This window comes from Streptomyces griseoflavus (assembly GCF_014649995.1).
Classification (GTDB): Bacteria; Actinomycetota; Actinomycetes; order Streptomycetales; family Streptomycetaceae; genus Streptomyces; species Streptomyces griseoflavus.
The window spans coordinates 222,509-444,623 of sequence record NZ_BMUC01000003.1; the positions used below are offsets into that span (position 1 = coordinate 222,509).

Below are 222,115 nucleotides of genomic sequence, written 5' to 3' on the forward strand. Positions count from 1 at the left end.
GGGCCCGTCGGCCCGCGGACCGTGCCCGTCGTGGTCGGCACCGGGCTGCTCGTGGTGGCCGCGCTCCTCGCGGTCGACGTGCTGCGCGGCGGCCGGGGCCGGGCCGAGACCGGCGAGGACGTCGACCTGTCCGAACCCGCCGACTGGCGCACGGTGTCGCTGTTGACCGGGGTCTTCCTCGGCGCCGCCGTCCTCATCGAGCCGCTCGGTTTCCCGATCGCCGGCGCACTGCTCTTCTGGGGTGCGGCCTTCGCACTCGGCAGCCGCAGAGCCGACCGCGACCCGCTGATGGCGGCAGTGGTCTCCTTCCTCACCTACGCCGTGTTCAACAACCTGCTCGGAGTGCCGTTGCCCGGCGGTCCGCTGATGGGAGTGCTGTGACGTGAACGCCCTCAACTCCCTCATGGACGGCTTCGGTACGGCCCTCACCCCGCTCAACCTGCTCTGGGCCGCCCTGGGTGTGCTGCTCGGCACGGCGATCGGCGTGCTGCCCGGCATCGGTCCCGCGATGGCGGTGGCACTGCTGCTGCCGGTGACGTACGGACTCGACCCGACCGGCGCGTTCATCATGTTCGCGGGGATCTACTACGGCGCGATGTTCGGCGGTTCGACGACCTCCATCCTGCTGAACACGCCCGGGGAGAGCGCGGCCGTGGTCGCCGCCATGGAGGGCAACCCCATGGCCAAGTCGGGGCGTGGCGCGCAGGCCCTCGCGGCGGCCGCCATCGGGCACTTCGCGGGCGGCATGATCGGCACGGTCCTGCTGGTCGCGCTGGCCCCGACGATCGCCGACCTGGCGGTGGACATCGGCGCCCCGGACTACTTCGCCATCATGGTGCTGGCGTTCATCGCCGTGACGTCGGTGCTCGGTTCGTCCCGGATCCGGGGCATGGCCTCGCTGCTGATCGGCCTGACCATCGGTCTGGTGGGCCTGGACCAGATGACCGGCCAGCAACGGCTGACGTTCGGTTCGCTGCAACTCGCCGACGGCATCGACGTGGTGATCGTCGCGGTCGGCCTGTTCGCCATCGGCGAGGCCTTGTGGGTGGCCGCGCATCTGCGGCGCCGGCCACCGGACCCCATCCCGGTGGGCCGGCCGTGGCTGGGCCGCGCCGACCTGCGGCGCACCTGGAAGTCCTGGGCGCGCGGCCCGTTCATCGGGTTCCCGTTCGGCGCGATCCCGGCGGGCGGGGCGGAGATCCCGACCTTCCTGTCGTACGTCACGGAGAAACGGCTGTCGAAGCACCGGGACGAGTGGGGCAAGGGAGCCATCGAGGGGGTCGCGGGTCCGGAGTCGGCGGCGTCGGCCTCGGCGGCGGGCACCCTGGTGTCGATGCTGACCCTGGGCCTGCCCACCACCGCGGTCGCCGCGGTGATGCTGGCCGCGTTCCAGCAGTACGGCATCCAGCCGGGGCCGCTGCTCTTCGAACGCGAACCGGACCTGGTGTGGGGCCTGATCGCCTCGCTGTTCGTCGGCATGGTGCTGCTGCTCGCCCTCAACCTGCCGCTGGCACCGGTGTGGGCGAAACTGCTGCGCATCCCGCGGCCCTACCTCTACGCCGGAATCATGTTCTTCGCGGCGGTGGGCGCGTACGCGGTCGGCGGTGAGGCGATCGACCTGGTGCTCCTGCTGATCATCGGCCTGATCGGTTTCGGCATGCGGCGCTACGGGCTGCCGGTGCTGCCCGCCGTCATCGGGGTCATCCTCGGGCCGGCCGCCGAGCAGCAGCTGCGGCGCGCGCTGCAGATCAGCGACGGCAGTGTCACCGGTCTGGTCGACACTCCGTTCTCGGTGACCGTGTACGCGGTCGTGGTGCTGGTGCTGGGCTGGCCGCTGGTGCGCAGGGCGTTGCCCCGCAAGAGCGCCCGGACCTGATCGAACGCCGGGTTCGACTTCCGGGGCGCGGCCCGCACGGGCCGCGCCCCTTCGGCGTGGGGCACCGGAGGACGCGTACCGCAATCCGTCGCCCCCCTTGACGTGTTAGCGACAACAGTGGCTTCATGTGCGACATGGGAGCGCTCCCACCTCTCCAGGGAAGGGAAAACCATGCGCGACACCCGCCTCCTGCGCTCACGCGCCCTGCCACTCCTCGGCCTGCTGGCCGCCCTGCTCCTCCCCCTCGGACTGACCGCGGCTCCCGGCGCGGCGGCCGCCCCGGCCGCGACCCCGGTACGCGTCATGCCGCTCGGCGACTCGATCACCGGCTCCCCCGGTTGCTGGCGGGCGGTGCTGTGGAACCGGCTGCTGGACGCCGGCCACACGGACATCGACTTCGTCGGCACACTGCCCGCCCAGGGCTGCGGCGTGCCGCACGACGGCGACAACGAGGGGCACGGCGGTGAACTGGTCACCAACGTCGCGGCCCAGAGACTCCTCCCCGCCCGCCTCGCCGCGACCCGGCCGGACATCGTTGTCATGCACTTCGGCACCAACGACGTCTGGAGCGACGTCCCGCCCGACCACATCCTCGCCGCGTACACCGAACTGGTCGCACAGATGAGGGCGTCCAACCCGCGGATGCGCGTGCTCGTCGCCCAGATCATCCCGATGAACCCCGCCTCGTGCGCCGCGTGCGCACAGCGCGTCGTCGACTTCAACGCCCGGATCCCCGGATGGGCCGCGGCGACGAGCACCGGTCAGTCCCCGATCACGGTGGTGGACCAGTGGACGGGCTTCGACACGGCCACCGACACCTACGACGGTGTGCACCCCGTCGCCACCGGCGACGAGAAGATCGCCGCCCGCTGGTTCCCGGCCCTTGCCGCGCTCCTGGAGGAGAACGGCGACCCCGGTGGCCCCGGTGACCCGGGCGACCCCGGCACCCCCGCCTGCACCGCCGCCTTCCGCGCCGTCTCCGCCTGGCAGGGCGGCTACCAGGCCGAGGTGACGGTGACCAACACCTCCGCCGCTCCCCTGGCGGGCTGGACGGTGACCGTCGCCCCGGCCGGCGGCGCCCGCGTCACCCAGGTCTGGAACGGCATCCCGCGCACCGCCGCCGACGGCACGGCGACCGTCACCGACGCGGGCTGGAACAGCGGCCTCGCCCCCGGCGCGAGCACGGCCTTCGGCCTCATCGCCACCACCGGGGCAACCTCCTCCCCTCCGGCGGCGACCGTCGAGTGCACGGCCGCCTCCTGACCCACGGCGAGCACACACAGATCCCCACACCCCTCCACCGGAGCCGCCATGAGATCCCTCGAACGCCGCCCCACCGTCCCACGCACCGCCGGCCTCCTCGCCACACTGCTGGGACTCCTCCTCCCGCTCCTCGCCGTCACCACCCCGGCGGCCCACGCGGCGCCCACCGGCTTCCGCGTCGAGAACGGCCGGCTCCTGGAGGCGTCCGGGAACGACTTCGTGATGCGCGGGGTCAACCACGCCCACACCTGGTACGCCGACCGGATCGACGCACTGGCGCACATCAAGGCCAAGGGCGCCAACACCGTGCGGGTCGTCCTCTCCAGCGGCGACCGCTGGACCCGCAACGACGCCTCCGACGTGGCGGATGTCGTCGCGCGGTGCAAGCAGAACCGGCTGATCTGCGTCCTGGAGGTGCACGACACCACCGGCTACGGCGAGCAGAGCGGAGCGGTCACCCTCTCCCGGGCCGCCGACTACTGGATCAGCGTCCGCGGCGCCCTGGCCGGCCAGGAGGACCACGTCATCGTCAACATCGGCAACGAGCCGCACGGCAACACCGGTTACGCGAACTGGACGGCCGACACCAAGGCGGCGATCCAGAAGCTGCGCGACGCCGGGTTCGACCACACGCTCATGGTCGACGCCCCGAACTGGGGCCAGGACTGGGCGTTCACCATGCGCGACAACGCCGCGTCGGTCTTCGCGTCCGACCCGGACGCCAACACGGTCTTCTCCATCCACATGTACGGCGTGTTCGACACCGCCGCCGAGATCAGCGACTACCTGGGCCGCTTCGTCGCCGCGAAGCTGCCGGTCGTGGTGGGCGAGTTCGGCCACGACCACTCCGACGGCAACCCCGACGAGGACACCATCCTGGCCGTCACCCAACGGCTCGGCCTCGGCTACCTGGGCTGGTCCTGGAGCGGCAACGGCGGTGGCGTCGAATACCTCGACATGGTCACGGACTTCGACCCCGCCCGGCTGACCGCGTGGGGCGAGCGTCTCTTCAACGGCCCCGACGGCATCGCCGCCACGTCGAAGGAAGCGGCCGTCTACGGATCCGGCTCCGGCGACGACACCACCGCCCCGACCGCTCCCGGCACCCCGAGCGCCTCAGCGGTGACCGCGTCGTCCGTGACCCTCCGCTGGGGCGCGGCCACCGACGCCGTCGGCGTCACCGGCTACGACGTCGTACGGACCGACGCCGGCGCGGAGACCGCCGTCACCACGACGTCCGGCACCTCCGCCACCGTCACCGGCCTCACCGCGGCCACGTCGTACACCTTCGCCGTCTACGCCCGGGACGCCGCGGGCAACCGCTCGCCGCGCTCGGCCGCGGTGACCGTCACCACGTCCCCGGGCGGCGCGACGGGCGCCTGCGCGGTGGGCTACCGGGTGACGGGCGAGTGGCCCGGCGGCTTCCAGGGCGAGGTGACCGTGCGCAACACCGGTGCCTCGGCGGTCAACGGATGGACGCTGCGGTGGACGTTCCCCGCCGGCCAGCGGATCACCCACCTGTGGGGCGGTACACCGGTGCAGAGCGGTGCCGAGGTCACGGTCACCGCCGCCTCCTACACCGCGTCGATCCCGCCGTCCGGCTCGGTCACCCTCGGCTTCACCGGCTCGCGCTCCGGCACGAACCCGAGTCCCACGGCGTTCACCCTGAACGGCGCGGACTGCTCCGTGGTCTGACGGACGGGCTGCCCGGAAGGATCCTCCCCCTTCCGGGCGGCCGTGGCCGGCTCCGCTCAGACGAGGCGGGCGAAGACGACCAGGTTCTCGGTGTAGTCCTTGGCGGCGCGGTCGTAGTCGCCGGCGCAGGTGATCAGCCGGACCTGGGCGTCGGGCGTGTCGGCGTAGACGCGCTCGTCGGGGAAGTCGTCCTTCTCGAAGGACTCCGTCTCGGCCACCTCGAAGGTGGCCTTGCTGCCGTCGGCGCGCAGCACCCGGAACCGGTCCCCCTTCTCCAGCTCGCTGAGCCGCGCGAACACGGCCGGCGACGTCGCCGTGTCCACGTGGCCGGCGATGATCGCCGTACCGCGCTCTCCCGGGGAGACGCCCTTGGCGTACCAGCCGACGAGGTTGGTGTTGTGGGCCGGGGGCGGTTCGAGCTGTCCCTTGCCGTTGATGGCGAGATCGATGAAGGGGGCGTCGACACCAATGCCGGGAACGACCAGACGGGTCGGCTCGGAACGTGGCAGGGCCTTGCCCGCGGGCTCACCCGCGGCCGGGCCGGTCGAGGCCGGGGCGCTCGAACCCGGGGCGGACGGCGCCGTGGAGACGGCGGGGGCCGCGTGCGGCCCGTGGGCGTCGTCGGGAGGGTCCTCCCCGCCGCCCAGCAGCGTCATGGCCAGCAGCAGGCCGGCCCCGCTCCAGAAGACGGCCGTCATTATGGCGCGCAGTCTGCGCCTCGCCGGTGACGCCGCGTCGGTTTCGGGGGGAGTGGGGGGACTGGCCGGCATCGGGGGGACCACCTCATTCGGGCACGGCAGCGGGTACGACACGTGGGCGAGCGGGCGGGGCCGTCATGACGCGCGTGGCACGCACGACGGCCCCGGCCGCTATGACGCCGGGCACGGCTCAGGCCACGTTGCCGGAGGCCTTCTTGCGGCGCAGCGCGAAGGCGCCGGCGCCGAGGACTCCGAGAGCGGCCAGACCGCCGGCGGTGACACCGGGCTCGGCGAGGCCGCCGCCACCGGTGTGCATGCCGCCGCTCGGCTTGTCGTGGCTCCACTCCTTGTCCTGCTTGTCGCCCCAGGACTCCTCCTTCTGGGAGTCGCCCTTGTCCTTGTAGGTCTCGGGGTCGTACTTCGGGTCCTTGGCGGAGCCCCAGTCCTCCTGGCCCACCGCGGCCAGCGCCCCGCCGCCGGTGTGCATGCCGCCGTACGGCTTCTCGTGCTTGCCGTCCTTCTCGTACTTGCCGTCCTTGCCGTGCTCGCCCTCCTTCTCGTGCTCGGCCTCCTTGCCGTGCTCGCTCTCCTTCTTCGAGTCCTTGGCGGAGCCCCAGTCCTCCTCACCCACCGCGGCCAGCGCCCCGCCGCCGGTGTGCATGCCGCCGTACGGCTTCTCGTGCTTGCCCTCCTCGTCGTGCTTGCTCTCCTTGTCGTGCTTGCCCTCCTTGTCGTACTCCTTGCTGTAGGAAGAGGTGTCGTGGCCTTCGCCGCCGTCCTGGTCGGCGTAGGCCGCCGGCGCGGCGATGGCGAGGGCCGCCGTGGCCGTTGCGGCGGCAAGCACCATGCGGGCAGAGCGCATCTCTCAGTCCTTCCGCGGGAGTCCGGGCAGCTGACTCCTCGTCAGCACGGATGTCCCGTCCTCCGGCATGATCCACGCTCGGCCATGCCGCGCGGTCCCACCATCCGGGACGTTCACACGGGTTAACCCCGCCGCGTCCTTACCGCCTCCCGTGTGATCTCCCGGGCCTCTTGCCCCGGGACGGATCGCCCCCTAGCCTCATTTTGTGCCGCTAATAAACAAAACCCGATCGCACAGTGTGGTGCCGGGTACCGACCTCGCCCGACTCCGTCTCGCCCTGACCGCCTTCTTCGCCCTCGACGGCTTCGTCTTCGCCGGCTGGGTCGTGCGCATCCCCGCCATCAAGGAACAGACCGGTGCCTCCTCGAGCGCGCTGGGCCTCGCCCTGCTGGGTCTGTCCGCGGGGGCCGTCGTCACCATGACGCTCACCGGCCGGCTGTGCCGCCGGTACGGCAGTCACCTCGTCACCGTCGTCTGCGCGGTCCTGCTCTGCCTCAGCGTCGCCCTGCCGCCGCTGACCCATTCCGCCGCCGCGCTCGGCACCGTGCTGCTGCTGTTCGGCGCGGCCTACGGCGGGATCAACGTCGCCTTCAACAGTGCCGCCGTCGATCTGGTGGCCGCGCTGCGGCGCCCCATCATGCCCAGCTTCCACGCCGCGTTCAGTCTGGGCGGCATGATCGGCGCGGGGCTGGGCGCGCTGGTCGCCGGTTCGCTGTCGCCGACCCGGCACCTGTGGGGGCTCGCCGCCGTCGGGCTGGTGGTGACGGCGGTCGCGGGGCGTGCGCTGATGCGGTGCGAGCCGCTCACCCCGGCGGACACCGGGCGGACCGCGCGGCAGGCCCCGCGCCGGCCGGACCGGCGCACCCGGGCGCTGGTGGTCGTCTTCGGCCTCATCGCCCTGTGCACGGCGTACGGGGAGGGGGCGCTGGCCGACTGGGGGGCGCTGCACCTCGAGGAGGACCTGGGCGCCTCGCCGGGTGCGGCGGCCGTCGGGTACACCCTGTTCGCGCTCGCCATGACGATCGGCCGGCTCACCGGTACGACACTGCTGGAACGGCTGGGACGGACCCGTACGATCCTGGCGGGCGGCTCCACCGCGGCGGCCGGCATGCTGCTCGGCGCGCTCGCGCCGTCCCTGCCGGCGGCCCTGGCCGGCTACGCGGTCACCGGTCTGGGGCTCGCCAACCTCTTCCCGGTGGCCATCGAGCGGGCGGGCGCGCTGGCGGGCCCCAGCGGCGTGGCGACCGCCTCCACGCTCGGCTACGGAGGGATGCTGCTCGGTCCGCCCGCGATCGGGTTCATGGCGGACTGGTTCAGCCTCCCGGCGGCGCTGACCAGCGTGGCGGTGCTGGCCGCCGTGGCGACCGTCATCGGTTTCGCGACCCGCCATGTGAAGGCCGCCTGACTCCCCCGGAGGGTTCCCGGCCGTCTCCGGCGGTCGTGCGGCCGGCGTGCCCGGCCGCCTGATCGAACGGCCGGTGCCGGGGTACCCGGGCAGCGGCGTCCGCCGTACTACGAGGGCGGACGCCGGCAACGCGACCGGCCTCGACGTCACCGGGAGAGAACGTGACCGAGCAGCAGAACCCCGTGGAGCAGCATCCGACCCCCGACTTCCCCTCCCAGGACCAGCCGCATCCCGGCTGGACCGGCCCGATGGATCCGCCGCCGGACCACGGTGAGGACACCTACCGCGGCAGCGGCCGGCTCACGGGCCGCAAGGCCCTGATCACCGGCGGGGACTCGGGCATCGGCCGGGCGGTCGCCCTCGCCTTCGCCCGTGAGGGCGCCGACGTGGCCTTCACCCACCTGGACAGCGAGAAGGACGACGCGGCCGAGACCGCGCGCTGGGTCGAGGAGGCCGGCCGGAGCGCCCTGCCCGTCTCCTGCGACGTGCGGGAGGAGGAGAACTGCCGGGCGCTGATCGAGCGCACGGTGTCGGAGTTCGGCCGGATCGACATCCTGGTGAACAACGCTGCGTACCAGATGTCGCAGCCCGACGGCATCGAGGCGATCTCCACCGAGCAGTTCGACCGCGTGCTGCGGACCAATCTGTACGGCATGTTCTGGCTGTGCAAGATGGCCCTGCCGCACATGCGGGAGGGCGGCAGCATCATCAACTCGGCCTCCGTGCAGGCCTACAAGCCGAGCCCGCACCTGCTGGACTACGCGACCACCAAGGGCGCCATCGTCACCTTCACCCAGGGTCTGGCGCAGATGCTGATCGAGCGGGGCATCCGGGTCAACGCCGTGGCGCCGGGCCCGGTGTGGACGCCGCTGATCCCGGCGACGCTGCCGGACACGAAGGAGTTCGGCAAGCAGGCGCCCATCGGCCGGCCGGCCCAGCCGTCGGAGATGGCCCCGGCGTACGTGTTCCTCGCCTCCCAGGAGGCGTCGTACATCACCGCGGAGATCGTCAACGCGACGGGCGGGACTCCGCTGCCGTAGGACCGCGACGGGCGGGGCGTACGGCAGACTCACCCCCATGGACACTGCCTCGTACATCGAAGTCCTGCGGGAAGAGGGCCGGTTGCTGGCCGATGCCGCGGAGGAGGCGGGCCCGGACGCCTCCGTTCCGCCCTGCCCGGGGTGGGAGATACGGGACCTGATCGGACACACCGGCGTGGTGCACCGCTGGGCGGCCGCCTTCGTCGCCGACCGGTGCCCCGATCCGCGCCCGATGGGTGAGCACCCCGGGCTGGACGGGACCGAGCTCGTGGCCTGGTACCGCGACGGGCACCGCCGTCTCGTGGACACCCTGGCCGGCGCCGCGCCCGAGGTGGAGTGCTTCACGTTCCTGCCCGGCTCGCCCTCCGCGCTCGCGTTCTGGGCCCGCCGCCAGGCGCACGAGACGACCGTCCACCGCTTCGACGCGGAATCGGCCCGCGGCGGCGTCCCCTCCCCGGTCGCCGCGGACTTCGCGGTGGACGGCGTCGACGAGTTGCTGCGCGGCTTCCATTCCCGGCGCAGGAGCCGGGTGCGGACCGACGGGCCCCGCGTCCTGCGGGTGCGCGCCACCGACGCGGACGCGGTGTGGACCGTACGCCTCTCCCAGGAGCCGCCCGTGGTCACGCGCGACCCGGAGGGCGAGGCGGAGTGCGAACTGACCGGCCCGGCCGCCGAGTTGTATCTGGCGTTGTGGAACCGGCGGCCGGTGCCCGCGCTGTCGGGCGACGCGGGACTCGCCGCGCTGTGGCGGGAGACCTCGGCCGTGATCTGAGTCCGGCGAGGGGGGCCGGTCAGTCCTCGGGGAGCATCCGGGCCAGCACCGCGCGCTGCACCGGCAGGACTTCGCCGTGCAGCGCCCGTCCCTTCCTCGTGAGCGAGACCCGCACGCCCCGCCGGTCCTCCGCGCACATCCCGCGCTCGAGCAGACCGTCCCTCTCCAGCCGGGCGATCAGCCGGGACAGCGCGCTCTGCGTCAGGTGGACGCGCTCGGAGATCTCCTGGACGCGGTAGGAGCAGCCGTTCCGTCCGCCGCCCTGGGCGAGGATGTCGAGGACCTCGAAGTCGCTGCCGCACAGCCCGTGCCGGTGCAGGGCACGGTCGATCTCGCACTGGGTGCGCGCATGGAGCGCGAGCACGCCCCGCCACCGTTCCACGAGCGCCTGTTCGGCCTGCTTCGCCGCCATGGGCGCACCGTAGCAGGCGAGTTGCTTGTCCGCCCGGTGTACGGCTGGTTGACTCGAGGGCGCGGTCAGGGGGCGAGTGTGACGGGACACGGGGGACGGCGGACGCGAGCCGAGCGGGACGCGATCACCGTCGAGACCGGGTACGCGCTGGTGAGCGCCGCCTTCGCGGCGGCGGTCGTGCTGGGGGCCGTGGCGGGGCCGGCGCTGCTCTTCGAACTGCCGGACGCCGTCGAGACGTCGCTCCTGCGGGGTGGGGTGGTGCTCGCGGCGGTCCTGTTCCCGGTGCGCACGGTCTCCGTACTGGTCGCGTTCCGGCGGCGGACTCGACAGGGGCGTACGCGGCCCGACGCATAGGCCGGGCCGGCCGGTCGGGGCCGTCGCGGGCCCCCGAGGGCCGGGGCCGGCCCGCCCCGGCTGCTCACATCAGCCCCACCGTGTGCGCGAGTTGCCCCACCGCGTGCCGGAAGAAGGTGTCGCGGTCCTCGACGACCCGGTTGAACTGCCCGAACAGCTCGAACCCGATCAGCCCGAACAGCTGGGCCCAGACGGCCACCATCGCCGCCACCACCTCGGGCGGCAGGTCGGGGGCGAGGTCGGCGGCCATGCGCACGGCCTCGGGCTCCAGTTCGGCGGGCAGTGCGGGCCCGGCGAGGCCGGGGCCCCGGTGCGCGTCGCGGAGGATGCCGATGAAGACCATCGCGCCGCGGGCGGCGGGCGGGACGGTGGTGTGCGGTGCGGTGTAGCCGGGCACCGGTGTGCCGTAGATCAGCGCGTACTCGTGCGGATGCCCGAGCGCCCAGCGGCGCACCCCCTCGCACACGGCCGTCCAGCGCGCCACCGGCCCGAGGCCGGCCGCCGCGTCGCGGGCCGCTTCGGCCGCCTCGCCGACGGAGTCGTAGGCGTCGATGATGAGAGCGGTCAGCAGGTCGTCGCGGTTGGGGAAGTAGCGGTAGAGCGCGGAGGAGGCCATGCCGAGCTCACGGGCGACGGCGCGTAGTGAGAGTTTCGCGGCGCCTTCCTCGGCGAGCTGTCTGCGTGCCTCCTCCTTGATGGCCGCGGTGACTTCGATCCTGGCCCGGGCGCGGGCTCCGTGTGCGGTGCTGCTCATGCGGACGAGTGTCCCACGGGAACAGAGCAGTGCACACAAACGAGAGCAGTGCTCTTGCTCTGCCGTGCGGATGTCGTGCAGACTGAAGCACCACACCGAGAGCGGTGCTCACAAAAGAGAGCGGCGTTCTCACTTTCCGGCCTGGAGGTCACCTATGCCGTCATCAGCGCCCTACTACCTCAAGGGCAGCCCCATGGCCATCCGGTTCAACCGCGTCGTCGGGTGGCTGGCCCGCCACGGGGTGAGCCTCGCCGGCAGCGCGGAGATGTCCGTGCGCGGCCGCAAGAGCGGACGGATGCAGCGCGTCCCGGTCAACCCGCACGCCCACGGCGGAAGCCAGTACCTGGTCTCCGCGCGCGGCCACTCGCAGTGGGTGCGCAACATGCGCGTCGCCGGCGGCGGGGAACTGCGAGTGGGCCGCCGGGTCCGCGCCTTCACCGCGGTGGAGCTTCCCGACGAGGAGAAGCTCCCTGTCCTGCGGACCTACCTGGAGAAGTGGGGCTGGGAGGTGAACCAGTACTTCCAGGGCGTCACCGCCCGGTCGTCCGACGAGGAGATCGCCGCGGCCGCGGCCGACCACCCCGTCTTCCGGATCACCGTCAGGAACTGACCTCGTCACCCGCGGGACGCCGGTCCAGCGCCAGCAGGGCGCGGTGGGCCAGCGGGTGGGTACGGACCAGCTCGCCGAGCGTGGTGGAACCCTGCGTGATGTCCTTGAACGCCTTCCAGGCCGGGCGGAAGCCGGTGAGCACCGCGTGGAACACCCCGGGGCGCCGCTCGAACGCCGCCAGCATCCGCTTGCCGACGCTCATCTCCACACCGAGCCCCGCCTTGACGGCGAAGGCGTAGTTCAGCGCCTGGCGGCGCGTGTCCACGGCGTCGTGGGCCTCGGCGATGCGCACCGCCCACTCCCCCGCCAGCCGGCCCGAGCGCAGCGCGAAGGAGATGCCCTCGCGGGTCCAGGGCTCCAGCAGCCCCGCCGCGTCCCCGCACACCAGTACCCGGCCCCGCGAAAGCGGCGAGTCCTCCGTGCGGCAGCGGGTCAAGTGGCCGGAGGAGATGCTGGGTTCGAAGCCGGCGAGACCGAGCCGGCCGATGAAGTCCTCCAAGTACCGCTTGGTGGCGGCGCCTTCACCACGCCGCGAGATCACCCCGACCGTCAGCGTGTCGCCCTTGGGGAACACCCATCCGTAACTGCCGGGCATGGGGCCCCAGTCGATGAGCACCCGCCCCTTCCAGTCCTCGGCGACGGTCTCCGGCACCGGGATCTCCGCCTCCAGGCCCAGGTCGACCTGGTCCAGCTTGACCCCGACGTGCGCTCCTATCCGGCCCGCGCTGCCGTCCGCGCCGACCACGGCCCGCGCCAGCACCGTCTCGCCACCCTGCAGGACGACCGCGACCGTACGCCGGTCCGGCACGGCCGAGCCGTGCTGCTCCACCCGCTGCACGGCGACGCCGGTGCGCAGTTCGGCGCCCGCCTTCTGCGCGTGCTCCACGAGTTGCTGGTCGAACTCGGGCCGGTTGATCAGGCCGAACATCATCCGCCGGGAACGGCGGGTGCGGCTGAAGCGGCCGTTGTGGGAGAACGTCACCGCGTGCACCCGGTCCCTGAACGGAAGCTCGAAGCCGGGGGGCAGCGCGTCGCGCGAGGGGCCGATGATGCCGCCGCCGCACGTTTTGTAGCGCGGCAGCTCCGCCTTCTCCAGCAACAGCACGCGCCGTCCCGCGACCGCCGCCGCGTAGGCGGCCGAGGCCCCCGCGGGTCCCGCGCCCACCACGACGACGTCCCACACCTGCCGCACGTCGTCCGCCGAAGAGTTCTCGCTGCTCACGATGGTCTACTGCTCCCGATCCAGCCGCCTGCCGCTGATGTCCTCCCGCATCCTACGGCGGCGATCGTCCGGGGCCACTGTGGGAGGATCGGCGACGTAAGTGCCCCGTACACGGGAGCTTACGCGCACCACACGATCATCTCGTACGAAGAAGTTCGCACACGTACAACGTCGCACCCACAAGGAGCGTGCCCATGTCGTCGAATCCGGTCGCCGCGACCGTCGCCTCGCTGATGCCCAGGGCGAAGGAGGAGCTCACCGAACTGGTGGCCTTCAAGTCGGTGGCGGACTTCGGCCAGTTCCCGCGCGAGGAGAGCGAGGGCGCCGCCCGCTGGATCGCCGGCGCGCTCACCGCCGAAGGGTTCGAGGACGTCGCCCTGCTGGACACCCCGGACGGCACGCAGTCGGTGTACGGCCGTCTGCCCGGCCCCGAGGGCGCGAAGACAGTACTGCTGTACGCGCACTACGACGTGCAGCCGCCGCTGGACGACTCCGGCTGGACGACCCCGCCCTTCGAACTGACCGAGCGCGACGGCCGCTGGTACGGACGCGGGACCGCCGACTGCAAGGGCGGGTTCATCATGCACCTGCTGGCGCTGCGCGCGCTGAAGGCGAACGGCGGCGTCCCCGTGCACGTCAAGGTGATCGTCGAGGGCTCCGAGGAGCAGGGCACCGGCGGCCTGGAGCGGTACGCCGAGGAGCACCCCGACCTGCTGACGGCCGACACCATCGTGATCGGCGACGCGGGCAACTTCCGTGCCGGTCTGCCGACGGTCACCTCCACGCTGCGCGGCATGACGCTGGTCCGGGTGCGGATCGACACCCTCGAGGGCAATCTGCACTCCGGCCAGTTCGGCGGTGCCGCGCCGGACGCGCTGGCGGCACTCGTGCGCGTACTGGACTCGCTGCGCGCCGAGGACGGCACCACGACCGTGGACGGACTGGCCGGCGACAGCGCGTGGGACGGACTCCAGTACGCCGACGAGCAGTTCCGCGAGGACGCCAAGGTGCTCGACGGTGTGGAGCTCATCGGTTCGGGCACCGTCGCCGACCGCATCTGGGCACGTCCCGCGGTCACCGTGCTCGGCATCGACTGCCCGCCGGTGATCGGCGCCACGCCCTCCGTGCAGGCGAGCGCCCGCGCGCTGGTCAGCCTGCGGGTGCCGCCGGGCGTCGACGCGGCCGAGGCGACCGCGCTGCTCCGGGCGCACCTGGAGTCGCACACGCCGTGGGGCGCGCGGGTGAGCACCGAGCAGATCGGTCAGGGCCAGGCGTTCCGCGCGGACACCACCAGCCCCGCCTACCGGGCGATGGCCGACGCCATGGCGGTGGCGTACCCGGGGCAGGAGATGAGCTACGCCGGCCAGGGCGGTTCGATTCCCCTGTGCAACACCCTGGCCTCGCTCTATCCGAAGGCGGAGATCCTGCTCATCGGCCTGAGCGAGCCGGAGGCGCAGATTCACGCCGTGAACGAGAGCGTGTCCCCCGACGAGTTGGAGCGCCTGTCGGTCGCGGAGGCACTGTTCCTGCGCAACCTCGCGTCCGGCGCGCGCTGACGGCCGCCGCGTCGTGGGGCGGTCTCCCGTAGGCGGACGGGACACCGCCCCACGACGGCCGTCTCCCCGGGCACCGTCGGACTGCGCCGTCCACGCCCCCGGCCTCTCGGGACGGGCCGGCCGCCCCTCCACCCGCGAGCGGCGAACCGCCGTCCCGCCACCGGTGTCCGGGACGCCGGACGCGGCGGGCGCCTCTCGCTCCGATCCCGGCGGCGGGAGGCTTCCGGCCCGGACGACGGCAGCCGCAGCCCGGGGCCGGGGCGACCGGCCCCCGGTGTCAGCCGACCGGCACCCCGGCCTCCAGGTACACCGCCCGGCCGCGCTCCCGTGCCCGCAGCGCCCCGCGCAGCCGTTCGTAGCGGACCGGCGGCAGCAGTTCGGCTGCCTCGGCCTCGGAGGCGAAGCGCCAGCCGCGCAGTTCCGGTCCCGGCAGCAGCATCCGCCCGGCGGCCGCGGAATCGAGGCGTCCGCCGTCGAAGAGCAGCCGCAGACCACCGAACCCGGGCGGCGCCGGCGGCTCCCAGTCCACGACGAGGAGCGCCGGTACGTCGTCCAGGCGTATCCCCGTCTCCTCGGCGACCTCGCGCATGCCGGCACGCGCGGGGGCCTCACCCCGTTCGACGACTCCGCCCGGGAACTCCCAGCCCGCCTTGTAGGTGGGGTCGACGAGCAGCACCCGGTCCTGTTCGTCGAAGAGCAGCACGCCCGCCGCGACCGTCTCGGCGGTGGGCTCGGGCGTCTGCACGATGTCGCAGGCCGGCGCCTTGCCGTTGCCGACCGCCTCGGCGATGCGCAGGGCGGTGTCGTAGGGGCTGAGCGCTCCGCTGTCGACCGGGTAGGCGTCGGCGGTGAGCCAGTCGGCGAGGGCCGCCTTGTACGGCTCGATGTGGTCGTAGGCCCACTGGCGGGCGCGCATCTCACCGTCGGGAAGGTCCGCGGGGCTCTCGCGGGCGGCCATGCGCTCCCGCAGGATCGTTTCGGCCGGAGCGAGCAGGACGTGGCTGACCGGTATCCGGCGGGCGGCGAGGCCGCCGAAGATCTCGTCGCGGTGTTCCTGGCGCAGCAGGGTCATGGGGACCACGAGGGTTCCGCCCAGCTCGGCGAGCATCGCGGCCGCCGTGTCGATCACCAGTCGCCGCCAGACCGGGAGGTCCTGGAAGTCGCCGACCTCGGCGAGGCGTTTGGGCGGAAGCAGCTTCTCCAGCGTTCCGCCGATGACCTCGGGGTCGAAGAGCGTGCTGTTCGGGATCAGCTCGATCAGTTCACGCGCGGTGGTGGTCTTCCCCGCACCGAACGCGCCGTTGATCCAGACGATCACGGTTCCCCCTCTTCTGTTGGCCCCCTGTGGCTTGCCCGCTCCACCCTGCCACGGAAACCAGCTCCGCTTAAGAACGCGCAAGAGCGGCGCCGGTCCCCTCGACGTGAGGGGTACCGGCGCCGCCCGGCTCCGCGGTGGGGTCCGTCAGGCCGCGCCCTCCCGGTCGACGTCCAGCTCCAGCGTGTTGTTCTCGCCGACGGTCCGGTCGAGGGTGCTGAGGGTGTCCTCGACGTCGAGGCCGCCGAGGGCGGTGCCACCGAGGGCGTGGGACGGGGTGACCGCCGCGACGACGAAGCCCGTGGCGAGGGAGGCGATGGCGAGCATGGTGCGCTTCTTCATACCCGGCTCAACTGCGGACACCGCCCGGGGGTCACGCACGGCTTCCGGAACCGGAGCCCCCGGTCGCCCCGCGCCGCCTCACACCCCGGCGACCGCCGCGTCCGGCCGGCCGGCCAGCGCCGCCGCGGCCGCGCCCACCAGGCCCGCGTCGGTGCCCATCCGGGCCGGGGTCACCACGAGGCGCCGGACGAAGGAGAGGGTGGCGTACTCGGTGAGCGCCCTGCGCAGGGGCGCGAAGAGGACCTCGCCCGCCTTGCCCACGCCCCCGCCGATCACGGCGATGTCGATCTCGACGAGCGTCGCGGTGGCCGCTATACCGGCGGCCAGCGCCCGCGCGGCCCGCTCGAAGGACGCCACGGCCACCGGATCGCCGGCCCGGGCCGCGGCGGCCACCGCGGCCGCGGAGGTGTCGCCGTCGGGACCGGGCCGCCAGCCGTTCACCAGCGCCCGGCGGGCGATGTTGGGGCCGCTCGCTATGCGCTCCACGCAGCCGCGCGAGCCGCACGGGCACGCGTCCCCGTCGAGATCCACGCTGATGTGGCCGATGTGGCCGGCGTTGCCGGTGGGTCCGGGATGCAGCCTGCCGCCGAGCACCAGACCGCCGCCGACGCCGGTGGAGACGACCATGCACAGCGCGTTGTCGTGCCCCCGCGCGGCGCCCTGCCAGTGTTCGGCGGCCGTGATGGCCACCCCGTCGCCGATCAGCTCCACGGGCAGGCCCCCGGTCGCCTCCCGGACCCGTGCGACGAGCGGGTAGTCGCGCCAGCCCGGCACGTTCACGGGGCTCACCGTGCCGGCGGAGGCGTCCACGGGTCCGGCGCTGCCGATGCCCACGGCGGCCGCGCGCCCCCACAGCCCGGAGGCGGCGAGGTCACCGAGCACCGCCTCCACCGCCCTCATGACGGTCTCGCCGTTCTCCCCTGCGGGCGTCGGCCGCTGGGCGCGGGCCAGGATCCGGCCCCCGCCGTCCACGAGTGCGCCGGCGATCTTGGTGCCGCCTATGTCGAGCGCGGCCACGAGGTCGGTGTGCATCAGTGTCGGATCTCCCCGTCAAAGCATCAGGAACTCGCCGAGAGCGACCATGCCCGCCCACAAGCCAACACATGGAACACGGCCCTCGGCCTCATCGAGCGCGGCGTGCGGGCCGGAGTGTGCGTCGGACAGTGTCTCCTGTCTCTGACAACGTTGTCCAGGCTCTATGCTCGACGCCACATCCTCATACAACCCCATGGACTCGCGCATCCCCGTGGCCGACAGGACAGGACACCGCACCGTGCCGGAGACGACCCGCCGTACCGAACGCCGCCTCCCGGGCACCCGTTACGGCAACCGTCCGACGATGAAGGACGTGGCCGCCCGCGCCGGGGTGGGCCTCAAGACGGTCTCCCGGGTGGTCAACGGCGAGCCCGGGGTGACACCGGAGACGGAGCGCCGGGTCCAGGAGGCCATCGAGGCGCTCGGCTTCCGCCGCAACGACAGCGCCCGGGTGCTGCGCAAGGGCCGCACCGCCAGCATCGGCCTGGTGCTGGAGGACCTCGCGGACCCGTTCTACGGTCCGTTGAGCCGGGCGGTGGAGGAGGTGGCCCGCGCGCACGGAGCGCTGCTGATCAACGGCTCCAGCGCGGAGGACGCCGACCGTGAGCAGGAGCTGGTGCTGGCGCTGTGCGCCCGGCGGGTGGACGGGCTCGTGGTGATCCCGGCCGGTGACGACCACCGCTATCTGGAGCCCGAGATCAAGGCGGGCGTCGCCACCGTCTTCGTGGACCGTCCGGCCGGGCACATCGACGCGGACGTCGTCGTGTCGGACAACTTCGGGGGCGCCCGCGACGGCGTCGGCCACCTCATCGCGCACGGGCACCGCAGGATCGGTTTCATCGGCGACATGCCCCGTATCCACACGGCGGCCGAGCGGCTGCGCGGCTACCGGACCGCCATGGAGGACGCGGGGATACCGGTGGAGGACGCCTGGATGTCGCTGGGCGTCACCGATCCGGAGCGGGTGGGCCGGGCGGCCCGGGAGATGCTGTCCGGGCCGGAGCCGGTCACCGCGATCTTCACCGGCAACAACCGGGTGACGGTCACCGTCATCCGGGTGCTGGCCGGGCATCCCCGCCCGGTCGCCCTGGTCGGCTTCGACGACATCGAGCTGGCCGACCTGCTCCAGCCGGGTGTCACGGTCGTCGCGCAGGACGCGGCGGCCCTCGGCCGGACCGCCGCCGAGCGGCTGTTCCGCCAGCTGGACGGCACCCTGCTCGGCCCGGAGCGCGTCGAACTGCCCACCCGGCTGATCACCCGCGGTTCCGGCGAGCTGCCGCCGGCGGACTGAGCGGGCGGCACGCGTGGAGGAGGACCGCTCCCTGCGGGCGCTGGGCCTGGACGAGGCCCCGCGCGAGCATCCGCTGCTGTATCCGGGCGCGTGGCCGCGCGAGTCGGGGATGCTCGACGGGGACCGGCTGGTGCCGCTGGAGCGTCTGGTGTTCGAGGACCGGACGCCGGTGCTCGCGGTCGGTTCCAACGCCTGCCCCGGCCAGTTGCGGCACAAGATGGCCGAGTCCGGGCTCGTCACGCCGCTGCCGATGGTGCGGACGAGGGTGACGGGCGTCGGCATCGGTGTCTCGGCTCATGTCAGCCGTATGGGATACGTGTCCCACTCGCCCGTCGCCGCTCCGGGCAGGACACGGGAGCTGTTCGTCCTCTGGCTCGACGCGCGGCAGCTCGCCGTGGTCGACGCGAGCGAGGGCGTGCCGCGTCCGGAGGGCAACTTCCGGCGCGTCTGGCTGCCCGCGCCCGGTGTGCGGATCGAACTGGCCGACGGCTCGGCGCTGCCCGGGGCCTACGCGTACGTGAACCGTCACGGCGTGCTGCACGACGGCACCGGTGTGCCGCGCGCCCATCCCGGCCAGCGGGCGCTGCTCACCGACCTGCTGGACAACGTGCCGGGGCTGCGGGGGCTGTTCGGCGCGTCGCCGGAGGAGTTCTGCGCGCGGGCCCGCGCCGACCGTGAGCTGTGCGCGCGGGCCACCCGGCTGTTCGCGGAGCGGAGGCTGGTGACGGCCTGCGGTCTGGAGCGGTACACGGGCGCTCAGCGGTACGGACGGCCGGGCGCCGGGGCGTGGCCGGCGCCGCCCTGAGGCGGACGTCGTCGCCCCGCACGCCGGCGCCGCTCCTGGTCACCGGACTCCGACGCCGCGCCCGCCGTACGGCACACCTAGGCGGAACGGACGGCGGGAGGGGTCGTCGCCTCCTCGGGCTCCCAGCGCAGCAGGTCCCCGGGCTGGCATTCGAGTACGTCGCAGAGGGCGGCGAGGGTCGTGAAGCGTACGGCCTTGGCGCGGCCGTTCTTGAGCACGGCCAGGTTGGCCGGGGTGATCCCGACCCGTTCGGCGAGTTCGCCCACGGACATCTTCCGTCTGGCCAGCATCACGTCGATGTCGACGGCGATCGGCATCAGATCACCTCGGCCAGCTCGGCCCGCATCCGCGACGCCTCGACGTCGCGGGCGACGGCCTGCGCCAGGAGCATCCGCAGGACCAGGACGATCAGCGCGATCCCCAGGACCGCGAGGCCGGCTCCGCCGAGCAGGAGCACGACCCCCGGTGCCACCGCCTCGCCCGGCGCGAGGAGCGCTCCGAGCGCGAACACCAGCAGGGCCGCGGCGACGAACGCTCCGATGACGACGTGCACGTAGCGGAAGGCGGCGTCGGAGAAGACCGTTCCCCGGCGGGCCATCGTCACCAGCCGCCAGACGCAGACCAGGACGGTCTGCGCCGCCACCACGGTGAGGACCACGACGACGAGGAGCGGGGCGCGCAGGTGGGAGTACTCCGCGTCCAGCCCGTCGAGGTCGCTCGCCAGCAGCGGCACCATCACCGCCTGCACACCCAGTGAACCCGCCAGCAGCGCCGCGATCACGGTGCGCAGCGCGAGCACGGTCAGCCGTCCCATCGCTCCTCCTTCACTCGAATCACGATGGGAATCTATCGAGATTCGATAGGTCGCGCAAGCGGGCGGCTACCGGGGCGAGGCGAAGCGCTCCAGGTCCGCGCGGGTCAGGCCGGCCGCCCGGGCGACCTCGGCGGTGTCCAGGGCGCCGCAGTCGAGGCCCCGCAGCAGGTGTCCGGCGAGGGCCCTGGCGGTCGCGGGCTCGTCCATGACGTCACCGCCGGCCCGGTCGGCGTAGCGGGCCAGACGGGCGGCGGCCCGCTCGAACCCCTCGCGGTAGAAGGCGAAGACGGCCGCGTACCGGGTGGGGAGGTGGCCGGGGTGCATGTCCCAGCCCTGGTAGTAGGCGCGGGCCAGGGCACGGCGGGTGAGGCGGTAGTGCAGGCGCCAGGCGTCGTGGACCTGCTCGGTGGATCCGACCGGGAGCACGTTGGTGGAACCGTCCGAGACGCGCACGCCGGTACCGGCGGCGGCGACCTGCATGACGGCCTTGGCGTGGTCGGCGGCCGGATGGTCGCTCGCCTGGTACGCGGCCAGGACGCCGAGGCAGGCGCTGTAGTCGAAGGTGCCGTAGTGCAGGCCGGTGGCGCGGCCCCCGGCGGCCTGGATCATACGGGCGACGGTCGCGGTGCCGTCGGCGGCGAGGATGGACTGGCTGGTCTCGATCTGGATCTCGAAGCCGATCCGGCCGGGCTCGATGCCGCGCGCCTCCTCGAAGGCGTCGAGCAGCCGGGCCATGGCGGTGACCTGCTCGGCATAGGTGACCTTGGGGAGGGTGAGCACGAGCCCGTCGGGCAGGCCGCCGGCGTCCATCAGGCCGGTGAGGAAGATGTCGAGGGTGCGGATGCCACGGTCGCGCACGGCGGCCTCCATGCACTTCGTGCGGATGCCCGTGTACGGGGCGGCGGTGGCTCCCGCGTACGCCTCGGCGACCAGCCGGGCCGCGCGGGCCGCGGCCTCGTCCTCCTCGGCGCCGGGACGGTGACCGTAGCCGTCCTCGAAGTCGACGCGCAGGTCCTCCACCGGCTCGCGTTCCAGTTTGGCGCGGACGCGGCCGTACACGTCCTCGGCCAGGGCGGGGTCCAGTCCCAGCACCGCGGCGAGGGACACGGCGTCGGAGGCGTGTTCGTCGAGGGCGGCCAGGGCCCGGTCGCCCCAGGCGCGCGGCGTGTCGGCGGCGAAGGCGTCGGCGGGGACGTAGACCGTGTGGACGGGCTGGCGGGTGCCGGGGTCGCCGGGGTAGCGGCGCTCGAGTTCGGCGTCGACCGGCGCGAGGGAGGCGCCGATCTCCTCGGTGACGGCGTCCGCGAGGCTCGTCACCACCCGCTCCCGCTGCGCCTGACCCATCCCACTGCCTCCCGTTTCCGCGATACGGAATCAACAGTTCGTTGAAGAAGTCAATGAAGTTATCGGGCGGCACTCGGGCCGGTCAACACCGCCCCGCGCGCGGGCCCGCCCGCTCCGGACCCGTGCACGGCGCGACGCCGGGAGCCGCAGCCGCACCTCACCGACCTTACGACGCGCCGGGGCCCCCGCGACCGGAGTGGTCGCGGGGGCCCCGGCGTGACTTACGGTGATCAGCCCTTGCGGGTCTTGACCTCTTCGGTCAGCTGCGGGACGACGTCGAACAGGTCGCCGACGACGCCGTAGTCGACCAGGTCGAAGATCGGGGCCTCGGCGTCCTTGTTGACGGCCACGATGGTCTTCGAGGTCTGCATGCCCGCGCGGTGCTGGATCGCGCCGGAGATGCCGGAGGCGATGTAGAGCTGCGGCGAGACCGACTTGCCGGTCTGGCCGACCTGGTTGGTGTGCGGGTACCAGCCGGCGTCGACGGCGGCACGCGAGGCACCGACGGCCGCGCCGAGCGAGTCGGCGAGCGCCTCGATGATCGCGAAGTTCTCCGCGCCGTTGACACCGCGGCCACCGGAGACCACGATCGCGGCCTCGGTCAGCTCCGGACGGCCGGTCGACTCGCGCGGCGTACGGCCGGTGACCTTGGTGCCGGTCGCCTGGGCGGAGAAGGACACGCTCAGCGCCTCGACCGCGCCGGCGGCCGGGGCGGCCTCCACGGCGGCCGAGTTCGGCTTCACCGTGATGACCGGAGTGCCCTTGGAGACACGGGACTTGGTGGTGTACGAGGCGGCGAACACGGACTGCGTGGCCACCGGGCCCTCGTCACCGGCCTCCAGGTCGACGGCGTCGGTGATGATGCCCGATCCGAGGCGCAGCGCCAGACGGGCGGCGATCTCCTTGCCCTCGGTGGAGGAGGACACCAGCACGGCGGCCGGGGAGACGGCCTCGTGGGCGGCCTGGAGGGCGTCCACCTTCGGCACGACCAGGTAGTCGGCGTACTCGGCGGCCTCGTGGGTGAGGACCTTCACCGCGCCGTGCTCGGCGAGGGTGGCGGCGGTGTCCGCTGCGCCGTTGCCCAGCGCGACGGCGACCGGCTCGCCGATGCGGCGGGCCAGGGTCAGCAGCTCCAGGGTGGGCTTGCGGACGGCACCGTCCACGTGGTCGACGTAGACGAGAACTTCAGCCATGGGACTTCTTCTCTCCTGCTTGCGAAGTATGAAGGGCGGGAAGCGAGTTGAGCCTCGTAGCTCAGATGAACTTCTGGCTCGCGAGGAACTCGGCGAGCTGCTTGCCGCCCTCGCCCTCGTCCTTGACGATCGTGCCGGCGGTGCGGGCCGGACGCTCGGCCGCGGAGTCGACCGTGGTGTAGGCGTTCTCCAGGCCGACCTCGTCCTCGTCGATGTCGAGGTCGGACAGGTCCCAGGACTGGACCGGCTTCTTCTTCGCCGCCATGATGCCCTTGAAGGACGGGTAACGCGCCTCGCCCGACTGGTCGGTGACCGACACGACCGCGGGGAGGGAGGCCTCGAGCCGCTCGGAGGCGGCGTCGCCGTCACGGCGGCCCTTGACGGTGCCGTCCTCGACGGACACCTCGGACAGCAGGGTCACCTGCGGCACGCCCAGGCGCTCGGCGAGCAGCGCCGGTACGACGCCCATGGTGCCGTCGGTGGAGGCCATGCCGGAGATGACGAGGTCGTAACCGGCCTTCTCGACCGCCTTCGCCAGGACGAGGGAGGTGCCGATGGCGTCGGTGCCGTGCAGGTCGTCGTCCTCGACGTGGATCGCCTTGTCCGCGCCCATGGACAGCGCCTTGCGCAGTGCGTCCTTGGCGTCCTCCGGGCCCACCGTCAGGACGGTGATCTCCACGTCGTCGTCGGAGTTCTCCGAGATCTGCAGCGCCTGCTCGACCGCGTACTCGTCCAGCTCGGAGAGCAGACCGTCCACATCGTCACGGTCGACGGTCAGGTCATCGGCGAAGTGCCGGTCGCCAGTGGCGTCGGGCACGTACTTCACGGTGACAACGATCCTCAAGCTCACGCCGGCTCTCCTACTGCATCGTCTTTTCTGGCTGCCTGCCTGCAGGCAGCATAGGCGCCTGAAGCGGGCGATCACGGTCGGGGCGACCCACGCTCCGAACCACATATTACTCGTCAGTACACCCAGATCGTTCCCGCTGAGCAAGCGCTTTGAACTGTGACCTTCGCAACGCAGCGTAACCGGAACTCGAACCACCCGCGACCAGAGGAAACCCCGGCTCAGTCCCGCAGGCCGTTGAAACGCCCCTGGTGGTAGAGGAGCGGACGGCCGTGGCCCGTGGGGTCGCCCAGCAGGACCTCGGCGATCACGATCCGGTGGTCACCGGCCGGCACCCGCGCCACCACCTTGCACACCATCCAGGCCGGCACGTCGTCCAGCACGGGGACACCCTCGGGCCCCTCCCGCCACGCGGTGGCCGGGCCGAAGCGGTCGGCGCCGCTGCGCGCGAAGGTCGCCGCCAGTTCCCGCTGGTGCTCCCCGAGGACGTGCACGCCGACGTGGTCGCTCGTCGCGATCACGGACCAGCTGGAGCTTGCGGCGCCGACCCCGAAGGACAGCATCGGAGGCTCGGCCGAGACGGAGGCGAGCGAGGTGGCGGTGAAGCCGACGGGGCCCCGGTGACCGGTCGCCGTGATCACGGCGACGCCGGCGGCGTGCCGGCGGAAGACGGAGCGCAGCAGGTCGGGCGAGGCGGGCCGGGCGGTGCCGAGGCCGGACGTGGCCGTCATGGGACTGTCCTTCTGCGAGAGGTGACGAGCGGGTACGCGGCTGCTCACCGGCCCGGCCGGCGCACACGCGCGGCACGGGCGGCCGCCGGGAGGCCGGGGAGCCGCGGGAGGCGCAGGAGTTCCGAGGACATGGGGTCAGGCTGACTACGCGTGGCATGCACAGTCAAGTCGATCCGGTGATGTGGGAGATGCCTCACCGTGCCCCCGGCGGTCCTCACACCGCCTCCCCCAGCGCCGCGATGACATCCGCCTTGCGGGGCTGGCCGGCCGCGCGCCGGACCTCCCGGCCGGCCGCGTCGAGGACCAGCACCGTGGGCGTCCGCACGATGTCCAGCCGGCGCACCAGGTCCAGACGGGCCTCGGCGTCGATCTCCACATGGGTCACGCCGGGCACCAGGGCGGCCACCTCGCCGAGCACGCGGCGCGTGGCGCGGCAGGGCGCGCAGAAGGCGCTGGAGAACTGCACGAGGGTGGCGCGTTCCCCCAGTTCCGCGCCCAGTCCGGCCACCGCCTCCGCGTGCGCCGACCGCCGTCCGTCGTCGTCCCGCTCTCGCACTCGCCCACTCCCGCCGTGGAATCGCCGTCAGCCCTCTCCAGCGTCCGGGGAACCCCTGGCATTCCCCGCCCGCGCAGGAAAACCGAGGTCGTTCAGGGTGGACGTGACAAGAATCTCGCCGCAGAAGGGCACCAAGACTGGTTCACCGGCCGTTCTTCGGGCACCATCTGCGACAAGCCGTAAACCTACGGCTCCGTAACTTTCGACTGGGAGCTTCCTTCCCAGGCAGAGAAGGAAGGGTTCCGACCCGCCCATGGCAGACCTCGTCTACCGTCCCGTCGTCGGCTTCGCCCGCACCCTGTTCAAGGTGTGGGACCTCAAGATCGACTGCCAGGGGTCGGAGAACATCCCGCGCTCGGGCGGCGCCGTGCTGGTCAGCAACCACATCAGCTACCTGGACTTCGTCTTCAACGGACTGGCGGCGCTCCCCCAGAAGCGGCTCGTGCGCTTCATGGCGAAGGAGTCGGTCTTCCGGCACCGTGTGTCCGGTCCGCTGATGCGCGGCATGAAGCACATCCCGGTGGACCGCAGGCAGGGCGAGGCGGCCTACGAGCACGCGCTGCGGTCGCTGCGGGCGGGTGAGATCGTGGGTGTCTTCCCGGAGGCGACCATCTCGCAGTCGTTCACCCTGAAGAGCTTCAAGTCGGGCGCGGCGCGCATGGCGCAGGAGGCCGGCGTACCGCTGATCCCGATGGCGGTGTGGGGCACGCAGCGGCTGTGGACCAAGGGACACCCGCGCAACTTCAAGCGCAGCCACACGCCCATCACCATCCGGGTGGGCGAGGCGATCGAGGCGTCCAAGGACAAGTACGCGGGCGCGATCACCCGTCAGGTGCGCGAGCGGGTGCAGGAGTTGCTGGAGGCGGCGCAGCGGGCGTACCCCGTGCGGCCGAAGGGGCCGGACGACACCTGGTGGATGCCGGCGCACCTCGGAGGCACGGCCCCCACTCCGGAACAGCTCCGCCAGGCCGAGAGCCACTGACGTCCCACCTGTCGCGCCACCGGCCGGGGCTGCGCCGTCACCCCCGGCCCGGCGCCGTCGCGCTCCCGCGTCAGAGGGTGGTGGGCAGGTTCCGCCAGAGGTGGGGGCGGTCGGGGGCGGAGCGCAGGGCGTTCAGTACGGTCGGATGCGGTACCGCGTACAGGACCGGATGATCCCGCTCCCCCGACGCCGGGTCGGGCGTGAAGGCCAGCCGCTCCCCGTCCAGGGAGAACCGCGCGTCCACGCCCGGCTTGTTGCCCCGCGGGTCCTGCCGGTGCCAGCCGCCGCGGAAGCGCACGGCGACCAGACCGTGGACCACACCGAGGTACTGGTAGCACAGCGCGGTCGGGATGTCCTCGGCGCGCAGCAGCGCGGCCAGCGCGTGCGCCTTGGCGTAGCAGATGCCGGTGCGCCGCTCCAGGACGTCGGAGGCGCGCCAGGTGACCCTCGGGTCGCCGGAGTCCTGCGAGTGCGCAATGGTGTCGCGCACGAACTCGAACGCCACCCGCGCATACTCATACGAGTCCGCCACGCCCCGCGCCAGCCGCGCCGCGGTCTCGCGGACCAGCGGATGATGATGGTCGATCACCTCGTCAGCGGCCACATACGCGGAGAGGTCCGGGTCTTCCTGGATGAGCTGCATGGCGCCAGAGCATAGGTATGCGGTCGACCAGCAATCAATGCATTTCCGGTCGACCGCATATCTATGCGTGTGCTGCTAGCGGGCCATCTCCTCCTTCAGCGCCGCCACGAACGTGTCCACGTCGTCCTCGGTGGTGTCGAACGCGCACATCCACCGCACGTCGCCCGCCGCCTCGTCCCAGAAGTAGAAGCGGAACCGCTTCTGCAGGCGCTCGCTCACCTCGTGCGGCAGCCGCGCGAACACGGCGTTGGCCTGCACCGGGTAGAGGATCTCGACACCGTGGACGGCGCGCACGCCCTCCGCCAGGCGCTGGGCCATCTCATTGGCGTGCCGGGCGTTGCGCAGCCACAGGTCCCGGGCCAGCAGGGCCTCCAACTGCACCGACACGAAGCGCATCTTGGAGGCGAGCTGCATGGACAGCTTGCGCAGGTGCTTCATGTGGCGGACGCCGTCCGGGTCCAGCACCACGACCGCCTCGCCGAACAGGGCACCGTTCTTGGTGCCGCCCAGCGAGAGCAGGTCGACACCGGCCGCGTTGGTGAAGGTGCGCAGCGGCACGTCCAGCGTGGCGGCGGCGTTGGCCAGCCGGGAGCCGTCGACGTGCACCTTCATGCCGTGCGCGTGGGCGTGCTCGCAGATGGCGCGGATCTCGTCGGGCGTGTAGACCGTGCCCAGTTCGGTGGCCTGGGCTATGGACACGACCTGGGGCATGGCGCGGTGCTCGTCGTCCCAGCCGTACGCCTCCCGGTCGATCAGCTCGGGGGTGAGCTTGCCGTCCGGGGTGGGCACGGTGAGCAGCTTGATGCCCCCGACCCGCTCCGGGGCGCCGCCCTCGTCCACGTTGATGTGGGCGCTGTCTGCACAGATGACCGCGCCCCAGCGGTCGGTGACCGCCTGGAGCGCCACCACGTTGGCGCCGGTGCCGTTGAACACCGGGAACGCCTCGGCCGCCGGTCCGAAGTGACTGCGGATCACCTGCTGGAGGTTCTCGGTGTACGCGTCCTCGCCGTAGGCGACCTGGTGCCCGCCGTTGGCCACGGCCAGGGCGGCGAGCACCTCCGGGTGGACCCCGGCGTAGTTGTCGCTGGCGAAACCGCGGACGTCCGGGTCGTGATGACGACGCGCGTCGGTCCTCGGTGGGTTCACGGCTTCTCGGTCAGCCACAGACGGTTTCCGTTCACTTCCGCGGCGGGCTTGTCCCAGACGCCGACGATGGCCTCGGCGAGGTCCTTGACGTCCGTGAAGCCCGCGAACTTCGCGTTGGGGCGGTCGGCGCGCATCGCGTCGTGCACCAACGCCTTCACGACCAGGATCGCAGCCGCCGAGGTCGGCCCCTGCTCACCCCCGGCCTTGCGGAAGTAGTCGGCCATGGCCAGCGTCCACGCCTCGGCGGCGGCCTTGCCGGCCGCGTAGGCGGCGTTGCCCGCGGTGGGCCTGGTGGCGCCGGCGGCGCTGATCAGGACGTAGCGGCCGCGGTCGCTGCGCTGGAGCACCTCGTGGAAGGCGAGGCTGGTGTGCTGCACGGTGCGCACCAGCAGCAGCTCCAGGAAGTCCCAGTCGTCGAGGCTGGTCTTGGTGAAGGTCTCGCTGCCGCGCCAGCCGCCCACGAGGTGGACCAGGCCGTCGACGCGGCCGAACTCCTTCTCGGTGCGGGCGGCCCACTCGCGGGTGGAGTCCAGGTCCAGCAGGTCGACCGTGTCACCGGTGACGGTGGCGCCGCCGTGCGCGTAGCGCGCCGCGTCGACCGCGTCCGCCAGCCGCTCCGGGTCGTTGTCCGAGCCGACGACGGTCGCTCCCGCCTCGGCCAGCCTGAGCAGTGCCGCCCGTCCCGCGGGTCCTCCCGCGCCGGCCACCGCGATCACCGCACCCTCGAGGGCCCCGTTCCCCATGATTCTCGCCTCCTGAGCAGTGTTGTGGACGAGATCGCTCACGCGGCGACCCGCTCGGCGCTGTCCGCGGTGATGCCCTTGGTTGCGGCGATCACGTTCTTCAGCTTCTTGGACAGTGCCTCATAGAACATGCTCAGCGGAAACTCGTCCGGAAGCACGTCATCGACGAGTTTGCGCGGCGGCAGCGTCAGGTCGAGGGCGTCGGGGCCCTTGGCCCACTTGGAGCCCGGGTGCGGGGAGAGGTAGCTGGAGACCAGCTCGTACCCGGCGAACCAGTGGACGAGCTTGGGGCGGTCGATGCCGTCGCGGTACAGCTTCTCGATCTCGGCGCACAGCTGGTTGGTGACCTGCGGGGCGCGCTCCCAGTCGATGCTGAGCCTGTTGTCGGTCCAGCGGACGACATCGTGCTTGTGCAGGTAGGCGAAGAGCAGCTGGCCGCCGAGACCGTCGTAGTTGCGCGTCCGCTCGCCGGTGACGGGGAAGCGGAACATGCGGTCGAAGAGCACCGCCACCTGTACGTCACGGGCCTGCGGGACGCCCTCGCCGGCGAGCTTCACGGCCTCCTTGAAGGCGGTGAGGTCGCAGCGCAGCTCCTCCAGGCCGTACATCCAGAACGGCTGGCGCTGCTTGATCATGAACGGGTCGAACGGCAGGTCGCCGTGGCTGTGGGTGCGGTCGTGGACCATGTCCCAGAGCACGAACGCCTCTTCGCAGCGCTTCTGGTCGTGCACCATGGCGGCGACGTCCTCGGGCAGCTCCAGGCCCAGGATGTCGACGGCGGCCTCGGTGACGCGGCGGAAGCGGGCGGCCTCGCGGTCGCAGAAGATACCGCCCCAGGTGAAGCGCTCGGGGGCCTCGCGCACGGCGATGGTCTCGGGGAAGAGCACCGCCGAGTTGGTGTCGTAGCCCGAGGTGAAGTCCTCGAAGGTGATGCCGCAGAACAGCGGGTTGTCGTAGCGGGTGCGCTCCAGCTCGGCCAGCCAGTCGGGCCAGACCATGCGCAGCACGACCGCTTCGAGATTGCGGTCGGGGTTGCCGTTCTGCGTGTACATCGGGAAGACGACGAGGTGCTGGAGACCGTCCTCACGGCTCGCGGCGGGCTGGAAGGCCAGCAGCGAGTCGAGGAAGTCGGGCACCTCGAAGCCGCCGTCGGCCCACCGGTCCAGGTCCTTGGCCAGCGCCTCGTGGTAGGCACGGTCGTGCGGGAGCAGCGGGGAGAGCTCCTCGACGGCTCCGATCACGGTGCGCACCGCGCGCTCGGCGTCGGCGCGGGCCGGGGCGCCGTCGGCGTCGAAGTCGATCGAACCGTCCTTGGACTGCCAGGGCCGGATCCGCTCCACGGCATCCTTGAGCACGGGCCACGCCGGGTGCTCGACCACCCTGGTCGCCGAAGGAACCTGCCCCTCGGCACCCACCTGCACAAGAATCTCCGTCATGTCCCATCCTCCACAAGAAAACCTCGCGTGAGGAGACCGTATACACAGCGGCTTTCTCCCAGCAAGGGGGACCTCCGGAAATTATCCTGCCGCACCCCGGCCTTCACCGCATTTTTTCCTGCGGAACACCCGGGTGGGTGGCGCTGCGCGCAATCGACGTCCAGCCTCTGGACGCGACGGGCACAGGCGATACGGTCCAGGAGGGCCGTAGGGACGCGGTCCCCCGCCGCCGTCGACGGAAGCGAGTCGAGTCTTGAACTTCCTCACCATCGGTCACCGCGGAGTCATGGGTGTCGAGCCCGAGAACACCCTCCGGTCCTTCGTCGCCGCCCAGGAGGCGGGCCTCGACGTCATCGAGCTCGATCTGCACCTGAGCAAGGACGGCGCGCTCGTCGTCATGCACGACACGGACGTGGACCGCACGACGGACGGCACGGGCGCCGTCGCCGACAAGACACTCGCCGAACTGCGCGCCCTCGACGCCGGGCACGGCGAGCGCGTCCCGCTCTTCGAGGAGGTCCTGGACGCCGTCCGGGCGCCGCTGCAGGCCGAGATCAAGGACGTGCGGGCGGCCAGGGCACTGGCCGGGGTGATGAACGGGCGGGGGCTGGCCGGCCGGGTCGAGGTCTCGTCGTTCCACGACGAGGCGATCGCCGAGATCGCCCGGCTGGTGCCCGGGGTGCGCACGGCGCTCATCGCGAGCCGGTACGACACCGGCGTCGTGGACCGCGCGGTCGCGGTCGGCGCCTCGTCCGTCTGTCTCAACATCCGCCGGCTCACCCTGGAGATCACCGAACGGGCCCGGAAGGCGGACCTCGCCGTGATCGGCTGGGTGGTCAACACCCAGGACCACCTCAGGCTGGTCCGGGCCCTGCAACTCGACGGGGCGACCACCGACTACCCGGAGATCAAACGCACCGGCCGCTTCACCGCGTGAGCGGCCGGGCGCCGTACGGCGGTCAGGCCAGTTCCTTCACCAGCAGCTCGAACTCCAGGTCGTCGCGCTGGGGGATGCCGAAGCGCTCGTCACCGTACGGGAAGGGCGTCATCCGTCCCGTACGGCGGTAGCCGCGCCGCTCGTACCAGGCGATCAGGTCCTCGCGCACGGAGATCACCGTCATGTGCATCTCGTCCACGCCCCAGGTCTCGCGGGCCCGGCGCTCCGCCTCGGCGATGATCGTCCTGCCCAGCCCGGCGCCCTGGAGAGCGGGACTGACCGCGAACATGCCGAAGTAGGCGTACGCGCCGCGGTGTTCGAGCTGGCAGCAGGCGACGACGCGGCCCTCGCGCTCCACCGTCAGCAGCCGGCTGTCGGGCGACCTGACGACCTCCAGCACGCCCTCGGGGTCGGTCCGCTGCCCCTGGAGGATGTCCGCCTCGGTGGTCCACCCGGCCCGGCTGGACTCTCCCCGGTACGCCGACTCGATCAGCGCGACGAGCGCGTCCACATCGGCGTCGGTGGCGTCGCGGAAGGTCAGTACGGAGTCGGTGGCGGATGACATGGCCGTATCCCCTGGTTCGTGTGCGCCGCTTCCGGCGTGGTTCGGACGGGGACGAGACTAACCCGGGCACTACGCTCGGCCGCATGGTGCATGTACTGAGCGGCCGTACCCTGCTCCGCCCCACCGACCCCGAGCGTTCCCGCGCCTTCTACGGCGGACAACTGGGCCTCGCCGTCCACCGTGAGTTCGGCACCGGCCCGCAACGGGGCACCGTCTACTTCCTCGGCGGGGGCTTCCTGGAACTCTCCGGACGCTCCGACGCCTCCGCCCCCGCCTCCCCGGACGTCCGGCTGTGGCTCCAGGTGGAGGACCTCACGGCGGCGCACGGGGAACTGGTGGCCAAGGGCGTCGGGATCGTCCGTCCTCCGGTGCGGGAGCCGTGGGGCCTGGTCGAGATGTGGATCGAGGATCCGGACGGCATCCCGATCGTCCTGGTCGAGATCCCGTCCGACCATCCGCTGCGCTACCGGCCGGGCATCTGAGGACGTCCGTCGCCGCGGACCGGGGGCGGCGGCGGACCGCCGCGGGCCTCGGCGGGCCGCCCGGTCCTCAGGCGCGCAGCGCGCCCAGCCGCCCTTCCAGCTGCCCGAGCAGCGATCCGAGCAGGGCGGCGAGCTCACCGAGTTCCGGACCGTCCAGGCCGGACAGCACGGCCGTCTCGTAGGCGAGCTGCGCGGGCAGGATGCCGTCGACCGTGTCCCGTCCGGCGTCGGTGAGCCGGACGAAGGCGACCCGGCGGTCACGGGTGTCGCCGCGGCGCTCCACCAGCCCGCGTTCGCTGAGCTGCTTGAGGCGCTTGGTGACCGCGGCGCCCGAGGAGAAGGTTTCGCGGGCCAGCTCGCTCGGGGTCAGCTCGTGTCCGGTGCGGCGCAGCGCGCCGAGCAGGTCGAACTCCGCGCGGGACAGCCCGGCCCGGCGCAGCGGGGCGTCCTCCGCCTGCTGGAGCAGGGCGGCGCAGCGGTTGATGCGGCCGATGACCTCCATGGGGCCGGTGTCCAGGCCGGGGTGGACCGCCCGCCACTGCCGGACGACCGCGGCGACGGTGTCGCCCCGCCGGCCCGGCAGGCCGGCGCCGGTGTCCCGGGGTCCCTCGTCGCCGGCCGCCGGTGGTCCTTCGGTCGCCGTCATGGCCGTACGTCCTCCGTGTGCGTGCTGGTGCCGGGGAGCAGCCCCTGGCGTCGTACCGTCGCCGCGAGCGTACGGTGTCCCGACTGCTCGGCGAGCACGACCCGCTCCTGGGGCACCGCGCGCAGCCACCACTCACCGGCCGCCGCGTCGGCGGTGGCCCGCAGACCGACCAGGGCGGCGGCCAGGTGGCGTCGGGCGGCGTCCAGGGCCGCGGGCTCGGCGTGCGGGTCCGCCAGCAGGCGGGCGGCGCCCTCGCGGGCGCGGCCGACGGTGGTGAGTGCCTCCTCGACCCGGTCGCCCGCCCTGCGGTTGGTCACCAGCATGGCCGCGGCGAACCCGGCCAGGGCGCCGACGAGGGTGTCCACGACGCGGTCGGCGACCAGCTCGCCGGTCGGCTGGTAGCCGGGGAACTCGGTGACGAGCAGGGCGAGGGGGGTCACGCAGACGCTGCCGAGCCAGTAATTGCGGCTGATGAACGCCTCCGCGCCGAAGTTGAAGGCGAGGCAGCACAGGACCAGGGCGAGCGGACCGAGGTGGGCCACCGGGGCGACGGCGGCGAAGATCAGCACGCCGACGAGGTTGCCGACGACCCGCTGGACGGTCCGGCTCCAGGTCAGGGTGATGTTGGCCTGGTAGAGCGCGGCCGCGGTGACCAGGGCCCAGTAGGGGCGGCCGACGCCGACGGCGAGGGAGGCGTAGCCGGCGAGCGCGCAGCCGAGCGCGGTGCGGACGGCGATCGGGGTGAGCCCGGTGAGCCTGCTCCACAGGGAGCGCGGCGCGAGAGCACGTTCCGCGGCCACGCCGAGGAGTTCGTCCGCGCCCGCGCGGGGGTCGTCGGGACGCGGAACCGGGCCGGTGCCGCGCAGGTCGCGGGCCCAGGCACGCAGGCGGGCGGGGTCGGCGTCGGCCGGCGCGGCGAGCGCGACCTCGGCACGGATCACGAGTCGTTCGAGCCCCCGGCGGACGGCCGAGGGCCGGTTCCCCGCGGCCAGCAGCGACTGCCACGCGGCCTGGACCGCGGCGTAGGCGTCGGCGCGGGCGCGCGGGTGGCCGTCACCGGCGTCCGGCTTCTCCGCGTACGCCGCGGCGGCCCTCAGCGCCTGGGCGGTGGCCCGGCGCTCCGGGCCGTGCGGCCGGACCAGCACGGGCGCCATGCCGACCAGCCAGGCCCACACGCCCGCCGCGGCGGCGAGCGCCAGGTGACCGGGCACCTGCCCGATGGTCTGGGGCACGAACAGCGCGGCGGAGCTGACGAAGATGAGGATCACATGGCCGGGCGGGCCGATGCGGGTGGCGTCGCACAGCGCCTTCTGCCCGGCGGCCAGGACGGATCCGACGGCGACCAGGACGACGGCGTTCGTGGTGAGCGAGGCGGCGACCAGGGCCACGGCGAGGCCGGCGAGCATGCCGAGGACCACCCACACCAGCGCCTTGGCGCGGGCGGCGTACGGACGGTTGTGGGCGTAGAGGGCACACAGGGACCCCGCCATGGTGTACATCGCGAGGTCGAGCCGGCCGAGGGCCACCAGGAGCAGGTTGGGCGGTGCCACCGCGGCGACCACGCTGAGGGCGGGCTTGAACCAGATGTCGGAGGGCCGCCCGAGGCGCAGTGCGCCGGCGAGCGGGAGACGCCGCGGGGAGGACGGGGGGAGGGCACTGCTCATGACGAACAAGGTTACCGGATAATTTACCAGTAAAAGATATCGTCCGACCTGCAGCGCTCCCCCGAACGCTCCCCGTGTACCCCCGTGCGCCCGCGTGCCCGTCGCCGGGTACGGGCATTCCCTGACCGACCGCCGTACGGGTCGAGGGGGAGGTGCACGTGCACGGACCGGCGTCGTCCGGCTGGCTGCTGGTCGCGCTCTGCGCGGCGACCGGCGCCTACTGTCTGCTGCGGATGCGCAGCCGTGTGGAGGAGCAGCGCCGTGCCGCGGGCGGCGAGGCGCTGATGGGGTTCGGCATGGCCGTCATGGCCGTGCCGGCCACGGTGTTCGCCCCGCCGCCCTGGGCCTGGCCGGCCCTCGCGGTGGTGTTCGGCGCGGCGGGGCTGCACGCGCTGTGGACGGCCCGCGCGGGCGCCCGCCATCTGCACCACCTGGTGGGAGCCGGGGCGATGGTCTACATGGCGGTGGCCATGGCCGCCTCCTCCGGCGGCACGCACGGGCACGGGCACGGCGGCTCGGGTGTCCCCCTGCTGACCGGGGCCCTGCTGCTCTACTTCGTCGCGTACGTGCTGGCGACGGGGATCCGCCTGGTGCCCGCGCCCACCGTGGCCGGGGGTGCGCCGGGCGCCCGCTGGGGCGACCGGCCGGAAGTGGCGCGGGCCTGCCGGCTGTCCATGGCGATCGGGATGGTGGCGATGCTGCTGGCGATGTGAGGCGCTCCCGGGTCCGGGACCGTCGTCTGCGTCACTTCGGGACGTCCGGCCGTATCCCTGGGCGGCCCGACGCTCATAGGCTGCGGTCATGATCCTCCCCGCGGTCCTGCTGGTGCTCGGCGTCCTGACCGCTGTCGCGGGTCCCCGGCTGCTGGCCCGGGCCGACTGGCCGGACCGCGAACCGGTGGTGGCGCTGTGGGCGTGGCAGTGCGTGATCTCGGCCGTCCTGCTGTGCTGCGCCCTGTCGATGACGTTCAGCGCGGCCGCCGCGTGGCACGCGGTGGGCGGCCACGTGTTCGCCACCGCGCCCCGGGCGGTCGCGGAGGCGTACTCCCTCGGCACGGCGGGCATCTGGGCGGCGACCACCGCGGTGGCGTTGGCGTGCGGCGGGCTGTGGAGCGCCGCGATGCTCGTCAGGGAGGTCGCGCGGGCCCGCGCGCGGCGCAGGGCGCGGCGGGCCCGGCTGCGTCTGCGGGCACCGCTGCTGCCCGGCGAGGAGGCGGGCTCCGGGCGTCTGGTCGTCCTCGAGGGCGAGCGGCCCGACGCCTGGTGGCTGCCCGGCAGCCCGCCGCGCCTGGTCGTCACCACGGCCGCGCTGCGCCGTCTGAAGGGCAGGCAGCTGGACGCCGTCCTGGCCCACGAGCGGGGGCACGCCCGGGCCCGGCACGACTGGCTGCTGCACTGCTCGTCGGCGCTGGCGGGCGGGTTCCCCCAGGTTCCGGTGTTCGCGGCGTTCCGCGACGAGATGCACCGGCTGGTCGAACTCGCCGCCGACGACACGGCCTCCCGGCGCGTCGGCCGGCTGACCACGGCCCTCGCCCTGGTCGGCCTCAACGAGCACCGCGGTGTGTTCGGGCCCTGCCCGGACGCGCGGGCCCAGGTGCCGGCCCGGGTGCACCGGCTGCTCACTCCCGCCGACCGGCTGAGCGCGGGGCGACGGCTGCGGCTGACCGCGGTGGCGTCGCTGGTGCCGGTTCTCCCCGTCCTGGTGGCGTTCGTGCCGGGATTGCGGGCACTGGGATAGTCCGCGGACCGAGCAGGGTCCGGCGGCGGTGACAGGACTGGCCCCGGAAGCCGCCGGTCCGCGAGGATCGCTCCATGCACACCCCCCACACCGACTCCCCGCCCGGACCCCTTCGGCACCGCTCCGCGGGCCTGCCCGCGGGAGTGCTGGCGCTGTCGTCGGCGCTGCTCGCGGCGCTGGTCGCCGTCGAGTGGAGACCGCTGCTGGGCCTGGACGGCGACATCTCCCGCGCCACCCACCGCTGGGCGGTGGCGGAACCCGGGCTGACCCGGGCAGCCCGGATCCTGACGGACTGGGTCTGGGACCCGTGGACGATGCGTGTGCTGTGCGCGGTGGCGGCGGGGCTGCTGGTGTGGCGGTACGCGGACCGGTGGACCGCCGGATGGCTGGTGCTGACGGTGGCCGTCGCGACGGCCGTCCAGCAGGGGCTGAAGGCCGCGCTGGACCGCGCCCGCCCGGTCTGGCCCGACCCGGTCGACTCCGCGCACTACGCGGCCTTCCCGTCGGGCCACGCCATGACGGCGACGGTCGTCTGCGGGCTCCTGCTGTGGCTCGTGCACCGTCACGGCCCGGGCCGCGCCTTGCGGCGTGCGGCGCTGGCCGTCGCGGTCGTCTCGGTGACCGGCGTCGGCCTCACCCGTGTCTGGCTCGGTGTCCACTGGCCGACGGACGTCCTGGGCGGCTGGCTGCTGGGCGCCCTGGTGGTGACGGTGGCGGTGGGCGTCCACAGGCAGCGCCACCCGAGGACCGCCGGATGACCGGGGGAAGGCGCCCTCTGCGCTTCTCATGAGCCTGTGCCACTCCGGCCCGGCACACCGGACGTCCGGCAGCGGACCCGGGCCGGCACCGGCCACCTTGGGCGATCCCCCGCGTCGCCCAAGATGACCGGCAGCCCGAAGCGGACCCGAAGGCCCGTCCGACGCGCTGAGTATAGTTGGCTGGCAACCAGTCAACGCAGGAGTCCAGCATGTCCCCGCGCAGCGCCCTGGTCAACGAGGAGTTGCGGAGACGTTCGAAGGAACGGCTCCTGCACGCCGCCGTCGAGCTGGTGGGCGAGCGCGGGTACGAGGCGACGACCCTCGGCGACATCGCCGACCGGGCGGGTTCCGCGCGGGGCCTGGTGTCGTACTACTTCCCGGGAAAACGCCAGCTCGTGCAGTCCGCCGTGCACCGGCTGATGCACCGCACCCTGGAGGAGGCCCTGGAGCGCGAGCCGCGCACCGAGGACGGCCGGGAGCGGATGGCGCGGGCCATCGACGCGATCCTCGGACTGGCGCGGGACCGGCCGGTCCTGATGCGCCAGCACATGGCGGGACTGCTGCAGGCCGAGGGTTTCCTGCCCTGCCCGGAACAGCGGCGCCTGGCCGAACTGCTGAGCGACACCGTCGCGCGCCACGGCTCCGAGGACATCGGAGCCGACTACCCGATGCTGCGCTCCCTGCTGATGGGCGCCGTGTACGCGGCCGTGATGCCGGGCGCGCCGATGCCCGTGCCCGTGCTGCGCGCGGAGCTGTTCGAACGCTACGGGCTCGACTGGGAGTCGGGCGTCCCGCCGGACACCGAGGCGTCCGGCGGGACGTGCGGGAAGGACCGGGCGGACACGGCCCGGTTCTTCGCGACGGAGCCGGGGGCTCAGTCGAAGTAGTCCGGCTGCGTCTGGACGTTGAGCTCACTCATGCGGACCCAGCGGGCCGGGTCGGTACGCCGGTCGTCGATCCTCAGGACGTCGAAGCCCTTGGCGATGTCGTTCGAGTAGATGTAGCCGTTGTAGTAGTACGCCGACCAGGAACCGCCGGTGGCGACGCGGTCGGTGCTCAGCGGACCGCGCTCGAAGTAGGCGATCTCCTTGGGCTTCGAGGAGTTGGTGAAGTCCCAGACGGAGACGCCGCCCTGGTACCAGGCCTGGACCATCAGGTCCCGGCCCCGGACCGGGATCAGCGAGCCGTTGTGGGCCACGCAGTTCTCGGTGTCCGCCTGGTGGCGCGGGATCTTGAAGTAGCTGCGGAAGACGAGCTTGCTCCGGTCCCCCTTGCCGACGATGTCGTAGATGCCGTTGGCGCCGCGGTTCGGGCCGATCTCGGCGTTGCAGGTGGCGCCGCCGCCACCGCCCAGCTCGTCGGTGAAGACGACCTTGTCGGCCCTCTGGTTGAAGGTGGCCGAGTGCCAGAACGCGAAGTTGACGTTGTCCTGCACCCGGTCGATCACCTTGGGCCGCTCGGGGTCCTTGATGGAGAACAGGATGCCGTCGCCCATGCAGGCACCGGCGGCCAGGTCCCTGGACGGCAGGACCGTGATGTCGTGGCAGCCGGTGGTCTTGGAGACACCCGGGTTGGTGGGCGCACCCGGGTTGCCGCCCCCGTCGGGGCCCTCACCCGGGAACAGCACCGGGAAGCCCACGACCGCCGCCTTGTGCGGCGCCTTGCGCGGCACCTTGATCACGGAGATGCCGTCGTGCGGCGGCCGGCAGTCGGGGTACGCCGCGTTCGGCGAGTACGAGGAGACGTAGACGTAGACGTTCTTGCGCTCGGGCACCAGCGTGTGGGTGTGCGAGCCGCAGGCGGTCTCGACGGCGGCGACGTAGCGCGGGTTGCGCTTGTCGCTGATGTCGAAGACCTTCATGCCCTCCCACGAGGACTTCTCCGTCGCCGGCTGCGTGGTGCTGTTGCAACTGCTGTCGCTGCGCGAGGAGTCGGTGGACAGGAAGAGCAGGTCCCCGGAGACGGAGATGTCGTTCTGCGAGCCCGGGCACAGGACCTGGGCCACCGTCCTGGGCGCCTTGGGGTCGCTGATGTCGAAGATGCGGAAGCCGTCGTAGTTGCCGGCGAACGCGTACCGGCCCTGGAAGGCCAGGTCCGAGTTGGTGCCGGACAGCGCGTCCTTGGGGATGTTGGCGACGTGCCGGATGTTGTCGGAGTGGACGATCTCGTCCTGGCCGGGTATCTCGCCGTTCTCGATGGCCTTGCGGGCCTCGGCCTGGTCGCTGCGCGAGACCTCCTTCTGCGCGGCGGGCGAGTCCCCCGGGTCGGGGATCGCGGCGGCCGGCGAGGCGGTGAGCAGGGCGGCCAGCAGACCACCGGCTGCCGTGGCGACTCCCAGCCGTCTGCGCCGGGTTCGGGAACCTCTCAACAGGATCACTGTTTTCCTCCCTGGTTCCGTTCACGTACGAACGGTTTCGCTCCGGCAGTATCGTCTTGGGCATGCTCATACCAACAGGGGGCAGCGACGCCGTCGCGACAAAGTTTTGTGATCAATGGTGTGCGGAAGCGTGCCAGGACGGTCGTCGACGCTCACCAGGCGTCCCGCCCTCGCTCCCCCACAGCGGCACCGCCAGCCACAGGAGGTCCTTGTGCACTACCGCCGCGTGCCACGCCTGTCCGTCCTCGCCGCCGGGCTGACCGCTCTGGCCGTACTCGGGCTCGTGAGCTGCGACTCCGGTGACGGGGAGACCAAGTCGTCCGCGGCGAGCGGGCCTTCGGTCATCGCACCCGGCAAGCCCGGGGAGGACAACCGGACCCTGTCGGCCGAGGAGGCCTCACGGCAGCGCGCGGAGGACGACTCCCCCAACTCCGCCGACGTGTCCTACGCGCGGATGATGATCGAGCACCACGCGCAGGCCCTCGAGATGACCGAACTCGTCCCGGACCGCGCCGAGTCGCCGCAGATCGTCGCGTTGTCCGAGCGCATCTCCGCCGCCCAGGAACCGGAGATCAAGGCGATGAGGGGCTGGCTGAAGGGCCACGACGAGCCCGAGCGGGACGACGGGCACGGGCACGACCACGCGACGATGCCCGGCATGGCCACGCGAGCCCAGCTCGGGCAGCTGCGCGCGGCCGACGGCAAGGCCTTCGACCAGCTCTTCCTCACCCTGATGATCACCCATCACCAGGGGGCGATCACCATGTCCACCGAGGTGAAGGGAGAGGGCAACAACATCTGGATCGAGGAGATGGCGGACGACGTGGTCGCCCAGCAGACGAGTGAGATCAGCCGGATGCGCGGCCTGCTGTGAGGGCCCCCCACGGGTGACCGTCCCGTCCGCCGACGGGCGCCGCCGGGGCGGGCGGCGGCGTTCAGCGGCGGGCGTGCCGCGGGGACAGCAGACCGGCGTCCCGCGTCCTGCCGATGAGCCGGAGCGCACCGCGCCGGCTGCGTCCGGTCTCGTCCATCACGGCGAGGACCGGATCGGCGCCGCGTTCCTGCGCCTCGCGGTACGCCCGGGCCACGAACCGCCACGCCTCCGGTCCGCGCGGCCGCACCGAGCCGTCGTCACGGTGCGCCCCCGTACCGGCTGCGTCGCCGGACCCCGGCCCGGCGCTGGCGCGCGCCAGCGGGCCCTCGATCCAGTCGGCGAACACGGCGAGGTCCTCCAGGGTGAGCGCCGGGCGGGCCTGGACGTCCTCCACGCGCACCCCTCCGTCGCAGACCGTCGCGAGCGCGTCGATCCTGGCCCCGTCTGCGAACTCGAGCCGCACATGGAGCCACCGGGTCGTCCGTTCCCCCTCGCGCACCTCCCACGCGGGCCACACGGACACCGCGCCCTCCGCGGGAGAGCGATCGGAAAGATGAAGAGAAGCTGCCTCGAGCACACACGCAACGTAACGGGGTGATCAGTTCCCTCCGCGGGAACACGCACCCCGGCCGGCGGACGGCACCCTGTCAGCGGAGCCCGACCGGTGCCATGCTGGGAGGCATCAGCGATCTCCTGTCGATCCCGCGGGGTGAGGAGTTCCGCCGTGCTGCGTGTCGCCGTGATCGGTTCGGGGCCGAGCGGGTGCTACACCGCCCAGAGCCTCGTCCAGCAGGACCCCCGGGTGCGCGTCGACGTCCTGGACCGGCTGCCGTGCCCGTACGGCCTGGTCCGCTACGGCGTGGCCCCGGACCACGAGAAGATCAAGTCGCTGCAGGACACCCTCCGCGCGGTGCTGGAGCACGAGCGGGTGCGTTTCCTCGGAGGGGTGCAGGTCGGGCCGGACGGGGTGCCGGCCGGGCGGCTGCGGGAGCTCTACCACGCGGTGGTGTACTGCGTGGGCGCGGCGACGGACCGGCGGCTGGGCATCCCGGGCGAGGACCTGCCGGGCAGCTGGTCGGCGACCGAGTTCGTGTCCTGGTACAGCGCGCACCCGGACGCGGTGGACGGCGGGTTCCTGCGCGGAGTGCGGTCGGCGGTGGTCATCGGCGTGGGGAACGTCGCCGTGGATGTCACCCGCATGCTGGCCCGGGGCGTGGCGGAACTGAACCCGACCGACATGCCCCACGCGGCCCTGACCTCACTCGCGGCGAGCCGGGTGACCCGCGTGCACATGGTGGGCCGGCGCGGACCGTCGCAGGCCCGCTTCACCACCAAGGAGCTGCGCGAACTGGGGACGCTGCCGGACACCGCCGTCGTGGCGGACCCGGCCGAGTGCGCGCTGGACCCGGCGTACACGGACCCGTCGGCGCTGGCCGGTCCGCAGCGCCGCAACGTCGAGGTGCTGCGCGGCTGGGCGGCCGGGGCGGCCCGGGACACCGGCGCGCGGCGGCTGATCCGCCTGCGTTTCTTCCTCCGTCCGGCCGGACTGGTGGCACGGGAGGGCAGGGTGGGCGCGGTGCGCTTCGAGCGGACGGTGCCGGACGGCCACGGGGGCGTCACGGGCACCGGGCGGTTCGAGGAGATCGAGGCGCAGCTGGTGCTGCGGTCGGTGGGGTACCGCGGGGTGCCGCTGGAGGGGCTGCCGTTCGACACGGCCGCGGGCACGGTGCCGCATCTCGCCGGGCGGGTCCTGCGCGGGGGCACCGTCGCTCCGGGCGAGTACGTGGCGGGCTGGATCAAGCGGGGACCGACCGGCGTCATCGGCACCAACCGGTCCTGCGCGAAGGAGACGGTGACGTCCCTGCTGGAGGACGCCCCGCTCCTCATGGACCGTGACCTGCCCGGCGATCCCCTCGCGGCACTGCGGGCCGAGGGCGTCGAACCGGTCGGGTGGCGGGGCTGGCAGGCGATCGAGAGGGCCGAGGCCCGCCTGGGTGCCTCCCTGGGCCGGGGCGTCGTGAAGCTCCCCGACTGGGAGGCCCTGCGGTCGGCCGCCCGAGCGGCAGGCGCCTGACCCCGGCCCCGGACCGCGCACGGGCCGCCACCTGCCGTCCGGGGGACAGCCGGGGTGCGCTCCCCCGCGCTGTCGCCCCCGGGGGGCGGCAGCGCGGGACCTCGCACGAGGAACGGGGCGAGCGCGCCTCACGCCCCGCTGTGGCGGCCGGCCTGGTGGGTGGCCGCGGTGAGCAGGGAGTCGAGCATGCCCGGGAAGAGGTCGTCCAGGTCGTCGCGGCGCAGGCCGTTCATCTTGGCGGTGCCCTCGTAGTTCTGCCTGATGACGCCGCTCTCGCGCAGCACCCGGAAGTGGTGGGTGGTCGTCGACTTGCTGACCGGCAGGTCGAAGTGCGAACACGACAGCGGCACTCCCTCGGCGGCGAGCTCGCGGACGATCCGCAGCCGTACGGGGTCGGAGAGGGCGTGCAGCACGCCCTCCAGCCGGATCTCCCCGGGCGTGGGGTGCGGCAGGTCTCGGCTGCTGGGGGCGGGGACTGCGGTCGTCACGTCGGCTCCACCTTCGTTCCGGAAGGAGACCCCATTGTACGAGAACTCTCGTAGTTTGACATCCGCCGTACTACGATGTCTATCGTACGACTCCTTGCCCCGCCCGCACCGAATGGAGCCCACCGTGAGCACGCTGTTCGAGCCGTACACCCTGCGCGACGTGACGATCCCCAACCGGGTGTGGATGGCCCCGATGTGCCAGTACTCGGCAGCACCGGACGGCCCCGGGGCGGGCGCCCCCGGCGACTGGCACTTCGCGCACTACGCGGCCCGCGCGGCCGGCGGCACGGGCCTGATCGTCGTCGAGGCCACGGCCGTGTCGCCGGAGGGCCGCATCTCGCCGCACGACCTCGGCATCTGGAACGACACGCAGGCCGAGGCCTTCCGCCGGATCACCGGGTTCCTCACCTCCCGGGGCACCGTCCCCGCCGTCCAGCTCGCGCACGCCGGCCGCAAGGCGTCGACCGGCCGGCCCTGGAAGGGCGGCGCGCCCCTCGGGCCGGACGCCCACGGCTGGCAGCCGGTGGCACCGAGCCCGCTCGCCTTCACCGAGAACCATCCGGTGCCCGACGAGCTGACCACCGAGGAGATCCGGCGGATCGTCGGCCGGTTCCGCGACGCCGCCCGCCGGGCGCTCGCCGCGGGTTTCGAGATCGCCGAGATCCACGGCGCTCACGGTTATCTGATCAACGAGTTCCTCTCCCCGCACTCCAACCACCGTACGGACGCCTACGGCGGTTCGTACGAGAACCGGACGCGCTTCGCGTTCGAGGTGGTCGACGCGGTGCGCGAGGTCTGGCCGGACGACAAGCCGCTGTTCTTCCGCGTTTCGGCCACCGACTGGCTGGAGGAGTCCGGCTGGACCGCGGACGACACCGTCCGCCTCGCCGCCGACCTGCACGCCCACGGCGTCGACCTGCTCGACGTCTCCACCGGCGGCAACGCCTCCGGCGTGCGCATCGCGACCGGACCCGGCTACCAGGTCCCCTTCGCCGCGCGGGTGCGGCGCGAGACGCCGATGCCGGTCGCCGCCGTGGGCCTGATCACCGACCCCGTACAGGCGGAGAAGATCCTCGCGGACGGGGAGGCGGACGCGGTGCTCCTCGGCCGGGAGCTGCTCCGCAACCCCTCCTGGGCCCGGTACGCCGCCCGTGAGCTGGGCGGCACGGTCCACGTGCCGGACCAGTACCACCTCTCCGTCTGACCGGCCCGGTCCCGCCGGCCGGTCAAGAGCCGGATGGCCCGGAGCGCCCGCCGCGCTCCGGGCCATCCGCGTGCGCGCACCTGTCCGAATCCGATGCACGCACCCCGTTGACCAGAAAGCGCTTACCCTCTACCTTCCGTTCATCGACGTGACCAGAGTGTTCGAACGGCCCCGTCGACGGCCGCCCATGTGAACGCCATCCTCATGGACGACCCGCACCCCCACACTTCGACAGAAGGTAACGACATGACTTCCGCGACACGACCACGCGCCCGCGGGCGCGCGCTGACGGGCGCACTCGCCACCCTGGGCCTCTCGCTTGGCATGGTCATGACCACCGGAGCGTCCCCGGCGGGCGCCGCCACCTGGCCCACCCCCAACGGCAGCCAGGGCGTCTCCTCCACCATCGCCGTGTCCGGCACCAAGGACTACGCGATGAAGCGCCTCTACGGCACCGGCGACCTGGGCTCGGGCGGCCAGGACGAGGACCAGGGCCCCATCCTCGAACTGGCGGACGGCGCGGTCCTGAAGAACGTCATCCTGGGCGCACCCGCCGCCGACGGCATCCACTGCAAGGGCTCCTGCACGCTGCAGAACGTCTGGTGGGAGGACGTCGGCGAGGACGCGGCCACGTTCAAGGGCAAGTCGTCGGGGTCGGTCTACACCGTCAGCGGCGGCGGCGCCAAGGAGGCCAGTGACAAGGTCTTCCAGTTCAACGGCGCGGGAACGCTGAACGTGTCGAACTTCGCGGTCAAGAACTTCGGCACCTTCGTCCGCTCCTGCGGGAACTGCTCCACGCAGTACAAGCGGACCATCAACCTCAACACGATCGAGGTGAACTGGAAGGGCGGCAGGATCGCCGGCATCAACACCAACTACGGCGACAGCGCGACCCTGCGGAACATCACGATCATCGGGGACAGCAGCAAGAAGATCGTTCCCTGCCAGAAGTACATCGGCAACAACACCGGCAAGGAACCGAGCAGCAACGGCTCGGGGCCCGACGGCACGTACTGCAAGTACGCGTCGTCCGACGTCACCTACCGCTAGTACCTCCCCCCACGGGGCGACGGCCGTACGAGGTGCCCGCACGGCACCTCGTACGGCCGTCCGCTCCCCCGCGCGTTCACTCGCCGTCCACCCGGGAGCGGACCTCCCCCGTCACCTCGCGCCGGTAGCCGGCGTACGCGGCCCGCAGCGCCTCGCCCGGCCAGTCGGCGGGCAGCAGGGCGGGCGGCAGGACGGGGTCGGCGAGCAGATGGCGCACGACGGCGGCGAACGCGGTGAGCCGGTCGGCGGGGCGGGCCGCACGGCCCACGTGCCCGAGGAGCACACGGGCCGTCGCCGACCAGGCCTCCAGTGGCCACAACCGCGCGGCGAGCTCTCCGGGGGGCCGGCCGGGGCGGGCCGTGCAGCGCTCGGCGACCGCGTCCAGAGCGGGAGGCAGAGGGCGTTCGAGGTTGGCGGGGCGCAGCCACACCCCCTCGCGCAGTTCGGCGAGCCGGAGGTCGGCGAGCCGGGCGCGCAGGTCCGCCCGTTCGGCGGGGCCGCGGCCCGTCGCGGTGACCACCACCAGTTCCCAGTCGCCGTCCCAGGCGCGCGTGCGCGGACGGACCGACTCGTCCTGGCGGCGCCGGCGTTCCAGCAGCCGGTCGCTGAGGCGGTAGCCGGCGTCGGTGCGCCGCAGATCACCGGCCGCGACCATCCGGCTGAGCGCCGCGCGGAGCGTGGACCCGCCGACACCGAAGCCGTCGACGAGCCGTCCGATGTCCTTCACCGGGAGCTCCGGCGAGTGGCTGCCGAGCAGCAGGCTCAGGACGACCGACCGCGCGGAGAGGGGACGCAGCAGCAGTTCGTCCGATGCCGGCGCCGGTTCGTTCCTCCGCATGGAGCCGTACTCTACGTCGCCGGCCATGTTGCATGATTGCTGCGGTCGCAGGAATAGTGCAACACTCGACGGCATGGCCACCACACTCGCGGACGAGCGGCAGCAGCACCCGGGCGCCCACGGCGCCACCCGTGACCTGACCCACGAGGTCACCAACCAGCCCCCTCCCCTGACCCCGTACGACGCCTCCGACGACACCGCCCTGCTGGAGGGAGTGCGGCGCGAGGGAGCCGGCTGGGCCGAGGAGGACCTGCGGCGCCTCGGCCTGCTGGCCGGCAGCGCACAGGTGCAGGAGTGGAGCGATCAGGCCAACCGCCACGAGCCCGAACTGCGCACCCACGACCGGTACGGGCACCGCGTCGACGAGGTCGACTTCCACCCGAGCTGGCACCACCTGATGCGCACGGCCGTCGCCGAGGGGCTGGCCGGCGCGCCCTGGGCGGACGGCCGGCCCGGCGCGCACGTGGTGCGCACCGCGGGCGGACTGGTGTGGGGGCACACCGACGCGGGACACGGCTGCCCGACGTCCATGACGTACGCGGCGGTGCCCGCACTGCGCCGGCAGCCCGAGCTGGCGAAGGTGTACGAGCCGCTGCTGACCAGCCGCGTCTACGAGCCCGGCCTGCGCACGCCGGCCGGGAAGGGCGGTCTGCTGGCCGGCATGGGGATGACCGAGAAGCAGGGCGGCTCGGACGTCCGCACCAACACCACCGCGGCGGCCCCGACCGCCGAGCCCGGCGTCTACACCCTGCGCGGGCACAAGTGGTTCACCTCGGCACCGATGTGCGACGTGTTCCTGGTGCTGGCGCAGGCGCCGGAGGGCCTGTCGTGCTTCCTCGTGCCGCGCGTGCTGCCGGACGGCACCCGCAACACCTTCCGCATCCAGCGGCTGAAGGAGAAGCTGGGCAACCGGTCCAACGCCTCCTCCGAGCCCGAGTTCGACGGGACCGTGGCCTGGCTGGTCGGTCCGGAGGGGCAGGGCGTGAAGACCATCATCGAGATGGTCAACTGCACCCGGCTCGACTGCGTGATGATGTCGGCGGCGCTGATGCGCAAGACGCTCGTGGAGGCGGGCCACCACGTGCGCCACCGCAGCGCGTTCGGGGCGCGGCTGGTGGACCAGCCGCTGATGCGCAACGTGCTGGCCGATCTGGCGCTGGAGTCCGAGGCCGCCACGGCCCTCACCCTGCGGCTGGCCGGCGCGGCCGACCGCGCGGTGCGCGGGGACGCCGGGGAGGCCGCGTTCCGCCGCATCGCGACGGCGGTCGGCAAGTACTGGGTGACCAAGCGCGGACCGGCCTTCACCGCCGAGGCCCTGGAGTGCCTGGGCGGGAACGGCTACGTGGAGGACTCGGGCATGCCCCGGCACTACCGGGAGGCCCCGCTGCTGTCGATCTGGGAGGGCTCGGGGAACGTCAACGCCCTCGACGTGCTCCGTGCGCTCGGCCGCGACCCGGCCACCGCGCAGACGCTCTTCGACGAACTCGCCCTCGCGCGCGGTGCGGACGCCCGGCTGGACGCCGCCGTGGCCGGGCTGAGGGAGCAGCTCGCCGCCGGATCGCAGGCCGGTGCCCGGCGGCTGGTGGAGCGGATGGCGCTGACGCTCCAGGGCTCGCTCCTCGTCCGGCACGCCCCGCCCGCGGTCGCCGACGCCTTCTGCGCGACGCGGCTGGGCGGCGACTGGGGGTACTCCTTCGGCACCCTGCCCGCCGGGGCGGGAGTCGACGCGATCCTCGGGCGCGCGCTGCCGGAGCGCGGCTGAGGCCGCCCGTCGGCGACAGCGGCGCCGACGGGCGGACGACCGGGCGGCACACGGTGCGACCTGCGGCGCGGCCCGATCCACAGGTGACTGTCAGTGGTGGGGTGCAGACTGGCCGGTGTCCGTAATCGAGACGTCGAAGGCGACGTCGCGGAGGTGATCGGCATGACCGAGGTACTGCTCGCCGTGGGTACCCGCAAGGGCTTGTTCATCGGGCGCCGACGGGGCGGCGTCTGGGAGTTCGACGAGAGTCCGTATTTCAACGCACAAGCCGTGTACTCGGTCGCGATCGACACCCGCGGGGCGAGCCCCCGCCTGCTGGCGGGCGGGGACAGCGCGCACTGGGGCCCGTCGGTGTTCCACTCCGACGACCTGGGCCGCAGCTGGACCGAGCCCGCACAGCCGGCCGTCAGGTTCCCCAAGGACACGGGGGCTTCGCTGGAGCGGGTCTGGCAGCTGCACCCGGCCGCCGCCGAGCCCGGCGTGGTGTACGCGGGCACGGAACCGGCGGCGCTGTACCGCTCGGAGGACCGCGGGGAGAGCTTCGAGCTGGTCCGGCCCCTGTGGGAGCACCCCACGCGGTCGAAGTGGGTGCCGGGTGGCGGAGGCGAGGGCCTGCACACCGTGCTCACCGACGAGCGTGATCCGCGGACCGTGACGGTGGCCGTCTCCACCGCGGGGGTGTTCCGCACGGTGGACGGCGGCAAGAGCTGGGCCCCGTCCAATTCCGGGGTCTCCGCGGTGTTCCTGCCGGACCCGGACCCGGAGTTCGGCCAGTGCGTGCACAAGGTCGCGCGGGACGCGGCGGACCCGGACCGGCTGTACCTGCAGAACCACTGGGGGGTGTACCGCAGCGACGACGCGGGCGGGCACTGGACGGACATCGGTGAGGGACTGCCGTCGACGTTCGGCTTCACGGTGGTCGCCCACCCCCACCGCGGGGACACGGCGTACGTGTTCCCGATCAACGCCGACTCCGACCGGGTCCCGGCCGGCCGGCGCTGCCGGGTGTACCGGACGTCGGACGCGGGCGCGCACTGGGAGCCGCTCTCGGCGGGGCTGCCCCAGGAGGACCACTACGGCACGGTGCTGCGCGACGCGATGTGCCACGACGGCGCGGACCCGGCCGGCGTCTACTTCGGCAACCGCAACGGCGAGGTGTACGCGTCGGCCGACGACGGCGACAGCTGGCGGCAGCTGGCGTCGCACCTGCCGGACGTGCTGTGCGTGCGGGCGGCGGTCGTGGGCTGACCCGCGCGGCGGGTTCGCGGGAAGCGGGTCCCCGGCTGCCGGCCGGAGGCCCGGTTCCCGCGACGGGCGTCGGTGCGGGGCGAGGACGCTCCTTCGGCGGGTGGCGGGCGGCTGCCACGATCCGCGGGTCGTGGCAGCCGGGATCCGCCCGCGCCGCCGGGTCAGGGCAGGCGCCACTCCACCGGCTGCGCGCCCTGGCGGACCAGCAGGTCGTTGGCCCGGCTGAACGGGCGGGACCCGAAGAAGCCGCGGTCGGCCGACATGGGTGACGGATGAGCCGACTCGATGGCCGGGAGGTCTCCGAGCAGCGGACGGCAGTTGCGGGCGTCCCGCCCCCACAGGATGGAGACCAGGGGCTTGCCGCGCTCCGCCAGCGCCCGGATCGCCTGCTCGGTGACCTCTTCCCAGCCCTTGCCCCGGTGGGCGGCCGGTTTGCGCGGGGCCGTCGTCAGCGCCCTGTTGAGCAGCAGCACGCCCTGCTCGGTCCACGGGGTCAGATCGCCGTTCGACGGCCTGGGCAGGCCCAGGTCGGAATGCATCTCCCGGAAGATGTTCTCCAGGCTGCCCGGCAGGGACCGCACCTCGGGCGCCACCGCGAAGCTCAGCCCGATCGCCATGCCGGGCGTCGGGTAGGGGTCCTGACCGACGATCAGGACCCGTACGTCGTCGAAGGGTTGCTGGAAGGCGCGCAGGACATGGGCGCCCGCGGGCAGATAGGTGCGCCCCGCCGCTATCTCGGCGCGCAGGAAGTCCCCCATCGCCGCGACGCGGTCGGCCACCGGTTCGAGGGCCTTCGCCCAGCCCGCTTCCACCAGTTCATGCAAAGGTCTTGGTGCCACGCACGGACTCTAGCGACAACGGCGCCCCGGCTCACACCCGGCCACTGGACCGCCCCCGCGTTCCGGGCGCTACTCTTCGTCCTCGTCGTGCGGCAGGGAGAAGGTGAGCGCGTTGACCGTGACCGGTTACCTCGCCGTGGACTCCGGCGGTTCCGGACTGCGGGTCGTCGTCGGGGAGACCGGGCGGGGGCCGCTCGCCCGGGCCGCCTCGGACGTACCGGTACGGACCGGGAAGCGCGGCATCGACCCCGGGCACCTCATGGAGCAACTGGTGCCCATGGCGCGGGCGCTGTGCGCCGAAGCCGGGGTCGGACCGCTGCGGACGGCCGTCGTCGGCGCGGCCGGGATGGCCGGCCTGGGGGACGCGCTGCGCGCGGAGCTGCCGGGCGCCTTCGCCCGTGACCTCGGGGTCCACCGGCTGGCCTTGGCGGCCGACGCGGTCACCGCGTACGTCGGCGCCCTGGGAACGCGGCCCGGTGCGGTGATCGCCGCGGGCACGGGCCTCGTCGCGACCGGCACCGACCTGACGGGCTGGCGGCGGGCGGACGGCTGGGGGCACCTGCTCGGCGACTGCGGCGGCGGCGCCTGGATCGGGCGGGCGGGACTGGAGGCGGCACTGCGCGCCCACGACGGCCGGGAGGGCGGCTCGGCGCCGCTGCTGGCGAGCGCCCAGGAAGTGTTCGGACCCGTGACCGGGCTGCCGGGCCGGCTGTATCCGCGCACCGACCGGCCCGCCGTGCTCGCGTCCTTCGCGCCGCGGGTGGGCGAGTGCGCGACCGGCGGTGATCCCGTCGCCGAGGACATCCTGCGGGCGGCGGCCCGGCACATGGCCGACTCCGCGGCGGCGGTGTGCCCGGTGGAGGGCGAGCCGGCGGTCGGCCTCACCGGGGGCCTGTTCCGCATGGGGGCCGCGCTGCTCGTCCCGGTGGAGGAGGAACTGGCGCGGCGCCTGCCGGCCGCACGGCGGGTCGTGGCGGAGGGGGACCCGCTCGCGGGCGCGGTGCGGATCGCGGAGGAGCTGACCACCGGTTCGTCGGCCCTCCCGGGCGACGCGACGATGCTCCGCGTCACGGGCCGGGAGGGTGAGGACGTCACGCACCCGGCCGGCGCCCGTTCGTAACTCATCAGACAAAACCGGACGGATACCGCTCACCTGCCCCCTCCCCGAACAGGGGGACCCGGGAAAGCACTAACATGCCGCAACATGAGCACCCCCACTGGGCCCGCGTCCGGCCTGCCAGTACGAATGCCGCGCCCCCGCCAGCCCGGGCGGCACCGCCGTCCCGAGCCGCTGACGGCTCCCGAGGACGCGCCCGCGCTCGTCCTCGCCGTGCCGGGTGCGCCCAGCAGTGCCACCCGCTCGCTCGCCGAAGAGGTCGTGAGCATCGCCCGTTCCGAGCTGCCCGGTCTGGACGCCCGGATCGGCTACCTCGACGGTGACGGGGAGTCCCCCTCGCTGTCGGCCGTGCTCGCGCACGCGGCCGAGGAGCGCACGGCCCGTTTCGAGCAGGCCCGTGCCGCCGGTATGGACGTCAAGGAGCCCGACGGTCCCGTCGCCGTCGTCGTGCCCCTGCTGGCCGGCCCGGACAGCGCGCTGCTGCGCCAGGTCCGCCAGGCCGTGATGGACAGCAGGGTCGCCGCCGAGCTGACCGACGTGCTGGGTCCGCACCCGCTGCTCGCGGAGGCGCTGCACGTGCGGCTGTCGGAGGCCGGTCTGGCCCGCGCCGACCGTGCCCGGCTGTTCACCGTGGCGACCGCCGCGGACGGCATCATCCTCGCCTCCGTGGGCGGTGACGAGGCCGTGCAGGCGGCCGGGATCACCGGCATGCTGCTCGCCGCGCGCCTCGCCGTGCCGGTGATGGCGGCGGCCCTGGACCAGGAGGGTTCCATCGCCTCCGTGGCCGAGCAGCTGCGCGGCTCCGGTTCGCAGCAGCTGGCGCTCGCGCCGTACCTGATCGGCCCGGAGATCGACGCGAGCCTGCTCGAGGAGGCCGCGAGGGAGGCGGGCTGCTCCGCCGCCGAGGCGCTCGGCCCGTACCCGGCGATCGGCAAGCTGGCCCTGGCCAAGTACACGACCGCCCTGGGCATCGCCCCGCCGCAGGCGCAGAACACCCCGGCCCGCTGACGCGGACCCGGTTCACGCAGGACGCCGAAAGGGCCCGCTCCGGAAGACGGAGCGGGCCCTTCGTCGTGTCCGGCACGGTCAGCGGGTGACCACCACGCAGGACGCGGCCGGCACCGGGAGCGAGCCGCCGCGCCGCGGTACTCCCGTGTCCGGGTCGAGCGCGAACCAGGTCACGTCGCCGGAGCGCTCGTTGGCGACGTACAGGACGCCGTCGGCCACCGTGACGGCACGGGGCCAGTGGCCGCCGCAGGACACGGTGGTGAGCAAGGTGAGTGCCGCGCCCCGCTGCTCCACCGCGAACACGGACAGGACGTCCTCGCCACGGGTCGCGGTCCACAGGAAGCGCCCGTCGTCCGAGACGGCCACGCCGGAGGGGTAGGCGTCGCCCGCCGGGGCGCCGGGCAGCACCGGGACCTCGGCCAGCGGCTTCAGTACGCCGACGGCGGCGTCCCAGCGGCAGACGACGAGGGTCGGGGCGAGTTCGTTGAGGACGTACGCGTGCGAACCGCCGGGGTGGAAGGCGAGGTGCCGCGGTCCCGAGCCCGGGCGCAGGGCGGTCTCCCGGTGCGGCGCGAGGGTGCCGCCGGCCGGCGCGTACACCCGCACCGAGTCCGTGCCGAGGTCGACGCCGACCGCCCAGCGGCCGCTCGGGTCGGGTTGGATCTGGTGGGCGTGGGGTCCCTGCTGACGCTGCGGATGGGGGCCGGAACCGCTGTGCCGGAGGACTCCGGAGACCGACCGGGCGAGGGTGCCGTCCTCGCGGACCGGGACGGCGCTGATACTGCCGGAGCCGTAGTTCGCGGTGAGGAGGTGCCCGGCGAAGAGGCTGAGGTGGGTCGGTCCGCTGCCGTCCACCGGGACCTCGCGCCCGGCCGGCCGCGGTCCGTCACCGGTGACGTGGAACGCTGCCACGGCGCCCTCAGCCGTCTCACTGACCGCGTACAGGGTGCGGCCGTCGGCCGACAGGGTCAGCCAGGACGGGTCGGGTACGGCGTCCAGGACGCCCAGAGGGGTCAGCGCGCCGCTGCCGGGGGCGACGGCTGCGGTGACGATGCCCGGGCCTCCCGCCGCCGTGAACGACCCGATGAACGCCCGCCGTCTGCCGTCCGTCACGGCTGTCCCCTCTCCTGCGATGCCGACCGGGGGTGACGGTAACAGCCGATCACCCACGGTCCGGGGCCGGAGGGGTGTGTCCGCGTCAGGCTCCGAGCAGCGGGGAACGGGACGGCGTGCGCAGGGGTGCGGCGAGTTCGGCGAGGGCGCGCTCCAGGCCGTGGAGGTGGGCGAGGGCGGGTCCGGCCTCCGCCGGGGCGGTCCGTACCTCGATGTCGCGGCCTCCGGTGAGCGCCTCGACGGCGGCCTCCACCCGCCGGCAGGCGGCGGTCAGCCGGGCGTCGTGCGAGGCCTCGGGGTCGGCGGCGACGGCGACGAGGCCGCGGATCTCGCGGGCGCAGTCGTCGAGCAGGCCGAGCACCCGGCGGGCGCGCCGCTTCCGGCCGAGCACCGGGTTCAGCGGGTGCACCAGCGGGGCCACGGACAGGCGCACCCGGGCCAGCAGCTGCTCCAGCTCCGCCACCGCCGGCGCCGGGTCGGCGTCCGCGGCTCCGGCCAGCCGCGCGGCGGCCTGCGCGGTGCACGTGTGGACGCAGCGCAGCGCCCGCTGGATCCAGACGTCCGTGATGCTGTGCGTGGTCACGGGCAGGACGAACGCCACCGCCAGCGCGGCGCCGAGCGCGCCGACGCCGGTCTCCACCAGCCGCAGGGCCAGCAGGCCGGGGGTGAGGACGCCCAGCAGGCCGTAGAGCATGGCGGCGAGCACGGTCACCCAGAGCATCATCCAGGTGTAGGACACGGCGGCCGTGTAGAAGATGCCGAAGACGCAGACGGCGACGACCAGGGCCGTGAGCGGCCCGTCGCCGTGGGCGGGGACGGCGACGAGGAGCGCGAGCCCGATGCCGATGAAGGTGCCCAGCACGCGCCGGAAGCCGCGTACCAGGGTCTCGCCGCGTGAGGTGGTGTTGACGAAGACCCACCAGGCGGCGCCGACCGCCCAGTACCAGCGCTGTCCGGACACCAGCTGGCCGACGACCAGGGCGAAGCCCGCTCCGGCGGTCGCCTGGACGGCCTGGCGGGTGGTGACCCGGGCCAGTCCGGTGCCGGCGGGTGGCGCCGGCACGACGGGCGGGGGCAGCCGGCGCTCGTAGCACCACGCTCCGAACCGCACCGAGGCGGCGGCGAGCACGGACAGCAGGACGGAGGCGTACAGCTCGGGCAGCTGGTCCGGCGTCGTGTGCAGGAACTGCGCGGCGAAATACGTCATGAACGCGAAGACCCCGAGGCTGTGCCCGCGGGGGCCCCAGCGCCGCGCGTACACGCCGAGACCGACCACGGCGAGGAAGGTGAGGTCGCGGGCGACCGGCTGGTCGTGGAGCAGGGCCGCGGCGGCGAGGACGGGCAGGCCGGCGGCGGGCAGCAGCGCGGTGGTGACGGCCTGTCCGCGCACGGTGGCGTCGGTGACGGTGAACAGGGCGAGCAGCGCGGCGAGCCCGCCGGTGACGACACCGGTGAGGGTGTGCCCGGCGAGACCGCAGACGACGACGGCCAGCCCGATGCCGGGCACGGCCCGCGCCGCGAAGCGCAGCCGTACCCGGCCCGGGTCCGGGGCCATGAACACCCTCGTCAGCACTGCTCGCCGCCCCCTGAGATCTCGTGGCATGAGAAAGGCGCCGCGGTGGTCCGCAGCGCCATTGACGTCTCCATATCAGCATCTCCGCCGCCAGTGGCTCAACAGGCTCTCGCCAGGCTGCGCCATTGGTACAGTGCTCGCGGCATTCCTCCGGCCATCGCCGTGCCAATGGCCGACACCGGGACGGGACCCCATGGCCGTCGACGAGCTCGACACCCGCATCCTGCGGCTGCTGCTGGAGCAGCCGCGCACCAGCGTGCGCGAGTACGCGCGGATCCTCGGGGTCGCCCGCGGCACGCTGCAGGCCCGGCTCGACCGGATGGAGCGCGAGGGTGTGATCACCGGCACCGGCCCGGCCCTCTCCCCCGCCGCGCTGGGCCACCCCGTGCTGGCGTTCGTGCACATCGAGGTCACCCAGGGGCATCTGGACGAGGTGGGCGACGCCCTGGCGGCCGTGCCGGAGATCGTGGAGGCCTTCTCCATCACCGGCGGCGGGGACCTGCTGACCCGGGTCGTGGCGCGTGACAACGCCCACCTGGAGGACGTGATCCAGAAGCTGATCAGCTTGCCGGGAGTGGTCCGCACCCGCAGTGAGGTGGCGCTGCGCGAGCGGGTGCCGCACCGGCTGCTGCCGCTGGTGGAGTCGGTCGGCCGGACGGTGCGCAGGTGAACCCTGCGATCATGTCCCCATGAGCACCCTCGATGGCCTCTCGGTCCTCTTCGATCTCGACGGAACGCTGGTGGACAGCGAGCCGAACTACTACGAGGCGAGCCGGCGCACGCTCGCCGAGTACGGGGTCCCGGAGTTCACCTGGGCCGAGCACGAGCGGTACGTCGGCATCAGCACACGCGAGACGGTCGCCGACTGGCGCCGGCGGTACGGGCTGTCCGCCCCGGCGGAGGAACTGGTCGAGGTGAAGAACCGCCACTACCTGAAGCTGGCCGGCGCCTCGACCCGGGTGTTCCCCGAGATGCGCGCGTTCGTCGGACTGCTGGCGGCGGAGGGGGTGCCGATGGCCGTGGCGTCGGGTTCGACGACGGAGGCGATCGGCGCGATCCTGGCCGGCACGGGGCTGGACTCGCACCTGCGGACCGTGGTCTCGGCCGACGAGGTCCCCCACGGCAAACCCGCTCCCGATGTCTTCCTGGAGGCGGCGCGCAGACTCGGCGCGGATCCGGCCCACTGCGTAGTGGTCGAGGACGCGGCCCCCGGCGCCGCCGCCGCGCACGCCGCCGGGATGCGCTGCATCGCGATCCCCTATGTCGCCGCGCAGACCGACGCGCCGGAGTTCGCCGCCGCCGACCTCCTGGTGCGGGGCGGGCAGGCGGCGTTCACGGCGCGGGCGGCGCACGCCTGGCTGGCGGAGTCCGCCCGCCGCCCCTGACCGCCGGCGCCCGTCCAGCGCCTCCCGGCGAACGGCCGGAACCGGTCACCCGGGGGCGCTGACGTCTCCGACGCGCCCCGTCACCCGCTTCGCCGGCCTGACGCCCGGTCATGCGCGGGACGCCCCACCGGAACAGGGCACGATCCGCTGCCCTCCCTCACCCGCGTGCCGGGCGGCCCGCCGCACTTCACCCCGGACGGCATCGAACTGGCCCCCTTCGCCGAAAGGGCCGAGGCCCCCCGCACGTCCACCTCCGGCGCTCCGGACCGCGTGTGATCTTCGGCACGCCGGACTCCGGTGTCGCCCGCCCCGCCCGGGCGGACGGCGTCACCCTGCTGGACGAGATCTGGGCCGGCGCCCCCCTGCCGCGGCAAGGAAGCGCTGGTCAGGCGCGTGCGGACGGTGGTGGACAACGGGGTGCGGGCCGGTCCGCTGCGACCGGCCGACGGCGCCGGGGTGGTGAGCACGGCCCGGCGGGCCGCCCGCGCCCGCTGAACGCGTCCGGAAATTCTTTCCCGAAACGGTGACTGTCTCGCGTCCGGAGTCCGTACTTCCTGCTGTTGGGCCGTTCGATCCCAGGAGGCACGATGCGCATCTCGCGCAGCACGGCAGGAACCGCGTTCGTGGGCGGAGCCATGATCCTCACCCTCACCGCGCTCGCCTATCCCACCATGCTGGGCGTCCAGAACACATCGACCAAGCCGGACCGGGTGGTGGCCAACACCAACTACGGCCCGCTGACCGAGGCGGACCGCGACTTCGTGGTCAAGGTCCGCGCGGCCGGGCTGTGGGAACACCCCCTGGGACTGCTGGCGATGGAGCGGGGCACGACGCCGGAAATGAAGGAGGCGGGCGAGCACCTGGTCGTCGGTCACGGACGGCTCGACGCGTCCTGCCGCAAGATCTCCCTGGAGCTCGGCATCACGCTGCCGAACCAGGCCTCACCGCAGCAGCAGGGTTTCGTGGAGACCATCAGGGCCACCACCGGCAAGGAGTTCGACTCCACGGCGGTGAACATCATGCGCGTGACGCACGGGCAGATCTTCCCCGCCATCGCCAACATCCGGGCCAACACCAGGAACACCCTCGTGCGGCAGCTCGCCGACCAGGCCAACGACACGGTGCTCGACCACATCACGGTGCTGGAGAAGACAGGGCTGGTCAACCACGAGCAGGTCAACTTCCAGCAGACCAGCCCACCCAAGATGCCGGCGGAGCAGGTGACCCCGCCGGCGCCGCAGGCGGGCGCGCCGGTCCTGGTGCTGGAGATCCCCGAGGCGCTGAAGGACCTCAACACGGTCTCCCCGGCCCCCTCACCGTCCTCGACGGTCAAGTAGGGAGTCGAGCCCGACGGTCACGATCCGCGGCGGGGCCTGCCCCGCCGCGGGTTCTTCGTGGTGCCCCCGCCGCCCGGGCCGCGGCCGCCGGACCTGCCGCTCCCCCGGGACGCGCCGGGCTGCTGCCGGCGCCGGCCGGCGGCGTCGGTCCGCTCGCGCTTCTTCTCCGGCGCCTGCTGCTGCGGGCGGCCGCGCGTGCTGTTGACGGTGCGGCCGCGGACGATCCCGATGAAGTCCTCCACCCGGTCCGTCGTCGCCGCCTCCGGCCAGGCCAGCGCCACGGCCGACTCGGGAGCCGCTTCGAGCGGCCGGTGGGTGAGGTCCTTGCGGTGGTGGAGGCGGGCGAGGGACAGCGGTACCACGAGCACACCGATCCCGGCCGCGACCAGTTCGATCGCGTCCGCCGTGGTGGCGGGCCGTTCCAGCGCGGGCCGGCCGGGCAGGCGCTCCCAGTCGAGCACGTCGTCGAGGGGGTGCAGGACGATCTCGTCGGCCAGGTCCTCCGGGGTGACCGCGTCGACGGCCGTGACCAGGTGGTCCTTCGGCACCACGACGACCGTCCGCTCGGTGTAGAGGGGGATCGCGCTCAGCACCGTACGGTCGACGGGCAGCCGGACGAGACCCGCGTCGGCGTCGCCGCCCAGCAGCAGTGCCTGCGCCGTGGCCGCGGGCACCTGGGTGAGGTCCAGCGGAACGTCGGGCAGCCGCTCGTTCCAGACGCGCACCCATTTGCCGGGCATCACGCCGGGTACGTACACGAGCCGGAACGAGGGGGGGACTTCCGAGCCTGTCACCTGGCCAGGTTACCGGCCGTGGTCGGCGGTCGCGCACGCGCTCGATACCCTGGACGCCATGACGCAACACCAGAGCACCCAGACGATGAAGCCCGCGACCGCGGCGAAGAAGCTGGGTGTGTACCTCGAGGCCACCCCCGACGATTTCCGGGAGGGTGTCGTCTCACGCGCCGAGCTGAACGCGCTCCAGGCGGACCCGCCGCAGTGGCTGCGGGACCTGCGCCGCGACGGTCCGCACCCCCGGCCGGTGGTCGCGGCGAAGCTGGGCGTGTCCATCGCCGGTCTCGCGCGCGCGGGAGTCACCGAGGCCCTCACCACCGAGCAGATCGAGACGCTCAAGCAGGAGCGCCCCGAGTGGCTCGAGCGGGAGCGTGCCACCCAGGCCGACGTCCGCAAGGAAGCGGCCCGCATCAAGAAGCGGAACGCCGAGCGCGCCCAACGGGACGGCTGACCCTTCCCGCGCCCCGGACGCCCCCGGCCGGTTCTCCCGGTCCCGGGGGCGTCGGCGTCTCCGGGACCGGGAGAACGCGCCGCCCCGCGGGAAGGGGCCGCAAACGCCAGCCCGCGCCACCCTTCCGGTGGCCGGGAACATCCACGAGCATGGCCCGTACCGCACGCGCCCGCAGCGGCGCGGCCGACCGCGCCCGGGGTGGGGACATGCACAGCGTCATGTGGAAGCAAGCCGTCGAGTGGCTGGCCGCGGCGGCCACGGACCCCCAGGAGTGCAAGCGCGAGTGGGACCACGGCAAGGGGACCGCGCTGCTCGCGGCAGGCCGGTACTGGGACGTGCTCAGCGTGCCCGACCGGCTGGGGCTGCTCGCCCTGGACATCCTCTGGCGCGACCCGCTGAAGGCGCCCGGTCCCACACTGGTGGACGTCACGGCCCGCAGGGTGGGCTTCTTCCTGCCGCCCGATCCGGTCAGCGAGTGGGTGGGGTTCGGCGTGCGGCACGTCGGCAGGGGGTCCTGGGTCGCCGTACCGCCGCCGTACCGGCCCGCGGGACGGCTGGAGTGGCTCGTCCCACCGGACGGCACCGGCGCGCTGCACTCCCCCGGCCCGCTGGAACTGGCTTTGCGCAGGGCGACCGGCACGCTCGCCGTGCTGGCCCCGGTCAACGCGGAGGCGGCGGCTCCGGGCTGGTGAGCGGCTCGTCGCCGGCCGTGGGCCCGAGGAGGGGTGACGGCACGAGGAAGGGGACGGCCAGGACCGTCGCCCTCTCGCTCACGGCCGGGGCGGCGAAGGAGGCCCACAGACCGTCACGGTGTTCCGGGACGCTGTGCCCCCTGGCCCGCCATTCGGCGACCAGCGCCGTGTAGATGGGCGTGTGTCCCGCGTATCCGCTGGTGAGTTCGGCGTACGGCCGGCGCGCGGCGTCGGGCCCGAGAAGGCGCCGTGCCGTCCCAGTGCTGTCCATGCCGGAGCAACGCGCCCTCGTGCGCCGGTGGTACGCCCGATGGCTCCGGGTCCGCCCCGCGGGGTGAAGCCGTCACCCGGACAGCCGTAGGGGCGGCGGGGGTGCGGCGGCCCGGGTGCGGCACCGGTCATGCGGCGGGCCGGGGTTGACCCTCGACCTTGTCGAGGGATCAGGGTTTCGGGTGTGGAGAACGAGATGCGCAGCATTGGCGAGATGGCCCGGGAGAGCGGGCTGGGCGTGAGCGCCCTGCGGTTCTACGACCGGACCGGCGTCCTGGTCCCCGACCGGGTCGATCCGGTGAGCGGCTACCGCTGGTACGGCCCCGGGCAGCTGGACGAGGCCCGGCTGCTGGCCCGGCTGCGCCGGGCCGCCATGCCACTGGCGGACATCCGGCTGGTACTGGCCGGCTGGACGGGCGCCGACACCGATCTCGTACGGCAGCTCCTTCAGGCGCATCTGCGCCGGCTGGAGCAGGGGCTGTCCGGCGCCCGCGAGGAGTTCTCCGCGCTCCGACGCCTACTGGACCAAAGGGAGAACCCCATGACCTCGCTCCGTAGCGACACCGCCACCCGGCTGTCCCTCTCCGGCCCGGACCTGGCCGCCGCGCTGGACGCCGTCCGGTTCGCGGCCGGTACCGACCCGGAGCTGCCGGTGCTCGGCGGGATCCACTTCGACGTCGAGGACGGCACGCTGCACGTCGTGGCCACCGACCGGTACCGGATGGCCGTGGCGCGCGTCCGTGCCGACGGGCACGGCGGGCCCCGCGTGCAGGTGACCGTGCCCCGTCCGCTCGCCGACGCGATGCGGGCGCTGCTGGACGGCGGCCGGGACGTGCGGCTGGCCGTGGACGGTGACCGGGTGACCCTGGAGGCCGGGGACCGGCAGGCGGCCGGCCCGTGCCTCGGCCACGACTTCCCCGACTACCGGCGTCTGGTCCGTCTCCCGGAAGGGCGGCGCACGGTACTGGACGTGCCGGCGTTCCGTGAGGCGGTGCGCACCGGCCCCGTGCGGGAGCAGGACGGGGCCCCGGGCGACCTCACCGTGCTGGCGGTGGCGGACGACGGATCGGTCACCGTCGCCGGGGAAGGGGCGGCCGGGGAGGGCCTCGTCGCCGTCAACCGGGCGTTCCTGCTGGACGCGCTGGCCGCCGGGGCACGCGACCGGCTGGTCCTGGAGTCGGGCGCTCCGACGACGCCCCTCGTCGTCCGCAGGCCGGAGGACGCCGGCACCTTCTCGCTGCTGATGCCGGTACGGCTGGAGAGCTAGGAACGGCCCGGCATTCTCGGGGCCCCGTCCGCACCGGGCGGGCGGGGCCCCGGCGTTCAGCGTTCGATGCCGCTGTCCTCCACGGGCTCCAGGGTCTCCGCGGCCGGCGGCGTCGCGCTCCGCGCGGGCACGCTGTCGGCCTTGGCCGTACGGCGTGCGGTCAGGGCCAGCGCGATGGGCTCGGTGTAGCGGGCGGTGAGCGGTCCGAGGACGACCAGGACCAGGACGTACGCGGTGGCCAGCGGACCGAGGTCCGGCTCGATGCCGGCGGTGACCGCGAGGCCGGCGATGACGATGGAGAACTCGCCGCGGGCGACCAGGGTGCCGCCCGCGCGCCAGCGGCCCTTGGGGGAGATGCCGGCCCGGCGGGCGGCCCAGTACCCGGTCGCGATCTTCGTCAGCGCGGTGACGACGGCCAGCGCGAAGGCGGGCAGGATCACCGGCGGAATGGACTGCGGGTCGGTGTGCAGCCCGAAGAAGACGAAGAAGACGGCGGCGAACAGGTCCCGCAGCGGCGCGAGCAGGTTGTGCGCGCCCTCGGCGACCTCGCCGGACAGGGCGATGCCCACCAGGAACGCGCCCACGGCGGCGGACACCTGGAGCTGCTGGGCCAGGCCCGCGACCAGCAGGGTGAGCCCCAGCACGACCAGCAGCAGCTTCTCCGGGTCGTCGCTGGAGACGAACCGGGAGATGACCCGCCCGTAGCGGACGGCGACGAACAGCACGAGCCCGGCGACGCCCAGCGCGATGGCCAGGGTGACGCTGCCCGCGGCGAGGCTGACGCCGGCCAGCAGGGCGGTGATGATCGGCAGGTAGACGGCCATCGCCAGGTCCTCGAGCACGAGGATGCTGAGGATGACCGGGGTCTCCCGGTTGCCGAGCCGTCCGAGGTCGCCGAGGACCTTCGCGATGACGCCGGAGGAGGAGATCCAGGTGACGCCGGCCAGGACGACGGCGGCGACCGGACCCCAGCCGAGGAGCAGGGCCAGGGCCGCGCCGGGCAGGGCGTTCAGCGCCATGTCCACGAGGCCGGCCGGGTACTGGGTCTTGAGGTTGGAGACCAGGTCGCTGGCCGTGTACTCGAGGCCGAGCATGAGCAGCAGCAGGATCACACCGATCTCGGCGCCGATCGCCACGAACTCCTCACTCGCGCCGAGCGGCAGCAGCCCGCCCTCGCCGAAGGCGAGGCCGGCCAGCAGGTAGAGGGGGATCGGGGAGAACTGGAGGCGTCCGGCGAGGCGGCCCAGCAGGCCGAGCCCGAGGATGATCGCGCCGAACTCGATCAGGAAGATCGCGGAAGAGTGCACTCGCTCACTCCCGCCCGAGAATCGCGGCGGCGGCGTCGATGCCCTCGCGGGTGCCGATCAGGATCAGCGTGTCCCCTCCGGCCAGCCGGAAGTCGGGCGCGGGCGAGGGGATCGCCTCCGCCCGCCGCAGCACGGCCACGATGGACACGCCGGTGTCGGTGCGCATCCGGGTCTCCCCCAGCAGCCGCCCGTTCCAGTGGGAGACGGAGGACAGCTCGATGCGCTCGGCGACCAGTCCGAGGTCGGTGGTGTGCAGCAGGTTGGGGCTGTGGTGGGCCGGCATCAACGCGTCGATGAGCGCGGCCGACTCGGCGACGGTCAGGCGCAGCGACCGGGCGCAGGCGTCCGGGTCGTCGGAACGGTAGACGTTGACCGTACGGGCACCGTCGCGGTGCGCGATCACGGACAGGTGCTCGTGCTCACGCGTGGTGAGGTCGTATTTCACGCCGATGCCCGGCAGCGGCGTCGCGCTCATCCGTGGAGCAGGCACAGCCCGTCCCCTTCCCGATTCTTCTGATGTCGTCCGGCGCGGGGCGCCCGACCGGCCGCGCCGCGGCACTGGTGATCGACCCCCACGGGGGTAATGGTGCCATCCCGCCAAACGGCCGGAACATGGGTGTTGCCACGGATGGACAGGGCGCCGGTGCGCCGGGAAGGATGACGGCGGAGACCGTGTTTCCGCAGCTGGAAGCCCTCTTCCCGGACAGTGCGGCGACGCGTGCGGGGCCCGCGTCGCGGGTACTCGGAGCGCGCCGCGGGGACGGGAGTGTGAAGTGGACGACACGGTGATCGTGGGAGTGGACGGTTCGCCGTCCAGTCTCGTCGCGGTGGATGTCGCGGCACACGAGGCACGGCTGCGCGGGGCGCGGCTGCGGATCGTGCACGCCTTCAGCCACCCGTCCGACCTGGACCCGATGATCCACGGAGTGCTGGCGCAGGCGGAGCAGCGCGCTCATGACCGCACGCCGGGGCTGGAGATCACCCGGACCGTCGCGTCGGGCGAGACGCTGACGGTGCTGCGCAGCGAGTCGCGGCACGCGGTGCTGACCGTGGTCGGTGAACGCGGCCACACCGGGTTCGGGGGTCTGCTGCTGGGGTCGACGGTGGTGCAGCTGGCGGCGCACGGGCACGGCCCGCTGCTGGTGGTCCGCGGCCGGCAGGATCCGCGGGGGCCGGTCCTGCTCGCCGTCGACGGTTCACCGGCCGGTGCGGCCGCCGCGGCCTTCGCCTTCGCCGAGGCCGCGCTGCGCGGGGCGCCGCTGGTCGCGATGCACGTGTGGAACACCTGGAGCGAACAGACGCCGTACGAGAGTCCGGGCGATCCGCCGACCGTGGTGGTGGACCTCGACCGGCTCCGGCAGCGGCACGAGCGGCTGCTCGAGGAGGCGGTGGCGCCCTGGCGTGCCGCGTATCCCGGGGTGACGGTGGAGTCCCGTCCGGAGCGGGCCCGGGTGCGTCACGCCCTGCTCGACGCGTCGCGGGACGCCCAGCTGGTGGTGACCGGGGCCCGCGGACACGGCGGTTTCGCCGGGATGCTGCTCGGTTCGGTCAGCCAGGCGCTGCTGTACCACGCCGACTGTCCGGTCGCCGTGGTCCGTGCCGAGCAGTGAGGCCGTACGCGCAAGGGCGGAGCCGGCCGTCGCGGGGGCGGTGGCGGGAGACGGGTGTGCCGGGCCGGCGCGGCTTCACGGGGCGATGACGGCCCGCACCAGGGTGCCGTGCGCGGACCGCGGCACCGAGGTCTCCACCGCGTAGGCGTCGACCGGGGCGGTGGGCCGCCCCGGTCCGGGGTCCACAGCGGTGCCGTCAGGACCCGGATGCCTGACTCCGTTCCGGGGTCCAGGTCGCGGTGACCGTCAGATGTGCCTGTCCGCTACCGCTGACGATGCCGAGTTTGAGGTCGTGTCCGAGCTGGACGCCGAAGGTGACGGACACCTCGGCGGGCGGGGTCGCCCCGGTGGTGACCGCGTCGTGCACGTCCTGGACCAGTGAGCCGAGGGGTTGCAGCGTCGTGCGCAGCGCGGCGGCGACGGTGGCGTCACCCCGCCGGCGTCTGGCGACAGGAACGAGCGGGCCGATGCCGTCCGGTGTCCGCTCCGCGTCGGAGACGGGACGCCCCGTGGGTTCGACCAGGAAGTGAACCGTGGTTCCGTCCGAGAGCGCGAAGTCCTGTGAATCGTCCATGCGGATCATTGTGCGGGCAAGGTCCCCGCCGGACGGCGGAGTTGCCGGACTCGGGCGTGGGATCCTCCCGAGCCCGGAGGTCAGGCGCAGGGCGGCTGGTCCGGGGTCCCGTCCGGCAGCAGCTTGCGCTCGGCGGGTGTGTAGTCGCGGCCCGCGACCTCGCACAGGGCCCGGAACTGGGCCTCGGGACGCAGGTCGAAGGTCCGGCGGCGCAGGGTGAAGGACTGCTGCACCCCTCCGAGGTACACCGTCAGCCGGTTCCCCCGCACGAAGGCCGCCGCTGTGTCGGGCAGGTGCATCGTGGTGGAGTTGCCGGCGTCGGCCAGGTCGTGGATCGTCACCTGACCGCCGCGGGAGGTGAGCACCCGGTTCCCGTCGGCGACACCGATCAGGTGTCCGTCCGCGGAGCCGGACGCGCTGCCGGGCAGTTCCTCGCCCTCGTCGACATCCCATACGTGCACCTCTCCGCCGTATTTCTGGACGGCGAGACGGGAACCGCGCTCGTCGAAGGCGAGCGGGCCGGCGGACGGGGCGTCGGTCGTGAAGAACGGCGCCCGGATCGCGAGCCCTGACAGGGTTCTGATGTGCCGGGGGGCGCGAAGGTCCCACAGGAGGACGTCGCCGAAGCCGGCACCGGGCCGGGTCACCAGCGCGACCTGACCGGGATGGTGCGGCCGGGCAACGATGCGGCCGCGGGTGAAGATGTCGTCGAGGGTACCGTCGCCGGCTCGTTCCGGATCCGAGTAGGCGGGGACCGGCCGCGTCAGGAGGCTTCCGTCGGCGACGTCCACCCGGGCGAGGTGACCGCCGACCGTCAGCAGGCCCATCTCGCTGCCGCCCAGGGCGGTGAGATCCTCCACCTCGCTGCCTTGGTGGCCTTGTTCCTCGGCCGCTGCCTTCGTTCCGGGCAGCACGCCGTCGAGTGGCACCTCGTCCTTCAGGTTCCGTACCGGATACGCGGCGAGAAGGTTGCCCTGCCTGCTCCACACCACGATCCGCTGTGAATCCGCGGTCCAGGAGGGCACCCAGGACGACGCGTCGGCGAGGAACGGAAGCGACACGGACTGCCGCCGGGCGCCGGACACGTCGACGACCTGCAGTCTGCGCTGGTCCGCGATGGCGATGAACCGTTGGTCCGGGGAGATGCTGGTGACCGGATCGTTCTGCGCGGCGCTGATCCGTCCGCGGCCGTACCGCTCGGCGCGCACGATCAGGAGCGCGGTACCGAGCGGCGCCAGGACGACCGCCTCGCCGTCGGGACGGGGTACCACCGCGAGGCCGGCGCCGGCGAGGTCCTTGTCACGGGCGCTCGGAATGCGGGCGGTATGAGCTCGCCCGGTCCTGAGGTCGGTCAGGATCCTCTCGTCGTAGAGGCCTGCGTCGGTGCCGTTCGAGGAGTCGTCCGACGGCACGTGGAAACGCCGGGTGTGGTCCATGAGCCCGGAGACGTCGGGCAGTTCGGTGCGGGGGCCCGGGGTGGTCCCCAAGGGCTGCGAGTACGAGGTGTCACCGTCCTGGCGGACGAGGAGTTCACCGCCTGCCGCCAGCCTGGCATCCGAGGACAGGTTGTTGTCGATGGTCTCGCTGTACCGCAGCCGGGCCGTGCGGAGGTCCCTGATCTCGATCCGCTTGTCCTCCACGCCGGAGGTGTAGCTGATGGTCGCGATGGTATGACGGTCGGACGTGAACGCCGCCTCCTGCGCTCCCCTCTCGGGGAGGAGCCCGTCCGGCAGGTGGATGCGAGCACCGGATTCGGTCTCCCACGCCTCGGCGAACGCCGGCGGGCACTTCGGGAGCGGGGAGCAGCCGGACGAGGGCTTCACGGTCAGCAGGAGCCGTTCGCTGTCGCTGCTGAAGTCCAGGGTGCCGTTCACTGTCTGCATGCCCGTCGACGCGTGGACGGTGGACAACAGCTCGGGTCGCAGGGAGGAACCGTCCAGTCGCCACAGGTGCACGGTGTCGTGGGAACCCGTGGCGGCGAAGAAGCGGCCGTCAGGGCTCAGAGCCCGCACCTGTACCGGTCCCTCCGGGACTCCGAGCAGCTCACGGGCTCGTGGCGTGCCGCTCAGGGCACCGGTGACCACGGTGTACCTGGGCTGTTCGCTGCGCTGCGTGGACGTGACCACCTGCACACGACCGTCCGGGGTGGACGTCATGTCCACGGCCCGCCCGGTCCAGACCGACGGGTGACTGGCCAGCAGGTGCTGTCCGCGGACGTACTGGCTCAGCAGGGCCTGGCGGGTCGTGGCGGTCGGACGGGCGCCGTAGGCGGCCAGCGCGAGTTGCAGGGCCGTGGCGGGATCGTCCGGCCGGCGCGCCTCGGAGGCCTGGGCGAGGAGCCCCGCGGCCTGCACGCGGAGCTGCTGTTCGGCACGCTGCAGGCCGCGCCAGGTGGAGACCGCCAGGACGACGGAGAGCGCCGTGAGCATGGCGAGCACTCCCACGGCGGCCCTGCGCACGCGCACCTTCCGCCGGGAGTGACGGCGGCTCAGCTGGATGTAGGCGCGTTCCTCGGCGGAGACGTCCTGGCGGTGCCCCTCGAGTCTGAGGTCCGCCTCGGCCAGGTCCGCGCCGCTCAGCAGACGCGCGGGATCGTTCCGCTGCGCCTGCCAGCGGCCCACGTCGGCGCGCAGCTGCTCCTGCCAGGCACGGAAGTCCCGGGACTCCACGAGCCAGGCCCGGAGGAGCGGCCAGAGGTCGGTCAGTGCCTCGTGTGCCAGGTCGACGATCTCCTCCTGCCCGGATTCGCCCGGGGCGTACGAGAGGACGAGGAGTTTCCCCGACCGGGTGAGCTCGCGGACGAGCGCGAGGAGTTCCGGCGCGAGGTCGGTGGTGCGGGCCGGTCTGCGGACGAAGGTGTCGCCGTCACCCGGCCGCGCCAGCTGCGCGAACAACCGGGGAGCCAGTTCCTGCTGTTCCCGTGTCAACCGGGCGTGCACGCCGTCCGCGTGGCCGACCAGGGCCCCCGCCACTCCTCCGAACGCGTCGTAGGCGGCATGGGTGAGCATCGCGTTGCTGCGCTGCTGCCACAACTCGGTCAGGGCGAACTGGACCAGCGGCATCCGTCCGGGCTCATGGCCCGCGTCCGCGACGATCCTCTCGGGCAGCCCCGGCTCGAACCACAGCCCCGGCACCGCGTCGACCGGAGCGGTCACCGCGCGCTTCAGGTCGTCGTCGCTCAGCGGCGCGAGGAACTGCACGGCATCACTGACGACGTCGGACGTGCCGGCCGTCACCAGGACGTCCAGGGAATCGGGACGCGCCGTGGCGACGACCCACAGGGCGGCCTCACCGGGTCGGCCGGCGAGGCCGGACAGTATGCGGAACAGTTCGCGCGCCTCGGCCGGGACGGCGCGTGCGTACTCCTCGAGCTGGTCCACGAAGAGCACGTGCCCGGCGCTCGGGACGCGGGCCGTCAACCTGACGCGCAGCTCCGCGAGGACGTCGTCACCGTCGGCGAGGAGCCGGGCCAGGGCCTCGGCCCTGGTGAGGCGTTCGATCTCGCCGAGTCCCGGTTCCAGGACATCGGTCAGGGCCCGGGCGAGGATCGAGGTCGCCCGGGCGCCCGGGACGGGACGCACCTCGGAGGCACTGACACCTTCGTCCCGTAACCGGGGCAGCACGCCGGCCCGCAGGAGGGAGGACTTCCCGCATCCGGAGGGCCCCACCACCAGCACCACCGACCTCCGGTGAAGGGCCTTCATCACCCGGTCGGTGTCGGCGTCGCGGCCGTGGAAGAACTCCGACCGATCCTCGGTGAAGGACTCCAGTCCCTGGAACGGGCAACGCGCCGGCATGGTGTGCTCGTCGACCAGATCGGCCGACGGCAGCAGATAGGCGGTGCTCTCCCCCCGGTGAGCGGCGACGGTCATGCCGACGACCCCGCCCTGGGCGTCGTCCCACACCGGGGACCCGCTGAACCCCTCGGTGACGCGGGGCCCGGGCAGGTGCGCCTCCATCTGCAGGAGGCCCGTGCCCTGGCCGGCGCGCAGGGTGCCCCGCACCCAGACTCCGTGATCCGCCCCGTCCGGGTGCCCGAACACCCGGAACGGATGCTCCCAGACCGCCGTGCCGTCGACGAGGCCCGCCGGCCGCGCCCCCTCGACGGGCCGGTCGAGCCGCAGCAGGGCGACATCGGCTCCCCCGTGACGCCAGGAGACCACGCTCGCCCGCGCGGAGGGACGGGCCGACAGGAGCGGGAAGTCGAGGCGCACCGACCCGTCCGGCGCCTCGTCCACGGGATCCGGAAGGCCGAAGGCCTCTTCCACGACGTGTGCGCACGTGCACACCAGGTCCGCGGCGACCAGGAAGCCGGCACCGGCCACCTCTCCGTCGACCGCGCGTATCCGCACCTGCGAAGTCGCCAGGACGTCGCTCCGCCACTCCGCGGCCATGGCCCGCACCCCTTCGTCCCTGAACGGAGCACCCACGATCCACCGCCACCCCGGCAAAGACAACTCGCCGCGCCTTTACGGCGGTTGTCACCTGGAGTGGGGGGCGGGAGACGCTCCGGCGACGGATCGGGCCGCGGCCACCGTTCCGCCGCGCGCACGGTGCGGGGGGTCCGGCGGCCGCGCCGAGGCCGGCACCGCTCAGCCCAGGAAGCTGAGCCGCACCCGGCGGTCGGGGTTGTCCTTGTTGGTGTCGACCAGGCACACCGACTGCCAGGTGCCCAGTTCCAGTCGTCCGTCGACCACCGGGAGGGTCGCGTGGGGCGGGACGAGGGCGGGCAGGACGTGGTCGCGGCCGTGGCCGGGGGTGCCGTGGCGGTGCTGCCAGCGGTCGTCGGCGGGCAGCAGCGTGTGCAGGGCGGCCAGCAGGTCGTCGTCGCTGCCGGCGCCGGTCTCGATGACGGCGATCCCGGCCGTGGCGTGCGGCACGAAGATGTTCAGCAGACCGTCGCGGCCGGCCGCCGCCTCCCGCAGGAAGGACTCGCAGTCGCCGGTGAGGTCGACGATCCGCTCGCCGGAACCGGTGGTGACGTTCAGGACTCGGGTGGTGAAGGCATCGGACATGCCCCCATCCTGGCGGACGGGGCGGGCGGCGCGCGGGAGCGACGGGAAGCGACGGGAAGATCCACGTCCCGCGAGGCGTTGGTAGAAGCGTGAACAAGGTGCGCGAGGTCGAGGTGGTCGTCGTCGGGGCGGGGCAGGCCGGGCTGTCGAGCGCCTACCACCTGCGGCGGGCCGGACTGGAGCCGGACCGCGACTTCGTGGTGCTGGACCACTCCCCCGCGCCCGGCGGCGCCTGGCAGTTCCGCTGGCCCTCGCTGACGTACGGCAAGGTGCACGGGATGCACGCGCTGCCCGGCATGGAACTCACCGGCGCCGATCCGGCGCGGGCCTCCTCCGAGGTGATCGGCGAGTACTTCGCCCGCTACGAGCGGACCTTCTCCCTGCGGGTGCGGCGGCCGGTGGACGTGCGGGCGGTGCGGGAGGGGCCCGGGGGCCGGCTGCTGGTGGAGTCCTCGGACGGCACCTGGGCGACGCGGGCGCTGATCAGCGCCACCGGCACCTGGGACCGGCCGTTCTGGCCGCGCTACCGGGGCCAGGAGACGTTCCGGGGACGGCAGTTGCACACCGCGCAGTATCCGGGCCCCGAGGCGTTCGCCGGGCAGCGGGTGGTCGTGGTCGGCGGCGGCGCCTCGGGCACCCAGCACCTGCTGGAGATCGCCCCGTACGCGGCGGCCACGACGTGGGTGACCCGGCGGCCCCCCGTCTTCCGTGAGGGCCCCTTCGACGAGGAGGCCGGGCGTGCGGCCGTGGCGCTCGTGGAGGAGCGGGTGCGGCAGGGACTGCCGCCGCGCAGTGTCGTCTCCGTGACGGGACTTCCGCTCAACGACGCGATCCGGCGGGGTCTCGCGGACGGCGTGCTCGACCGGCAGCCGATGTTCGACCGGATCACACCGGACGGCGTGGAGTGGGAGGACGGGCGGAAGGTGGCGGCCGACGTCATCCTGTGGGCCACCGGCTTCCGGCCCGCCGTCGACCACCTCACCCCGTTGCGGCTGCGGGAGCCCGGCGGCGGCATCCGGGTCGAGGGCACGCGGGCGGTCGCCGACCCCCGCGTCCACCTGGTCGGCTACGGCCCCTCGGCGAGCACCGTCGGCGCCAACCGGGCGGGACGCGCGGCCGTGCGGGACATCGGGCGGCTGCTCGCGCGGGAGGAGCCGGCCGTGGCCTGACGGCGCGGGCGGCTCACTTCTCCGCCGCTTCCTCCGCCTTCTTGCGCTGGGCCTCGGACTCGGCCACGTTGCGCTCGTGTTCCGCGAGATCGGCGGTGAAGCGGGTGTCGCCGGGCTTGACGGTGACGAAGTAGAGCCAGTCGCCCGGGGTGGGGCTGATCGCGGCGCGGACCGCTTCCTCGCCGGGGTTGTCGATCGGGGTCGGCGGCAGGCCCATGCGCCGGTAGGAGTTGTAGGGGCTGTCCACCTCGGTGTCGGCCTTCGTCGCGCGCGGTGCCGTGCGGTTCAGGGCGTAGTTGACGGTCGAGTCCATCTGGAGCGGCATCCCGCGCTCCAGCCGGTTGAAGATCACCCGGGCCACCTTGCCCATGTCGGCCCTGGTGGCGGCTTCGGCCTGGACGATGCTCGCGACGGTGACGGCCTGGTAGACGTTCATCGCGTTGCGCTGTGCGCCGGCCGCGATCGGGGCTCCGTTGAACTTCTTGTCGGCCGCCTCGACCATCCGCGCCAGCAGTTTCTGCGGGGTGGGCTCCTCCCGCAGCGGGTAGGTGGCCGGGAAGAGGTAGCCCTCCGGGTTGCCCTCGGCCTCGTTGGGGAGTTTCAGGTCCGCCTTGGCGAGGGACTTCTTCGTGGTGCCCGCGGGCAGGTCGAGGGTCTTGTCGATGGCGGTGTACACCTGGCTCGCCCGCCAGCCCTCCGGGACGATCAGCGTCGCCGGACGCTTCTCCTCGTCGCCGTCCATGATCAGCAGCGGCACCGCCACGGCGGTGCCGGCCACGACGGCCCCGAGCGTCGCGAGGGCGAACCGGCCCCGGCGCGTCAGTCGGATCGAGTTCCGTGACGGAGTGTTGGTCTGCATGCGGGCACGGTAACCCGCATAGCGCCGCAAACCCGGCATATCTTCATCTTGTCGGCTCCAGTCGGGCGTCCCGGCGGACGAGGGCCGCGTAGCGCCCCTCGCTCTCCAGCAGCTCCCCGTGCGTGCCGCGTTCGGCCACGCGGCCGGAGTCGAGCACCACGATCTGGTCGGCGCCGCGCACGGTGGACAGGCGGTGGGCGATGGTGATCGTGGTCCGGTCGGCCGACAGCGCGTCGACGGCCCGCTGGACGGCGGCCTCGGTCCGGGTGTCCAGGGCGCTGGTGGCCTCGTCGAGGACGAGGACCGGCGGGTCGCGCAGGATGGTGCGGGCGATCGCCAGACGCTGCTTCTCGCCGCCGGAGAACCGGTGTCCCCGCTCGCCGACCACCGTGTCGTACCCGTCCGGCAGGGAGGCGATGTGGTCGTGGATCTGGGCGGCCCGGGCCGCCTCGTGGAGTTCGTCGTCGGTGGCGTCCGGCTTGGCGAAGCGCAGGTTCTCCGCGACCGAGGCGTGGAAGAGGTAGGTCTCCTGGGAGACCACGCCGACCGCGCGGGCCAGCGTGTCGAAGTCGAGGTCGCGGACGTCGACCCCGTCGAGGGTGACCCTGCCTCCCGTGACGTCGTACAGCCGCGGCACCAGGTGGCCGAGCGTGGACTTGCCCGCGCCGGTCGGTCCGACGACGGCGAGGCTGCCGCCCGCGGGGACGGTGATGTCGATGCCGTCGAGGACGGGGCCGCCCTTGCCGTCGTAGCGGAAGGTGACGTCCTCGAAGCGGACCTCGCCCTTGATCCGGTCGAGGTGCACCGGGTCCTCGCGCTCGGTGATGTCGACAGGGAGGTCCAGGTACTCGAAGATCCGCTGGAACAGCGCGAGCGAAGTCTGGATCTGCACACCGGTGGACAGCAGGCTCACGGCCGGCCGGAACAGGCCCTGCTGGAGCGAGACGAAGGCGACGATGGTCCCGATGGAGACCTCCGGGCCGCCCGTCTGCAGGGCGATCCCGGCCGTCCAGTAGATGACCGCCGGCATCGCCGCCATGACGATCGTGATGACGGCCATGCGCCAGCGGCCGGCCATGTTGGACCGCACCTCCAGGTCCACCAGCCGCTCGGACTCCTCCGAGAAGGTGCCGGTCAGGGAGTCGGAGCGGCCCATGGTGCGGCCGAGCAGGATGCCGCTGACGGAGAGGGACTCGGTGACCGTGGCGGCCATCGCGGCCATCTGCTTCTGGCGCTGGGTGGTGATCCTCTTGCGTTCGTTGCCGACGCGGCGGCTGATCCAGACGAAGACCGGCAGCAGCACCAGCGACACGACGGTCAGCCGCCAGTCCAGCACGAGCATCGCGACGACGGTGGCGACCACGCTGGTCAGGTTGGAGACCAGGGAGGTCGCCGTGGACGTCACGGTGGCCTGCATGCCGCCGATGTCGTTGGCGATGCGGGACTGGACCTCACCGGTGCGGGTGCGGGTGAAGAAGGCGAGCGACATCCGCTGGAGCCGCCCGTAGACGGCGGTGCGCAGGTCGTGCATGACGCGCTGTCCGACGGTGGTGGAGATCAGGGTCTGGAGCACGCCGAAGACGCTGGTGAGGACCGCGCCGAGGATCATGCCGAGCGCGAGCAGGCTGAGCAGCCCGGTGCGGCCCTCGGGGAGGGCGACGTCGAGGATCGCCTTCAGCAGGAACGGTGTGGCGACCGAGACCAGCGAGGCGGCGCCGACGAGCAGGCCGACGACCGCGAGGCGGCCCCGGTAGGGACGGAAGAGTCTCAGGACGCGCCGCACCTGCCGGGGCTGCTTCTCGGCGCCGACGGGCGGGGTCCACTCCGGTCGGTGATCGGGGTGCATGGTCTCCTTCGGGACGGACGCCCGGAGGAGGTGCCCCGGGCCGAGCGGAACCTAGCTCATTGTTACCTATATTCACAATGAACGTCATCCTGATAATGTTCCCGACATGACCGCCCCCGACCCCGACGGCCTGCTGGCCGAGCAGCTGCTCCGGCTCACCCGCCGGGTGCACCGCATCCAGAAGCGCCATCTGGAGCGACGCGAACTGGGTGTCACACCGGCGCAGTCCCGGCTGCTGCGCACGCTGGCGCACTACGGATCGCCGCCGCGCATGGCGGATCTCGCCGAGCGGCTGGAGGTGGTTCCGCGGGCCGTCACCACGCTGGTGGACGGCCTCGAGGCGAGCGGCAAGGTCCGGCGGGTGCCGGATCCGGCCAATCGGCGGGTGATCCGGATCGAGCTCACCGACGACGGGCGCGCGACGCTGCGGGAACTGCGCGCGGCGCGCAGGGCGGCGGCGGAGGAGATCCTGGCCCCGCTGGGCGGGGAACAGCGCGAGGCGCTGGGCGAGTTGCTGGACACCCTGGTCGACGGGAGGACCGCCCCGCCGTGCCGTGGGGCGTCCGCGTGATGCCCGTGAGGTGACGCGTGGACCGCCGGAGCTGCCGGTTCTGTGCGGTGGGCGTGGAAAACCGTTTGCCTTGCCGTGCGGGGCGGCGTCAACCTGTCACGGTTTGCTGCTCACCGTCCACGGACGGCGAGCGGACCGGCCCGTGAACCCCTTCACCGGCGCCGTCCTTCCTCCGCTCCCCCCACCCGCCGCCCCCTGATCCGAGCCACTGGGACGTCATGCGCATTCAAGACCTTCCGTTTTCCGACCCGGGGGCGCCCGACGCCCGCTCGGGTCCCCGATTCCTGTGGTGGCTCTTCCGCAACCAGCTGTCCGGACAGCTGAAGTCGCTGGCGTGGGGTCTGCTGCACTTCCTCTCCGTCGCCTCGCTGCCGTTCGCCGTCGGTGTCGCCGTACAGGCCGCGGTCGACCGCTCCGGCGGGCGGCTCGCGCTGGCCGGCGGTCTGATGGCGCTGGCCTGCGTGGGCAACGCGGTCGGTGACACCTTCCTGCACCGCTCCGCCGTCACCAACTGGATCACCGCCGCCGCCCGCGTGCAGCAACTGCTCGGCCGCAAGGCGGCGACACTGGGCTCCGCGCTGACCCGCCGGGTCGCCGCAGGTGAGGTCGTCGCCGTCTCCACGGGCGACGTCGAGAAGATCGGCTGGTTCGTCGAGGCCCTGTCCCGGTTCACCGCGGCGGCGGTCACGATCGTGCTGGTTTGCGCCGGCCTGGTGGTCTACCAGCCGGCGCTCGGTGCCGTCGTCGCCGTCGGGCTGCCCGTGCTGGCGGTCGCGGTGCTGCCGCTGCTCCCCCGCGCCACCCGGCGGGCGGACGTCCAGCGCGAGAAGGCCGGCCGGGCCACCGAGCTCGCGTCCGACACCGTCGCCGGACTGCGCGTGCTGCGCGGCATCGGCGGCGAGGACCTGTTCCTCGACCGCTACCGCAGGGCCTCCCAGGAGGTGCGGCACGCCGCCGTGCGCAGCGCGCGGATGTGGTCGCTGATCGCCGCGATCCAGGTGTTGCTGCCGGGCCTGCTGCTCATCACGGTGGTCTGGTACGGCGTCCATCTGGCCCGCGACGGCCGGATCGGCGTCGGCGAACTGGTCACCGTCTACAGCTCGGTCATGCTGCTCACCTATCCGATCCGGCACTTCGAGGAGATCGCGATGGCGTACTCCTTCTCACGCCCCTCGGCCCGGCGGGCCGCCCGCGTGCTGTCGCTGGAGCGTGCCACCGACACCGCGGGGTCGCGGGCCGGCGGGGCCGCCCCGGCGGGTGACCTGTACGACCCGGCGACCGGGCTGCTCGCCACCGCGGGCCGGCTGACCGCCGTGGTCTGCGGGGATCCCGACGCGGCGGGCCGGCTCGCCGAACGCCTGGGCGGGCACGCCTCCGAGCGCGGCGTCCCCGTGCTGCTCGGCGGGGTCCCCCTCGACGAGCTGCCCCTGGACGCCGCCCGCGGCACCGTCCTGGTGCAGGACAAGGACCCGGTGCTGCTGTCCGGCACCCTGCGCGATCTGCTCGACGTGCCCGCGTCCGGGGCGGTCGGCCCGCGTGCGGCACTGGACGCCGCGCAGTGCGGGGACGTGCTGGCGGCGCTGGCGCAGGGCTCGCTCGGCGCCGACGATCCCATGGACGCCCGGATCACGGAGCGCGGGCGGTCCCTGTCGGGTGGCCAGCGCCAGCGCCTCGCACTGGCCCGGTCGCTGGTCACGGACCCGGAAGTGCTCGTCCTGGACGAACCGACCTCGGCCGTCGACTCGCACACCGAGGCCCGGATCGCCGAGGGCGTGCGCGGGCTGCGGGAGGGCCGCACCACCGTGGTGTTCACCTCCTCCCCGCTGCTGCTGGACCGCGCCGACCGGGTGGTGTTCCTGCACGGCGGCACCGTCGCGGCGGTCGGCGGCCACCGCGAACTGGTGCGGGCCGAGCCCCGGTACCGGGCCGTGGTGACCCGCGAGACCGAGGACGAGGTGTCCCGGAGCGGGACACCGGCACTGAGCGGGCACCGGGTCGCGCACCGGCTGGAAGAGCTCGAAGAGATCGAGGAGACAGCATGATCGGCGTGGCGCCACCGGCCTACGACCCGGCGGCCCCGACCGCGGCCGCCACCCTGCCCGTGGGCGCGCCCGCGACCGTGCGGGCCTACGTCACGGAGCTGCTGCGCCGGCACCGGCGGGCCTTCCTGCTGCTGATCGCCGTGAACACGGCCGCCGTGGTCGCCTCCATGGTGGGCCCGTACCTGCTGGGCGGGCTGGTGGAGCGGGTCTCCGAGCGGGAGCGGGAGCTGCACCTGGGGCTCACGGCCGGGTTCTTCGTGCTCGCGCTGGCCGTGCAGGCGGTGTTCGTCCGGCAGGTCCGGCTGCGCGGGGCGATGCTCGGTGAGCGGATGCTGGCCGATCTGCGCGAGGACTTCCTGGTGCGGTCGGTCGGGCTGCCGCCGGGTGTGCTGGAACGGGCCGGCACGGGTGACCTGCTGTCGCGGATCACGACCGACATCGACCGGCTCGGCAACGCCATGCGGGAAGCCGTGCCGCAGCTGGCCATCGGCGTCGTGTGGGCGGTGCTGCTGCTGGGCGGGCTGGTCGTCACGGCGCCGGAACTGGCACCGGCCGTGCTGGTCGCCGTGCCGCTGCTGGTGGTGGGCTGCCGCTGGTACTTCCGGCGGGCGCCCGCCGCCTACCGTTCGGAGGCGGCCGGGTACGCCGCCGTGGCCGCCGCGCTCGCCGAGACCGTCGACGCGGGGCGGACCGTGGAGGCGCACCGGCTCGGCCCGCGTCGGGTGGCGCTGACCGACCGGCGGGTCGGGGAGTGGACCGCGTGGGAGCGTTACACGCTCTGGCTGCGGTCGGTCCTCATCCCCGTCATCAACATCACCCACGTGACCGTCCTCGGCTCGGTGCTGATGATCGGCGGGGTGTTCGTCCTGCAGGGCTGGATCGGTGTCGGTCAGCTGACCACGGGGGCGCTGATCGCGCAGATGCTCGTGGACCCGGTCGGGCTCATCCTGCGCTGGTACGACGAGCTCCAGGTGGCGCACGTGTCGCTGGCCCGGCTGGTCGGGGTCCGGGACATCGAGCCGGACGCCGGCGACGCCGCCCTGGCTCCCGACGGTCGCCGGGTGCACGCGGACCGGGTGCACTTCGGCTACCGGGAGGGCGTGGACGTCCTGCGGAAGGTGTCCCTGGAGGTCGCCCCCGGGACCAGGCTGGCGCTGGTCGGCCCCTCGGGCGCGGGCAAGTCCACGCTGGGCCGGCTGCTCGCCGGGATCTACGCGCCCCGGGACGGGCGGGTCACCCTGGGCGACGCGGAGCTGTCGCGGATGACCGCGGAGCGGGTGCGGGCGCACGTCGCCCTCGTCAACCAGGAACACCACGTGTTCGTGGGCTCCCTGCGCGACAATCTGCGGCTCGCCCGGACGGGCGCCGAGGACGCGGAACTGTGGGCGGCGCTCGGCGCGGTCGACGCGGACGGCTGGGCGCGCGCACTCGACGACGGCCTGGACACCGAGGTCGGCTCGGGCGGGCTCGCGCTCACGCCGGCCCAGGCGCAGCAGATCGCACTGGCGCGCCTGGTGCTGGCCGACCCGCACACGCTGGTCCTGGACGAGGCGACCTCGCTGCTCGACCCCCGCGCGGCGCGCCACCTGGAGCGTTCCCTGGCCCGGGTCCTGGACGGCCGGACGGTGGTCGCGATCGCCCACCGCCTGCACACGGCCCATGACGCGGACGTCATCGCCGTCGTCGAGAACGGCCGGATCAGCGAGCTGGGCAGCCACGACGAACTCGTCGCGGCCGGTGGCGCGTACGCGGCCCTGTGGCGGTCCTGGCACGGGTGAGGCACCGCTCGCCGCCCGCGCGTGGCGGGCGGCGGGCGTCATCCGTGATGCCGTCGCCCGCCCACGGCATGCCCCTGGGGGCGAGAGTGCCGACGGTGAACCGGGGCGGGCACCCACGTCCGCGCGGGGACCCGCGAGGGGCGGGGCACGGGCCGGGGGCGCTCCGGTATGCCGTCCGGCCCGGACGACCGCGATGCCCGCGCCCGGGGAGCTCCGTCGTACGGAGCCCGCAGTCCTGGGTGTGGCCTCCCGGCCGGTGTGCGGGGCCGGAGCAGGGCGGCGGCCGGGCCGGCCGTGCCGTTGCGCGGTGGGGAGCTGCGGTGGAAGGGTGGAGTCAGGCACCGGCTCGGGGAACGCCCGGTTCCCGGTCGACCGGGAACGGGTGGCGCCAGTGCCCCGAGCACACGGCCCGGCGCGGGCAGCGGCGGGAACGGGCCCGCCCCCACCCCTGGAGGTACCCGTGAACAGCGCCGACGGTTGGGGAGACGATGTCTACCAGCCCGACTCGTCCGACATCCAGGACGACGCCGGACTGCTCGACGCCGAGGACACGCTGGACAACGACGGCGTCGCCGACCCCCTCGACCGGGGCTGGTCCCCTCCCGAGCGGCCGTGGGCCGTCGAGCACCACGGCGTGACGGCGGCCGAGGGCCACGAGGGCGAGACACTCGACCAGCGGCTCGCCGAGGAGGTGCCGGACCCCTCCGCCATGAACGGCGACGGGCTCGGGGATTCGTCGGGCACCGACGGGGAACTCCTGGACAACGAGGTCGGCGCAGCGCGTTCCGGCCGGCTCGTCTCCCCCGACGAAGGGGCGCACGAGGACGAGGAGGAGGCCCTGGTCGCCACGGACGTCGGCATCGACGGTGCCGCCGCCTCCGCGGAGGAGGCCGCCATGCACGTCGTCGACGAGGACACCCTGCCCGGCTGACCCCGCCCCTCCCCCGCCGCAGCGCGGGCCCGAGTCGCCCGAGGAGCATCCATGCAGCAGGACAAGCACCCCGACTACCGGCCGGTCGTCTTCCGTGACCGTGCCGCGGGCTACGCCTTCCTCACCCGGTCCACCGCGACCAGCGACCAGACCATCGAGTGGGACGACGGCGAGACGTATCCGGTGGTGGACGTGGAGATCTCCTCGGAGAGCCACCCGTTCTACACGGGCAAGGCCCGCACCGTGGACACGGAGGGCCGCGTGGCGCGCTTCGAGCGGCGGTACGGCGGTGAGGGCACCGGCTGAGCCCCGGACGGGCCGGGGCGTCAGATCACGTTGAGGGCCGCCGCGCAGCCCACTCCGCCCAGCAGCATGAACGCGGGCATCAGCACCTTCAGCTCGACCCAGCTGCCCGCGCGGAAGCGCAGTGCCTTGGGCGGGCCGATCGGGTACCAGCGCTTGCGGCCCACCGGTATGGGCCACAGGATCGGGCATCCCGAGACGGTCAGCGCGTCCCCGATGTCGTGCACCAGCGCGCCCAGCACGATGGGCAGCCCCAGCCACAGGTACTCCTGGCCGGGCGCGGTGAACATCCAGTCCGAGCCCATGCCCGGCTGGTCCAGGATGTCGGCGATGATCCAGGCGCTGGTCGCCGCCAGCAGCCACACCAGGACGTCGCTGCTGGAGCCGCGGGTCGCCCGCCACAGCAGTCCCTCGATGGCCAGCACCATGTGCACGAAGAGGATGGCCAGCACCGCCCAGCGGCCGCCGGTGATCGCCAGGGCCGAGGTGCCGCCGCCGATGAGAACGGCCCACAGCCAGGTGTGCGTGAGCGTGCGGTGGCCGCCGGAGCGGCGCGGGTCGCCCTGCTTCTTGGTGGCCTTGTAGACGGCGTAGGACAGCTTGTCGACGATCTCGCACAGCCAGCGGGACACGGGTCCGAAGGCCCGCGAGATGGTGGCCGCCTTGTGGTCCAGGTCGGGGGCGAGGGCGGCGCCGGCGCAGATCAGCGCGCCGGCCAGGAGCACCGGCCAGGGCATCGGCTTCCCGGCCGCGGCCGCCGCCGCACCGACCCCGAGCCAGGCCGCGGCGCCCGACAGTGAGTGTGCTGGTCCCATCATCGCCGTTGCCCGCCCCATCCCTCGTTCGCCGCTGTCCAGTTGAGCGGTCGCGTGGAGGCCCCGCCGGCGACACAGCGTAGCGTTCGCGATCTTCGGGCCCGCAGCCGATTCCCCCATCGGGCGGGCGGGCAGGCAAGATGGGGACGTGACCCTCATCGATCAGCTGCCGCCGACCGCCGACCCCGACGCCCTGTACGAAGCCTTCGAGTCGTGGGCCGGGGAACGCGGTCTCACGCTCTACCCCCACCAGGAGGAGGCGCTGATCGAGGTGGTCTCCGGTGCGAACGTGATCGTGTCCACGCCCACCGGTTCGGGCAAGAGCATGATCGCGGCCGGTGCCCACTTCGCCGCCCTGGCGCGCGACGAGGTCACCTTCTACACGGCACCCATCAAGGCGCTGGTGTCGGAGAAGTTCTTCGAACTCTGCAAGATCTTCGGCACGGAGAACGTCGGCATGCTCACCGGTGACGCGTCCGTCAACGCGGACGCCCCGGTCATCTGCTGCACCGCCGAGGTGCTGGCGTCGATCGCGCTGCGCGACGGCAAGGACGCCGACGTGGGCCAGGTCGTGATGGACGAGTTCCACTTCTACGCGGAACCGGACCGCGGCTGGGCCTGGCAGATTCCGATCCTGGAACTGCCGCAGGCGCAGTTCGTGCTGATGTCGGCGACGCTGGGTGACGTCTCCTTCTTCGACAAGGACCTCACCCGCCGCACCGGCCGTCCCACCGCCGTGGTCCGCTCGGCGACCCGGCCCGTTCCGCTGTCCTACGAGTACCGGTACACGCCGCTCACCGAGACCCTCACCGACCTGCTCGCGGCCCGGCAGGCACCGGTCTACATCGTGCACTTCACGCAGGCGCAGGCGGTGGAGCGGGCGCAGGCGCTGATGAGCATCAACATGTGCTCGCGCGAGGAGAAGGAACGGATCGCCGAGCTCATCGGCAACTTCCGCTTCACCACCAAGTTCGGCCGCAATCTGTCGCGTTACGTGCGGCACGGCATCGGCGTGCATCACGCCGGCATGCTGCCCAAGTACCGGCGGCTGGTGGAGAAGCTGGCGCAGGCGGGTCTGCTGAAGGTCATCTGCGGGACGGACACCCTCGGTGTGGGGGTCAACGTCCCCATTCGCACGGTGCTGTTCACGGCGCTGACCAAGTACGACGGCACTCGCGTACGGACCCTGCGGGCCCGTGAGTTCCACCAGATCGCGGGCCGTGCGGGACGCGCGGGTTTCGACACCGAGGGTTTCGTGGTCGCGCAGGCCCCCGAGCACGTCGTCGAGAACGAGAAGGCGCTGGCGAAGGCGGGCGACGATCCGAAGAAGCGCCGCAAGGTCGTGCGCAAGAAGGCCCCCGAGGGCTTCGTCGCCTGGAGCGAGCAGACCTTCGACAAGCTCATCGGATCGGAGCCGGAGCCGCTGACCTCCCGTTTCCGGGTCACGCACACGATGCTGCTGTCGGTGATCGCCCGGCCGGGCAACGCCTTCGAGGCGATGCGCAGGCTGCTGGAGGACAACCACGAGCCGCGCAAGCAGCAGCTGCGGCACATCCGGCGGGCGATCGCCATCTACCGCTCGCTGCTCGACGGCGGCATCGTCGAGAAGCTCGACCGGCCGGACGCCGAGGGCCGCATCGTCCGCCTGACGGTCGACCTCCAGCAGGACTTCGCGCTCAACCAGCCGCTGTCCACGTTCGCGCTGGCCGCGTTCGAACTGCTGGACCCGGAGTCGCCGTCGTACGCGCTGGACATGGTGTCCGTGGTGGAGTCGACGCTGGACGATCCGCGCCAGATCCTCGCCGCCCAGCAGAACAAGGCGCGTGGTGAGGCGGTCGCCGCGATGAAGGCGGACGGGGTGGAGTACGAGGAGCGCATGGAACGCCTCCAGGACGTCACCTACCCGAAGCCGCTGGAGGAACTGCTCTTCCACGCCTACAACACCTACCGCAAGAGCCACCCCTGGGTGGGTGACCATCCGCTGTCGCCGAAGTCCGTGATCCGGGACATGTACGAACGGGCGATGTCCTTCACGGAGTTGGTGTCGCACTACGAGCTGGCGCGCACCGAGGGCATCGTGCTGCGCTACCTGGCGAGCGCCTACAAGGCACTGGATCACACCGTGCCGGACGACCTGAAGTCGGAGGACCTGGAGGATCTGATCGCCTGGCTGGGCGAGATGGTGCGTCAGGTCGACTCCAGTCTGCTGGACGAGTGGGAGCAGCTGGCCAACCCGGAGGAGATGACCGCGGAGGAGGCGCAGGAGAAGGCCGACCAGGTCAAGCCGGTCACCGCCAACGCGCGTGCCTTCCGCGTCCTGGTGCGCAACGCCATGTTCCGCCGGGTCGAGCTCGCCGCCCTCGACCAGGTGGCGGAGCTGGGTGAGCTGGACGCCGACTCGGGCTGGGACGCGGGTGCCTGGGGCGAGGCGATGGACAAGTACTGGGACGAGTACGAGGAGCTGGGCACCGGCCCCGACGCCCGCGGCCCGAAGCTGCTGCTGATCGAGCAGGAGCCGCAGAACGGGCTGTGGCGGGTCCGGCAGATCTTCGACGACCCGAACGGCGACCACGACTGGGGCATCAGCGCCGAGGTCGACCTCACCGCCTCCGACGCGGAGGGCCGCGCGGTCATCCGTGTCACCGATGTCGGCCAGCTGTGAGCACAGGAGAATCACACCGATGACCAATCCGGCCGAGAGCCTCGTCGCCCTGCTCGACCTGGAGCAGATCGAGGTCGACATCTTCCGTGGCCGCAGCCCGCAGGAGTCGCTGCAGCGGGTCTTCGGCGGGCAGGTGGCGGGGCAGGCCCTGGTCGCCGCCGGCCGCACCACGGAGGGCGACCGCCCCGTGCACTCGCTGCACGCGTACTTCCTGCGTCCGGGCCGGCCCGGGGTGCCGATCGTGTACCAGGTCGAACGGGTGCGGGACGGCAGGTCGTTCACCACCCGCCGGGTGACCGCGGTGCAGCAGGGCCGCACGATCTTCAATCTCACCGCCTCCTTCCACAGGCCTGAACAGGGCAGTTTCGAGCACCAGCTGCCGCCGGCCCGCAAGGTTCCGGACCCGGAGTCGCTGCCGACGGTCACCGACGAGATCCGTGAGCACCTCGGCGCGCTGCCGGAGCAGTTGGAGCGGATGGCGCGCCGGCAGCCCTTCGACATCCGCTATGTCGACCGGCTGCGCTGGAATGCCGAGGAGGTGGAGGGCGCGGAACCGCGCAGCGCGGTGTGGATGCGCGCGGTCGGCCCGCTCGGTGACGATCCGCTGGTGCACACCTGTGCCCTGACCTACGCCAGTGACATGACCCTCCTCGACGCCGTACGCATCCCGGTGGAGCCGCTGTGGGGGCCGCGCGGCTTCGACATGGCGTCGCTGGACCACGCCATGTGGTTCCACCGCCCGTTCCGCGCGGACGAGTGGTTCCTGTACGACCAGGAGTCGCCGATCGCCACGGGCGGACGGGGTCTGGCCCGCGGGCGGATCTACGACCGGGAGGGCCGGATGCTGGTGTCCGTCGTGCAGGAGGGGTTGTTCCGGGCGCTGTAGGTCACCGGTCGCCGCGGCGTCGGCGGGCGGCCCAGCCGCCCCGGGGCGCCGCGCGGGCCGTGACCGCGCTGCCGCGTTTCACCCGGTGGTCCGGTCCGGGGCGGCGCGGACGGGGCCGCCGGCCATCGTTCCCGTGCCTCCGGTGCCCTTGCCTCCGGTTCCCGTGCCTCCCGTTCCCGTGCCTCCTGTGTCAGCCGGGCCAGTTCGGACCGCAGCCAGGCGATCTCGTCCGGGTCACGGGCCGTCATGAGGTACTGCGCGACACGCGAGGCCGGTGAGCCGGGCGTGCCGTGGGGCGGCGGCACCAGGTGCTCGGTCAGCCGGCACCGGTCCCGGGGATCCGTCACGGTCTGCGCCCGATGGAGCGGGGCGAGGAGCGACGCCACCGCGCCGGCCAGGGCCCACGGACCGTCGGCCCGGCGGAGCAGGTGCCCCAGGTGCCGGGTCCGCCAGTTGCGTGGGCGCAGGTCGATGCCGGTGTCGAGCTGGCCCCTGAGGCTTTCGGGCATGCGTCCCGTCAGCAGCGGCGCGTGCTCGTCGCCGGACGCGAACAGCGTCAGTTCCGCGGCCGAATAGAGCCAGACCGCGGCGCGGTGGCGGTCGGGACGGAACGCCACGGGCACCAGCAGGCCCAGCCGGGCCAGGCGGGTGAACCGGGCCTTCGAGACCGCCAGGAGGGCCGCACCCTCCGTGGTGCCCAGGGCCCGCACGGTCCGGTGCCGGTCTCCCGCACCGTCACCGTGGGCCGTGCGGGACCTGCCCGCTGCGGCGGCTTCGGACGTGTGGATGTACTGTCCGGGCATGTTCGTCTCCCCCGCGAATATGTGACGGCCGACGCCGGGTGCGCCCGCTCGGGAAAAACCGTAGCCGTTCCGTCACATTCCGTGGCAGGCCTGTGGAAAACTCCGCAGGCTCGGACGAATGCGCAGGTCAGAGCTCTGCGTCGGGTTTCATTCGGCGGGCGTCCACGTCCAGGTGCTCGCCGACCCTGTTGACCATCAGCGTCATCTCGTACCCGATCTGGCCGATGTCGGCCTCGGCGCCGCTGAGCACGCACAGACAGCTGCCGTTGCCGGCGGCGGTCACGAAGAGCACCGCGTCGTCGAACTCCACCATCGTCTGGCGCACCCCGCCCGCGCCGAAGTGACGCCCCGATCCCTTGGCGAGGCTGTGCAGGCCGGACGAGACGGCGGCGAGGTGCTCCGCGTCCTCACGGCGCAGTCCCGTGCTCGCGCCCGTCACCAGCCCGTCGTTGGACAGCACCAGCGCGTGCCGTACGTGTTCGACGCGTTGGGTCAGCTCGTCCAGCAGCCAGTCGAGTCCCTGGTTCTGCGCCATGTCCCGAATCTCCCCCTGCTCTTCCCCGTGGTCTTCCCCGCGTACCGTCCCCTCCGTCAGGAGGGTCCCCGCGCCAGCCTTCCGCACGACCGGGCCCCGGGCAAGGAAGATGGGAGCCATGGCGTACAAGATGACCGAGGAACAGTGGCGGGAGTTCGTCTCCCGCGGAACCCGCACCGCGAAACTGTGCACCGTCCGTGCCGACGGCAGCCCGCACGTCGCGCCGGTCTGGTTCCTGCTCGACGGGGACGACGTGGTGCTCAACACCGGGGAGCGGACGGTGAAGGGACGCAACCTGGCCCGCGACGGGCGGGTCGCCCTCTGTGTGGACGACGACCGGCCGCCGTTCGGCTTCGTGGTGCTGCAGGGCCAGGCACGGCTCTCCCAGGACCCCGAGGAGCTGCGGCACTGGGCCACCCGGATCGGCGCACGGTACATGGGCGAGGAACGGGCCGAGGAGTTCGGGGCGCGCAATGCCGTGCCCGGTGAACTCCTCGTGCGTGTCACCGTCGACAAGGTCGTGGCCGAAGGGGACCTCGCGGACTGACGTCCCGTGGCCGACGGGGACGTCGCGGACCGGCATCCCGTGGCCGAAGGGGACGTCGCGGACCGGCACGCGGGCGCGAGCCGCCCTCCCGCGGCCATCCGTGTCGCTCGTCCCGGTGACCGGTGAGGGATCATGCGGAGCATGAGCGAGGACCACACACACGTCCAGGAGTTCTTCACCGCGCGGGCCGCCGACTGGGACCGCCGCTTCCCCGACGACGGGCCGGCCTACGCGGCCGCGGTGGCCGCGCTCGGGCTGCGGCAGGGCGGCCGGGTGCTCGACGCCGGCTGCGGCACCGGGCGGGCCCTGCCTCCGCTGCGGGCGGCCGTGGGACCGTCGGGCGTGGTCCTCGGCGCCGATCTGACCCCGGCCATGTTGCGCGCGGCGGCACGGGCCGGACGGGACCGGGACGGGGTGCTGCTGCTGGCCGACGTCACCGCCCTGCCGCTGCGTTCCTCCTCGCTCGACGCGGTGTTCGCGGCCGGGCTGATCGCGCACCTGCCCGACCCCGCCGGGAACCTGCGGGAGCTCGCGCGGGTGGTGCGGCCCGGTGGCGTACTGGCGCTGTTCCATCCGGTCGGCCGGGCGGCGCTCGCCGCCCGGCAGGGCCGCACGCTCACAGCCGGCGACCTGCGCGCCGAGCCGAATCTGCGCGGGCTGCTGACGCGTTCGGGCTGGCGCATGACCTCGTACACCGACGAGGACACCCGGTTCCTGGCGCTGGCCGTGCGCGCGGACTGAACACCCGCCGTGCGCCGGCGGTCAGTCCTGGTGCCGTACCGGGCAGCCACGGAGGCCCGGCACGGGAGCGGTGCCCAGGTCCGCCAGCCGGTAGCCGTCCGGATAGCTTCTGATCTCCCGGTTCTGCCGGGCGAAGTGCGGGGTGTCGCGGGGCGGCAGCAGCCGGACGGCGCGGCCCCTCAGCCGGACCGCGCGGCGCACCCACGCCCGCGTGGCCGCACTCGGCGGTGTGTAGCGGAAGGCCCGCAGCAGGGGCTCGTCGAGCAGGGCGAGCGTGGCCGTGCGCAGCGCGGGGGCGAGCGGGCGCGGGTACCAGGAGGCCATGAGGTCGAGGGTGGCGTCCGAGACCCGTCGGGCGCCCTCGTCCCAGCCGAAGTGGGCTTCCTCGTAGGCGTCCAGGCAGCTCTCGAACTCCTCGTAGGAGCCGGGGACGTCCGGGATCCCCATGTGCCGGCCCAGTGTGCGGTAGTGGACGGCACTCGCCACGATCTCGTGACGTGACAGCCTGCGCCAGCCGTAGGCGTCGATCCACCGTCGGGGCATCACCACGAACGTGCTCAGCACGTAGCGCATGTCGTCGTCGGGGATGTCGTAGGCGTGGTGCATCCGGTTGATGCGGCGGATCGCCGTCCGGGCCTCGGTACTCGCGAACCCGTGCTCCACGACGGCGTCCAGGAGGAGCGCGGTGTCGTCGTAGCGTTTCTGGGAGCGGTCGGTGAGCTCGGCCGTCCGGGCGAGCAGCCGGCCGATCCGGGGGACGGCGTAGGTGCGGTAGAGGGCCAGCTCCAGGGCCCGGGTGTGGTCCCAGGGGAACTCGTAGGCCGAGCTGAGCCGGTAGATCTCCGTGGCCTGCCGGTAGGGGTCCATCCGCCGGATCCGTTCCAGCCGTTCGAAGCGCCGCACTGTGCCGCCCCCTTCTGCCGTCGGAGTCGCAACTCTACGCTGAGCAGCGGGAGATGCACGGTCGGTGAGGGAAGGGGAGCACCGGCGAACGGCCACCCGTGCGGTCGTCGCGCTCGCGCGGGGGCGGAACGGGCCCCCGGGGAGCGGTCGCGCGGGCGCCGCTGGGGCTCCCGGCCTCCTGAACCGTCCGCCGGCGCCTGGCCGATTCGCCCCCGTCCGGCCGGAAACCTGCAGCTCCGGGCGCGGCTGAAGGGGTCGTGACAAGGGGCTGGGGGTCGGCATAGGGTGCGCGCCGACGGACGTGACGATGGGGAGGCTGGGATGGCCGGGACGGACGAGGAAGCCGTCGCCGCCGCGGACGACGCGCTCTACGTGCTGACGGCGGCGTTGCTGACGCCGGCGAAGTTCCCGAGCGTGCTGGGCGACGACTATCCGGAGGCGTGCGCCGCGCTCGGCCTTCCGCCGGTCGCGGACGGGTACGGGCTGGTGCTCGGCCAGGACGGCGCGGGCGCCCGGTGGACCGTCGTCGTCGACGACGTCTCGCTGGTCGCCGTCGCGATCGCGTCCTGGGACTGCGGCATGGAGCACGACCTGTCCCCGGACGAGCGCACGGTCGTCACCGCGCTGCCCGGCTGGCCCCTCGCGGTCGCCGTGGCCGCGCCGGACGTGCCGGCGCCGCACGATCCCGGCCCCGACGTCGCGGACGGTCCCGCGCTGACGCCGCCGGACGGCGAGGTGTGGGGTCCGGCGCAGCGCCGGCTGGGAGCCGACGAGATCGCCCTGCAGTGGGCGACCTGGCGGGAGCAGGTCGACGACGCGGCGTTCCCCGCGCCGGGCGGCCCGGCGGACACGGCCGACGGCTCCGGGACAAGTGGTGACTCCGAGGGGGCCGGCGGCGCCGCGGAGCGCGGAGGCGAGGACGGGGAGGGCGCGCGGGGCGCCGGACCGGACGCGCGGGCGCCGGGCGGTCACAGCGGGATCCGGCGGGTACTGGCCGAGGCGCGTGCCTATGTCGACTCGCCGCCCCCGCTGGGCCGGGTCCGGTCCTCGTTCGCTCCGGGTGGTGCCCGCACCCTGCGTGCCGACGGGCCCGGGTGGTCGTTGGTGGCCAGGACGGACGACATCGCGTTCGTGCTGCTGGACGACGAGCCCGGCGAGGTTCTCCCGGTGGGCCGGGGTCCGGAGCTGCCGGGTCTGCTCGAGGCGCTCGACCAGATGGCCGTACGCCCCCTCTGAGCAGGCGCGGCCTTCGGCGAGGGCGCGGGTGCCGGACGTTAGCGTGTGCTGCGGCTCCACGTGCGGGGCGCCGTTTCGTGGGGTGCCGGCCCGTCGACGAGGGCGGGATCGCACCCCCGGCACGGGGCACTTCCGTGATCGGCTGCCGCCCCTGCCCGCTGCCCGTCCCTTCCGGAGGCCGTCGTGCGTCCCTCCTGTCGTGTTCCGCTGCTCGCCACCGCCCTCACGGCGGCCGCCCTCACCGCTCCGTCCGCGGCCGGAGCGGCCCGGGACGCCACCTGCGCGCGCCTGGACGGGGTGCGGGTGCCCGGCGCGGCCCATCAGCGCGGCGCGTGTCTGGCCGATCTGACCACCGCGGGCCTCGCCGGCACGCGGTACACCGACATGGCCGACCAGGCGGGGCTCACCGCGGCGGCCACCCGGTCGCCGTCCGGTGTGCCGGGCGCGCAGATCGACGGCTATTTCCCCGACTCCTCCCGCTTCAACGACACGCACGGCTGGGCGCACGACGCGCAGTTCGTGATCCGGCTGCCCGACCGCTGGAACGGCGGGCTGGTGGTCACCGGCGCACCCGGCAACCGCAGGCAGTACGCGACCGACACCGCCATCTCCGACCAGGTGCTGGCGCGCGGCTACGCCTACGCGGCGACCGACAAGGGCAACAGCGGTGTCGACTTCCACCTCGACGGTGACCGGCCCGGAGACGCGGTCGCCGAGTGGAACGCGCGGACCACGCAGCTCACCCGGGCCGCGCGACGCGTCGTGGCGCAGCGCTACGGGCAGGCCCCGCGCCGCACGTACATGACCGGTGTGTCCAACGGCGGCTACCTGACGCGCTGGCAGCTGGAGAACCACCCGGAGCTGTACGACGGCGGGGTGGACTGGGAGGGCAACCTGTGGACCGGCCGGGGGCGTCAGCCGCTGACCGCCCTGCCGGTGGCGGTGGCCAGGACGCTCGGCAGGGCCACCGACGAGGACATGTACGCGGCGGGCTTCGCGCGGGGGTCCGAGTTCCTGTGGCCGTACCACGAGAAGGCCTACTGGGGCGTGACGCAGAAGATCTACCGTGCCGAGTTCGACCCCGCCTACGATCCGGACTGTCCCGGGCCCACCGCGGGGTCGACGCCGGAGCGGATCCTCGCGCCGTGCCCCTCCGACGCCGCCTACGACTACGCCTCGCGCCCCGCCTCCGTGCACCGTGCCGTGGAGCGGGTGGCGCTCACCGGACGGATCGGCCGCCCCATGATCACGCTGCACGGCGATCTGGACGCGCTGCTGCCCAAGGCCGTGGACTCGGACGTGTACGACGGCATGGTCGAGGCGAACGGGCGGGCGCGACTGCACCGCTATTACACGGTGGCGGGCGGCACCCACGTCGACGGCCTCTACGACAGCCATCCGGACCGGCTGCGGCCGGTCCTGCCCTGCTATCTGTCGGCGTTCGACGCGCTGGTCGCCTGGGTGGAGCGCGGAGTCGCGCCGCCCGGGGACCGGACCGTCGAGCGGCCCGCGGACGGCGATGTGGTCGGCTCCTGCGCGCTGGACACGGGCGGGGCGGCCGCGCGGTAGCGCCTCAGCGGCCCAGCTCCTTGCGCGACACACGGCGCAGCCTGCGCCGCTGCGCGGGGTCGAGGGCGAGATAGGCGGCGGCCGGGAGTCCCAGGACTATCAGGAGCGCGGCCCACCAGGGCAGCCAGATGAGCAGGATGAGCCCGGCCGCCACACCTCCCGCGGCGATCTTGGCGTTGTTCGACATGGTTGTCGCCTCCTTCGCGGCCACTGCCGCTCTCTGTCGTGAAAACGGGCCCGCCCTTCCGGCGGTTCCGGAGCGCGACCCTGAGACGCCCCTGAGGTGCGACCCCTAAGGTGTTCGCGGCGCCCGTCGGAGCCTCCCGGCGGGAGGCCCGCGACGCGCCTCCCATGGTGGCCCGGATCACAGCACACGCCTACCCGGTCCGCGCCGCCCTTGCGGTACCCTCGGCCGCTCCGGCTCCACTAGTCAAGTTTGAGGACTGCTGACATCACTGCGCTGACCACTCCCCCGGCTTCCCTCCCCGTCCCCTCCGGACTCGCCCACTGCCCTGCCGTGTTCCTGCCCGGTGACCCCGCCCGCACGGGCCGGATCGCGTTCTGGCGTCCCGACGGCGCGGTCCCGGTAGCCGCCGGCCCGGTGCCCGCCGAGGACCTGACCGTCGCCGCGCCCGGAGACGACGGCGTCGAGACGGTACGCGTGAGGGCCGTCGTGCTGCCCGTGGAGGCCGCGCTTCCGGTCCTCGCGCGGGCGCGGACCGGCGGCGAGGGCCACCGGGCAGCCCGCTTCTGGGGCGCCGCCGCCCTGCACGCCCTGCGGCTGGTGGCACGCGGTCTGCTGCTGCCCGGACTCTCCCCCGCCGACCACGACGCCTGGCGCGTGGGCCCGCTGGACGCGGCGGACGTCGACGCGGTGCGCCGGCTCGCCGCCGCGATGCCGCCCGAGGCGCACGCCGCCCCGCTGAACGGCAGCGGGACACCGAGACTGCCCGACCCCGAACGGCTGCTGCGCGCCTTCCTCGACGCCGTCGCCGACTCCCTCCCCCGGTCTCCCGCCGCCCGCCTGGTGACCGGCACCGCGGCCTTCGCGGTGCCGGAGCCGCAGCGGCTGCCCGGGCTGCGGGCCTGGGCCGCCGATGTCGCCGCGGGCCACGACGCGGGCGTACGGCTGTCGCTGCGGATCGAGGTGCGCGGGCTGACGGACCCGGCGGACGACGCGCCCGGCGGGGCACCCGACGGCCTGTTCGACGACGCGTCCGGCACGGTGGGCGTGTCCTTCCGCGCCGTCCTGCAGATGCACGGCGTGGGCGATCCCGCCCTCGTCGCGGACGCCGCCGACGTGTGGTCAGGGCGCGCGGACCCGGCCTTCGACGCCGCCGCGCGGATGGACGCCCTGCTCGCGCTGCGCCGCGCCGCTCGCGCGTGGGCCCCGCTGGCCCCGCTGCTGTCGGCGACCGTGCCGGACGCGGTCGACCTCGCGGAGGAGGAGATCGCCGAACTCCTCGGCGGGGCCGGCCGGGCCCTGGCCGGTGCGGGTGTCGACGTGCACTGGCCGAGGGAGCTGGTCCGCGAACTCACCACCCGCGCGGAGGTAGGTCCCCGTGACGACGACCGGGCGGGGCCCGCGGGAGCCGGTTCCGCCGGGGGACCGTCCTTCCTGTCCGCCGGCTCGCTGCTCGCCTTCGACTGGTGGTTCGCCGTCGGCGACCGGCGTCTCACGCGGGAGGAACTGGACCGGCTGGCCGAACAGAACCGCCCCCTCGTCCGGCTGCGCGACCAGTGGGTCCTCATCGATCCCCACGAACTGGCCCGGGCCCGTGCGCGACGGGACTCGGAGATCACCCCGGTCGACGCGCTCGGCGCGGCGCTCACGGGCTCCGTGGAGGTCGACGGCAGCCGGGTCGAGGTACGGCCCACCGGGTGGCTGGCGGCTCTGCGGGACCGGCTCGCGGACCCCGAGGCACAGGAACCGGTCGCCCAGCCCGCCGCCCTGGCCGCCACCCTGCGGGACTACCAGCGGCGCGGGCTGAGCTGGCTGGCCCGGACGACCTCCCTGGGCCTGGGCTGCTGCCTGGCCGACGACATGGGCCTGGGCAAGACCATCACCCTGATCGCGCTGCACCTGCACCGCGCGGCCGACCCCGCGTCCGCGGGCCCCACCCTCGTGGTCTGCCCGGCCTCCCTGATGGGCAACTGGCAGCGGGAGACCGGGCGGTTCGCGCCCGGCACCCCCGTGCGCCGCTTCCACGGCGCCCGGCGGTCGCTGGACGGCCTCGCCGACGACGAGGTCGTCCTCACCACGTACGGCACCATGCGGCTGGACGCCGCCCGGCTGGCCGGGGTCCCGTGGGGCATGGTCGTCGCCGACGAGGCCCAGCACGTGAAGAACCCCTACTCGTCGACGGCCCGGCAGCTGCGGACCATCGGCGCGGGCGCGCGGGTGGCACTCACCGGTACACCGGTGGAGAACAACCTGTCGGAGCTGTGGGCGATCCTCGACTGGACGACACCCGGACTGCTGGGCCGGCTCGGCACGTTCCGCTCACGGTACGCGGACGCGGTCGAGGGCGGGCAGGATCCCGCCGCCGCGGACCGGCTGGCCAGGCTGGTACGGCCGTTCATGCTGCGTCGCCGCAAGTCGGATCCGGGGATCGCGCCCGAACTGCCGCCGAAGACGGAGACCGATCACGCCGTGTCGCTCACACAGGAGCAGACGGCGCTGTACGAGGCCGTGGTGCGGGAGGCGCTGGCCGAGATCTCCGGCGCCGGCAGCATGGCGCGCCGCGGCATGATCGTGAAGTTGCTGACCGGCCTGAAGCAGATCTGCAACCACCCGGCGCAGTACCTCAAGGAGGAACGGCCGGTGGTCGCCGGGCGCTCCGGGAAACTGGAGCTGCTGGACGAACTCCTCGACACGGCGCTCTCCGAGCAGGCGGCCGTCCTGGTGTTCACCCAGTACGTGGGGATGGCACGGCTGCTGGAGCGGCATCTGGCCGCGCGAGGGGTGGCGACGCAGTTCCTGCACGGCGGCACCCCGGTCGCCGCACGCGAGGCCATGGTGCGCCGATTCCAGGACGGCGGGGTCCCGGTGTTCCTGCTGTCGCTGAAGGCGGCCGGCACCGGGCTGAACCTGACCCGTGCGGAGCACGTCGTGCACTACGACCGCTGGTGGAATCCCGCCGTCGAGGCGCAGGCGACGGACCGCGCGTACCGCATCGGCCAGACCCGGCCGGTGCAGGTGCACCGCATCATCGCCGAGGGGACCATCGAGGACCGCATCGCCGAGCTGCTGGCGCGCAAGCGGGAGCTGGCCGACGCGGTGCTCGGCTCCGGCGGGGCGGCGCTCACCGAACTCACGGACGCCGAGCTGGCGGACCTGGTCGAGCTGCGAGGGGATGCCCGATGAACGCGTACGACGACGGGGCCGGCGTGGAGCGCACCTTCGCGGCGCTGCCGCCCGCGCAGGGCCGGGGGTTCGCGCGGACCTGGTGGGGCCGGACCTGGCTGACGGCGCTGGAGGGCACGGCGCTGGACACCCGACAGCTCAAGGCCGGCCGCAGGCTCGCCCGTGCGGGAGCGGTCGGCGCGGTGTCGGTGCGCCCCGGCCGCATCACGGCGGTCGTCCAGGACCGGGACCGCACGCCGCACCGGGCGGACGTCCTGCTGCAGGAGCTGTCCGGGGAGCGGTGGGACCGGTTCCTGGACATGGCGGCGGAGCGAGCCGGTCATGTCGCGGCGCTCCTCGACCGGGAGATGCCCACGCATCTGGTCGAGGACGCGGAGCTGGCCGGCGTCGAACTGCTGCCGGGCCCGGGCGATCTGGAACCGGAGTGCGGCTGCGGCGCCTGGGACCACTGCGCCCACACGGCGGCGCTGTGTTACCAGGTGGCCCGGCTGCTGGACCAGGACCCGTTCGTCCTGCTGCTGATGCGGGGGCGGGGCGAGCAGGCCCTGCTGGACGCGCTCCACGCGCGCGGCGACGCGTCCGCCGGGCGGAGCGGGCCCGCGGAGGGCGTGGACGCCGCCGAGGCGTACGCGGCCGGGGACATCCTGCCGTCGCTTCCGGAGATGCCCGTACTGCCGCCGGAGCCCGGGATTCCCCCGTCGTTCGACACCGAGGCCGGGCCGGCGGCGGGGATCGACGCCTCCGCGCTGGCGTTCCTCGCCGCCCGGACCGCCGTGCGCGCCCACAGCCTGCTCGCACAGGCGCTGCGGGAAGGGTACGAGGAGCGGGCCGCGCAGCCGGAGCCGTCGGTGGCCCTGGACGCGGTGCGGCTGGCCGCCGGTGAGCCCGGCCGGGCCGTGGCGGACCGGCTCGCCGAGGGGTCGGGGCGCGGCCGGGAAGGGCTGGCGGTGGCGGTACGGGCCTGGCGGCACGGCGGCCCGGCGGCGCTGGCCGTGCTGGACGAGGAGTGGACGGTGCGGGGCGACAGCCTGGCACGGGCGCGCGCCGCGCTGGAGTCGGCCTGGGAGGAGGACGAGCGGCCGGTCCTCACCTCGCGGGCCAACCGCTGGACGGTCGTCGGCGCGCCCGTGCAGCTGCGTCTGAGCCGGGACGGCCGCTGGTGGCCGTACCGGAAGGAACGCGGCCGCTGGGTGCCGGCGGCCGGCCCCGCCCAGGATCCGGCGACCGCGCTCGCGTCGGCGCAGGGGGCCCCGGAACAGTGATCGCCCACCGCCGTCAGGCGTCAGGACCCTCGGACGTCCCCCAGGGAGGGCAGCAGCGACTCCAGACCGCTCGGGAGATCGCTGGGCAGACCGCTCGGCAGCTCGGTGGGGAAGCCGGAGGGCAGCTCCGTCGGGAAGCCGGACGGCAGTTCGGTGGGCAACCCGGAGGGCAGCTCCGTCGGGAAGCCGGACGGCAGCTCGCTGGGAAGGCCTGACGGCAGCCCGGTCGGGAAGCCGCCGGTGGCCGTGCCGCTCTCGCCGGGCCGCTTCTCCGGCGAGTCGTCGTCCTCCGAAGCGATGAGCACGACGAGCGAGACGGCCACGGCGGCCGCGATCACGCAGAGCACGATCAGCAGCAGCTTGCGTCCGCCGGGACCCCGTCCGGAGCCGCCCCCTCGGTCTCCGGGCGGCGGGGGCGCGCCCCCGTACGAGGGCGGACCGAAGCCGCCGCCGGGAGGCGGCGTTCCCTCCGGCGGACCGGGCGGCGGGGGCGGTACGGGTGGCGTGGCCATGGCCACCATGGTCGCCGCCGGGACGGTGCGCGCGCGAGGGCGCCGCGCGGAAGTCGACGCGCACGGCCGGGATTCCCGCCCGCCGTGCCCTCCCCCCCGCGGGGATGGCGCGGACCCACCGCTCGTGCGGTGGGTCCGCGCCCACACGGACCGACCCGTGTGGGTCCGCGCCCACACGGTCCGACCGTCCCCTGCGCACCGTGGCCGGTGCGCAGGGGACGGTGCGGGGTTCAGCCGCGCGCGCCGAGGAGGTGGTCCATCGCCAGCTGGTCGAGGCGCTCGAATGCCATGCCCCGTGCGGCGGCCGTGTCCGGGTCGAAGTCCTCGAAGGCGGACCGGTCGCCGAGCAGGGCCTGGAGGCCGTCGGCCGCCGTGGGCTGCGCCAGCTCGTCCAGACGGGCCGCGCGCAGCGCCTCTTGCACCTCCGGGTCCGCGCGGAAGGCCGCCGCGCGCTCCTTGAGGATCAGGTAGTTGCGCATGCAGCCGGCCGCCGAGGCCCACACGCCGTCGAAGTCCTCGGTCCGCGGCGGCTTGAAGTCGAAGTGCCGCGGGCCCTCGTAACCGGCCGTCTCCAGCAGGTCCACCAGCCAGAACGCGGCCCGCAGGTCGCCCGCGCCGAAGCGGAGGTCCTGGTCGTACTTGATGCCGGACTGGCCGTTGAGGTCGATGTGGAAGAGCTTGCCCGCCCACAGGGCCTGGGCGATGCCGTGCGGGAAGTTCAGCCCGGCCATCTGCTCGTGGCCGACCTCCGGGTTGACGCCGTACAGCTCCGGCCGTTCGAGGCGCTCGATGAACGCCAGGGCGTGACCGATGGTGGGCAGCAGGATGTCGCCGCGCGGCTCGTTCGGCTTCGGCTCGATGGCGAAGCGGATGTCGTAGCCCTGGGAGGTGACGTACTCGCCGAGCAGGTCGAAGGCCTCCTTCATCCGGTCGAGGGCGACCCGGACGTCCTTGGCGGCGCCGGACTCGGCGCCCTCCCGGCCGCCCCAGGCGACGTAGGTCTGCGCGCCGAGCTCGACCGCGAGGTCGATGTTGCGGATGGTCTTGCGCAGCGCGTACCGGCGCACGTCGCGGTCGTTGGCGGTGAAGCCGCCGTCCTTGAACACCGGGTGGGTGAACAGGTTGGTGGTGGCCATCGGCACCTTCATGCCGGTGTCGTCCAGCGCCTGCCGGAACCGCTTGACGTGCTCCTCGCGCTCGCTGTCGCTCGAGCCGAAGGGGATGAGGTCGTCGTCGTGGAAGGTCACGCCGTGGGCACCCAGCTCGGCCAGGCGCCGGACCGACTCCGCCGGGTCGAGGGCACCGCGCGTGGCGTCTCCGAAGGGGTCCCGTCCCTGCCAGCCGACGGTCCACAGTCCGAACGTGAACTTGTCCTCGGGGGTGGGCTGGTAGTTCATGCCGCGGCTCCTCGCTCGCTGAGACTATTTCGTCATGGCGGTTTACAAATTAGTATGCAGGAACATTTCTGGGAAGAGACACACCCCGCCGGGTGCGGAAGAGGGAGAGACCGATGTCAGCAGCCGAGGGTCCGCTCGTCGTCGGCGTGGACACATCCACCCAGTCCACCAAGGCGCTGGTCGTCGACGTGGCGACCGGCAGGGTCGTCGCGAGCGGCCAGGCCCCGCACACGGTGACCTCGGGAGCCGGCCGGGAGAGCGATCCGCGCCAGTGGTGGGACGCCCTGTCCGAGGCACTGCGCCAGTGCGGCGAGGCGGCGCACGAGGCCGCGGCGGTGTCGATCGGCGGGCAGCAGCACGGTCTGGTCACCCTGGACGCGCACGGCGAACCGGTCCGTCCGGCGCTGCTGTGGAACGACGTGCGGTCCGCGCCGCAGGCCCGCCGGCTGGTCGAGGAGCTGGGCGGCGCGAAGTTCTGGGCGGAGCGCACCGGCAGCGTGCCCGCCGCCTCCTTCACGGTCACCAAGTGGGCCTGGCTGGCCGAGCACGAGCCGGACGCGGTCCGTGCCGTCAAGGCCGTCCGGCTCCCCCACGACTACCTCACCGAGCGGCTCACCGGCGCCGGCACGACCGACCGCGGGGACGCCTCCGGCACCGGCTGGTGGGCCTCGGCGACGGAGGCGTACGACGAGGAGATCCTCGCCCACGTGGGCCTCGACCCGGCGCTGCTGCCGCGCGTGGTGCGGCCGGGGGAGGTGGCCGGCACCGTGCGTGACGGTCACGGCCTGCCGTTCTCCCGGGGGACCCTGGTGGCGTGCGGGACGGGTGACAACGCCGCGGCCGCGCTGGGCCTCGGGGTGCGCCCCGGCACACCGGTGATGAGCCTGGGCACCTCGGGCACCGTGTACGCCGTGTCCCGGCACCGGCAGGCCGACCCGACGGGCACGGTGGCGGGCTTCGCCGACGCGCGCGGCGACTGGCTGCCGCTGGCCTGCACCCTGAACTGCACGCTCGCCGTCGACCGGGTCGCCGCCCTGCTGGGCCTGGACCGCGAGGCCGTCGAACCCGGCCACGGGGTGACCCTGCTGCCCTTCCTGGACGGCGAGCGCACGCCGAACCTCCCCCGCTCCTCCGGCCTGTTGCACGGTCTGCGTCACGACACCACCGGCGGCCAGCTGCTCCAGGCCGCCTACGACGGCGCCGTGTACTCCCTGCTGGCCGCGCTGGACCTCGTCCTCGACGACGACGCCGACCCGTCGGCGCCCCTGCTGCTGATCGGCGGCGGCGCCCGGGGCGCGGCCTGGCAGCAGACCGTCAGGCGCCTGTCGGGGCGGCCGGTGCAGGTGCCCGAGGCGAGGGAACTGGTCGCGCTCGGTGCGGCCGCGCAGGCGGCCGGGCTGCTCACCGGCGAGGACCCGGCCGCGGTCGCCCGGCGCTGGAACACGGCGGCCGGGCCGGTGCTGGACGCCGTGGAGCGGGACGAGGAGACGCTGGCCAGGCTCGCCGGGGTACTCTCCGACGCGGCCGCGCTGCTGGAGCGCGCCACCGAGACCGGCTGACGGCCCCCGTGCCTCCCGGACCGGCGGTCCGTGCCGCTCCGTCGGCCCGACGGGCGGGCCGCCCCGGGAGGAGCGCGGACCGACCGGGCGGGGCTGCCGAGGGCACACCGACGACCGCAGAGACCGAGGAACGACGGAGGAATGAGCACACCGCCGCACAGGACCCGGCCGGCCGGCCCGGGGCGCGCCCTGCCCGACACCCAGCAGGGCATGCGCCGCCGCAACCTCGCGCGCGTGATGCACGCCGTGAGCGCCGAGGGGCCGCTGTCCCGGGCCGCCGTCGCCTCGCACATCGGCCTGACCCGCGCGGCGGTGTCCACGCTGGTCGACGAACTGATCCGCTCGGGACTGCTGGAGGAGCTGGGGCCCGAGCGGCCCGGCCGCGTGGGCCGGCCCGGTTCCGCGCTCGCCGTCAGCGGGAACGGCCCCGCGGGGATCGGCGCCGAGGTCGGCGTCGACCATCTCGCGGTCTGCGCGGTCGACCTGCGCGGACGGGTGCGGGCCCGGGCGGTGCGGCAGGTGGCGAACCGGGACCGCTCCCCCGAGCCGGTTCTCGCGGAGCTCACCGGACTGGTCCACCGGGTCGTCGCCGACGCGGAGGGTGAGGGGCTGTGGCCCGCGGGCCTGGCCGTCGCCGTGCCCGGCCTGGTGGCCCGGGACGCCCGGACCGTCGTACGCGCCCCGAACCTCGGCTGGCTCGACACCGACCTCGGTGACCTGCTCCCCGCGCGGTTCCCGCTCACCGTGGCCAACGAGGCCAACTTCGGCGCGCTGGCCGAACTGTGGCTCGGCGAGGACACGCCGCGCGACTTCCTCCACGTCTCGGCGGAGATCGGTATCGGTGCGGCGGTCGTGGTGGACGGGCGGCTGCTGCACGGAAACCGGGGCTTCGCGGGCGAGCTGGGGCATGTACCGGTGTGGCCCGACGGACCGGGGTGCGCCTGCGGCGGGCGGGGCTGTCTGGAGCAGTACGCCGGTGAGGAGGCGGTCCTGCGCGCGGCGGGGCTGGAGCCGGGCGAGGACCGCGTCGGTCTGCTCGCCGGCCGCGCCGAGCAGGGCGACGCCGGGGTACGGCGTGCCCTGCACGACGCGGGAACGGCGCTCGGCATCGCCCTCACCGGAGCGGTGAACCTGCTGGACCCGCAGAGCGTGGTGCTGGGCGGTGCCCTGTCCGGGCTCGCCCCCTGGCTGCTGCCCTCCCTGCGGTCGGAACTGGGCTGCCGTACGGCGGGGCCCGCCTGCCCGGTCTCCGTGTCCGCGCTGGGCCCCGAAGGCCCCCTGCTGGGCGCGGCGCACTCGGTGGTCCGCGGGGTGCTGGACGACCCGGCGACCGTGGCCGAGCGCACCTGACCCGGGCCGGGCCCGCACGGCGGCGGTCACGCGGCCGCGGCGGGCCCGGGGGCGAGGTGTGCTGCCGGCTGTCGCGGGCTCCGTGTCAGGCCGGGGTCAGCCGCCGTTCCAGTTCCGTCCGGTCGGTCACGAACCACACCTGGCCGCCCCGGTTCGCCTCGCGGACGAAGTCGCGCAGGGCGTCGCTGCCGGCCACCCGGGCGGTGATGTCGCCGACGATCACCAGACGGATCCGGTAGTTGGCGAACTTCTGCACCACGTCGCCGGCGACCCCCGACCGCAGCGTGAAGAACTCGTCGGCCACCCGGTCCACCGGAACGGCCACCACCTCCGCCTGACAGCCCATGGCATCGCCGATCAGATCGAGGGCGGTCTCCCCGCCGCCCAGCTTCCGGCCGTCCGGGCCGCAGAGGAGGACCGCGACACCGTGCGACGTCATGAGATCGTTGGCTGTCATGGCCCGAGCGTACGTCAAGGTCCGTGCGTTCGTTCGGGGTTGTGGTGGTCCGTCACCTCACCGCTCGATTACGAATCGTCCAACCGCTGGTGGACAGAGGTTGAGCAGGCAACCATGAGGGCATGACACCGGCGCAGCGTGCCATGGAGAGACTGCTCACCTGGCCCGATCTCTCGGCCTCTCCGGCCGCCTGCGGCACGGGGCAGGCGCTCCGCACCGTGCGTGACGAGATCGTCCACTTCCACTCCGCGCGGGACGTGGACCTCCACCTCACCCACCGCGCGATCCAGCGATTCCACTACGACCTGGGCGGATCGAGCGCGATCCAGCTGATCCCGGGGTCGTGCTGGGTGACGGTCCACCTGGACTGCGCCACGGACGTGGACCTCTTGATGAGCCTGGTGAGCGTCGCCCTCAAGGCGCACCAGAACCGGCCCCCCTCCACCCTGCCGACCGCGGCCGGGTGCAACTTCCACCGTGTCACCGTGCTGCCGCGCGACGCGGCGGCCGGCCGCTGAGCCGCGCGGGGCGGACCGGCCTCACGGCCGCAGACTGCCGACGATGTCGGCGGTCGCCGTGAGGCCGCTGTGGATGGTGGGCGCGATGCTGGTGCTGGCCAGGTAGAACCCGAGCAGCAGACAGACCAGGGCGTGGGAGACCTTCAGCCCGCTGTTGCGCAGGAAGATCACCGCCAGGACCGAGAGCAGCAGCACCACAGAGATGGAAACGGCCATCGTCAACCTCCTCCGCCACATCCGTTTCGCGGCGTTCGGCCGCAAGTGTGGCGTAGCGGAGGGTTCGTCCGGGCTGCTGACCTGTCCGCCGAACGTGTGGTGTCACTGCCTCCGGCGGGCGTCGAGGAAGGATTCCAGCCCCGCGAGATCGTCGGTGTTGAGATGGTCGACGTCCGCCGCGAGCAGTTCGCCCCACAGGGCGTCGCGGGCGGGACCCGGCGCGTCCGGGGTGGCCCAGAAGCGCACCCGCTGCCCTCGCGTGTGTGCGGCGCGCACGATGCCGCGCAGCGTGCCGCGCTCGGCGGCGGGGAAGGGCCCGACGCCCCGCCAGGTGAAGTTGAGGGTCCAGTTGTCGCTGATCAGCGGGACGAAGGAGGCCGGTTCGGGGGTGCCGAGGTCGGTGAGCCGCCCGTCGTAGAAGGCACGGCGCACCCGCTGTGCCTCCATGGGCGCGCGAGCGGCGCGGTCGCCGGAGACCACCGCGGTGACCGCGCCGGGCAGCACCCTGCCGTGCGCGCAGGTGGTGAACAGGTGCCGGTGGCGGCGCAGCAGGCGGTCGAGTTCGAGGTAGGTGGACGCTCCCTCGGTCTTGATGTCGATCAGCAGCTGGAACGGCCCGCGGTGGCCTCGGTGCACCGCGCCGCGGTTCGCGCGGACCCGGGCGGCGAGCGGGTCCAGGTACAGGGATTCGAGGGTGCGGGACGGGTCCAGGTCCCCGGGGTCGTGGCCGACCAGGAGGTGGCCGTCGACGAGGTGGATGTCCGCCTCGACGCTGCCGAAGCGGTGGTGGAGGGCGTCGAGGAGCGGGCGCGGGTGCTCGTAGTCGTTGTGGGCGTGGGCGCGCCACAACGGGCGCGGCCGGTGCCCGTGTTGACCGGCCAGAGCCGGGGCCGCGGGGAGGGCGACCGAACCGGCGAGGGCGGCGCCGAGGGTGGTGAGGGCTCTGCGGCGGGTGGTGAGGGCCATGCTCTGCCTCCCTGGAAGTGCCGTACGGGGTCCCCGTGAGTATGGGGGCCCGGCAGGCTCAAGGAGCAGGGTCGTGCTCGGAGTTGGCCGATCCGCCGCCGCCCGTTCACCGCACCGGCGCGGCGGGGCGCGCACGGGCGGAAGCCCGCCCCGGAAAAGGGGCGGGCTTCCGTATGCGGTCCGGCCGGTCAGGGCGCGCGCAGGTCCACCAGCTCCGCGAGTTCCTCGCGGTGGGCGCCGGCCGTGCCGTAGGCGATCGAGTCGGCCTTGGCGCGCTTGAGGTGGAGGTGCACCGGGTGCTCCCAGGTCATGCCGATGCCGCCGTGCAGCTGCAGTGCCTCCTCCGCGGCACGCACCGCGACGGGCGCGGCGTAGGACTGGGCGACGGCGACCGCCACGTCGACGTCCTCGCCGGTGGTCAGCGCGTCCGCGGCGTTCCGCGCGGCCGCGCGGAGGTTGACGGTCTCCAGCCACGACTGGGCGAGCCGGTGCTTGAGCGCCTGGAATCCGCCGACCGGGCGGTTGAACTGCTTGCGGTCCTTCAGGTGGCGGACGGTCTCCGTCAACGACCATTCGGCCACGCCGAGTTGTTCCGAGGCGAGCAGTCCGGCGCCGGCCCGCAGGGCGCGGCGCACGGCGGGTTCCGCGTCGCCGAGCCGACGGCCCCGGGCGCCGTCGAGGACGATCCGGGCGAGCGGCCGGGTGAGGTCCAGGGACGTCTGCGGGGTGACGGTGACCGCGCCGGCCTCCACCGCGTACAGGCCGCCGTCGTCCGCCGGCACCAGCAGCACGTCGGCGACCGCGGCGTCGGCGATGCCGGTCAGCTCGCCGTGCAGGGCGCCGCCCTCCAGCCGTACGGTGGCGAACGCGGCGCGGGGAGCGGTGTGCAGTCCCACCGCGAGGGCGCCGATCCGGCGTCCGGACGCCAGCGAGGCGAGCAGGCCGCCGGGCTCGGGGCAGGCCAGCAGCGCCTCGGTGGCCACCACGGCGCTCGTCAGGTAGGGCACGGGAGCGACCGCGCGTCCCAGCTCCTCCAGGACGACGGCGGTCTCGCGGTGGGTGGCTCCCTGGCCGCCCCTGTCCTCGGGGACCAGCAGCCCGGCGAGGCCCATGCCGTCGGCGAGCGACTTCCACAGGGACAGGTCGTGCGGGGCGTCCGACTCGATGCGGGCGATCACCCCGGCGGCGTCGCAGTGGTCGGTGAGCAGGTCCCGGACGGCGGCGCGCAGCGCCTCTTCCTCCTCCGAGTACAGGAGATCGCTCATCGGGCCAGGTCCTTCCACGGGACGTCCTTGTCGGTGCGCGGCTCGGCCGGCAGGCCCAGGACGCGCTCGGCGACGATGTTCAGCAGGACCTCGCTGGTCCCGCCCTCGATGCTGTTGCCCTTGGCGCGCAGGTACCGGTAGCCGGCGTCGCGCCCGGTGAAGTCGACGAGTTCGGGCCGGCGCATGGTCCAGTCGTCGTACAGCAAACCCTCCTCGCCCCGGAGTTCCACTTCCAGGCCGCTGATCTCCTGGTTGAGGCGGGCGAAGCCCAGCTTCATTCCGGCGCCCTCGGGGCCGGGCTGTCCGGCGACGAGCTGCTGGCGCAGGCGTTCGCCGGTGAGCCGGGCCACCTCGGCCTCGACCCACAGCTTCAGCAGCCGCTGGTGCAGGTCGTGGGTGCGCAGTCCGGGCCGTTCGCGCCAGGTCTTCGCGACGGGGCCGATCATGCCGCCCTCGCGGGGCAGCCGCATGCCGCCGATGGCGACGCGCTCGTTGTTCAGCGTGGTCTGCGCGACCCGCCAGCCGTCACCGGCCTCGCCGAGGCGGTGGGCGTCGGGAATGCGGACGCCGGTGAGGAACACCTCGTTGAACTCGGCCTCTCCGGTGATCTGGCGCAGCGGACGCACCTCGACGCCGGGGTCGGTCATGTCGCAGACGAAGTAGGTGATGCCCCGGTGCTTGGGCACGTCAGGGTCGGTCCGGGCGATGAGGATGGCCCAGCGGGCGAGATGGGCGCTGGACGTCCACACCTTCTGCCCGTCGACCACCCAGTGCCCGCCCTCCCGCACGGCGCGGGTGCCGAGCGCGGCCAGGTCGGAGCCGGCGCCCGGTTCGCTGAAGAGCTGGCACCAGACCTCCTCGCCGGTCCACAGGGGGCGCAGGAAGCGCTCCTTCTGCTCCTGGGTGCCGTACTGGAGGATCGTCGGCGCGGCCATGCCGAGGCCGATGCCGATGCGGCGGGGGTCGTTGTCGGGGGCTCCCGCCGCTTCGAGTTCGGCGTCGACGACGGCCTGGAGGGTGCGCGGGGCGCCGAGGCCGCCGAGGCCTTCGGGGAAGTGCACCCAGGCGAGTCCGGCGTCGAAGCGGGCGCGCAGGAAGTCCTGGCGGGCGGTGCCGGCCGGTGGGTGGGCGGCGAGGAACTCCTGGGTGCGGCGGCGCAGTTCGGCGGCGTCGGTCATGATGCGGCTCCGTTCTCCGGCGCGGGCAGCACGGCGACGCGCCCGGTGGTGACGCCGTCGGCGACCCGCTGCACGGCCTCGGCGGCCCCGGCGAGCGGGACGCGCTCGCTCACCAGCGGCTTGATCGCGCCCCGGGCGGCGAGGCCGGTGAGCTGTTCGTGGCAGTGCTGGACCAGCTTGGGGTTCTTGGTGTTGTACAGGCCCCAGTGCAGGCCGAGGATCGAGTAGTTCTTGACGAGGGCGTGGTTCAGGGCGGGGCTCGGAATGGACCCGCTGGCGAAGCCCACGACGACGATGCGGCCCTCGAAGGCGACGGCCTTGGCGGACTGGGCGTAGGCCTGCCCGCCGACGGGGTCGTAGATCACGTCGGCGCCCCGGCCGCCGGTGGCCTCCTTCACCGCGGCCACGACGTCCTGCTCGCGCCGGTCGATCACCACGTCGCAGCCCAGTTCGCGGGCGACGGCCGCCTTCCCGGCTCCGCCGGCCACACCGATGACGGTGGCGCCGGCCGCCTTGCCGAGCTGCACGGCCGCGCTGCCGACCCCGCCCGCGGCGGCGTGGACGAGGAGGGTCTCGCCCGCCTGCAGAGCGGCCCGGCGGTGCAGACCGAACCAGCCGGTCTGGTAGCCGATGTGCAGCGCGGCGGCCTCCGCGTCGTCCAGCGCCTCCGGGGCGGGCAGCAGCGCGGCGGCGTCCGCGACCGCGTACTCGGCGAAGCCGCCGTACGGCAGCGCGGGGTTGGCGATCACCCGGCGCCCGTCCTCGGTCTCGCCGCAGATCTCCACGCCGGGGGTGAACGGCAGCGGCGGCCTGACCTGGTACTGGCCCCGGCACATCAGCGCGTCCGGGAAGTTGACGGCGGCGGCGCGTACCTTGAGCAGGATCTGCCCCTCGCCGGGCGTCGGCCGTGGCACCTCCGCGAGGCGCATCACCTCGCCCGGCTCGCCGAGCTCGTGCACTTGCCATGCCTGCATGGGGGGCCTCCACGGGACTGTGAACGTCGTGTTCGCCTGACCGGGTCCACCGCATACTAAGCGGTCGCTTGCCCGGAGGGAACACTCGCGTCCCGCGACGACCGCCTCACCCCCGCCTGGGCCGCGCTCTCACGTGCATCCGCTCCCCCTGCGGGCCGAACAGGCTGAGGAACTCCACCGGCCCCTCCCCCGTCGAGCCGAACCAGTGCGGCACCCGGGTGTCGAACTCGGCCGCCTCGCCCGCCGTCAGCACCACGTCGTGCTCGCCAAGCACCAGCCGCAGCCTGCCGGACAGCACGTACAGCCACTCGTAGCCCTCGTGGGTACGCGGATCGGGTTCCTGCTTCCGGCGGGGTTCGAGCACCTTGTACGCCTGGAGGCCACCGGTCTGGCCGGTGAGCGGCCAGTGGGTGCGGCCGTGGCGGACGATCGGCTCGGACGCGCGGACGCGCGGATCGCCGACCGGCGGCGCGCCGACCAGTTCGTCCAGCGCCACCCGATGGGCCTGCGCGATCGGCAGCAGCAGTTCCAGACTCGGTCTGCGCAGCCCGGACTCCAGCCGCGAGAGGGTACTCACGGATATACCGGTCGCCTCCGACAGCGCCGCGAGAGTCACCTCCCGCTCCTTCCTGATCCTGCGCAGCCGGGGGCCCACATCCGCGAGTACGTCGTCCGTCGTCATGACGCCATTGCAGTTTCGGCAAAGTCGTTTGTCAATGCGGCACCGGCTGGGCGACCGTCGTCGTCATGGAGGTGGTCACGATGAACGAGTTCGACGAGCTGGACCAGACGGACCGCGACGGGGTCCACGACGTGGTCGTGGTCGGCGGCGGGCCGGCGGGGCTCTCCGCCGCCCTGGTGCTGGGCCGGGCCCGGCACCGCACGCTGGTCGTCGACGCGGGCGAACCGCGCAACGCGCCCTCGGCGCACATACAGGGCTATCTGACCCGGGACGGGATGTCACCGGCCGAATTCCTGGCGCGGGGACGGGAGGAGATCGCCCGCTACGGCGTCCGGCTCGTCCGCGACCGGGTCACGGACGTCACCCGGGACGGGGACTTCGCCGTCACCCTGCGGACGGGCGGGGCCGTACGGGCCCGGCGGCTGCTCGTGGCGACCGGGCTGAAGGACGAGCTGCCCGACGTCGAGGGGGTCGCCGAGCGGTTCGGGCGGGACGTGCTGCACTGCCCGTTCTGCCACGGCTGGGAGGTGCGCGACGAGTCCTTCGGCGTGCTCGCGTCGAGCGCGATGAGCGTGCACCAGGCGCTGATGGTGTCCCAGTGGTCGAAGGACGTGACGTTCTTCCTGCACCGGGTCTCCGAGGCCGAGCTGTCCGACCAGGACCTGCGCCGGCTGGCCGCCGCCGGAGTCGACGTGGTGCCCGGCGAGGTCGCCGGGCTGGTGGTGGAGGACGACCGGCTCACCGGGGTGCGGCTGGCCGACGGTACCGTGCGCGCCCGCTCCGTCCTCTTCGCCGGACCCCGCCCGGTGCCGGGGACCGGTCTGCTCCAGCGGCTGGGCGCGGAACTGGACGAGACGCCCTTCGGTGCCTACCCGGTGGTCGACCCGACCGGTCTGACGACCGTGCCGGGCGTCTGGGCCGCGGGCAACGCGATCGGCTTCTCCGAGCAGGTGGTGCACGCGGCGAGCGGCGGCTACCGGGCGGCGACCGCGATCGTCGGGGACCTGCTGATGACGCGCCTCGACGCCGCCGTGGACGCATAGACGTCCGGCCGGGGTGTGCGGCGGCCGCCTCCGTAGCACCATGGCGGCATGTTGCTGTCCCGGCTGGCCCGTGTGTCCCAGGAGGTGGCCGCCACCTCGGCGCGGTCGCGCAAGATCGCCCTGCTCGCCGAGTTGTTCCGGGAGGCGGAGGCGGCCGACGTGCCGGTCGTCATCCCGTATCTGGCGGGCCGGCTGCCGCAGGGCCGGATCGGGGTGGGCTGGAAGGTGCTGAGCCGTCCCGTCGCCCCCGCCGCCGAACCGTCCCTGACCGTGCGCGAGGTCGACGCGCGGCTGACCGAACTCGCCGGGGTGTCCGGACCGGGCTCGCAGGCCGGGCGGGCCCGCCTGGTCGGCGAGCTGCTGGGCGCCTGCACGGAGGACGAGCAGCGGTTCCTGTTCGGACTGCTCACCGGCGAGGTCCGGCAGGGCGCCCTGGACGCGGTCGCCGTCGAAGGGCTCGCGCGGGCGACGGGGGCGCCGCCGGACGCCGTGCGGCGGGCGGTGATGCTGGCCGGCTCGCTGCAGTCGGTGGCCGGGGCACTGCTGGCGGACGGCCCCGGGGCGCTGGAACGCTTCCGGCTCACCGTCGGCCGGCCCGTGCTGCCGATGCTGGCGCACAGCGCCTCCTCGGTCGCGGAGGCGGTCGGGAAGCTGGGGGCGTGCGCGGTCGAGGAGAAGCTCGACGGCATCCGCGTCCAGGTCCACCGCGACGGCGACAGCGTGCGCGTGCACACCCGCACCCTCGACGACATCACGGACCGGCTGCCCGAGGTGACGGCGGCGGCCCTGGAGCTGCGGGGCGAGCGGTTCATCCTGGACGGGGAGGTCATCTCCTTCGACGGCGACGGCCGTCCCCGTTCGTTCCAGGAGACGGCCGGCCGGGTCGGCTCCCGGACGGACGTGGCGACGGCCGCGCGGGAGGTCCCCGTCTCCCCCGTCTTCTTCGACGCGCTCTCCGTCGACGGCCGCGACCTGCTGGACCTTCCGTTCTCCGAGCGGCACGCGGAACTGGCCCGGCTCGTCCCGGAGCCGATGCGGGTGCGGCGCACCCTGGTGCCGGGCCCCGGGGAACAGGACGCGGCGGAGGCGTTCCTGGCCGAGACCCTGGAGCGCGGCCACGAGGGCGTGGTGGTCAAGGGTCTGGACGCCCCCTACAGCGCGGGCCGGCGGGGCGCGTCCTGGCTGAAGGTCAAGCCGGTGCACACGCTCGACCTGGTGGTGCTGGCCGCCGAGTGGGGCCACGGCCGCCGGACGGGGAAGCTGTCCAACCTGCACCTGGGCGCGCGCACCGCGGAGGGCGGTTTCGCGATGCTCGGCAAGACCTTCAAGGGCATGACCGACGCGATGCTGGCGTGGCAGACCGAGCGGCTGAAGGAGCTGGCGGTCGACGAGAGCGGCTACGTCGTGACGGTGCGCCCCGAGCTCGTCGTGGAGATCGCCTACGACGGGCTCCAGCGCTCCACCCGCTACCCGGCCGGCGTCACCCTCCGCTTCGCCCGCGTGCTCCGCTACCGCGAGGACAAGCGCCCCGAGGAGGCGGACACCGTGGAGACGCTGCTCGCCGCGCATCCCGGGGTACGGCCGTGACGGGCGCGCGCAGCGCCGGACTGCTGCTGTTCCGCCGCACCGGCCAGGGCGTCGAGGTGCTGCTCGGCCACATGGGAGGCCCCTTCTTCGCCCGCCGGGAGAGCGGGGCCTGGACCGTGCCGAAGGGTGAGTACGACCCCGGCGAGCCGGCCTGGGAGGCGGCCCGCCGTGAGTTCGGGGAGGAGCTGGGGCTGCCGCCGCCGGACGGGGAGGCGCTGCCGCTCGGGGAGGTCCGGCAGTCCGGAGGGAAGACCGTCACGGTGTGGGCGGTCGAGGCGGACCTCGACCCGGCGACGGCCGTGCCCGGCACCTTCGAGATGGAGTGGCCGCCGAGGTCCGGGCGGCTGCGGGAGTTCCCGGAGCTGGACCGGGTCGCGTGGTTCACCCTGGACCGGGCCCGGGAAGTGATCGTCTCCGCGCAGAGCGCGTTTCTCGACCGCCTGGCGGAGCACTCGGACTGAGGAACCTCCCGCGTTGCGCCGCCCGCCGCCGCGCGGGAAGGTCGGAAGGCACAGCCCGTCCCCAGGGAGGTCAGCGATGCACATCGCCACGGTGAATCCGGCGAACGGCGAGACCGTCAAGACGTACCACCCCATGGACGAGGAGGAGCTGGAGCGCCGGCTCCAGCTGGCGGAGGCCACGTTCCGCACGTACCGGACCACCTCGTTCGAGGAGCGTGCGCGGCTGATGCGCCGGGCGGCCGAGATCCTGGAGGAGGACCAGGACACGATCGGCCGGGTGATCACCACGGAGATGGGCAAGCCGGTCAGGCAGGCCCGCGCGGAGGCCGTGAAGTGCGCCAAGGCGATGCGCTGGTACGCCGACCACGCGGCGGAGCTGCTCGCCGACGAGGAACCCGACGCCGCCGACGTGAAGGACTCCGGAGCCTCCCGGGTGCTGGTGCGCTACCGGCCGCTGGGCCCGGTGCTGGCCGTGATGCCGTGGAACTTCCCGCTGTGGCAGGTCGTGCGGTTCGCGGCGCCCGCGCTGATGGCCGGCAACGTCGGCCTGCTCAAGCACGCCTCGAACGTGCCGCAGACCGCCCTGTACCTGGAGGACCTCTTCCACCGCGCGGGCTTCACCGAGGGCTGCTTCCAGACGCTGCTCATCGGCTCCGCAGCGGTTGACGACCTCCTGCGGGACGTACGGGTGAAGGCGGCCACCCTGACCGGCAGCGAGCCCGCGGGGCGCGCGGTCGCCTCCACCGCCGGGGAGATGATCAAGAAGACGGTGCTGGAGCTGGGCGGCAGCGACCCGTACGTCGTCATGCCCTCCGCCGACCTGGACCGGGCCGCCGAGGTGGCGGTCACCGCGCGGACGCAGAACACGGGGCAGTCCTGCATCGCCGCCAAGCGGTTCATCGTCCACACCGACGTCTACGACGCCTTCGCCGAGCGCTTCACCGCGGGCATGAAGGCGCTGACGATCGGCGACCCGATGGAGGAGGACACGGACGTCGGCCCGCTCTCCAGCGAACAGGGCCGCGCCGACGTGGAGGAACTGGTCGAGGACGCCGTACGGGCCGGCGCCACCGTGCTGTGCGGGGGCGAGCGCCCCGAGGGGCCCGGCTGGTTCTACCCGCCGACCGTGCTGGCCGGCATCGGCCGGGAGATGCGCATCCACCGCGAGGAGGCGTTCGGCCCGGTGGCCACGCTGTACCGCGCCGCGGACATCGACGAGGCCGTCCTGATCGCCAACGACACCGACTTCGGGCTCAGTTCCAACGTCTGGACCCGTGACGAGGCCGAGGTCGACCGGTTCGTCCGGGACCTGGAGGCGGGCAGTGTGTACGTGAACGGCATGACGGCATCCCATCCGGCGTTCCCGTTCGGCGGGGTCAAGCGGTCCGGGTTCGGGCGTGAGCTGTCCGGGCACGGAATCCGCGAGTTCTGCAACATCACCACCGTTTGGCAGGGTGCGTGACGGTCGCCCGACTACGATCCCGACTGTGAACCGCGAAGTGACTCTGCCTCTGATCGTCGACGACCGCGGGACCTTGCAGGTGGCCGCCGCCGATGTCAGCAAGCTGCTGCGCACGGTGGGCGGGCGGTGGGTGCGGCTGGTCGAGGCCGGGGAGGACGGTCTCGACGAGGACACGGTCGCCGCGCTGACCATCGAGCTGGCGAAGCTCGCCGACCGGATCGACGTGGCGTGCATCGCCCACAGCAGCGGCGGCACGCCGTAGGAGGGTGACCCGGCGGTGCCGCCCGCACCGCCGGGCCGTTCCGGGGGCCGCCTCAGCGGATGGGCATGCCCGACAGGGTGCGGGCGATCACCAGGCGCTGGATCTCGCTCGTGCCCTCGAAGATGGTGTAGATGGCCGCGTCGCGGTGCATGCGCTCGACCGGGTACTCACGGGTGTAGCCGTTGCCGCCGAGGATCTGGATCGCCTGGGCGGTGACCTTCTTGGCGGTCTCACTGGCGAACAGCTTGGACATCGAGCCCTCGGCGGCCGTGAACGGCTTGCCGTTGATCGCCATCCAGGAGGCGCGCCACACCAGGAGGCGGGCGGCGTCGATCTGGGTGCGCATGTCGGCGAGCTGGAAGGCGACGCCCTGGTTGTCGATGATCGGGCGGCCGAACTGCTCGCGCGTGGTGGCGTACTCCAGGGCGACCTCGTAGGCGGCGCGGGCGGTGCCCACGGCCATGGCGCCGACCGCCGGGCGGGACGCCTCGAAGGTGGCCATGGCGGCGTTCTTGACGCGCTCGCCGCCCTTCCTGGCCCTCTCGCGGGCGCGGGCGAGCCGCTCGTCCAGCTTCTCCTTCCCGCCGAGCAGGCAGGAGCCGGGGACGCGCACGTTGTCCAGGATGACCTCCGCGGTGTGCGAGGCGCGGATGCCGTGCTTCTTGAACTTCTGCCCCTGGGAGCAGCCGGGGGTGCCCGGCGGGACGATGAAGGAGGCGTGGCCCTTGGAGCCGAGGTCCGGGTCGACGACCGCGACCACGACGTGGACGTTGGCGATGCCGCCGTTGGTGGCCCAGGTCTTGGTGCCGTTGAGCACCCACTCGTCCTTGGCCTCGTCGTACACCGCGCGGGTGCGCATCGAGGCGACGTCGGAGCCGGCGTCGGGCTCGGAGGAGCAGAACGCGGCGACCTTGACGTCGTTGGCGTCACCGTACATCTGGGGGATCCAGGTGCCGATCTGCTCCTCGGTGCCGTTGGCGAGGACGCCGACAGCGGCGAGACCGGTGCCGACGATCGACAGGGCGATGCCCGCGTCGCCCCAGAAGAGCTCCTCCATCGCCATGGGAATGCCCAGGCCACTTGCGTCGAAGTACTGCTGGGCGTAGAAGTCGAGGGAGTAGATGCCGACCTTGGCGGCCTCCTGGATCACCGGCCAGGGAGTCTCCTCACGCTCGTCCCATTCGGCGGCCGCGGGGCGGATGACGTCGGCGGCGAAGCCGTGCAGCCAGTCCCGCACCTCCTTCTGCTCGTCGTTGAGCTCCATGGTGAACTCGGCCATGACCCCTCCAGCGGCGCGCACATGCGTGTTACTTCCGGTAACACCGAGTCTGTTACCCGCGGGTAGGAAAAGTCAACTCCTCCGGGCCGGCCGGTATCCCGTTCGATGGCCGCTGCGCCTTCAGTGCTAGTTTGCGCAGGCGTCACCGAACCAGCACGGGTGGGGAGAGCTCATGGACACCACACAGCGCACCGATCAGCAGCGGTCCGCCGACCGACGCCGGCGCGAGCTGCTGGAGGCCGCCGACCGGGTGGTACTGCGCGACGGCCCCGGAGCCTCGATGAACGCGATCGCCGCCGAGGCGGGCATCACCAAGCCGATCCTCTACCGGCACTTCGGTGACAAGGGAGGACTCTACGCCGCTCTGGCCAAGCGGCACACCGACGCGCTGCTGGACTCGCTGCGGGCCGCGCTGGACGCCCCGGCGGACCGGCGCGAGCGGGTCGAGGCCACCCTGGACACGTATCTGTCGGCCATCGAGGCCCGCCCACAGGTGTACCGCTTCCTGATGCATCCCGCGGAGGGGGCGCCGAGCGAGCAGGGCTTCGACGTCGGCAAGCACTCGGCACCGCTGCTGCGGCGGATGGGCGAGGAGCTGGCCCAGGTGATCGAGGAGCGGCTGGACCTCGGGCCCGGCAGCCAGCAGCTCGCCCGGGTGTGGGGGCACGGCATCGTCGGCATGATGCACGCGGCCGGCGACTGGTGGCTCGGCGAACGGCCCTGCTCCCGCGCCGAGTTGGTGCGCAGCCTGGCGGATCTGCTCTGGGGGCGGCTGGCGGCCGCGGGCGACAGGGTCGGCAGCCCGGGCTTCTGAGGGACCGGACGCCGTCCGTCCGGGCCGGCCGCGCCCCGGCTCAGTCCGGACGGTTCCAGGACGCGCGGTTCGCCCGGCGCATGAGCCTGCGGTGCCGCCACCCCGTCAGGCGGTCGGCGTAGATCCGGCCCTCCAGGTGGTCGTACTCGTGCTGCAGACACCGGGCGAAGAAACCGGTGCCGTGGACGGTGACCGGTTCGCCGTCCGCCGTGAGACCCTCGACCACGGCATGGTCGTACCGCTCCGTGCCCGCCTCCAGTCCCGGCAGGGACAGACAGCCCTCCGGGCCGCGCACCACCACCCCGTCCGCCTCGACCAGCCGGGGGTTCACCACATGGCCCCGGTGCCGGACGTCCTCGTCGTCCGGACAGTCGTAGACGAACACCCGCAGCGGCTCGCCGACCTGGTTCGCCGCCAGGCCCACCCCCTGGGCCGCGTACATCGTCGCGAACAAGTCCTCCACCAGGCGGGAGAGTTCCGGGCCGAAGCCGGTGACCTCCCGGCAGGGCGCGTGCAGCACGGGGTCGCCGAGCAGGGTGAGGGGCCGGACGCGTCCGTGGACGCCGGGGATGGAGCCGTGTCGCATGGCGGCAAGAGTACGGTCCTTCCAGCAACGCCCGTCTCACGGTGGTGCCGCGGTTCAGGAGTGCGAATGGATCTCGATAGGCTGAGGTCTCACCACGTGGCCGTCAGGCACAGACGCGGCGCGTACGCAAGGAGGATCGAGAACTGATGGCAGGCAACTCGGACCCGCTCTCGCCGCGGGCCAAGCTGGCCGTGACCGCCGGCAAGGCGGTCGCGGCGGCATCCCGCGCCGCCGGACGCGGCAGTGGTTCGGTGATCGGCGGCCGGGTGGCGCTCAAACTCGACCCCGATCTCCTCGCCCGGCTCGCCCAGAACCTGGACTGCGTCCTGGTCTCGGCGACCAACGGCAAGACGACCACCACCCGGCTCATCGCCGAGGCGCTCAGGGCGGCGGGCCCCGTCGTCTCCAACGCGCTCGGCGCCAACATGCCGGCCGGCATCACCTCGGCGCTCGCGGGCGGCTCGGACTCCAAGTTCGGCGTCATCGAGGTCGACGAGAAGTACCTGGCCGGTGTCGCCCGGGACACCGACCCGAAGTGCATCGCGCTGCTCAACCTCTCCCGTGACCAGCTCGACCGCGCCGCCGAGACCCGGATGCTCGCGGAGAACTGGCGCGAGGGCCTGGCCGGGTCCAAGGCCGTCATCGTCGCCAACGCCGACGACCCGCTGGTGGTGTGGGCCGCCTCCTCCTCGCCCAACGTGATCTGGGTCGCCGCCGGCCAGATGTGGAAGGACGACGCCTGGTCCTGCCCGTCCTGCGGCGGTGTGATGCAGCGCCCCGGCGACGACTGGTTCTGCGGTGAGTGCGGCTTCCGCCGGCCCACCCCGAGCTGGGCGCTCTCCGGCGACCACGTGCTCGACCCGCACGGCTCCGCGTGGCCGATCCACCTCCAGCTCCCGGGCCGCGCCAACAAGGCCAACGCCGCGTCCTCCGCGGCCGTCGCCGCCGTGTTCGGGGTGCCGCCGCAGGTCGCCCTGGAGCGCATGTACCAGGTGCAGGCCGTGGCCGGCCGCTACGACGTGGTCCAGTTCGAGGGCCGTGACCTGCGTCTGCTGCTCGCCAAGAACCCGGCGGGCTGGCTGGAGACGTTCTCGCTGATCGACCCGCCGCCGACCCCCGTGATCCTCTCGGTGAACGCGCGCGGCGCCGACGGCACCGACACCTCCTGGCTGTGGGACGTCGACTACACGCGGCTGACCGGCCACCCGATCTGCGTCGTGGGTGACCGCAAGCTCGACCTCGCGGTGCGTCTGGAGGTCGCGAACCAGCAGTTCCAGGTCTGCGAGAACCTCGACCAGGCGGTGCAGCTGTGCCCGCCCGGCCGGATCGAGGTCATCGCCAACTACACCGCGTTCCAGGACCTGCGCCGCCGCGTCGGCAACTGACCACGACACCTCAGGGGACTTGAAGTGAGCGACAACCAGCTGCGGGTCGTCTGGATCTACCCGGACCTGCTCAGCACGTACGGCGACCAGGGCAACGCCCTCGTCGTGGAGCGCCGGGCACGGCAGCGCGGCCTGGACGTGGCGCGGCTCGACGTGCGCAGCGACCAGCCGATCCCGACCTCCGGCGACATCTACCTGATCGGCGGCGGCGAGGACCGTCCGCAGCGGCTGGCCGCCGAGCGGCTGCGGCGCGACGGCGGTCTGCACCGCGCCGTGGAGAACGGCGCGATCGTCTTCTCGGTGTGCGCCGGCTACCAGATCCTCGGCCACGAGTTCATCAACGACCTCGGCCAGCGCGAGCCCGGCCTCGGCCTGCTCGACGTGGTCTCGGTACGCGGTGAGGGCGCCCGGTGCGTCGGCGACGTGCTCGCGGACATCAACCCGCAGCTGGGTCTGCCCCCGCTGACCGGGTTCGAGAACCACCAGGGCGTCACCCACCTGGGCCCCACCGCCCGCCCGTTCGCCCAGGTGCGCTTCGGCAACGGCAACGGCACCGGGGACGGCACCGAGGGCGCGTTCAACGGCACCGTCTTCGGCACGTACATGCACGGCCCCGTGCTGGCGCGCAACCCGCAGATCGCCGACCTGCTGCTGAAGCTGGCGCTGGACGTCAACGCGCTGCCGCCCACCGACGACCGGTGGTACGAGGCCCTGCGCACCGAGCGGATCGCGGCGGCGCAGCAGCCCGCCTGAGGCGTCCGCGGGCCCCTGGACACCGGGCGTCGGACGGGTCCGGGCGGCCCGTCTGACGCTTGCTCCGCACAGGTGAGCGGGGTCGTCCAGCAGGCGGACGCGGGATGCGGTGCGGCCCCCCACAGCGGCTAGGGTGGCGGGGATCGAGCCGGACAGCGCGGTCCGGTCCGGCCCACATCAAGAAGGTTGTTTCGGGCTATGCGCATTGGTGTCCTCACGTCCGGCGGCGACTGCCCCGGCCTGAACGCCGTCATCCGGTCCGTCGTGCACCGCGCCGTCGTCGACCACGGCGACGAGGTCATCGGATTCCGTGACGGGTGGAAGGGCCTCCTGGAGGGCGACTACCTCAAGCTCGACCTCGACGCGGTGAGCGGCATCCTCGCCCGCGGCGGCACCATCCTCGGCTCCTCCCGGGTCCGTCCCGAGCACCTGCGCGACGGTGTGGAGCGGGCCAAGGGGCACGTCCAGGAGCTCGGCCTCGACGCGATCATCCCGATCGGCGGTGAGGGCACGCTCAAGGCGGCCCGGCTGCTCTCCGACAACGGCCTGCCGATAGTCGGAGTGCCGAAGACCATCGACAACGACATCGCCGTCACCGACGTCACCTTCGGTTTCGACACCGCCGTCGGTGTGGCGACCGAGGCCCTGGACCGGCTGAAGACCACCGCGGAGTCCCACCAGCGCGTGCTGATCGTGGAGGTCATGGGCCGTCACACGGGATGGATCGCGCTCCACTCCGGCATGGCCGCCGGCGCGCACGCCATCGTGGTCCCCGAGCGGCCCTTCGACATCGACGAGCTGACCGCGAAGGTCGGCGAGCGGTTCTCGGCCGGGAAGCGGTTCGCGATCGTGGTCGCCGCGGAGGGTGCCAAGCCGAAGGCCGGGACGATGGACTTCGACGAGGGCGGCAAGGACGTCTACGGCCACGAGCGGTTCGCCGGGATCGCCCGGCAGCTCTCGCTGGAGCTGGAGGCACGGCTCGGCAAGGAGGCCCGGCCGGTGATCCTCGGGCATGTCCAGCGCGGCGGGACGCCCACGGCGTACGACCGGGTGCTGGCGACGCGCTTCGGGTGGCACGCGGTGGAGGCGGTGCACCGGGGCGAGTTCGGGCGGATGACGGCGCTGCGGGGGACGGACATCGTGATGGTGTCCCTCGCGGAGGCGGTGGAGACGCTGAAGACGGTGCCGAAGGCGCGGTACGCCGAGGCGGAGTGCGTGCTGTGAGCCTCCGGGCCCGGCCCGGTCCGTGAGGCGGTCCGCGGGCCGCGGGCCGTCCGTGGTTTCCCCGCGCCCCTGAGGGCTTTACCCCGACCCCGGTCACCGCGGTGGCCGGGGTCGGCCGTAATGTGAGTGCGGACGGATTGGGTACAACCTGCACGAAAATGGAGCCGGCGGATGGATCACAGCGGGCACGGTATGACGATGGATCTGCCGCCGTTCACGCTGGGGCGGGGGCTCGCCTGGTCGGCGGATCCCTTCTTCCTCGTCGCCTGCCTGCTGGGGCTGGCGCTGTACGGCTGGGGCGTCGTCCGGCTGACGCGGCGCGGTGACAAGTGGCCCGTGGGGCGGACCGTCGCCTTCGTCACCGGTGTGCTGAGCATCGGGCTCATGATGTGCACCGCGCTGAACGACTACGGCATGGTCATGTTCAGCGTGCACATGGTGCAGCACATGATGATCAGCATGGTGTCGCCGATCCTGATCCTGCTCGGCGCCCCGATCACCCTGGCCCTGCGCGCGCTGCCGCCGGCCGGACGGGGCCGCAAGGGACCGCGGGAACTGCTGCTGATGCTGCTGCACAGCCATTACATGCGGCTCGTCACGCACCCGGTGTTCACCATTCCGCTGTTCATCGCGAGCCTGTACGGGCTGTACTTCACGCCTCTGTTCGACTTCCTGATGGGTTCCCAGGTGGGGCACATCGCGATGATGGTGCACTTCCTCGCCGTCGGTCTGGTCTTCTTCTGGCCGATCATGGGCGTGGACCCGGGCCCGCACCGGCCGGGTTATCTGATGCGCATGCTGGAGCTTTTCGCCGGCATGCCGTTCCACGCCTTCTTCGGCATCGCGCTGATGATGGCGTCGACGCCGATGGTCTCGACGTTCGAGAACCCTCCCGGCTCGCTCGGCGTCGACGCGCTGTCCGACCAGAACGCGGCCGGCGGTATCGCCTGGGCGTTCAGCGAGGTGCCCTCCGTCCTGGTGCTGATCGCGCTGCTGTTCCAGTGGTACGCCTCGGACCAGCGGCAGGCCAAGCGCACGGACCGGGCCGCCGACCGGGACGGGGACAAGGAGCTCCAGGCGTACAACGCCTATCTGGCCTCTTTGAACTCACCCGGGAACTGAATTCACCGCTTTCCCCGTCCCCTTGAACGGGCAATTTCCTCCAGTAACATGATGCGTCCGGGGGAAACCGCAGGGGGGAGCGGTCCATGGGAATTCGTACGTCTGCGCACGAGGTGAACAAGGCGGCGATTCGGAATGCCGCCCCCTTTCACCCGCACCGCACGAAGGGAATAGCCGCGAGCGCCGAGCGTCCCGGCCGGGCCCGGAGGTGATCCGGATGCCCGCGGGATCGCCGGCACCCGGAGCGGGGCGGGTGGTCGCCGGCCGGTACGTGCTGCTGCGGCGGCTGGGCGGCGGCGGCATGGGGCATGTGTGGCTCGCCCACGACCAGCGGCTGGCGTGCGAGGTCGCCCTCAAGGAGATCGTGTTCGGTGATCCGGCCGACCCCGGCCAGGACCGGGAGGCCCGGGTCGCACGGGCCCGCGCGGAGGCCCGGCACGCGGCCGGTCTGCGCGGTCACCCCCATGTGGTCACCGTGCACGACGTGCTGGAGCACGACGGGCTGCCGTGGATCGTCATGGAGTACGTGGCCGGCGCCGTCGACCTGCGGGAGCTGCTCGCCCGCCGGGGCCGCCTCGCCCCCGCCGAGTGCGCGCGGATCGGACTCGGTGTCCTGGACGCGCTCACCGCCGGGCACGAGCGGGGCGTGATGCACCGGGACGTGAAGCCGGCGAACATCCTGCTCGCGCCGGACCGCGCCGGCGCCCCGTACGGCCGGGTGCTGCTCACCGACTACGGCATCTCCGTCCAGCCGGACACCGGGGAGACGCGCTACACCCTGGCGTCCGCGCTGGTCGGAACCGCCGGGTACCTGGCGCCGGAGCGGGCCACCGGCGGTCCGGCGACCCCCGCGGCCGACCTGTTCTCGCTGGGCTGCACGCTCTACCACGCGGTGGAGGGCCGGGCTCCCTTCGCGCGGGAGTCCCCGCTGGCGTCGGTCACCGCGGTGGTCATGGAGGATCCGCGCCCGCCGGTGCGGGCGGGCGCGCTGGAGCCGGTGCTGCGGGGGCTGCTCGCCAAGGACCCGGGGCGGCGCACGGGCGCGCGGGACGCGGAGGCCGAGCTGGCGCGGATCGTGACGCCGCACTCGGAGACGTATCCGCGTGCGCGGACGGACTTCGGCTCCCGGTCGCCGTGGGAAGCCGCCCCGCACCCGCGGCCCGCGGCGGACCCACCCCTCACCTCCCCCGCGGGAAGCCGCCGGCGCCGCCGCCCGCACGCCCTGCGCGCCGCGCTCGCCGGGGCTCTGGGGCTGGTGCTCGCCCTGGGCGGGACCTGGTACGCGCTGGCCGGCCGGGAGAGCGGCGGTCGCGGGACGGGCCCGCCGTACGGGGACGCCGTCGGCCTGGCGGAACCGCTGGAGGAGGGCGACTGCGTGCGGGCCGACTGGCCCGGCGGCGCCCGGTTCGCCGGCCCGCCCCGGCTGGCCCTCGACCCGACGTGCGCGGACCGGGCGCCCGACGGGCAGGTCATGGCGTTCGTGGCGTCCGCCTCGGCCGGGGAGGCGCGGGAGCGGGGCCCGGCGCTGTGCGAGGAGCGGACACGGGAGCTGCGCGGCCGGCTGGCCGACGTACGGGCGGTGGCCGTCGTACCGGTGCCGGACGGGTTCGAGGCGGCCGGGCGGCGCACCGCGTGTCTGGTGCTGGGGGCGCACGGGCCCCTCTACGGCCCGCTCGGGGACCGCCGCCGGACGGGGACGGCGTTCGCGGACCCGGCGACGATGCAGCGGCGGGACTGCCTGGACGTGCGCTCCCGCGGGGAGGCGCGGCTGGTGTCCTGCGAGGGGGAGTACGACGAGCAGGTCCTGGGGTTCGTCCGGCTCGGCGGGGACGTGACGCTCGCCGAGGCCCGCACCGTGGCGGACGCGGCGTGCGCGCGGGAGGTGGCGCCGCGTGACTACGGCTTCGACCCGTCGCTGCACACGGCCGGGTCGTGGGCGGGCGAGGGGGCCTGGAAATCGGGCACGCATGCGGTCGTGTGCACCGTAAAGAGGCGCAACGGGGGCACCATGGAGGGAGCCGGACCATGAGGAGGGTGTTGCGATGCCCAGTACCACGAACGGTTCAAGCGCGACGAAGACCATGGGGGTGCTCACCCTGGGCGCCCTGGTGGCGGTGACGGCGTACACGGTGGCCCTCGGCAGCAACGGCTGGCTGTGGTTCGGCTGGGTCGTCCTCGGCCTGCTCACCCTCGGGGTGGTGGCCACCCGCGGCACCTGAGAGGCGCGCGGGGCGGCGGGCCTCACCTCGGGGTGAGCCGCCCCGCCAGGTGCACGCCCGGCTGGTACTTCGGCAGCCGGACGGTGATCTTCATGCCCGCGCCCACGGCCGTCTCGATGACCAGGCCGTGGTCGTCGCCGTAGACCTGGCGGAGCCGGTCGTCGACGTTGGACAGTCCGATGCCCCCGGTGGGGCTGACCTCGCGGGCGAGGATGCGGCGCAGCAGGCCGGGATCCATGCCGGCGCCGTCGTCCTCGATGACGACGAGGGCCTCGGCACCGGCGTCCTGTGCGGTGATCTGGATGTGGCACTGGTCGGCCTTGCCCTCCAGGCCGTGCTTGACGGCGTTCTCCACGAGCGGCTGGAGGCACAGGAAGGGCAGCGCGACCGGCAGCACCTCGGGGGCGATCTGCAGGGTGACGGAGAGCCGGTCGCCGAAACGTGCCCTGACCAGTGCCAGGTAGTGGTCGATGGCGTGCAGCTCGTCGGCGAGGGTGGTGAAGTCGCCGTGCCGGCGGAACGAGTACCGGGTGAAGTCGGCGAACTCCAGCAGCAGCTCCCGGGCGCGCTCGGGGTCGGTGCGCACGAACGAGGCGATCACGGCGAGCGAGTTGAAGATGAAGTGCGGGGAGATCTGGGCCCGCAGTGCCCTGATCTCGGCCTCGATGAGGCGGGTGCGGGACTGGTCGAGGTCGGCGAGTTCCAGCTGGACGGAGACCCAGCGGGCGACCTCCCCGGCGGCCCGGACCAGCACCGCGGACTCCCGCGGCGCGCAGGCGACGAGCGCGCCGTGCACCCGGTCGTCGACGGTGAGCGGGGCGACGACCGCCCAGCGCACCGAGCAGTCGGGGGTGTCGCAGGTGAGCGGGAAGGCCTCGCCGCGGCCGGTGTCGAGGGCGCCGGTGAGCCGGTCCATGATCTCCGTGCGGTGGTGGGCGCCGGCGCCGTCCCAGGCCAGAACCTGTTCGCGGTCGGTGAGGCACAGGGCGTCGGTGCCCAGCAGGGAGCGCAGCTTGCGGGCGGACCGGCCGGCGGTCTCCTCGGTCAGGCCGGCGCGCAGCGGGGGTGTGGCCAGGGAGGCGGTGTGCAGGGTCTCGAAGGTGGCGTGCTCGACGGGGGTGCCGAGCCCGGCGAGGCTGGCGGGCCGGGCGGTGCGCCGCCCCAGCCAGAACCCGGTGGCCAGCAGGGGCAGGACGGCGACGAGCAGGCCGGCGAGGAAACCGCTCATGGGGACACCTCCGTGCGCCTCTCCTCGGTGCGGAGTTCCTCCGGCAGGTGGAAGCGGGCCAGCACCGCCGCCGTCCCCGGCGGCACCCGGCCCGGGGTGGCCAGGGACACCAGGATCATGGTGAGGAAGCCTAGCGGCACCGACCACAGCGCGGGCCAGGCCAGCAGCGCGTGCCAGGGGCCGGCGCCCGGGTAGCCGGTCATGGTCGCGGCGACGGCGAGGAACGCGGATCCGCCGCCCACCAGCATCCCGGCCGCCGCGCCCGGCGGGGTCAGCCGCCGCCACCAGATGCCGAGGACCAGCAGCGGGCAGAACGACGAGGCGGACACGGCGAAGGCCAGCCCCACGGCGTCGGCCACCGGCAGTCCGCCGACCAGCACGCTCGCCGCGAGGGGCACGGCCATGGCGAGCACGGTGCCGAGCCGGAAGTGCCGCACCCCGCGCGAGGGCAGCACGTCCTGGGTGAGGACCCCGGCGACGGCCATGGTGAGGCCGGAGGCCGTCGACAGGAACGCGGCGAAGGCACCTCCGGCGACCAGCGCGCCCAGCAGGTCGCCGCCCACTCCCCCGATCATCCGGCCGGGCAGCAGCAGGACGGCGGCGTCCGCGTCCGCGGTGAGGGTGAGTTCGGGGGCGTACAGGCGGCCCAGGGCGCCGTAGACGGGCGGCAGCAGGTAGAAGGCGCCGATCAGGCCGAGGACGGCGACCGTGGTGCGGCGGGCGGCCACGCCGTGCGGGCTGGTGTAGAAGCGGACGACCACGTGGGGCAGGCCCATGGTGCCGAGGAAGGTGGCGAGGATCAGCCCGTACGTGGCGTACAGCGGGCGTTCCTCGCGGGACTCGGCGCGGGAGGGCGACAGGGCGTCGTCCGCGCCGCGTCCGGCGGCGGGGACCTCGGCGCCCTCGGCGAAGGTGAGCCGGGTGCCGCCGTCGATGCGGTGGGTGCCGGCGGGCAGGGCGACTTCGGTGCCGTCGTGGTCACGGCCGTCGACGGTGCCGTCCACGGTCACGGTGAGCGGCTTCGCCAGCCGCAGGTCGAGGGTGTCGTCGATGCGGACCGTCCGCTGCTCGCGGAAGGCGGCGGGTTCGTCGAAGGCGTGGCTGGGCGCGCCGTCGCTCTGCCAGGCGACGACCAGGAAGAGGGCGGGGACGAGCAGCGCGGTGAGTTTCAGCCAGTACTGGAAGGCCTGGACGAAGGTGATGCTGCGCATGCCGCCGGCGGCCACGATGACGGTCACCACGACGGCGACGATGACCCCGCCGAGCCAGTCGGGCGCGCCGGTGAGGACGGTCAGGGTGAGTCCGGCGCCCTGGAGCTGGGGCAGCAGGTACAGCCAGCCGACGCCGACGACGAGGGCTCCGGCGAGCCGCCGCACCGTCTGCGAGGCGAGCCGGGCCTCGGCGAAGTCGGGCAGTGTGTAGGCGCCGGAGCGGCGCAGCGGGGCGGCGACGAACAGCAGCAGGACGAGATATCCGGCCGTGTAGCCGACCGGGTACCAGAGCATGTCGGGCCCTTGGACGAGGACCAGGCCCGCGATGCCGAGGAAGGAGGCGGCGGAGAGGTACTCGCCGCTGATGGCGGCGGCGTTGAGGCGGGGGCCGACGGTGCGGGAGGCGACGTAGAAGTCGGAGGTGGTGCGGGATATGCGCAGGCCGAAGGCGCCGACGAGGACGGTGGCGAGCACGACGAGCGCGACGGCGGTGACGGCGTAGGTGTAGTTCACGGTGCCGGGCGGTCCCCTGGTCTCAGCGGTCCTCGACGAGCCGCACGAAGTCGCGTTCGTTGCGTTCGGCGCGGCGTACGTACCAGCGGGCGAGGAGGACCAGCGGGGGGTAGAGGCCGAAGCCGAGGACCGCCCACTCCAGGCGGCGGGCGTCGGGGGCGGCGGCGAAGACCAGCGGCAGCGGGCCGATGAGCAGGGCGAGGACGGCGCACACGGTGAGGCCGGCGCGCAGCTGGATGCGCATCAGGGAGCGGACGTAGGTGTGGCCGAGGGTGGTCTGCTCGTCGATCTCGGTGCGCGGCCGGTAGTAGCCGGAGGAGTGGGGGTAGCGGCCGCGCGAGCGCAGCCGGGCGTGGCGGGGCGGGCCGGTGACGACCACGCGGCGTTCGGTCGGGTCCTGGGGCATCGGTGCTCCCCCGTCTAGCTCGTGGTCCGGCGCATCAGCAGGTCACGCAGTTCGCGGGCGTGCCGCCGGCTCACCTGGAGTTCCTCGGTGCCGATCAGGACGCTCACCGTGCCCGCGTCGAGCCGGAGTTCGCCGATGTGGCGCAGGGCGACGAGGTGGCGGCGGTGGATGCGCACGAAGCCGCGGGAGCGCCAGCGCTCCTCCAGCGTGGACAGCGGGATCCGTAGGAGGTGGCTGCCGCGGTCGGTGTGGAGCCGGGCGTAGTCGCCCTGGGCCTCGACGTGGGTGATGTCGTCGACGGCGACGAAGCGGGTGACGCCGCCGAGCTCGACGGCTATGTGGTCGGGGTCGGGTTCGTGCACGGGGATGCGCGGGGCGGCCTCGCGCGGGGCGGTGCCGCGCTGTGCGGCGGCTCGCCGGACCGCCTCGGCCAGCCGTTCCTTGCGCACGGGTTTGAGCACGTAGTCGACGGCCTTGAGGTCGAAGGCCCGGACGGCGAAGTCGTCGTGGGCGGTGACGAACACGATGAGCGGCGGCCGGGCGAACCCGCTGAGCAGCCGGGCGAGGTCGAGGCCGTCGAGTCCGGGCATCTGGATGTCGAGGAAGACGACGTCGATGGCGTCGGGCCCGTCGGGGCCCGACTCCAGGGCTCGGTTGATGCGGCGCAGCGCCTCGGTGGCGTCGCCGGCGCCCTCGGCGCTGCCGATGCGCGGGTCCGCGTTCAGCAGGTACAGCAGTTCCTCCAGCGAGGGGCGTTCGTCGTCGACGGCGAGGGCGCGCAGCATGAAGGTGGAGTGTAGGGGTGTTTCCGCCGCGTGGACACGTGCCGTACGTGGACGCCGGCGGCGGGACGCGGCGCGGGAGGCGGCCGGACGCCGCTGGATACAGTGCCCGCATGAGCAGCAGGCCCACGCCGTTCGACGAGCTCGACCGGAAGATCGTCACGGCTTTGATGGCGAACGCCAGGACGTCCTTCGCGGAGATCGGCGGGTCCGTCGGCCTGTCGTCGACGGCGGTCAAGCGCCGGGTGGACCGGCTGCGCGAGACCGGGGTGATCACGGGGTTCACGGCGACGGTGCGGCCCTCGGCGCTGGGCTGGCGCACGGAGGCGTACGTCGAGGTGTACTGCGAGGGGGCGGCGCCGCCCCGGCGGCTGGCGGAGGTGGTGCGCAACCATCCGGAGATCGCCGCGGCGATGACGGTGACCGGGGGCGCGGACGCGCTGCTGCACGTGCGGGCGCGGGACGTGGAGCACTTCGAGGAGGTGCTGGAGCGGATCCGCCAGGAGCCGTTCATCCGCAAGACGATCAGCGTGATGGTGCTCTCCCACCTGCTGCCCGACAGTCCTGAGGCGGGAGTGACCCAGCCCGCCCCCGGCGGCGCACCGGACGTGCGCTGAACGGTCCGCACACGCAGTGATCCTGCGTGGACACGCAGCTCTTGTTCCTTGTCGTCCGTCCCGCGGGCTTCCTACCGTGGAGGCACCCCCAGTCGGCACCGCGTGGAAGCGGAGGAACCCCTCTGTGCCCGGATCACGTGTGGCGCGCCGGCGGCGCTACCTCGTCTGCGAACCCAGACACTTCGCCGTCCGGTACGCGATCAACCCCTGGATGCGTCCCGACCGTCCCGTCGACGTCTCCCTGGCCCTGCGCCAGTGGCGGACGCTGATCGCCACCTACCGCGACCACGGCCATACGGTGGAGACCGTGAAGCCCGAGCCCGGACTGCCCGACATGGTGTTCGCCGCGAACGCGGCGGTCGTCGTGGAGGGCCGTGTCTTCGGCTCCCGCTACCTCGCCCCGGAGCGGCGCCCGGAGTCGGTGCCGTACGAGGCCTGGTTCAAGGCCGCGGGGTACGACGTCCAGCACCCCGCGTCGGTGTGCGAGGGCGAGGGCGACCTGGTGCCCGCCGGGCGCTGGATCCTCGCCGGAACCGGGTTCCGCACCACCCGGGAGGCGCATCGCGAGGTGCAGGAGTTCTTCGGCGTACCGGTGATCGGCCTGACGCTGGTGGATCCGTACTTCTACCACCTGGACACGGCGCTGTTCGCGCTGGACGAGGAGAACGTCGCCTACTACCCGGAGGCGTTCTCGCCGGGCAGCCGCGAGGTGCTCGCCCGGCTGTATCCGGACGCGGTGCTCGCCACGCGTGCCGACGCGACGGCGTTCGGCCTGAACTCCGTCTCCGACGGACGCCACGTGTTCATCGCGCCGGAGGCGACGGGCCTGGCCGGCCGGCTCGCCGAGCGCGGTTATGTCCCCGTCCCCGTCGACCTGTCCGAGTTCCACAAGGCGGGCGGGGGCATCAAGTGCTGCACACAGGAGATCCGCTCATGACCTCTGTCGTCCCCGCGCGTACGTCCGCCGAGCTCATCGGTGCGGAGGAGCCGGTCCTCGCGCACAACTACCATCCGCTGCCCGTGGTCGTCGCCCGTGCGGAGGGCACCTGGGTGGAGGACGTGGAGGGCCGGCGGTACCTCGACATGCTGGCCGGGTACTCGGCGCTCAACTTCGGCCACCGGCACCCGGCGCTGGTCGAGGCGGCGCACCGCCAGCTGGACCGGCTCACCCTGACCTCGCGGGCCTTCCACAACGACCGGCTCGCGGAGTTCGCGGAGCGGCTGGCGGCCCTGACCGGGCTGGACATGGTGCTGCCGATGAACACCGGCGCGGAGGCGGTGGAGAGCGCCGTGAAGGTGGTCCGCAAGTGGGCCTACGACGTGAAGGGCGTGCCGGCCGACCGGGCGACGATCGTGGTGGCGGCGGACAACTTCCACGGCCGCACCACGACGATCGTGAGCTTCTCGACCGACGAGGTGGCCCGCGCCGGGTTCGGTCCCTTCACCCCCGGCTTCCGGGTGGTCCCGTACAACGATCTCGCGGCACTGCGGGACGCGGTCGACGAGACGACGGCGGCGGTGCTGATCGAGCCGGTCCAGGGCGAGGCCGGTGTGGTCGTCCCCGACGACGGCTATCTCGCCGGGGTGCGGGAGCTGACCCGCCGGGCGGGCTGCCTGTTCGTCGCGGACGAGATCCAGTCGGGTCTGGGCCGCACGGGCCGCACGCTCGCCGTGGAACACGAGTCGGTCGTCCCGGACGTGGTGCTGCTCGGCAAGGCGCTGGGCGGCGGCATCGTCCCGGTGTCGGCGGTGGTGGCCCGGCGGGAGGTCCTCCAGGTGCTGCACCCCGGCGAGCACGGGTCGACCTTCGGCGGCAATCCGCTGGCCGCCGCGGTGGGCACGGCCGTGGTGGAGCTGCTGGAGACGGGCGAGTTCCAGCGCCGGGCGGCGGACCTGGGCGGGGTGCTGCGCGAGGGCCTGGAGGCCCTGACCGGCAACGGCGTCGTCGGGTTCCGGACCCGGGGCCTGTGGGCGGGCGTGGACGTCGACCCGGCGATCGGCACCGGCCGCGAGGTGAGCGAGCGCCTCATGCGCGAGGGCATCCTGGTCAAGGACACGCACGGGTCCACCATCCGGCTGGCCCCGCCGCTGACCATCACGGAGGAGGAGCTGCGGGGCGCTCTCCGCATCCTGGAGAAGGTCCTCGGCCGCGTCTGAGCGCCCCCCCGCCGTCCCCCGACGGCGGGGGGGGACGGCAGCCTCCTGGCACCCCCAAAAAGCCTCCGCCCCGGTTCGCGGGTGAAGATATGGGGACAAAAGGTAGTGGGCCTTCTCAGCGACGGAGAGGTCGGCCGTGGACGGAGACAAGGCACAGGACGGGACCCGGCAGGGCTTCGACACTGCCGACGCCGCTCCCCTGTTGCTCGATCCGCAGGGGACGGTGTCCGGCTGGACCGGTCAGGCGGAGCACCTGCTGGGATACCGGGCGTCGGAGGCCGTGGGCAGGGAGTTCGCCGGTCTGCTGGCCGACGAGGACGCCGAGCGGCTGCCCGGGCTGATCCGCAGTCGCGCCGCGGACGGCGGCTGGGCGGGGCTGATGGCGGCCCGGCACAGGGACGGGCGGCTCCTGCGCGTCATGGTCCGTATCACCGCCACCACGGGGCCCCTCGGGCAGAGTTCGCTGCTGGTGCTGCTCTCCGAGATGGGTGGGGCCCCCGGCTGGGACATGAGTCGTGCCGTCCTGGAGCAGCTGGTCGCGGGTACGGCGATCGGGATCGCGATCGTGGACACGGATCTGCGCTTCGTATGGTCCAACGCCGCGCTGGAACAGTTCGGTGGCGGACCGGCCGCGCAGCGCCTGGGACTGCGGTTCTCCGACGTCCAGCCGGGGCTGGACGCCGAGTCCGTCGAGGACCGGATGCGGCACGTGCTGGAGACCGGCGAGCGGGTGGTCGGTTACGAACAGATCGGCAGCCTGCGCTCGACCCCGCTGCGGGAGAGCGCGCAGATGCTGTCCTTCACCCGTCTCGACGACGAGCGCGGCCGCCCCATGGGCGTGTACTACACCGTCGTGGACGTCACCGACCGGCACCGCGCCCGCCAGCGTCTCGCTCTGCTCGACCGGGCCGGAAAGCACATCGGCAGGACCCTGGACATCATGCGCACCGCACAGGAGCTGGCCGACGTGGCCGTGCCGGGCCTCGCGGAGTTCGTCGTCGTCGATCTGCTGGAGACGGTGCTGGGGGGCGCCGAGCTGCCGCCCGGGCCGATCTCCGGGGCCGGCGGGCTGCCGCTGCGCCGCGCGGGTCAGCGGTCGCTGTACGGGGACCTGCCGCGGACGGTCGAGGGGACCGGGGAGTCGGTCGTCTACCTGGCCGGCTCACCACCGGCCCAGTGTCTGGTCTCGGGCCGGTCCTGGCATCAGGAGCAGCTCGATCCGCTCGCCGCGGGGTGGGTCGTGGTACCGCCCGACGGCCGCGAGCCCACCTTCCTGGAACTGGGGCTGCGGAGCGCGATGATCGTGCCGATCCGGGCACGGGGCGTCACCCTGGGCATCACCGGGTTCTTCCGGCGCCGCCCCGACGACCCCTTCGACGCGGAGGACCTCCACCTGGCCGAGGACCTCGTCTCACGTGCCGCCGTCTGTCTGGACAACGCCCGGCGCTACGCCCGCGAGCGGAACGCCGCGCTGGTGCTCCAGCGCAGCCTGCTCCCCCTCCACCTGCCCGAGCAGGGCGCGGTCGAGACGTCCGCCTGCTACCGCCCGGCCGACGAGCTGACCGGTCTCGGCGGCGACTGGTACGACCTGATCCCGCTGTCCGGGGCCCGGGTCGCGCTCGTGGTCGGTGAGGCCCCGGGGCACGGCATCGACGCTGCCGCGGCGATGGGCGGGCTGAGGACCGCCGTACGTACCCTGGCCGCGCTGGAACTGCCTCCCGAGGAGGTGCTGGCGCACCTGGACGACCTGGTGGACCGGTCGGCGGGGGACGAGGGCGCCGGGCCGGAGGGCACCTACGGCAATCCCGTCGGGTCCGGCTGCGTGTACGTCGTCTACGACCCCGTGGACGGTCGGTGCACGATGGCCGCCGCGGGTCATCCCTCACCCGCCGTGGTGTCGCCCGACGGCACGGTCACCTTCGTCGAGCTGCCGGAGGGACCCGCGCTGGGTGTGGGCGGGCCGCCCTTCGAGTCGGTGGAGCTGTCCCTGCCCGAGGGCAGCACGCTCATCCTGCACACCGACGGTCTGCTGCTGCCGCCGGACGAGGACGGGGTCTTCGACACCGACCGGAGCCGGTTGCGGCAGGCGCTGCAGCAGGCCCCGCCCACGCGGGAACTGTGCTGCCGGGCCGTGGTGGACGCGCTGGTGCCGTCGCGTCCGTACGACGACGTCGCCCTGCTGATGGCCCGCACCAAGCGGCTCGACCCCGGCCATGTGGCGGCATGGGACCTGTCCCTCGATCCGGCCGCCGTGGCCGAGGCGCGCAGGACGGCCTCCGGGCAGCTGACCCGCTGGGGGCTGGACGATCTGATCTTCACCACGGAGCTGATCGTCAGCGAGCTGGTCACCAACGCCATTCGTTACGCGGCCGGCCCCGTCCGGCTGCGGCTGATCCACGAGGGCGCACTGGTGTGCGAGGTGTTCGACGGGGCCGCCACCGCGCCCCATCTGCGGCATCCCCGTGCGACGGACGAGGGCGGGCGCGGGCTGCTGCTCGTCTCACAGATGGCCCAGCGGTGGGGGACCCGGTTCGTGCCCGAGGGGAAGATCATCTGGGCGGAGCAGTCGCAGACCGACTCGCCGGTGTGAGGGGCCGGGCCGACACGGCGGCACCACGTACACGTCAGGTGCCGGTGCGCAGGCGGTCCAGCCGTGCCGTGCGCTCCACGTTCCGCCGGTCCTCGGGGTCCTCGCTGGGTGCGGCGGCGAACCAGGCGTCGAGGATCTCCGTCAGCAGCGGCACGGACGTCAGCCGCAGGCTGAGCGCGAGCACGTTGGCGTCGTTCCAGCGGCGCGCCCCGTCCGCCGTGGTCGCGTCCGTGCACAGGGCGGCGCGCACGCCGGGCACCTTGTTCGCGGCGATCGAGGCGCCCGTGCCGGTCCAGCAGCACACCACCGCCTGGTCGGCCCTTCCCTCGGCGACCTCACGGGCCGCCGCCTCGGAGCAGACCGCCCACCGCGGGTCGTCCCCGGGGGTCAACGCGCCGTACGCGCGCACGTCGTGGCCTCGCTCGCGGAGTTCGTCGAGGAGGGTGCGGGCCACGGGTTCGTCCATGTCGGAGGAGACGGAGATGCGCATGCAGACGAGCCTACTCGCCGCGGTGCGGACCCTGACGGGCGTTCAGCGGCCGGTACCCGGCGGTCGCGCCGAACCCGGTGCCGGGCCGCGCCGCCCGGTTCTAGACTGGCACCTCACGACGTGCCGGATGACCTGCTGGAACGCGGCGGCACTGCCCGTTCGTCAGAGTCGAGGAGCGTGCTTTTGTTCTACTACCTGCTCAAATATGTGCTGCTGGGCCCCCTCCTGAGACTGGTCTTCCGGCCGCGAATAGAGGGTCTGGTGCACGTTCCGTCGTCCGGTGCCGCCATCGTCGCGGGCAACCACCTGTCGTTCTCGGACCACTTCCTGATGCCGGCCGTACTCAAACGGCGCATCACCTTCCTCGCCAAGGCCGAGTACTTCACCGGTCCCGGCCTCAAGGGCAGGCTGACGGCGTTCTTCTTCCGCAGCGCGGGCCAGATCCCGGTCGACCGCTCCGGCAAGGACGCCGGGCAGGCCGCCATCCGTGAGGGACTGGGGGTGCTGGGCAGGAAGGAACTGCTCGGCATCTACCCCGAGGGCACGCGCTCGCACGACGGCCGCCTGTACAAGGGCAAGGTCGGTGTCGCGGTGATGGCCCTCAAGGCCGGCGCCCCGGTGATCCCGTGCGCGATGATCGGCACGTTCGAGGCGCAGCCGCCCGGCAGGAAGATCCCCCGGATCCACCCCGTGGTGATCCGCTTCGGCGAACCGCTGGACTTCTCGCGCTACGCCGGGATGGAGAACGAGAAGGCGATCCTCCGCGCCGTCACGGACGAGATCATGTACGCCATCCTCTCCCTCTCCGAGCAGGAGTACGTCGACCGGTACGCGGCCGACGTCAAGGCCGAGGACGCCGCGCGCACGGCGGAGGACAAGCGCCGGTTCCCGCGCAGGCCGCGGAGCTGATCCCGGGCGCGGCGCCCCGGGCGGCCATCCGTCCCCGCCGGCCGGGCAGCCGCGGGCGGGAGGGTGACCTCAGTCGGGCGCCCGGGCGAGGAGGGCTTCCGAAGCGCCGTCGAGGAGACGGCGCAGCCGCAGCGCGTCCGGGGCGACGGCGGTCACCAGTGCGGCGGGGCCCGGGAGCGGCAGGACGGCGACGCCGTCCCCCAGCTCTGCCGAGGTGACCGGTTCGCCCTCGAACCCGGGCCGTACGACGACCAGTTGCCCGACGGCTCGGTGTCCGCCGAGCACGGCGGGACCGTCCCAGCCGCCCGGCGCGCCCGGACCGCAGGTCAGTTGCTGGTCGAGGACGGGCCGCCCCCCGATCCGCACGGTCAGACGGGTGGTGAGCAGGCCGGGTCGTTCCCCAAACCGCCCCAGCACGTGTTCCTCGCGGAGGACGAGCCGGGCCCCGGGGGCGAGGTCGGCGTGCGTGGCGGCGTGCAGCGAGCTGCCCCTGACCGAGATCAACTGCTCCGGAAGCCAGAGCAGTTCGCCTCCGCAAGCGACGGTCAGACGCACGTCGTAACGCGCGTCACCGGGGTGCTGGCCGGGCAGGGCGAGGGTCGCGGCGGCCGATCCGACCCGCAGGCGTGCCCCCGCCCCCACGTCCGCCCGCACCGTGAGGCGATCGCCGCCGAGGGGGCCGCTCATGGCGCCGACCAGCACGACGTGCGCCTCGGTGCCGCTGCCGCGCGTCCGCCGGAGGGCCAGCGGCCCGTCGCCCCGGAGCACCGGCAGACTGGTGCCGCCCCGTCCGTCGGCGCGGGCACGGATCCGGGCGACGGCCCGTACTCCGGCGGTGTTCACGCCGTCCACGCGGCGAGCCGCGCCCGCACCCAGTCGGCCACGGCCCCGACCCCGTCCTCCTCGCGCAGCGACTGGAGGATCACGGGGAGGCGGGGCCGCTGGGCCCGGGCGTCGGCGGCCATGCGGGTGAGGTCGGAGCCGACGTACGGGGCGAGGTCGGTCTTGTTGACGACCAGGAGGTCGGCGGTGGTCACGCCGGGGCCGCCCTTGCGCGGGATGTCGTCCCCGCCGGCCACGTCGATCACGAAGATCTGGGCGTCGACGAGCCCTCGGGAGAAGGTGGCCGTGAGATTGTCCCCGCCGGACTCGACGAGGATCAGGTCCAGCGGACCGACCTGGTCCTCGAGGTCCTCCACCGCTTCGAGGTTGGCGGAGATGTCGTCCCGGATCGCGGTGTGCGGGCAGGCCCCGGTCTCCACGGCGGCGATCCGCTCGGGGGGCAGGACGGCCGCGCGGAGCAGGAACTCGGCGTCCTCCCGGGTGTAGATGTCGTTGGTGACCACGGCCAGGGAGACGTCGTCCCGCAGGACCCGGCAGAGCGCGGCGACCGTGGCGGTCTTGCCGGATCCGACCGGTCCGCCGAGTCCGATCCGCAGGGCCCGCCGGGCACCGTCGGGCCGGTGGGCGTCGGCGCCGACGGCGGCCGGCCCGTCGTGCGACGCGGCGTGATCGAGATGCATGGGTGCCTCCGATTGCCTGGCCGTCCCCACCTCGGAGGACGGGACCGTCCGGGCGGACGGCCGGGAACGGGCCTGACGAACGATCGCGCTGTGAGCGGTACGGCTAGGTCGCGAACAGCCGCACGTCCCATCCCGCGTGCGCTTGCGCGGAGATCTCCAGCAGCGGAGCGGAGGCCGCGGGCAACGCGTCCGTCCCCTCACCGGCCGCCCGCTCCGCCGCGCGCACCGCCGCCTCGGCCACCCGGTCCGTCTCCGGCGCCAGGCGCGCCAGCACCCCGGTCGCCCCGAACGGATCGAGTCCCAGCAGCCGCACCGTCGCCGAGGCCGGCCCGCTCACGCTCTCGTACACCGCGCAGTACGCCGCGTCCACGGGGGCCAGCCCGGCCGCCCGCGCCGTGACTCCCAGGACCACCGGCTGATGGGCGCCCTTGGGGAACCGCTCGGAGAGCGCGTCGAGTTCGCCGGACGGCCAGGCCGCGCGCGCCGCGCGCGTCAGCTGCCGGCCCAGCTTGCGCGAGGCGGTGCGCAGCGCGGGCGAGGGCGTACGCGCGTCGGCTGCCGCGTCCAGCTCCACGGGGTCGGCGCCGAGCGCCGCGGCCGCGGCGAGCGCCGCGGACACCAGCCCCGTCGTGTGCAGCCGCCCCCGGCAGAAGTCCTCCAGGCTCGCGGCGCCCGTGACGCGCCCCGCCCGGACGGCCGCCTCCGCCCCGCCGGAGTGCGCGTGTCCTCCGGCGGGGAACCGGCCGTCGGCGAGGACGAGGAGCGCTCCCCTGGACATCAGAAGAGGAAGTACCGCTGGGCCAGCGGCAGTTCCTTGGCGGGGGTCGCCTCGATCAGCTGCCCGTCGATGTGCACGGCGAAGCTGTCGGGGTCGATCCGCACCTCCGGCATGGCGTCGTTCTCCCGCATGTCCGCCTTGGTCACTCCGCGGGTGGAGTCGATGGTCACGAACCGCTTCCCCAGCGCCAGCCGCGCGGGCAGGCCGGCCTCGGTGGCCGCCTCGGCCACGAAGTTGACCGAGTTGGCGGCGGGCGCCCGTCCGACCGCCCCGTACATGGGGCGCGGCAGGACCGGCTGCGGGGTCGGGATGGAGGCGTTGGCGTCGCCCATCTGCGCGTAGGCGATCTGTCCGCCCTTGAGGACGAGGAGGGGCTTGACTCCGAAGAACGCCGGTTCCCACAGCACGAGGTCCGCCAGCTTGCCGCTCTCCACCGAGCCGATCTCGCGGGCCAGGCCCTGGGCGAGCGCCGGGTTGATCGTGTATTTGGCGACATAGCGACGCACCCGGTGGTTGTCGGCGCGTCCGTCGCCGGGAAGGGCGCCGCGCCGCCGCTTCATCACGTGGGCCGTCTGCCAGGTCCGCATGATCACCTCGCCGATCCGCCCCATGGCCTGCGAGTCGGAGGAGATGATCGAGATGGCCCCCAGGTCGTGCAGCACGTCCTCGGCCCCGATGGTGGACGGCCGGATGCGGGACTCGGCGAAGGCCAGGTCCTCCGGTACCGCCGGGTTCAGGTGGTGGCACACCATCAGCATGTCGAGGTGCTCCTCGACGGTGTTGACGGTGAACGGCCGGGTCGGGTTGGTGGAGCTGGGCAGGACGTGCGGTTCGCCCACCACGGTCATGATGTCCGGGGCGTGCCCGCCGCCGGCGCCCTCGGTGTGGTAGGCGTGGATGCCGCGTCCGGCGATCGCCGCGAGCGTGTCCCCCACGAAACCGGCCTCGTTGAGCGTGTCGGTGTGGAGGGCGACCTGGACGCCGGTCCGCCCGGCGACGGTGAGCGCGGCGTCGATGGCGGCCGGCGTGGCCCCCCAGTCCTCGTGCAGCTTCAGTCCGACCGCGCCGCCCCTGATCTGCGAGAGCAGCGCTTCCCGGGAGACGGTGTTGCCCTTGCCGAGGAGTCCGATGTTGAGCGGGTACGCCTCCATCGCCTCCCACATCCGCGCCAGGTGCCAGGGGCCGGGCGTGACGGTGGTCGCCTTGGAGCCCTCGGCGGGTCCGGTGCCGCCGCCGACCAGAGTGGTGACGCCGGAGGCCAGCGCCTCGTCGGCGATCCGCGGGCAGATGAAGTGCACGTGCGCGTCGACCGCGCCGGCGGTCAGGATCCGCCCGTTGCCGGCGATGATCTCGGTCTCGGGGCCGATGACCAGGTCCGGGTGGACGCCGTCCATGGTGTCGGGATTGCCCGCCTTGCCGATGCCGGTGACGCGGCCGTCACGGATGCCGATGTCCGCCTTGACCACGCCCCAGTGGTCGACGACGACGGCGCCGGTGACGACCGTGTCCGGCGCGCCGGCGGCGCGGGTGGCGGTGGCCTGGCCCATGGACTCACGGATGACCTTGCCACCGCCGAACACGGCCTCGTCGCCCGCGCGTCCGGGGCCGCCGGAGCGGTCCTCCTCGATCTCGATCAGCAGGTCGGTGTCGGCCAGCCGGATGCGGTCACCGGTCGTCGGGCCGTACAGGTCGGCGTAGGCGGCACGGGAGAGCTCAGGCATCGAGCGCACCTCCGACCCGGCCCCGCAGTCCGGGCACGACGCGGTGTCCGGCGAGCGGGACGAGTTCCACCTCGGCGGGGATGCCGGGCTCGAACCGTCTTGCGGTGCCGGCGGCGATGTTCAGCCGTTTGCCGCGAGCCGCCGAGCGGTCGAACTCCAGCCCGGGGTTGACCTCGGCGAAGTGGTAGTGCGAGCCGACCTGGACGGGCCGGTCGGCGGCGTTGAGGACGGTCAGCCGGGTGACCTCGCGGCCCTCGTTGCAGACGATCGGGCCCTCGGTGAACAGGATCTCTCCGGGAATCACGGCGGCCGCTCCCCGCTCAGACGATCGGGTCGTGGACGGTGACGAGCTTGGTGCCGTCCGGGAAGGTGGCCTCCGCCTGCACGTCGTGGATCATCTCGGCGACGCCCTCCATGACGTCGTCCCGGGTGAGCAGCCGCCGGCCGGACGCCATGAGTTCGGCGACGGTGCGGCCGTCCCTGGCGCCTTCGAGGAGGTGCGAGGTGATGAGGGCGACCGCCTCGGGGTGGTTCAGCCTCAGCCCTCGGTCACGGCGCCGCCGCGCCACGTCGGCCGCGACGTGGATCAGCAGCCTCTCCTGCTCGTGCGGGGTCAGTTGCACGGCGCCCACCTCACAGTCCTCGCTCCGGACCGTGCGGGGCCCGGTGGCCGTGGCCGTCCGGCAGGTCCGTCTGCCGGTGGCGTGGCCCCGGAGGCTAGCCGGGCGGCGTTTCGGGGACGTTAACCCCGCGCGCTCAGGGCGCCGGAACCCGCCGGCCTACGCGCCGTCCGCCCGCCGGTGCTCCGCGGCGATACCGAACCGCTGTCGTTCGCGGGGAGCGGACGCGGACTCCCGGACTCCGGACACCGTACTGATCACCTGCTCCTCCGCGGGCTCCGAAGGCTCCTGGAGCTCTTCGAGTCGTCGCAGGTCATCGGCGGACACGAGGGCGACGAGGGGCTTGCCGTGCCGGGTCACGACGACCCGCTCACCGCCGTACACCACGCGGTTGATCAGGTCGGCGAGCTCTGCCCTGGCCTGGGTCACCGGAATCTCGTAAGCCATGGCTCCATCATAACGTCATGTACGTCCTGTACATTTTTTACAGAGACCGCCGGCACCCGCGCGGCGCCGCCGGCTGTTCGGCCCGACAGACGCAGACCACCAGACAGGAGGGACCCGCATGACCCGACCGTCCGCCCGCCACGTCCTCCCCGGGTTCACCGAACGCACGCCGTCCGGCCACCGGACGACGGATCCGTACGCGAAGCTGCTGCAGGAGCGGATCGTCATCGTCGGGACACCGGTCGACGAGACCACCGCGAACGACGTGATGGCGCAGCTCATGTACCTGGAGCACCACTCCCCCGAGCGGGACGTCTCGCTCTACATCAACTCCCCTGGCGGTTCCTTCGACGCCGCCTCCGCGATCCACGACACGCTGCGCTACGTCACCTGTGACGTGGAGACGGTCTGTCTGGGCCGGGCCGAGGGCACGGCGGCGCTGCTGCTGGCCGCCGGCGCTCCGGGCAAGCGGCTGGTGCTGCCCGGCTCCCGCCTGGTGCTCCGTCAGCCGGCGGTGGCGGAGCCGGTCGAGGGCCGGGCGAGCGAGCTGGCGGCCCGGGCCGCGGAGCTGGGCCGGATCCGGGCCCGCACGGAGGAGATGCTCGCGCGGTACACGGGCCGCGCCGCGGAGCGGGTCCGGGCGGACCTGGAGCGGGACCTGGTCCTCGACGCGCAGGCCGCGGTGGACTACGGCCTGGCCGACCGGATCGTGTCCCACCGCGGGGGCGGCCGCACCGCCCCCGGCCCGAGGTGAGCCGCGGATGCTGCCTCCCGAACTCCCGCCGCTGCCCGCCCTCACCCGCGCGGAGGCCGAACTGATCGACCGGTACCTCGAGGTCGTCGACCTGCTCGGCCGGGTCAACCCGGCCCTGAGCGGGGACACCTACCGCGGGCTGCGCGCGGCCCAGGCCCTGGTCGGCAAGGCCGTCGCGCTCCGCGAGGCGCTGGCCCTGATGCACCGGCGCGGCGAGAGGGAACTGCACTCCGCCACGCTGGCCCGCGCCCTGCGGGTGCTCGACGGAGAGCGGCGTACGGCCCGGGTCACGCTGCCGCCCGAGGACGGCAGTTGACGCCTCGGGACGCGGGCCGGCGGCGCGCTGCGACACGCCTTCAATCGGACCAAATGACGTACCTCCATCCGGCGTAGGCGAACCTCCTGTTTCCGGGCGGTCCAAGTTGCGCTCCCTGCGCGGCCGGAGGCCGGAAGAGGGCGTTCCGCCCCTGGTCCGGGGCTCACCGGGGCAGCGGCAAGCCGCTCGAACGGGACGCCGTCCACCCGAACGGATGAGTGGTGAGTAACAACACAAACCCCACGTTCCGTTGTGTTTTCGATCGCGCGATGAGCCAAGATCCCTGACTGACGACAAGACCCCGCCGCCGCGGCGGGGCGATCCGGGCGGACGCCGAGTCCTGCCGCCGCCCGGATGACCGGTCGACAGGAGTGGATCGGCAGGAGTGGAGGACCCAAGCACGACGGGTCGCCGGAACCCCGGTTCCGAGCGGTCCTTGGGGTGAAGCCGCACTCGTGCGGCCGGGCCACTTCGCCAGCCCGAATCCGACAGGTCATCCTTCACAGGCGGCTGACGAAGGGTTGCGCATGACTGCGCTCAATCGTGTCCCGTCTCTCATGGCCCGTGCCGGTACGGCCTCGGCCCTCACCCTGGCCGCCGTGGGCGGCTCCATCGTGGTTCCCGGCGGCGCCTCGGAGGCGGCCGCCGCGAGCCACGCCTCCAAGGCGCTGAGCATCGCCGCGTCCAAGAAGGGCTCCCCGTACCAGTGGGGCGCCATCGGACCGAACCGGTTCGACTGCTCGGGTCTGACCCTGTACTCGTTCAAGAAGGCGGGCAAGAAGCTGCCCCGCACGGCCGCCCAGCAGTACAACAACACGCGCCACATCTCCGCCGGCAGCCGCAGGGCCGGGGATCTCGTGTTCTTCCACTCGGGCGGCTACGTCTACCACGTGGGCATCTACGCGGGGAAGGGCAAGATCTGGCACGCCCCGAAGACCGGGGACGTGGTGCGTCTGCAGAAGATCTGGACCCGGAGCGTCTCGTACGGCCGCGTGGGGTGATCCGGCGGGGCGGCGGCGCCCCCGCGCGTGCCGTCGCCCCGCCCGCCCGCACGACGGCGTTCCCGCTCCCGCTCTGCCCCCGGGCCGGGTTCCGCCGCCGCGGTTTCAGACCGGGGTCTCCCGCGGTCCCGCCGCCGTGACCGCTTCGGCGGGCTTGACGGCCCCCGCCCAGGGGAGGTCGACCGAGACCGTCTTGCCGCCCTCCCGCGTGCGGCGGACCCTGAGTCTGCCCCCGCATTCCGCTGTCAGGCAGCGGATGATGACCAGCCCCCGCCCGTTGTCCTGCTGCACCGCCGCGGGCAGCCGTTTGGGCAGACGGGGGTGACTGTCCGTCACGCCGATGTGCACCCGTTCGTCGCGGACCAGGACGACGTCCACCCTGAACGTGGGTGACTGACCGAGGGTGTGCTGCACCGCGTTGGTGGCGAGTTCGGAGACGATCAGCCGGACGGTGTCGGACAACTCCGCGTCCGCCGGCATGCCCCAGTCCAGCAGCGTTCCCACCACATGGGCGCGGGCGGCGGAGACCGAGCCGGGATCGCTCGGCAGAGTGACGGATGCTTCCAGATGGTCTGCCATGGCGACGTCGTCCCTTTCCCACGGGCCCGCGGTCCGACACTGAGCGGCTGGTTCGAGTACGGTCCCGCACTGGTGGTTCGTCGCCAGACTGCCATCACCGCACGGCACGGGGCGGCGATCCACCGAGATATGCATATATCTGTCGCTCAAAGCGGTGAACTCTGCGACGGGAGACCGTATCCGGGCGGCTCGGAAGGAGTAAGGAGAAGCCCATGCAGCACGGTCCCGCGGTGCGCCGCCGCAAACTGGGCGCCGAATTGCGCGCACTGCGCACCTCGGCGGGACTCACCAGCGGTGAGGCGGCCCGGATGGCGGGCTGGCACCAGTCGAAGGTGAGCCGGATCGAGACGGGTACGAGCGGGGTGAAACCGGCCGATGTGCGGTTACTGCTCGACGTCTACGGCGTGGCCGATCCGCAGTTGCGGGAGTTGCTGCAGGTGCTGTCGGGCACCGGTGACGGAGGCGGCCGGCACCACTGGTGGCACGCCTACCGGGGCGTGCTGCCGCCGACCTACCGCGACTTCATCAGCCTGGAGTCGCAGGCGAGCGCGATGCGCACCCTGGAGACCACGGTGATCCCGGGGCTGCTGCAGACCCCGGAGTACGCGCGTGCGGTGACGGAGGCGGCCCTGGAAGGTGAGTCGGAGGAACGTCTGGACGCCCTGGTGGAGGTGCGGCTGGCCCGGCAGCACGTGCTGCGTGCGGAGCCGCCCCTGGAGCTGAGCGCGGTCCTGGACGAGGCGGTGCTGCGCCGGGAGGTCGGCGGCCCCGGAGTGATGGCCCGTCAGCTGTCCCGGCTGGTCGACGCGGCCCTGCTGCCCCAAGTGCGGTTGCAGGTACTGCCGTTCAGCGCCGGAGCGCACATCGGTGTCACCGGCCCTTTCGTCATCTTTTCGTTTTCGCGCACTTCTGATCTCGACGTGGTTGTTCTCGACCACCTGACGAGTAGCCACTATCTGGAGCGGAAAGAAGACCTCCGGGCCTACTCGGAGGCCTTCAACGCCCTGTCGACCCATGCCCTTTCCCCCGAGGACTCGTTGGATTACATCGCCGGCGCAGTCGCCGGCGCGTAAGGAGGCACGATGCCCGCACCGCCCCGGACCGTCCCTTCCAGCCTCGCACTGCACGGTGTGCGGTGGCTGCGCAGCAGTTACAGCACGGGGGCGAACAACTGCGTCGAGACCGCCAGGCCGGCCGCAGGGCCCCTGGCCGGCCTGCTCGCCGTGCGCGACTCCAAGGTCCCCGACGGGCCCGCGCTGCTCTTCTCCCCCGGTCGCTGGGCGGAGTTCGTGACCGCGGTCCGCTGACCCGGCCTCACACCCGGCGTTCCGACCGACACAGCCACCGATCCGACCGACCGAGCCACCGATCCAACCGATCGTCCCTCATCGCGCGACACACGACCGTGCCACGCCGACTCATGGCCGCGTTTCGCCGATCACCCGTACAGCGCGTTCGATCTCTGCCCCGGACAGGTCCGCACGGGCGGTCAGCCTGAGCCGTGAGACGCCGTCGGGCACGGAAGGAGGACGGAAACAGCCCACGGCCAGGCCGGCCGCCCGGCAGTCGGCCGCCCATCGCACGGCCTGCTCCGGGGAGGGGGCGCGCACGGAGACGACCGCGGCGTCCGGACGCACCGCTTCCAGACCCGCGGCCGTCAGCCGCTCGTGCAGTTCGCGCGCCACCGCGCCCGCCCGCGCCGCACGCCCGGGTTCGCGGCGCAGCAGCCGGAGCGCCGCCAGCGCCGCGCCCGCCGCCGTCGGCGCCAGTCCCGTGTCGAAGATGAACGTCCGCGCCGTGTTGACCAGGTGCCGGATCACCCGGGCCGGGCCGAGCACCGCCCCGCCCTGGCTGCCGAGCGACTTGGACAGCGTCACGGTGACGACCACGTCGTCGGCGCCCGCGAGGCCCGCCGCGTACGGGGCGCCGCGGCCGCCGGCACCGAGCACACCCAGGCCGTGCGCGTCGTCGAGGACCAGGCCCGCTCCGTGCTCCCGGCACACCGCCGCCAGTTCCGCGAGCGGGGCGGCGTCGCCGTCCACCGAGAAGACGGTGTCGGACACGGCCACGGCGGGGCCGTCGTGTCCCTGGAGCGCCTTGCGCACGGCATCGGGGTCGCGGTGCGCGGCAACGTGCGTCGCACCGCGGGCCAGCCGGCAGCCGTCGATCAGCGAGGCGTGGTTGCCCGCGTCGGAGACGATCCTGGACCCGTGCGGGGCGAGCGCGGTGACGGCGGCCAGGTTGGCGGCGTAACCGGAGGAGAGGACCAGGGCCGCCTCGAAGCCGCAGAACGCGGCCAGCTCGTCCTCCAGCTCCGCGTGGAGTTCGGTGGTGCCGGTGACCAGCCGGGACCCGGTCGAACCGCCGCCCCAGGTCCGCGCGGCCGCCGCGGCGCCCTCGGTGACCTCGGGATGCCGGGTCAGACCCAGGTAGTCGTTGCTCGCCAGGTCGAGCACCGGCGTGTCGGCGGCGCGCGGACGCAGGGTGCGTACGAGTCCGGCCCGGCGGCGCAGTTCCGCCTGCTCGTCGATCCAGCCGAACGCCATGGGCCCTCCGCGGTTTTGTAGGCAGTGCACAGACATTAGCGGGGCGCCGGGCGGACCTCTGTGTGGCGATACCCACACCTCCGCACCCCTCTGTTGTACGAACCCTCCTTGGCCGGAGCGGGTCGGGTAGGACAGGATCGGCTCTCATGGACCTGCTGAACACGCTGGTGGACAAGGGGCTTCGGCGCGAGACGCCGACCCGCGCGGAAGCACTGGCCGTCCTCGCGACGTCCGACGACGACCTGCTCGAGGTGGTGGCCGCCGCCGGGAAGGTGAGACGGCACTGGTTCGGCCGGCGGGTGAAACTGAACTATCTCGTCAACCTCAAGTCCGGCCTCTGCCCGGAGGACTGCTCCTACTGCTCCCAGCGGCTCGGTTCCGAGGCGGGGATCCTCAAGTACACCTGGCTCAAGCCGGACCAGGCGTCGCAGGCGGCCGCCGCCGGTCTCGCGGGCGGCGCCAAGCGGGTGTGCCTGGTGGCCAGCGGCCGCGGCCCCACCGACCGTGACGTGGACCGGGTCTCCGACACCATCAAGGCGATCAAGGAGCAGAACGAGGACGTCGAGGTGTGCGCCTGTCTGGGGCTGCTCTCGGACGGCCAGGCGGAGCGGCTGCGCGAGGCGGGCGCGGACGCCTACAACCACAACCTGAACACCTCGGAGTCGACGTACGGCGACATCACGACCACGCACACGTACGCCGACCGGGTGGACACGGTGCGCAAGGCGCACGCCGCCGGTCTGTCGGCCTGCTCGGGGCTGATCGCCGGTATGGGCGAGTCCGACGAGGACCTGGTCGACGTCGTCTTCTCGCTGCGCGAGCTGGACCCGGACTCGGTGCCGGTCAACTTCCTGATCCCGTTCGAGGGCACACCGCTCGCCAAGGAGTGGAACCTGACCCCGCAGCGGTGCCTGCGCATCCTGGCGATGGTGCGGTTCGTCTGCCCGGACGTCGAGGTGCGGATCGCCGGCGGCCGTGAGGTCCACCTGCGGACGATGCAGCCGCTGGCGCTGCACCTGGCCAACTCGGTCTTCCTCGGCGACTACCTCACCAGCGAGGGGCAGGCGGGCAAGGCGGACCTGGAGATGATCGCGGACGCCGGGTTCGAGGTGGAGGGCACCGACCAGGTGACCCTGCCCGAGCACCGCGCCGGTGGCGGCTGCGGGTCCGGCGAGGGCGGCGGCGTGTGCGGTCCGGCGGCCACGGCGGCGGGGTCCTGCGGGAGCGCGGCCGAGGAGCCGCGCACCGATCTGGTCGCCGTGCGCCGCCGGGGCGCCGGGACGGACCTCGCGCCCAATGCCTGAGCGGTCCGTCGCCGAACTGCTGGAGCTCGACCGGCGGCACGTGTGGCACCCGTACGGGCCCATGCCGGGCCGTCAGGAACCGCTCGTCGTGGAGTCGGCGAGCGGGGTCCGGCTACGGCTCGCCGACGGCTCGGGCGAACTGGTCGACGGCATGTCGTCCTGGTGGTCGGCGATCCACGGCTACAACCACCCGGTGCTCAACGAGGCGGCGCGCGGGCAGTTGGAGCGGATGAGCCATGTGATGTTCGGCGGGCTCACGCACGAGCCCGCCGTGCGGCTGGCGAAGCTCCTTGTCGACATGTCGCCGGACGGGCTGGAGCACGTGTTCCTCGCCGACTCCGGGTCGGTGTCGGTCGAGGTCGCGGTGAAGATGTGCCTGCAGTACTGGCGTTCGCTGGGCCGGCCGGAGAAGCGGCGGCTGCTGACCTGGCGGGGCGGCTACCACGGTGACACCTGGCAGCCGATGTCGGTGTGCGATCCCGAGGGCGGGATGCACGAGCTGTGGAGCGGGGTGCTGCCCCGTCAGGTCTTCGCCGGGGCGCCGCCCGCGGAGTACCGGGAGTCGTACGCCGGCCACCTGCGGGAGACGGTGGAGCGCCACGCGGGTGAACTGGCCGCGGTGATCGTGGAACCGGTGGTGCAGGGCGCGGGCGGTATGCGGTTCCACTCCCCCGCGTACCTGCGGGTGCTGCGGGAGGCGTGTGACGAGCACGGCGTGCTGCTGGTGTTCGACGAGATCGCGACCGGCTTCGGCCGCACGGGCGCGCTGTTCGCGGCGGAGCACGCGGCGGTGACACCGGATGTGATGTGCGTGGGCAAGGCACTGACCGGCGGTTACCTGACCATGGCGGCGACCCTGTGCACCGCGCGGGTGGCCGAGGGCATCTCGCGCGGTGACGTGCCGGTGCTGGCGCACGGTCCGACGTTCATGGCCAACCCGCTGGCGGCGGCCGTGGCCTGCGCCTCGATCGGCCTGCTGCTCGGGCAGGACTGGCTCGCGGAGGTCAAGCGGATCGAGACGGGCCTGCGGGACGGGCTGGCGCCGGCGGCCGATCTGCCCGGTGTGCGGGACGTACGCGTGCTGGGCGCCATCGGGGTGGTCCAGCTCGATCACGACGTCGACATGGCGGCGGCCACTCGGGCGGCGGTGCGTGAGGGCGTGTGGCTGCGGCCGTTCCGCGACCTGATCTACACCATGCCGCCGTACGTCACGGATGACGCGGACGTGGCGCGCATCGCCCGCGCGGTGTGCGCGGCTTCGGAGGAGGGATGACATGCCGGTGATGGTGATCACGGGCACCGGCACCGAGGTCGGCAAGACGGTGGTGACGGCCGCCGTCGCCGCGGCGGCGCTGGCGGCGGGCCGGTCGGTGGCCGTGCTGAAGGCGGCGCAGACGGGTGTGCGGCCGGACGAGCCGGGCGACGCCGAGGAGGTCGCGCGGCTCGCCGGGGCGGTGACCACCGCCGAGCTCGCCCGCTACCCCGAACCGTTGGCGCCCGCCACCGCCGCCCGCCGGGCGGGGCGCGCCCCCGTGCGTCCGCACGAGGTCGCGGAGCGTGCCGCCAAGCTCGCCGCCGAGCACGACCTGGTGCTGGTGGAGGGAGCGGGCGGGCTGCTCGTACGGTTCGACGCGGACGGCGGGACGCTCGCGGACGCGGCGGTGCTGCTGTCCGCGCCGGTCCTGGTGGTGGCCCCGGCCGGGCTCGGCACCCTGAACGCCACGGAGCTGACGGTCCGGGAACTGCGCGGGCGGGGGCTGGACGTGGCGGGTGTGGTGATCGGCAGCTGGCCCGGCGAGCCGGACCTGGCGGCGCGCTGCAATCTGCTGGACCTGCCGGACGTGACCGGGGCCCCGCTCCTGGGCGCCGTCCCGGCCGGGGCGGGCGCCCTCGACCCCACCGGCTTCCGCACGTCGGCACGCCACTGGCTGGCCCCCCGCCTGGCGGGGACCTGGGACGCCGAGGCCTTCCGGACACGCGAGGCTCCCTGACGGCACCGGCGGGATGACGCGGTGTCCCCCGAGGCCCGCCCGCCCCGTCCTCATGGACGCCCGCATCGCACCGGCTGGTAGGCGACGGTTCCGGGCGGGCGGCCACCAGGGGGCAGCAACGCCGCTCCGGAGTCCTGGGGACGGGCTCCGGGACGCCCGCCGTGAGCCGGCGGCGGGGACGGGCTCCCGGTGTCGTCCGCCGCCGGGGCGACGCGGTGACGGCCGGGGTTCGCCGGGTGGGGCCGGGGGGAGAATCGCCGTAGGTCCCTTCCGGGGAGGTCCTCATGCAGCTTCGGTCCGTCCGCACCGCGAAGGCGACGCGGGACTCCGTGCACCACCCCGTGTTCGCCCGCTTCTACGCCCGGGCGAGCGTCGCCGCCGAGACCCGCATGGGGATGGCGGAGGTGCGCGGCCGGCTGCTCGGCGGACTGTCCGGGCGGGTGATCGAGGTCGGCGCGGGCAACGGGCTGAACTTCGGGCACTACCCGGGCGCCGTCTCGGAGATCGTCGCCATCGAACCGGAGCGGGCGCTGCGCGCGATGGCCGTGGAGGCCGCCTTGCGCGCCGGGATCCCGGTGGACGTGGCGCCGGGAGTCGCCGAGGCCCTGCCGGTCAAGAGCGAGGCGTTCGACGCGGCGGTGCTCTCGCTGGTGCTGTGCAGCGTGCGGGACGTGGCGCGGGCGCTCGCGGAGGTACGGCGGGTGCTGCGGCCGGGCGGTGAGGTGCGGTTCTTCGAGCACGGCCGGGGCGGCGGCCCGGTCATGCACCTCACCCAGCGGGCGCTGGACCGCACGCTGTGGCCGCCGCTGGCCGGAGGCTGCCACGTGTCGCGCGACCCGGTCGGCGCGCTGCGTGAGGCGGGATTCGAACTCGGCCCCTACCGGCGGATGTCGGTGCCGGACAAGGGACCGGCACTGCCCCAGTCGTTCTGCGTCATCGGCACCGCGTGGCGGCCGGTCGACGACGCGGCGCCGGCCGGGCGCTGATCACCCGCCCCGGTCGCGCGGCCCGAACGCGACGTCCCGCACGGTCACCCCGCCGAGAAAGGTGCCCCTTACACGCGCTGCGGGAGCCAGACTCACGGGGGATGTCGGATGTGGGACCGGTCACACTACCCTCGGCGCGACAGGCACGACCGGACGTCCATACGGAGGAGGCGGCCTTGTCCCTTTCTGCTGCGCAGCACGCCCCCGGCGTCTCGCCGGGTGACGGGTTCGCGGCCCGCGCCCGCGGGCTGACCAAGGCGTACGGCTCGGGCGAGACGGCGGTGGTCGCCCTGGACTCGGTGGACGTGGACATCGTGCGCGGGCGGTTCACCGCGGTGATGGGCCCCTCGGGCTCCGGGAAGTCGACACTGATGCACTGCCTGGCGGGCCTGGACACCGTCTCGGCCGGACAGGTGTGGCTCGGGGACACCGAGATCACGGGGCTGAAGGACCGGGAGCTGACCCGGCTGCGCCGGGACCGGATCGGGTTCATGTTCCAGTCGTTCAACCTCATCCCGACCCTGAACGCACGCGAGAACATCACCCTGCCCATGGGCATCGCGGGCCGGAAGCCCGACGAGGAGTGGCTGGACCGGGTCGTCGACACCCTGGGCCTGCGGGACCGGCTCGGGCACCGGCCCGCGCAGCTGTCCGGCGGCCAGCAGCAGCGGGTGGCGTGCGCGCGGGCACTGGCCTCACGGCCGGAACTGATCTTCGCGGACGAGCCGACCGGGAACCTCGACTCACGGGCCGGCCTGGAGGTGCTGGGGTTCCTGCGCGAGGCCGTGGACCTGCTGGACCAGACGGTCGTCATGGTCACCCACGACCCCGGCGCGGCCGCCCACTCCGACCTGGTGCTCTTCCTCGCGGACGGCAGGATCGTGGACGAGATGCGGCAGCCCACGGCGGAGACGGTCCTGGAACGGATGAAGCGCTTCGACCTGTCCCGCGCGGCCGTGAGGGACTGAACGCCGCCCCGAGGAGCCTCCTCACCCCCGGCGACCGGTCCGGATCGTGGAATTGCGCACCGGCCGCCCTCCCGCGTGCTGGGATCGGCGCATGAGTGAGCTGCGCGTACGGGCCGCCGGGCCCGAGGACCTCGACCGTGTACTGGGTTTCTGGAAGGTGGCCGCCGAGGGCACGAGCATCAGTGACGACCGTGCCGGTGTGGAACGGCTCGTCGAGCGCGATCCCGGGGCGCTGATCCTCGCGGAGGAAGGCGGCGAGCTCGCCGGTACGGTGATCGCGGGCTTCGACGGCTGGCGGTGCCATCTCTACCGGCTGGCGGTGCACCCGGACCGCCGCCGCCGGGGCATCGGCTCCGCGCTGCTGGCCGCCGCGGAGGAGCGGTTCACCGGGCTCGGCGGGCGCCGCGCGGACGCGATGGTGCTCCAGCGCAACGAGACCGCGCACCACGCGTGGGGCGCGGCGGGATACGCGCCGCAGGAGCGGTGGCGGCGCTGGGTGAAGCCGCTGACCGGATGATCCTCGGCCCGGGGGCCCTGTCTCGACGGTTCGGCGTCGCGGCGTCGCGGCGTTGCGGCGTCTCGAGTTTTTGCTGATCCTTTACTCTTCACGGGCCACTCGGTCCTTCATGAAAGGTTGTGTGCGTCCGCCCATGGGCGAGCCCCCCGGTCCTCGACATCGAGCATCCGTTCCCCTCCTGTCCGACCATGGGACTGAGGTGACCCGATGACCGAAGTGCTCCTTCTTCTGGCGGCGATCCTGCTCTCGCTCGCCTGTGGCGCGTTCGTCGCGGCCGAGTTCTCCCTCACCACGGTGGAGCGGAGCGAGCTGGAACGGGCCGTCGAGCGCGGTGAGCGCGGCGCGGCGGGGGCCCTCAAAGCCGTACGGAGCCTGACCTTCCAGCTCTCCGGCGCGCAGCTCGGCATCACGGTCACCAATCTGGTGATCGGCATGCTGGCGGAGCCGTCGATCGCGGCGCTGCTCTCGGGCCCCCTCGAGGCCCTCGGTGTCTCGGGTTCCGCGGCGCGCTCCCTGGCCCTGGTGATCGGCACCGCCCTGTCGACCGTGTTCCTGATGGTGGTCGGCGAACTGGTGCCGAAGAACTGGGCGATCTCCTCGCCGCTGGCGGTGGCCAAACGGGTCGGCAACGCCCAGCGCTGGTTCAGCGTCGCCTTCCGGCCGTTCATCACCCATCTGAACAACACGGCCAACCGGCTGGTGCGGCGCCTCGGCCTCGAACCGGCCGAGGAGCTGGAGTCCGCGCGCGGGCCCCAGGAACTCGCGGCGCTCGCCCGGCACTCCGCCAAGGAGGGCGTGCTGGAGCCGGACACCGCCGAACTGTTCGTCCGCACGCTGAACCTCGCGGACCTCACCGCGGAGAACGTGATGACCCCGCGCGTCCAGGTGATCGCCCTGGAGACGCAGGCGACCTGCGAGGACGTGCTGAACGTGACCCGGGCGACCGGGCTGTCCCGGTTCCCCGTCTACCGCGAGACCCTGGACGCCGTCGTCGGCACCGCGCACGTCAAGGACGTACTGGCGCTGCCCGCGGAGCGCCGCGCCCGGGTGCCGGTGTCGGAGCTGATGCGCGAACCGCTGCTGGTCCCCGGATCGCTCACGGTCGACCGTCTCCTCGACCGGCTGTCCGGGCGGCGCACCATGGCCGTGGTGATCGACGAGTACGGCGGCACCGCGGGGGTGGCCACCCTGGAGGACATCGTCGAGGAGGTCGTCGGCGAGGTGCGTGACGAGCACGACCCGCACGAGATCCCCGACCTGGCCGGGGAGGGCACCGACGAGGACGGGCGGGCGCTGTTCTCGGCCGACGGCTCCGCGCGCGTGGACCAGCTCGCGCGGGTCGGCCTGCGCGCCCCGGAAGGGCCCTACGAGACGCTCGCCGGGCTGGTGGCCGCGCGGCTGGGGCGGATCCCCGACGCCGGTGACGCGCTGGAGGTGGCGGGCTGGCGGCTCGAGGTGGTGGACGCCACCGGGCGCCGCGCGGCACGTGTCCTGCTGCACGCGCCCGCCGGCGAGGGGCCCGCGGGCGGGCCGCGGAACACGGTGACCACGGACGACGAGGGGGCGCGGCGATGACCGTCGTACAACTGCTGATCGGTCTGGCGACGCTGGTCGTCAACGCCTTCTTCGTGGGCGCCGAGTTCGCCCTGATCTCGGTCCGCCGCAGCCAGATCGAGCCGTACGCCGACCGGGGCGAGCGGCGCGCCAAGAGCGTGCTGTGGGGTCTGGAGCACGTGTCGGCGCTGATGGCGGCCGCGCAGCTCGGCATCACCCTGTGCACGCTCGTCCTCGGTGTCGTCGCCGAACCCGCGATCGCGCACCTGCTCGAACCGGTCTTCCACGCGGTGGGCGTCCCCGAGGGCGCCGGGCACGCCGTGTCGTTCGTGATCGCCCTGACGCTCGCCACCTACCTGCACATGCTGCTCGGCGAGATGGTGCCGAAGAACGTCGCCCTCGCCGAGCCGGTGCGCACCGCGCTGGCGCTGGGCCCGCCGCTGGTGGCGCTGTCCCGTGCGCTGCGTCCGGTGATCTTCACGGTCAACGCCTTCGCCAACACGCTGCTGCGGCTGCTGCGGGTCGAGACGCGTGACGAGGTCGTCGCGTCCTTCTCGGACGCCGAGCTGGCCCAGATCGTGAAGGACTCCGGCGAGGCGGGGCTGATCGACGACCGCGCCCAGGAGCGGCTGCACGACGCGCTGGAACTGGGCCGCCGGCCGGTGCGGGACGTGGTGATGCCGCTGGAGCGGGTGGTCTACGCGCGCGTGGGCGTCACCCCGGAAGGGCTGGAGCGGCTGTCGGCGGAGTCCGGGTTCTCCCGGTTCCCGGTGGTGGACGAGCAGCGGCGGATCGTCGGCTACCTGCACGTGAAGGACGCCCTGGACGCCTCCCCGCGCGACATGCCGTTCCGGACGGCGGACATGCGGGCCATCGCGCGCGTGCGGGAGAGCACACCGATGGACGACGTCCTCACCGCCATGCGCCGCAGCCGCACGCATCTGGCGGCCGTCCTCGGGGCGGACGGACGGCTGGCGGGCCTGGTGACGATGGAGGACGTGCTGCAGGAGCTGTTCGGGCAGCGGGCCTGAGCACCGGAGAACCCGACCGACCGCCGGGTATGTGCCACGGGATACCATCTCTGTCGCCATGCAGACGAATCCCACCCACAGCAGCCTCGTCGCCCTGGGCGACTCCTTCACCGAGGGCATGTCCGACCGGCTCCCCGACGGCACCTACCGCGGCTGGGCCGACCTCCTCGCCGGGCGGATGGCGGCCACCGCTCCCGGGTTCCGGTACGCCAACCTCGCGGTGCGCGGCAAGCTGATCCGGCAGATCGTCGACGAGCAGGTCGAGGTCGCCGCGGCCATGGGCGCCGACGTCATCACCCTGGTCGGCGGGCTCAACGACACCCTGCGGCCCAAGTGCGACATGACGCAGGTGCGGGATCTGCTGACGGAGGCGGTGGAGCGGCTGGCCCCGCACTGCAAGCAGCTGGTGCTGATGCGCAGTCCCGGCCGCCAGGGGCCGGTGCTGGAGCGGTTCCGGCCGCGCATGGAGGCGCTGTTCGACGTCGTCGACGAGCTCGCCGGGCGGCACGGCGCGCTGGTCGTCGACCTCTACGGGGCGCCCTCGCTCGCCGATCCCCGGCTGTGGGACGTGGACCGGCTGCACCTGACCTCGGACGGACACCGCAGGGTCGCGGAGGCGGTGTGGCAGACGCTGGGCTACGCGCCCGAGGACCCCGAGTGGCATCTGCCCCCGGAGGCGACGCTCCCCCCGCGCTGGGCGGCGCGGCGGGTCGCGGACGCCCGGTTCGCCCGGCAGCACCTGCTGCCGTGGATCGGCCGCCGCCTCACCGGCCGCTCCTCCGGCGACGGCCTGCCGCCGAAGCGGCCCGAGCTGCTGCCGTACGAGAACCTGTAGCGGCCCCTTGTGCTTTCCTCCAGGTCACCCCGCGGCGCCGGCCTGCAGGAATCGCCAGTAAACTCCGTGCACGTGACTGCTGCGCCCGCCAAGCCCCGTATCCCGAACGTCCTCGCCGGACGCTACGCCTCCGCCGAGCTCGCCACGCTCTGGTCCCCCGAGCAGAAGGTGAGACTGGAGCGGCAGCTCTGGCTCGCCGTGCTGCGGGCCCAGAAGGACCTCGGGATCGAGGTGCCCGACGCGGCGATCGCCGACTACGAGCGTGTCCTCGACCAGGTCGACCTGGCCTCGATCGCGGAGCGCGAGAAGGTCACCCGCCACGACGTGAAGGCGCGGATCGAGGAGTTCAACGACCTCGCCGGGCACGAGCACGTGCACAAGGGCATGACCTCCCGCGACCTCACCGAGAACGTCGAGCAGTTGCAGGTCCGGCTCTCCCTGGAGCTGATCCGCGACCGCTCCGTGGCGGTGCTGGCCCGCCTGGCCAGGCTGGCCGCCGAGTACGGCGAGCTGGTCATGGCCGGACGCTCGCACAACGTGGCCGCGCAGGCCACCACCCTCGGCAAGCGGTTCGCGACCGCCGCCGACGAGCTGCTCGTCGCGTACGGCCGGGTGGAGGAACTGCTGGGCCGCTACCCGCTGCGCGGCATCAAGGGCCCGGTGGGCACGGCGCAGGACATGCTGGACCTGCTCGGCGGGGACGCGGGCAAGCTCGCCGAGCTGGAGCAGCGGATCGCGGGGCACCTGGGCTTCTCCCAGGCGTTCACGAGCGTCGGCCAGGTCTACCCGCGCTCCCTGGACTACGAGGTCGTCACCGCGCTGGTGCAGCTCGCCGCCGCGCCGTCGTCGCTGGCCAGGACGATCCGGCTGATGGCCGGGCACGAACTGGTCACCGAGGGCTTCAAGCCGGGCCAGGTCGGCTCGTCCGCCATGCCGCACAAGATGAACACCCGCTCCTGCGAGCGCGTCAACGGGCTGATGGTCATCCTGCGCGGCTACGCCTCGATGACCGGCGAGCTGGCCGGTGACCAGTGGAACGAGGGCGACGTGTCCTGCTCGGTGGTGCGCCGGGTCGCGCTGCCGGACGCGTTCTTCGCGCTCGACGGGCTGCTGGAGACGTTCCTGACCGTGCTCGACGAGTTCGGCGCCTTCCCCGCGGTCGTCGCCCGGGAGCTGGACCGCTACCTGCCGTTCCTCGCCACCACCAAGGTGCTGATGGGCGCGGTACGGGCAGGCGTGGGGCGCGAGGTCGCGCACGAGGCGATCAAGGAGAACGCGGTCGCCACGGCCCTCGCCATGCGGGAGCGGGGCGCCGAGCGCAACGACCTGCTCGACAAGCTCGCCGCCGACGAGCGGCTGCCGCTCGACCGGGACGAGCTGGGGGCCCTGATGGCGGACAGGCTCTCCTTCACGGGCGCGGCGAGCGACCAGGTGGGCGTCGTCGTGGGCCGTGTCGACGAGATCGTGAAGCAGCGGCCCGAGGCCGCCGGTTACACCCCCGGGGCGATCCTCTGAGGCGCTTCACCCAGGAGGAACTGCAGGCCGCCCGCGACCGCCTCGTACCGGACGTGGCCGCGGACGGCCTGCGCGTGCTGTTCTGCGGGATCAACCCGGGTCTGATGACGGCCGCGACCGGCCACCACTTCGCCCGCCCGGGCAACCGCTTCTGGCCGGCCCTGCACCGCTCCGGTTTCACCCCGGAACTGCTGCCGCCGTCGCAGCAGGAGAAGCTGCTGTCGTACGGGCTGGGCATCACCAATGTGGTGGCGCGGGCCACCGCGCGAGCGGACGAGCTCAGCGCCGAGGAGTACCGGGAGGGCGGGCGGCTGCTCGCCGCGAAGGTGGCCCGGCTGCGTCCGGGGTGGCTGGCCGTGCTCGGTGTCACCGCCTACCGCGCGGCGTTCGACGACAGGAAGGCGCGGGTGGGGCCGCAGGCGCGGACCATCGGCGGGACGCGTGTGTGGGTGCTGCCCAATCCGAGCGGGCTGAACGCGCACTGGACGCCGGCCACGCTCGCGGAGGAGTTCGGCCGGCTGCGGGAGGCCGCGGCGGACCGGTGAGGCCGGCCGTCAGGGCGGGGCCGTGTCCGTCACCACCGCCAGCAGCCGGATCCCGTCGTACGGGTCCCGGTCGGCGACCGCCACCGCGACCCAGCGCGCGGTGCCCGGGACCTCCCACAGCCATGCCATGTCCGCGCGGGCGCAGAGTCCGGCCCACGGCTCGGGTATGTCCTCGCGCTCGGTGCGCAGCAGCAGCGTCCGCAGGTTGAAGGGGCCGACGTCGCCCCAGCGCGAGGCCAGCACCTCGTAGAGGGCGTCGCGGCCCTTCTCGAAGTCGTCCACCGCGACCGCCGCGTCGGCGGGGTCGCCGTCACCGGGCCCGGGCCCGCTCTCGAGGATCGCCACATGGTGACCGGGCGCCCCGAAGCCGGCGTCCGACGGGCCGCGCTCCGCCGGGAAGGGACGGAAGCACAGCTCGTCGATGAGGGCGATGTGCCGTGCGATGTTCATGCGTCCAGTAAACCCGCCGCCACTGACACTTGGCGGTGCGTCAGCTCGCCCGCGGTCAGGCGTCCCTGCGGCGCAGGCTCCACGCCCCGGCGAGCAGGGCGGCGGCCGCCCACAGGGCGGTCACGGCAAGTCCCGTCCAGGGGCCCAGGGTTCCCTCGGACGTCTGCCGCAGGACGACCTGTCCGGCCCGGTCGGGCAGGAAATCGGCGGCGGTTCCGGCCGCGTCGCCGATCACGAAGGACACCACCAGGATGAACGGGATCAGCACGGACAGGGTGGCCACTCCGCTGCGCAGCAGGGTGGCGAGTCCGGCCGCGAGGAGCGCCATCAGGGTCAGGTAGACACCGCAGCCGAGCACACCGCGGACCTGTTCGGCCGTGCTGAGGCCGCTGGCCGTGTCGCCGAGTCCCGCCCGCGCCGCGAGCAGGGCGGCCAGGGCGGCCGGCAGCCCGACGAGCAGCGTGGGAACCGCGATGGCGGTGATCTTCGCGGCGAACCAGCGCCCCCGCCGCGGGACCGCGCCGAGGGAGAGCCGCAGGGCGCCGTTGTGGTACTCCGCCGACACGGCCATGGCGCCGAAGGAGACGGCGGCGATCTGTCCCACGGCGGCACCGGACAGGGCCGTGAACAGCGGGTCGGACTCCGGGTCCGAGGCACCGTCCACCCCGGCGACCGCGGAGAACGCGGTGGTCACGGCGAACAGCGCGAACAGCGCGCCCGGAAGTGAGCGGACGGTGCGGACCTTCAGCCACTCCGCGTGGAGCACGGGTGCGAACCGCATGGTCAGGCCTCCTGCGGCTGGGCGGTGAACTCGGTCTCGGCGGCGGTCAGATCCAGGTAGGCCTGCTCCAGCGTGCCCTGGTCGGCGGTGAGTTCGAGGATCGGTACGCCCGCGGCGGAGGCGAGGCGTCCGATGTCGTCCACGCGCGCGCCGGGCACGGTCCAGTGCCCGTCCGGGTGTTCCTCGGCGTCGTGCCCGTGCCGGGCCAGGGCGTTCTTCAGGGCGGTGGCGTCGGAGGTGCGGATCCGGACGGCCGGGCGGACGCGCGCGTCGATGAACTCCCGCATCGGAGTGTCGGCGAGCAGCCGGCCGCGGCCGAGGACGACGAGGTGGTCGGCGAAGACGGCCGTCTCGTTCATGAGGTGACTGGAGACCAGGACCGTGCGCCCCTCGTCCGCCAGGCGGCGCAGCAGCGAGCGGATCCACACGATGCCCTCCGGGTCGAGACCGTTGGAGGGTTCGTCGAGCATGACCACCGCCGGGTCGCCCAGCAGGGCGGCGGCGATGCCCAGCCGCTGGCGCATGCCCAGGGAGTAGGTCCGCACCCGGTGGCGCGCCACCGGTCCCAGGCCGGTCTCCTCCAGGACCTCGTCCACCCGGCGGTCCGGGATCCGGTGGCTCGCCGCGAGGACGCGCACGTGGTCGCGGCCGGTGCGGGAACCGTGGGCGGCCTGCGCGTCCAGCAGCGCGCCGACGTGGCGCAGGGGTTCGGTGAGGGTGGCGTAGGCGCGTCCGCCGACGGTCGCCGAGCCCGACGTCGGGTGGTCGAGGCCGAGCACCAGGCGCATGGTGGTGGACTTCCCCGCGCCGTTGGGGCCGAGGAAGCCGGTGACGCGGCCGGGCAGGACACGGAAGGTGAGGTGGTCCACGGCTCGCCGGGCGCCGTACTCCTTGGTGAGGTCCTGGACGTCGATGCTGGTCATGGGCACAGCGTGGCCGCCGGACCGGTGGCGGGGCCTCCCCCGGACGGGGAGACCCGCTCCCCCGCGCGGGGGAGGCGGGTGCCGGTGGGCCCTGGCACGATGACGGGATGATCCGCATGCTGCGTCCGCTCCGGCGCGGGAAGACGTACACGCGTCTGCTGCACCTCTGGATACCCGGGCTGCCGTTCAGCGTGTGGATGTTCATCGATCCCTCGAAGCCCTGGGTGCCCGCGCTGGTGCTCGTGCCCCTGGGGCTGGTCTCCTCGGTGCGCAGGGGCGAGGGCGTGCAGGCGGCGCTGCTGCTGACGCCCGACGAGCGGGAACCGGGTTTCTCGCAGGAGCCGTCGGCGACCTGGCGGGACCGCAGGCGCACCGCGTGGTGGCTGGCGGTGCGTGTGGCGCTGGCGGTCGTGGCGGTCTGCCTCACGGTGTGGCTGCCGCTGCTGTCCTACTCACTGGTCGAAGTGGCGGCGGGAACGGTGCCCGGGGGCGTGCCGGTGCTGGAGGACGCGACCCCGCACTGGGCGTACGCCCTGCTGGTGCCGCTTCCGCTGGCCGTGCTGTACGCGGTCGTGGTCGGGCTCGGCGAGCTGGTCACCGTGACGGCGCGCCGGCTGCTCGGCCCCTCCCCCGCCGAACGCCTGGCCGTGATGGAGGCCAGGACCGAGCAGCTCCTGGAGCGCACCCGCATCGCGCGGGAGCTGCACGATTCCATCGGTCACGCGCTGACCGTCGCCGTCGTGCAGGCCGGTGCCGCGCGGGCGGCGGGCGATCCCGCCTTCACCGACCGGGCGTTGCACGCCATCGAAGAGACGGGCCGGGCGGCGCTGGAGGACCTGGAGCGGGTCCTGGGCGTGCTGCGCGAGACCGGCGGACCGGCGGGCAGCCGTCCGGGGCTCGTGGACGCCGACCGTCTGCTGGAGTCGGCCCGCGCCTCCGGCGCGGAGGTCGACGCCGAGGTGACGGGCCCGCTGGAGACGGTGCCCAGGCCGGTGTCCCGCGAGGGCTACCGCATTCTGCAGGAGTCACTGACGAACGCGCTGCGGCACGCGGGGACGGTCCCCGTGCGGGTCCGGATCGACGTGGCCGACGGCGCGCTGCTCCTCGACGTCCGCAATCCACTGACGGAGGACGTGCCCGGCGGCGGCGGGCGGGGCAGCGGCCTGCGCGGCATACGCGAGCGCGCCGCGCTCCTGGGCGGCCGCGCCTGGACGGGCCCCGACGAGGGCCACTGGCGGGTGCGGGCCGAGCTGCCGCTGGGCTGATCTACGCTGGCGGGATGCCGGTGACCGTTCTCCTCGTCGACGACGAACCCCTCGTCCGCGCGGGCCTGCGGGCGGTGTTGGAGGCACAGCCCGACATCGAGGTCGTCGGGGAGGCGGCCGACGGGGCCGCGGTGATTCCACTGGTGCGGCGCCTGCGGCCGGACGTGGTCGCCATGGACGTGCGCATGCCGCTGCTCGACGGGATCGAGGCCACGCGCGCGCTGCTGCGCACGGTCGACGCCCCGCCGAAGATCCTCGTCGTGACGACCTTCGAGAACGACGAGTACGTGTACGGGGCACTGCGCGCCGGCGCGGACGGGTTCCTGCTGAAGCGGGCGCGGCCCGCGGAGATCGTGCACGCGGTGCGGCTGGTCGCCGAGGGCGAGTCGCTGCTGTTCCCCGCCTCGGTACGCCGCCTGGCGGCCGAGTACGGCGAGGAGGGCGGCAACCGGGCCGCGCGGGCGGTGCTGGAGCGGGCCCGGCTGACCGAACGGGAGGGTGAGGTGCTGCGGCTGATGGCGCGGGGCCTGACCAACGCGGAGATCGCCGCCCGGCTCGTGGTGGGGACCGAGACCGTGAAGTCCCACGTGAGCGCCGTACTGGCGAAGCTCGGGGCGCGGGACCGGACCCAGGCGGTGATCGCGGCCTACGAGTCGGGCTTCGTGGCGCCGGGGTGAGCCGTCCCCCCGCGGGGCCGGCCGGGTCGCTCCCGCCCGGAGGTCGCCGGGGTCCGCCGCGCCGAGTACGATCCGCCCAACACGCGCACGAGCTCGGAGGACGGACGGTGGGTCGGCTGACCGGCGGGGACCCCTCGCTGCTGCGAAGGATCAACTCCGCGGTGGTGCTGCACGCGTTGCGGGCCACGGAGTGCGCGACGCTGACCGAGGTCACCCGGGTCACGGGGCTGTCCCGGCCGACCGTCGAGGGCGTCGTGGAGGGGCTCATCGAAGCGGGGCTCGTCGTGGAGACGGCGGCCGAGGAGGGCGCCGCGCGGCGGCAGGGCAGGCCGGCACGGCGGTTCCGGTTCCGGGCGGAGGCGGGGCATCTGCTCGGCCTCGAGATCGGTGTCCACCGGGTGGCCGCGCTGCTGGCCGATCTGGACGGCCGGGTGATCGGCGCCGAGGCGCGGGACGTCGACGAGACGGTCGACGCGGACGAGCGGCTGGAGCGGCTGCGCGCGGCCGTCGCGGAACTGCTGCGCCGTGCGGGTGTCCCGCGTGGCTCGCTGCGGGCCGTCGGCGTGGGCACCCCCGGGATCGTCGAGGCGGACGGCACCGTACGGCTGGGCACGGCGCTGCCCGGCTGGACGGGACTGGGCCTCGGCGCGCGGCTGAGCAGGTCCTTCAAGTGCCCGGTGCTGGTGGAGAACGACGCCAACGCGGCCGTCGTCGCCGAGCACTGGAAGGGGGCCGCGAAGGACACCGACGACGTGGTGTTCGTACTGGCCGGACTGAGCCCCGGCGCCGGGTCGCTGATCGGCGGACGGCTGCACCGGGGGTTCGGCGGGGCGGCCGGGGAGATCGGTGCGCTGCATCTGCTGGGCCGGGAGGCGACCCCGGAGGCCCTGCTGTCGACGACGGACGAACCGCTGCATCCGCTCGACGAGCAGGCGGTCGCCGCCGTGTTCGCGCAGGCCCGCGAGGGCGACAAGCGGGCGCTGGCGGCCATGGACCGCTTCATCGCCCGGCTGGTCCACGACGTGGCGGCGCTGGTGCTGGCCCTCGACCCGGAGCTGGTCGTGATCGGCGGCTGGGCGGCCGGCCTGGACGGTGTGCTGGAGCCGCTGCGCGGCGAACTGGCCCGCTTCTGCCTGCGCCCGCCGAGGGTTTCCCTGTCCCTCCTGGGTGAGGCGGCGGTCGCCACGGGAGCGGTACGGCTCGCCCTCGACCACGTGGAGGAGCAGCTGTTCGCCGTGGAGGGCACGGTGACGGCGCGTCGGCGGGGCGCCTGACGCCGTGCGGCGGGCCGTCGGGGCCGGCTGTGCGGGTGCGCTGGGGCCGAGCGCGCAGTTCCCCGCGCCCCTGGGGGGGTGTGGGTGCCCACGCGGGTCCTGTGCGGGTGCGCTGGGGCTGAGCACGCAGTTCCCCGCGCCCCTGGGGTGTGTGGGTGCCGGAGGGGCGCAGGGGGTGGGTGGTGTCAGGAGGCGTGGCGTTCCGGGCCGTGGTGGATCTGCACGCCGCCGGAGTCTCCGAACGTCAGCCGGCAGGTGTCCGCGCGGTACGTCGCCACGGAGAGCGCCGCGGTGCGGCCGCGGGCGATGAAGCGCGTGGTGACGACGAGGACGGGCGCGCCCGGCAGGCGGTCCAGCTCCCGGGCGTCGTCCGCGCGGGCGGAGCCCAGCTCGACGGCGTTCTCCTGCCGTTCCAGCTCCAGGCGCTGCAGTTCCCGCAGCACCGCCCGGGCACGCGGCGCGCCGGACGGCGTGTCGATGGCGGGCAGCGCGGGCACCGAGTCCGCCGGAATGTACAGCAGTTCGGCGGCGACGGGCTGCCCGTGGGTCACGCGGGAGCGCCGTACGACGTGCACGGGCTCCTCGCGGCCGGTCACCAGGGTCTCGGCGACGGCGGCGGGCGGCACCTCGAGGACGCAGTCCAGGGTCTGCCAGGCGTCCAGCGGCCCTCCCGGCCAGGCGTGCCGGGCGGTGCCGACGGAGACGCCCATGCGCGGCGGGGCGACGGTGGTGCCCACCCCGCGGCGGCGCTGCAGCCTGCCCTCCAGTTCGAGCTGTTCCAGGGCCTGCCGGAGCGTGGCCCGGGCGACACCGAAGCGGGCGGCCAGATCACGCTCGTTGGGCAGGATCTCGCCCACCGAGAACTCCGAGTCCAGCGCCTCGCTCAGCACGGTCCTGAGATGCCAGTACTTCGGTTCCGGCACCGTTTCCAGCTGCGTGGTCCCCACCCTGTCCTCCACGATCGCCGTGTCCGGCGGCGTTTTAGCGCCCTTGTTTATTAAAGGTTGTTTCACTTATCAGCGACCATAAGGCGGCCCCCACCCTTGGTCAATACCAATCGGCACGGCGAACGGGGGCCCCGGGACGTGACGGGGCCCCGGCACGGAAGGCTCTACGCGACGGCGGGGAGCGAGCGGAGCTTGTCGGGGTTGCGGATGACGTACACCGCCTGGACGCGTCCGTCGGCGATGCCGAGCTGGACGACGGTGTCGGGCCGGCCGCCGGACAGGACGAGCAGCGCGGGACCCGCGTTGAGCTCCAGGACGTGGACGGTCAGGTTCTGCGCCTCCTTCCCGGCCACCCCGAGCAGGAAGCGTCCCACGTGATCGGCGCTCTCCAGGACCCTGAGCGGAGCACGCGACTTGCCGCCGCTGTCGCCGACGAGCCGCACGTCCGGCGCGAGCAGCTCCATCAGCGCCGCCATGTCGCCCCCGGCGGCCGCCGCCAGGAAGCGCTCGGTGAGGTCGCGGCGCAGGGCGGGGTCGACGTCGTAGCGCGGGCGCCGCTCCTCGACGTGGCGCCGGGCGCGTCCGGCGAGTTGCCGCACCGCCGGTTCGCCGCGGTCGAGCATGGCGGCGATCTCCGCGTACGGCCAGCCGAACGCCTCGCGCAGGACGAAGACCGCGCGTTCCAGCGGTGAGAGGGATTCCAGGACCACGAGGACGGCCAGCGAGACGGAGTCGGCGAGCACCGCCCGCTCGGCCGTGTCCGGGACGGTGTCGCCGAAGTCGGTGGCGTACGGCTCGGGCAGCCACGGGCCGACGTAGGTCTCGCCGCGCGCCTTGAGCCGGCGCAGCCGGTCGACGGCGAGGCGGGTCGTGACGCGCACCAGGTAGGCGCGGGGTTCGCGCACCGCGGACCGGTCGCCGTCCGACCAGCGCAGCCACGCGTCCTGGACCACGTCCTCCGCGTCGGCCACCCGGCCCAGCATGCGGTAGGCCACCCCCAGGAGGACGGAACGGTGCTCTTCGAAGACGTCGGTCACGGTGTCGGCGGTCACGGCCCCATCCCAGCCGACCCGCACGGGCCTGTCCAGGCGCCCGCCGGCGCGTCCGGCGCGCGGCGCGGCGCCGGGTGCGCGATCACGGGGCTACCGGCTGGTAGCAATTGCTGACAAGCTGTCTACGACGTCAGGCGGCGTCCGTTCCCCCGAGTCCCAGACGAGGAGCACCCTCATGTCCGCGACCGTCTCCCTCAAGGTCACCTCTCCCCTCGGTCCGCAGCCCGTGACCATGTCCTACGCGCGTGTCGGACGGGGCGAACCGCTGCTCCTGCTGCACGGCATCGGTCACCACCGCCAGGCCTGGGACCCGGTGGTGGACATCCTCGCGACCGAACGCGAGGTGATCGCCGTGGACCTGCCCGGATTCGGCGCCTCCCCGTCCCTGCCCGACGGCCTCACCCACGATCTGCCCACCATGAACGCCGCCCTCCGCGCCCTGTGCGAGACGCTGGACCTGGACCGGCCGCACGTCGCCGGCAACTCGCTCGGCGGTCTGCTGGCCCTGGAACTCGGCCGCGAGCGGCTCGTACGGTCCGTCACCGCCCTGTCCCCGGCCGGCTTCTGGACCCAGGCCGAGCGCCGGTACGCGTTCGCCGTGCTGCTCGGCATGCGCCGGATCGCGGAGCGCATGCCGCTCCCGCTGGTCGAGCGCCTCGCCCGTTCCGCGGCCGGCCGGGCGGCGCTGACCAGCACCATCTACGCCCGGCCCGGGCGCCGCTCACCGGAAGCCGTGGTCGCCGAGACGCTCGCGCTCGCCGGGGCCACCGGTTTCGCCGAGACGCTCCGCGCGGGCACCACCGTGCGCTTCACCGACGACGTGCCCGACATCCCGGTGACCGTCGCCTGGGGTGCCAAGGACCGGCTGCTCGTCCCCCGGCAGGGAATCCGCGCGAAGCGGACCATCCCCGGGGCGCGGCTGGTCCGGCTGCCGGGCTGCGGCCACGTCCCCATGAACGACGACCCTGCCCTGGTCGCCCGCGTCCTCCTCGACGGCAGCCGCTGAACGCCGCGCGGCCGGAACCCGGTTCGCGGCCTTGGCCGCGGTCGACTGTTCACCCGGGGTTGGCCCGCGAGCCGCGCCGGCCGCGTAGGTGTGGCAGCGCACACTGGCCGGATCCAGTCCCGGGAGGCGTACCCATGTCACACCGTCCGTTCGCAGGCCGTCGCGCCGTGCTGCGCGGCTCACTCGCGGCCTCGGCCGCCCTGGCACTGCCGACCGCGCTCGGCGCGGCGCCCGCCTTCGCCCGCTCCGGCCGCCCGCGGGCCTCCTGGGGCGTTCAGGCGGGCGACGTGACCCATGACTCGGGGCTGGTGTGGGTGCGGTCGGACCGCCCGGCCCGGATGATCGTCGAGACCTCGGCGACCGAGTCGTTCCGGCGCACGCGCAGCTGGGCCGGACCGCTGCTCGGACCGGGCACCGACTTCACCGGTACCACCCGGCTGCACGGGCTGCCGCCGGGCGAGCAGATCCACTACCGGGTGCTGCTCGCCGACCCCGACGACCCGCGCCGCGGCGGCGAGCCGGTCACCGGCACCTTCCGTACGGCGCCGGCCCGGCGGCGCGACGGGGTGCGGTTCCTGTGGTCGGGTGATCTGGCCGGACAGGGCTGGGGCATCAACCCCGACGTCGGCGGCTACCGCATCTTCGACGCGATGGCCCGGCTGGACCCCGACTTCTTCCTGTTCAGCGGCGACACCGTGTACGCCGACGGGCCCATCGCCGCGACCGCCGCCCTCCCGGACGGCGGCGTCTGGCGGAACGTCACCACCGAGGAGAAGTCCAAGGTCGCCGAGACCCTCGCCGAGTTCCGGGGGAACTTCCGCTACAACCTGCTGGACGAGAACCTGCGCCGGTTCAACGCCCGGGTGCCGTCGATCGTGCAGTGGGACGACCACGAGGTGCGCAACAACTGGTACCCGGGCCAGCGGATCGCCGACACCGACTCCCGCTACACGGAGAAGAGCGTCGACGTCCTGGCCGCCCGCGCGCGGCGCGCGTTCGGGGAGTACTTCCCGATGTCGGCCCCGCGGCCGGGTGCCCGTGAGGGCCGGATGTACCGGGTGCTGCGCCAGGGGCCGCTGCTCGACGTGTTCGTGCTGGACATGCGGACCTACCGGAACGCCAACTCCCCCGGTGACCAGGCCGCCGACCCGCGGGGCATCCTCGGGCGGGAGCAACTGGACTGGCTCAAGCGGGAGCTGGCACGGTCGCGGGCGGTGTGGAAGGTGATCGCCGCCGACATGCCGATCGGCCTGGTCGTACCGGACACGACCGAGGGCCGGCAGCACGTCGAGGCGGTGGCACAGGGTGATCCGGGGGCGCCGCTGGGCCGGGAACTGCAGATCGCGGAGCTGCTGCGGTTCGTCAAGCACCGGCGGATCACCGGCACGGTGTGGCTGACGGCGGACGTGCACCACACCTCGGCCCAGCACTACCGGCCGGAGCGGGCCGCGTTCGGTGACTTCGAGCCGTTCTGGGAGTTCGTCTCGGGACCGCTGAACGCGGGCGCCTTCCCGGCGAGCGCGCTCGACGGCACGTTCGGTCCGGAGCGGGTGTGGGTGAAGGCGCCGAGCGCCTCGAACGTCTCCCCCGCCGGCGGGTACCAGTTCTTCGGCGAGGTCGGCATCGACGGCGACAGCGGCGAGTTGACGGTGCGGATGCGGGAGCAGGACGGCAGCGTGCTGTTCACGAAGACTCTGCAGCCGGGCCTGGTCGGTCAGTAGCGCACCATGTCGGACAGAAGCGCGCCTTTACCCGTCGGTCACGGTGCGTTCGTGATCACGAAACACGATTCCTTCACAGTGGCTGTATGAGTCGAGACATGTCTGACGTGACGCACACCCACGGCGGCGGCCCCGCCCACGGCCACCGGACCCCGGCCGGACTCGCCGCGCGGTGCACGGCGGCGTTCCACGCGTGGTGGGTACGCCGCCACGGCCACGCCCCGCCGGCGCACGATACCGGCGAGGCCCCGCCGCCCTCCGCCGGAGCCGGGGCGGGGGCCGGGGAGGGCGTGCTGTGGCGGATGCGGACGACGGTGAAGGACGAACCGGGCGCGCTGGCCGCGCTGTGCACGGCGCTGGCCGAGCGGCGGGTCGACATCCTGAGCCTGCAGACGCATCCGCTGGGCGAGGACACCGTGGACGAGTTCCTGCTGCGGGTGCCGGCGGGAACCGACCTGGCCACCGCGGTGTCGCTCGCCGGGGGCACCGACACCTGGACCGAGCGGGCCGACGCCCACGATCTGGTGGACGCCCCGACCCGGGTGCTGGGGCTGGCCGCCCGCACCGCCACCGACGCCGCCGAACTTCCGCTGGCGCTGCGCCAGTTGCTGGGCCGGTGCACGATCCGCTCGCAGCCCGCGGTGTCCGTCTCCGGCCGTGCGGCGGAGACGGCCGTACCGGTGGACGGTTCCCTGGAGGACACCGTCATCCGGCTGCGCGACCCGGAGGGCGGCGTACTGACCCTGGAGCGGCCGCATCTGCCGTTCACGCCCACCGAGTTCGCCCGCGCCCGGGCGCTGGTGGAGCTGGACGCCCGGCTCGGCCCGAGAATCCCGCGCGGCCGCGACGTGCTCACGCTGCCGGAGGGCGGCGACGTCTCGGTGCGCCGGGCGGACACCGGGGACCTGTCCGCCGCGCTGGCCATGCACGAGCGGTGCTCCCCCGAGACGCTGCGCCGGCGCTACCACGGTCCGGTCGGTGACGCGGACCGCTACCTGAACCATCTGCTCAGTCCCCGTTTCGGGCGGACCCTCGCCGCGCAGACCGCCTCGGGTCGCGTCGTCGCCCTCGGTCATCTGCTGTGGGACGGCGACGAGACGGAGGTCGCGCTGCTCGTGGAGGACGCGTGGCAGCGCCGCGGCATCGGCGCGGAACTCCTCACGCGCCTGGTGTCGATGGCGGCCGAGGCGGGCTGCTCCCAGGTGTACGCCGTGACGCAGGCGTCCAACACCGGCATGGTCGCCGCGATGCGCGGCCTGGGTCTGCCGCTCGACTACCAGATCGAGGAGGGCACCCTGGTGATCACCGCCCGCCTGGACGCTGTACCGGCGCAGCGCGCGCGGGAGTCCGGCGAGCGCGTCGGCCGCTCCTAGGGCGGCCGGGGGCCGGCCCGGCGGGAGCCGCCGGGCCGGCGCGGCCTCAGCCCCGCGCCACCGCCTCCGGGCGGGCCGGCGTCACGGCCGTCTCCCCCAGGGCCGCGTCCAGGTCGGCCCACAGGTCCTCGACGTCCTCCAGGCCGACCGAGAGGCGCAGCAGCCGGTCGGCGACCCCGGCACCCCTGCGGTCCTCGGCGTCGACGATGCGGTGGCTGATGGACGCCGGGTGCTGGATGAGGGAGTCCACGCTGCCGAGGCTGACCGCCGGGGTGATCAGACGTACGCCCGCGATCACCTCGTGCGGGTCGCCGTTCACCTCGAAGGAGACCATCGCCCCGCCGATGCGCGGGTAGTGCACCCGCTCCACGCGCGGGTCGGCGGCGAGCCGGGCGGCGAGCTCCGCGGCGTTCGCGGAGGCGGCCCGCACCCGGACCGGCAGGGTCGACAGGCCCCGCAGCAGCAGATAGCCGGCCAGCGGGTGCAGTACGCCGCCGGTGGCGAACCGCACCTGGCGCAGCCGCCCCGCGAACTCCTCGTCGCAGGCCACGACACCCGCCAGGACGTCCCCGTGACCGCCGAGGTACTTGGTGGCGCTGTGCAGCACCAGGCGCGCCCCGTGCTCGGCCGGGCGCTGGAGGACCGGTGTGGCGAAGGTGTTGTCGACGAGCAGCGGAACGGAGCCGCAGGCGTGGGCGACGGCCCGCAGGTCGATCTCGGCGAGCGTGGGGTTGGCCGGCGTCTCCACCAGCACCAGGCCGGTGTCCGGGCGCAGCGCGTCGGCCACCCCGGCCGGGTCGGTCCAGGTCACCTCGGAGCCGAGCAGTCCGGCGGTCAGCAGGTGGTCGCTGCACCCGTACAGGGGCCGTACGGCCACCACGTGGCGCAGCCCCATCGAGCCGCGGACCAGCAGGGCGGCGCTGAGCGCGGCCATGCCGCTGGCGAACGCGACCGCCGACTCGGTGCCCTCCAGCCGGGCCAGCGCGGTCTCGAAGCGGGCGACGGTCGGGTTGCCGAGCCGCCCGTAGACGGGCGGGCCGTCCGGTTCGGCGCCGGTGGCGGCGAAGGCGTCGATGCGGGCCGCCTCCGCCCTGCTGTCGTAGGAGGGGTAGGTGGTGGACAGGTCGATCGGCGGGGCGTGCAGTCCGAGTCCGGCGAGGTCGTCCCGGCCGGCGTGCACGGCCTCGGTGGCGAGTGCTCTGGTGGTGCGTCGCGTGTCCATGCCCATGTCCATACCGGGAGGGTGAACACCGGACGGGCTCTTGGGTGGCATCCCCGTGCTACGTTCGGCCGGTGGCCGAATCTGTCGTACTGGATCCGGTGGACCTCCATCTGCTGCGGCTGTTGCAGAACGACGCCCGGACGACGTACCGGGACCTCGCCGCGCAGGTCGGGGTCGCACCGTCGACCTGCCTGGACCGGGTGACCCGTCTGCGCCGCTCCGGCGTGATCCTCGGGCACCGGCTGGAACTGGACCCGGCCAAGCTGGGCCGGGGACTGCAGGCGCTGCTGTCGGTGCAGGTCAGACCGCACCGGCGGGAACTGGTGGGTCCGTTCGTGGAGCGCGTCAGGGCGCTGCCGGAGTCGCTGACCGTGTTCCACCTGACCGGCCCCGACGACTACCTGGTGCATGTGGCGGTCACGGACATGGCGGATCTGCAGCGGCTGGTTCTCGACGGGTTCACGTCGCGGCGCGAGGTGGCGCGGGTGGAGACCCGGCTGATCTTCCAGCGGTGGGACTGCGGTCCGATGCTGCCGCCTTCGCCCTCGGCACAATCGGGGTGACGTGCGGCGGGCCGCGTACCAGGATGGTCCGCATGTCACAGACCAACAGCGCCCTCCCCCGTCAGGTCGCCGACGCCTACGTCGACGAGCTCATCGCCCTCGACCCGATCACCGGAACGTACCTGGGAGTGAGGGAGAGTTCCTCCCGGCTGCCCGACCTCTCGCCCGCCGGCCAGGAGGCGCTCGCCGAACTCGGCCGGGCCACTCTCGCGCGGCTCGACGAGGCGGAGCGGCTGCCCGGCGCCGACAGCGACGTCGAACGCCGCTGCGCGCGGCTGCTGCGCGAGCGGCTGACCGCGGAACTGGCCGTGCACGAGGCCGGCGAGGGACTGCGCTCGGTCGGCAACCTGGGCACGGTCGCGCAGGCGGTGCGCGAGGTCTTCACCGTGACGCCGGCCGGGTCGGAGGAGGACTGGGCGGCGATCGCCGAGCGGCTGCGCGCGGTGCCTGCGGCGCTGGAGGGCTACCGGGAGTCCCTCGCGCTGGGCCTGGAGCGCAAGCTGTACGCCTCTCCGCGCCCGACGGAGACGTTCGTCGGACAGCTCACCGAGTGGACGGACACGGGCGGGGGCCGCGGCTGGTTCGAGGACTTCGCGGCTGCGGGTCCCGACGCGCTGCGCGCGGAGCTGGACGAGGGCGCCCGCGCGGCGACCGCGGCCGTGACGGAGCTGCGGGACTGGGTGCGCGACGTGTACGCGCCGGCGATCGAGGGCGCGCCGAACGCCGTGGGCCGGGAACGCTACGCCCGCTGGTCCCGCTACTACAACGGCACCGATCTCGACCTTGACGAGGCGTACGCGTACGGCTGGTCGGAGTACCACCGGCTGCTGGGCGAGATGCGCGAGGAGGCCGGGAAGATCCTGCCCGGCGCGGCGACGCCGTGGGTGGCGCTGGCGCACCTGGACGAGCACGGGCGGCACATCGAGGGCGTGGACGAGGTCCGCGAGTGGCTGCAGGGCGTGATGGACCGGGCGATCGAGGCCCTGGACGGCACGCACTTCGACCTCGCCGAGCGGGTACGGAAGGTGGAGTCGCGGATCGCCCCGGCGGGCAGTGCCGCGGCACCGTACTACACGCCCCCCTCGGAGGACTTCTCCCGGCCCGGCTGCACCTGGCTGCCCACCATGGGGCTGACCCGTTTCCCGGTCTACGACCTGGTGTCCACCTGGTACCACGAGGGCGTTCCCGGGCATCACCTCCAGCTGGCGCAGTGGGTGCACGTGGCCGAGAACCTCTCCCGCTACCAGGCGTCGGTGGGCATGGTCAGCGCCAACGCGGAGGGCTGGGCGCTGTACGCGGAGCGGCTGATGGACGAGCTCGGTTTCCTCGCGGACGCGGAGGAGCGGCTGGGCTACCTGGACGCGCAGATGATGCGGGCGACCCGGGTCATCGTCGACATCGGCATGCACCTGGAGCTGGAGATCCCGGCGGATTCGCCGTTCCGTCCGGGTGAGCGCTGGACGCCGGAGCTGGCTCAGGAGTTCTTCGGGGCGCACAGCAGCCGTCCGGCGGACTTCGTGGAGAGCGAGCTGACGCGCTATCTGACGATCCCGGGTCAGGCCATCGGCTACAAGCTCGGTGAGCGGGCGTGGCTGCTGGGCCGGGAGAAGGCCCGCGAACGGCACGGCGATGCCTTCGACCTCAAGGCCTGGCACATGGCCGCGCTGTCGCAGGGGTCGCTCGGCCTGGACGACCTGGTGGACGAACTGTCGGCGCTGTGAGCCGGTCCGGCGCCCGTCAGCGCCGGAATCCGCCCTCCGAGTCGATGACCTGACCGGTGATCCAGTCCGCCTCGTCCGTGGCCAGCCACGCGATGAGGCGGGCGGGGTCGTCGGGCATGCCCCAGCGTCCGGCGGGGAAGCGCGCGGCGACGGCGTCGTAGGTGTCGCCGCTCAGGTAGTCCGTGTCCACCGGGCCGGGGTTGACGGTGTTCACGGTGACCGCGTGTCCCGCGAGGGCGGTCGCCAGGGAGCGCGTGACGGAGGCGAGCGCGCCCTTCTGGAGGGCGTAGGCGATCTCGCCGGGCATCCCGCCGGCGATGTCCTGCCCGGAGGTCATCATCACGACGCGCCCGCCCGGGGTGCGGGGCGGCAGCGCGGCGCGGTGCCGGGCGTGGGCCTGGACCAGCAGCAGCACCGAGCGGGTGTCGACGGCCCAGTGCGCGTCGAGCATGGCGGCGTCGACCGTGTCGAGGTCGCCGTCGGAGCCGCTGAGGGCGTGATTGGCGACGAGGATGTCGAGCCGTCCGCCGAGCGCCGCGACCGCGCGGGCGTGCAGCACGGCGGGGGCCGCGGGGTCGGTGAGGTCTCCCGGTCCGGAGACGACGCGTGCGCCGGGGTCGCCGAGGGCCTCGCGCACCGAGGCGGTCACGTCCTCGGTGCGGTCGGCGCCCCAGGGCATGGCGGCGTCGTGCGGCACGTGGTGATGCAGGTAGACACCGGCTCCGTAGGCGGCGAGCCGCCGGGCGACGGCGTGTCCGATGCCGCCGCGCCGGCCGGCCCCGGTGACCAGCGCGGTACGGCCGCGCAGGGGCAGGGGGTCACGGCGCAGGGCTTCGGGGGCGGGGTGCGGATACGCGGGCATGACCGCCCATCATGGGGTGCGCGCGGGCCGGACGCACGCCGATTTCCGCGTTGCCCCGGCGGACCGGTCAGGCAAGCGGCCGGAGCTGTACGAGGGCCAGCCAGGTCTCGGGGCCCGCCGGCACGTGTGCCGCGCGGACCGCGTAACGGCCGGGGGTGAGGGCGAGGCGTACGTGGTCGGTGGCCGTGCAGTGCGGGCCGGGCCAGGCGGCGTCGAACAGCAGGACCGTGCCCGGCACCTTCCAGTGCGCCTCCGGCTGCCACTGGGCGGTGCGCAGCGCCTCCGGAACGTGCCCCAGCAGCTCCGCCTCCGAGTCCCCGGCGATCCAGCGGACGAGGGTGCCGTGCTCGGGGAGGAAGGCGGTCGCGGCGGGTTCCTCACCGAGGACCAGGGCCGTGGCGTCACCGACCGGGAGCAGTCCGAGGGGTCCGTCCACCTCGCAGGCCCGGTCGTAGTCCGAGGCGGTCTCCTCGCCGTCGGCGCCGGTCCAGAACGGCAGCACCGTCTCCGGGACCGCGATGAGCGGCCCGCCGCCCGACTCCACCCACTCGACCGTGCCCGGCTCCGCGTATCGCACCATGCGCAGAACCTATCGGGTCGACTCCCTTGCGGGAGTGAGGGGTTCGGTGTCCGTGCCCGTCGGCGCGGTCGGGTGCGGTCAGCGGGCGGGTGAGGTGTCCCGGCCCGTTCCGCGCTGCCGCAGTCGCGAGCCCGAGCGTGACTTCACGACCTCCAGCTGGGCGTGTATGCGGCGCCGCAGGTCGGCGACGTGGCTGACGATGCCGACGCTGCGGTCGCGTTCGCGCAGCGAGTCCAGGACGTCGAGGACCTCGTCGAGCGTCTGGTCGTCGAGGCTGCCGAAGCCCTCGTCGATGAAGAGGGTGTCCAGCCGGACCCCGCCCGCCTCGTCGGTCACGACGTCCGCGAGCCCGAGGGCGAGAGCGAGGGACGCGAAGAACGTCTCCCCGCCCGAGAGGGTCGCGGTGTCGCGCTCCCGTCCGGTCCAGGCGTCGACGACGTGCAGTCCGAGGCCACTGCGGCCGCGGCCGGTGCGGCCGTCGGAGTGGACGAGGGTGTAGCGGCCGGACGACATGCGGTGCAGCCGTACGGTCGCGGCGGCGGCGACCTGCTCCAGCCGGGCGGCGAGGACGTACGACTCCAGGCGCATCCGGCGTTCGTTGTCCGCGGAGGTGCCGGCGGCCAGGCCCGCCATGCGGGCCACCCGGTCGTACTCCTCGCGCAGGGGCCCCAGCCGGCGTACCGAGGCGGTGGCCCGCGCGGAGAGCCGGTCGAGGTCGGCGCAGCGCCGGGCGGCGGCGTCCCGCGCGGAGGCGGCCTCGCGCACCCGGCGGCCGGCGTCCTCGGCTTCCCGCTGGGCGGTGGCGAGGTCGGCGGGCGGCTGCTGCGCAGCGGCCACCGTCTCCGGTTCGGCGAGGACGGCCCGGACGGTGGCCTCCTCGTGCTGCCGGGCGTCCAGGCGCCGCTGGAGTTCCCGGTGGCCCGCGTCGTCCAGGAGGGCGTCGGCGGCGGCCTGCGGGGTGTCGAAGCCCGCGCGGAAGGCGGCGTCGGCGAGGCGGGCGTCGGCTCCCTTGAGCCGCTGGGCGGCTTCCTCGGCGGCGCGGGCGGCGTCGGCGGCCTCCGTGAGCCGCGCGGCGCGCTGTTCCAGCTGTGCGGCGCGGGCGGCGACGCTGGGGGCGTCCCCGCGTGCCCGGGTCAGCTCCTCCTCCAGCGCCGCGCGTTCCCGGTCCAGGCGCTCGCGGTGGCCGACGCGGGAGGCGGCCCGGACGGCCGCGTCGCGCTGGGCGGTGATCCGCAGCCCGTGTTCCCGTTCGGCACGGCGCAGCTGTTCCTGGGCGGGGTGCAGCGCGGAGGCGGCGTCCCGGGCCAGGGTGTACTGCCGGTCCAGTTCCGCCGCGGCGCGGGCGAGTTCCTCGGTGGCGGTGTCCCCGGCCTCGGCGCTCGCGGCGGCCAGTGCCTCCCGTACGGCGGCGTGCCGCTGCTCGGCCTCGGCGCGTCGGGCGTCCGCGTCGCGGTAGTCGGCGAGGGCGCGTTCCTCCGTCTCGCGGTCGACGTGTCCGTCGACCTTCCGGGCGGGTGAGGGGTGTTCGGTGGCGCCGCAGACGGCGCAGGGCGCCCCGTCGGCGAGGCCGGCGGCCAGTTCGGCGGCGATGCCGTTCAGCCGCTGTTCCTTGAGGTCGAGCCAGCGTTGCTGGGCGGCGAGGGCGTCCTCCCTGGCGGCGCCGGCCTGTGCGGCGGCGCTGTCCGTGGCCTCGGTGAGCCGGTCACGGTCGCGGGCGGCGTGCAGCCGCTGCCGCGCGGGTTCGCGCCGCACGGCGAGTTCACGGGCCGTGGTCGCGGCCTGCTGGGCGGACTCGACGCGGGCCTGGAGGCCGGAGCGGGTCTCCTCCCAGTCCGCGAGCCAGGTCTCCGCGTCCTGGAGGACGTCGTCGTCGGCACGTTCCTGCCGGTCCAGGTCGGCGCGCTCGTCGTGGAGTCCGCTCAGGCGTCGTTCGGCGCGGCGGGCGGCGTCGAGGCCGCCCAGTTCCTCGGCGGCGCGGCGGGCGGCGACCGCGAGCCCGGCCGCTCCGGCGTCCGCGAGGGCCGCCGGGAGCACGGCACGCGCCCGCAGTTCGGCGGCGGCGGCCCGTCGGTGCTCGGTGTCGGCGGCGTCGCGCAGCTCCAGGGCGGGGCCGACGGTCTCCGCCTTGCGGGCCCGCTCCATGCGGACGCGGTCCGCCCGGTGGGCTTCGGACCCTTCCTCCAGTCGCGCCGCGCGTTCCCGCGCCTCGGCGAACCGGCGTTGCAGCCGGTCCCGTTCGCGCAGGCCCTCCAGGGCGTGGCCGGCGTCGGTCAGGGCGGACTCGGCGGCGGCCAGGCGGCAGTGCGCGACGGTGAGGTGTTCACGCGCGGTGCTGCGGGCGACGGCGGCGGCGGTCAGCACGGCCTCGGCCAGTCCCGGCTCGCCGGGCGTCAGCTCCGGCAGCTCCATGATGCCGTCCGCGGCCTGCTGCATCCGGTGGGCGTCGGCCAGCAGGTCGGCGTCGCCGTCGCGCACCCGGGACTCGGTCTCCCGCCTGCGCTCGGCGAGGCGCTTCTCCACGTCGGCGAAGCGACGGGTGTCGAAGAGGCGGCCCAGCAGTTTGCCGCGCGCTTCGGCGTCGGCGCGCAGGAAGCGTGCGAAGTCGCCCTGGGGCAGCAGCACGACCTGGCAGAACTGCTCCCGGCTCATGCCGAGGAGCTGGGTGATCTCCTCGCCGATCTCCTGGTGGGAGCGGCTGAGGTCCTTCCACGTCCCCGCCACCGTGTCGCGTTCGCGCAGCCAGGTCTGGGCCTTGTCCAGGGTGGTGCCGGTGCCGCGCTTCTTGGGGCGCTCCCAGGGCGGCTGCCGGGTGATCTCCAGACGCCGTCCGGCGACGGTGAGCTCGAGGGTGACCTGCGTCCGCGTGCCCGGGGCGGCGTGGTCGCTGCGCAGCGTGATGCCCTGGCCGCTCTGCCGGGCGCCGGGGACGGAGCCGTACAGGGCGTAGCAGACGGCGTCGAGGACGGAGGTCTTGCCGGCGCCGGTGGGGCCGTGGAGCAGGAAGAGGCCCGCGGCGGACAGGTCGTCGAAGTCGACGCTCTGGGTGCCCCCGAAGGGGCCGAAGGCGGTGATGTCGAGCCGGTGCAGCCTCATCGCGCCGGCTCCCCCGCCGCGTCGTCCGCGCGGACCGCGTCGAAGGCGTCGCGCAGGACCGTCCGTTCGTCCGCGTCGGGGCCGGCGCCGCGCACGTGGGCGACGAAGTCCTCGGCGATCTGCTGGTCGTCGCGGCCGGCGAGGCGGCGGGCGTAGGAGAGGCCGGGGTCGTCGGCGGTGCGGGCCGGGTCGAAGACGAGGCCGAGGGTGTGCGGGAAGCGCTCGGTGAGCCGCGCCATCGGGTCGGACGGCCGGACCGGGTCGGTGAGCGTCGCCTCGACCCACGCCTCCTCGTGGCGGGCGAGGGCGGGGTCGGCGAGCAGGTCGTCCAGGGTGCCGCGGATCCGGGCCAGTGCGCGTGGCACGGGGCAGTCGACGCGCTCGGCGGTGACGGCCCCGTCGGCGGCCAGGTCGACGAGCCACATGGTCTTGCGGTGGGTGGCCTCGGAGAAGGAGTACGGCAGCGGGGAGCCGGAGTAGCGGACGCGGTCGGTGATGGTCTGGCAGCCGTGCAGATGCCCCAGGGCCACGTAGTCGACGCCGTCGAACACCCCGGCGGGCACGGCGGCGACCCCGCCGACGGTGATGTCCCGTTCGCTGTCGCTGGGTTCGCCGCCGGTGACGAAGGCGTGGGCGAGGACGACGGACCGGGTGCCGGGGTCCCGGCCGGCGAGATCGGCGCGGACGCGGTCCATGGCGGCGGCGAGCACCTTCTCGTGGCCGGCCTTCTCCACGCCGAACTCGTCCCGCACCAGGGCGGGTTCGAGGTAGGGCAGTCCGTACACGGCGACGTCCCCGTGCGCGTCGGGCAGGAGCACGGGCGTGCCGCACGCGGACGCCTCGGTCCGCAGGTGGATGCCCGCCCGTCCCATGAGTCCGGCGCCGACGCCGAGGCGGCGGGCCGAGTCGTGGTTGCCGGAGATCATCACCGTCGGCACACCGAGGTCGGCGAGGCGGTGCAGGGCGTCGTCGAACAGCTCCACCGCGGCGAGCGGCGGCACCGCGCGGTCGTACACGTCTCCCGACACGAGCACCGCGTCCACGTCGTGCTCACGCACGGTGGTGACGAGGTGGTCGAGGAACCCGGCCTGCGGACCGAGCATGCCGACCCGGTGGAAGGACCGGCCGAGGTGCCAGTCGGAAGTGTGCAGCAGTCTCATGATTCCCGCAGCGTAACCGCCGGGTCGGACAGCACGGGCGGTTACTCCCGTATCACTCCGTCATGACCCGGTCCGCATTCGCCCGTTATGCGACCAATGCGAGGGAAGGCCCCCGGGTCACGCGTCCCCGTACGCCTCCCCGCCCAGTTCGCATCGCGCCGTTCCCGCGGTCGCGTCGGCGAGCCAGGCGCGGAAGGCGGGCACGTCGGCGTCCGGGAGACCGATCTCGATCGTGACCTCCTCGCCGTAGCGCACGTCACGCACCTCGCGTCCGGTGGCGCGCAGGTCGTTCTGCACCTTCCCGGCCCGCTGGTGGTCGACGGTCACCGTCGCGAGCCGGAAACGGCGCCGGGTGATGGTGCCGACACTGTCCAGCGCCTCGCCCACGGCGCCGCCGTAGGCCCGGATGAGTCCGCCCGCGCCGAGTTTGACGCCGCCGTAGTAGCGGGTGACGACGGCGACGACGTACCGCATGTCGCGGCGGAGCAGCATCTGGAGCATGGGCAGGCCGGCGGTGCCGCCGGGTTCGCCGTCGTCGCCGGCCTTCTGGGTGGAGGCGTCGGCGCCGATGACGTAGGCGAAGCAGTTGTGGGTGGCGTCGGCGTGCTCCTTGCGGACGGCGGCGATGAAGTCCTGCGCCTCCCGCTCGGTGGCCGCCGGGGCGAGCGCGCACAGGAAGCGTGAGCGGTTGATCTCGGTCTCGTGCACACCCGGGCGGGCGACGGTGCGGTACTCGTCCTGCATCCGGCCAGCCTATGCGGCGCCGCGCGGGCGGGTCGCCGTGGCTACCGGTTCCCGCCGCGGGGCACGGTCACCGACGTCAGCAGGGCGGTCCGGGGGGCGAGGTCCCGCCATGCGGCGCCGCGCCAGGACAGCACGGCGATCGCGGAGGTGGGGAACTTGGCGCCCACCCGGTCCAGGGTGTCGTCCAGGCCGTCGCCGGCCAGGGTGAGGACGAGGTCCTCCAGGCCCGGGTTGTGGCCGACCAGCAGCAGCGTCTCGATCCCGGCCGGCACCTCGTGGATCACGGCCAGCAGGTCGCGTACCTCGCCGTGGTACAGGCGCGGGTCGTGGCGGACGGGCGGGGGCGTGCCCCACTGCGCGGCGGCCAGGTCCCAGGTCCGGCGGGCGCGCACGGCGGTGGAGCACAGGGCGAGACCCGGCAGGCAGTCGGCGTCGGCGAGCGCGCGTCCGGCGGCGGGGGCGTCCCTCTCGCCGCGCGCGGCGAGAGGGCGTTCGTGATCGGTGACGCCCTCCGGCCGGGCGGACTTGGCGTGGCGCAGGACGACCAGTCGGCGCAGCGGTCCGGCGCCGGCGCGTTCGATCATGCCGGGGATCCGAGGTCGTGGGTGAGGTCGAGGCCGAGGAGGCGGTCGGCGTAGGCGTAGGTCTCGAAGCGGGCGCCGTCCGCCAGTTCCGCGTCCTGCTCCACCGTGCGCAGGACGCGCAGGACACCGGCCGTGTCCAGGTCGTCCTCCCACGCGGAGCGCAGGTCCGCGCGGACAGTGTCGGGAACGGGCCGGGACGGCCGGTGCGCCCAGGCGGCGACCGCGCGGCGCCAGCGGCCGAGGGTGTCGCGGGCGTCGTCCAGGGCGGCCGCGTCGACCGTCACGGGGGTGCTCGCGGAGCGCGTGAACAGGGTCAGGCGCAGGGCGGCGGGGTCGGTGTCGCCCGGCGGGCCGGGCGCCTCCCAGCGCACGGGCGCCACGGCGACGCGCACTCCGCCCGGGGTTTCGCCGCCCTCCCCCACCACGTGCAGCACCTGTGCCTCGCCCAGTCCGGGGCCGGTCTCCCCGCCCTCCTCGAAGGGCCGGACGCCGAGCGCGGCGCCCGCCGCGCGGAGTTCCGCCCGCTGCCGCTCGCCGGTGAGCAGCGCCCACACGGGCGTGCCGCCGAGTTCCAGGGCGCGTACGAGCAGGTCGGCGACGAGCAGCACGCGCAGGCTGGTCGGGTCGAGCCCCTCGGTGTGGGCTTCGACCCGGGTCAGGCCCCGCCGGACGGGGGCGGCGTCGACGGACTCGCCGGTTCGGGCGTCGGTGATGCGCAGCACGAGGTGAGCGTAGGCGCGCGAGCGGGCGTCCGCAGGTATCCGGCACGCATTTCGCGGCGCGGTGGGGGATCCGGCACCGGTCGGCCCGGCCGGCGCCCCTGTCCACCGCCTCCCGGGAACGGGCCGGGGTGTCGGGAATCACCGTGCGTCCCGCTTCGTTGTGGGGGTGACAGCTTTTCACGACTGCCGGGAGGCCCAGGGTGTACGGCGACGAGGCGACGGTCCGGAAGATCCTCACAGGGCTCGGTGACACCTGGGCCGTGGTGGGCCTGTCGTCGAACCGGGAGCGCGCGGCGTACGGCGTCGCGCAGGTGCTCCAGCGGTTCGGCAAGCGTGTGGTGCCGGTGCACCCCAAGGCGGAGACCGTGCACGGCGAGCAGGGGTACGCCTCGCTCGCCGACATCCCCTTCGAGGTGGACGTCGTCGACGTGTTCGTCAACAGCGATCTGGCCGGGGCCGTCGCCGACGAGGCGGTGGCCAAGGGCGCCGGGGCGGTCTGGTTCCAGCTCGGCGTCATCGACGAGGCGGCCTACGAGCGCACCCGCGCGGCGGGTCTGGAGATGGTGATGGACCGCTGCCCGGCCATCGAGATACCCCGGCTCGGCTAGTCCCCCTCAGGGCGGCGGGCGCCGCGGCGGACCCGTTCCGGACGGGCGCCGTGCCCGCCCGGCCGCGCCGTCCGTTCATTTCGCCGGAAGTCCCGCCCGGTCAGTCGTGCGGGGGCCGGTCGCCGATCCGGTGGTCGGCGACGTTCAGTGCCTCGTCGACGAGGCGTCGCAGATGCCCGTCGCGCAGGGAGTAGACCACGCGGCGGCCCTCTTTCCGGGTGTCCACCAGCCCCGCGAGACGCAGCCGTGCCAGGTGCTGGCTGACCGCCGGCCGCGCGGCCCCGCACGCCTCGGTGAGCGTGGTGACATCGGCCTCGCCGCCCGTCAGGGCGTGCAGCAGGGTCAGCCGGGTGCGGTCGCCGAGCAGCGCGAGCAGCTCCGCCGCGAGCGCGAACTGCTCCTCGCCGGGAGGATGCGGATGCGCGTCGTCCGCATCTGACAGGTGCATGCGTGCGCTCATACGCACATAATGGCTCCGTGGACTGCGGCACGTCCACCTCGCGCTCCGCACGGCAGCGGAAGGGGACGCTCGTGAGCGACCGGCACCATCACGACCACCCGCACCACCGGACGTCACCGCACCCTCACGACCACCCGCACCACCGGAGCTCACGGCACCACCGGACGTCACCGCTCCACCGCCTCGCCCGGTTCCTCACCCCCCACTCCCACGCGAGCGCCGACCGGCTGGACTCCGCCCTGGAGTCGTCGGCCAGGGGCATGCGCGCGCTGTGGGTCTCCCTGGCGGTGCTCGGCGTGACGGCGCTGGCGCAGGCGGCCGTGGTGGTCCTCTCCGGTTCGGTGGCGCTGCTCGGCGACACGGTGCACAACGCCGCCGACGCGCTCACCGCCGTCCCGCTGGCCATGGCCTTCGCGCTGGGCCGGCGCCCCGCCAACCGCCGTTTCACCTACGGTTACGGGCGGGCCGAGGACCTGGCCGGCCTGGTCGTCGTGCTGACGATCGCCGCGTCCGCGGCCTTCGCGGGCTGGACGGCGCTGGGCAGGCTGCTGGACCCGCGCCCCGTCGAACACCTCCCGGTGGTCGCCGTCGCGGCGCTGGTCGGGTTCGCCGGCAACGAGTGGGTGGCCCGCTACCGCATCCGCGTCGGACGGGCCATCGGCTCGGCCGCGCTGGTCGCCGACGGGCTGCACGCCCGCACCGACGGGTTCACCTCGCTGGCGGTCCTGCTGAGCTCCGGCGGGGCGGCCCTGGGGTGGCGGTACGCGGACCCGGTGGTGGGACTGGCCATCACGGCGGCCATCGTCCTGGTGCTGCGCGACGCCGCGCGGGAGGTGCTGCGGCGGGTGATGGACGCCGTGGACCCGGAGCTGGTGGACCTCGCCGAGCGGACGCTGGCCCGTGTTCCGGGTGTGCGCGGGGTGGGTGAGCTGCGGCTGCGCTGGATCGGTCACCGGCTGCGCGCCGAGGTGGCGGTGGTGGTGGACGGCGGGGCCACGGTGCGTCAGGCGCACCGCGTCGCGGTGGACGCCGAGCACGCGCTGCTGCACGCCGTTCCCCGGCTGACCGCGGCCCTGGTGCACGCCGACCCGGAACCGGTGCCGGGCGGGGCGGATCCGCATCTGCCGTTGGCTCACCACACGGCGGGCTGACGCGTCAGGCCGCTCCCAGCCCTTCGAGTACGGCGGCTCCCGGCAGTTCGGCGAACGCCTTGCCCGGCACGAGCAGCTTGCCGCGCCGCCGGCCGCTGCCGACCAGGACGTAGGGCAGGTCCACGACGGCCGCGTCGACCAGTACCGGCCAGTCGCCCGGCAGTCCGATCGGCGTGATGCCGCCGTATTCCATTCCGGTCTCCCCCGTCGCCGTGTCCATGGGGGCGAAGGATGCCTTGCGGGCGCCGAGGTGACGGCGTACGACGCCGTTGACGTCGAGCCGGGTGGTGGAGAGCACCACGCAGGCGGCGAGCGTGCTCTCGCCGCCGCGTCTGCCCGCGACCACCACGCAGTTCGCCGAACGCTCCAGCAGGTCCCGGCCGTAGTGTTCGACGAAGACGGCGGTGTCGGCCCAGCGCGGGTCGGTGTCGACGTAGAGGATCCGGTCGGAGGGGACGCTGCCGCTCCAGGTGCGGACGGCCGCGGCGACCGGGGCGGTGAGTTCGCCGAGGCACTCCGGGGCGGGGGTGGCGTGGTCGAAGTCTCCGATGGGTGCGCGCATGGCCGCACCGTAACAGCCGTCCGGCGGTCCCCGGAGGCGTGTCTCAGCGCACGGGCGGCACCGACACGAACATGATCATCTCCATCGGCCGGTCGCCTTCGTTGCCGTAGGTGTGCGGCGTGCCGGCCTCGAAGGAGGCGCTGGCCCCGGCCGGCACCCGGTGGGCGGTCCCGTCGACGGTGAGGGTCAGCTCCCCCGCGGTGACGTGGACGAGTTCGACGGTGCCGGCGGGATGCGGGTCGGAGTCGCTGCTCTCGCCCGGCATGAGGCGCCAGTCCCACATCTCCAGGGGGCCCGGCGCCTCCGTACCGGCGAGCAGCCGGCTGAAGCTGCCGCCCTCGGTGTGCCACAGCCGCACGGCCCGGTCGGCGGGGACGATGCGGACCTTGGGGCCCTGCTCGTAGTCGAGCAGGGTGGTGACGCTGACCCCGAGCGCGTCGCCGATCTTGACGACGGTGCCGATGCTCGGGTTGGTGCGGGCCTGCTCGATCTGGATGAGCATGCCGCGGCTGACACCCGCCCGCGCGGCGAGCACGTCGAGGGTGAAGCCGCGTTCGGTGCGCCAGCGCCTGACGTTGCGCCCCAGGGAACGGGTCAGCAGGTCGAGGTCCGACACGTTCCGTCCGTTCGGTTCGACGTGAGGTTCCACGTGGTGAATGACAGCGTTCGGACCTTTCACTGCGGACTGGTGCACCCGGTCGTCCACCGCACTGTACTGCGGGGCTCCCCGTACCGGCGGGGCCGGTGCGGCCGGCGGCCGGAAGGGGTGCGGTCAGCTCCCGGGTTCCAGCTCGGCGAGCCGTGCCGGGGCGTCCGCGTCCAGCTCGGCGAGCCGGGCCACGCTCTCCTCGTCCAGCAGCGACAGCGCCCGCAGTTGCTCCGGCGTGACGTCCTGCGGGATCGGCACGGGCGCCGGGGTGCGCAGCGGCGGCTGCCAGCCGTCGGCGGGCGTCCAGCGCCGTACGACCCGGGCCGGGGCACCCGCGACCACGGCGTGGTCGGGCACCGTGCCCCGGACCACCGCGCCCGCGGCGACCACCACGTTCCGTCCGACCCGCGCGCCCGGCAGGATCACCGCGCCGGTGCCGATCCAGCAGCCGGGGCCGATCTCCACCGGTTCCATCCGCGGCCACTGCTTGCCGATGGGCTCGTGCGGATCGTCGTAGGAGTGGTTGGTGGAGGTGATGTAGACGTACGGCCCGAAGTAGCAGTCGCTGCCGATCGTGACGGTCGTGTCGGCGATGACATGGCTGCCGCGGCCCAGGACGACCCCGTCGCCGATGCGCAGGATCGGCTCGGGCCCGAGGTCGAGGCCGGGCATCAGGCCGGCGGTGAGGGTGACCTGCTCCCCGACGATGCAGTGCGCGCCGATGCGGATCCACGGCTCCCCGAAGACCGTACCGAGCGGGAAGGCCAGCCTGGTCCCCGTGCCCATGGCGGCGAAGCGGAAGCGGCCGGGGTGTTCGGCCGTCACGGAGCCCGTGCGCTGCGCCCAGGCCCAGCCCGTGTGGACCGCGCGCTGAGCGAGGCGGCGCGGCCAGGACGAGAACGTGTTCTTGCGCTTGGGCACCCGCTCACCGTAGTCGGCGGGCACGGCGTGGACGGGCGGGTGCCCCTGTGATCTTCACCCCACCGGGCAGGCGTACGGTGCGTGGTGTCCGCGACGTCTGCAAGGGAGAGGGCGATGACGCACCGCGCACTGATCACCGGCATCGGCGGCAGGGAGCCGCGGGTGGACCCGGACGCGTTCGTGGCACCGACGGCGTCCGTGATCGGGGACGTGACCCTGGGCGCCGGAGCGAGCGTCTGGTACGGCGCCGTGCTGCGCGGCGACGTGGAGCGCATCTCCGTCGGCGCGAGCAGCAACGTGCAGGACAACTGCACGCTGCACGCCGATCCGGGGTTCCCGGTCGCCGTGGGTGAGCGGGTGTCGATCGGGCACAACGCCGTGGTGCACGGGGCGACCGTGGGCGACGACTGTCTGATCGGGATGGGGGCCACGGTGCTGAACGGCGCGGTGATCGGCGCGGGGTCGCTGGTCGCCGCTCAGGCGCTGGTGCCGCAGGGCATGGAGGTGCCGCCGGGGTCACTGGTCGCGGGGGTGCCGGCGAAGGTCCGGCGGGAGCTGACGCCGGAGGAGCGGGAGGGGCTCACGCTCAACGGCACGATGTACGCGGAGCTCGCGAAGGCGCACCGGGACGTGCACGGGGCGTAGGGCCGCGGGGGGCGGAGATGGCCGCCTCGGTGGTCCCCGTCTTCCTCACGCCTCCCCGGCGGCCGCCGGCTCCGCGGTGGTCGCCGCGCTCTTCGCCGCCTTGCGCTTCAGGACCAGCACCGAGGTGAGGCCGATCAGTACCGCCGCCACCAGGCCCAGCCAGGAGAAGCGCTTCAGCCAGGACTCGGCGACGATGCCGACGTAGTAGATGACGGCCGTGGTGCCGCCCGCCCACAGGATGCCGCCGAGTACGTTGGCGGTGAGGAACTTCCAGTACGGCATCCGCAGCACGCCCGCGAGGGGGCCGGCGAAGATGCGCAGCAGGGCGACGAAGCGGCCGAAGAAGACGGCCCACATGCCCCACTTCTGGAAGGACCGCTCGGCGGTGGCGATGTGCCCCTCACCGAAGTGCCGGGGGAACTTCGCGCCCAGCCGCGCCAGCAGGGGCCGTCCGCCCTTGCGGCCGATGGCGTAGCCGATCGAATCGCCGACGATCGCGCCGGCGACGGCGCAGGCCCCGAGGACCACCGGGTCGATGGCGCCGTGCTGGGAGGCGAGCAGCGCGGCCGAGACGAGGATGATCTCCCCCGGCAGCGGGATGCCCAGGCTCTCCAGCCCGATGACCAGTCCCACCAGTGCGTACACGGTGACCGCGGGCACGGTCTCGAGCCACTCCTGGACGTGCAACGCCGTTCCTCCCGGTCCACCGGTGCCGTGTTCGTTCATGGTGCGACCGGACACGGAGCACCGGCGGGAATCCTACCTCTTCGGGAGCTTTCGTCCGGGGCTCAGGCGTTCCAGCTCCACTCCGCCACCTCGGGCAGGTCGGTGCCGTGCTCGCGGATCCAGGCGTGGTGCCTGCTGCGCGCGTCGGCCATCCGCTGCCGTACGGCGGCGGCGCGCACGGCGAGTCCCGGCACCCGGTCGATGACGTCCATGACCAGCCGGTAGCGGTCGAGGTCGTTGCGGACCACCATGTCGAACGGCGTGGTCGTGGTGCCGGACTCCTTGTACCCGCGTACGTGCAGGTGCGGGTGGCCGTTGCGGCGGTAGGCGAGGCGGTGGATCAGCCACGGGTAGCCGTGGTAGGCGAAGATCACCGGCTTGTCGGCGGTGAACAGGCCGTCGTACTCGAAGTCGGTCATGCCGTGCGGGTGCTCCCCGTGCGGCATCAGCCGGGCGATGTCGACGACGTTCACCACGCGGACGGCCAGCCCGGGAACGTGGCGGCGCAGCAGTTGCGCGGCGGCCAGTACCTCCTGGGTGGGCACGTCGCCGGCGCAGGCCAGGACGACGTCGGGTTCGCCGCCGTTCTCGGTGCCCGCCCACTCCCAGATCCCGGCGCCCCGCGCGCAGTGGGCCCGGGCCTCGTCCATCGACAGCCAGTCGTAGCACGGCTGCTTGCCGGCCACGATCACGTTGACGTAGTCGCGGCTGCGCAGGGCGTGGTCCGCGACGGACAGCAGGGTGTTGGCGTCCGGCGGCAGGTAGACCCGTACGACGTGGGGGCTCTTGTTGAGCACGTGGTCGACGAAGCCGGGGTCCTGGTGGGAGAAGCCGTTGTGGTCCTGGCGCCACACGTGGGAGGTGAGCAGGTAGTTGAGCGAGGGGACGGGGGCGCGCCAGGGCAGTTCCCGGGAGGTCTTCAGCCATTTGATGTGCTGGTTGACCATCGAGTCGACGATGTGGACGAACGCCTCGTAGCAGGAGAACAGTCCGTGCCGGCCGGTGAGGAGGTAGCCCTCCAGCCAGCCCTGGCAGAGGTGTTCGGAGAGGATCTCCATCACCCGGCCGTGCCGGTCGAGGTGCTCGTCGACGTCGAGGGTGGTGGCCTGCCATGCCTTGCCGCTGGCGTCGAAGACGGCCTGGAGCCGGTTGGAGGCGGTCTCGTCGGGGCCCACCAGTCGGAAGTTCCGCCGGCCGGAGGTGTCCCGCATGATCCGTTCCAGGAGGCCGCCCAGGATCCGGGTGGGCTCGTGGAGGGTGGTGCCGGGCTTGTCGACCGGGACGGCGAAGTCGTCGAGGGGCGGCATGGGCAGTTCGCGCACCAGCAGCCCGCCGTTGGCGTGCGGCGTGGACCCGAGACGCCGTGTGCCCTCGGGGAGACAGGCGAGGACGTCGGCGACGGGCCGGCCCTCGTCGTCGAAGAGTTCCCCGGGCCGGTACGACTTCAGCCACGCCTCCAGCTGCCGCAGGTGCTCGGGGTTGTCGCGGACGCCGGGGAGCGGCACCTGGTGGGAGCGCCAGGTGCCCTCCACGGGCTGTCCGTCGACCTCGCGGGGGCCGGTCCAGCCCTTCGGGGTGCGCAGCACGATCACCGGCCACCGGGGGCGTTCGGTGGCGCCTTCCTCCCGGGCGGCGCGCTGGATGCCGGCGATGCGGTCCAGGGCGGTGTCCAGGGCGTGCGCCATCGCGCGGTGGACGTCGGCGGGGTCGCTGCCGCCGACGTGGAGGGGCTCGTGGCCGTACCCCCGCAGCAGCGCGTCGAGCTCGGGCTCGGGCAGGCGGGCCAGGACGGTCGGGTTGGCGATCTTGTAGCCGTTGAGGTGCAGGATCGGCAGCACGGCACCGTCGTGCACCGGGTCGAGGAACTTGTTGGAGTGCCAGGACGCGGCCAGCGGGCCGGTCTCCGCCTCGCCGTCCCCGATCACGCAGGCGACCAGCAGGCCGGGGTTGTCGAGGGCGGCGCCGTAGGCGTGGGCGAGGGAGTAGCCGAGTTCGCCGCCCTCGTGGATCGAGCCGGGCACCTCGGGGGCGACGTGGCTGGGCACGCCGCCGGGGAAGGAGAACTGCCGGAACAGCCGTGCCATGCCGGCCGCGTCCCGGCCGACGTCCGGGTAGGTCTCGCTGTAGCTGCCCTCCAGCCAGGAGTTGGCGAGCACGGACGGGCCGCCGTGCCCCGGTCCCCAGACGCACAGCGCGTCCAGTCCGCGGGCCGCGACGACCCGGTTGAGGTGGGTGTGGACCAGGTTGAGTCCGGGCGAGGTGCCCCAGTGCCCGAGCAGCCTGGGCTTGATGTGCTCGGGCTTCAGGGGCTCGGTGAGCAGCGGGTTCGCCAGCAGGTAGATCTGGCCCGCCGCCAGGTAGTTGGCGGCCCGCCAGTGGGCGTCCAGGGTGCGCAGTTCCTCGTCGCTCAGTACGGTCCGGACGTCCTGGTCCTCAGGCATGGAGACTCCGTGAGTGGTCGGCCCGGGCGGGGCCGGCGGGGGCGGGCATCAGGAGCGGAGTACCAGTTTCCCGGGCGTCGATACCCCGGGTGCGGCGGAACGGCACCATGTGGCGCAATCGGTACGGGGCATCCGGCGCGTCCACCCCCCGACAGCGGAGGCTGTCGGAGGGCTCCGGCGTCTCCGTCAGCCGTGGGCGACCACGGCGACCGGTGCGGCGGAGTGGTGCATCACCGCGTGGGCGATGGACCCGATGTGCGCGCCGAGCGGACTGCGGCGGGTCCGGCGGCCGACGACCACCAGCGAGGATTCCGCGGACGCCTCGACGAGGCGGACGGACGGACTGCCGCCGAAGGACTCCTCGACGACGTTCACCTCCGGGAACTTCGCGCGCCAGGGGGCCAGCACCCGGGTCAGGTTCGCGGCCTGCTCCCGCTCGATGTCCTGGTACGCCTCCGGAGCGGCGGCGAGGCCGTAGACGTAGTACGGCGGCAGGGCCCAGCCGTGCACGACGCGCAGGGCGGTGTCGCGCCGCCGCGCCTCCTCGAAGGCGAACCCGATGACCGCGTCGCGCGGCCGGTCGGCGTCCACGCCGAGCAGCACCGGCCGGTAGGGCGTGCCCGCCGAGGGAATGCCCGCGGGGTCCGGTTCGTGCTCGTCGGCGGCCTGTTCACCGGCCCGGACCAGGACCACGGGCTGCTCGGCGCGGGCCACCACGACGAGTCCCACCGAGCCGACCAGGAACCCGCCGAGGGCGCCGAGCCCGCGGGAGCCGAGCACCAGCAGTTCGGCGTCCTCCGCGGCCTTGATCAGCACCTCGTAGGGCATGCCGTCGACCTGTTCGTGGGTCACCTCGACGCCGGGGTGGCGCAGCCGCAGCCCTTCGGCCGTCTCGCTCGGCATGCTCCGCCAGGCTTCGGCCTGGGGTGCCGCGGGCGACGGTGCCGGCCGGCGGACGTGCAGCAGCCGCAGCGGCAGACCGCGCAGCACCGCTTCACGGGCCGCCCACTCGGCGGCGGCACGGCTCTCGGGCGAGCCGTCGAGTCCGACGGTGACGGTGCGGGTCATGGTGGGACACCTCCAGGAGTCGAAGTGATCACCACGAGCATCGCCCGGAGCGGCCCCGGCGACAAGGGCCACTGGTCCCGGCCGGGCGCCGAAGGGCCCGCGTGCCGAACGGGGAAGGCGCCCTCGCGGGAGGGCCGGTCGCCCCGCGCTTTGGGCCGTACGGCCCATGGCCGGGCGCGACGGCCGGGGCGACGCTGGAGGCACGAAGGCAGTCCCAAGCGCCCGGTCCGGGAGGCCCGCCATGTACGCTCCCCCGTCCCCCAGCATGCCGCGCGCCCTGCCCGCCGAGCACCGGGCACGGCTTGTGCGGACCGCCCGCGAGGTGTCCTTCCCGCCGGGCGCCCGGTTGTTCGAGGAGGGCGGCCGGGCGGACCGGTTCTGGGTGATCCGCACCGGCACCGTGGAACTCGACATGCATGTGCCCGGACGCCGGGCAGCCGTCATCGAACGCCTCGGGCACAACGAACTGGTCGGCTGGTCCTGGCTCTTCTCCCCGCACGTGTGGCAGCTCGGCGCCGAGGCGGCGACCCCGGTACGGGCCTACGAGTTCGACGCCCGGGCCGTGCTCGCGCTGTGCCAGGACGACCCCGAGATGGGCCGGGAGCTGGCCCGGTGGGTCGGCCACGTGGTGGCGCACCGGCTGCACGCCTCCCGGGTGCGCCTGCTGGACCTCTACGGCCCGTACGGCGCCGGCGCCGCCGTGTGAGGGTGGGTCGCGGGGTGGCGGTCAGCCGCTGGGCCGCAGCGTCCAGACGACGGTCATCTCTCCGGTGACCGCGCCGTCCGCACGGCGGAGGGCGACCGTCACGGGGAACTCCGGGCGGCGGCCGCCGTCGAGTTCGGCGACGACCTCGGCGGCCGGGCGGCCGAGGGTGGCGGTGGCCGTGACCGGGCCCATGGGCAGCTTCCGGTAGACGATCTCGGCGCGGACGGCCAGCGGTACGGCCCGCGGGAGCTGCTCACCGAACGCGGCGAGCACGACCGCGCCGCTCGCCGACTCCCCCAGGGTGAACACGGCGCCGGTGTGCGGCCCGCCCGCGTGGTGGTGGTGGGCGCTCTGGTCCGGCAGGGCCACCACGGCCCGCTCGGGTGTGGCCTCCAGGAACCGGAGGCCGAGGGTCCGGGCCATGGGCACCGCGGCGGCGAGCAGCTCGCCGGCGGACATCTGGTCTGCGCTCATGGCCGGATGTTACCCACGGGTAGTACGGGCTGGTCCGGCGGCGCGGCATCGCGGTTGCTACGTTCCCGTCAAAGGGCGGTGACCCATTCGTGTCCGGGGCGCGGCTAGGGTGACTGCCCATGTGGCCAGGACAGCAGCCGCCCGGGGGCGAGCAGAACCCGCAGTCGAACAACCCGTACCAGCAGCCGGGGTACCAACAGCCCAATCCGTACCAGCAGCCCGGCTACCAGCAGCCGAACCCGTACCAGCAGCAGCAGTGGGGGGATCCCTCCACCGTCGGCATGCCCCAGGCGCCGAAGGGCGGGGGCGGCGGGAACCGGACGAAGCTGGTGGCCGTCGTGGCCGCGACGGCCGTGGTGGTCGCCGCGGGCGTCACCGGTTTCCTGGTGCTCGGCGGCGACAAGGACGACGAGGCCGACGGCAGGAAGGACGCCAAGCCGTCGGCGACCGCGTCCAAGGACGCCTCCGCGGAGCCGAGCGCCTCCGCGTCGGGAAGCAACCCGCGCGGCGGCGACGAGGAGAAGGCGACCGTTCCCGGCTGGAAGGTCGTCACCAACACGCGCTTCGGCACCAAGTTCGACGTCCCCGCCGACTGGGAGATAGAGACCCCCGGCACCAGCGTGGGCTTCGAGTGGGAGGAGAAGGACGGTGAGATGGGCCGCACCACCGTCACCGCCCCCGCGTACCTGAAGTCCAAGTGGTGCACCAGCGACGACAACAAGGACGGCCGCGAGGAGGACACCGCCCTCGCGACGGCCGGGACCCGCGGTGAGAACGGCGCCAAGACCACGCAGGAGGCCGCCGAGACGCGGGTGCCGTGGTGGATCTTCGGCGGGTACACGCAGCCCGACAAGAAGAGCGTGAAGCAGGTGAAGCCGAAGCCCTACACCACCAAGTCGGGCCTCACCGGCCACGTCGCCACGTCCCACTCGGAGAACACCCCGCAGAAGGGCAAGTGCGACAGCGAGGGCAAGGCGATCACGTTCGCGTTCAAGAACGGTGCCGGTGACTTCGTCACCTGGAACCTCTACGGCGCGGCGAAGGTCAAGGAGGAGATCCCGGAGGCGACCGTGCAGCAGATCCTCAGCACGGTGCGCCTGACCGAGGAGGGCCCGCAGGGGGCGTAGCGGGCAGGGGGCCGGCGCTCCATTTGGCAAGCCGGCCCCTGCCCGGCGATAGTCACGGGGTGCCGACCCTCTCCGAACGCCGCCGGCCCGCCTGGGCCGGGCGCAATTACACCCTGCTGACCGCCGCCGCCGTGGTCACCAACCTGGGCAGTCACGGCGCGCTGATCGCCTCCGCGTTCGCCGTGCTCGGCGCCGGCGGCGACGGCGGTGACGTCGGTCTGGTGGCCGCCGCCCGCACCCTGCCGCTGGTGCTGTTCCTGCTGATCGGCGGTGCCGTCGCGGACCGGCTGCCACGTCACCGGGTGATGGTCGCGGCCAACGCCCTGAACTGCGTCTCGCAGGGCGTGTTCGCGGTGCTCGTCCTGGCGGGCGAGGCGCGGCTGTGGCAGATGATGCTGCTGAGCGCGCTCGGCGGTACCGGTCAGGCGTTCTTCAACCCGGCGGCCGAGGGCATGCTGCTCTCCTCCGTCGACGGCGAGCAGGCCGGCCGGGCGTTCGCGGTGTTCCGGATGGCGATGCACGGAGCGACCCTCGGCGGGGCCGCGCTCGGCGGTGCGATGGTCGCCGCGATCGGCCCGGGCTGGGTGCTCGCGGCGGACGCGGTGGCGTTCGCGCTGGCCGCGGCGCTGCGGGCGTTCCTCGACGTGAAGCACATCCCGCCGCGCGCACCGGGTGGCGGGATGCTCGCCGATCTGAAGGAGGGCTGGCGGGAGGTCATCGGCCGGCCGTGGCTGTGGGGCATCGTCATCCAGTTCTCCCTCGCCAACGCGGTCGTCGGCGCGGCCGACGCGGTCTACGGGCCGCTCGTCGCCCGGGACCACCTGGGCGGGGCCGCGCCGTGGGGCGTGGCGCTGGCCTTCTTCGGCGGCGGCACGGTGGCGGGCGCGTTGCTGATGACCCGCTGGCAGCCGCGCCGGCTGCTGTTCGTCGGCACCCTGTGCGTGTTCCCCCTGGCCCTGCCGTCCGCCGCGCTCGCCGTGCCGGCACCGGTCACGGTGCTGTGCGCGGTGATGTTCGTGACCGGTGTGTCCGTCGAGGTGTTCGGCGTCTCGTGGATGACCGTGCTGCACCAGGAGATACCGGAGGAGAAGCTGTCCCGGGTGTCGGCGTACGACTGGTTCGGCTCGGTCGCGCTGGTACCGATGGCGATGGCGCTGGCGGGACCCGCGGAGACCGCCTTCGGCCGCCCGGAGGCGCTGTGGGGCTGCGCCGCGCTGGTGGTGGTCGTCACGGCGGCGGTCCTGTGCGTCCCGGACGTACGCAACCTGCGCCGCCGCACCGTCACGCTCACGGTCGCCCTCCCCGCGTCGAGGGACGCGGAACACCACGTACGGGAACCGGGGCAAGCGGGCCGGGACTGATCCCCGGCCGGCCCCCGCAGGGGCCGGGTGTGCGGCGGGTGTCACCGCCCCCGCGTCAGCCGATGCCGAACGCCCCGGCCGGCGGTTCGGGCGAGGGGACGGCGTCCTCGTCGCGTACCGGGCGCGCGTCCCGGATGAACTCCCGCAGCGGGGCACCGTGTTCGACCCGGGCCGGGAAGGCGTCGGCGGCGGTGGCGCGGCACAGCGCGGGGATGTCCAGGGGACGGTGGGACGCGACGAGGACCGCGTTGCCGAAGCGGCGGCCGCGCAGCACTCCCGGTTCGGCGATCAGCATCAGCTCCGCGAACCGGGTCGCGAGCGTCGCCAGCTGGGAGCGCAGGAAGACGAACGGGGCCGCGTCCGGGAGGTTGGCGAGGTAGACCCCGCCGGGCCGCAGGACGCGCGCGGCCTCACGGACGTAGGTCACGGTGGTCAGGTGCGCCGGCACGCGCGAGCCGCCGAACACGTCGGCGACCAGGGCGTCCGCGCTGTCGTCGGGGGCCGTCCCCAGCCAGGCGAGGGCGTCCGCCGCGTGCGGGACGACACCGGACCCGGCGGGCAGCGGCAGTTCCTCGACGACCAGGTCCAGCAGTTCCCGGTCCACCTCCACGACCTGCTGCCGGGAGCCGGGGCGGGTGGCGGCCAGGTAGCGGGGCAGGGTGAGCCCGCCACCGCCGAGGTGCAGGGCGTCCAGCGGCGCTCCCGGTTCGGCGACCACGTCCAGCACGTGCCCGAGCCGGCGGACGTACTCGAACTCCAGGTGCGCCGGCTCGTCGAGGTCGACGTACGACTGCGGCGCCCCGTCGACGGTGAGCAGCCAGGCCCGCTCCCGGTCCACGTCGGGCATCAGCTTGGCGGTGCCGTGACCGACGGCGCGGGTCACGGGGAGGGATTCGCTCACCGTCCCATTGTCCCCGGCGGGCACGGGGAGGGCGGCCCGCCCCCGTGTGCGGGGGCGGGCCGCCCTCCACGGCTCAGCCGACCGACGTCACGGTGCCGGCCCCGACGGTGCGTCCGCCCTCACGGACGGCGAACCCGAGTCCGGCCTCCAGGGGCACGTCCCGGCCCAGCTCCACGGTCATCGTGACCGTGTCCCCGGGCCGGGCCACCGCCGCCTCGCCGAGGTCCACGTCGCCGACGACGTCCGCCGTGCGGATGTAGAACTGCGGCCGGTATCCGGTCGACACGGGTGTCGTACGGCCGCCCTCACGGGCGGACAGCACGTACACCCGCGCCGTGAAGCGCCGGCTCGGCACCACGCTGCCCGGAGCGGCCACCACGTGTCCGCGGCGCACCGCGTCGCGCGGCACCCCGCGCAGCAGCAGCGCCACGTTGTCGCCGGCCTGCGCCTCCTCCATGGGCTTGCCGAAGGTCTCCAGGCCGGTCACCACGGTCTCCACGTCCGCGCCGAGCACCTCGACCCGGTCGCCGACGCGTACCGTGCCCCGTTCCACCGCGCCGGTCACGACGGTGCCCCGGCCGGTGATGGTGAGCACGTTCTCCACCGGGAGCAGGAACGGCGCGTCCAGGTACCGCTCCGGCATGGGCACGTAGGTGTCCACCGCGTCGAGCAGCGCGTCGATCGAGGCCGTCCAGCGCGGGTCGCCCTGCAGCGCCTTCAGGCCGGAGACCCGTACGACCGGCGCGGACTCGCCGCCGTACCCGTGCGCGGAGAGCAGGTCGCGGACCTCGAGCTCGACCAGGTCGGTCAGCTCCTCGTCCCCCGCGTCCGCCTTGTTGATCGCGACCACGATGTGGTCGACGCCCACCTGGCGGGCGAGCAGCACGTGTTCGGCGGTCTGCGGCATGATCCCGTCGAGCGCGGAGACGACGAGGATCGCCCCGTCGAGCTGCGCGGCGCCGGTGACCATGTTCTTGACGTAGTCGGCGTGGCCGGGCATGTCGACGTGCGCGTAGTGCCGGGTGTCGGTCTCGTACTCGACGTGCGCGATGTTGATGGTGATGCCGCGGGCGGCCTCCTCGGGGGCCCGGTCGATGCGGTCGAACGGCACGAAGCTGCCGTTGCCCCGCTCGGCGAGGACCTTGGTGATGGCGGCGGTCAGGGTGGTCTTGCCGTGGTCGACATGGCCCATCGTGCCGATGTTCAGATGCGGTTTGGTGCGGACGTACGCCGTCTTGGACATGGCGGTACCTCGAAGTCTGTCGATGGTGACGCGTGAGGGTCCCGGCACGGCGCCGGAGCGCGCGGCCGGGACGGGGACCCCGGGAACCCGGCCGACCCTCCCCCTGGGGGGTCCGCCGGACGATCCGGGGAGGGTCAGCTTCGGGCGCCGTCGACTGCGGCGGGGAAAGCGGGAACGGCAGCCTTCGGGGCATCCGCGACGGCGGATGCTGCGAGGTGGAAGGCGTACCGGAACATGACGTCGATCCTTGCCGACGGCCCGCTCCGCGTCGAATGGTTTTTCCGGTCCGGGCGGCTGCCCGTCACCCGCTCCCGCCGGTGTTCTTCAGCGCCTCCCGTACCGACAGCGGCGCCAGGCGCCCCCGCTCCCGGGCGACGAAGGCCCGTACGGCGTCGGGGTCGGTCCTGGCGTACTCGCGCAGGCTCCAGCCGATGGCCTTGCGCACGAAGAAGTCCGGATGGCCGGAGCGGCGCAGGCAGTAGTCGAAGAGGCGTGCGCCGTCGGTGCGTTCCCCGTAGCGCAGCTGGTGGAGCAGGGCGGCGCGGACGAGCCACCTGTCGGCGTCGCCGATCCAGTCGTCCATGTCGGCGGTGAGCGCCGGATCGGCGGCCACCAGCGGCCCGACGACGTGCGCGGCCAGCAGGTCGACGGTGTCCCACCACGCGACCGTGGTGAGCAGGTGCCGGACGACGGGCAGGAAGCCGGAGGAGAGGTGCCGTACGTGCCGGCGCAGGTGGTCCACGGCGAAGTACTGGTACTCGCGCTCGGGCAGTTGCCAGCACCGCAGCACGACGGCGGCGCAGTCGGCCTCGCCGGGGCGGGGCAGTCCCGCCGTGACGGTGCGGGACAGGGCGCGGCGGACCGGCGCGGTCAGGCCCAGGAAGGGGGCCACGTCCTTCATGTAGGCCCGCATGGCCACGGCCCGTTCGGGGTCGGCGGCCGGCCGGTAGGCGGCGGTGAGCCGCTCCAGGACGGTGTCGGCGAACGGGCTGTCCGGCACCCGCGGCGCCCCGCCCTCCGTCCCGTCCGCTGTGACGCGCATGAGACGAACACTACGGCGATCACACGTATTTGTCGGTTAGTGTCACCGAATGCTCGATGCCACCACCCGCTCCGGGGGCACGGCTGCGGCCTCTCCCCGGGCCGCCGCACCCGACCTCGCGGTCGCCGTCCCCACGGCCGCACCCGCTCTCCCGCCCGTCACCGGTCTCGCCGCGCGGTGCGCCAGAGTGCTGCTGTCCCCCTGGTCGAGACTGTCCCTGCTCGTCGTGCTGCTCGCCTCGGCGGCCTCGGCGATGCTGGTCCTCGAACCGCAGCGGCTGCTGACCGACGGCTGGCCGGACCGGCTCGGAGGTGCCCTGGCGGTCGTGGCGTACGCCGTGGCCTACGGGATCTGCACGGTGGCGTTCGTGCCGCGTCCGCTGCTGAACCTGGCGGCGGGGGCGCTGTTCGCCTCGCAGCTGGGTCTGGCCGCCGCGCTGGGCGGCACGGTGCTGGGCGCCGGGCTGGCCTTCTGTCTGGGGCGGGCCCTCGGCCAGGAGGCGCTCCGTCCGCTGCTGCGCGGACGCTGGCTGAAGGCCGCGGACAACCAGCTCAGCCGGCACGGCTTCCGCTCGATGCTGGCGGCCCGGCTGTTCCCCGGCATCCCCTTCGCCGCCTCGAACTACTGTGCCGCCGTCTCCCGCATGGGCCTGCTTCCGTTCCTGCTGGCGACGGCGCTCGGCTCGGTCCCGAACACCGCCGCCTACGTCGTGGCCGGCGCCCGCGCCTCGACGCCCACGTCCCCGGCCTTCCTGATCGCGCTGGCCTGCATCGCCGTACCGGGCCTGGTGGGCGCGGTGGTGGCCTGGCGCAAGCGGCACCAGTTGCGCGGGCGGTGAGGGGGCCGGCGGCACGTCAGAGCCGTTCGAGCACCATCGCGTTGGCCAGTCCGCCCGCCTCGCACATGGTCTGCAGGCCGTAGCGGGCGCCGCGTTCGCGCATGGCGTGCACCAGGGTCGTCGTCAGCCGGGTGCCGCTGGCGCCGAGCGGATGACCGAGGGCGAGGGCGCCGCCGTGCACGTTGACCTTGGCGAGGTCGGCGCCGGTCTCCTGCTGCCAGGCCAGGACCACACTGGCGAACGCCTCGTTGACCTCGAAGAGATCGATGTCGTCGAGCGAGAGCCCGGCCCGGCGCAGCGCCTTCTCGGTGGCCGGGACGACACCGGTGAGCATCAGCAGCGGGTCGGAGCCGGTGACGGCGAAGCCGTGCAGCCGCGCGAGCGGGCGCAGGCCGAGCCGGGCCGCGGTCTCACTGGAGGTGATGAGGACGGCGGAGGCGCCGTCGTTGACCGGGCTGGCGTTGCCCGCCGTGACGTTCCACTCGATCTGGGGGAAGCGCTCGGCGAGGGCCGGGTCGTGGTAGGCGGGCCGCAGGCCGGCCAGGACCTCGGTGGTGCTGTCGGGGCGTACGCACTCGTCGCGGGTGACACCGTCCAGGGGCGCGACCTCGGCGTCGAAGAGTCCGGCGTCCCAGGCCGCGGCGGCCCTGTGGTGCGAGGTGACGGCGAAGGTGTCCATCCGCTCGCGGCCGATCGACCACTTGGCGGCGATGAGTTCGGCGCTGATGCCCTGCGGGACGAGCCCTTCCGGGTAGCGCTCGGCGACTCCGGGGCCGAAGGGGTCCTTGCCCTCGGGCACGTTGGACCACATCGGCACCCGGCTCATGGACTCCACGCCGCAGGCGACGACGAGGTCGTAGGCGCCCGCGATGACGCCCTGGGCGGCGAAGTGCACGGCCTGCTGGGAGGAGCCGCACTGGCGGTCCACGGTGGTGGCCGGGACGGACTCCGGCAGGCCGGCGGAGAGGGCGGCGTAGCGGGTGGTGTTCATGGCCTGCTCGCCGACCTGGTCGACGGCGCCGCCGATGACGTCGTCGATCAGCGCGGGGTCCACCCCGGAGCGTTCGACCAGGGTGCGCAGGGTGTGGGCGAGGAGTTCGACGGGGTGGACGTGGGCGAGGGCACCGTGCGGCTTGCCCTTGCCGATGGGGGTGCGTACGGCTTCGACGACGACTGCGTCACGCATGGGGCGGGCCTCCTTGGCCGTCCGGGCGGTGCCGGGACGGGAACGGCGTACCGGTGAGTAGGAAATCCGAACTCACCATAGCTTCGTAAGTTGGAAATTCAAACCCTCCCGTAGACTCGGGCCCATGGCCGCCTCCCCCAAAGACCCGCGCCCCTGCTCGATCGCCGACGCGCTCGCACTCGTCGGCGAGAAGTACTCCCTGCTCGTCCTGCGCGAGGTCTGCCTCGGCAACGGCCGCTTCGACCAGCTGGTGCGCAACACCGGCGCCCCGCGCGACGTCCTGGCCACCCGGCTGCGACGGCTGGTGGACGCCGGGATCCTGGCCAAGCGCCTCTACAGCGAGCGCCCGCAGCGCTTCGAGTACCGGCCCACCCGGGCGGGGCTGGAACTGGAGCCCGTCCTGCTGACCCTCAAGGACTGGGGCGACCGTCATCTGCGGCAGGACGGCGACCTGCCGATGCTGCTCGACCACAGCTGCGGTGAGACGTTCGTGCCCGTCGTCACCTGCCGGGCCTGCGGCGGCGAGGCCCGGCACGAGGGGCTGACCGCGCGACCGCAGACCCCCGGCTGGACGGTGAGCGGCCCGACGGCGGCCTGATCCGCCCCGGGCGGCGAGCCGCACCGTCCTGACGCCTGGGGTTCACCTTGGGGCGCTACGCTTCCCCCTCGGCGCGCCCGATCACCGATCACCGCACGTGGCGGCGTGGTGTGCCCTTCGTCCGTCCCACGATCGGCACTTGGACTCCGCTGACTCATGTCTTGGTTTGAATCCCTCATCCTCGGACTCGTCCAGGGGCTGACCGAGTTCCTTCCCGTCTCCTCCAGCGCGCACCTGCGGCTGACCGCCGCCTTCTCCGGCTGGGAGGACCCGGGCGCCGCCTTCACCGCGATCACCCAGATCGGCACCGAGACCGCGGTGCTGATCTACTTCCGCAAGGACATCGCCCGGATCCTGTCGGCGTGGACCCGCTCCCTCACGGACAAGGAGATGCGCCGGGACCCGGACGCGCGCATGGGCTGGCTGGTCATCGTCGGCTCCATCCCGATCGGCGTGCTCGGGGTGACCCTCAAGGACCAGATCGAGGGCCCCTTCCGCGATCTGCGGCTCACCGCGGCCATGCTCATCGGCATGGGCATCGTGCTCGGTGTCGCCGACCGCCTCGCCGCGCGGGACGAGAGCGGCGGCCGGCACCGGGCGGCCAAGCAGCGCAAGGAGCTGGACGACCTGACCGTCAAGGACGGTCTCATCTACGGAATCTGCCAGGCCATGGCCCTCATCCCGGGCGTCTCCCGCTCCGGCGCCACCATCAGCGGCGGCCTGTTCATGGGCTACCGGCGCGAGGCGGCGGCCCGCTACTCCTTCCTGCTCGCCATCCCGGCGGTGCTGGCCTCCGGCGCCTTCGAGCTGAAGGACGCCGCCGACGGCGGGCACGTCTCCTGGGGCCCGACGGTCTTCGCCACGGTCATCGCGTTCGTGACCGGCTACGCGGTGATCGCCTGGTTCATGAAGTTCATCTCGACCAAGAGCTTCATGCCGTTCGTCTGGTACCGCATCGTGCTCGGCGTCGTGATCATCGTCCTGGTCGGCATGGGCGTCCTCAGCCCGCACGCCGCGGAGTCGGCGGGCTGAGCCCGGAGCCGGGGAAGGTGACCGGGGCACGTGACCGAGAGCATAGGGGTCGCGTAGCCGTCCGGTAGCGCAGTGTCAGTCCTTGGCCCTAGGCTTGTCCGCATGTCCCCCGATTTAACGACCCCTGGTTCCGTGCGGCCCGCCGCCGAGGTCAACGAGGAGATCCGCGCGCTGTGGCTGCGCGCGAGGGGTTCCCTCTCCGACCGGGAACGCGCGGAGTACGAGCTGCTGGTGGTCGAGTGGGCGGCGGCGATGCGCGGCCAGGTGGCCGAAGCGGCCTGACCGCCGCCCGCCCGGGTCGCCGAAGCGGCGCGACCGCCCCCGCGCACCCGGTACGCCTCAACGCCCGCCCGCGACCCGCAGCACCGTCCCCGTGGTGTACGAGGCGTCCGGCGACATCAGCCACGCCACGGCCGCCGCGATCTCCTCGGCCCGTCCCGCGCGCCGCAGCGGCACCGCCCCGGCGATCTGCCGCGCCCGGTCCGGGGCGCCCATCGCGGCGTGCATCTCCGTGTCGACGACACCGGGGGCGACCGCGTTGACCCGGATGCCGTCCGGACCGAGCTCCTTGGCCAGACCGAGGGTGAGCGCGTCGACGGCGGCCTTCGTCGCCGCGTAGTGCACGTACTCGTTCGGACTGCCCAGGGTGGCCGCGCCCGAGGAGATGTTCACGATCACGCCCTCACCCCGGGGGACCATCAGCTGCGCCGCCCGCCGCGAGCACAGCAGCGTGCCCATCAGGTTGACGTCGACGACCCGCCGCAGCGTACCGGTGTCTGCCTCGGTGAACCGCCCCAGCGGCCCGGTCACCGCCGCGTTGTTCACCAGACCCGTCACCGGCCCCAGTTCCCGCTCCGCCACCTCGAAGAGCCGCTCGGCGTCGGCCTCGACCGCCGTGTCCGCGCGTACGGTCACGGCCCGCGCCCCGGCCGCGCGCACCCCCTCCGCCACCGACTCGGCGGCGGCGGCGTCACGGACGTAGTTCACCACGACGTCGTGCCCCTCCGCCCCCAGTCGCAGACAGGTCGCGGCACCGATCCCCCGGCTGCCACCGGTGACCACCGTGACCAGACGCTTCATGACTACCTCCTGCGAAGAGCGCGAGACGAAGATCCTCAGGCTCGCAGACGCGCGCGCCCTTCGTGGCCAAAGGCACGGACCCGCCCCCCGGGGCCCGCCCGGGATCAGACCCCGACGTACTGGGAGGCGTACTCCTCGCCGGGCGGGACGACGGTGATGACGTCGACCAGCACGCCGTCGGGGGCCGCGACGATGAAGTGGCGCTGGCCGAAGTCCTCGGTGCGCAGGGACAGCACTTCGGGCAGACCCGCCTGCTCCACCAGCCGCCGGTGCTCGGCGTCGACGTCGTCCACCTCGAAGTTCAGCAGCAGGCCGCCCCGGAGTGCGGCCCGGTGGCCCTCGGGGACGGTCGGGTGGGCGTGGTCCAGCAGGGCGAGCTCGTAGTGCGGGGCGTCGGGACGTCGCAGACTCACGTACCAGTCCGCCTCGAAGGTCACCTCGAACCCGAGGTGACGGGTGTAGAAGTCGCGGGAGGCGGCCACGCTCCGGGTGGCGAGCACCGGGTAGAAGCCGCCGAGCCGGGCGGTGGGTCCGTTCGTCATGGCAGAGGTCCTTCCGATCCGTTTCACATACCCGGGGTATGTGAAGTGGTCGGTAGCATACCCCGGGTATGCGAATGGAGAGGCGGTGCGTACGCGATGGCGGTCAGCCGGGCGGACCAGCGGGCGGCCACACGGCGGGCGCTGACGGCCGAAGGGCGGCGCCGGTTCGCCGCCGACGGGTACCACCACGTGGTGCTGGCCGAGGTGGCACGGGCGGCAGGGGTCACCAAAGGGGCCGCCTACCACCACTTCGACAGCAAGGCGGGCCTCTTCCGGGCCGTTGTCCGCGAGGTCCAGCGGGAACTGGGCGAGCGGGTGGCGGACGCGGCCGACCGGCACGAGGACGTCTGGGAGCGGCTGCGAGCCGGCTGCCGGGCCTTCCTGGCCGCGGGGACCGACCCGGCGGTGCGGCAGATCCTGCTGGTCGACGCCCCGACCGTGCTGGGCTGGGACGAGTGGCGGGCCCTGGACGAGGAGTCCTCCGCCCGGCACCTCGCGGAAGTCCTGACGGAGCTCGCCGCGGCCGGGATCATCGCCGATCAGCCGGTGGAGCCCCTGGCCCGGCTGCTCTCCGGGGCGATGAACGAGGCGGCGCTCTGGATCGCGCGGGGCGGCGACCCCCCGGCGGCGGAGCAGGCTCTCGACCGGCTCCTGGCGGGGCTGCGCGTCCCCTCCTGACCCAGGGCTCCGGACGGCGGGCACCGCGGGTGCCGAAGGCCGGTGAATACCGGCGCACGCCCTCTTGGCTGCGCCCGCCCCATGGCCAACACTGATCCGATGACCCAGCGTGTGGAGCTCGCGACCGTGAGGGACCGGCTGGCCTTGGACGGACTGGTCACCGAGTACGCGGTGGCCGTGGACGACGGTGACTGGGAGGCGTACCGGGCCCTGTTCACCCCGGACGGCCGGGCGGACTACCGCTCGGCCGGCGGTGTCGAGGGAAGCGCCGGGACGGTGGCCGGATGGCTCGCGGAGAGCCTCGCCGCGTACCCCGTCCGGCAGCATCTGTTCGTCAACCGGCGGGTGCGGTTCGGGATCTGGGAGCAGGACCGCGGCGACACGGCCCGGGTGCAGGCCGACTACGTGACCCCGATGTGCGGCACCGGAGCCGGCGGGGAGCCCGCCGAGCCGGACTTCGTGTGCGGCGGCCGGTGCGTGTTCGCGGCGCTGCGCACCGAGGACGGCTGGCGGCTGAGCGGGGTGGTCGTGCGGGAGAAGTGGCGCCGCGTTCCGGACCGGCGGACCGCCCCCGTGATCCACTGATCCGGCGCGCGGTGTTGCGGATCGGCTTCGGGACGCACACTGGAGGCAGCACGGGGTAGGGAGGCGCCCATGAAGTCGCTCGGCCACTGGCTCGCCTCCCCCTGGCGCCGCTCGACCGCCGCCGCGGTTACCGGCGCCCTGCCCGTCCTGGCGTTCCCCGCCCCGTCCCTGTGGTGGTTCGCCTACGTCGCCCTGGTGCCGTGGCTCCTGCTGGCCCGTACGGCTCCGACCGGGAAGCGCGCGGCCTTCGACGGCTGGTGGGGCGGGTTCGGGTTCATGCTGGCCATGCACCACTGGCTGCTGCCGAACCTCCACGTGTTCACCTTCGTCATCGCCGCCCTGCTGGGCGCGCTGTGGGCCCCCTGGGGATGGCTGGTGCGGCGGCTGCTGGGCGGGGCACCGTCCCGGGGGCGGGTCGCGGCCGCGCTCGCCGTGCTGCCGTCGGCGTGGCTGGCGGTCGAACTGGTCCGCTCCTGGCAGGGGCTCGGCGGCCCCTGGGGCGTGCTCGGGGCGAGTCAGTGGGAGGTGGAGGCCGCACTCCGGCTGGCGTCGGTGGGCGGGGTCTGGCTGGCGAGTTTCCTGGTGGTGACGGTGAACGTCGCCGTGGCCGTGCTCGTCGCGGTCCGGCGGGCCCGGGTGCCGGCCGTGGCCGGACTGGTCGCCGCGGCCGCGGCGACCTCTGCCGCCTGGGTGTGGTCGCCCCGCCCGGACACCGGCGACCGGGTGCGGATCGCGGTGGTCCAGCCGGGAGTCGTGGCGGGGCGCGACAGCGCCGACCGCCGCTTCGACCTGGAGGAACGGCTGACGCGTGAGGTGGCCGGCCAGGACGTCGGCCTGATCGTCTGGGGCGAGAGCAGTGTCGGCTTCGACCTAGGGGACCGGCCCGACCTGGCGCGGCGGCTGACGGCACTGTCGCGCGAGACGGACGCGCGGATCCTGGTCAACGTGGACGCCCGGCGTTCGGACAGGCCCGGCATCTACAAGAGCTCGGTGCTGATCGGCCCGGACGGCCCCACCGGGGACCGGTACGACAAGATGCGGCTGGTTCCCTTCGGGGAGTACATCCCCGCCCGTTCCCTGCTGGGCTGGGCGACCTCCGTCGGCAAGGCGGCCGGCGAGGACCGCCGGATGGGCTCCGAGCAGGTGGTGATGGACGCGCGCGACGGGCTGCGGATCGGGCCGATGGTGTGCTTCGAGTCGGCGTTCCCCGACATGAGCCGCCATCTCGCCCAGGACGGCGCCGATGTGCTGCTCGCCCAGTCCTCCACGTCGACGTTCCAGCAGAGCTGGGCGCCGGCCCAGCACGCCTCGCTCGCGGCGCTGCGGGCCGCCGAGACGGGCCGCCCGATGGTGCACGCGACCCTGACGGGCGTCTCCGCCGTGTACGGTCCGGACGGTGGGCGCGTCGGCCCGCGCCTCGGCACGGACACCGCCGCCGCGCAGGTGTACGAGGTGCCGCTGGCGCACGGCACGACGCTCTACGCCCGCTTCGGCGACTGGCCGCCGTACGCGGCGCTGCTGATCCTCGCGGTGTGGGGCGTCACCGGGGCGGTGCGCTTCGGGCGGGGCGCTCGTGGATCTCTCGAACCACCCGTTCGCACAGCTCATGGGTCGCCAGTGCGTCCCGGGCACTGAGCACCTTGCCCGCGCGCACCGCGTCCAGGAAGGCGAGTACCGCCTGCTCGATGCCGCGCTGGCGCGCCACCGGCACCCAGTCCCCGCGGCGGCGCACCGTCGGCTGGCCCTTGTGGTCGATCACCTCGGCGAGGTTGACCACCTGGCGCTTGGTGTCCTGCCCGGAGACCTCCAGGATCTCCTCGGCGGAACCGCTGAGGCGGTTCATCACGCCCAGCGCGGTGAACCCGTCCCCGGCGAGCTGCAGCACCACGTGGTGCAGCAGGCCGTCCTCGGTGCGGGCGCGCACGGTCACGTCGTCGACCGGGCCGGGCACCAGGAAGCGCAGGGTGTCCACGACGTGGATGAAGTCGTCGAGGACCATCGTGCGCGGGGCCTCGGGCAGCCCGACCCGGTTCTTCTGCATCAGGATCAGCTCGCGCGGATGGTCGGCGCACTGCGCGTAGCCGGGGGCGAAGCGTCGGTTGAAGCCGACGGCGAGGCTGGTGTCCCGCTCCTCGGCCAGGGCCACCAGCCGCTCGGAGTCGGCGAGATCGTAGGCGAGCGGCTTGTCGACGTAGGTCGGTACGCCCGCTTCCAGGAGCCGGGTCACGATCTCCGGGTGGACCTGGGTCGGCGCGTGCACGAAGGCCGCGTCCAGTCCCTGGGCGATCAGCGAGCCGAGGTCGGCGTGGCGCCGGCCGGGCGGGAGGTGGAGGCCGTCGGCGACCCGTTCGAGCGTGGCGGGGGTGCGGGTCTGCAGGTGCAGTTCCACTCCGGGCTGCACGGCGAGCACCGGCAGGTAGGCCTTCCGCGCTATGTCACCGAGTCCGATGCAGCCGACCTTCACGGGGTGTTCTCCTCTGGTCCTCGCCTGCCGTGGTCCGCTGCGAGCATACGGCCTCCCCCGCTGCCGGATCCGCTCGTGCGGGCGGCGCCCCCGGGCGGCCTCCAGTCGGCGATGCCGTCGAAGCCGCGCAGGAACAGCGCCGGGGCGGCCTTGGACAGCGCGGCGAGCGTGTGGTCGCGCACGACGGTGCCGAGGCGTCCGCTCCCCATGTTGAGGCGGGCCGTGCGCACCGCCCGGCGCGTGATCGCGGTGGTGCGGGGCAGCCGGGCCGCCGTGTAGGCGGGCAGGTCACCGGCGTGGTGGGCGAGGGTGATCGCGTCCTCGATCGCCTGGTTGCCGCCCTGGCCGAGGGTCGGCGGCATGGCGTGCGCGGCGTCGCCGGCCAGGGCCACCCGGCCGCGGTGGAACGCGGGCAGTGGTTCGGCGATGTGGTGGACGTCGTGGCGGAGCACGTCCTCGGGGCGGGCGGCGGCGAGCACCTCGGGGACGGGGGTGTGCCAGTCGCCGTAGAGCCGCAGCAGTTCGGCCCGCTCGTCGTCGGGGGCGTGCTCGCCGGCGGGTGCCAGTGCGGCGGCGTAGGCGTAGACGCGGCCGTCCTTGAGCGGATGCGTGCCCCAGATGCGGCCGCGCCCCCAGGTCTCGTGCGAGGCGAACTCCACGCCGGGCACGGGGACGACCAGCCGCCAGGTGGTGAACCCGGAGTACACCGGCCCGGGGTGGGCGGGGAGGAGTGCGCGGCGGACGGCGGAGTGGATGCCGTCGGCGGCCACCACCAGGTCGGCCTCCAGGTCGCCGGCCGGGGTGCCGACCGTGGCGGGACGGCCGGGGGCGCCGGGGTCGAGGAGGCGGGCGGCGGTCCCGGTGCGGACGGTGCCGGCCGGGAGCCGCGCGGCCAGGTGGCCGATGAGGGTGGCCCGGTGGAGCAGGACGAGCGGTCCGCCGAAGCGCTCGGCCGCCGCGGCGGCGCTGGTGCGGGCCAGCCACCGGCCGCCGGGCGCGCGCAGCCCGCCGTCGCCCTGCCAGGCCGACAGGGCGCGGATGTCGTCGCCGATGCCGATGACGTCCAGCCCGCGGAGCGCGTTGGGTGACAGGGAGATGGCGGCGCCGACCGGTTCCAGGGACGCGGCCCGCTCCAGCACCGTCACCCGCAGGCCGCGCCGGTGCAGGGCGACGGCCGCGGTCAGGCCCCCGATCCCGCCGCCGATCACGATCGCCCGTTCGAGGCGTGCCATGGCTCCTCCTCCAGACCGGGACTACATCTGTAGTGCCCCTCGGGGATCCAACGTACTACAGCCGTAGTGCGACGGGTAGTTTGACCTCCATGTCCGTACGCACCCCGGGCGCCGCCCGTGCCGATCTCGTCGCCGACACCGCCCTCGCCCTGCTCGCCGAGCGCGGGATGCGCGGCCTCACCCACCGGGCGGTCGACGAGACGGCCGGCCTCCCCCAAGGGTCCACCTCCAACCTGGCCCGCACCCGGCAGGCGCTGCTGGAACTGGCGGTACGGCGACTGGCCGAGCGCGAGGCACGGGTGCTCCGACTGCACGAGATGCCCGATCCGCGGGCCGGCGCCGACTCCCTGGTCGACGCCCTCGCGCTGGCCGCCCACCGCGCGCTGACCGGCAACCGGGAGCTGACCCTCGCCCGCTACGAACTGGCCCTGGAGGCCACCCGCCGCCCCGAGCTGCGGGCGTACTTCGACGCGGCCGGCGCCCGGTTCCGCGAACAGCTCACCACCCTCGTCACGGGGCTCGGTTCCACGGACCCCGAGCGGCACGCACTGTCGCTCATCGCCTGGGCGGACGGCCTGATGTTCTCCTGCGTGGCCGGCTCGTTCAGCGCGCGTGTGCCGGGCGTCGCCGAGGTGCGCGCGGACGTGGAGGAGCTGCTGGCCGGAATGCTCGGAGCCGGGAAGCCCTGGTGAAGGTGATCGGTCGCGGGCCAGGATGGCGGCATGACGACTGAGCGCACCGAACCCGCCACCGACGCCGACGAGCGCTCCATGCTGGAGGGATGGCTCGACTACCACCGGGCCACCCTCGCCCGCAAGTGTGAGGGCCTGACCGACGAGCAGCTGCGGACCGCTTCGGTGCCGCCCTCGAAGCTGTCCCTGATGGGCCTGGTGCGGCACATGGCGGAGGTGGAGCGCGGCTGGTTCCGCAGGGTGCTGGCGGGCGAGGAGGCCGGTCCCCTCTACTACAGCGAGGCCGACCGTGACGGTGAGTTCCACCTGGGCGAGCGGGACACCTGGCGGGAGGCGCACACCACCTGGCAGGCCGAGATCGCCGCCGCCCGGAGCAGGGCGGCCGGCTTCGCGCTGGAGGATCCCTCCCGGAGCGGCGACCGGTTCAGCGACGCGTACAGCCTGCGCTGGATCTACACCCACATGATCGAGGAGTACGCGCGTCACAACGGCCACGCGGATCTGATCCGCGAACGGATCGACGGCGCCACCGGCGAATGACGTCACCCCCGGCACCACCGGGGCGTCCGTACGGGGCGGGAGATCACCCGTGCGGGGCATGCTGCGCCCGTCCGCCCCCTCCGCGGCCGCCGGAGCCAGCAGAGTGGCACGGGTGCATCGAACGACGACCACAGCAACGCTTCTGGTGACCGTGGCGGTCGCCGCCCTCTCCGGCTGCACGACGGTCCGGCCTCCCCTCGCGCCCGGACCGGCGACGGCTCCCGCCGAGGGGACCGGGCCACGCCCGGTCGTGGGGAACGAGACATCGATCGTGCAGGGACCGGCGAGCGAGGCGCTGGACATGGTCGGTCCTTCGCCGTCGCCGTCGCCGGAGAAGTCCGCGCCACCGTCGCACCGCGCCACTCCCTCGGCGGCACCGGGCCGGGACGCGCCCTCCGACGGACGAACGCGGCCCGCCGGCCCCGGACCGGGCGGGGAAACTCCGCGGCGCCCGCCCGTGGACCTGCCGGGCGCCGCCGCGCCGGCGCACCCCGGCTCCGGCAGCCCGCCGGACCTCTGCGCGCTGGGCCGGGAGTACGGCGGCTGGCGGGCGGACAGCCAGGAGGCCGCCATCTGCCAGGACGCCTACGGCCGCTGACGGCCGCGACCGCACGGGCCCGTGTCCGGAGCCCTCGGGGGCGCCGTCCCGTCCCCGGTCCCTAGGGACGCTGCCCGGGCAGTCCCCGGTCGCCGGGCCTCCCGCCCTCCTCCAGCCGGGACTCCAGCCGCCGGATGGCCGCCCGTACCCCCTCCCCGTACCGGTCGTCGGCGAGGGCGCGGGCCGTCTCCCGGGCCCGGCGCAGGTGGGTGCGGGCGGCGTCGGGGCGGCCGAGGCGGGCGTAGTCGGAGGCCAGCCCGAGATGCAGCGACGGGTAGAGGGCGCGCACGGCGGGGGACGCCTCGTGCGCGCCCGGGCGGTCGTCCGCGGTCTCCTCGGCCGCGGTGAGGGCCCGCAGGTCCCAGGCGAGTTCGTCGCCGGGGTCGTCCTGGGTGTCGGCGAGGTAGTGGGCGAGCGTGCAGCGGTGCAGCGGGTCGCCGTGCTCGCCGATCTCCGCCCACAGCCCGAGGAAGCGGCGCCGGGCCTCCTCGCGGTCGCCCGCGTGGTGCAGCATCACGGCCTGTCCGATCCGTGTCAGTACGGCGTCCGGCGCCGCCTGCCCCTGTCGCTCGGCCACCACGTCCTCCACCACCGCTCGCCGGCTGTCGTCCCCGACGCTAACCGCAGGCGGGGGCGATACCGGACAAGCCGCTCCGTGGCGGGCGAGGGGTGAGCCGGGTGCCGGTCCGGCGAAGCGGTGCGCACCCGGCCCGTGTCAGCCCACGCTGGGGACGGTCCAGTCGATCGGCTCGTGGCCCTGGGCGGCCACCGCCTCGTTGATCCGCGTGAACGGGCGGGAGCCGAAGAACTTCTTCGCCGACAGCGGCGAGGGGTGCGCGCCCTTGACCACGACGTGCCGGCTCTCGTCGATCAGCGGGAGCTTCTTCTGCGCGTAGTTGCCCCACAGCACGAAGACCGCCGGGTCGGGGCGGTCGGCGACCGCGCGGATGACCGCGTCGGTGAACCTCTCCCAGCCCCGCCCCTTGTGCGAGTTCGCCTCGCCGGCGCGGACCGTGAGCACCGCGTTGAGCAGCAGCACGCCCTGCTCGGCCCACGGCATCAGATAGCCGTTGTCCGGGACGGGCGTGCCGAGCTCGGCGTGCATCTCCTTGTAGATGTTGCGCAGGGACGGGGGGATCCGCACGCCCGGCCGGACCGAGAAGCACAGGCCGTGACCCTGGCCCTCGCCGTGGTACGGGTCCTGGCCGAGGACCAGGACCTTCACCTTGTCGTACGGCGTGGCGTCCAGCGCCGCGAAGACCTCCTCGCGGGGCGGGTAGACGGGACCCTTCGCCCGCTCCTCCTCGACGAACGCCGTCAGCTCCTTGAAATAGGGCTGCTGCAGTTCGTCGCCCAGAACCCCGCGCCAGGACTCGGGCAGCATGGCGATGTCGGTCACGTCAATGTCCTTACGTGTGCGGTCACTTCCAGGCCACTGAACCTACAGGCGACCACTGACATCCGGCCCCGCGGCCGGGAGCGCCCGGCCTACCAGCTGGTCTTCCGGGACAGCTGCCACAGCATCATGATCGTGGAGGGGTCCATCGACCGCTCCGCGCCCGAGACGTCCCGGCTCGCCGCCACGTACTGCCGGCCCTGCCACAGGGGCAGCAGCCGCGCGTCGTCGACGAGGATCTGCTGGGCCTCCTCGAACTGCTTCACCACGTTGCCCCGGTCGCTCTCCCGGCGGGAGCTGGGCAGCAGCTTGTTGGTGATCTCGGTGGCCTCGTAGGGCGTGCCGAGCGCGTTCTGCTTGCCGACGAAGGGGGCGATGAAGTTGTCCGCGTCCGGGAAGTCGGGGGACCAGCCACGCCCGAACACCGGGTACTCGCCCTCCTGGTACCCCTCGACGTACGTCTTCCAGGGGCGGCTCTTGAGCGTGACGTCGAACAGCTTCGACGCCTCCAGCTGCTTCTCGATCTCCTTGAACTCCAGCGCGGTCTCGGAGCCGTAGCGGTCGGTGGTGTACCAGAGGGTGAGCGGGACCGGCTCGGTGATGCCCGCGTCGGTGAGGATGTCCCGGGCCTTGTCGACGCTGGGCTCGCCGTAGTCGTCGAAGAAGCCGGTGGTGTGCCCGGTCAGGCCCTTGGGGACCATCGAGTACAGCGGGTCGACGGTGTCCCGGTAGACCTTGTGCGCGATCGCCGCGCGGTCGAGGACCTGCGCGATGGCCTGGCGCACCTCCTTCTTGCCGGCCCACCGGTCCTTCGGGTTGAACACCAGGTAGTTGATGTCGGTCCCGGTGCCCTCGATGAGCTGGATCTCCTGCTCCTTGGAGGCCCTGCCCTGGAAGTCGATCACGTCGCCCGCGGCCAGACCCCGGTAGGTCAGGTCGATCTCCTTGTCGCGCAGCGCCTTGACCATGGGGGCGGACTGCTGGAAGTACCGGACCGTGACCGCGTTGTTCTTCCGCTCGGCGAAGCCCTTGTAGCGGTCGTTGCGGACGAGCTCGGCCTTCTTCCCCTCCTCGTACGCCTGGAGGGTGTACGGCCCCGAACCGACGACGCCGGTGCCCTCGCGCAGCGCGTCCGACGGGTAGGAGTCCGGGGCGACGATGGACATCGCGGGGGTGGCGAGCACGAACGGGAAGGTGGCGTCCGGCTTGTTGAGGTAGAAGACGACCTCGCGCTCGCTGGGCGCCTGCACCCGCTCCAGGCTGCCCAGCAGACCGGCCGGGCCGCCGTTGACGTTGATCTCGCGGATGCGGTCGATCGAGTGCTTGACCGCCTTGGCGTCCAGGGTGCCGCCGTCGGAGAACTTCAGGCCCTCGCGCAGTTCGCAGCGGAAGACCTGGTTGGAGCTGTCGGAGAACTCGCAGCTCTCCGCGGCGTCCGGCTGCGGAGTGGTCGCACCGACCGGGTAACTCAGCAGCGTCTGATAGATGTTGCGGAACAGCTCCCAGGAACTGTCCCAGGAGGCGGCAGGATCCAGCGTGCTGGGCGAGCTGGTGGTTCCCACGACGATAGGTCCCTCGTCGTCCGGATCGCCGGGCGACAGGAAGCCGCATCCGGTCATCAGGGACGATATGGACGCGATGGCCGCCACCCGCCGCAGGCATCGGTTCCGGTTGAACACGCGCACGCTCCTCGATCTGCCATGCCAAGGGTCGGCAGACCATACCGCAGTGACACGCCCGCTGACCCTCTTCTGTGCGGCCCTTGAGATCAACTTGCGATGACTACGTTGTCACGCGCCGTCATGTGTCCGATACGCCGGCACGGGCGCCGTTTTCGTCAACGGGCGCCCGTGCCGGAGCGGTCCTGGACGCCCGCCCGCGCGTGTGCGTGGCACGCGCGGGCGGGCGTCGCGGGTCAGGCCACGCCCGCGTTCAGGAAGATGCCGCCGTCGACCACCAGCGTCTGGCCGGTGACCCAGTCCGACTGTTCGGAGGTGAGGAAGGCGGCGGCGCCGCCGATGTCGGACGGCACGCCGAGCCGGCCCAGCGGGTAGCCGGCGGCGGCCTCCTCCTCCCGGCCCTCGTAGAGCGCCTGCGCGAACTTGGTCTTCACCACCGCCGGGGCGATGGCGTTGACCCGCACCCTCGGCGCGAACTCGTGCGCGAGCTGCTGGGTCAGGTTGATGAGCGCGGCCTTGCTGACGCCGTAGGCGGCGATGAACGGCGAGGGCGCGAGGCCGGCGACGGAGGCGATGTTGACGATCGCGCCGCCGTTGTCCTTCTGCCAGGCGTGCCAGGTCTTCTGCGCGAAGCCCAGCGCCGAGATCACGTTGGTCTCGAACACCTTGCGCGCCACGTTCAGGTCGAGGTCGGCGATCGGCCCGAACACCGGGTTGGTGCCGGCGTTGTTGACGAGGTAGTCGACGCGGCCGAAGGCCTCCATGGCGCGCTCCACGGCGACGGCCTGGTGGGCCTCGTCGTGCGCCTTGCCGGCGACGTACACGGCCCGGTCGGGGCCGAGCTTCTCGACGGCTTCCTTGAGGGCGTCCTCGCCCCGGCCGGTGATGCAGACCCGGTCGCCGCGCGCGACGAGGGCCTCGGCGACGCCGTAGCCGATGCCGCGGCTGGCGCCGGTGATCAGGGCGACCTTGCCCGAGAGTTCCACAGCAGTCATGTTCCCGGTCTTCCTAGTCGAGCGGTCCGCCGGCGACGTACAGCACCTGGCCGGAGACGAATCCGGCGGCTTCACCGGTGAAGAAGGCGATGGCGTTGGCGATGTCCTCGGGGTAGCCGACGCGGGCGACCGGGATCTGGGTGGCGGCGGCGGCCTTGAAGTCCTCGAAGCCCATGCCGACGCGGTCGGCGGTGGCCTTGGTCATCTCGGTGGCGATGAAGCCGGGGGCGACGGCGTTGGCGGTGATGCCGAACTTGCCGAGTTCCTTGGCGAGGGTCTTGGTGAAGCCCTGCAGACCGGCCTTGGCGGCCGAGTAGTTGACCTGGCCGCGGTTGCCGAGCGCGGAGGAGGAGGACAGGTTGACGATCCGTCCGAACCCGGCGTCGACCATGTACTTCTGGCAGGCCTTCGACATCAGGAAGGCGCCGCGCAGGTGCACGTTCATGACGGTGTCCCAGTCGGAGACGCTCATCTTGAACAGCAGGTTGTCACGGAGCACGCCCGCGTTGTTGACCAGGACGGTCGGCGCGCCGAGTTCCTCGGCGACGCGCGCGACGGCGGCCTCCACCTGTGCCTCGTCGGAGACGTCGCAGCCGACCGCGAGGGCCGTGCCACCGGCGGCGGTGATCTTCTCGACGGTGTCCTTGCAGGCCGCCTCGTCCAGGTCGATCACGGCGACCGCGTGGCCTTCGGCGGCCAGTCGTACGGCGGTGGCGGCGCCGATGCCGCGCGCGGCGCCGGTGACGACCGCGACCCGCTGCTCAGTGGTGGACATTGCTGCTTCTCCTCGCCCTTGGATGCGGCTCCGCGGCCGGACTCGTTCAATGAGCGACCGCTTAGTACCTTCAGCAGACGTGACGCTAGAAGCCCTGGCACCCGGTGTCAACGGCGCACCGCCCGGGTGTGATCCATTCCCCGCCCGGACGCCGCCTCCGGCCGTCCGCACCCGCCGCGCGGCGGTCGGCGCGGAGCACCCGATCGGCCCAGCGCCGCGCGCCCGGCCGCCGGCCGGCCCCTAGCGTCGAAGCGCGAGCCACCCGAGACCGGAAAGGAGGCGCTCCATGCGTCGTCGCACCGGTGCCATGGGCACACTGATCGCGCTCGCCGCGATCGTGCCGCTGGCCGACCCCGCGCAGGCCCAGGACCTGGACTGCAGCGACTTCACCTACCAGGAGGACGCGCAGACCTTCTTCGACCTGGACAGGAGTGATCCGCACCGGCTCGACGAGGACCCCGGTCCGGACGACGGCCTGGCCTGCGAGGCACTGCCCCGGCGCGGCCTCACCTCATCCACCTTCCGGCCCGCGCCGGTCGGTCCCCCGCCCACCCGGCCGGCGTCACCGTCGCCGACGACCGCTCCGCCCACCAGGACCGCGGCTCCCACGGCGACCGGGGCTCCCACCCGGCCGCCGGTGACGCCCACCGCGACCCCCACCTCGGTGGCCCCGACGCGGGGTGTGGAGGGCGGGCTGGGCGGCTCCTCGGACGCCGGTCCGAGCGGCTGGGACCTGGGCATGGGAGCGACGTTCGTGACCGGCGCCGTCCTCGCGGCGGGACACCTGGTGAAGCGCCGCCGCTCCTGACGGGGCGTGGAGGGAGGCGGCCGTCCTCCACGCCCGGTTCAGCGGACGAGCAGGTCGAGCAGCCGCTCCGCCTCCGCCGCGGGATCGGCGGTGAGCCCGGTGTGCACGGGACCGGGCTGGACGATGGTGGACCGGGGCGCGATCAGCCAGCGGAAGCGCCGTCCCGCGTCGTCCCCCGCCGCCTGCCCCGCCGCGTTCCCGCCCGCGCAGACGCCTTCGACCGCGCGCAGCGCCGCCCGCACGCCGGGCAGGTCGGCACCGGGGTCGAGGGCCAGCAGCCGCGCCTCGTCGAGGTGGGTGCGGGCCATGACGAAGGACCGGTGACGGCAGTACACGAGCACCCCGGCGTTGACGCACTCGCCGCGTTCGATGCGCGGTACGACCCTCAGCAGGGCGTACTCGTAGACGTACCGGTCGTTCACTGGTTCCCCCGGAGGCCGTGGATGTCGCGGTGGACGGTGGTCGCGCGGGCGAGCAGCGGCCGCGCGTAGGCCAGCCGCAGCGCCTCGGGCGAGTCGAAGCCCGGCTCCCCGGTCAGCCAGGCGTCGGGGACCTCCGCGGTGACCTCGGCCAGCAGTTCCTCGGTCACCCGCGGCGCGAGCTCCGCCGCGGCGGCCGCGACGTCCGGTGCGAAGGTGCTCAGCGCGTGGTCGGACGCGTCGTAGGGGCGGGCGGCGGAGGCGGCGGCGCCGGGCCAGTTGTGGTGCCAGATCATCGTCGCGCCGTGGTCGATGAGCCACAGTCCGTCCCGCAGGCGGAGCATGTTGGGGTTGCGCCAGGAGCGGTCGACGTTGTTGACCAGCGCGTCGAACCAGACGATCCGTCCGGCCTCCTCCGGGCTCACCTCGAAGGCGAGCGGGTCGAAGCCGACGGCGCCGGAGAGGAAGTCCATGCCGAGGTTGGTGCCGCCGCTGGATCTCAGCAGGTGCTGCACCTCCGGCTCGGGCTCGCCGAGCCCCAGTACGGGGTCGAGCTCGACGGTGACCAGCCGCGGTACCCGCAGCCCCAGCCGGCGGGCGAGCTCCCCGCACACCACCTCGGCGACCAGCGTCTTGCGGCCCTGTCCGGCGCCGGCGAACTTCAGGACGTAGGTCCCGAGGTCGTCGGCCTCGATCAGTCCCGGCAGCGAGCCTCCCTCGCGCAGCGGCGCGATGAAACGGGTCGCGATGACTTCCTTGAGCATCGCCCCAGGTTACTGGCGCGTCGCCGCACGTCGGCGGGGGCGGGGCGGGAGGCGCGGCCGTCCGACAGGGAAACGACAGCTGTGGCTTACGCCCGTCCGACCGGAGGCACGCCAAGCTCTCGTCACTGCCTGAACGGCGTGGCCCCGCTGACCGTACCTCTCCCCGGATCACCTGTCCGCCCCGGAAGGGAAACACCGGCATGACCGCATCGCTTCACTCCGCATCGGGACCCGCCCGCCGCACCGTCGTCGCGGCGGCGGGGGCGGCGGGCCTCGCCGTCGCGCTGACCGCGTGCGGCGGTTCCGACGACGACGCGTCGAGTTCCCCGGTGGAATCCGGGACCTCGGGCGGCGCACCGGACGACGGCGGGGGCGGCGATGCCGCCGGTGGCGCGCCGCTCGCCAGGACCGCCGACATCCCCGAGGGCGGCGGGAAGGTCTTCGCCGACCGCAAGGTGGTCGTCACCCAGCCGTCGGCGGGCGAGTTCAAGGCGTTCTCGGCGACCTGCACCCACCAGGGGTGCGCGGTGAAGAGCGTCGCCGACGGTGTGATCAACTGCCCCTGTCACAACAGCGACTTCTCCATCACCGACGGCAGTGTGCGCGGCGGCCCGGCCACGAAGCCGCTGCCCGCGGTGGAGATCACCGTCAGCGGGGACTCGATCACCCTCGCCTGAACCGGCCGCGCCGGGTACGACGTGAGAGAAGAAGGGACCGTATGACCGCCACGCAGCGCCGGGGCCGCAGGATCATGATGACGCCGGGGGAACTGGACGATTTCCTCACCGTCCAGCGCACCTGCCGGGTCGCCACGGTGTCCGCCGACGGGGCTCCGCACGTCAGCACGCTCTGGTTCGCCTGGGACGGCACCTCGCTGTGGCTCTACTCCGTGGTGCGCAGCAGGCGCTGGGCGGATCTGCGGCGGGATCCGCGGGTGGCGGTCGTGGTCGACACGGGTGAGGAGTACGACGAGTTGCGCGGTGCGGAGCTCTCCGGACGGGTGGAGTTCGTGGGCGAGATCCCGCGGACCGGCGAGCTGCGGGCGGAACTCGACGTCCCGGAGACGTTGTTCGCCCGCAAGAACTTCGGCCTGGACGAGATGCCGCACGACGGCCGGCACGCCTGGCTGCGGCTGACCCCGGAGAAGATCGTCTCCTGGGACTTCAGGAAGCTGTCGACGCTGTCGTAGGGTTCGCGCGGCCGGCCGCGTCTCCCCCGACGCGCTGCCCCGCCGCCCGCAGTGCCCGCACCGCCGCCCGGATGGACGGGCGGCGGTCCGCGTCCGCGCGCCAGACCACGAAGACGTGCCGGCGCACGCGCTGCCGGAGCGGGACGGTCACCACGTCGCCGGGCAGCGGGTCGCGGCCCAGCAGGGGGGCGATACAGACGCCGAGTCCCGCCGCGACCAGGGCGAGCTGGGTGTGGCTCTCGGCGGCGAGGTGGCCGACGACCGGCTCGATGCCCTTGGAGCGCAGGGTGAACATCAGCCACTCGTGGCAGAACTCGCCCTCGCCCCAGGTGATCCACTCGTCGTCGGCCAGTTCGGCGAGGTCCACCTCCTCGCGTCCGGCCAGCCGGTGGCCGGCCGGGAGCGCCACGTCGGCCGGGTCGTCGAGCAGCAGCGCCTTGACCAGGCCGTCGGGCAGCGGCATCGGCTTGTTGTACCAGTCGAGCACGACGGCGAGGTCGAGGTCGCCCCGTACGACGCCCCGGATGCCCCGCTCGGGTTCCAGTTCCCGGGAGCGCACGCGCAGCGCCGGGTGCGCTGCGCGCAGATCGGCGAGGGCGGCCGGGAACAGTCCCCGCGCGGCGGTCGGGAACGCCGAGACCCGCAGTTCGCCGGCGACCTGCCCGCGCTGCGCCTCCAGATCGGACTGGGCGAGTTCGACCTGCGACAGGATGCGGGCGGCGTGTTCGGCGAGCAGCCGGCCCGCGTCGGTGAGCCGGACACCGCGCCCGTTCTTCGCCAGCAGTCGCTGGCCGGCCTCCCGCTCCAGCTTCGCCATCTGCTGGGAGACGGCGGAGGTGGTGATGTGCAGTCCTTCGGCCGCGCCGCTGACCGAGCCGTGCCGGGCGAGGGCGTCGAGGGTGCGCAGGCGCTCCAGGTTCAACATGTAAGCGATGCTACGAGATACCCCGTGCGAAATCTCGATTGTGCTACGAGATGGGCGTCCCGCATCGTTGCGTCCATGAGCAGCGTCACCGCGACCACCACCACGCCGGTCCCGTCCGGCCCCGCCCCCGAAACCGGCCGTCCCCGCCTGGACTGGCGCCTGCGCTTCGGTGCGCTCTCCTTGATCTGGGGCTTCAGCTTCCTCCTCATCAAGGTCGGCACGCAGGGCTACGCCCCCTTCCAGGTCACCCTCGGCCGGCTGGCCTTCGGGACCGCCGTCCTCGCGGTCGCCATGGCGGTGCGCCGGGAGCGGCTGCCGCGCGGTGCGCGCACCTGGGGGCATCTCGCGGTCGCCGGGTTCCTGCTGAACGCCCTGCCGTTCTCCCTGTTCGCGTTCGCCGAGCTGACCATTCCGTCCACGCTGGCCGGCATCTGCAACGCGACCTCACCGCTGTGGGGCATGGCGCTGTCCCTGGTGGCGCTGTCCGAGGACCGGCCGACCCGGGTGCGGGTGGCGGGGCTGGGGCTGGGCTTCCTCGGGGTGCTGACCGTGCTGGGCGCCTGGCAGGGCTTCCAGGGCCTGGACGCCCGCGGCACCGCGCTGGCCCTGCTGGCCTCGCTGAGCTATCCCGTGGGCTGGATCTACGTCCGTCGCACCCTGGCGGGCAGCAGCCACTCGAATCTGTCCCTGACCGGCGGCCAGTTGCTGCTCGCGACGGTGCAACTGGCCGTGGTCACACCGATGTTCACCACCCTCCCCGGCGACTTCGCGGTGGGCCCGCTGCTGGCGATCGCCGCCCTGGGCACGCTGGGCACGGGCCTCGCCGTCCTCATCCAGTACGGTCTGGTCGCCGAGGTCGGCCCGACGACCGGCCAGATGGTGACCTACTTCGTCCCGGTGATCGCCGCGGCGGCCGGGATCGTGCTCCTCGGCGAGACGCTGACCTGGTCGACACCGGTGGGCGCGGCGATAGTCCTGGCGGGAGCGGCACTCACCCAGGCCCGCCCGAAGCCCCGGACCCGCCCGAAGCGCCCGGCGTAGCCACGCCGGACGCCGGACTGGCCTACGGCTCCTCGAGGAGCACGACGCGATCGGCCTCCACGTCGAAGCCGAGCACCGGCAGCGGGACGAGCGCCGGACCGCCCTCCGTGCCGGGCGGGCCGCCGGGGTCCCGGAGCCTCGTCCGCCCGTACCTCAGGCGTACGTCCGCGCGGGCCCCCCGGCGGGGCCCAGCGCCGTGGCGACGGCCTCGGACAGGGGCTCGATCTCGTCCCCGGTGAGGGTGGAGACCGTGACGCGGATTCCCGGCGGCGCGTTCAGCCGGAAGCGGGCGCCCGGGGCCACCGCCCAGCCGGCGTGCAGCAGCCGGGCGACGGCGCCGGTCTCGTCCGGGACCGGCACCCACACGTTCATGCCGCTGGGCCCGTACGCCGCGACGCCGCGCCGGGCCAGCGCCCCGATCAGCGCGTCCCTGCGCCGCCCGTAGGACGCGGCGACGGCCGCCGGATCCACCGCGCCCTCGCTCCACAGCCGGGCCACGGCCCGCTGGACGATCAGGCTGACCCAGCCCGGCCCGAGCCGCTGCCGGCCGCGCACCCGGTCGAGCGTGACCGTGTCCCCGGTGAGCACCGCGAGCCGCAGGTCGGGGCCGTACGCCTTGGCCGCCGAGCGCACGAAGGCCCAGCTCCGGGTGGTCCCGGCGAGGGGGTGGAGCGGGACGTCGACGATGTGGTGCCCGTGGTCGTCCTCGATCAGCAGTGTCTCCGGGTGAGCGGCGAGGACGGACCGTAGGACACGCGCGCGTGCGGCGCTCAGTGCGGCACCGGTCGGGTTCTGCGCGCGGTCGGTGACGATCAGGGCCCGCGCACCGCCCGCCAGCGCCTCGCGGACGTCGTCGGGGAGCGGACCCTCCCCGTCGAGGCCCACGGGGACGGTCCGCAGCCCGAGCGCCGGGACCAGGTCGAGCAGACTCCCCCACCCGGGGTCCTCCACCGCGACCGCGTCCCCGGGCCTGAGATGCGCCGCGAGCACCCGCTCGATGGCGTCCAGTGCCCCGGAGGCGACGGCGACGGGCCCGTCGGGCACTCCGTCGGCGTCCAGCCCGGCCCGCGCCGCCCGCGCCAGCCCCGGCTCCACCGGCGCGTGCCCGTAGAGCACCGGCTCCCGGTCGCCCTGCGCGGCCGCCGCCGCGAACGCCCCGGCGAGCGCCGGCAGCAGCGCCGGGTCCGGGCTGCCCTCGGACAGGTCCCGCACACCCGGCGGCACCTCCACCCGCATGAGGTCGCGCGCCGTGGTGGCCGGCTTGGGCCGCACCCGGCTGCCTCTGCGGCCCGCCGTCTCGATGACCCCGCGTTCACGCAGGGTGCGGTACGCGGCCGCGACGGTGTTCGCGTTGACCCCGAGCCGCTCCGCCAACTCCCGCATCGGGGGCAGCGGTTCACCCGGACGCAGTTCTCCTTCACCCACCGCGCGCTCGATGCTCGCGGAAATCTCCGCTGCGCGCCGCCCACTGATCCGATACTCTCCTAGCACAAAGACGATTATGCACTAGTGCAATGGAGAGTGCCATGCAGGGGACCCAGCCGCCGCAGCCGCGGCCCGCCGCCACCTACCCGCCCACCGAGCGCACCGTTCCCACCCGTTCCCCCGGCCGCGCCGCGTACGACAAGGAACTGGTGCACGCGATACTCGACGAGGGCTACGTCTGCCACCTCGGCTTCGTCCGGGACGGCGCGCCGGTGGTGCTGCCCACGCTGTACGGCCGGGTCGGCGAGGTGCTGTACGTCCACGGCTCGACCGGCTCACGTCCGCTGCGCGCGGCGGGCCGGGCCGGCTCGGGCCTGCCGGTCTGCCTGACCGTCACCCACGTCGACGCGCTGGTGCTGGCCCGCTCGGCCTTCCACCACTCGGTCAACTACCGCTCCGTGGTGGTGCACGGCCCGGCGTACGACGTGACCGACCCCGAGGAGAAGCGGCGGGCGCTCGACGCCCTGGTCGACCATGTCGTACCGGGCCGGGCCGCCGACTCCCGGCCGGCCGACAGGAAGGAACTGGCGGCCACCGCGGTGATCCGCCTCGACCTCACCGAGGTCTCCGCCAAGCTCCGCACCGGCGGCGTCAACGACGAACCCGAGGACCTGGGGCTGCCCCACTGGGCCGGCGTCGTCCCCCTGCGCAAGGGCTACGGCACCCCGCTCGCCGACCCCGCTCTGCACCCCGGCACCGCGGTCCCCGGCTACCTGGCGGCCCTGGGATGCTGATCCACCCCTGGGACGCGCCCCGCGACGACGAGTGGCAGCGGTGGCTGACCGCGCACGACTTCGGGCAGCTCGCGGTGAACGGCCCGCCGGGCGAACCGCCGTTCGTCCAGCCGCTGCACTTCGCCTACGACGCCGGGCGCCGCGAGGCCGTCACCCACCTGGCCCGGCCGAACCCGCTCTGGCAGGCCGTCGAGGCGAACCCGCAGGTGCTGCTGAGCGTGGTCGACGACTACGTGTACGTGCCCGGTCCCTGGCAGGCCGAGCCCGGCACCCCGCCCGAGCACGGGGTTCCGACGAGTCTGTACGCCGCCGTGCAACTGCGGTGCCGCGCCCACGTCGTGGACGATCCGTCGGAGAAGGCCGCGCTGCTGAACCTCCAGACGGGCCACTTCCAGCCGGAGGGCGGCTCGGCACCGGCGGCGGCCGGCGAGGCACCGTACGGCCGGCTGCTGTCCGGCATCCGCGGACTGAGGCTCGAAGTGACGGACGTACGGGCGAAGTTCAAGTACGCGGGCAAACGGTCGACGGCGGTCCGCGAACGGATCGCGGCCGGTCTCACGGAGCGGAACGGCGCGCGCGACCCCGAGGCCCGCGCGCACGTCCTGCGCCGGGAGCCGGCCTGACGAAGGGCCCTCCGCCCTCCCCCTCCGGGAGGGCCCCCGGGGTCACGCCGGCACGGCCGCCGGCTCCCCCTTCCCGGCCCGCGCACCCCGCGCCTCACCCACCGCGAGGCCCGCGACCGAGCCCAGCATCAGCAGGGTGCCCGCCAGGGTGGCCACCGTCAGCCGCTCGCCGAGCAGGGCCACGGCGAGCACCGCCGCGCTCACCGGCTCCAGCAGCATGATCACGGACACGGTGGCCGACCGTACGACGGCGGCACCGGCGAAGTAGAGGCCGTAGGCGAGCGCCGTCGGCACGGAGGCGACGTACGCCAGCAGGCAGAGCAGGACGCCGGGCGCGTCGGTGTGCGGCACCAGCCCCTCGAACGCGGCGAACGGCAACAGCACCAGACTGGTGACGGCGAAGGCCCCCACGGTCGTGCCGGAGGAGTCCACCGCGCCGCCGCGTCCCCACCAGCGGGTGAGCAGGGTCATCGCCGAGTACCCGGCCGCGGACACCAGGGCGAGCAGGACGCCCCAGGGATCGACGGTGGTGCCGCCGCCCCCGAGGACGAGCACCACGAGTCCGGCGAGCGCGCCCGCGACGGCGGCCAGTCCGCCGCGCCCCAGCCGCTCTCCCAGGGCCAGCCGGGCACCCAGTGCGATGAGTACCGGACCGGCGCCCAGGGTGACGACGGTGGCCACGGCCAGTCCCGTGGCCGAGACGGCCGCGAAGTAGGCGGTCTGGAAGACCGCGAGCCCGATCCCGGTGGCCCCGGCCCGCAGCGCCCGGCGGCCGCGCGGCTCGGGCGCGGCGGTCCGTGGGCGGCGGGACAGCGACCGGACGGCCAGCAGCAGGAGCAGCCCGAGGGCACAGCGCCAGAAGGAGAGGGCGACGGGGCCCATGTCGCTGGTCAGGTAGACCAGCGAGGCGGCCGCGCCCGCGGTGCCCCAGGCGGCACCGGCGACGATCAGATAGAGGAGGCCTCGCCCGACGGGCAGACCGGAGACGGCGTTCGACACGTGTTCTCTCCGCGGATACACGCGCCGCGCGCATCGGCGCGGGCGCGGAAGGTTCGGGAAGGACCCCGGATCAGGCCCGGCCGGGGCCGGAGCGGCGGGATCCTCGGACTCCGTCTGCGGGCAGCACCGTCACACCCGGCGACCTGCCGGGCGGGGTGTACCGGGGCCCGCGTCAGGCCGCGGGAGGCGGAAGAACCAGTGCGCGCGCGTGCATGCCCGGCACCCTAGGCGCTCCTTCCCGGCGTGGACAACTCCCGTTCGGGTCCGCCGCCCGCGACCGGCGTCCCGGAGCCCTTGGCGGGGGCCGACGACTGGGCGATGAAGGCGCCGGTGAGGACGACCGCGCCGCCCACGATCTGCGGCGCCGAGAGGTGCTCGCCGAGCAGGAACCAGGCGAGGACGGTGGCGATGACCGCCTCCAGGCAGGCCACGACACCGGCGACCTGCGGCGAGAGCCGGCGCACCGACACCACCCCGGTGATGTACGCGGCGACCGTGGCGACGAGGACGATCCAGGCCAGCAGCACGAACGCGGCGACCGGGGTGCCGTCCATCTCCGCGCTGCCGGTGAGCACGGACCAGTCCATGGACCAGGGGCGGGCGACGACGGTCAGCACGGCGGCGCCGATCAGCAGCCCGTAGGCGATCACCCCGAGCGGGTCGGGTGCCTCCTCGCCCTCGCTGCCCTGGTCGGACAGGACGAAGTAGCCGACCTGGCAGCAGGCCGCGCCGAGGGCGAGCAGCAGCCCGAGGGCGTCGAAGCCGAGTCCCGCCCACACCTCCACGACGCAGGCGAGACCTCCCACCGCCAGGACCACCCCCACCGCGGCGGCCCGCGTCACGGGGCGCCGCTGCACGAACCGCACCCAGCCGAGCACCAGCGCGGGCGCCAGGTACTCGACCAGCAGGGCGACTCCGACCGGGATGCGGGAGATCGCGGCGAAGTAGCAGGCCTGGACGCCGGCCACGGCGAAGAGGCCGAACCCGGCGAGCAGTCCCGGCCTGCGGCGCAGCAGTTCGCGGTGGCGCACCGCCAGCGGCAGCATGACGAGCGCCGCGCCCGCCACCCGCAGCCAGACGACGTGCAGGGGGTCGAGGCCCGCCTCGATCAGCGGCTTGGCCGCGACGCCCGACCCTCCGAAGGCGAGGGCGGACAGCAGCGCGAGACCGAGCCCGACGCCCTTCGTGCGGGGGCCCCGGGTGGTGACAGAGGTAGGCACCGGCACATGATGACAGGCGTCGACAGGAGCGTCACCCCCCATGACACCTGTCTCACCGGCTGGACGGCGTCTCGAGCCGGGCGAGCAGCTCCCCCGGGTCGATTCCGGCGCGCCCCAGCACCTCGACGGCGCGCGCCCGGGGTTCCGCGACGATCGCGGCGAGCAGGTCCGTACCGGAGGCCGGGCCGGTGGCGCCCCGGGCGGCGCGCTCACGGGCGCGCTCCATGCAGCCGGCGGCCAGCGGCGAGAAGCCCGCGTCGCCGGCCGGCACGGGAACACTGCCGGAGTCCTCGACCGCACCCTGCCAGCGCAGGCCGTAGCCGATGCTGCGCTGGACGAGATAACCGAGCAGCCGCGCCATCCGCGGCCCCTCGCCGAGGACGGCTCGCACCTCGGCGTCGTGTTCCAGCAGCGAGTGCAGGAGGTGGGCGGTGTCGATCTGCCGGTCCCCGTCCCGGACCGCCCTGCGGCGGGCCCCGGCGACGACCGCCGCCAGCTCGTCAGTGAGCCCGGCATCGGGGTCCGGGCGCGGGACGCCCTGCTCCGGGAGCTCGTGGCCCTGCTGCCGGGGGATACGGGGTTGCACATCCCCCACCCCATCAGTCCCGCGGGCCCGGGGCATCCCCGGCGGGAAGCATCTTGGCGTCCCACGGGAAGTGGAGGTCCCGGGCGGAAATCTCCTCCCTGCGGAGGAGATCAGGGCGTTTCACGCCGAGGGGCGCGCGCCGGTTCGCGCGCGCCCCTCGGTGTCGCCTGCCCGGTCAGTCCTCGTCGGCGAGGATCAGGTACAGCTTCTTGCGGGCGTCGTTGATGACGGCGAGGGCCTTCTCGCGCTGGCCCTTGCTGCCGGTCTTCCAGACCTGCCCGAAGGCTTCCATCAGCCCGAAACCGGCCTGCCGGATCTCGCTCAGCGCCTCCCAGTCGACCCCGCGCGAGGCCTCCTCCCAGGGAGCCTCGGGGCCCTCCTCGGCCGCCGTGCGGCCCGCGCCGGTGAGGGAGAACAGCTTCTTGCCGCCCTCGGACTCACTGACGATCAGGCCCTCGTCCTCCAGGAGCTGGAGGGTGGGGTACACCGATCCGGGGCTGGGCTTCCACGCCCCGCCGCTGCGCTCGGCGATCTCCTGGATCATCTCGTAGCCGTGCATGGGGCGGTCCTTCAGCAGGGCGAGGATCGACGCCCGTACGTCACCGCGCCGGGCCCTTCCCCTCGGTCCTCCGCGTCCGCGCCCGCCGCCCCAGGGGCCACCGTGACCGAATCCCGGACCGAACGGGCCGCCGGGACCGCCCGGACCCCCGGGGCCGAAGGGCCCGAAGGCCGCGCGCGGCCGGTCGAAGTCGCCCCGGCCGCCCCGCCGGCCGCCGTGACCGTGTCCGTGCTCGTAGCCATGGGTACGCACCGCGACCACTCCCTTCCCTCATTGATCTGTCGCGATGCTTCAACGATATATCGGTAACACTCTTCCGGCAACCCTTCGCCGATCGGGATTCGTCCGCGATGTCGCCCGGCCCGTACGGTCGGCACCATGCGGATCCGAATCGTCGACGCCTTCACCGACCGGCCCTTCGCCGGAAACCCCGCCGGGGTACTGCTCCTGGACTCCTTCCCGGACGACGACTGGCTGCAGAACGTCGCCCTGGAGGTCAACCACGCCGAGACCGCCTTCGCCCACCCCCTGCCCGGCGGCGGCGGGGCCGACTGGGCGCTGCGCTGGTTCACCCCGGCCACCGAGGTGGCGATGTGCGGGCACGCGACCCTGGCCACCGCGCACGTCCTGCACAGCACCGGCGTGCACAGGGGCCCGGTGCGGTTCGCCACGCGCAGCGGTGTGCTCGTCGCGAGCCCCGGCGAGGACGGTGCCGTCACCCTGGACTTCCCCACGGCCCCGCTCAGCCCGATCGACGTCCCCGAGGGCCTCGGGCGGGCGCTGGGCGCCGAACCCCGTACGGCCTTCGACACCGGTCCGAACATCGGAGACCTGCTGGTCGAGGTCGCCGACGAGCGGACCGTGCACGCCCTGCGGCCCGACCTCGAGGCCCTGGCCGCCTGCTCGGCGCGCGGCGTCATCGCCACCGCCCGGGCCGAGAACCCCGCCCTCGGCTACGACTTCGTCTCCCGCTGCTTCTTCCCGAACGTCGGCATCGCCGAGGACCCGGTCACCGGGAGCGCGCACACCGCGCTGGCCCCGTACTGGTCCGAACGCCTCGGCCGCTCCGTCCTCACCGGCCTCCAGGCGTCGGCGCGCTCCGGCCGTGTCCGCACCGAGGTGCGCGGCGAGCGCACCCTGCTGAGGGGACGGGCCGTGACGGTCATCGACGGCGAACTGCTGGTCTGACCCCGCCGCGGCGCGGGGGCGGACACCCCCGTGCCGTGCGCCTCACGCCGTCGGCAGCCAGTCCACCCTGCCGGCGAGCAGCGCGTACCCGACGAACGCCCCGATGTCGAGCAGCGTGTGCGCGACCACCAGCGGCCCGACACGGCCCCAGCGCCGGTACAGGTACACGAACACCACGCCCATGACCATGTTGCCGATGAAACCGCCGATGCCCTGGTAGAGGTGGTACGAGCCGCGCAGCAGCGAACTGCCCGCCATGGCGGCGCCCGGGGACCAGCCCAACTGGTCGAGCCGGCGCAGCAGATAGGCGAGGACGATGACCTCCTCGACGATCGAGTTCTGCAACGCCGAGAGGATCAGCACGGGGTACTTCCACCACACCTCGGGCAGCGCCTCGGGCACCACGGTGAGGTTGAAGCCGAGTCCGCGCATGGTCAGGTAGAAGGCGATGCCGCTGCTGCCGATGACCGCGGCGACCGCCGCTCCGCGCCCGAGGTCGAACCAGGGGCGGGTGCGGTCGAAACCGAGGGCACGCAGGCCGGCGCCCTCGCGCAGCAGGAAATGCGCGACCAGCGCGACGGGGACGAGTGCCGTGGTGATACCGAAGAGCTGCCAGGCCAGGTCCAGCCAGGGGCGGCCCGGCGCGGCCGAGGCGTTCAGGGTGGCGGCCTGGTCCTTGAGTCCGCCCGGTTTCGTCACCGAGCCGACGAAGCTGATCAGCGCGGAGACCCCGCTCGCGCCGAGCGACAGCGCGAGCACCAGCAGCGTCTCGTTGCGGAGCGTCGTCCGTGACGGACTCCGCTCGGGAAGGGAATCGGCCCCCGGGCCCGCCTCCGCCTGCACACCTGCCTCCACATCACCGATCGGTCCGATCAGTATGAGGGCAGCGGCCGTGGCCGCGGTCCGGGGGCCGTCCGGCGGGGGTCAGCCGGCGGGCACCGGTTCCGGCAGTCCCACCGGCCAGGTGTGCACGGGTTCCCCCTGTTCCGTCAGTTCGCGGTAGCGGCGGGTGGTGGCGGCCAGGGCGGCCTCCCGGCCGAGTCCCAGGTCCAGGGCCCGGTGGAAGGTGGCGGCCTGCCAGGTCGCGCCGTTCACCCGGCGCCGGCAGCGCTCCTCGATCACACCGAGGTACAGGTCGCGGTCGGCGCGTTCGATCCCCCACGCGTCCAGTCCGGCCTCGGCGAGCGGCAGCAGTTCGTCCCGTACGAGGGTGACCGCGTCCACCTCGCCGAGACCGCCGAGGCGGCCGCGCCGGGGCCAGGTGAAGCGGGCGTCGATGCCGTGCCGGCAGGCGGCGTCGAAGTTGGCGGCGGCGTCCTCGAAGGGCAGCCGGGTCCACACCGGGCGGCTGTCCTCGGCCAGGGCCCGGACGACCCCGTAGTAGAAGGCCGCGTTGGCGATGACGTCGGTGACGGTCGGGCCGGCGGGCAGCACGCGGTTCTCCACCCGCAGGTGGGGAACGCCGTCCGCGATGCCGTAGACCGGGCGGTTCCAGCGGTAGACGGTGCCGTTGTGCAGGACGAGTTCGGCGAGGGAGGGGATCCCGCCCCGGTCCAGCACCTCCAGTGGGTCCTCGTCGTCGCAGATGGGCAGCAGGGCCGGGTAGTAGCGCAGGTTCTCCTCGAAGAGGTCGAACGCCGACGTCACCCACCGCTCCCCGAACCAGGTGCGCGGCCGCACGCCCTGGGCCTGGAGCTCGGGCGGGCGGGTGTCGGTGGACTGCTGGAAGAGCGGGGGCCGGGACTCGCGCCACAGCTCACGGCCGAACAGGAACGGCGAGTTGGCGCCGACGGCGATCTGCGCGGCGGCGACGGCCTGCGCCGCGTTCCACACGCCGGCGAACCGCTCGGGCGTCACCTGGAGGTGCAGCTGCACCGAGGTGCAGGCGGCCTCGGGGGCGATGGACTTCGAGGTGCAGCTGAGGTGTTCCACACCGTCGATGTCCAGGGTGAAGTCCTCACCGCGCGCTGCCACGATCTGGTCGTTGAGCAGGGCGTAGCGGTCGACGGCGGAAAGGTTGGAGGAGACCAGGTCGTCCCGGTCCAGTGTCGGCAGAATGCCGATCATCACGATACCCGCGTCCACCTCACCGGCTTTTCGGTCGGCATATGCGAGCGAGGTGCGCAGTTCCTCGTCGAGCCGGTCGAATACCCTCCCGCTCAATCGGTGCGGCGCGATGTTCACTTCCAGATTGAACATCGCGAGCTCTGTTTGGAAGTCCCGGCTGGCGATCCGTTCGAGGACTTGCGCATTCAACATTCTCGGCATGCCGTCGGCGCCCGTGAGATTCAGTTCGATCTCCAGCCCCATGAGGTTCTTGGGGCGGTCGAACCGCTTCTCCGCCAGGAGTCGCTCCAGGCCCGTCAGGCAGCTGCGGAGCTTCTCTCGGTAGCGCTGGCGATCGGACAGGTCGAACTGACCTGCCACGACCTTTTCCCCCATCGAAGCGTCCCTCCTCGGATGGGCGGACCGAAGTACGGCCGCCGGGGTCCCGGTCCACAAGGGAGGATGCCCCGCGGATGCGATCGATAA

The 222,115-nt window shown here is 73.5% G+C and carries 227 protein-coding genes and 1 riboswitch (1 of these 228 only partly in view); of the genes, 115 read left to right on the top strand and 112 right to left on the bottom strand.

All coding sequences use genetic code 11. The annotated features are described in order from the left end of the window. From IE172_RS09670 to IE172_RS09685, 4 genes are all read left to right on the top strand, one after another. Positions 1–381: the 3' portion of a tripartite tricarboxylate transporter TctB family protein gene (locus tag IE172_RS09670; protein ID WP_190096713.1), read on the top strand. 165 nt of this gene lie to the left of the window's left edge; the window shows 381 of its 546 coding nt (coding positions 166–546); its start codon lies beyond the left edge, outside the window; the stop codon is at positions 379–381. 1 nt (position 382) lies between these two features. Continuing rightward, positions 383–1,876: a tripartite tricarboxylate transporter permease gene (locus tag IE172_RS09675; protein ID WP_190096714.1), complete on the top strand. Its 1,494-nt coding sequence runs from the start codon at positions 383–385 to the stop codon at positions 1,874–1,876. Positions 1,877–2,047: 171 nt separating this feature from the next. Continuing rightward, positions 2,048–3,139: a GDSL-type esterase/lipase family protein gene (locus tag IE172_RS09680; protein ID WP_190096715.1), complete on the top strand. Its 1,092-nt coding sequence runs from the start codon at positions 2,048–2,050 to the stop codon at positions 3,137–3,139. A gap of 48 nt (positions 3,140–3,187) precedes the next feature. Next, positions 3,188–4,834, top strand: a complete 1,647-nt coding sequence (locus IE172_RS09685; RefSeq protein ID WP_190096716.1) for a cellulase family glycosylhydrolase — start codon at positions 3,188–3,190, stop codon at positions 4,832–4,834. A 56-nt stretch (positions 4,835–4,890) separates the two neighbouring features. Here the strand turns inward: IE172_RS09685 and IE172_RS09690 are convergent, their stop codons facing one another. Both IE172_RS09690 and IE172_RS09695 read right to left on the bottom strand, forming a co-directional pair. Beyond that, positions 4,891–5,604 (bottom strand): class F sortase, encoded by a 714-nt coding sequence (locus IE172_RS09690; protein WP_489749558.1) that lies wholly within the window; start codon positions 5,602–5,604, stop codon positions 4,891–4,893. Between the two features lie 118 nt (positions 5,605–5,722). Beyond that, positions 5,723–6,394, bottom strand: coding sequence for a hypothetical protein (locus IE172_RS09695; protein ID WP_190096718.1), 672 nt, complete (start codon positions 6,392–6,394; stop codon positions 5,723–5,725). 241 nt (positions 6,395–6,635) lie between these two features. On the opposite strand from IE172_RS09695, the gene IE172_RS09700 reads away from it, so the two are divergent. The 3 genes from IE172_RS09700 to IE172_RS09710 all read left to right on the top strand — a co-directional run bounded on the left by IE172_RS09700 (position 6,636) and on the right by IE172_RS09710 (position 9,611). Beyond that, on the top strand, positions 6,636–7,799 hold the full coding sequence (locus IE172_RS09700; protein ID WP_190096719.1) for an MFS transporter: 1,164 nt from the start codon (positions 6,636–6,638) through the stop codon (positions 7,797–7,799). Positions 7,800–7,960: 161 nt separating this feature from the next. Then, entirely contained in the window at positions 7,961–8,839 is an 879-nt protein-coding gene (locus IE172_RS09705) for an SDR family oxidoreductase (protein ID WP_190096720.1), read from the top strand. Between the two features lie 37 nt (positions 8,840–8,876). Next, positions 8,877–9,611, top strand: coding sequence for a maleylpyruvate isomerase family mycothiol-dependent enzyme (locus IE172_RS09710; RefSeq protein ID WP_190096721.1), 735 nt, complete (start codon positions 8,877–8,879; stop codon positions 9,609–9,611). A 19-nt stretch (positions 9,612–9,630) separates the two neighbouring features. Here IE172_RS09710 and IE172_RS09715 read toward each other — a convergent pair whose 3' ends face one another. Continuing rightward, a complete protein-coding gene (locus IE172_RS09715; RefSeq protein ID WP_190096722.1) occupies positions 9,631–10,023 on the bottom strand; it encodes a MarR family winged helix-turn-helix transcriptional regulator in 393 nt (130 codons plus the stop codon). A gap of 78 nt (positions 10,024–10,101) precedes the next feature. Here IE172_RS09715 and IE172_RS09720 point away from each other — a divergent pair, with 78 nt between their 5' ends. Further along, positions 10,102–10,377: a DUF6332 family protein gene (locus tag IE172_RS09720; protein WP_190096723.1), complete on the top strand. Its 276-nt coding sequence runs from the start codon at positions 10,102–10,104 to the stop codon at positions 10,375–10,377. A gap of 64 nt (positions 10,378–10,441) precedes the next feature. On the opposite strand, the gene IE172_RS09725 is transcribed toward IE172_RS09720, so the two are convergent. Next, positions 10,442–11,131, bottom strand: coding sequence for a TetR/AcrR family transcriptional regulator (locus IE172_RS09725; protein WP_190096724.1), 690 nt, complete (start codon positions 11,129–11,131; stop codon positions 10,442–10,444). Positions 11,132–11,285: 154 nt separating this feature from the next. Here IE172_RS09725 and IE172_RS09730 point away from each other — a divergent pair, with 154 nt between their 5' ends. Then, the gene (locus tag IE172_RS09730; protein WP_190096725.1) at positions 11,286–11,741 is read left to right on the top strand and encodes a nitroreductase family deazaflavin-dependent oxidoreductase; all 456 of its coding nucleotides are present in this window, start codon (positions 11,286–11,288) and stop codon (positions 11,739–11,741) included. On the opposite strand, the gene IE172_RS09735 is transcribed toward IE172_RS09730, so the two are convergent. Then, positions 11,731–12,963: a geranylgeranyl reductase family protein gene (locus IE172_RS09735; RefSeq protein WP_190096726.1), complete on the bottom strand. Its 1,233-nt coding sequence runs from the start codon at positions 12,961–12,963 to the stop codon at positions 11,731–11,733. The two genes, IE172_RS09730 and IE172_RS09735, sit on opposite strands and share 11 nt — an antisense overlap. A 194-nt stretch (positions 12,964–13,157) precedes the next feature. Here IE172_RS09735 and IE172_RS09740 point away from each other — a divergent pair, with 194 nt between their 5' ends. Continuing rightward, positions 13,158–14,519, top strand: coding sequence for a dipeptidase (locus IE172_RS09740; protein WP_190096727.1), 1,362 nt, complete (start codon positions 13,158–13,160; stop codon positions 14,517–14,519). A gap of 277 nt (positions 14,520–14,796) precedes the next feature. Here the strand turns inward: IE172_RS09740 and IE172_RS09745 are convergent, their stop codons facing one another. The 3 genes from IE172_RS09745 to IE172_RS09755 all read right to left on the bottom strand — a co-directional run bounded on the left by IE172_RS09745 (position 14,797) and on the right by IE172_RS09755 (position 17,208). After that, positions 14,797–15,837, bottom strand: coding sequence for an NUDIX hydrolase (locus tag IE172_RS09745; RefSeq protein WP_190096728.1), 1,041 nt, complete (start codon positions 15,835–15,837; stop codon positions 14,797–14,799). A gap of 144 nt (positions 15,838–15,981) precedes the next feature. Continuing rightward, a complete protein-coding gene (locus IE172_RS09750) occupies positions 15,982–16,176 on the bottom strand; it encodes a hypothetical protein (RefSeq protein ID WP_190096729.1) in 195 nt (64 codons plus the stop codon). Between the two features lie 78 nt (positions 16,177–16,254). Further along, positions 16,255–17,208, bottom strand: a complete 954-nt coding sequence (locus IE172_RS09755) for an ROK family protein (RefSeq protein WP_190096730.1) — start codon at positions 17,206–17,208, stop codon at positions 16,255–16,257. A gap of 196 nt (positions 17,209–17,404) precedes the next feature. On the opposite strand from IE172_RS09755, the gene IE172_RS09760 reads away from it, so the two are divergent. After that, a complete protein-coding gene (locus IE172_RS09760; protein ID WP_190096731.1) occupies positions 17,405–18,502 on the top strand; it encodes a LacI family DNA-binding transcriptional regulator in 1,098 nt (365 codons plus the stop codon). A 13-nt stretch (positions 18,503–18,515) separates the two neighbouring features. After that, a complete protein-coding gene (locus tag IE172_RS09765) occupies positions 18,516–19,307 on the top strand; it encodes a hypothetical protein (RefSeq protein ID WP_190096732.1) in 792 nt (263 codons plus the stop codon). 77 nt (positions 19,308–19,384) lie between these two features. On the opposite strand, the gene IE172_RS09770 is transcribed toward IE172_RS09765, so the two are convergent. The 7 genes from IE172_RS09770 to IE172_RS09800 all read right to left on the bottom strand — a co-directional run bounded on the left by IE172_RS09770 (position 19,385) and on the right by IE172_RS09800 (position 24,792). After that, complete coding sequence (locus tag IE172_RS09770) at positions 19,385–19,624, bottom strand: helix-turn-helix domain-containing protein (protein WP_190096733.1); 240 nt, start codon at positions 19,622–19,624, stop codon at positions 19,385–19,387. After that, a complete protein-coding gene (locus IE172_RS09775) occupies positions 19,624–20,121 on the bottom strand; it encodes a DUF2975 domain-containing protein (RefSeq protein ID WP_190096734.1) in 498 nt (165 codons plus the stop codon). Before IE172_RS09775 ends, IE172_RS09770 begins: the two co-directional genes overlap by 1 nt. Before the next feature lie 66 nt (positions 20,122–20,187). Further along, complete coding sequence (locus IE172_RS09780) at positions 20,188–21,465, bottom strand: DUF6986 family protein (protein ID WP_190096735.1); 1,278 nt, start codon at positions 21,463–21,465, stop codon at positions 20,188–20,190. A 230-nt stretch (positions 21,466–21,695) separates the two neighbouring features. After that, positions 21,696–22,658: an electron transfer flavoprotein subunit alpha/FixB family protein gene (locus IE172_RS09785; RefSeq protein ID WP_190096736.1), complete on the bottom strand. Its 963-nt coding sequence runs from the start codon at positions 22,656–22,658 to the stop codon at positions 21,696–21,698. 61 nt (positions 22,659–22,719) lie between these two features. Beyond that, positions 22,720–23,508: an electron transfer flavoprotein subunit beta/FixA family protein gene (locus IE172_RS09790; protein WP_190096737.1), complete on the bottom strand. Its 789-nt coding sequence runs from the start codon at positions 23,506–23,508 to the stop codon at positions 22,720–22,722. Between the two features lie 218 nt (positions 23,509–23,726). Further along, complete coding sequence (locus IE172_RS09795) at positions 23,727–24,236, bottom strand: flavin reductase family protein (RefSeq protein WP_190096738.1); 510 nt, start codon at positions 24,234–24,236, stop codon at positions 23,727–23,729. Between the two features lie 214 nt (positions 24,237–24,450). After that, positions 24,451–24,792, bottom strand: a complete 342-nt coding sequence (locus IE172_RS09800; protein WP_229885917.1) for a TlpA family protein disulfide reductase — start codon at positions 24,790–24,792, stop codon at positions 24,451–24,453. 253 nt (positions 24,793–25,045) lie between these two features. On the opposite strand from IE172_RS09800, the gene IE172_RS09805 reads away from it, so the two are divergent. Further along, on the top strand, positions 25,046–25,774 hold the full coding sequence (locus IE172_RS09805; RefSeq protein WP_190096739.1) for a lysophospholipid acyltransferase family protein: 729 nt from the start codon (positions 25,046–25,048) through the stop codon (positions 25,772–25,774). 70 nt (positions 25,775–25,844) lie between these two features. On the opposite strand, the gene IE172_RS09810 is transcribed toward IE172_RS09805, so the two are convergent. The 4 genes from IE172_RS09810 to IE172_RS09825 form a co-directional block, all read right to left on the bottom strand. Continuing rightward, on the bottom strand, positions 25,845–26,417 hold the full coding sequence (locus tag IE172_RS09810; RefSeq protein ID WP_190096740.1) for a transglutaminase domain-containing protein: 573 nt from the start codon (positions 26,415–26,417) through the stop codon (positions 25,845–25,847). Positions 26,418–26,492: 75 nt separating this feature from the next. After that, a complete protein-coding gene (locus tag IE172_RS09815; protein WP_190096741.1) occupies positions 26,493–27,563 on the bottom strand; it encodes a threonine aldolase family protein in 1,071 nt (356 codons plus the stop codon). After that, positions 27,560–28,306, bottom strand: a complete 747-nt coding sequence (locus IE172_RS09820; RefSeq protein WP_190096742.1) for an SDR family NAD(P)-dependent oxidoreductase — start codon at positions 28,304–28,306, stop codon at positions 27,560–27,562. Before IE172_RS09820 ends, IE172_RS09815 begins: the two co-directional genes overlap by 4 nt. Before the next feature lie 38 nt (positions 28,307–28,344). Then, positions 28,345–29,742 carry a DUF6421 family protein gene (locus IE172_RS09825; RefSeq protein ID WP_190096743.1) on the bottom strand — a complete coding sequence of 466 codons (1,398 nt, stop codon included), beginning with the start codon at positions 29,740–29,742 and terminating at the stop codon, positions 28,345–28,347. Positions 29,743–29,995: 253 nt separating this feature from the next. On the opposite strand from IE172_RS09825, the gene IE172_RS09830 reads away from it, so the two are divergent. Continuing rightward, positions 29,996–30,679, top strand: a complete 684-nt coding sequence (locus IE172_RS09830; protein ID WP_190096744.1) for a glycerophosphodiester phosphodiesterase — start codon at positions 29,996–29,998, stop codon at positions 30,677–30,679. Between the two features lie 22 nt (positions 30,680–30,701). Here IE172_RS09830 and IE172_RS09835 read toward each other — a convergent pair whose 3' ends face one another. Continuing rightward, the gene (locus IE172_RS09835; protein ID WP_190096745.1) at positions 30,702–31,244 is read right to left on the bottom strand and encodes a GNAT family N-acetyltransferase; all 543 of its coding nucleotides are present in this window, start codon (positions 31,242–31,244) and stop codon (positions 30,702–30,704) included. Positions 31,245–31,327: 83 nt separating this feature from the next. Here IE172_RS09835 and IE172_RS09840 point away from each other — a divergent pair, with 83 nt between their 5' ends. After that, on the top strand, positions 31,328–31,726 hold the full coding sequence (locus tag IE172_RS09840) for a VOC family protein (protein ID WP_190096746.1): 399 nt from the start codon (positions 31,328–31,330) through the stop codon (positions 31,724–31,726). A 67-nt stretch (positions 31,727–31,793) separates the two neighbouring features. On the opposite strand, the gene IE172_RS09845 is transcribed toward IE172_RS09840, so the two are convergent. Together IE172_RS09845 and IE172_RS09850 are read right to left on the bottom strand one after the other, a co-directional pair. Next, positions 31,794–32,372, bottom strand: a complete 579-nt coding sequence (locus IE172_RS09845) for a MarR family winged helix-turn-helix transcriptional regulator (protein WP_190096747.1) — start codon at positions 32,370–32,372, stop codon at positions 31,794–31,796. Continuing rightward, complete coding sequence (locus tag IE172_RS09850) at positions 32,369–34,036, bottom strand: FUSC family protein (RefSeq protein ID WP_190096748.1); 1,668 nt, start codon at positions 34,034–34,036, stop codon at positions 32,369–32,371. Before IE172_RS09850 ends, IE172_RS09845 begins: the two co-directional genes overlap by 4 nt. Before the next feature lie 158 nt (positions 34,037–34,194). Between IE172_RS09850 and IE172_RS09855 the strand changes: the two genes are divergently transcribed. From IE172_RS09855 to IE172_RS09870, 4 genes are all read left to right on the top strand, one after another. Then, complete coding sequence (locus IE172_RS09855) at positions 34,195–34,749, top strand: DUF5134 domain-containing protein (protein ID WP_190096749.1); 555 nt, start codon at positions 34,195–34,197, stop codon at positions 34,747–34,749. Between the two features lie 88 nt (positions 34,750–34,837). Next, positions 34,838–35,773: a M56 family metallopeptidase gene (locus tag IE172_RS09860; protein ID WP_190096750.1), complete on the top strand. Its 936-nt coding sequence runs from the start codon at positions 34,838–34,840 to the stop codon at positions 35,771–35,773. 74 nt (positions 35,774–35,847) lie between these two features. Beyond that, on the top strand, positions 35,848–36,531 hold the full coding sequence (locus IE172_RS09865; protein ID WP_190096751.1) for a phosphatase PAP2 family protein: 684 nt from the start codon (positions 35,848–35,850) through the stop codon (positions 36,529–36,531). Positions 36,532–36,740: 209 nt separating this feature from the next. Next, on the top strand, positions 36,741–37,418 hold the full coding sequence (locus IE172_RS09870; RefSeq protein WP_190096752.1) for a TetR/AcrR family transcriptional regulator: 678 nt from the start codon (positions 36,741–36,743) through the stop codon (positions 37,416–37,418). Here the strand turns inward: IE172_RS09870 and IE172_RS09875 are convergent. Next, positions 37,406–38,908: an LVIVD repeat-containing protein gene (locus IE172_RS09875; RefSeq protein ID WP_190096753.1), complete on the bottom strand. Its 1,503-nt coding sequence runs from the start codon at positions 38,906–38,908 to the stop codon at positions 37,406–37,408. The two genes, IE172_RS09870 and IE172_RS09875, sit on opposite strands and share 13 nt — an antisense overlap. A 211-nt stretch (positions 38,909–39,119) precedes the next feature. On the opposite strand from IE172_RS09875, the gene IE172_RS09880 reads away from it, so the two are divergent. Beyond that, positions 39,120–39,782: a DUF305 domain-containing protein gene (locus tag IE172_RS09880; RefSeq protein ID WP_190096754.1), complete on the top strand. Its 663-nt coding sequence runs from the start codon at positions 39,120–39,122 to the stop codon at positions 39,780–39,782. A gap of 61 nt (positions 39,783–39,843) precedes the next feature. On the opposite strand, the gene IE172_RS09885 is transcribed toward IE172_RS09880, so the two are convergent. Beyond that, positions 39,844–40,305 carry a DUF6214 family protein gene (locus tag IE172_RS09885; protein ID WP_190096755.1) on the bottom strand — a complete coding sequence of 154 codons (462 nt, stop codon included), beginning with the start codon at positions 40,303–40,305 and terminating at the stop codon, positions 39,844–39,846. Between the two features lie 201 nt (positions 40,306–40,506). Here IE172_RS09885 and IE172_RS09890 point away from each other — a divergent pair, with 201 nt between their 5' ends. Further along, positions 40,507–41,856, top strand: coding sequence for an FAD-dependent oxidoreductase (locus IE172_RS09890; RefSeq protein WP_190096756.1), 1,350 nt, complete (start codon positions 40,507–40,509; stop codon positions 41,854–41,856). 128 nt (positions 41,857–41,984) lie between these two features. On the opposite strand, the gene IE172_RS09895 is transcribed toward IE172_RS09890, so the two are convergent. Then, positions 41,985–42,344, bottom strand: coding sequence for an ArsR/SmtB family transcription factor (locus IE172_RS09895; RefSeq protein ID WP_190096757.1), 360 nt, complete (start codon positions 42,342–42,344; stop codon positions 41,985–41,987). 124 nt (positions 42,345–42,468) lie between these two features. Here IE172_RS09895 and IE172_RS09900 point away from each other — a divergent pair, with 124 nt between their 5' ends. Together IE172_RS09900 and IE172_RS09905 are read left to right on the top strand one after the other, a co-directional pair. Next, positions 42,469–43,548, top strand: a complete 1,080-nt coding sequence (locus tag IE172_RS09900; protein ID WP_431987360.1) for an NADH:flavin oxidoreductase/NADH oxidase — start codon at positions 42,469–42,471, stop codon at positions 43,546–43,548. 246 nt (positions 43,549–43,794) lie between these two features. Further along, complete coding sequence (locus tag IE172_RS09905) at positions 43,795–44,598, top strand: pectate lyase (RefSeq protein WP_190096759.1); 804 nt, start codon at positions 43,795–43,797, stop codon at positions 44,596–44,598. A 76-nt stretch (positions 44,599–44,674) separates the two neighbouring features. Here IE172_RS09905 and IE172_RS09910 read toward each other — a convergent pair whose 3' ends face one another. Beyond that, a complete protein-coding gene (locus tag IE172_RS09910) occupies positions 44,675–45,436 on the bottom strand; it encodes a PaaX family transcriptional regulator C-terminal domain-containing protein (RefSeq protein ID WP_190096760.1) in 762 nt (253 codons plus the stop codon). Between the two features lie 73 nt (positions 45,437–45,509). Here IE172_RS09910 and IE172_RS09915 point away from each other — a divergent pair, with 73 nt between their 5' ends. Together IE172_RS09915 and IE172_RS09920 are read left to right on the top strand one after the other, a co-directional pair. Beyond that, positions 45,510–47,198 (top strand): acyl-CoA dehydrogenase family protein, encoded by a 1,689-nt coding sequence (locus IE172_RS09915; protein WP_229885919.1) that lies wholly within the window; start codon positions 45,510–45,512, stop codon positions 47,196–47,198. A gap of 93 nt (positions 47,199–47,291) precedes the next feature. Next, positions 47,292–48,446 carry a WD40/YVTN/BNR-like repeat-containing protein gene (locus IE172_RS09920; protein WP_190096761.1) on the top strand — a complete coding sequence of 385 codons (1,155 nt, stop codon included), beginning with the start codon at positions 47,292–47,294 and terminating at the stop codon, positions 48,444–48,446. Positions 48,447–48,607: 161 nt separating this feature from the next. On the opposite strand, the gene IE172_RS09925 is transcribed toward IE172_RS09920, so the two are convergent. Next, positions 48,608–49,285, bottom strand: a complete 678-nt coding sequence (locus IE172_RS09925) for a uracil-DNA glycosylase (RefSeq protein ID WP_189558922.1) — start codon at positions 49,283–49,285, stop codon at positions 48,608–48,610. A gap of 112 nt (positions 49,286–49,397) precedes the next feature. On the opposite strand from IE172_RS09925, the gene IE172_RS09930 reads away from it, so the two are divergent. Together IE172_RS09930 and IE172_RS09935 are read left to right on the top strand one after the other, a co-directional pair. Next, positions 49,398–50,405 (top strand): N-acetylglucosamine kinase, encoded by a 1,008-nt coding sequence (locus tag IE172_RS09930; protein WP_190096762.1) that lies wholly within the window; start codon positions 49,398–49,400, stop codon positions 50,403–50,405. 84 nt (positions 50,406–50,489) lie between these two features. After that, a complete protein-coding gene (locus IE172_RS09935; protein ID WP_190096763.1) occupies positions 50,490–51,410 on the top strand; it encodes a sirohydrochlorin chelatase in 921 nt (306 codons plus the stop codon). 78 nt (positions 51,411–51,488) lie between these two features. Here IE172_RS09935 and IE172_RS09940 read toward each other — a convergent pair whose 3' ends face one another. Then, positions 51,489–52,523, bottom strand: coding sequence for a lactonase family protein (locus tag IE172_RS09940; protein WP_190096764.1), 1,035 nt, complete (start codon positions 52,521–52,523; stop codon positions 51,489–51,491). Between the two features lie 85 nt (positions 52,524–52,608). Continuing rightward, positions 52,609–54,096: an FUSC family protein gene (locus IE172_RS09945; protein WP_190096765.1), complete on the bottom strand. Its 1,488-nt coding sequence runs from the start codon at positions 54,094–54,096 to the stop codon at positions 52,609–52,611. A gap of 193 nt (positions 54,097–54,289) precedes the next feature. Between IE172_RS09945 and IE172_RS09950 the strand changes: the two genes are divergently transcribed. From IE172_RS09950 to IE172_RS09960, 3 genes are all read left to right on the top strand, one after another. Continuing rightward, positions 54,290–54,766 carry an Lrp/AsnC family transcriptional regulator gene (locus IE172_RS09950; RefSeq protein ID WP_190096766.1) on the top strand — a complete coding sequence of 159 codons (477 nt, stop codon included), beginning with the start codon at positions 54,290–54,292 and terminating at the stop codon, positions 54,764–54,766. 19 nt (positions 54,767–54,785) lie between these two features. Continuing rightward, a complete protein-coding gene (locus IE172_RS09955; protein ID WP_190096767.1) occupies positions 54,786–55,481 on the top strand; it encodes an HAD family hydrolase in 696 nt (231 codons plus the stop codon). Positions 55,482–56,068: 587 nt separating this feature from the next. Further along, entirely contained in the window at positions 56,069–56,818 is a 750-nt protein-coding gene (locus IE172_RS09960; protein WP_190096768.1) for a DUF4142 domain-containing protein, read from the top strand. A gap of 17 nt (positions 56,819–56,835) precedes the next feature. On the opposite strand, the gene IE172_RS09965 is transcribed toward IE172_RS09960, so the two are convergent. Further along, complete coding sequence (locus IE172_RS09965) at positions 56,836–57,612, bottom strand: LysR family transcriptional regulator substrate-binding protein (protein WP_190096769.1); 777 nt, start codon at positions 57,610–57,612, stop codon at positions 56,836–56,838. 58 nt (positions 57,613–57,670) lie between these two features. Here IE172_RS09965 and IE172_RS09970 point away from each other — a divergent pair, with 58 nt between their 5' ends. Further along, complete coding sequence (locus tag IE172_RS09970; protein WP_190096770.1) at positions 57,671–58,063, top strand: DUF5997 family protein; 393 nt, start codon at positions 57,671–57,673, stop codon at positions 58,061–58,063. A 206-nt stretch (positions 58,064–58,269) separates the two neighbouring features. Next, positions 58,270–58,755, top strand: a complete 486-nt coding sequence (locus tag IE172_RS09975) for a hypothetical protein (RefSeq protein WP_190096955.1) — start codon at positions 58,270–58,272, stop codon at positions 58,753–58,755. On the opposite strand, the gene IE172_RS09980 is transcribed toward IE172_RS09975, so the two are convergent. Then, positions 58,724–59,026, bottom strand: coding sequence for a hypothetical protein (locus IE172_RS09980; RefSeq protein ID WP_190096771.1), 303 nt, complete (start codon positions 59,024–59,026; stop codon positions 58,724–58,726). The genes IE172_RS09975 and IE172_RS09980 overlap by 32 nt on opposite strands. Before the next feature lie 195 nt (positions 59,027–59,221). Here IE172_RS09980 and IE172_RS09985 point away from each other — a divergent pair, with 195 nt between their 5' ends. Then, positions 59,222–60,292: a DNA polymerase III subunit beta family protein gene (locus IE172_RS09985; protein WP_190096772.1), complete on the top strand. Its 1,071-nt coding sequence runs from the start codon at positions 59,222–59,224 to the stop codon at positions 60,290–60,292. A gap of 56 nt (positions 60,293–60,348) precedes the next feature. Here IE172_RS09985 and IE172_RS09990 read toward each other — a convergent pair whose 3' ends face one another. Together IE172_RS09990 and IE172_RS09995 are read right to left on the bottom strand one after the other, a co-directional pair. Next, positions 60,349–61,599: a cation:proton antiporter gene (locus tag IE172_RS09990; protein WP_190096773.1), complete on the bottom strand. Its 1,251-nt coding sequence runs from the start codon at positions 61,597–61,599 to the stop codon at positions 60,349–60,351. Positions 61,600–61,603: 4 nt separating this feature from the next. Next, positions 61,604–62,074, bottom strand: a complete 471-nt coding sequence (locus IE172_RS09995) for a cation:proton antiporter regulatory subunit (RefSeq protein ID WP_189558936.1) — start codon at positions 62,072–62,074, stop codon at positions 61,604–61,606. Between the two features lie 298 nt (positions 62,075–62,372). On the opposite strand from IE172_RS09995, the gene IE172_RS10000 reads away from it, so the two are divergent. Beyond that, the gene (locus tag IE172_RS10000) at positions 62,373–63,209 is read left to right on the top strand and encodes a universal stress protein (RefSeq protein WP_190096774.1); all 837 of its coding nucleotides are present in this window, start codon (positions 62,373–62,375) and stop codon (positions 63,207–63,209) included. Positions 63,210–63,405: 196 nt separating this feature from the next. Here the strand turns inward: IE172_RS10000 and IE172_RS10005 are convergent, their stop codons facing one another. From IE172_RS10005 to IE172_RS10015, 3 genes are all read right to left on the bottom strand, one after another. Next, positions 63,406–63,783, bottom strand: coding sequence for a CU044_2847 family protein (locus tag IE172_RS10005; protein ID WP_190096775.1), 378 nt, complete (start codon positions 63,781–63,783; stop codon positions 63,406–63,408). A gap of 80 nt (positions 63,784–63,863) precedes the next feature. Continuing rightward, complete coding sequence (locus IE172_RS10010; RefSeq protein WP_190096776.1) at positions 63,864–68,213, bottom strand: nSTAND1 domain-containing NTPase; 4,350 nt, start codon at positions 68,211–68,213, stop codon at positions 63,864–63,866. 162 nt (positions 68,214–68,375) lie between these two features. Continuing rightward, complete coding sequence (locus IE172_RS10015) at positions 68,376–68,798, bottom strand: secondary thiamine-phosphate synthase enzyme YjbQ (RefSeq protein ID WP_190096777.1); 423 nt, start codon at positions 68,796–68,798, stop codon at positions 68,376–68,378. A gap of 89 nt (positions 68,799–68,887) precedes the next feature. Here IE172_RS10015 and IE172_RS10020 point away from each other — a divergent pair, with 89 nt between their 5' ends. Further along, positions 68,888–69,967 (top strand): NAD(P)-binding domain-containing protein, encoded by a 1,080-nt coding sequence (locus IE172_RS10020; protein ID WP_190096778.1) that lies wholly within the window; start codon positions 68,888–68,890, stop codon positions 69,965–69,967. A gap of 13 nt (positions 69,968–69,980) precedes the next feature. Here IE172_RS10020 and mltG read toward each other — a convergent pair whose 3' ends face one another. Together mltG and IE172_RS10030 are read right to left on the bottom strand one after the other, a co-directional pair. Then, the gene (mltG, locus tag IE172_RS10025) at positions 69,981–70,826 is read right to left on the bottom strand and encodes an endolytic transglycosylase MltG (RefSeq protein WP_190096779.1); all 846 of its coding nucleotides are present in this window, start codon (positions 70,824–70,826) and stop codon (positions 69,981–69,983) included. Positions 70,827–70,869: 43 nt separating this feature from the next. Beyond that, entirely contained in the window at positions 70,870–72,672 is a 1,803-nt protein-coding gene (locus IE172_RS10030; protein ID WP_190096780.1) for an ABC transporter ATP-binding protein, read from the bottom strand. A gap of 106 nt (positions 72,673–72,778) precedes the next feature. Between IE172_RS10030 and IE172_RS10035 the strand changes: the two genes are divergently transcribed. The 5 genes from IE172_RS10035 to IE172_RS10055 all read left to right on the top strand — a co-directional run bounded on the left by IE172_RS10035 (position 72,779) and on the right by IE172_RS10055 (position 78,300). Continuing rightward, entirely contained in the window at positions 72,779–73,243 is a 465-nt protein-coding gene (locus tag IE172_RS10035; RefSeq protein WP_190096781.1) for a MarR family winged helix-turn-helix transcriptional regulator, read from the top strand. 218 nt (positions 73,244–73,461) lie between these two features. Further along, positions 73,462–75,285, top strand: coding sequence for an ABC transporter ATP-binding protein (locus IE172_RS10040; RefSeq protein WP_190096782.1), 1,824 nt, complete (start codon positions 73,462–73,464; stop codon positions 75,283–75,285). Beyond that, entirely contained in the window at positions 75,282–77,063 is a 1,782-nt protein-coding gene (locus tag IE172_RS10045) for an ABC transporter ATP-binding protein (RefSeq protein WP_190096783.1), read from the top strand. The genes IE172_RS10040 and IE172_RS10045 overlap by 4 nt, the downstream gene beginning before the upstream one ends. A 460-nt stretch (positions 77,064–77,523) precedes the next feature. Further along, entirely contained in the window at positions 77,524–77,994 is a 471-nt protein-coding gene (locus tag IE172_RS10050) for a DUF5709 domain-containing protein (RefSeq protein WP_190096784.1), read from the top strand. Between the two features lie 51 nt (positions 77,995–78,045). Further along, on the top strand, positions 78,046–78,300 hold the full coding sequence (locus IE172_RS10055) for a type B 50S ribosomal protein L31 (protein ID WP_190096785.1): 255 nt from the start codon (positions 78,046–78,048) through the stop codon (positions 78,298–78,300). A gap of 20 nt (positions 78,301–78,320) precedes the next feature. Here IE172_RS10055 and IE172_RS10060 read toward each other — a convergent pair whose 3' ends face one another. Then, entirely contained in the window at positions 78,321–79,115 is a 795-nt protein-coding gene (locus IE172_RS10060) for a metal-dependent hydrolase (RefSeq protein ID WP_190096786.1), read from the bottom strand. 145 nt (positions 79,116–79,260) lie between these two features. Here IE172_RS10060 and IE172_RS10065 point away from each other — a divergent pair, with 145 nt between their 5' ends. Beyond that, positions 79,261–81,774 (top strand): DEAD/DEAH box helicase, encoded by a 2,514-nt coding sequence (locus IE172_RS10065; RefSeq protein WP_190096787.1) that lies wholly within the window; start codon positions 79,261–79,263, stop codon positions 81,772–81,774. Between the two features lie 19 nt (positions 81,775–81,793). Beyond that, positions 81,794–82,660: an acyl-CoA thioesterase gene (locus IE172_RS10070; protein WP_190096788.1), complete on the top strand. Its 867-nt coding sequence runs from the start codon at positions 81,794–81,796 to the stop codon at positions 82,658–82,660. Here the strand turns inward: IE172_RS10070 and IE172_RS10075 are convergent. Together IE172_RS10075 and IE172_RS10080 are read right to left on the bottom strand one after the other, a co-directional pair. Further along, a complete protein-coding gene (locus tag IE172_RS10075; protein ID WP_190096789.1) occupies positions 82,597–83,463 on the bottom strand; it encodes a DUF6397 family protein in 867 nt (288 codons plus the stop codon). The two genes, IE172_RS10070 and IE172_RS10075, sit on opposite strands and share 64 nt — an antisense overlap. Positions 83,464–83,590: 127 nt before the next feature. Continuing rightward, a complete protein-coding gene (locus tag IE172_RS10080; RefSeq protein WP_190096790.1) occupies positions 83,591–83,998 on the bottom strand; it encodes a roadblock/LC7 domain-containing protein in 408 nt (135 codons plus the stop codon). Between the two features lie 118 nt (positions 83,999–84,116). Here IE172_RS10080 and IE172_RS10085 point away from each other — a divergent pair, with 118 nt between their 5' ends. Together IE172_RS10085 and IE172_RS10090 are read left to right on the top strand one after the other, a co-directional pair. Further along, a complete protein-coding gene (locus tag IE172_RS10085; RefSeq protein WP_190096791.1) occupies positions 84,117–84,545 on the top strand; it encodes a PPOX class F420-dependent oxidoreductase in 429 nt (142 codons plus the stop codon). Positions 84,546–84,686: 141 nt separating this feature from the next. Next, positions 84,687–85,286 (top strand): class I SAM-dependent methyltransferase, encoded by a 600-nt coding sequence (locus IE172_RS10090; RefSeq protein WP_190096792.1) that lies wholly within the window; start codon positions 84,687–84,689, stop codon positions 85,284–85,286. Between the two features lie 21 nt (positions 85,287–85,307). Here the strand turns inward: IE172_RS10090 and IE172_RS10095 are convergent, their stop codons facing one another. Then, entirely contained in the window at positions 85,308–86,189 is an 882-nt protein-coding gene (locus IE172_RS10095; RefSeq protein ID WP_190096793.1) for an oxygenase MpaB family protein, read from the bottom strand. A gap of 321 nt (positions 86,190–86,510) precedes the next feature. On the opposite strand from IE172_RS10095, the gene IE172_RS10100 reads away from it, so the two are divergent. After that, on the top strand, positions 86,511–87,425 hold the full coding sequence (locus tag IE172_RS10100; RefSeq protein WP_190096794.1) for a hypothetical protein: 915 nt from the start codon (positions 86,511–86,513) through the stop codon (positions 87,423–87,425). 183 nt (positions 87,426–87,608) lie between these two features. Continuing rightward, positions 87,609–88,994: a tannase/feruloyl esterase family alpha/beta hydrolase gene (locus IE172_RS10105; RefSeq protein WP_190096795.1), complete on the top strand. Its 1,386-nt coding sequence runs from the start codon at positions 87,609–87,611 to the stop codon at positions 88,992–88,994. A 4-nt stretch (positions 88,995–88,998) separates the two neighbouring features. On the opposite strand, the gene IE172_RS10110 is transcribed toward IE172_RS10105, so the two are convergent. Beyond that, on the bottom strand, positions 88,999–89,181 hold the full coding sequence (locus tag IE172_RS10110; RefSeq protein WP_190096796.1) for a tail-anchor membrane protein: 183 nt from the start codon (positions 89,179–89,181) through the stop codon (positions 88,999–89,001). A 249-nt stretch (positions 89,182–89,430) separates the two neighbouring features. On the opposite strand from IE172_RS10110, the gene IE172_RS10115 reads away from it, so the two are divergent. Beyond that, positions 89,431–92,361: an SCO1167/SCO6262 family helicase gene (locus IE172_RS10115; RefSeq protein ID WP_431994309.1), complete on the top strand. Its 2,931-nt coding sequence runs from the start codon at positions 89,431–89,433 to the stop codon at positions 92,359–92,361. Then, positions 92,358–93,623: an SWIM zinc finger family protein gene (locus tag IE172_RS10120; RefSeq protein ID WP_190096797.1), complete on the top strand. Its 1,266-nt coding sequence runs from the start codon at positions 92,358–92,360 to the stop codon at positions 93,621–93,623. Before IE172_RS10115 ends, IE172_RS10120 begins: the two co-directional genes overlap by 4 nt. Positions 93,624–93,643: 20 nt before the next feature. On the opposite strand, the gene IE172_RS10125 is transcribed toward IE172_RS10120, so the two are convergent. Both IE172_RS10125 and xylA read right to left on the bottom strand, forming a co-directional pair. Beyond that, complete coding sequence (locus IE172_RS10125; protein WP_190096798.1) at positions 93,644–94,135, bottom strand: hypothetical protein; 492 nt, start codon at positions 94,133–94,135, stop codon at positions 93,644–93,646. Between the two features lie 230 nt (positions 94,136–94,365). Next, the gene (gene xylA, locus IE172_RS10130) at positions 94,366–95,532 is read right to left on the bottom strand and encodes a xylose isomerase (protein WP_190096799.1); all 1,167 of its coding nucleotides are present in this window, start codon (positions 95,530–95,532) and stop codon (positions 94,366–94,368) included. A gap of 113 nt (positions 95,533–95,645) precedes the next feature. On the opposite strand from xylA, the gene xylB reads away from it, so the two are divergent. Continuing rightward, complete coding sequence (gene xylB / locus IE172_RS10135; protein ID WP_190096800.1) at positions 95,646–97,091, top strand: xylulokinase; 1,446 nt, start codon at positions 95,646–95,648, stop codon at positions 97,089–97,091. Positions 97,092–97,232: 141 nt separating this feature from the next. Next, on the top strand, positions 97,233–98,441 hold the full coding sequence (locus IE172_RS10140) for an ROK family transcriptional regulator (protein WP_190096801.1): 1,209 nt from the start codon (positions 97,233–97,235) through the stop codon (positions 98,439–98,441). 85 nt (positions 98,442–98,526) lie between these two features. On the opposite strand, the gene IE172_RS10145 is transcribed toward IE172_RS10140, so the two are convergent. Next, positions 98,527–98,898, bottom strand: coding sequence for a DUF4180 domain-containing protein (locus tag IE172_RS10145; RefSeq protein ID WP_190096802.1), 372 nt, complete (start codon positions 98,896–98,898; stop codon positions 98,527–98,529). Between the two features lie 122 nt (positions 98,899–99,020). Here IE172_RS10145 and IE172_RS10150 point away from each other — a divergent pair, with 122 nt between their 5' ends. Next, positions 99,021–99,416: a luciferase domain-containing protein gene (locus tag IE172_RS10150; protein ID WP_190096803.1), complete on the top strand. Its 396-nt coding sequence runs from the start codon at positions 99,021–99,023 to the stop codon at positions 99,414–99,416. A gap of 21 nt (positions 99,417–99,437) precedes the next feature. Here IE172_RS10150 and IE172_RS10155 read toward each other — a convergent pair whose 3' ends face one another. The 6 genes from IE172_RS10155 to IE172_RS10180 form a co-directional block, all read right to left on the bottom strand. Next, positions 99,438–99,632: a hypothetical protein gene (locus tag IE172_RS10155; protein WP_125508696.1), complete on the bottom strand. Its 195-nt coding sequence runs from the start codon at positions 99,630–99,632 to the stop codon at positions 99,438–99,440. 102 nt (positions 99,633–99,734) lie between these two features. Continuing rightward, on the bottom strand, positions 99,735–100,598 hold the full coding sequence (locus IE172_RS10160) for a phosphatidylinositol-specific phospholipase C/glycerophosphodiester phosphodiesterase family protein (protein WP_190096804.1): 864 nt from the start codon (positions 100,596–100,598) through the stop codon (positions 99,735–99,737). 188 nt (positions 100,599–100,786) lie between these two features. Further along, positions 100,787–101,863 carry an acyl-CoA dehydrogenase family protein gene (locus IE172_RS10165; RefSeq protein WP_190096805.1) on the bottom strand — a complete coding sequence of 359 codons (1,077 nt, stop codon included), beginning with the start codon at positions 101,861–101,863 and terminating at the stop codon, positions 100,787–100,789. After that, positions 101,860–103,041, bottom strand: a complete 1,182-nt coding sequence (locus IE172_RS10170; protein ID WP_229885922.1) for an acyl-CoA dehydrogenase family protein — start codon at positions 103,039–103,041, stop codon at positions 101,860–101,862. The genes IE172_RS10165 and IE172_RS10170 overlap by 4 nt, the downstream gene beginning before the upstream one ends. Further along, on the bottom strand, positions 103,038–104,015 hold the full coding sequence (locus IE172_RS10175) for an NADPH:quinone oxidoreductase family protein (protein ID WP_190096806.1): 978 nt from the start codon (positions 104,013–104,015) through the stop codon (positions 103,038–103,040). Before IE172_RS10175 ends, IE172_RS10170 begins: the two co-directional genes overlap by 4 nt. A gap of 106 nt (positions 104,016–104,121) precedes the next feature. After that, a complete protein-coding gene (locus IE172_RS10180) occupies positions 104,122–104,697 on the bottom strand; it encodes a helix-turn-helix domain-containing protein (protein WP_190096807.1) in 576 nt (191 codons plus the stop codon). 65 nt (positions 104,698–104,762) lie between these two features. Between IE172_RS10180 and IE172_RS10185 the strand changes: the two genes are divergently transcribed. From IE172_RS10185 to IE172_RS10205, 5 genes are all read left to right on the top strand, one after another. After that, positions 104,763–105,740, top strand: coding sequence for an NAD(P)/FAD-dependent oxidoreductase (locus IE172_RS10185; protein ID WP_190096808.1), 978 nt, complete (start codon positions 104,763–104,765; stop codon positions 105,738–105,740). Positions 105,741–105,788: 48 nt separating this feature from the next. Further along, complete coding sequence (locus IE172_RS10190; RefSeq protein ID WP_190096809.1) at positions 105,789–107,327, top strand: ATP-dependent DNA ligase; 1,539 nt, start codon at positions 105,789–105,791, stop codon at positions 107,325–107,327. After that, entirely contained in the window at positions 107,324–107,788 is a 465-nt protein-coding gene (locus IE172_RS10195) for an NUDIX hydrolase (RefSeq protein WP_190096810.1), read from the top strand. Before IE172_RS10190 ends, IE172_RS10195 begins: the two co-directional genes overlap by 4 nt. Before the next feature lie 76 nt (positions 107,789–107,864). Then, positions 107,865–109,250, top strand: coding sequence for an NADP-dependent succinic semialdehyde dehydrogenase (locus IE172_RS10200; RefSeq protein ID WP_190096811.1), 1,386 nt, complete (start codon positions 107,865–107,867; stop codon positions 109,248–109,250). Positions 109,251–109,275: 25 nt separating this feature from the next. Then, entirely contained in the window at positions 109,276–109,512 is a 237-nt protein-coding gene (locus tag IE172_RS10205) for a DUF6213 family protein (protein ID WP_190096812.1), read from the top strand. Positions 109,513–109,564: 52 nt separating this feature from the next. Here the strand turns inward: IE172_RS10205 and IE172_RS10210 are convergent, their stop codons facing one another. Then, on the bottom strand, positions 109,565–110,791 hold the full coding sequence (locus tag IE172_RS10210; protein ID WP_190096813.1) for an acyl-CoA dehydrogenase family protein: 1,227 nt from the start codon (positions 110,789–110,791) through the stop codon (positions 109,565–109,567). A gap of 172 nt (positions 110,792–110,963) precedes the next feature. On the opposite strand from IE172_RS10210, the gene IE172_RS10215 reads away from it, so the two are divergent. After that, complete coding sequence (locus IE172_RS10215) at positions 110,964–111,605, top strand: TetR/AcrR family transcriptional regulator (RefSeq protein ID WP_190096814.1); 642 nt, start codon at positions 110,964–110,966, stop codon at positions 111,603–111,605. Between the two features lie 40 nt (positions 111,606–111,645). Here IE172_RS10215 and def read toward each other — a convergent pair whose 3' ends face one another. Next, positions 111,646–112,191: a peptide deformylase gene (gene def / locus IE172_RS10220; protein WP_190096815.1), complete on the bottom strand. Its 546-nt coding sequence runs from the start codon at positions 112,189–112,191 to the stop codon at positions 111,646–111,648. A 146-nt stretch (positions 112,192–112,337) separates the two neighbouring features. Here def and IE172_RS10225 point away from each other — a divergent pair, with 146 nt between their 5' ends. The 6 genes from IE172_RS10225 (at position 112,338) to IE172_RS10250 (ending at position 118,894) form a co-directional block, all read left to right on the top strand. Then, positions 112,338–113,576, top strand: a complete 1,239-nt coding sequence (locus IE172_RS10225) for a Mur ligase family protein (protein ID WP_190096816.1) — start codon at positions 112,338–112,340, stop codon at positions 113,574–113,576. 24 nt (positions 113,577–113,600) lie between these two features. Next, positions 113,601–114,329: a type 1 glutamine amidotransferase gene (locus tag IE172_RS10230; RefSeq protein WP_189558978.1), complete on the top strand. Its 729-nt coding sequence runs from the start codon at positions 113,601–113,603 to the stop codon at positions 114,327–114,329. A 198-nt stretch (positions 114,330–114,527) separates the two neighbouring features. Further along, positions 114,528–115,553, top strand: a complete 1,026-nt coding sequence (locus tag IE172_RS10235; protein WP_190096817.1) for a 6-phosphofructokinase — start codon at positions 114,528–114,530, stop codon at positions 115,551–115,553. Between the two features lie 171 nt (positions 115,554–115,724). After that, a complete protein-coding gene (locus IE172_RS10240; RefSeq protein ID WP_190096818.1) occupies positions 115,725–116,675 on the top strand; it encodes a cytochrome c oxidase assembly protein in 951 nt (316 codons plus the stop codon). A 217-nt stretch (positions 116,676–116,892) separates the two neighbouring features. Then, positions 116,893–118,704 (top strand): serine/threonine-protein kinase, encoded by a 1,812-nt coding sequence (locus IE172_RS10245; protein ID WP_190096819.1) that lies wholly within the window; start codon positions 116,893–116,895, stop codon positions 118,702–118,704. 13 nt (positions 118,705–118,717) lie between these two features. Next, the gene (locus IE172_RS10250) at positions 118,718–118,894 is read left to right on the top strand and encodes a hypothetical protein (RefSeq protein ID WP_190096820.1); all 177 of its coding nucleotides are present in this window, start codon (positions 118,718–118,720) and stop codon (positions 118,892–118,894) included. Positions 118,895–118,916: 22 nt separating this feature from the next. Here the strand turns inward: IE172_RS10250 and IE172_RS10255 are convergent, their stop codons facing one another. The 4 genes from IE172_RS10255 to IE172_RS10270 are packed head-to-tail and all read right to left on the bottom strand — an operon-like array spanning position 118,917 to position 123,037. Further along, on the bottom strand, positions 118,917–120,122 hold the full coding sequence (locus IE172_RS10255; protein ID WP_190096821.1) for a sensor histidine kinase: 1,206 nt from the start codon (positions 120,120–120,122) through the stop codon (positions 118,917–118,919). Next, positions 120,119–121,846, bottom strand: coding sequence for a sodium/solute symporter (locus IE172_RS10260; RefSeq protein ID WP_190096822.1), 1,728 nt, complete (start codon positions 121,844–121,846; stop codon positions 120,119–120,121). The genes IE172_RS10255 and IE172_RS10260 overlap by 4 nt, the downstream gene beginning before the upstream one ends. Positions 121,847–121,868: 22 nt before the next feature. Next, complete coding sequence (locus tag IE172_RS10265) at positions 121,869–122,252, bottom strand: hypothetical protein (protein WP_190096823.1); 384 nt, start codon at positions 122,250–122,252, stop codon at positions 121,869–121,871. 14 nt (positions 122,253–122,266) lie between these two features. Continuing rightward, positions 122,267–123,037, bottom strand: a complete 771-nt coding sequence (locus IE172_RS10270; protein ID WP_190096824.1) for a LytR/AlgR family response regulator transcription factor — start codon at positions 123,035–123,037, stop codon at positions 122,267–122,269. 110 nt (positions 123,038–123,147) lie between these two features. Between IE172_RS10270 and IE172_RS10275 the strand changes: the two genes are divergently transcribed. From IE172_RS10275 to IE172_RS10290, 4 genes are all read left to right on the top strand, one after another. Continuing rightward, a complete protein-coding gene (locus IE172_RS10275; protein ID WP_190096825.1) occupies positions 123,148–123,651 on the top strand; it encodes an Lrp/AsnC family transcriptional regulator in 504 nt (167 codons plus the stop codon). 124 nt (positions 123,652–123,775) lie between these two features. Further along, positions 123,776–124,588, top strand: coding sequence for a dimethylargininase (gene ddaH / locus IE172_RS10280; protein ID WP_190096826.1), 813 nt, complete (start codon positions 123,776–123,778; stop codon positions 124,586–124,588). Continuing rightward, positions 124,585–125,808, top strand: a complete 1,224-nt coding sequence (gene rocD, locus IE172_RS10285; RefSeq protein WP_190096827.1) for an ornithine--oxo-acid transaminase — start codon at positions 124,585–124,587, stop codon at positions 125,806–125,808. Before ddaH ends, rocD begins: the two co-directional genes overlap by 4 nt. Positions 125,809–125,944: 136 nt before the next feature. Next, entirely contained in the window at positions 125,945–128,398 is a 2,454-nt protein-coding gene (locus tag IE172_RS10290; RefSeq protein WP_190096828.1) for a SpoIIE family protein phosphatase, read from the top strand. A 34-nt stretch (positions 128,399–128,432) separates the two neighbouring features. Here the strand turns inward: IE172_RS10290 and IE172_RS10295 are convergent, their stop codons facing one another. Next, positions 128,433–128,888: an RpiB/LacA/LacB family sugar-phosphate isomerase gene (locus IE172_RS10295; protein WP_190096829.1), complete on the bottom strand. Its 456-nt coding sequence runs from the start codon at positions 128,886–128,888 to the stop codon at positions 128,433–128,435. A gap of 183 nt (positions 128,889–129,071) precedes the next feature. On the opposite strand from IE172_RS10295, the gene IE172_RS10300 reads away from it, so the two are divergent. After that, positions 129,072–129,797, top strand: a complete 726-nt coding sequence (locus tag IE172_RS10300) for a lysophospholipid acyltransferase family protein (RefSeq protein WP_190096958.1) — start codon at positions 129,072–129,074, stop codon at positions 129,795–129,797. Between the two features lie 69 nt (positions 129,798–129,866). Here IE172_RS10300 and IE172_RS10305 read toward each other — a convergent pair whose 3' ends face one another. From IE172_RS10305 to IE172_RS10335, 7 genes are all read right to left on the bottom strand, one after another. Further along, positions 129,867–130,649 (bottom strand): urease accessory protein UreD, encoded by a 783-nt coding sequence (locus tag IE172_RS10305; RefSeq protein ID WP_190096830.1) that lies wholly within the window; start codon positions 130,647–130,649, stop codon positions 129,867–129,869. Continuing rightward, positions 130,637–131,320: an urease accessory protein UreG gene (gene ureG / locus IE172_RS10310; RefSeq protein WP_190096831.1), complete on the bottom strand. Its 684-nt coding sequence runs from the start codon at positions 131,318–131,320 to the stop codon at positions 130,637–130,639. The genes IE172_RS10305 and ureG overlap by 13 nt, the downstream gene beginning before the upstream one ends. A 103-nt stretch (positions 131,321–131,423) precedes the next feature. After that, complete coding sequence (locus tag IE172_RS10315; protein WP_190096832.1) at positions 131,424–132,098, bottom strand: urease accessory protein UreF; 675 nt, start codon at positions 132,096–132,098, stop codon at positions 131,424–131,426. Beyond that, positions 132,098–133,819, bottom strand: coding sequence for an urease subunit alpha (locus IE172_RS10320; RefSeq protein WP_190096833.1), 1,722 nt, complete (start codon positions 133,817–133,819; stop codon positions 132,098–132,100). Before IE172_RS10320 ends, IE172_RS10315 begins: the two co-directional genes overlap by 1 nt. Next, positions 133,812–134,123: an urease subunit beta gene (locus IE172_RS10325; RefSeq protein WP_190096834.1), complete on the bottom strand. Its 312-nt coding sequence runs from the start codon at positions 134,121–134,123 to the stop codon at positions 133,812–133,814. Before IE172_RS10325 ends, IE172_RS10320 begins: the two co-directional genes overlap by 8 nt. 16 nt (positions 134,124–134,139) lie before the next feature. Then, positions 134,140–134,442 carry an urease subunit gamma gene (locus IE172_RS10330; protein WP_190096835.1) on the bottom strand — a complete coding sequence of 101 codons (303 nt, stop codon included), beginning with the start codon at positions 134,440–134,442 and terminating at the stop codon, positions 134,140–134,142. Between the two features lie 156 nt (positions 134,443–134,598). Next, positions 134,599–134,886, bottom strand: coding sequence for a type II toxin-antitoxin system Phd/YefM family antitoxin (locus IE172_RS10335; protein ID WP_190096836.1), 288 nt, complete (start codon positions 134,884–134,886; stop codon positions 134,599–134,601). Between the two features lie 118 nt (positions 134,887–135,004). On the opposite strand from IE172_RS10335, the gene IE172_RS10340 reads away from it, so the two are divergent. The 3 genes from IE172_RS10340 (at position 135,005) to IE172_RS10350 (ending at position 136,957) form a co-directional block, all read left to right on the top strand. Then, positions 135,005–135,640: an ATP-dependent Clp protease proteolytic subunit gene (locus IE172_RS10340; protein ID WP_190096837.1), complete on the top strand. Its 636-nt coding sequence runs from the start codon at positions 135,005–135,007 to the stop codon at positions 135,638–135,640. A 7-nt stretch (positions 135,641–135,647) separates the two neighbouring features. Beyond that, complete coding sequence (locus IE172_RS10345) at positions 135,648–135,956, top strand: hypothetical protein (protein ID WP_190096838.1); 309 nt, start codon at positions 135,648–135,650, stop codon at positions 135,954–135,956. Positions 135,957–136,309: 353 nt separating this feature from the next. Then, positions 136,310–136,480: riboswitch (cyclic di-AMP (ydaO/yuaA leader) on the top strand. A gap of 3 nt (positions 136,481–136,483) precedes the next feature. Beyond that, positions 136,484–136,957 (top strand): C40 family peptidase, encoded by a 474-nt coding sequence (locus IE172_RS10350; RefSeq protein ID WP_190096839.1) that lies wholly within the window; start codon positions 136,484–136,486, stop codon positions 136,955–136,957. A 105-nt stretch (positions 136,958–137,062) separates the two neighbouring features. Here the strand turns inward: IE172_RS10350 and IE172_RS10355 are convergent, their stop codons facing one another. Next, on the bottom strand, positions 137,063–137,536 hold the full coding sequence (locus IE172_RS10355) for an ATP-binding protein (RefSeq protein WP_190096840.1): 474 nt from the start codon (positions 137,534–137,536) through the stop codon (positions 137,063–137,065). A 212-nt stretch (positions 137,537–137,748) separates the two neighbouring features. Between IE172_RS10355 and IE172_RS10360 the strand changes: the two genes are divergently transcribed. Next, the gene (locus IE172_RS10360) at positions 137,749–138,609 is read left to right on the top strand and encodes a helix-turn-helix domain-containing protein (RefSeq protein ID WP_190096841.1); all 861 of its coding nucleotides are present in this window, start codon (positions 137,749–137,751) and stop codon (positions 138,607–138,609) included. 9 nt (positions 138,610–138,618) lie between these two features. Continuing rightward, positions 138,619–138,843, top strand: coding sequence for a DUF397 domain-containing protein (locus IE172_RS10365; RefSeq protein ID WP_190096842.1), 225 nt, complete (start codon positions 138,619–138,621; stop codon positions 138,841–138,843). 111 nt (positions 138,844–138,954) lie between these two features. Here IE172_RS10365 and IE172_RS10370 read toward each other — a convergent pair whose 3' ends face one another. After that, positions 138,955–140,082 carry an 8-amino-7-oxononanoate synthase gene (locus tag IE172_RS10370; protein WP_190096843.1) on the bottom strand — a complete coding sequence of 376 codons (1,128 nt, stop codon included), beginning with the start codon at positions 140,080–140,082 and terminating at the stop codon, positions 138,955–138,957. 146 nt (positions 140,083–140,228) lie between these two features. Between IE172_RS10370 and bioB the strand changes: the two genes are divergently transcribed. From bioB to mug, 11 genes are all read left to right on the top strand, one after another. Continuing rightward, positions 140,229–141,386: a biotin synthase BioB gene (bioB, locus tag IE172_RS10375; protein ID WP_190096844.1), complete on the top strand. Its 1,158-nt coding sequence runs from the start codon at positions 140,229–140,231 to the stop codon at positions 141,384–141,386. Continuing rightward, positions 141,379–142,659 carry an adenosylmethionine--8-amino-7-oxononanoate transaminase gene (locus tag IE172_RS10380; RefSeq protein WP_190096845.1) on the top strand — a complete coding sequence of 427 codons (1,281 nt, stop codon included), beginning with the start codon at positions 141,379–141,381 and terminating at the stop codon, positions 142,657–142,659. Before bioB ends, IE172_RS10380 begins: the two co-directional genes overlap by 8 nt. 1 nt (position 142,660) lies before the next feature. Beyond that, complete coding sequence (gene bioD, locus IE172_RS10385) at positions 142,661–143,377, top strand: dethiobiotin synthase (protein ID WP_190096846.1); 717 nt, start codon at positions 142,661–142,663, stop codon at positions 143,375–143,377. Positions 143,378–143,661: 284 nt separating this feature from the next. After that, the gene (locus tag IE172_RS10390) at positions 143,662–144,363 is read left to right on the top strand and encodes a class I SAM-dependent methyltransferase (protein ID WP_190096847.1); all 702 of its coding nucleotides are present in this window, start codon (positions 143,662–143,664) and stop codon (positions 144,361–144,363) included. Between the two features lie 176 nt (positions 144,364–144,539). Then, positions 144,540–145,331, top strand: coding sequence for an ABC transporter ATP-binding protein (locus tag IE172_RS10395; protein WP_190096848.1), 792 nt, complete (start codon positions 144,540–144,542; stop codon positions 145,329–145,331). A gap of 91 nt (positions 145,332–145,422) precedes the next feature. Beyond that, on the top strand, positions 145,423–145,848 hold the full coding sequence (locus IE172_RS10400; RefSeq protein WP_190096849.1) for a GNAT family N-acetyltransferase: 426 nt from the start codon (positions 145,423–145,425) through the stop codon (positions 145,846–145,848). A gap of 207 nt (positions 145,849–146,055) precedes the next feature. Next, on the top strand, positions 146,056–147,423 hold the full coding sequence (locus tag IE172_RS10405) for a hemolysin family protein (protein WP_190096850.1): 1,368 nt from the start codon (positions 146,056–146,058) through the stop codon (positions 147,421–147,423). Further along, entirely contained in the window at positions 147,420–148,433 is a 1,014-nt protein-coding gene (locus tag IE172_RS10410; protein ID WP_190096851.1) for a hemolysin family protein, read from the top strand. The genes IE172_RS10405 and IE172_RS10410 overlap by 4 nt, the downstream gene beginning before the upstream one ends. 58 nt (positions 148,434–148,491) lie before the next feature. Then, positions 148,492–149,268: an SGNH/GDSL hydrolase family protein gene (locus tag IE172_RS10415; RefSeq protein ID WP_190096852.1), complete on the top strand. Its 777-nt coding sequence runs from the start codon at positions 148,492–148,494 to the stop codon at positions 149,266–149,268. Between the two features lie 72 nt (positions 149,269–149,340). After that, complete coding sequence (gene purB, locus IE172_RS10420; RefSeq protein WP_190096853.1) at positions 149,341–150,783, top strand: adenylosuccinate lyase; 1,443 nt, start codon at positions 149,341–149,343, stop codon at positions 150,781–150,783. Further along, entirely contained in the window at positions 150,780–151,328 is a 549-nt protein-coding gene (mug, locus tag IE172_RS10425; protein ID WP_190096959.1) for a G/U mismatch-specific DNA glycosylase, read from the top strand. Before purB ends, mug begins: the two co-directional genes overlap by 4 nt. Before the next feature lie 9 nt (positions 151,329–151,337). Here mug and IE172_RS10430 read toward each other — a convergent pair whose 3' ends face one another. Genes IE172_RS10430 through IE172_RS10440 form a run of 3 tightly spaced genes read right to left on the bottom strand, consistent with a single transcriptional unit; the run spans position 151,338 to position 153,482 of the window. Then, positions 151,338–151,778 (bottom strand): hypothetical protein, encoded by a 441-nt coding sequence (locus tag IE172_RS10430; protein WP_190096854.1) that lies wholly within the window; start codon positions 151,776–151,778, stop codon positions 151,338–151,340. A 55-nt stretch (positions 151,779–151,833) separates the two neighbouring features. Beyond that, positions 151,834–152,559, bottom strand: a complete 726-nt coding sequence (locus IE172_RS10435; protein WP_190096855.1) for an ABC transporter permease — start codon at positions 152,557–152,559, stop codon at positions 151,834–151,836. Between the two features lie 2 nt (positions 152,560–152,561). Next, the gene (locus tag IE172_RS10440; protein WP_190096856.1) at positions 152,562–153,482 is read right to left on the bottom strand and encodes an ATP-binding cassette domain-containing protein; all 921 of its coding nucleotides are present in this window, start codon (positions 153,480–153,482) and stop codon (positions 152,562–152,564) included. A 107-nt stretch (positions 153,483–153,589) separates the two neighbouring features. On the opposite strand from IE172_RS10440, the gene IE172_RS10445 reads away from it, so the two are divergent. From IE172_RS10445 to IE172_RS10455, 3 genes are all read left to right on the top strand, one after another. After that, the gene (locus IE172_RS10445; RefSeq protein WP_190096857.1) at positions 153,590–154,747 is read left to right on the top strand and encodes a sensor histidine kinase; all 1,158 of its coding nucleotides are present in this window, start codon (positions 153,590–153,592) and stop codon (positions 154,745–154,747) included. A 14-nt stretch (positions 154,748–154,761) separates the two neighbouring features. Continuing rightward, the gene (locus IE172_RS10450; RefSeq protein ID WP_190096858.1) at positions 154,762–155,424 is read left to right on the top strand and encodes a response regulator transcription factor; all 663 of its coding nucleotides are present in this window, start codon (positions 154,762–154,764) and stop codon (positions 155,422–155,424) included. 107 nt (positions 155,425–155,531) lie between these two features. Next, a complete protein-coding gene (locus tag IE172_RS10455) occupies positions 155,532–156,698 on the top strand; it encodes an ROK family transcriptional regulator (protein WP_190096859.1) in 1,167 nt (388 codons plus the stop codon). A 185-nt stretch (positions 156,699–156,883) separates the two neighbouring features. Here the strand turns inward: IE172_RS10455 and IE172_RS10460 are convergent, their stop codons facing one another. Together IE172_RS10460 and sigJ are read right to left on the bottom strand one after the other, a co-directional pair. Beyond that, positions 156,884–157,645 (bottom strand): GntR family transcriptional regulator, encoded by a 762-nt coding sequence (locus IE172_RS10460; RefSeq protein WP_190096860.1) that lies wholly within the window; start codon positions 157,643–157,645, stop codon positions 156,884–156,886. 164 nt (positions 157,646–157,809) lie between these two features. Beyond that, positions 157,810–158,697, bottom strand: a complete 888-nt coding sequence (gene sigJ / locus IE172_RS10465) for an RNA polymerase sigma factor SigJ (RefSeq protein ID WP_190096861.1) — start codon at positions 158,695–158,697, stop codon at positions 157,810–157,812. Between the two features lie 175 nt (positions 158,698–158,872). On the opposite strand from sigJ, the gene IE172_RS10470 reads away from it, so the two are divergent. The 3 genes from IE172_RS10470 to IE172_RS10480 all read left to right on the top strand — a co-directional run bounded on the left by IE172_RS10470 (position 158,873) and on the right by IE172_RS10480 (position 162,797). Next, positions 158,873–159,703: an alpha/beta fold hydrolase gene (locus IE172_RS10470; RefSeq protein WP_190096862.1), complete on the top strand. Its 831-nt coding sequence runs from the start codon at positions 158,873–158,875 to the stop codon at positions 159,701–159,703. Between the two features lie 134 nt (positions 159,704–159,837). Further along, on the top strand, positions 159,838–161,424 hold the full coding sequence (locus tag IE172_RS10475; RefSeq protein ID WP_190096863.1) for an alkaline phosphatase D family protein: 1,587 nt from the start codon (positions 159,838–159,840) through the stop codon (positions 161,422–161,424). Positions 161,425–161,522: 98 nt separating this feature from the next. After that, positions 161,523–162,797, top strand: a complete 1,275-nt coding sequence (locus tag IE172_RS10480) for a GNAT family N-acetyltransferase (RefSeq protein WP_229885923.1) — start codon at positions 161,523–161,525, stop codon at positions 162,795–162,797. Positions 162,798–162,843: 46 nt separating this feature from the next. Here the strand turns inward: IE172_RS10480 and IE172_RS10485 are convergent, their stop codons facing one another. Next, positions 162,844–164,019 carry a trans-sulfuration enzyme family protein gene (locus IE172_RS10485; RefSeq protein WP_229885925.1) on the bottom strand — a complete coding sequence of 392 codons (1,176 nt, stop codon included), beginning with the start codon at positions 164,017–164,019 and terminating at the stop codon, positions 162,844–162,846. Between the two features lie 71 nt (positions 164,020–164,090). Between IE172_RS10485 and IE172_RS10490 the strand changes: the two genes are divergently transcribed. Beyond that, positions 164,091–164,582 carry an Lrp/AsnC family transcriptional regulator gene (locus IE172_RS10490; RefSeq protein WP_190096866.1) on the top strand — a complete coding sequence of 164 codons (492 nt, stop codon included), beginning with the start codon at positions 164,091–164,093 and terminating at the stop codon, positions 164,580–164,582. Positions 164,583–164,614: 32 nt separating this feature from the next. Further along, on the top strand, positions 164,615–166,303 hold the full coding sequence (locus tag IE172_RS10495; protein WP_190096867.1) for a DUF885 domain-containing protein: 1,689 nt from the start codon (positions 164,615–164,617) through the stop codon (positions 166,301–166,303). Between the two features lie 16 nt (positions 166,304–166,319). On the opposite strand, the gene IE172_RS10500 is transcribed toward IE172_RS10495, so the two are convergent. The 7 genes from IE172_RS10500 to IE172_RS10530 all read right to left on the bottom strand — a co-directional run bounded on the left by IE172_RS10500 (position 166,320) and on the right by IE172_RS10530 (position 174,048). Next, positions 166,320–167,165, bottom strand: coding sequence for an SDR family oxidoreductase (locus IE172_RS10500; RefSeq protein WP_190096868.1), 846 nt, complete (start codon positions 167,163–167,165; stop codon positions 166,320–166,322). A gap of 67 nt (positions 167,166–167,232) precedes the next feature. Continuing rightward, positions 167,233–167,745, bottom strand: a complete 513-nt coding sequence (locus IE172_RS10505; protein WP_190096869.1) for an immunity 21 family protein — start codon at positions 167,743–167,745, stop codon at positions 167,233–167,235. Between the two features lie 78 nt (positions 167,746–167,823). Beyond that, positions 167,824–170,838, bottom strand: coding sequence for an AAA family ATPase (locus IE172_RS10510; RefSeq protein WP_190096870.1), 3,015 nt, complete (start codon positions 170,836–170,838; stop codon positions 167,824–167,826). Next, a complete protein-coding gene (locus IE172_RS10515) occupies positions 170,835–171,998 on the bottom strand; it encodes an exonuclease SbcCD subunit D (protein WP_190096871.1) in 1,164 nt (387 codons plus the stop codon). Before IE172_RS10515 ends, IE172_RS10510 begins: the two co-directional genes overlap by 4 nt. Before the next feature lie 117 nt (positions 171,999–172,115). Then, positions 172,116–172,742: a YigZ family protein gene (locus IE172_RS10520; RefSeq protein WP_190096872.1), complete on the bottom strand. Its 627-nt coding sequence runs from the start codon at positions 172,740–172,742 to the stop codon at positions 172,116–172,118. A 41-nt stretch (positions 172,743–172,783) separates the two neighbouring features. Next, on the bottom strand, positions 172,784–173,326 hold the full coding sequence (locus IE172_RS10525; RefSeq protein ID WP_190096873.1) for a SixA phosphatase family protein: 543 nt from the start codon (positions 173,324–173,326) through the stop codon (positions 172,784–172,786). Beyond that, positions 173,323–174,048, bottom strand: coding sequence for a hypothetical protein (locus IE172_RS10530; RefSeq protein ID WP_229885927.1), 726 nt, complete (start codon positions 174,046–174,048; stop codon positions 173,323–173,325). Before IE172_RS10530 ends, IE172_RS10525 begins: the two co-directional genes overlap by 4 nt. A gap of 200 nt (positions 174,049–174,248) precedes the next feature. Between IE172_RS10530 and IE172_RS10535 the strand changes: the two genes are divergently transcribed. Beyond that, complete coding sequence (locus IE172_RS10535) at positions 174,249–174,656, top strand: CoA-binding protein (RefSeq protein ID WP_190096874.1); 408 nt, start codon at positions 174,249–174,251, stop codon at positions 174,654–174,656. A 100-nt stretch (positions 174,657–174,756) separates the two neighbouring features. On the opposite strand, the gene IE172_RS10540 is transcribed toward IE172_RS10535, so the two are convergent. Continuing rightward, a complete protein-coding gene (locus IE172_RS10540) occupies positions 174,757–175,116 on the bottom strand; it encodes an ArsR/SmtB family transcription factor (RefSeq protein ID WP_190096875.1) in 360 nt (119 codons plus the stop codon). Positions 175,117–175,187: 71 nt separating this feature from the next. Here IE172_RS10540 and IE172_RS10545 point away from each other — a divergent pair, with 71 nt between their 5' ends. Then, positions 175,188–176,267: a cation diffusion facilitator family transporter gene (locus IE172_RS10545; protein ID WP_190096876.1), complete on the top strand. Its 1,080-nt coding sequence runs from the start codon at positions 175,188–175,190 to the stop codon at positions 176,265–176,267. 4 nt (positions 176,268–176,271) lie between these two features. Here IE172_RS10545 and IE172_RS10550 read toward each other — a convergent pair whose 3' ends face one another. The 3 genes from IE172_RS10550 to IE172_RS10560 form a co-directional block, all read right to left on the bottom strand. Beyond that, positions 176,272–176,829, bottom strand: a complete 558-nt coding sequence (locus IE172_RS10550; protein WP_190096877.1) for a YbaK/EbsC family protein — start codon at positions 176,827–176,829, stop codon at positions 176,272–176,274. Between the two features lie 43 nt (positions 176,830–176,872). After that, on the bottom strand, positions 176,873–177,445 hold the full coding sequence (locus tag IE172_RS10555; protein ID WP_190096878.1) for an XRE family transcriptional regulator: 573 nt from the start codon (positions 177,443–177,445) through the stop codon (positions 176,873–176,875). Positions 177,446–177,601: 156 nt separating this feature from the next. Next, positions 177,602–178,399: an acyltransferase gene (locus IE172_RS10560; RefSeq protein ID WP_190096879.1), complete on the bottom strand. Its 798-nt coding sequence runs from the start codon at positions 178,397–178,399 to the stop codon at positions 177,602–177,604. Positions 178,400–178,513: 114 nt separating this feature from the next. Between IE172_RS10560 and IE172_RS10565 the strand changes: the two genes are divergently transcribed. After that, positions 178,514–179,044, top strand: coding sequence for a gamma carbonic anhydrase family protein (locus tag IE172_RS10565; protein ID WP_190096880.1), 531 nt, complete (start codon positions 178,514–178,516; stop codon positions 179,042–179,044). A 45-nt stretch (positions 179,045–179,089) separates the two neighbouring features. On the opposite strand, the gene IE172_RS10570 is transcribed toward IE172_RS10565, so the two are convergent. The 3 genes from IE172_RS10570 to IE172_RS10580 all read right to left on the bottom strand — a co-directional run bounded on the left by IE172_RS10570 (position 179,090) and on the right by IE172_RS10580 (position 183,279). After that, on the bottom strand, positions 179,090–179,731 hold the full coding sequence (locus IE172_RS10570) for a DedA family protein (RefSeq protein WP_190096961.1): 642 nt from the start codon (positions 179,729–179,731) through the stop codon (positions 179,090–179,092). Positions 179,732–179,832: 101 nt separating this feature from the next. Next, entirely contained in the window at positions 179,833–182,211 is a 2,379-nt protein-coding gene (locus IE172_RS10575) for a phosphoketolase family protein (protein ID WP_190096881.1), read from the bottom strand. Between the two features lie 186 nt (positions 182,212–182,397). Continuing rightward, positions 182,398–183,279 carry a universal stress protein gene (locus IE172_RS10580; RefSeq protein WP_190096882.1) on the bottom strand — a complete coding sequence of 294 codons (882 nt, stop codon included), beginning with the start codon at positions 183,277–183,279 and terminating at the stop codon, positions 182,398–182,400. Between the two features lie 241 nt (positions 183,280–183,520). Here IE172_RS10580 and IE172_RS10585 point away from each other — a divergent pair, with 241 nt between their 5' ends. Further along, a complete protein-coding gene (locus IE172_RS10585) occupies positions 183,521–183,985 on the top strand; it encodes a cyclic nucleotide-binding domain-containing protein (protein ID WP_190096883.1) in 465 nt (154 codons plus the stop codon). A 21-nt stretch (positions 183,986–184,006) separates the two neighbouring features. Here IE172_RS10585 and IE172_RS10590 read toward each other — a convergent pair whose 3' ends face one another. Further along, positions 184,007–184,444, bottom strand: coding sequence for a DUF4442 domain-containing protein (locus tag IE172_RS10590; RefSeq protein ID WP_190096962.1), 438 nt, complete (start codon positions 184,442–184,444; stop codon positions 184,007–184,009). A gap of 134 nt (positions 184,445–184,578) precedes the next feature. Here IE172_RS10590 and IE172_RS10595 point away from each other — a divergent pair, with 134 nt between their 5' ends. Then, a complete protein-coding gene (locus tag IE172_RS10595; protein WP_190096884.1) occupies positions 184,579–185,586 on the top strand; it encodes a DUF8017 domain-containing protein in 1,008 nt (335 codons plus the stop codon). A 59-nt stretch (positions 185,587–185,645) separates the two neighbouring features. Next, on the top strand, positions 185,646–186,947 hold the full coding sequence (locus IE172_RS10600; RefSeq protein WP_190096885.1) for an MFS transporter: 1,302 nt from the start codon (positions 185,646–185,648) through the stop codon (positions 186,945–186,947). A 55-nt stretch (positions 186,948–187,002) separates the two neighbouring features. On the opposite strand, the gene IE172_RS10605 is transcribed toward IE172_RS10600, so the two are convergent. The 3 genes from IE172_RS10605 to IE172_RS10615 all read right to left on the bottom strand — a co-directional run bounded on the left by IE172_RS10605 (position 187,003) and on the right by IE172_RS10615 (position 190,133). Continuing rightward, a complete protein-coding gene (locus IE172_RS10605; protein ID WP_190096886.1) occupies positions 187,003–187,848 on the bottom strand; it encodes a spermidine synthase in 846 nt (281 codons plus the stop codon). Positions 187,849–187,921: 73 nt separating this feature from the next. Continuing rightward, positions 187,922–189,091 carry an elongation factor Tu gene (gene tuf / locus IE172_RS10610; protein ID WP_190096887.1) on the bottom strand — a complete coding sequence of 390 codons (1,170 nt, stop codon included), beginning with the start codon at positions 189,089–189,091 and terminating at the stop codon, positions 187,922–187,924. Between the two features lie 301 nt (positions 189,092–189,392). Next, positions 189,393–190,133 carry a DNA alkylation repair protein gene (locus IE172_RS10615; RefSeq protein ID WP_190096888.1) on the bottom strand — a complete coding sequence of 247 codons (741 nt, stop codon included), beginning with the start codon at positions 190,131–190,133 and terminating at the stop codon, positions 189,393–189,395. A gap of 49 nt (positions 190,134–190,182) precedes the next feature. On the opposite strand from IE172_RS10615, the gene IE172_RS10620 reads away from it, so the two are divergent. Then, a complete protein-coding gene (locus IE172_RS10620) occupies positions 190,183–190,971 on the top strand; it encodes a TVP38/TMEM64 family protein (RefSeq protein ID WP_190096889.1) in 789 nt (262 codons plus the stop codon). 16 nt (positions 190,972–190,987) lie between these two features. On the opposite strand, the gene IE172_RS10625 is transcribed toward IE172_RS10620, so the two are convergent. Continuing rightward, complete coding sequence (locus IE172_RS10625; RefSeq protein ID WP_190096890.1) at positions 190,988–192,157, bottom strand: thiolase family protein; 1,170 nt, start codon at positions 192,155–192,157, stop codon at positions 190,988–190,990. A gap of 124 nt (positions 192,158–192,281) precedes the next feature. Here IE172_RS10625 and IE172_RS10630 point away from each other — a divergent pair, with 124 nt between their 5' ends. The 3 genes from IE172_RS10630 to IE172_RS10640 all read left to right on the top strand — a co-directional run bounded on the left by IE172_RS10630 (position 192,282) and on the right by IE172_RS10640 (position 194,069). Then, positions 192,282–192,755, top strand: a complete 474-nt coding sequence (locus tag IE172_RS10630; protein WP_190096891.1) for a winged helix-turn-helix transcriptional regulator — start codon at positions 192,282–192,284, stop codon at positions 192,753–192,755. 156 nt (positions 192,756–192,911) lie between these two features. After that, the gene (locus IE172_RS10635) at positions 192,912–193,787 is read left to right on the top strand and encodes an undecaprenyl-diphosphate phosphatase (RefSeq protein WP_190096892.1); all 876 of its coding nucleotides are present in this window, start codon (positions 192,912–192,914) and stop codon (positions 193,785–193,787) included. A gap of 102 nt (positions 193,788–193,889) precedes the next feature. Beyond that, positions 193,890–194,069 (top strand): hypothetical protein, encoded by a 180-nt coding sequence (locus IE172_RS10640; protein WP_190096893.1) that lies wholly within the window; start codon positions 193,890–193,892, stop codon positions 194,067–194,069. A gap of 57 nt (positions 194,070–194,126) precedes the next feature. Here IE172_RS10640 and IE172_RS10645 read toward each other — a convergent pair whose 3' ends face one another. Together IE172_RS10645 and IE172_RS10650 are read right to left on the bottom strand one after the other, a co-directional pair. Further along, positions 194,127–194,867 (bottom strand): SDR family NAD(P)-dependent oxidoreductase, encoded by a 741-nt coding sequence (locus IE172_RS10645; protein ID WP_190096894.1) that lies wholly within the window; start codon positions 194,865–194,867, stop codon positions 194,127–194,129. A gap of 104 nt (positions 194,868–194,971) precedes the next feature. Further along, entirely contained in the window at positions 194,972–195,409 is a 438-nt protein-coding gene (locus IE172_RS10650) for a VOC family protein (protein WP_190096895.1), read from the bottom strand. Positions 195,410–195,505: 96 nt separating this feature from the next. On the opposite strand from IE172_RS10650, the gene IE172_RS10655 reads away from it, so the two are divergent. The 3 genes from IE172_RS10655 (at position 195,506) to lnt (ending at position 198,307) form a co-directional block, all read left to right on the top strand. Then, entirely contained in the window at positions 195,506–196,087 is a 582-nt protein-coding gene (locus IE172_RS10655) for a TetR/AcrR family transcriptional regulator (protein WP_190096896.1), read from the top strand. Positions 196,088–196,186: 99 nt separating this feature from the next. Next, complete coding sequence (locus IE172_RS10660; RefSeq protein ID WP_190096897.1) at positions 196,187–196,672, top strand: nuclear transport factor 2 family protein; 486 nt, start codon at positions 196,187–196,189, stop codon at positions 196,670–196,672. 69 nt (positions 196,673–196,741) lie between these two features. Then, a complete protein-coding gene (gene lnt, locus IE172_RS10665) occupies positions 196,742–198,307 on the top strand; it encodes an apolipoprotein N-acyltransferase (protein WP_190096898.1) in 1,566 nt (521 codons plus the stop codon). On the opposite strand, the gene IE172_RS10670 is transcribed toward lnt, so the two are convergent. Next, positions 198,213–199,136 carry a Gfo/Idh/MocA family protein gene (locus IE172_RS10670; protein ID WP_190096899.1) on the bottom strand — a complete coding sequence of 308 codons (924 nt, stop codon included), beginning with the start codon at positions 199,134–199,136 and terminating at the stop codon, positions 198,213–198,215. The two genes, lnt and IE172_RS10670, sit on opposite strands and share 95 nt — an antisense overlap. After that, the gene (locus IE172_RS10675) at positions 199,133–200,368 is read right to left on the bottom strand and encodes an FAD-dependent monooxygenase (protein ID WP_190096900.1); all 1,236 of its coding nucleotides are present in this window, start codon (positions 200,366–200,368) and stop codon (positions 199,133–199,135) included. Before IE172_RS10675 ends, IE172_RS10670 begins: the two co-directional genes overlap by 4 nt. A gap of 89 nt (positions 200,369–200,457) precedes the next feature. Between IE172_RS10675 and IE172_RS10680 the strand changes: the two genes are divergently transcribed. The 3 genes from IE172_RS10680 (at position 200,458) to IE172_RS35240 (ending at position 202,198) form a co-directional block, all read left to right on the top strand. Then, positions 200,458–201,060, top strand: a complete 603-nt coding sequence (locus IE172_RS10680) for a TetR/AcrR family transcriptional regulator (protein ID WP_190096901.1) — start codon at positions 200,458–200,460, stop codon at positions 201,058–201,060. A 30-nt stretch (positions 201,061–201,090) separates the two neighbouring features. Further along, positions 201,091–201,600 carry a DinB family protein gene (locus tag IE172_RS10685; protein ID WP_190096902.1) on the top strand — a complete coding sequence of 170 codons (510 nt, stop codon included), beginning with the start codon at positions 201,091–201,093 and terminating at the stop codon, positions 201,598–201,600. A gap of 457 nt (positions 201,601–202,057) precedes the next feature. Further along, entirely contained in the window at positions 202,058–202,198 is a 141-nt protein-coding gene (locus tag IE172_RS35240) for a hypothetical protein (protein WP_306432785.1), read from the top strand. Between the two features lie 61 nt (positions 202,199–202,259). Here IE172_RS35240 and IE172_RS10695 read toward each other — a convergent pair whose 3' ends face one another. The 5 genes from IE172_RS10695 to fabG all read right to left on the bottom strand — a co-directional run bounded on the left by IE172_RS10695 (position 202,260) and on the right by fabG (position 207,043). After that, positions 202,260–202,775: a tetratricopeptide repeat protein gene (locus IE172_RS10695; protein ID WP_190096904.1), complete on the bottom strand. Its 516-nt coding sequence runs from the start codon at positions 202,773–202,775 to the stop codon at positions 202,260–202,262. 138 nt (positions 202,776–202,913) lie between these two features. Then, the gene (ung, locus tag IE172_RS10700; RefSeq protein WP_190096905.1) at positions 202,914–203,597 is read right to left on the bottom strand and encodes a uracil-DNA glycosylase; all 684 of its coding nucleotides are present in this window, start codon (positions 203,595–203,597) and stop codon (positions 202,914–202,916) included. Positions 203,598–203,686: 89 nt separating this feature from the next. Beyond that, positions 203,687–205,273 carry an ABC transporter substrate-binding protein gene (locus tag IE172_RS10705; RefSeq protein ID WP_190096906.1) on the bottom strand — a complete coding sequence of 529 codons (1,587 nt, stop codon included), beginning with the start codon at positions 205,271–205,273 and terminating at the stop codon, positions 203,687–203,689. A 236-nt stretch (positions 205,274–205,509) separates the two neighbouring features. Further along, positions 205,510–206,268 carry an SDR family oxidoreductase gene (locus tag IE172_RS10710; protein WP_190096907.1) on the bottom strand — a complete coding sequence of 253 codons (759 nt, stop codon included), beginning with the start codon at positions 206,266–206,268 and terminating at the stop codon, positions 205,510–205,512. A gap of 13 nt (positions 206,269–206,281) precedes the next feature. Next, complete coding sequence (gene fabG, locus IE172_RS10715; protein ID WP_190096908.1) at positions 206,282–207,043, bottom strand: 3-oxoacyl-ACP reductase FabG; 762 nt, start codon at positions 207,041–207,043, stop codon at positions 206,282–206,284. Between the two features lie 286 nt (positions 207,044–207,329). Between fabG and IE172_RS10720 the strand changes: the two genes are divergently transcribed. Next, positions 207,330–207,851 carry an excalibur calcium-binding protein gene (locus IE172_RS10720; RefSeq protein ID WP_190096909.1) on the top strand — a complete coding sequence of 174 codons (522 nt, stop codon included), beginning with the start codon at positions 207,330–207,332 and terminating at the stop codon, positions 207,849–207,851. A 38-nt stretch (positions 207,852–207,889) separates the two neighbouring features. Here IE172_RS10720 and IE172_RS10725 read toward each other — a convergent pair whose 3' ends face one another. Next, entirely contained in the window at positions 207,890–208,273 is a 384-nt protein-coding gene (locus tag IE172_RS10725; protein ID WP_190096910.1) for a DUF3037 domain-containing protein, read from the bottom strand. Next, on the bottom strand, positions 208,270–209,034 hold the full coding sequence (locus IE172_RS10730; protein WP_190096911.1) for a HipA family kinase: 765 nt from the start codon (positions 209,032–209,034) through the stop codon (positions 208,270–208,272). Before IE172_RS10730 ends, IE172_RS10725 begins: the two co-directional genes overlap by 4 nt. Positions 209,035–209,234: 200 nt before the next feature. On the opposite strand from IE172_RS10730, the gene IE172_RS10735 reads away from it, so the two are divergent. Both IE172_RS10735 and IE172_RS10740 read left to right on the top strand, forming a co-directional pair. Beyond that, positions 209,235–209,711, top strand: a complete 477-nt coding sequence (locus IE172_RS10735) for a Rieske (2Fe-2S) protein (protein WP_190096912.1) — start codon at positions 209,235–209,237, stop codon at positions 209,709–209,711. A gap of 41 nt (positions 209,712–209,752) precedes the next feature. Further along, a complete protein-coding gene (locus IE172_RS10740) occupies positions 209,753–210,223 on the top strand; it encodes a pyridoxamine 5'-phosphate oxidase family protein (protein ID WP_190096913.1) in 471 nt (156 codons plus the stop codon). Here IE172_RS10740 and IE172_RS10745 read toward each other — a convergent pair. Beyond that, positions 210,198–211,148 carry a LysR family transcriptional regulator gene (locus tag IE172_RS10745; RefSeq protein WP_190096914.1) on the bottom strand — a complete coding sequence of 317 codons (951 nt, stop codon included), beginning with the start codon at positions 211,146–211,148 and terminating at the stop codon, positions 210,198–210,200. The genes IE172_RS10740 and IE172_RS10745 overlap by 26 nt on opposite strands. Before the next feature lie 75 nt (positions 211,149–211,223). On the opposite strand from IE172_RS10745, the gene IE172_RS10750 reads away from it, so the two are divergent. After that, a complete protein-coding gene (locus IE172_RS10750) occupies positions 211,224–212,189 on the top strand; it encodes a DMT family transporter (RefSeq protein WP_190096915.1) in 966 nt (321 codons plus the stop codon). Between the two features lie 153 nt (positions 212,190–212,342). On the opposite strand, the gene IE172_RS10755 is transcribed toward IE172_RS10750, so the two are convergent. After that, complete coding sequence (locus tag IE172_RS10755) at positions 212,343–213,680, bottom strand: aminotransferase class I/II-fold pyridoxal phosphate-dependent enzyme (RefSeq protein WP_190096916.1); 1,338 nt, start codon at positions 213,678–213,680, stop codon at positions 212,343–212,345. A gap of 35 nt (positions 213,681–213,715) precedes the next feature. Between IE172_RS10755 and IE172_RS10760 the strand changes: the two genes are divergently transcribed. Both IE172_RS10760 and IE172_RS10765 read left to right on the top strand, forming a co-directional pair. After that, entirely contained in the window at positions 213,716–214,408 is a 693-nt protein-coding gene (locus IE172_RS10760) for a pyridoxamine 5'-phosphate oxidase family protein (protein WP_190096917.1), read from the top strand. Further along, positions 214,402–215,031 carry an FMN-binding negative transcriptional regulator gene (locus tag IE172_RS10765; RefSeq protein ID WP_190096918.1) on the top strand — a complete coding sequence of 210 codons (630 nt, stop codon included), beginning with the start codon at positions 214,402–214,404 and terminating at the stop codon, positions 215,029–215,031. Before IE172_RS10760 ends, IE172_RS10765 begins: the two co-directional genes overlap by 7 nt. 42 nt (positions 215,032–215,073) lie before the next feature. Here the strand turns inward: IE172_RS10765 and IE172_RS10770 are convergent, their stop codons facing one another. The 4 genes from IE172_RS10770 to IE172_RS10785 all read right to left on the bottom strand — a co-directional run bounded on the left by IE172_RS10770 (position 215,074) and on the right by IE172_RS10785 (position 218,647). After that, on the bottom strand, positions 215,074–216,030 hold the full coding sequence (locus IE172_RS10770) for a DMT family transporter (protein ID WP_190096919.1): 957 nt from the start codon (positions 216,028–216,030) through the stop codon (positions 215,074–215,076). Positions 216,031–216,254: 224 nt separating this feature from the next. Further along, positions 216,255–217,256, bottom strand: a complete 1,002-nt coding sequence (locus IE172_RS10775; RefSeq protein WP_190096963.1) for an EamA family transporter — start codon at positions 217,254–217,256, stop codon at positions 216,255–216,257. Positions 217,257–217,302: 46 nt separating this feature from the next. Next, the gene (locus IE172_RS10780; RefSeq protein WP_229885929.1) at positions 217,303–217,836 is read right to left on the bottom strand and encodes a Clp protease N-terminal domain-containing protein; all 534 of its coding nucleotides are present in this window, start codon (positions 217,834–217,836) and stop codon (positions 217,303–217,305) included. A 175-nt stretch (positions 217,837–218,011) separates the two neighbouring features. After that, positions 218,012–218,647 carry a PadR family transcriptional regulator gene (locus tag IE172_RS10785; RefSeq protein ID WP_435844396.1) on the bottom strand — a complete coding sequence of 212 codons (636 nt, stop codon included), beginning with the start codon at positions 218,645–218,647 and terminating at the stop codon, positions 218,012–218,014. Positions 218,648–218,773: 126 nt separating this feature from the next. On the opposite strand from IE172_RS10785, the gene IE172_RS10790 reads away from it, so the two are divergent. Then, positions 218,774–219,583, top strand: coding sequence for a PhzF family phenazine biosynthesis protein (locus tag IE172_RS10790; protein WP_190096922.1), 810 nt, complete (start codon positions 218,774–218,776; stop codon positions 219,581–219,583). A 42-nt stretch (positions 219,584–219,625) separates the two neighbouring features. Here the strand turns inward: IE172_RS10790 and IE172_RS10795 are convergent, their stop codons facing one another. Together IE172_RS10795 and IE172_RS10800 are read right to left on the bottom strand one after the other, a co-directional pair. After that, entirely contained in the window at positions 219,626–220,426 is an 801-nt protein-coding gene (locus IE172_RS10795; RefSeq protein ID WP_190096923.1) for a CPBP family intramembrane glutamic endopeptidase, read from the bottom strand. A gap of 81 nt (positions 220,427–220,507) precedes the next feature. After that, entirely contained in the window at positions 220,508–222,025 is a 1,518-nt protein-coding gene (locus tag IE172_RS10800) for a glutamate-cysteine ligase family protein (protein ID WP_190096924.1), read from the bottom strand. Between the last annotated feature and the right edge of the window lie 90 nt (positions 222,026–222,115).

Bases quoted from the DNA above. Each gene is read 5' to 3' on its own strand.
- IE172_RS09680 (WP_190096715.1), top strand. From the start codon at position 2,048: ATGCGCGACACCCGCCTCCTGCGCTCACGCGCCCTGCCACTCCTCGGC.
- IE172_RS09685 (WP_190096716.1), top strand. From the start codon at position 3,188: ATGAGATCCCTCGAACGCCGCCCCACCGTCCCACGCACCGCCGGCCTC.
- IE172_RS09690 (WP_489749558.1), bottom strand. From the start codon at position 5,604: ATGCCGGCCAGTCCCCCCACTCCCCCCGAAACCGACGCGGCGTCACCG.
- IE172_RS09695 (WP_190096718.1), bottom strand. From the start codon at position 6,394: ATGCGCTCTGCCCGCATGGTGCTTGCCGCCGCAACGGCCACGGCGGCC.
- IE172_RS09710 (WP_190096721.1), top strand. From the start codon at position 8,877: ATGGACACTGCCTCGTACATCGAAGTCCTGCGGGAAGAGGGCCGGTTG.
- IE172_RS09715 (WP_190096722.1), bottom strand. From the start codon at position 10,023: ATGGCGGCGAAGCAGGCCGAACAGGCGCTCGTGGAACGGTGGCGGGGC.
- IE172_RS09725 (WP_190096724.1), bottom strand. From the start codon at position 11,131: ATGAGCAGCACCGCACACGGAGCCCGCGCCCGGGCCAGGATCGAAGTC.
- IE172_RS09730 (WP_190096725.1), top strand. From the start codon at position 11,286: ATGCCGTCATCAGCGCCCTACTACCTCAAGGGCAGCCCCATGGCCATC.
- IE172_RS09740 (WP_190096727.1), top strand. From the start codon at position 13,158: ATGTCGTCGAATCCGGTCGCCGCGACCGTCGCCTCGCTGATGCCCAGG.
- IE172_RS09750 (WP_190096729.1), bottom strand. From the start codon at position 16,176: ATGAAGAAGCGCACCATGCTCGCCATCGCCTCCCTCGCCACGGGCTTC.
- IE172_RS09755 (WP_190096730.1), bottom strand. From the start codon at position 17,208: ATGCACACCGACCTCGTGGCCGCGCTCGACATAGGCGGCACCAAGATC.
- IE172_RS09760 (WP_190096731.1), top strand. From the start codon at position 17,405: ATGGACTCGCGCATCCCCGTGGCCGACAGGACAGGACACCGCACCGTG.
- IE172_RS09770 (WP_190096733.1), bottom strand. From the start codon at position 19,624: ATGCCGATCGCCGTCGACATCGACGTGATGCTGGCCAGACGGAAGATG.
- IE172_RS09775 (WP_190096734.1), bottom strand. From the start codon at position 20,121: ATGGGACGGCTGACCGTGCTCGCGCTGCGCACCGTGATCGCGGCGCTG.
- IE172_RS09780 (WP_190096735.1), bottom strand. From the start codon at position 21,465: ATGGGTCAGGCGCAGCGGGAGCGGGTGGTGACGAGCCTCGCGGACGCC.
- IE172_RS09785 (WP_190096736.1), bottom strand. From the start codon at position 22,658: ATGGCTGAAGTTCTCGTCTACGTCGACCACGTGGACGGTGCCGTCCGC.
- IE172_RS09795 (WP_190096738.1), bottom strand. From the start codon at position 24,236: ATGACGGCCACGTCCGGCCTCGGCACCGCCCGGCCCGCCTCGCCCGAC.
- IE172_RS09805 (WP_190096739.1), top strand. From the start codon at position 25,046: ATGGCAGACCTCGTCTACCGTCCCGTCGTCGGCTTCGCCCGCACCCTG.
- IE172_RS09810 (WP_190096740.1), bottom strand. From the start codon at position 26,417: ATGCAGCTCATCCAGGAAGACCCGGACCTCTCCGCGTATGTGGCCGCT.
- IE172_RS09820 (WP_190096742.1), bottom strand. From the start codon at position 28,306: ATGGGGAACGGGGCCCTCGAGGGTGCGGTGATCGCGGTGGCCGGCGCG.
- IE172_RS09825 (WP_190096743.1), bottom strand. From the start codon at position 29,742: ATGACGGAGATTCTTGTGCAGGTGGGTGCCGAGGGGCAGGTTCCTTCG.
- IE172_RS09835 (WP_190096745.1), bottom strand. From the start codon at position 31,244: ATGTCATCCGCCACCGACTCCGTACTGACCTTCCGCGACGCCACCGAC.
- IE172_RS09840 (WP_190096746.1), top strand. From the start codon at position 31,328: ATGGTGCATGTACTGAGCGGCCGTACCCTGCTCCGCCCCACCGACCCC.
- IE172_RS09845 (WP_190096747.1), bottom strand. From the start codon at position 32,372: ATGACGGCGACCGAAGGACCACCGGCGGCCGGCGACGAGGGACCCCGG.
- IE172_RS09850 (WP_190096748.1), bottom strand. From the start codon at position 34,036: ATGAGCAGTGCCCTCCCCCCGTCCTCCCCGCGGCGTCTCCCGCTCGCC.
- IE172_RS09860 (WP_190096750.1), top strand. From the start codon at position 34,838: ATGATCCTCCCCGCGGTCCTGCTGGTGCTCGGCGTCCTGACCGCTGTC.
- IE172_RS09865 (WP_190096751.1), top strand. From the start codon at position 35,848: ATGCACACCCCCCACACCGACTCCCCGCCCGGACCCCTTCGGCACCGC.
- IE172_RS09870 (WP_190096752.1), top strand. From the start codon at position 36,741: ATGTCCCCGCGCAGCGCCCTGGTCAACGAGGAGTTGCGGAGACGTTCG.
- IE172_RS09905 (WP_190096759.1), top strand. From the start codon at position 43,795: ATGACTTCCGCGACACGACCACGCGCCCGCGGGCGCGCGCTGACGGGC.
- IE172_RS09910 (WP_190096760.1), bottom strand. From the start codon at position 45,436: ATGCGGAGGAACGAACCGGCGCCGGCATCGGACGAACTGCTGCTGCGT.
- IE172_RS09915 (WP_229885919.1), top strand. From the start codon at position 45,510: ATGGCCACCACACTCGCGGACGAGCGGCAGCAGCACCCGGGCGCCCAC.
- IE172_RS09935 (WP_190096763.1), top strand. From the start codon at position 50,490: ATGAGCACCCCCACTGGGCCCGCGTCCGGCCTGCCAGTACGAATGCCG.
- IE172_RS09950 (WP_190096766.1), top strand. From the start codon at position 54,290: ATGGCCGTCGACGAGCTCGACACCCGCATCCTGCGGCTGCTGCTGGAG.
- IE172_RS09955 (WP_190096767.1), top strand. From the start codon at position 54,786: ATGAGCACCCTCGATGGCCTCTCGGTCCTCTTCGATCTCGACGGAACG.
- IE172_RS09960 (WP_190096768.1), top strand. From the start codon at position 56,069: ATGCGCATCTCGCGCAGCACGGCAGGAACCGCGTTCGTGGGCGGAGCC.
- IE172_RS09970 (WP_190096770.1), top strand. From the start codon at position 57,671: ATGACGCAACACCAGAGCACCCAGACGATGAAGCCCGCGACCGCGGCG.
- IE172_RS09975 (WP_190096955.1), top strand. From the start codon at position 58,270: ATGCACAGCGTCATGTGGAAGCAAGCCGTCGAGTGGCTGGCCGCGGCG.
- IE172_RS09980 (WP_190096771.1), bottom strand. From the start codon at position 59,026: ATGGACAGCACTGGGACGGCACGGCGCCTTCTCGGGCCCGACGCCGCG.
- IE172_RS09985 (WP_190096772.1), top strand. From the start codon at position 59,222: ATGCGCAGCATTGGCGAGATGGCCCGGGAGAGCGGGCTGGGCGTGAGC.
- IE172_RS09995 (WP_189558936.1), bottom strand. From the start codon at position 62,074: ATGAGCGCGACGCCGCTGCCGGGCATCGGCGTGAAATACGACCTCACC.
- IE172_RS10005 (WP_190096775.1), bottom strand. From the start codon at position 63,783: ATGGACGATTCACAGGACTTCGCGCTCTCGGACGGAACCACGGTTCAC.
- IE172_RS10015 (WP_190096777.1), bottom strand. From the start codon at position 68,798: ATGTCCGATGCCTTCACCACCCGAGTCCTGAACGTCACCACCGGTTCC.
- mltG (WP_190096779.1), bottom strand. From the start codon at position 70,826: ATGCAGACCAACACTCCGTCACGGAACTCGATCCGACTGACGCGCCGG.
- IE172_RS10030 (WP_190096780.1), bottom strand. From the start codon at position 72,672: ATGCACCCCGATCACCGACCGGAGTGGACCCCGCCCGTCGGCGCCGAG.
- IE172_RS10035 (WP_190096781.1), top strand. From the start codon at position 72,779: ATGACCGCCCCCGACCCCGACGGCCTGCTGGCCGAGCAGCTGCTCCGG.
- IE172_RS10040 (WP_190096782.1), top strand. From the start codon at position 73,462: ATGCGCATTCAAGACCTTCCGTTTTCCGACCCGGGGGCGCCCGACGCC.
- IE172_RS10045 (WP_190096783.1), top strand. From the start codon at position 75,282: ATGATCGGCGTGGCGCCACCGGCCTACGACCCGGCGGCCCCGACCGCG.
- IE172_RS10055 (WP_190096785.1), top strand. From the start codon at position 78,046: ATGCAGCAGGACAAGCACCCCGACTACCGGCCGGTCGTCTTCCGTGAC.
- IE172_RS10060 (WP_190096786.1), bottom strand. From the start codon at position 79,115: ATGATGGGACCAGCACACTCACTGTCGGGCGCCGCGGCCTGGCTCGGG.
- IE172_RS10070 (WP_190096788.1), top strand. From the start codon at position 81,794: ATGACCAATCCGGCCGAGAGCCTCGTCGCCCTGCTCGACCTGGAGCAG.
- IE172_RS10075 (WP_190096789.1), bottom strand. From the start codon at position 83,463: ATGCCCGGACAGTACATCCACACGTCCGAAGCCGCCGCAGCGGGCAGG.
- IE172_RS10080 (WP_190096790.1), bottom strand. From the start codon at position 83,998: ATGGCGCAGAACCAGGGACTCGACTGGCTGCTGGACGAGCTGACCCAA.
- IE172_RS10085 (WP_190096791.1), top strand. From the start codon at position 84,117: ATGGCGTACAAGATGACCGAGGAACAGTGGCGGGAGTTCGTCTCCCGC.
- IE172_RS10090 (WP_190096792.1), top strand. From the start codon at position 84,687: ATGAGCGAGGACCACACACACGTCCAGGAGTTCTTCACCGCGCGGGCC.
- IE172_RS10100 (WP_190096794.1), top strand. From the start codon at position 86,511: ATGGCCGGGACGGACGAGGAAGCCGTCGCCGCCGCGGACGACGCGCTC.
- IE172_RS10110 (WP_190096796.1), bottom strand. From the start codon at position 89,181: ATGTCGAACAACGCCAAGATCGCCGCGGGAGGTGTGGCGGCCGGGCTC.
- IE172_RS10120 (WP_190096797.1), top strand. From the start codon at position 92,358: ATGAACGCGTACGACGACGGGGCCGGCGTGGAGCGCACCTTCGCGGCG.
- IE172_RS10125 (WP_190096798.1), bottom strand. From the start codon at position 94,135: ATGGCCACGCCACCCGTACCGCCCCCGCCGCCCGGTCCGCCGGAGGGA.
- xylA (WP_190096799.1), bottom strand. From the start codon at position 95,532: ATGAACTACCAGCCCACCCCCGAGGACAAGTTCACGTTCGGACTGTGG.
- xylB (WP_190096800.1), top strand. From the start codon at position 95,646: ATGTCAGCAGCCGAGGGTCCGCTCGTCGTCGGCGTGGACACATCCACC.
- IE172_RS10140 (WP_190096801.1), top strand. From the start codon at position 97,233: ATGAGCACACCGCCGCACAGGACCCGGCCGGCCGGCCCGGGGCGCGCC.
- IE172_RS10145 (WP_190096802.1), bottom strand. From the start codon at position 98,898: ATGACAGCCAACGATCTCATGACGTCGCACGGTGTCGCGGTCCTCCTC.
- IE172_RS10150 (WP_190096803.1), top strand. From the start codon at position 99,021: ATGACACCGGCGCAGCGTGCCATGGAGAGACTGCTCACCTGGCCCGAT.
- IE172_RS10155 (WP_125508696.1), bottom strand. From the start codon at position 99,632: ATGGCCGTTTCCATCTCTGTGGTGCTGCTGCTCTCGGTCCTGGCGGTG.
- IE172_RS10160 (WP_190096804.1), bottom strand. From the start codon at position 100,598: ATGGCCCTCACCACCCGCCGCAGAGCCCTCACCACCCTCGGCGCCGCC.
- IE172_RS10165 (WP_190096805.1), bottom strand. From the start codon at position 101,863: ATGAGCGATCTCCTGTACTCGGAGGAGGAAGAGGCGCTGCGCGCCGCC.
- IE172_RS10170 (WP_229885922.1), bottom strand. From the start codon at position 103,041: ATGACCGACGCCGCCGAACTGCGCCGCCGCACCCAGGAGTTCCTCGCC.
- IE172_RS10175 (WP_190096806.1), bottom strand. From the start codon at position 104,015: ATGCAGGCATGGCAAGTGCACGAGCTCGGCGAGCCGGGCGAGGTGATG.
- IE172_RS10180 (WP_190096807.1), bottom strand. From the start codon at position 104,697: ATGACGACGGACGACGTACTCGCGGATGTGGGCCCCCGGCTGCGCAGG.
- IE172_RS10185 (WP_190096808.1), top strand. From the start codon at position 104,763: ATGGAGGTGGTCACGATGAACGAGTTCGACGAGCTGGACCAGACGGAC.
- IE172_RS10190 (WP_190096809.1), top strand. From the start codon at position 105,789: ATGTTGCTGTCCCGGCTGGCCCGTGTGTCCCAGGAGGTGGCCGCCACC.
- IE172_RS10200 (WP_190096811.1), top strand. From the start codon at position 107,865: ATGCACATCGCCACGGTGAATCCGGCGAACGGCGAGACCGTCAAGACG.
- IE172_RS10210 (WP_190096813.1), bottom strand. From the start codon at position 110,791: ATGGCCGAGTTCACCATGGAGCTCAACGACGAGCAGAAGGAGGTGCGG.
- IE172_RS10215 (WP_190096814.1), top strand. From the start codon at position 110,964: ATGGACACCACACAGCGCACCGATCAGCAGCGGTCCGCCGACCGACGC.
- def (WP_190096815.1), bottom strand. From the start codon at position 112,191: ATGCGACACGGCTCCATCCCCGGCGTCCACGGACGCGTCCGGCCCCTC.
- IE172_RS10225 (WP_190096816.1), top strand. From the start codon at position 112,338: ATGGCAGGCAACTCGGACCCGCTCTCGCCGCGGGCCAAGCTGGCCGTG.
- IE172_RS10235 (WP_190096817.1), top strand. From the start codon at position 114,528: ATGCGCATTGGTGTCCTCACGTCCGGCGGCGACTGCCCCGGCCTGAAC.
- IE172_RS10240 (WP_190096818.1), top strand. From the start codon at position 115,725: ATGGATCACAGCGGGCACGGTATGACGATGGATCTGCCGCCGTTCACG.
- IE172_RS10245 (WP_190096819.1), top strand. From the start codon at position 116,893: ATGCCCGCGGGATCGCCGGCACCCGGAGCGGGGCGGGTGGTCGCCGGC.
- IE172_RS10250 (WP_190096820.1), top strand. From the start codon at position 118,718: ATGCCCAGTACCACGAACGGTTCAAGCGCGACGAAGACCATGGGGGTG.
- IE172_RS10255 (WP_190096821.1), bottom strand. From the start codon at position 120,122: ATGAGCGGTTTCCTCGCCGGCCTGCTCGTCGCCGTCCTGCCCCTGCTG.
- IE172_RS10265 (WP_190096823.1), bottom strand. From the start codon at position 122,252: ATGCCCCAGGACCCGACCGAACGCCGCGTGGTCGTCACCGGCCCGCCC.
- IE172_RS10270 (WP_190096824.1), bottom strand. From the start codon at position 123,037: ATGCTGCGCGCCCTCGCCGTCGACGACGAACGCCCCTCGCTGGAGGAA.
- IE172_RS10275 (WP_190096825.1), top strand. From the start codon at position 123,148: ATGAGCAGCAGGCCCACGCCGTTCGACGAGCTCGACCGGAAGATCGTC.
- rocD (WP_190096827.1), top strand. From the start codon at position 124,585: ATGACCTCTGTCGTCCCCGCGCGTACGTCCGCCGAGCTCATCGGTGCG.
- IE172_RS10295 (WP_190096829.1), bottom strand. From the start codon at position 128,888: ATGCGCATCTCCGTCTCCTCCGACATGGACGAACCCGTGGCCCGCACC.
- ureG (WP_190096831.1), bottom strand. From the start codon at position 131,320: ATGCATCTCGATCACGCCGCGTCGCACGACGGGCCGGCCGCCGTCGGC.
- IE172_RS10315 (WP_190096832.1), bottom strand. From the start codon at position 132,098: ATGTCCAGGGGAGCGCTCCTCGTCCTCGCCGACGGCCGGTTCCCCGCC.
- IE172_RS10320 (WP_190096833.1), bottom strand. From the start codon at position 133,819: ATGCCTGAGCTCTCCCGTGCCGCCTACGCCGACCTGTACGGCCCGACG.
- IE172_RS10335 (WP_190096836.1), bottom strand. From the start codon at position 134,886: ATGGCTTACGAGATTCCGGTGACCCAGGCCAGGGCAGAGCTCGCCGAC.
- IE172_RS10340 (WP_190096837.1), top strand. From the start codon at position 135,005: ATGACCCGACCGTCCGCCCGCCACGTCCTCCCCGGGTTCACCGAACGC.
- IE172_RS10345 (WP_190096838.1), top strand. From the start codon at position 135,648: ATGCTGCCTCCCGAACTCCCGCCGCTGCCCGCCCTCACCCGCGCGGAG.
- IE172_RS10350 (WP_190096839.1), top strand. From the start codon at position 136,484: ATGACTGCGCTCAATCGTGTCCCGTCTCTCATGGCCCGTGCCGGTACG.
- IE172_RS10355 (WP_190096840.1), bottom strand. From the start codon at position 137,536: ATGGCAGACCATCTGGAAGCATCCGTCACTCTGCCGAGCGATCCCGGC.
- IE172_RS10360 (WP_190096841.1), top strand. From the start codon at position 137,749: ATGCAGCACGGTCCCGCGGTGCGCCGCCGCAAACTGGGCGCCGAATTG.
- IE172_RS10365 (WP_190096842.1), top strand. From the start codon at position 138,619: ATGCCCGCACCGCCCCGGACCGTCCCTTCCAGCCTCGCACTGCACGGT.
- IE172_RS10370 (WP_190096843.1), bottom strand. From the start codon at position 140,082: ATGGCGTTCGGCTGGATCGACGAGCAGGCGGAACTGCGCCGCCGGGCC.
- bioB (WP_190096844.1), top strand. From the start codon at position 140,229: ATGGACCTGCTGAACACGCTGGTGGACAAGGGGCTTCGGCGCGAGACG.
- IE172_RS10380 (WP_190096845.1), top strand. From the start codon at position 141,379: ATGCCTGAGCGGTCCGTCGCCGAACTGCTGGAGCTCGACCGGCGGCAC.
- bioD (WP_190096846.1), top strand. From the start codon at position 142,661: ATGCCGGTGATGGTGATCACGGGCACCGGCACCGAGGTCGGCAAGACG.
- IE172_RS10390 (WP_190096847.1), top strand. From the start codon at position 143,662: ATGCAGCTTCGGTCCGTCCGCACCGCGAAGGCGACGCGGGACTCCGTG.
- IE172_RS10400 (WP_190096849.1), top strand. From the start codon at position 145,423: ATGAGTGAGCTGCGCGTACGGGCCGCCGGGCCCGAGGACCTCGACCGT.
- IE172_RS10405 (WP_190096850.1), top strand. From the start codon at position 146,056: ATGACCGAAGTGCTCCTTCTTCTGGCGGCGATCCTGCTCTCGCTCGCC.
- IE172_RS10410 (WP_190096851.1), top strand. From the start codon at position 147,420: ATGACCGTCGTACAACTGCTGATCGGTCTGGCGACGCTGGTCGTCAAC.
- IE172_RS10415 (WP_190096852.1), top strand. From the start codon at position 148,492: ATGCAGACGAATCCCACCCACAGCAGCCTCGTCGCCCTGGGCGACTCC.
- IE172_RS10430 (WP_190096854.1), bottom strand. From the start codon at position 151,778: ATGAACATCGCACGGCACATCGCCCTCATCGACGAGCTGTGCTTCCGT.
- IE172_RS10435 (WP_190096855.1), bottom strand. From the start codon at position 152,559: ATGCGGTTCGCACCCGTGCTCCACGCGGAGTGGCTGAAGGTCCGCACC.
- IE172_RS10440 (WP_190096856.1), bottom strand. From the start codon at position 153,482: ATGACCAGCATCGACGTCCAGGACCTCACCAAGGAGTACGGCGCCCGG.
- IE172_RS10445 (WP_190096857.1), top strand. From the start codon at position 153,590: ATGATCCGCATGCTGCGTCCGCTCCGGCGCGGGAAGACGTACACGCGT.
- IE172_RS10450 (WP_190096858.1), top strand. From the start codon at position 154,762: ATGCCGGTGACCGTTCTCCTCGTCGACGACGAACCCCTCGTCCGCGCG.
- IE172_RS10470 (WP_190096862.1), top strand. From the start codon at position 158,873: ATGTCCGCGACCGTCTCCCTCAAGGTCACCTCTCCCCTCGGTCCGCAG.
- IE172_RS10475 (WP_190096863.1), top strand. From the start codon at position 159,838: ATGTCACACCGTCCGTTCGCAGGCCGTCGCGCCGTGCTGCGCGGCTCA.
- IE172_RS10480 (WP_229885923.1), top strand. From the start codon at position 161,523: ATGTCTGACGTGACGCACACCCACGGCGGCGGCCCCGCCCACGGCCAC.
- IE172_RS10485 (WP_229885925.1), bottom strand. From the start codon at position 164,019: ATGGACACGCGACGCACCACCAGAGCACTCGCCACCGAGGCCGTGCAC.
- IE172_RS10495 (WP_190096867.1), top strand. From the start codon at position 164,615: ATGTCACAGACCAACAGCGCCCTCCCCCGTCAGGTCGCCGACGCCTAC.
- IE172_RS10500 (WP_190096868.1), bottom strand. From the start codon at position 167,165: ATGCCCGCGTATCCGCACCCCGCCCCCGAAGCCCTGCGCCGTGACCCC.
- IE172_RS10505 (WP_190096869.1), bottom strand. From the start codon at position 167,745: ATGGTGCGATACGCGGAGCCGGGCACGGTCGAGTGGGTGGAGTCGGGC.
- IE172_RS10510 (WP_190096870.1), bottom strand. From the start codon at position 170,838: ATGAGGCTGCACCGGCTCGACATCACCGCCTTCGGCCCCTTCGGGGGC.
- IE172_RS10515 (WP_190096871.1), bottom strand. From the start codon at position 171,998: ATGAGACTGCTGCACACTTCCGACTGGCACCTCGGCCGGTCCTTCCAC.
- IE172_RS10520 (WP_190096872.1), bottom strand. From the start codon at position 172,742: ATGCAGGACGAGTACCGCACCGTCGCCCGCCCGGGTGTGCACGAGACC.
- IE172_RS10525 (WP_190096873.1), bottom strand. From the start codon at position 173,326: ATGATCGAACGCGCCGGCGCCGGACCGCTGCGCCGACTGGTCGTCCTG.
- IE172_RS10540 (WP_190096875.1), bottom strand. From the start codon at position 175,116: ATGAGCGCACGCATGCACCTGTCAGATGCGGACGACGCGCATCCGCAT.
- IE172_RS10550 (WP_190096877.1), bottom strand. From the start codon at position 176,829: ATGCGCGCACCCATCGGAGACTTCGACCACGCCACCCCCGCCCCGGAG.
- IE172_RS10565 (WP_190096880.1), top strand. From the start codon at position 178,514: ATGACGCACCGCGCACTGATCACCGGCATCGGCGGCAGGGAGCCGCGG.
- IE172_RS10575 (WP_190096881.1), bottom strand. From the start codon at position 182,211: ATGCCTGAGGACCAGGACGTCCGGACCGTACTGAGCGACGAGGAACTG.
- IE172_RS10580 (WP_190096882.1), bottom strand. From the start codon at position 183,279: ATGACCCGCACCGTCACCGTCGGACTCGACGGCTCGCCCGAGAGCCGT.
- IE172_RS10585 (WP_190096883.1), top strand. From the start codon at position 183,521: ATGTACGCTCCCCCGTCCCCCAGCATGCCGCGCGCCCTGCCCGCCGAG.
- IE172_RS10590 (WP_190096962.1), bottom strand. From the start codon at position 184,444: ATGTCCGCCGGCGAGCTGCTCGCCGCCGCGGTGCCCATGGCCCGGACC.
- IE172_RS10595 (WP_190096884.1), top strand. From the start codon at position 184,579: ATGTGGCCAGGACAGCAGCCGCCCGGGGGCGAGCAGAACCCGCAGTCG.
- tuf (WP_190096887.1), bottom strand. From the start codon at position 189,091: ATGTCCAAGACGGCGTACGTCCGCACCAAACCGCATCTGAACATCGGC.
- IE172_RS10615 (WP_190096888.1), bottom strand. From the start codon at position 190,133: ATGCGCGTCACAGCGGACGGGACGGAGGGCGGGGCGCCGCGGGTGCCG.
- IE172_RS10620 (WP_190096889.1), top strand. From the start codon at position 190,183: ATGCTCGATGCCACCACCCGCTCCGGGGGCACGGCTGCGGCCTCTCCC.
- IE172_RS10625 (WP_190096890.1), bottom strand. From the start codon at position 192,157: ATGCGTGACGCAGTCGTCGTCGAAGCCGTACGCACCCCCATCGGCAAG.
- IE172_RS10630 (WP_190096891.1), top strand. From the start codon at position 192,282: ATGGCCGCCTCCCCCAAAGACCCGCGCCCCTGCTCGATCGCCGACGCG.
- IE172_RS10635 (WP_190096892.1), top strand. From the start codon at position 192,912: ATGTCTTGGTTTGAATCCCTCATCCTCGGACTCGTCCAGGGGCTGACC.
- IE172_RS10640 (WP_190096893.1), top strand. From the start codon at position 193,890: ATGTCCCCCGATTTAACGACCCCTGGTTCCGTGCGGCCCGCCGCCGAG.
- IE172_RS10645 (WP_190096894.1), bottom strand. From the start codon at position 194,867: ATGAAGCGTCTGGTCACGGTGGTCACCGGTGGCAGCCGGGGGATCGGT.
- IE172_RS10650 (WP_190096895.1), bottom strand. From the start codon at position 195,409: ATGACGAACGGACCCACCGCCCGGCTCGGCGGCTTCTACCCGGTGCTC.
- IE172_RS10655 (WP_190096896.1), top strand. From the start codon at position 195,506: ATGGCGGTCAGCCGGGCGGACCAGCGGGCGGCCACACGGCGGGCGCTG.
- IE172_RS10660 (WP_190096897.1), top strand. From the start codon at position 196,187: ATGACCCAGCGTGTGGAGCTCGCGACCGTGAGGGACCGGCTGGCCTTG.
- lnt (WP_190096898.1), top strand. From the start codon at position 196,742: ATGAAGTCGCTCGGCCACTGGCTCGCCTCCCCCTGGCGCCGCTCGACC.
- IE172_RS10675 (WP_190096900.1), bottom strand. From the start codon at position 200,368: ATGGCACGCCTCGAACGGGCGATCGTGATCGGCGGCGGGATCGGGGGC.
- IE172_RS10680 (WP_190096901.1), top strand. From the start codon at position 200,458: ATGTCCGTACGCACCCCGGGCGCCGCCCGTGCCGATCTCGTCGCCGAC.
- IE172_RS10685 (WP_190096902.1), top strand. From the start codon at position 201,091: ATGACGACTGAGCGCACCGAACCCGCCACCGACGCCGACGAGCGCTCC.
- IE172_RS10710 (WP_190096907.1), bottom strand. From the start codon at position 206,268: ATGACTGCTGTGGAACTCTCGGGCAAGGTCGCCCTGATCACCGGCGCC.
- fabG (WP_190096908.1), bottom strand. From the start codon at position 207,043: ATGTCCACCACTGAGCAGCGGGTCGCGGTCGTCACCGGCGCCGCGCGC.
- IE172_RS10720 (WP_190096909.1), top strand. From the start codon at position 207,330: ATGCGTCGTCGCACCGGTGCCATGGGCACACTGATCGCGCTCGCCGCG.
- IE172_RS10730 (WP_190096911.1), bottom strand. From the start codon at position 209,034: ATGCTCAAGGAAGTCATCGCGACCCGTTTCATCGCGCCGCTGCGCGAG.
- IE172_RS10735 (WP_190096912.1), top strand. From the start codon at position 209,235: ATGACCGCATCGCTTCACTCCGCATCGGGACCCGCCCGCCGCACCGTC.
- IE172_RS10740 (WP_190096913.1), top strand. From the start codon at position 209,753: ATGACCGCCACGCAGCGCCGGGGCCGCAGGATCATGATGACGCCGGGG.
- IE172_RS10745 (WP_190096914.1), bottom strand. From the start codon at position 211,148: ATGTTGAACCTGGAGCGCCTGCGCACCCTCGACGCCCTCGCCCGGCAC.
- IE172_RS10750 (WP_190096915.1), top strand. From the start codon at position 211,224: ATGAGCAGCGTCACCGCGACCACCACCACGCCGGTCCCGTCCGGCCCC.
- IE172_RS10760 (WP_190096917.1), top strand. From the start codon at position 213,716: ATGCAGGGGACCCAGCCGCCGCAGCCGCGGCCCGCCGCCACCTACCCG.
- IE172_RS10765 (WP_190096918.1), top strand. From the start codon at position 214,402: ATGCTGATCCACCCCTGGGACGCGCCCCGCGACGACGAGTGGCAGCGG.
- IE172_RS10790 (WP_190096922.1), top strand. From the start codon at position 218,774: ATGCGGATCCGAATCGTCGACGCCTTCACCGACCGGCCCTTCGCCGGA.
- IE172_RS10800 (WP_190096924.1), bottom strand. From the start codon at position 222,025: ATGGGGGAAAAGGTCGTGGCAGGTCAGTTCGACCTGTCCGATCGCCAG.